A 221,107-nucleotide genomic window follows, 5' to 3' on the forward strand; every position below is an offset into this window, starting at 1 on the left:
GCGCTGGCCACGATGGTGGGCGCGCTGGCGCAGGCCAGGGAAGCCGGGATCGACGGCGCCACCCTGCAAGACGCGCTGTCCTTCATCGACTGGGCGGACTGACATGCTCCAGCTTCTCCCGCATCTGATCAATCGCAAGGACGGGCGGGCACGCGATGCCCGACGGGGCCGCCTGGGCGAGGCGCGCTATAACGCCTTGGCCAAGGAATTGGGCCGCGTGATCCGGCTGGCGTTTCAGGCGGGCGCGACTGGCAGCCTGTGAGATCTCGAAGGGCCTTTGCGGGCGGGCATCCGCTTGCAGGGCTGGCGCTGGGCCGAGGCTGACAAGGTGGCGCGGGAAGTGCTCGAAGACGCCTTCCGCATCGCCGGGGCGCTTGTGCACCCGACATGGAACGAGGGGCAACCGGAATGGACCATCGAAGCCGGAACACTGATCAAGCGGACCCGCTGCGCGAACTGCGGCAAGGAACTGCCCGAGGGACATTTCAAGTTTTGCGAGACGCGATGCCAGAACAGCTACAACAAGCGCCTTGGCCGTTTGCGCTCTGCGCAGGAAGACGAGGCGGTTCGGATGGCGGTTCAATATGACTTCTGACCTGGACATGCGGCGGCTGTGCGAATGGTGCGGCAAGGAACTGGCAGAGGATCGGCCCGCTTGGACGCTCTGTTACGACACCAAGTGCAGGAACGCTGCGAACTATGAGTTGGAACGGGTGGCGCGAATCGAGGCCAAGGCCAAGCGCCCCCGTGCCCAGAGTGCGGCGCTCCGATATCTGCCGAGACAGACGGGCATCAGATTTTTGCTAGAAGCGGTGCTATTTCAAGGCCGATGCGCGGCGGGTAAAGGCGAAGCTCAGGGCGAAGCTGCCCGAGCGAACTTGTCGGGTCTGCGCCACGGTGTTCCAGCCGTCAAAGCCTTCCCAGAAACATTGCAGCCCGGCTTGCGCTCTGTCTCACACGCGATACTGCAAGGGCGGCTGACCTGCGCGCGCGTGGGCGCTCTGTGCCCTCGCCGTCACTGTCCACCGTGGACAGCGAGCCTCCGGCTGACCTGTGCCCCCGGTGTGCCCCCAAAGCAAAACCCCGCCGAGTGGCGGGGCTTTGTGCTTCGTAGGTCTTTGTTTGGGAAGAGGCACGTAGTTCTGCTTCTCGGGGTCAAATTTTCCCTTTAAAATCAGTGTGGCGAAATCCCGGCGAGACGCTTGGGCTGCCTTTTTCGTCAGATAGGTTTGCCTCTCGGCGGTCATCAAAAAGCCGACCCGAAGGTCGGCTTCTGACGCGGAAATCGTCTCGCTCTAGATCACGTCGCACCATCTGAAGAACCGCTGGCATTTGTCTCCGATCCGCAGCGGACGGACGCCGTAACGATAGAGTTCCTTGCTCAGATTGGCCGCGTCGCGATTGCGGCTGCCGGCCAGCTCCGTCAGGGAGACGTGGTTCTTTCGGAAATCGTCCACGCTCTTGGCACAGACCACACGCCACCTGCGATGCTTCGCGTCGGAGAAAGGCAAGATGTGGTCGATATGCCCGTGCTCCAGAAGGGCGCGAATGGTGCGCGTATCGGTTTTCCTTGATCGCCTGTGTCTTCGTCGGTCGCTGCGTGTCGGCATAGGTCTCGATGACCTGGTTCATCAGGGCCTCGGAACGGGGGCACCATCGCGGGGCCTTGTTGCCTGACCTGTGGGTTTCCGGGATGAGTGCCAAGGCGGAAAAGCCAGCTTTCTCGTACTTGCGGACCCATTGGAACAGCGTCCAGCTCCCCGGCATCTGTCGCGTCACGATGTCGGTTCCGGGCTTTGCCGGTCTGCGGGTTTCCGGCGTTTCCCCGAGGAGGCGCTGTACCTCTTCCGACAGCTTCGCACGTCCCCGCGCGAAGCCGTCATGGGTCCGATTGATGTCGCCGGCCGCGGAAAGCGTCAGGAACGCATCACAAACGGCTTTCCGCCAGAGTGTCAGGCGCCTGACCTTGGGCGGCAATTCGTTGATCTGATGGACAGGCTGACCGCGACGTGCTTCCTGCGCCGCCAGATCAAAATATGCCGGGTAATAGCTGGTGTCGGGGCGCCGCATCAGCTGGGAAAGCTCATCGTTCGAGAATGTCTCGGTGATCCCCGGCTGACCGACACGCTCAAAAATACCGCCACTGCCGGTGATCTCCACCGGCCGCATGGCGACGCCTGCTGTCGTGATCATGTCGGACTTCGAAAAACGGAAGCGAATGGTCATTGCGCCACCTCCGTCAGTTGGGGGCGGGCTTTCGCAAGTCTGCGCGCGGCATCTGCAGCCTTGGCACGGTCGATATGCTGCTCGGTGACGAGCAGCACCCGGTCGGCAAACCGCTTCGAAACGGCCGCAGTGATGTTTTCCAGCTGAAAGACGAAGTTGAGGTGGAGCACCCGCGACATCGGCTTGATCGCCACTGCAATGCGCTCCCCGCTCGTCAGTGTGATCAGGAAGTCGAAGACGTGGTGCGCAGGACGGCCATCGGTGCCGGGAAAGGAGACGGCCGGTGGCTGTTCCTGAATGTGGTGAACGTCGCCGCGCACCAGCATGAGGCACAGGAAGGCGTATTCGAGCGCACTCTCGAACTGGATGGTGCGCGGGGGCGGAAAGCCCGGGAGGGCTGCCACCATCGAGCCGCGCAGGCTTCCCTTGGAGCGGCGCGCAATCGGTCGGGTCGCGTGGCTCGGTTCCGGCCCGCGGTAGATCAGGTTCTGTTTCATGGTGATCGGAGCGCACCTTTCCCGTGTCTTCGGCCCACCGGGGCCGAAGACAGGAGGGCGCGATCTCTCCCTTTATGTGAATGAGTTGAGCTGCCCCGCCGGACGGCTGTCCGGCAGGTTGACTTTGAGACCGACTCGGGGGATGAATAAGGCGTCGGAAGAAAACGACACTCTATTCAAAAGGCCTTCCTGTTGGCGCAGGAGGGTCTTTTCCTTTGTAGGGGTCAGGTTTGGTGTCCGGTTGGCTCCTCCTCTGCTGGGTACCTGTCAGGAAAGAGGTCTTGCGGGGTCATGCCGATGGCCTCGGCCAGTGCCTTCTCGATCTTTTCGGACCTTCTGAGGCCTTGGCTCACCAACGAGACCGATGAGCGAAAGACATCGAGCTCGCGCACGATGGACGCAAAGGATTTGCCGCGCAGACGCAGCTCCATCTTCAGACGCTCATGAGGTGCATTGATAAAATCGGGCATCTCTTCTGCGAACATGTTTTCCTGACGTCGTACCCGGAAAGGAATCAGGTACCGATTCGCGAGTCAACAAATGCTTTCCAGTTCAATGTGTTAAAAACTCCGGTGGAATTCCCGACTTTGAAAGTCATGGGCTTCAGCTGACAACTTGATGTGAGATGGAAGGTGGCGTTTCCGAAAAACTGCATCCGGGTGCATGGCGAAAACATCGTTGTCTATGACTGCGGCCATGGCCGGATCATGCATCACGCCGAACTGCTTCGGGCGATGGAACGGACGCGATCTCTGGCGCAGGTCAAAAAGGCGTTCCCGGCCAGTCGCCGAAATCTTCTGGATGTTCTGAACACGTTCGGCTTCGACTTCGATCAGTTGCTTGCAGAGCAGTTTGCCGAAGGTTTGGCGGACACGAAACTTGCCGGGCTGCACAGGGTGGACGCGAAGTGGATTGCCAAAAAGCGTGTGACCCTTGGGCAGACGAGGCGGCCTGGGCGTCCGGCCACCGACTGTTCGGATCAGGAAGTCATCAGGGCTTACGAGAGCGCCGGAAGCTATGCCGCCGCCGCCCGTTCCATGAAACTCGACCCGCGAACATTCAGGAGGCTGTACTTTCTTGCAAGGTCTCGGACGGGCCAGAATGTCGGCTGAGCCGAGGGTAGAACGTTCCCGGCCTTGATGCATCACTCGGACGAGGACAGAATCCGCGCGACGACGTCGGGTTCTGCTTCGATCAGGCGTAGCAGCAGATGGGCCGCTCGATCCGGTCGTCTCCGTCCCTGTTCCCAATCTCGGATCGTACTGAGGGGAAGGCCGTAGCGTTCGGCGAAGCGGCCTTGCGACAGGTTCTGAGCCTTGCGGATCGCTGCGACGTCAACCGTGGCTGGCTCGAACACCGCGGCAGGCTCCAGCCTGCCCTCCGCCATCGCCAAGGCCTCGTTGGCACTTTTGACCAGTTCGGGTTCAATTGCCATGTTGTACACTCAGAGCCAGCTCGCTGAGTTTCAGAGTGTACGGCAATGCCGTATAGGCGGCAATGGGGCCGCTTCAGGATCAGGATTTCTCGTCGATCCACATCGACCCGATCCACCAGATGCCAGGACTGAACACCTGGGATGCACGCGCCTGGGGAATATTCCGTGTCTGACTTGGCCGAACTCTTGTCTGTCTCCCGCCCGACCGTTTATCGCACGCTGGCGCGGCAGGGGGCGGAACGTTGATGAGCGACGACCCCTTTCACCCCTCTACACTCGGCCCTGCCAGCGACAGGCGGAGTCTGCCGTGGGCACGACGGGGCGGACTGCGGACGTTCGGCCCCGTTCCCAGGCGTCGGCCGAGCTTCCCCGAACCGGACCTTCGCCGCGTCTCGACGCCGAGTCGGCCGGATCTCGGAAGTCTGGGCGGTGAGCCGCCGCTCGCTGCGTCCTAGACGAAAGGCAGCGAAGCGCAGTCAGCTTTCAGTCCAAAATAGCATCAGCTTACAAAGCAAAATAGTTAGTCCACATCAACGTACCCTGCATGGCATGGACATTCCCGCCGTAGTCAACCATGGTGCTCTCAAAGAAGGTAGAGCTTACAATTTTATAGCTCCCCAATTGGAGATGCGAAACATGTCTGACGACAAGGATCAGCTTGAAGAGGTTTTGGACAAGGCGCGGCAGTTCGTAAAGACCGATTCCTACCCGATGTCGATTGGTGAAATCGTCAATATGTATGAGAACGGCGAAATAGTCTTGAGGCCCGAGTATCAGTGATATTTTCGGTGGACCGCCGAGCAAAAGTCAAAGCTAATCGAATCTATATTGATTGGCCTTCCTCTTCCCTCGATGTTCGTCGCGCAGGACGAAAAAGGGAGCTGGGAAGTTGTGGATGGCATGCAGCGTCTTTCCACTATCCTGGATTACATGGGCGCATTGCAGAAATCGGCAACGGCAAGTGAATACTATTCCGAGTTCAGCACGCTATCTGAAGACCTTTATTACCTCCCTAAATTCGAAGGAAAGAAGTGGGCCGACCTTACGCGCAGAATTCAGCTCGACTTCAGAAGAACGAAAATTCAACTAACCATCTTACTGCGCGAAACTGACCTCGATGCGAAGTTTGAGCTATTCCAGAGGCTTAATTCGGGCGGAACGGCCATTTCTGGACAAGAATTGCGAAATGCGATCATGGCGGGGAAGAACCGCGAAACACTTAAATGGTTCGAGGGCCTCTCCCAATATCCAAGTTTCATTTCCGTTTGCGGCATGTCTGAGCGTGATCTTTCGGTTCGGATGGATGTTGAGCTAGTTTTGAGATTTGTGGTATTCTTAACTGATTTGATTGACGCGCTACCGAAGTCCAAAAGCGTAGATGTCTTCTTGACCAAATCCCTTCGGAAGATTCTTGAGGATGACCAATTCCCGCTTGCCGAGTTCGAATTCAAGTTCAAAGAAACCTTCGACGTGATTGAGAGATGTTGGGGTGAGAATGCGTTGCGTTACAAGACCTCTCCTGGAAGTGGGAAATTTTCCATTTCTTTCTTCGAGGTGGTCGCACTTGGAATCGCGCAGAATCTCGGGAACCTTCCCGCGGATGCAGATATCAAAGAAAAGATTGATGCCGTTGGCTCCACTGATGAATTCAAGAGCTCATCCGGCAGCGGGAAAAATGCACAGCGGAGAATTCCCGAGCTTGTTGTTCTTGGACAGAAATATTTCCGCGCTTGAATCATGAATATTGAAGAGCTCCAGTCATCACTTGATAAAATTCGTGCATGGCGAAAGCTTGAGCTTTCTCAAGCGAGAAGCTTGGCAGAGCGCCACAGTTCCGCAGCGGAACTCCCCTATCTTTGTCGCGCATGGACGCTGATGATATATGCTCACTGTGATCAGGCACTGAAGCTCGTTGCAAAGAGTTATTTAGAGTATTTGTCAGACCACCCCAGGCATGATTACAACTACAAGACTGTTTGGCTTACTTTTTTCGGGAAGGAAGCAATCCGAAGGGGTAGTGATAGTCGATTTTCCATTTGTCGCGACGACAGCGAAGAAGTACATGCATTGGTGTTGAGTAATATATCGGGCAAAGAAATATTCGATAGGGGCAACTTCTCTTACCAACAGCTTCGCTTCTTCTCAGAGTGGATCATGCAGTCGAAATTTGATCATAGAAGCTTCAAGGCCTTTTGCGGAACCTTGAAGGAAAAAAGGGATGGGATTGCGCATGGCGAAGAAGTTCTAATTCAAAATGTGTCTGACTGTATAGCTTGGCACGACCCGGCCGTGGAGCTACTTGACGCGCTGGTGGACACCACGATGGATGTGGCTGTGAGCCATTGACGCCTGCAATTCAGGCTCCTTCTGGGTAAACGTCGGCGCATGCGAAGAGCCCCTCTACGGCCGCATCCGACCTCGGATTGCTCAAAATGCTGCGGGCTGGATGAATGTCAGGTTTAGTGAAGCTGCGTTGCGGCGCTAGCGTTCACCACGGAGGTCGGCAATGGGGCCTCTGCGTCGCGGGATGAGAGCTGTTCCATGGGGCAAGCTGAAGTCCGCTTCTGCGATTCGTCAATCGGGAACGGCAAGGGGCGACGAACGACCGCTATCGGCAGCGAGCGCCAGAGTCGGTGGCGCCAGGCGCTCAGGCGCCATGCCGCGCTGCCGCAGGTCCGCTCCGAGCCCTACCTAGACGTTCATCCTGGTCAGGATTATCTATAATCCATGACGATAGCTAAAGCTGAATCCCACGCCGCGCGGATTAACCGTGAGCTTGCCCGCCGTATCGTGACCGGACAGATCGCGGCGGGAGAGCGTCTGCGGCAAGACCGCATTGCAGAGGAGTTCAGCACTAGCCACGTGCCCGTGAGAGAAGCGTTCCGCAGGCTCGAGTCACAGGGGCTTGTCGAGAGCGAACCTCGCCGCGGCGTTCGGGTCGCGGCTTTCGGGTTCTACGAGATCCGAGAGGTCGCACAGATGCGTGGATCACTTGAGGTGCTGGCGCTTCGCAACGCCGCTCCGCACCTCACGGTTGCCATCTTGGATGAAGCCGAAGAAGCCACCCGCGCGGGGGATCGCGCCGGCGATGTCTATGGCTGGGAGGAGGAGAACCGCAGATTCCATCGCACCATACTGACGCCCTGCGGGATGCCCCGCCTGTTGCAGTCGATCGACGATCTGCACGTGGCGAGTGCGCGTTTCCTGTTCTCGGGGTGGAGCGCAGAGTGGGAAACCCCGACTGACCGCGACCATCGCGCGATTTTGCTAGCGCTTCGAGCTGGTAATATCGACTTGGCCGCCTCGCTTCTGTCGCGGCACGTCACGTGGATGGGATCGAAGGCGCCCCCGAACGGGTCGCTTAGCAGGGAGCGGTAAGCTCCCTTTCCATGCCTTTGGCCAACCGCAGGACCGCTGGTTTTCCCGGCGCTCTTGCTATGCATCTGCGTTCTCGGCAAAAGTTAGATATCGGATAGGGATTCTATCTATAATTTCGAAAAGGATGCTCGCATGACCACCTCAGCCGCCATGCCCGCCGGTGCCGCACGCACCCCGTTAGACATTCGCAATCGCTCACTTGCCTGGAAGTTCGGCGCGGTGATCTTGGGAACCGTGTTCTTGGCACTCTCGTCCTATGTCGAGGTTCCGATGGTGCCCGTCCCGGTGACGTTGCAGACCTTTTCAGTCGCCCTGATCGGCGCGCTCTACGGGTGGCGGCTTGGCGGCATCACGATCACGGCCTGGCTTGTCGAGGGGGCTCTGGGTCTGCCTGTTCTGGCCGGGGGCGCTTCGGGTGCGCAGCACTTCATCGGGCCGACGGGCGGGTACCTTTTCGCGTTCCCTGTCGCGGGCATGATCATGGGTTGGCTGGCAGAGCGTGGCTGGGCCGGGAAGCGCGTCGGACTGGCCTTCGTCGGCATGCTCGTCAGCAATGCGGTTTGCCTTGCTTTGGGCGCAGCGTGGCTGGCAGTGCTCATTGGCCCCGAGCAGGCTATCATGGCCGGTGTCGTCCCGTTCCTCCTAGGTGCCGTTCTGAAGTCTGCGCTCGGCGCGATGGTGCTCAAGTTGATCCACGGCAGGATGAAGCGTGCCGACGCATGACGGTGCTGCTTCGGCCCCACCATCTTCTATGCATTCTGACCCATGTTGGTAGGGGATATTCCCCTGCCTTCACGACCAACATGGCAGCGATCATCGAGCGCATATCCGCGGGGGAAGAGATCAAGATCGTCGATGGTCCCGACGATATCTGCGCGCCCCTGCTCCATGACGAAGACGCGCATTGCAGCCGTAACAGCGTGATCGCGCGGGACCGGGCTGCGTCCAACGATATCGGGAAACTGCTAGGGCGCGCGGCCACGCCGGGAGCGCGTCTGGTGCTGGACGATGCGTCGATCCGATCCCTGCGGCGCGCGTTTGACACCATGAGCGTAAGATCGGCCTGCGAGGGCTGCGAGTGGGCCTCCCTATGCAGCGCCGTCGCCGCTGCGCAATATGCCAACACATGCCTCTAAGCAAAGACTGCTTTGTCCGCTCTCCTGACCTTGGCGGATTCGGGGCGCGCTGCAACCGCGATGACCGTCCGCTTTCGCGACTCCGCAGGCAGCAGGGGTCGGGGCGCGCAACGTCTGCTATCGGCAGAGAACGCGCCGTGACCGTTAGACAGGGGGAGTGCAGAGGAACCAGAGGAGCCGTGTGGATTGTCCGCTTCAGCAGTTCAGCCGCGGCATCTGGAGGTGACTGTTAGATAGCGAGCTGTTTGTAAACAAAGTCAGCGCGCCTTGCGATGTCCGTGCGCGGCAACTCGATGATCTCGTAGCCGAGCGCGACATAGGTCTCGAACATAGCGGCACAAGTCGCTTCGGCCTCGGTCTGGCTCTGCTTCCGCTCGGCATCCTGCGTGAAGATCTCGTCCCAGTAGGCTGCCAGGAAGACGCGACGGTTGTAGCGAGCTGCCTTGGCCGCTGTGGCGATGTGGGGCGGCACCGGAAGCCCGCAAAGTTTCAGATAGCCAAGGACATCCGGAATGCCGCGATCGAAGATCACAGGGCCTGAGAGTGCGTGTGCGGCGCGGTGGGCGCGCAGATCCCGTTCCAACATCCGTTCGGCATAGGCCGCGCGATCCGCCCAGGGGAGGGCATCTCCGCCGTTCTGCATTTCCTCGCGAATGATCGCGCGGCCGGATTCGGGGATGGTGTGAAAGCTACGGCGGGCGAGCTCGGTGATTAGGCTGGTCTTGCCCGCACTGGGGCCGCCCGTCAGGACGAAGAAAGGGGCGCTTATGGGCCATCCTCGGGCTGGACAGGGGGAAGGGCTGCGAAGCGATCAACACGCCAAGGGCGCAGATCGAGGCAGCATGGATTTTCGTAGGGAAAACAATACTGATCTGCGCGTCAGAGGCAAATCCTCTGACAGGAAAGGCAGAACTATCTGGTGCCTTTCATTTTTTTATTGGTGGAGCCAAGGGGAGTCGAACCCCTGACCTCTTGAATGCCATTCAAGCGCTCTCCCAACTGAGCTATGGCCCCACCTTTGTCACATCCAGCGGCTTCGCCTTCCGTGTGCCGAGCCGTATAAGCGGGGTTTCGGGCGGGTGCAAGGGCTTTTTTTGCGCCCGATTGCAATTCCTTGTCCGCCCCCTCACGGCCTGGTCGACGTGCTCTCGCGTCAGCGCAGTTGCAACAGGATCTTGCCGATATGGGCCGAGCTTTCCATGCGGGCATGGGCTTCGGCGGCGGCCTCCAGCGCGAAGGTGCTGTCGATCAGCGGTGCCAGTTTCCCCGCCGCCACCATCGGCCAGACCTGCGCCTCGAGCGCCTCGGCGATGGCGGCCTTGGCGGCGTCGGATTGCGGGCGCAGCGTCGAGCCGGTGATGGTCAGCCGGCGCAGCATCACCTGGGCGAAGTTGATCTCGGCCTTGGGGCTTTCGAGAAAGGCGATGAACACCATCCGCCCGTCATCGGCCATGGCCTTGATGTTGCGCGCGATATAGCTGCCGCCCACCATGTCCAGCACCAGATCCGCCCCGCCTTCGGCGCGCAGCACCTCGACGAAATCCTCGCTGCGATAGTTGATCCCGCGCGCGCCCAGCGATTCGCAGGCGGCCACCTTCTCGGGCGTGCCCGCGGTGGCAAAGACCCGCGCGCCCAGCGCGGTGGCGATCTGGATCGCGGTGGTGCCGATCCCGGACGAGCCGCCATGCACCAGGAACCGCTCGCCCGCTTTCAGCCCGCCGCGCATGACCACGTTCGACCAGACGGTGAAGCAGGTCTCGGGCAGGCCGGCGGCCTGGCGCAGGTCCATCCCTTCGGGGATGGGCAGGGCATGGGCGGCCGGGCAGGTGGCATATTCGGCATAGCCGCCGCCGGGCAGCAGCGCGCAGACCCGATCGCCCACCGACCAGCGGCTGACACCGGGGCCGACCGCGGCGACATGGCCCGCGCATTCCAGACCCGGCAGGTCCGAGGCGCCGGGCGGCGCGCGATAGGCGCCGGCGCGTTGCAGCGCGTCGGGGCGGTTGACCCCGGCCCAGGCGATCTCGATCAAGATCTCGCCCGCGCCCGGTTCAGGGATCGGGCGGGTGCAGGGGGTCAGAACCTCGGGGCCGCCCGGGGCGCTGATCTCGACGGCGCGCATCTGGCTCATCGCGCGGCCCCGTGCAGACGGCCGGGCAGCGGGCAGTCGCCCTCGGGCGCCGAGACCCGCGCCAGCAGGCCCGGCAGGACGGGCAATTTCATCAGCGATGCCTTGGCCTTCTCGAATTTCAGCACGCCTTCGATGCGGCGGTCCAGAAAGGCCCAGGTGTCGGCGTGTTCGGGGCTCTGATCGCCCAGCCAGTAAAGCGCCGTGGCCGAATAGACCGCCGAGAGCGTGGCGCGTTTCGTATACCAGTTGTAGTCGCGCGAGCTGTCGCCCAGCGCGCCCCAGATCGCATCGGCCGTGTCCCAGACCAGCCGCGCACCCAGCCCGCCATGCTGCGGCAGCGCGAAAAGCGCCGCCCCGCGCCGCACCAGTTCGGGGTCCACCGCCTCGAGACGCAGCCGCACCGCCAGCGCCACCCGGTCGCGGTAGCGCAGGGCCTCGAGGTCGGTCTCGGCCAGCCGCGCCAGCATCAGCCGGTCGCCCTGGCGGTGATATTCGGCGGCCAGGTCGGCGGCGCCGCGCGGGCAGATCACGCGGGCGATTTCGGGGTCCATGCCGCAATCGGCCACGGCCATGCGAAAGGCGGGTTCGGACCAGCCGTCAAAGGGCACATGCGGCGTGATCGCGGCCAGAAGCTCGGCGCGTGCGGTGGTCTGGTCCAGTCGGGAATTGCGCATCGTCCTCTCCGGTCGGGGCGGGTTTCGGTCGGGTTGCGGGGCCGAAAACGCCCGGCGCCCCCCGCGGTCAGGGAGGCGTGGACAAACGACCAAGGCTTTGCTATATGGCCGCTTCCTGCAATCTGATGCAACTCAAACTTAGGAAGGTGGTGACAACCACATGCAGGTCAGCGTTCGTGACAACAATGTCGAACAGGCGCTCCGTGCTCTGAAGAAGAAACTTCAGCGCGAGGGGGTTTTCCGTGAAATGAAGCTCAAGCAGCATTTCGAGAAACCTTCGGTGAAGCGTGCCCGCGAAAAAGCCGAGGCCGTGCGCCGTGCGCGCAAGCTCGCGCGCAAGAAGGCGCAACGCGAAGGCGCGCTCTGAGGGCGCCTGTCGGGCCCTGCGCCCGGCGCGATGTCTTCCGACGCTGGCGGGATTTCCCGCCCGGACCCCCGCAGCTTGCGGGGGTTTTTTCATGTGAAACATCGCGTTGCGTCAGGCGTCAGGCGTCCGTTTCAGACGCGGGGGCAAAGGCCAGCTTGCGCCCGCCCAGGTCGCGGAAGGCACGGTTGCGACAGCTCAGCACGATGATCTGGAGATCCGCGGCCTGGGCATGCAGCGCGTCGAACATCCGTTCGATCCGGTCGTCGTCGGTGAAGACCAGCGCGTCATCCAGGATCACCGGCGGCGCCGTCTGTCCGCTGCGCGCCAGCAGCCGCGCGAAGGCCAGCCGCACCAGCAGCGCGATCTGTTCGCGCGTCCCCCCCGACAGATTTCCCAGCGACTCGGCATGGCCATCGCGGACCAGTTCCGACGGCAGCAGGCTGTCGCCGTCAAAGCGCAGCTCGGCACCGGGCCACAGCAGCGTCAGCATCGGTTTCAGCTCGGCCATCAGCGGATCGAAATACAGATCGCGCGCCTGGGCCTGCGCGGTTTCAAGCGCCACGACCAGCCGGCGCAGAACGGCAACCTCGTGTTCCTCGGCCTCCAGCCGCGGACGCGCCGCCGCCAGACGGGTTTCGGCGTCGGCCAGCTCTTCCTCGACGCCATCGCCTGCGCGCAGCTCGATCCCGGTTTCCAGCCGGGCCAGCTCGGCGTTCAGGCGGGCCTGATCGGCCTCGGCCGCCTCGACCACCGAAAGCGCGCGGGTCAGTGCGGCCGTGACGGCCGTCATGTCGGGCGCGCGCGCCGCGAGCGCGTCGTGTCGGGCTTCGGCGTCGGCCAGCTGCGCCCTGGCTGCGTCCAGCGCCCGGCTCAGGGTTTCGGTGCTGTCACCGGCATGTTCCAGGTCCGCCAGGTGGTTGGCGGCGGCCTTGCAGGCGGCTGCGGCGGCATCGCGGGCAAGCCCGTCGCGCAGGGCACGTTCGCGGGCGGCTTCGAACAGGGGGCGGTGGCGGTCGTGCTCGGCCTCGGCGGCGCGGCGGCGGGCCTCGGCGGTGCGAAGCTGCGCTTCGGCCTCGGCGCGGGGGGGCAGATCGGCGGGGGCTGCGCCCTCGTCGCCGGGGTCCAGGGGCTCGAGTTCCGCCTGCAATGCGGCCAGCCCGTCGGGGGCCAGAAGGCGCATCTCGGTGCGCAATTCGTGCAGCAGGGCCTCGGCCTCGGCGCGGGCCTTGGCGGCGCGGCGCGCGGTCTCCAGGCTGTCTGCCCCTGCCTGCGCCAGGGCCTGCGCCTGCGCCCCTTGCGCCGCGGCCAGACGGTCGGCGCTCTGGCCGTCGCTGTCTCCGGGGGCGATCTCGATCTGGCCGTAGCCGGGCAGGTCCAGCCGCGTGGGGCCCAGGATCGGCCGGGGCGTGCCCTCGGGGATCTGGGTGCCATCGAGGCGCGCGCGCGGGGTTTCGGGGCCGTGATAGCGGATCGTCAGGTGCGGGGCGGCGGCGCTGTGGAGCGCTTCGGCCAGGCGCAGCGCCTGCGCGGCCTGCTCCAGCCGGGTCAGCGTGGCGGCATCGGGGCCGCGTGCGGCGGCGGTCCGGGCGGCGGCGATGCGGGGTTCGAGCGCGCGCGCCTCGGCCAGGCGCCGGGTCAGGTCGGCGCGGCGGGACGCGGTGGCGGCGCGGGTTTCGGCCGCCAACACGGCCTGAAGGCGCGCCTGGGCCTCGGCGTGGGCGTGCCGGGCGGTTTCGGCTGCGGCCTTCGCGCCCTCCAGCGCGGCGCGGGCCTCGGTCTCGGCGGCGGCGCTGGCCGCGGCGGTCTGCGCGGCGGTTTCGGCGGCGGCCCGGCTGGCGTGGGCGGCGCGCCGGGCTTCGGTGAAGGCACGCAGGCGCTCGGCGGCGCGGTCGCGGTGGAGTGTGGCGGATTGAACCGCAAGCCGCGCGTGCGCGAGCTGGTCGCCATGCGCGCGCGCGGCGTCCTGCGCGGCGCGCGCCTCTTCCAGGCGCGTCTTGCGCGCCGCGGCTTCGGCGGGGTCCGAGAGCAGGTCCAGTTCGCGGCGCACCTCGGCGCGGCGGCGCAGATCCCGCGACAGCGCCTCGGCCTGGGCGCGCAGCTCCTGCACCTTTGCCTCATGTTCGGCAACTTCGCGCTGGGCACGCTCAAGCGGCCCGCCCGCCCGCGCGCCGCGCTGGGTGACGCGCTGGGCCAGCGCCGCGCGCGCCTCGGCCAGCACCCGGTCCATGCGCCGCCCGCCGGTCAGCGCCTCGAATTCCCCGGTGATCGAGGACATCAGGTCGCGCCGGGCCGCGGCCTGCCACTTGCGTTCGCGGTCGGTGCCGTCATCAAGCGCGGTCAGCCCCTGGCGCACCCACAAAAGGCCCGCGGGCCCGCCCTCGTCGATGGGGGTGGTCAGCCGGGCGATGAAGGCCTCGGCCTCGTCGGCCTTGGCGATCAGTCGCCCGTCCTGCCAGACCTCGGCCATGGGTTTCGACAGCCAGCGCTTGACGATGCGGAAGGCCTTGCCGTCAAGCTCGATCTCAAGGGTGATCGTCGGCGCCCCGCCCACATCGGGTTGCAGCGCGAGGACCTCCTTCTTGCGGGCGCCGTGCTTCTCGAACAGGACCGCATGCAGCGCATCGAACAGCGTGGACTTGCCGCTTTCGTTGGGCGCGGACAGGACGTTGAGGCCGGCATCGAAGCCCGCCACGGTGACGGGGCGGCTGAATTGGCGCACGTCCGACAGGGTGATGGCGCGGATCTTCATTCGGCCTCTCCCTGAAGCATGCCGTAAAGGCGGTTGAGCGCACCGGCGGCGATGGCGCGGTCGGCGGCGGCAAGGCGGTCGTCGCGTGACTCTTGCGCCAGCGTCTCGGCCGCGGCCCGCAGCGCGCCGCCATGGTCGATGGCATCGAGGTCGGCGGCGTCGAATTCGGTGGCCAGGTCCGCCGTTTCCAGAACGAAATGGCAAAATTCCGGGCTCAGGCGCGCGGCGGTGCGGCGCAGGGTTTGCTGTTCGGCCAGCCCGGCGCGGCCCTGGGCCTGAAGACGCACCAGAATGTCGCGCCGCGCGGGCCCCGGCCCGGGCAGCAGGCGGGTCAGTTCGGTTTCGGGGCAGAGGCCGGGCAGAAGCTCGAGCGCAAGGTCCAGCCACAGGAACCGCCCGGTCTCGACCCGCGCGATGCGCGGCGGTGCGCCGGGCCCGTCCAGGGTGACGGCCAGGCAGCCGCCGCGGGCGGCATGGCGAAAGCCGTCCTGTTCGGGCGTTCCGGCATAGGCGCAGCGCGGCGACAGCGTCATCTGCCCGTGCCAGTCGCCCAACGCCAGATAATCGAGCCCCGCGGTCTCGGCCCGGTCGGGGGGGATGATGCCCTCGGCGCCGGCGCCATCCTCGGAGAAGTCGCGCACTGCCCCATGCGCCAGCCCGATGCGCAGCGCGCGCGGGTCGGTGGCACAGCCCGGCATCCAGGCGGTCAGGTCGCGCCCCGGACGGCGGCGGGGCAGCGGCGCGGGCAGGAGCATCGCGCCGGGGGCCAGTTCGACGGGGTCGATGTCGTGGAGAACATGCACATTCTTCGGGGCATGGGCCGCCAGCCGCTGCCACAGGGTTTCGGCGCCCAGGCTGTCGTGGTTGCCGGGCAGCACCCACCAATGGGCGGGGCTGTCGGCCATGGCCGCCAGCGCCTGGCGCCAGACCGGGTCGGTGGGGGTCTCGCTGTCGAAGGTGTCGCCGGCCAGAAGGATATGCTGGGCACCCTGCGCGCGCGCCGTGGCCGCCAGCGTGCCCAGCGCGGCGTGGCGGGCCTCGACCAGGCGGCCGCGGATTTCCTCGGGCAGGTTGCCGAAGCGTCGGCCCAGATGCAGGTCGGCAGAGTGGATGAAACGAAATGCAGTCATCTTGGCCTCTCGACACGGGGGGGCGGGGAGAATCGGGCCCGCGGGCCCGGTTTCCCCCGGATATCCCCTGAGGGTGTCAGAAGCTGACATGGGGGCCGCCCCCCCCGGCGGGGATGTCAGTGATGATCGTCGTCGGTGCCGGTTTCGGCGACATGTTCAAGCCGGGCGGCGAATTCGCGGCGCAGGTTGCGGCGCAGCTCGGCGGCGCGGTAGCGTTGCTGTTCCATCGGCGTGGCGGGGTGGAAGGCGGGCACGGTGGCGGGCTTGCCGTCCTCGTCCACCGCGACCATGGTGAAATAGCACGAATTGGTATGGCGGCGCACGCCGGTGCGCAGGTTCTCGGCCTCGACGCGGATGCCGACCTCCATCGAGGTGCGCCCGGCATAGTTGATCGTGGCCAGGAAGCTGACCAGTTCGCCGACGTGGATGGGTTCCTTGAAGGTGACCTGATCAACCGAGAGGGTGACCGCGTAGCGGCGCGAGAAGCGCGAGGCGCAGGTGAAGGCCACCCGGTCGAGCAGGTTGAGAAGCGCGCCCCCGTGCACCTTGCCCGAGAAATTGGCCATGTCGGGGGACATCAGAACGGTCATTTCGAGGTGGCGGCTGTCCTGCATCGGCGCTTCCTTCCATGGTGTTGGCCTGAGGGCATGGGGTCGGGCCCGCATTAAGCATGCACGGGCGCGTGGGGCAAGGCGCAGCACCGCCGCGCCAGGTGTCCCCGCGGGCCTTGCCGGTCCCCCGGGGGGTGGGGGAGCGGCCGGGCCCCCCATCGAGGGGGGCGCCGGCCGCCGGGGGCGGACGCCCCCGATCGCGCGACGGGGCCCGGCCGGTGCGGGCCCCCTAGCAGGGTCAGGGGCGCTCGATGGCGATGGCGGTGCCTTCGCCGCCGCCGATGCAGATCGCGGCCACGCCGCGCTTGAGCCCGCGGGCCTCGAGCGCGTGGAGCAGCGTCACCATGATGCGCGCGCCCGATGCGCCGATCGGATGGCCCAGCGCGCAGGCGCCGCCGTTGACGTTGACGATGCCATGATCGACCCCCATCCGCGCCATGAAGGCCATGGGCACGACGGCGAAGGCCTCGTTGACCTCCCAGAGGTCGACATCGGCCACGCGCCAGCCCAGCCGGTCGAGAAGCTTCTGCGCCGCGGGCACCGGCGCGGTGGGAAATTCGCCCGGCGCCTGCGCGTGGCTGGCGTGACCCAGGATGCGCGCCCGCACCGGCAGGCCCAGCTCGGCCGCCCGCGTCCCCGAGGCCAGCACCAGCGCTGCCGCCCCGTCCGAGATCGACGAGGAATTGGCCGGCGTGACCGTCCCGCCGGCGCGGAAGGCCGGCTTCAGGGTCGGGATCTTCTCGGGGCGGGCCTGGCCGGGCTGTTCGTCCTCGGCCACGATCACCTCGGCCTTGCGGGTCTGCACGCTGACCGGCGCGATCTCGGTGGCGAACCCGCCGCTGCGCTGGGCCTCGAGCGCGCGCGTCAGCGAGGCCAGCGCATAGGCGTCCTGGGCCTCGCGCGAGAAGCCGAAGCTCTCGGCGCAATCCTCGGCGAAGGTGCCCATCAGGCGGCCCTTGTCATAGGCATCCTCGAGCCCGTCGAGAAACATGTGATCCATCGTCTGGGCATGCCCCAGCCGGGCGCCCGCGCGCATCTTCGGCAGCAGATAGGGCGCAAGGCTCATGCTCTCCATGCCGCCGGCGACCACGACCGAGGCCGCGCCGGCGCGGATCGCATCGCAGCCGGTCATCACCGTGCGCATCCCCGAGCCGCACATCTTGTTGAGCGTGCTGGCCGGCACGTCCTGCGGCAGGCCGGCGGCAAATCCGGCCTGGCGCGCGGGGGCCTGGCCCTGACCCGCGGGCAGGACGCAGCCCATCCAGAGTTCGTCGACCGCCTGCGGGTCAAGCCCCGCACGTTCCACCGCCGCCCGGATCGCCACCCCTCCCAAGGTCGCGGCCGGCACCGTCCCGAGCGCGCCCATCAGCCCGCCCATGGGTGTGCGGGCAGCCCCCGCGATCACCACATCCTGCATGAATTCCTCCCATTTTTCGACGCATTCGCGCCCGTTTCTGATTACCGAATGATAAGCATTCCCGTCTAGCCTTGGGGTTGGAACCACTTCGCCCGGAGATGCCGAATGAACCTTACAGCCGAAGCCCGCGACGGCGCGCTTCTCGTGCGTGTCGGCGAAAGCCGGATCGACGCTGCGGTCGCGATCCGGTTCAAGGAGATGATGCGCGACATCCTCAAGGAGCCCGCCCCCCGCGTGGTGCTGGACCTGTCGCGCGTGGAATTCCTGGACAGTTCCGGCCTGGGGGCGCTGGTCGCCGTCATGAAGGCCATGGGCGATGGGCGTCGCCTCGAGCTGATGGGACTGACCCCGAATGTCGAAAAGGTGTTCCGCCTCACCCGGATGGATTCGGTGTTCGTGATCCACCCCGACCTCCCTGGCAAAGAGCTGCGTCATGTTGGCTGAATCATCGCCCATGCCACGCCCACGCGCCGCCGCCGAAACCGAAACCCCCGACCCAGGTCGCGCCGACCGTCGCCCCGGTGCGCCGCAGATCTTCGTTCACAGCTGCAATGCTGACCCTCTGGCCGTGCGCGATGCGCTGGCTGCGGCGGTGGCACGGTTCGTCGATCAGCTGTCCAGGGAAGAAGCCGGGACGCTCGAGCTTGTCCTGGCCGAGGTCATGAACAATATCGTCGAGCATTCCTATGGCGAACGGCACGAGGGCACGATCACGCTGTCGATCGTGCGCGACCGCCGGGGGCTGTCGTGCTCGGTGTCCGATGACGGGGTGCCGCTGCCGCCGATCTGTCTGGACGAGCCGCGGCTTCCGTCCACGGATGTGGCGCGCGAGCATCTGCCCGAAGGGGGCTTTGGCTGGTTCCTGATCCGCGACATGACCCGCGACCTGGGCTATCACCGCGAAAACGGCCGCAATCTTCTGGCCTTCCGGCTGCCGCTGGCGGCGCCTGCGGGCTGATCTTGCGCCGGGGCATTGGCGGAGTGCGGTTCCGTCCTGCCGATGCCCGGCGCGCAGCCCTGCCTGTGGCGGATGCCGTTGATATGACCGGGCGGACCGGTCTGCGGGATCAGTTCAGTTGAAACTGGAGGGGGTAGCGCCCGTCCTCGAAATCCCCGAACAGATCGTGCAGGTCGGGGTGTTCGATCGGCTCGCCCGAATGGTCCGGCAACAGATTCTGCTCGGACACATAGGCTACGTAATAGCTGTTATCGGTCTCGGCCAGCAGGTGGTAGAACGGCTGATCCTTGTCCGGGCGGCTTTCCTCGGGGATCGATTCATACCATTCCTGGGTATTCGAGAAGATCGCATCAACGTCGAAAATAACCCCGCGGAACGGGTGCTTGCGATGCCGGACGATCTGGCCCAGCGCGTATTTGGCGTATGATGGCAACATGTGTCAGACCTCTCCCTCTTTTAATACTTCTTGAACCAGCCTGTCCATGCCGACAGGCCGGGGCGGGGGGAAACAGATTGTGTGACCTGGGTTCACAGTCTGGCAGGGGGCGGCTCTGGCTTTCCTGTTCGTGCAAATTTGTCTAATCTTGCGCCGGAACCGCGGGACAGGCAGCGCGCGGCTCTGGCGATTCGGCCGCCGCGCGCGGCCGGAAGGGTCCGACAAATCAGACGCGGCACAGCCGTGCGAGGGCAGGCATGGGCAGGACATTTCTTCATCTGGCGCTGGTGCTTCTCGTGGCCTCCTGCGGGGGCGGGCGCTTCGATGCGCCGCGCGATCTCGATGATGCCTGCGCCATCGTGCGCGAGCGCCCGCAATATCTGAGCGCGATGCGCCGGACCGAGGCGCGCTGGGGCATTCCGGTGCATGTGCAGATGGCCACCATTCACCAGGAATCGAAATTCGTGGGCAATGCGCGCACGCCCTTCCGCTATGCGCTGGGCGTCATCCCGATGGGGCGGCTCAGCTCGGCCTATGGCTATTCGCAGGCGCTCGACGATACCTGGGACGAATACCGCGCCGAGACCCGACGCCGCGGCGCCAAGCGCGACCGCATCCATGATGCCACCGATTTCATGGGCTGGTACATGAACGGCACGACCGAGCGTCTGGGCATTTCCAAGGCCGATGCGCGCAACCAGTATCTGGCCTATCACGAGGGCCGCACCGGCTATGCCCGCGGCAGCCACCGCAACAAGTCCTGGCTGATGGCGGTGGCCGACCGCGTGGCCGAGCGCTCCGAGATGTATCGCCGTCAGCTGGCCAGTTGCCGGCGCTGACCGCCCTTCACAGCCCGCGCCGCTGCGTCTCGGCCGTGATCGAGAACCGCGCGGACGGGATCTGACCGCCCGTTTCGGTCTTGCCCAGGATCACCGTGGTCTTGCCGCCGGTCTCGTCGGTGATGATCCACTGGCGCAATTGCACAGGGTCATCCGAGAACACCAGCCGGATCGTGCCGCGTTCGGGGTGGTCAGGATCCTGGGCGATGACGCTTGTCGTCTTGCCGTCGTCGGTATGGCCCACGACCATGCGCGCGCGCGTCAGGTCGATGTCGGGCGCCAGGATCAGGTTCAGCGGCGTCTTCGACAGCGGGTATTGCTCGGGCGGCTGGTTCGACTTGCCATCGAAGATCGCCACCTGGCCGCCGCCGGCCAGAACCAGCGTCCGGTCGGGCGGCGCATATTCGAACCGCACCCGGCCGGGCCGCAGGATATAGAGCGTTCCGGTCGAGATCGAGCCGTCGGCGTTGACCTGGGTGAAGGCCGCCTCGAGCGTCCTGATCCCGTTGAGATAGGACGAGATCTGCGACAGCGAGATCCGGTCGGCCTGCGCGGGCAGGGCGGTCAGAAGGGCAAGGCCCGCAAGGGCGATCAGGTGACGCGGTTTCATGCCCCTATATGTGCGCGCGCGCGGCGGACCTTTCCAGCCCCCGCGCGCATTCTTCGCCAGATTGGGCGGCGTTTTGCCCGCCCTCAGGCTTCGGGGATCAGAACCTCGCGTTTGCCCACGTGGTTTGCCGGGCTGACGACGCCCTGGTCTTCCATCTGCTCGACCAGCCGCGCAGCCTTGTTGTAGCCGATGCCCAGCTTGCGCTGGATGTAGGAGGTCGAGCATTTGCGATCGCGCGCCACGATCGCCACCGCCTGATCATAGAGCGCCTCGTCGCCGTTGGTGTTGCCCCCGAGGCCCAGCACCGCGTCGATCTCCTGGGCTTGCTCTTCCTCGGGGCCTTCGAGCACGCCCGACAGATATTCGGGCGGGCCGAAGCTCTTGAGGTGGTTCACGATTTCCTCGACTTCCTCGTCGCTGACGAAGGGGCCGTGGATGCGGGTGATGCGTGAGCCGGTGCCCATGTAGAGCATGTCGCCCATGCCCAGAAGCTGTTCGGCGCCCATCTCTCCCAGGATCGTGCGGCTGTCGATCTTCGAGGTCACCTGGAACGAGATCCGGGTGGGGAAGTTGGCCTTGATCGTGCCGGTGATGACATCGACCGACGGTCGCTGCGTGGCCATGATCAGGTGGATGCCGCTGGCCCGCGCCATCTGCGCCAGACGCTGGATGCAGGCCTCGATCTCCTTGCCGGCCACCATCATCAGGTCGGCCATCTCGTCGACGATGACCACGATATAGGGCAGGGTCTTGGGTTGGATCTCCTCGGTCTCGAAGATCGGATCGCCGGTTTCCTCGTCAAAGCCGGTCTGGACGGTGCGCTTGAACATCTCGCCCCTGGACAGCGCCTCGCGCACGCGGCCGTTGTAGCCCTCGATGTTGCGCACGCCCATCTTGGACATCTTGCGATAGCGCTCCTCCATCTCGGCCACGACCCATTTCAGCGCCACGACCGCCTTCTTGGGGTCGGTCACCACGGGCGACAGAAGATGCGGGATGCCGTCATAGACGCTGAGCTCTAGCATCTTGGGGTCGATCATGATCAACCGGCATTCGTCGGGCGAGAGCTTGTAGAGAAGGCTCAGGATCATCGTGTTGATGGCGACCGACTTGCCCGAACCCGTGGTTCCCGCGATCAGCAGGTGGGGCATCTTGGCAAGGTTGGCCACGATCGGCTCGCCGGCGATATCCTTGCCCAGGGCCAGCGGCAGGCGCATGTTGCTGTCGCCGAAATCGCGCGCCGAGAGGATCTCGCGCAGGACGACCTTCTCGCGCTGGGCGTTGGGCAGCTCGATCCCGATTACCGAGCGCCCCGGCACCGTCGAGACCCGCGCCGACAGCGCCGACATCGACCGCGCGATGTCATCGGCCAGGCCGATCACGCGGCTGGCCTTGAGGCCCGGCGCGGGTTCCAGCTCGTACATCGTGACCACGGGGCCGGGGCGGACCGACACGATCTCGCCCTTGACGCCGTAATCATCAAGCACGCTTTCCAGCATGCGCGCGTTTTCCTCCAGCGCCTCGTCGGACAGCTGGTGGCGCGCGATGCTGGCGGGATTGGTCAGCAGGTTGAGCGGCGGTGCCTCATAGGCGGCCGCGGCAGCCGGTTCGGGGTCAAGCGCCAGACGCGGCTGGGCCTCGGCTTGCGCCGCGCGCGAGGGCGCCGCCGCGCGCTTGGCCGCATTGTGCACGACGCGGCGCGGCGTGGGGTCCGGGGTCGTTGCACGCAGAAGCGGGCGCGGCCGGGGGGCCGGGGCGGCGCTGTCGTCGGGCACCGCAAAGACGTTGCGCAGATCGTCGTCCTCGGGGTCGAGCGCGGCGGTCTCGGGGGGCATGGGCGCGGGGCTCATGGTCTCGGCCGCGGCGGCTTCGGCGCTGTCGTCGATGGCCACGAAGGGGGTCGGTTCGGGCAGGTTGCGCGCGCCGGGCATGAAGCGCGGCTGGGCCTGGAGCACGGGCTCGATGCGCAGGCTGGGCGCCACCTCGACCGGGGCCGCGCCGCGCGCCAGCCGCCGCGCCACCGCGGCCAGGACCGACGGCCGCGCGGGAATGTCGTCTGCCGCCTGCGCAGAGCGGCTGTCGAATTCGGCGCGCGGGCTGTCCGAGAAGCCGGCGACAGGCGTGCGCAGGTCGGCACCTTGCTGCGCCGGCGCGCGCAGGCCGGCAATGGCGTCCAGATCCCCCTCGTCGTCCGCGTCCATGTCGTCCCAGCCGAAGACCGGGTCGCGGTCGGGCAGGGGCGCGCGCAGGATCGGCATCTGGCGCGGGGCACCGGCCGGTTCGGCAAGCGCGTCGGGCGCGGGCTGTTGCGGTGCCGCGGCGCGGGCGCGGACGGCATCGGCAATGCGGGCGCGGATGCGGTCCTGGCTGGGCGCCTCGGGGGCGGTGTCCCAGTCGGGCGCGGTCTCGATCAGCTCGGGCTCCAGATCGGCCGCAAGATCGGGTTCGGGCAGCGGCGCGGCGCGGCGGATGCGGCCCAGAAGGCCCGGCCGCGGCGCGGCGTCGAAGGCGGGCTCGGCCACCGGCGGAACGGCTGCCTGTTCGGCCTTGCGCTGGCGGGCCTCGCGCAGGCGGGCGGCGGCCTCCTGCGCCCCCGACCCGGCCAGATGCAGCGCCCGGTCATAGCCCAGCGCCAGCGCCAGACCGGTGCCGCGCGCCAGCGCCGACAGTTCGGCGCGTTCGAAGCCCAGCACGAACAGCCCCATCGCCAGCGACGACAGCGCCATGGCAAAGGCGATCAGCTTCAGCGCCACCCCCGGCGCGATCGGCGAGAAGCTGAGCAGCGCACCCATGACCGTATCGCCGAACAGACCGCCCAGCCCGAAGGCATGCGGCCAATCCGTCGGCGGCACCAGCGAGGCCGCATAGGCCGAGATCAGCGCCACCCCGATCGGGGCGAACAGCATGCGCCCGACAAAGCGTTCCTCGCCCCGGTGCAGGATGAAGCGCCCGCCCCAGATCGCCAGCGCCGCCACGATCCCCCAGGCGCCCAGCCCCACGAAGACCGACAGAATCGACGCGATCGAGGCCCCCGCGCGGCCCATCAGGTTCTGCGCCGGGGCATCCGTCACCGCCAGCCAGCCCGGATCGTCGGGCGAATAGCTGGCCAGCGTGGCCGTCAGCATCAGCGCCAGCACGACCAGCCCGGCCCCGACCAGTTCCTTGCCGCGTCGTTCCAGAACGGCCTGGGTGGTCTGGTCCAGAAGGGGGTCACGTCCGCGGGCCTGAAACGACGCCATCTTTTCTGTCCTCATCCGTAAAGGCAGGCGCGGAGCCGGGTCAGGCCGCGCTGCGTTTCCGCGTGGGGGGCGACCAGCGCCACCCGGATGTAGTCATTGCCGGGGTTCGCATCCCCGGAGTTGCGCGCAAGATAGGCGCCGGGCAGCACCCGCACGCCGGCTTCGCGCCACAGTTTCAACGCCGCCGCCTCGCCCGTGGCGATCGACGCGGGCACCTTCAGCCACAGGAAGAACCCGGCCTCGACCGGGCGAAAGCCGGGCAGATCGCCCAGGATGTCCTGCGCCAGATCATATTTGGCGCGGTAGAGGGCGCGATTGGTCTCGACATGGGTTTCGTCGGCCCAGGCGGCGGTGGACACGCGCTGCACCGGCAGCGGCAGCGGTGCCCCGGCATAGGCGCGCAGCCGCCGGATATGGGTCATCGACTGCGGACCCGCCGCCACGAAGCCCGAGCGCAGACCGGCCAGGTTCGACCGCTTGGACAGCGAATTGAACATCACCACGCGCTCGGGGGCGGCGCCGGTGGCCGCGGCCACGTCCAGCACGCCGGGCGGCGGCGTGTCGGCCCAAAGCTCGGAATAGCATTCGTCCGAGAAGATCACGAAATCATGCCGCTCGGCCAGCTCCAGCAGCCGCGCCAGGTAATCGCGCCCCGCCACCGCGCCTTGCGGATTGGCGGGCGAGCACAGGAAGGCAATCGCCATCCGGTCCAGGATATCCGGGTCAAGCCCTTCGAAATCGGGCAGGAAACCGGTTTGCTCGGTGGCATCGACATAAAGCGGCTGCGCCCCCGTCGTCATCGCCCCCATGGCATAGACCTGATAGAAGGGGTTGGGCATCGCCACCACGGGCTGCCGGCCGCGCTTGGTCTCGGGGCAGAGCGCCAGCACCGCGTTGAACAGCGCCTCGCGGGTGCCATTGGCCGCCATCAGCCGCTCGGGCGCAAGCGTCACGCCGTGGCGCCGCGCGGCCCAGTCCGAGATCGCGCCCAGAAGCTCGGGCGTGCCTTCGTTGACGGGATAGCGGCCGAATTCGGCCAGGCTCTCGGCCAGGATCGGGCCGACGAAATCGGGAATGGCGTGGCGCGGCTCGCCGATCGTCATGGCGATCGGTTCGGCGCCCGGTTCATGGACGTCCAGAAGTTTCCGCAAACGCGGAAATGCGTATTCGGGCAGGTTCGAGAACCGCTCGGGAAATGCCATGTCTGCCTCTGGGTTTCGGGGTCGTGGATGCCCCGTTTGTGCCAGATCCTAGCCCCAAGCCCGCCACAGGTCCAGCCAAACAGCCGCAGCCCGCGCCGCGGCCCCCCGTCTGTTGCATTTCAGCCAAGCGCGGTTTCGGCCGCCATCCCCAGCCGCAGAAGGCGCGTGTCGGCGCCCGGCAGGCCCATCAGCATGATCCCGGCAAAGCGCGTGCCGGTGGGAAGCGTCAGCGCGCACAGCCCGAAGATGTTGCCCACCCGCGTGTTGCGCAGCGCCAGCAGGTTCTCGGTTTCGAAATAGGCGCGGTCGGACAGCAGGCGCGCGGCATCGGGCGGCCCGATGGGCGAAGTCGGGATCGCCACCGCGTCAAAGGCCGCGGCCTCGGCGGCGAAGGCGGCGCGATGCTGGGCAAGCGCGTTCCACCCGGCCACATATTCGGCCGCCGAGACGCAGGCGCCACCGCGGAACCGCTCAAGGATCAGCGGATACATCTTTTCGGGGGCGGCCTCGATCACCGCGGCCCAATTGCCATAGGCTTCGGGGGCGAACAGCACGCCCGACAGGTCCATTGCCGGGTCGACCACCTCGACGCGGCGGCGCACGATCTGCGCGCCGGCCGCGGCAAGACGGTCCAGCGCGGTCTCGAAACCCTGCATCTGGGGCGCGCGCACCTCCGTCAGGGCCAGCCCCTCGGGCACCAGGATGCGCGTGCCGGCCAGTGTCGCGCCGCGCAGGTCGGGCATGGCGCTGCCTTCAAGGGTGGCAACCACAGCGGCGCAATCCTCGACCGTCCGGGCGATCGGGCCCACCGTGTCAAAGCGCTTGCAGAGCGGCACCACGCCCTCGAGCGACAGCCGCCCGTGCGTGGGCTTGAAGCCGACCAGGTCGTTCCAGGCCGCCGGGATGCGGATCGAGCCGCCGGTGTCCGAGCCCACCGCCGCCGCCGCCAGCCCGAAGGCCACCGAAAGCGCCGCCCCCGACGACGAGCCCCCCGGCGCCAGCCCCGGATCGTGCCGGTTGGGGGGCGTTGCGGTCATCGGGTTGAGGCCCAGCCCGGAAAAGGCCAGCTCGGTCATGTGGGTCTTGCCCAGGCAGATCGTGCCGGCCGCCGTGGCCTGCGCCAGAACGCGGGCGTCGCGGTCGGGCACCCGCCCCGCCAGCAGCCGCGAGCCGGCCTCGGTTCCCAGCCCCGCGCTGTCGTAGAGATCCTTCCACGACAGGCACACCCCATCGAGCGGGCCGCGCCGCAGCCCCAGACGGGCGCGATCCGCGGCGGCCAGCGCTTCGGCGCGGGCGCGGCCGGGGGCCAGGCGGGCATAGATGCGCGCGCCGTCGGGATGGGCTGCGGCGGCGTCCAGATAGGCTTCGGTCAGCGCGCACGGGTCCAGCCGCCCGGCGGCGATTTCCCTGCCCTGCGCGGTGGCGCTCATGCTCAGAAACTGATCCATCTGCCCTTCCCCTGTCGATGGCGCAGGCTAGCGCTGCAAAGGGTGATGGACAATCCCGGCCGCGGGTCCATATTGGCGGCATGGAACAGGATTTCGATGTCGTGATCGCGGGTGGCGGGCTGGTCGGCCCGGCCCTTGGGCTGGCGCTGGCCGGCGCGGGCCTTCAGGTGGCGGTGGTCGATCCCGCACCGCGGGCCGAGCGCGCCGAGGAAGGCTTTGACGGCCGCGCCTATGCGCTGGCGGCGGGCTCGCAGCGCATGCTGGCGGCCTTGGGGCTGTGGGACGATCTGGCCCCCGAATCCCAGCCGATCCTGAAGGTCGTGGCCGCCGATGGCCGCGCGGGCGAGGGCTGCGCGCCCTGGCCGCTGCGCTTTGACGCCGCCGAGATGGAGGGCGGCCCGCTGGGCTTCATGCTGGAGGATCGCTTTCTCTATGCGGCCCTGCGCGGGGCGATGGACCGGCTGACCCTGATCGCGGGCGTGGCGGTAAACAGCCAGCACGAGACGCCCGCGGGTATCGAGGTCGGCCTGTCGGACGGGCGGATGCTGCGTGCGCGGCTTCTGGTCGGCGCGGACGGGCGGCGCTCGGGCGTGGCCGTGCGCGCGGGCATCACCCGCAGCGGCCACGATTACGGCCAGACCGCGCTGGTCGCGGCCATCGCGCACGAGCGCCCGCATGAGGGCACCGCCTATCAGATGTTCATGTCGACCGGGCCGCTGGCGATCCTGCCGCTGACGGGCAACCGCTCCTCGGTGGTCTGGTCCGAGCGCAGCGCCGCCGCCGACGCCATTGCCAAGCTGGGCGACGCCGATTTCCTGGGCCTTCTGGCGCCGCGCTTCGGGGATTTCCTGGGCGAGATCTCGCTCTGCGGGCCGCGCTTTTCCTACCCGCTGGGGCTGACGCTGGCCGACAGCTATGTCGCGCCGCGTGTCGCGCTGGTGGGCGATGCCGCGCATGGGGTGCACCCGATCGCGGGGCAGGGCCTCAACATGGGGCTGCGCGATGTGGCCGCCCTGGCCGAGGTTCTGGTGCGCGCGCGCCGGCTGGGCATGGATATCGGCCGCTTCGAGGTGCTTGAGCAATATCAGCAGTGGCGGCGCTTTGACGCCACCACGATGGGGCTGGGCATGGATGCGGTCAACCGGCTGTTCTCGAACGACAATCCCATCCTGCGTGCGGCGCGCGATGTCGGCATGGGGCTGGTGGGGGCGGTCGGTCCGCTGCGCCGGGCCTTCGCCCGCGAGGCCGCCGGAACCGCCGGTGCCCTGCCGCGGCTGATGCGCGGGCAGGCGCTCTAGGCACGCGCGGCGGAGGGCCGGTCGCGCTCAGTCGAGCGCGCGCGCCTCGCATTCCAGAAGGATCGGGATCCCCTCGCGGATCGGAAAGGCCAGCCCCGCCGCGCGCGAGACCAGCTCCTGACGCTCGGCGTCATAGGACAGCGTGGTCTGCGTCAGCGGACAGACCAGCGCCTCGAGCATGTGCCGGTCGAAACTGGGGTCGGCGGGGGCGCGCGCGTCGGTCATTGCACCATCTCGCCTTCCCCGCCCCGCAGCGCGAATTCCAGAAGCGTCACCAGCGTCTCGCGCCGCGTGCTGAGCGATGGCGCCTCCAGAAGCGCCTGCTTGTCCTCGGGCTCGAACGGCAGCAGCATCGACAGCGAATTCAGCATGAATTCGTCGTCGGCCTCGCGCAGGCTTTCCCAGTCGGTCGACAGGCCCTGCGCCGCGAAATAGCGGCACAGCAGGTCCATGAACGGATCGCGTTCAAAGCCGTCATCGGTTTCGGGCCGGGGGTCGCGGTCGCGGCCGAACCCCTCCCACGAGATCTCGGCCTGCCGATAGGGCGTGTCCGACGCCGCCTCGGACATCAGGCGAAACCGCGACACGCCGGTCAGCGTGATCATGTAGCGCCCGTCCTCGGTTTCCGAGAAGGCCGTTATCCGACCGGCGCAGCCGATGGTGTTGAGCACGCTCTCGCCGCCTGGCAGGCGACGGGGCTGGATCATGCCGATCAGACGCGCCGGCGTCTTGAGACAATCGTCGAGCATGTGCAGATAGCGCGGCTCGAAGATATGCAAGGGCAGGCGGCCCCGCGGCAGGAGCAGCGCACCGGGCAGCGGGAACAGCGGCAGAAGGCGGGGCAGTTCGATGGATTTCGTCATGCGTGCCGAGATAGGACGCGAAGGCGCGGCGGCAACCGCGCCGGCTGCGTCAGTTTGATCCTCAGGCGAACATCATCGACGACAGCCGCCGCCGCCCCTTCAGCGCCAGCGGATCGTTGGGCTTGAGCGCGTCGAAGATGGTGAACAGCTGTGCCCGCGCGGCGCCCTCGTTCCATTCTCGGTCGCGGCGGAACAGCTCCAGAAGGCTGTCGATCGCCCCGGCCACATCGCCCGCGGCATGCTGGGCCTGCGCCAGATCGAAGCGCGCCTGATGGTCGTCGGGATCGGCGGCCACGCGCGCTTCCAGCTCGGCGATGGGCCCGGCATCGGCGGCCTGACGCGCCAGCGCCAGCTGCGCGCGGGCGGCCTCGACCGGGGCCGAGGCGGCCAGCTTCTCGGGCACGGCGTTCAGGAAGCCCTCGGCCCGGTCCAGATCGCCCGCCGCGATATAGGCGCGGACCAGCCCGCCATGGGCTTCGGCGATATTGGGGTCCTCGCCCAGGATGGCGGCAAAGGTTTCGGCGGCGTCGGCCACGGCGCCTTCGGCCAGCATCGCCTCGGCGGCCTCGATCGCGTCGGCCAGCCCGCCATCCCCGGCCATCGCGGCCAGCTTCTCGACGAATTTCTTCAGCTCCGAGGGCGGCAGCGCGCCCTGGAAGGCATCGACCGGGCGGCCCTGGAAGAACGCATAGACCGTGGGGATCGACTGCACGCGCAATTGCGCGGCGATGGCCTGGTTTTCATCGACATTGACCTTGACCATGCGCACCTTGCCGCGCGCGGCCTTCACCTCGGCCTCGAGCGCCGGGCCAAGCTGCCGGCAGGGGCCGCACCAGGGCGCCCAGAAATCGACGATCACCGGCACCTCGAGGCTGCCGTCGATCACCTCGGCCATGAAATCGGCCTCGGTCACGTCCTTGATCAGGTCTGCATCAGCGGGGGATTGCGAATCCGTCAGCATTGCCGTCCTTCCATGTTCGGCAGGCATGCGCCTGCGGGGTCAGCTTGCGCCCTATATGCGGCGGCGGCGGCGCCCCGCCAAGGGGGTCACGGGTCGAAGCGCGCGAAAACCGGCGCATGATCCGACGGCTGTTCCCAGCCGCGCACGTCGCGCAGGATGCGCGAGCCGCCCGCCCGCGGCGCGAGATCGGGGCTGGCCCAGATGTGATCCAGCCGCCGGCCCTTGTCCGCCCCATCCCAGTTCGGCGAGCGATAGGACCACCACGAATAGAGCTGGCCTTCGGGGATATCGGCGCGGGTCACGTCGACCCAGCCGCCCGCGCCGCGCGTGCGCTCGAAGGTCTCGACCTCGATCGGGGTGTGGCTGACCACCTTCAGAAGCGCGCGGTGGTTCCACACGTCATCCTCGCGCGGGGCGATGTTCAGGTCACCCACCAGGATCGCGCGTTCGGGGCGATGGGTGCGGAAATCGGCCTCCATCGCAGCCAGGAAATCCAGCTTCTGGCCGAATTTCTCGTTCTGGGTGCGGTCGGGGATGTCGCCGCCGGCCGGAACATAGACGTTGTGGATCAAAACGCCGTTCGCAAGCCGCCCGGCGATATGGCGCGCATGCCCCAGCCCGGCCCAATCCTCGGCGCGTTCCTCGGCGATGGGCAGGCGCGACAGGATCGCCACGCCATTGTAGCCCTTCTGCCCGCGCGCCACGACATGGGTATAGCCCAGCGGCGCGAACACCTCGAGCGGCAGCTTCTCCACCGGGCATTTGCATTCCTGCAAGCACAGCACGTCGGGGGCTTCCTCGCGCAGGAGCCGTTCGACGAGCGGCGCGCGCAGGCGCACCGAATTGATGTTCCAGGTGGCGAGGGTGAAGCTCATCCCGTGTTCCTTCTCGATTGCGGCGCGATCCTGCGCGATGGCGCGGCGCGGCACAAGACCGGCCGGGACGGGCGGGACGAGAGGCGGGAAAAGTGTCGGGGGCGGTCCTTCCGGAGGACAAGAGGCGCCGCCCCCGAGAACGGAGGTCTCAGGCGTTGAGCCTGTAGCCCCCGGATTCGGTGACCAGCAGCCGCGCGTTCGACGGATCGGGTTCGATCTTCTGGCGCAGCCGGTAGATATGGGTTTCCAGCGTGTGGGTGGTGACGCCGGCGTTATAGCCCCAGACCTCGTGCAACAGCACGTCGCGCGGCACCACGCCATCGGGCGCGCGCTGGAGGAACTTGAGGATATTGGTTTCCTTCTCGGTCAGGCGGATCTTCTTTTCGCGCTCGTCGATCAGGATCTTCATCGCCGGGCGGAAGGAATAGGGGCCGATCTGGAAGACGGCATCTTCGGATTGTTCATGCGTGCGCAGCTGCGCGCGGATGCGAGCCAAGAGAACCGGGAACCGGAACGGCTTGGTGATGTAATCGTTGGCGCCCGAGTCGAGCCCAAGGATCGCATCGGCATCGGTGTCGTGCCCGGTCAGCATCATGATCGGGCATTTCACGCCCAGCCGGCGCAGCTTCTTGCACAATTCGCGCCCGTCGGTATCGGGCAGACCCACGTCGAGCATCACCAGATCGTAGAGCGCGTCACGCGTCTTCTCGACCGCGCCGGCGCCGCAATCGGCCTCGAACACGTCGAATTCCTCAAGCGCGACAAGCTGTTCGGCCAGAGCCTCGCGCAGGTCGGTATCGTCATCGACAAGCAGGATTTTCTTCAGCGTGGCCATATGCACACCTCCGGAAATTGTGAACCTAAACTGGGCTCGGGCCGCCGCTTCCACAAGGGCAGGGCTGTCGCTATCACGCGGTCGTGTCGGAAAATGGCCGATTGTTTCAGTTTGTTTCCCCGCGGGCGCAGCAAGAGCCGTTCCCATCGGCGGCGTGCGGCGCTATCTCAGGGGGCATGACGCATCCGCTTGTTCCTTCGCTGCCCGACCTGATCGCGCGTGCCCGCGCCGATCTGCGCATGGGTCTGCCCGTCGTTCTGGACGGCCCCGCGCCGCAGCTTGCGGCCGCGGTCGAGACGCTCAGCCCCGAGCGGCTGGCCGCGCTGGGCCCCGATGTGGTGCTGGTGCTGACCGCGCGCCGGGCCGAGACGCTGAAGGCGCGCGCCTATGACGGCGACATCGCCCGGGTGGCGGTGCCTGCGGGTGCCGACCTTGGCTGGCTGCGCGCGCTGGCCGATCCGGCGGGCGATCTGATGACGCCGATGAAGGGGCCGCTCAGGACATTGCGCGAGGGTGACGCCGGCCCGGCCCGCGCGGCGGTGGGTCTGGTCAAGACCGCGCATCTTCTGCCCGCGGTGCTGATGGCGCCCCTGCCCGATGCGAGTGCGGTGCCGGGGCTGACGCATCTGCCGGCCACGCTTTTGCCCGCGGCGCTGGCGGCCGAGGCGCAATTCGCCCCGGTCTCGGTGGGGGCGCTGCCGATGCAGGCGGCGGGGCGCGGGCGGCTCCATGTCCTGCGCGCCGACGGCGAGGAGCATTTCGCCGTCGAGGTGGGCCAGCCCGACCGCGACCGCCCGGTTCTGGCGCGGCTGCATTCGGCCTGTTTCACCGGCGACGTTCTGGGCAGCCTCAAATGCGACTGCGGCCCGCAGCTTCACGCCGCGCTGGCGCGGATGGGGGCGGAAGGCGCGGGCGTGCTGCTCTATCTCAACCAGGAGGGGCGCGGGATCGGGCTGGCCAACAAGATGCGGGCCTATTCGCTTCAGGATCAGGGCTTTGACACGGTCGAGGCCAATCACCGGCTGGGCTTCGAGGATGACGAGCGCGACTTTCGCATCGGCGCGGCGCTGCTGCGCCAGCTGGGCTTTTCGGCGGTGCGCCTTCTGACCAACAACCCCGCCAAGGTGGCGATGCTGGAAAGCCACGGCGTCCGGGTCGTCGAGCGTGTGCCGCTGAAGGTGGGGCGCGGCCCCGAGAACGCCGCCTATCTGGATACCAAGGCCGCCAAATCGGGACATCTGCTGTGAACGCCCCTGCGATGAATGCCAATGACCTGATCCTGACGCCCACCGGGCTGATCTTCCGCAACCGCCGCATTCCGGTGGTGGTGGGGCGGGGCGGGCTGCGCGCCGACAAGCACGAGGGCGACGGCGCCACGCCGCTTGGCGCGCATCGGATCGTGGGCATGCTCTATCGCGCCGACCGCATCGCGCGGGCGCGGTTGCCGCATTGGGCGGTGCCGATCGGGCCGAACGATCTGTGGTGCGATGCGCCCTTGCACGAGGATTACAACCACATGGTCGCGGCGCCCTTCGCCGCCAGCGCCGAGCGTCTGCGCCGGGCCGACCCGATGTATGACCTGGTGCTGGTGACCGACTGGAACTGGCCCGAGGCGCGGGCGCACCGCGGCTCGGCCATCTTCGTGCATGCCTGGCGCCGGCCGGGTTTCCCGACCGCCGGTTGCGTGGCCATGGCGCGGGGGCATCTTCTGTGGCTGGCCGCGCGGCTGGACCCCGACAGCCGGCTGATCGTGCGCGGCGAACGCCCGCCGCGGCCGGGTATCGCGGGCCCCGGCGCAGGTGGCACGTCTCAGCGGTTCGAATAATCCCGCGCGCCGAAGATCGCGCTGCCCACGCGCACATGGGTGGCGCCGGCGGCGATCGCGGCCTCGAAATCCGCGCTCATCCCCATCGACAGACCCGTCAGCCCGTTGCGGGCGGCCATCTCGGCCAGGGCCGCGAAATGGGGGGCGGGGTCCGTGCCCTCGGGGGGGATGCACATCAGCCCCTCGACCGGCAGATCCATCGCCTGTGCCTCAGCGACGAAGGCATCCACGCCCTCGGGCAGGACACCGGCCTTCTGCGGCTCGGCCCCGGTGTTGACCTGCACGAAAAGCCGCGGCGAAGCCCCGCGCGCCTGCGCCAGACGCGCCAGCTTCTGGGCCAGCGACGGCCGGTCCAGCGTGTGGATCGCCTCGAACAATTCGACCGCCTGCTTGGCCTTGTTGGTCTGGAGCGGGCCGATCATGTGCACCGACACGCCCGCGAAGCGCGCGCGCCAGCCCGGCCATTTCCCGGCCGCCTCCTGCACGTAATTCTCGCCAAAGAGGAGATGCCCCTCCTCGAGCACGGCCTCGACCCGTTCGGGGGGCTGCACCTTCGACACCGCGATCAGCGCGACCGAACCGGGCGCCCGGCCCGCGGCGGTCTCGGCGGCACGGATACGATCCAGGATCTGGGAAAGTCCGCTCATCTGTCCTCCGGCAGAAGATCATCCAGCGCCGCGATCAGCGGGGCCAGTTCGGTTTCATAGCGCCGCCAGCCGCCCTTTGATCGGGTGTTGATCGGCTGGCGCGCCTGATAGACGGAAAGCGTCCGCACCTCGCGGGTGTTTTCGTGGAATTTCAGGCAGGCGTCCTCCCACTCGAGGTTGCACGCCGCGATCAGCGCGCGGGCCTGCGGTTCGGGGTCAGCGACCAGATCCTCGTAGTGAACCTCGTGGACGAAATCGCCCAGCTCTTCCTTCCAGAAGGCAACCATGCGCAGGAAGCCGCGATAGTAATGCGCCAGATTCTCGAGGTTGTAGGCATAGAGATGCGTGCCCTCGGCAAAGCGGTTCTTGTAGATCGACAGCAGGTTGTCGCGCGGGTCGCGCCGCACCACGACCACACGGGCATTGGGCAGCGTGCGCCGGATCGCGCCCAGATACATGTAGGTCATGATCGACTTGTCGCTGACCCGCTCTGCGCCGGGAAACCGCGCCAGCATTTCGTCGCGGTAGGCGTGGCCAAGGCGCAGGATCTCGCCCTCGGGGATGTCGCGGAAGCCGCGGATGCCGCCGTGGCCGTCGTCCATCAGCCCCTCGCCCTGGCGCACGAAGGCCGCGGCCTCGCCGGCGCCGGTCACGGTGGAATGGCTGGCGATGATCTGCTCGATCAGCGTGGTGCCCGAACGCGGCATCCCGGTCACGAAGATCGGGGCAAAGTCGCTGGCGCCGTCCAGGGGGGTGAAATCGGCGCCGCGGAAGCTTGCGATCAGCGCGTCAAGCTTGGCGTCGCGGGCCTCGGGGCTGTAGGGGTGAAGCCGGTTGATCGCGTCGTTTGCGGGCCGCAGATAGGTGAACACGCGGTCATGCGCGCCGATGTCCTCCATCGCCTTGGCCAGGGCAAAGCCCATCTCGGCGCGCGCGCCTTCGGGCAGGTCGGGGCGGTCATGAGCCGCCTGCATCTGCGCCAGAAGCGGGTCGTCGGCGGTGAACTTGTGCCCGATGGCCAGCGTCAGCCAGACCTCGCCCTGCGTCGGATCAAGCGTCAGCGCGTCGAGAAACATCTTCTCGGCGGTGGCGAATTCACCCTTGGTCTGGAGGATCAGCGCCTTTTCCGACAGCGCCGACGCGTGATCGGGCTTGAGCGCCAGCAGCCGGTCATAGGTGCTCAGCGCCTCGTCGGCGCGCCCCAGCCTGCGCAGCACATGGCCCAGATACCCCAGCCCGGAAAGCGAGCGCGGATTGGCCGCGACCGCCGCGCGCGCCAGCCGTTCGGCCAGGTCGAGATCGGGCGCGGGCGTGCGCATCAGCGTCGAGACGGCGATTTCCTGCGCGGCGCAATCCTTCGGCGCCAGCCGCGCCGCCTTGAGCGCCAGCGGCAGCGCCGAGGCCGCAAGCCCGTGATCGCGCAGGGCCTGCGCCAGAGCGACCAGCGCCGGCACCAGGTTGGGGCGGTGTGACACCGCCTGCGCCAGCGGTTGCAGCGCCGCCTTGGGCTGACCCGCCTTCAGCGCGATCCGGCCCAGCTGCACCAGCGCCTCGGCCCAACCGGGATCAAGGGCCACCGCCTTGGCCAGCGCCTGCATCGCGGCCCGGCTTTGGCCCGCGCGCGCCAGCGCCGTGCCGCGCAGCTGCGCAAACAGCGCCACGCGCGGATGGCTGCGCTCGGCGTCCTCGGCGGCGCGCGCGGCCCCCATCCAGTTGCCGCGCGCCATCAGCCCGTTGATGCGCACCGCATCCTTGGCGGCGGTGGCGCTGAGCGTGGGCGCGGGATGCGGCCGGTCGGGCGCGAACCGCGCGCTGATCGTGCGGCGCAGCGCGGCGTCGACGGGCGCGCGCGCGATCGCGTCCAGAAGCGGGGCCTCGGGCGCGCCGGACAGGGCCACGGCCTCGGCGCGGCCCATCCAGATCGACGCCTCGGCCGGGCGCAGTTCACAGGCGCGTTCCAGATGCGGCAGCGCGCGCGCCGGCGCCAGCGTGCCCATGTAAAGCTCGGCCAGCCCCAGATGCGCGGGCAGATAGGCCGCATCCAGCGCCAGCGCGGCTTCATAGGCGGCGCGGGCCTCGGCCGGGCGATGGGCGGCGACATGGGCGCGGGCCTCGCGGACAAGATCGGCGGGACTTGCGCCCGTTGCGGGGGAAGATGACATGCCGGTTCCGATGCTGAGAGGCGGGGGATCACGCCCCCCGAATGCGTCTGGACCGGACCCTAGTCAGAGCCCGCGGCGATGTCGAGAGAGGGGGGGGCGTCGAGAGCGCGGGGCGCGCGCGGGAGAAGCGGCCGGTATCGCGGCCCGCGCGCGTGGCATGCCCGGAAAGCGCTTGGCCCGGAAAGCGCTTGGCCCGGAAAGCGGAGAGGGCCCAAAAGAAAAGAGCGGGTCCGAAGACCCGCTCTTCCCTGAAATCGGACGATCGTTCGATCAGAACGACATCGCCACGCCGATCGAGTACGACTCGGTGTCGTTCGCGGCCGGGGCTTCGAAGTCGGTCGCGCCGTAGCCGGCTTGGACGACGGCACCGCCACCCAGATCGTAGTTCACGACCAGGCCATAGCCGGTCACGTCGGCGTTGACGGCGTCCACGTCGTATTTGCCGTAGTTGGCGGCAACGGTCCACGGGCCGGTGGTGTAGGCAACGCCCAGACCCATGTGGGTCGCGTCGGGGGTGTTGGTCAGAACACCGGTCACATCGCGCGCTTCGAAGTCATAGGACGAGTAGTTCAGACCGGCCAGGAAGCCATTGCCGAAGTCGGCCTTGACCGAGGCACCGATCACGTCGCCGTTGGTGCGCGAAACCAGGGTGTAGGGGCCGATCGCGGTGGCCGCACCTTGTTGGTAGCCGAGGCCGAAGTCCAGAGCGACGGTCGACATTTGGGTCGAGTATTTCAGACCGACGCCGATGCTGTCGTCGGCGTCAACGCCCGGAACCGACTGGCCTTGAGCGAATTGCTCATACGACAGGGCGAAGCCGAAGGCGCCCATGGCGTATTCGTAGCGCAGGACCTGGTCGTCGTTCTGACCGTCGAACGCGGCGTTGCCGTTGAAGCCACCGTGGGTGGTTTCGTCGTCAGCGATCGAGCCACCGGCCAGGTTGACTTCGGTCATGGCCCAGTCGAACGCACCGTCGGTGTCGCCCATGGTCAGTTTGCCGAAGGCGCCGCCGATGAACACGGTTTCGTTGTCGCCGGCGATGTCGTTGCGGGTGCGGACGTTGCCGTCACCTTGCAGCGAGAAGGTGAAGCCGAACTCGAGGCCCGCATCGGTGGTGCCGGTGCCTTTGATGTCGATGCTGTAGTCCTGGTGGAACGACAGGTCGTCGGTGCCGACGCCGTAGAAGTCGCCGCCCTGGAAGCCCATTTCAGCCGAGCCGCCGATCGTCATTTCGGCCGAGGCAACGCCCGCGGTCATCACCAGCGCGGTCGAAGCAAGGAGAAGCTTTTTCATGATTTCCCTCGTTGTCTCTAAGGAATAGCCCAACTCGGGCAAGTCCGAACTGGGTATGAGCTTCATTTCACTCTTCCCGCCCCACATTGCAACCGCGCCGGAACGGCCCCGGACAAGAACGCCTGCCGTGGTGCAGTCTTGCCACAGTCCATGCCGCCGCTGCCGCCACGAGGCGCCGGGATCGGAAGGGGAGAGGCGCGGCGCGGGCACCGAGGGCGCGCCCGCAGGGCCATGGAATCGCCGTCTCGGGGCCCATTTCACCAGAGAATGGTTAATTCCCCCTTGAGGGCGCCGCCCGACGCGCCCGCGCGCGGATCGGGGCACGGGGGGAACGGGGGAAACACTTGTCGGCAAAGGGTGCATGGGCTAGGACACGACAGGATGCCGTCTGCGATGGTCCTTCGCGCGATGAAGGGGGATGGCGGCAGCGGGCAATGGCGACAGCGGGCGAGGCTTGGATATGATGTCGAGCGGATTGCGGGCAGGCTTGGTTCTGGGTCTGGCACTGGCCCTTGCAGGCTGTGGCGCGGGCAGCGGTCTCAAGCGCATGTTCTCGGTCTCGCAGCCCGGCGGCGGCACCGGCGAGGATGCCGTCATGGCCAACCCCGATTACGTGCCGCAGAAGGTGGGGCAGGAACGCCGCTCGACCGTCTGGGATCTGTTCTCGAATTCCGACGACCCCAATATCACCGTCGAGGTGAACAAGTATCTCTGGCAAGCCTCGCTCGAGGTGCTGGACTTCCTGCCGATCCAGACGGTCGATCCGTTCTCGGGGGTGATCGTCACGGGCTATGGCACCCCGCCGGGCGGCGGGCGCGCCTATCGCGCCATCGTGCAGGTCAAGGACCCGTCGCTGGATGCGCGCGCGCTCAAGGTCGCGCTTGAACGGCGCGGCGGCGGGGCGGTCCCGCCCGAGACCGTGCGCGCCGTGGAAGACGCCATCCTGACCCGCGCGCGCCAGCTGCGCATCCGCGACGGCAAGCTCTGACGCCAGCGGGCGGCCCACTTCCCCCGCGTCCTTCGGTTCCAGTCGCGCGCTCTGGACGCGCGGCCTGCGCGTTTCTATAACGCGCCAGATTTCAGCCGGAACACGAAGGGCCAAGGAATGTCGCGCTACGACCCCAGCCAGATCGAACCCAAGTGGCGGACCGCATGGGAAGAGGCCCAGGTCTTCCAGGCGCGCCATGATCCCGCGCGGCCCAAATATTACGTGCTGGAGATGTTCCCCTATCCGTCGGGGCGCATCCACATGGGGCATGTGCGCAACTACACCATGGGCGACGTGGTGGCGCGCTACAAGATGTCGTGTGGTTTCAGCGTCTTGCACCCGATGGGGTGGGATGCGTTCGGGATGCCGGCCGAAAACGCCGCGATGGAGCGGGGCGGCCATCCCAAGGACTGGACCTATGCCAACATCGCCGACATGCGCGACCAGCTCAAGCCGCTGGGCCTGTCGATCGACTGGAGCCGCGAATTCGCCACCTGTGACCCGGAATATTACGGCCAGCAGCAGGCGATGTTCCTCGACATGCTGGACGCGGGGCTGATCTATCGCAAGTCCGCGCAGGTCAACTGGGACCCGGTGGACATGACGGTTCTGGCCAACGAACAGGTGATCGACGGGCGCGGCTGGCGCTCGGGGGCGCTGGTCGAGCGGCGTGAGCTGACGCAATGGTTCTTCCGCATCTCGGACTATTCCTCCGAGCTTCTGGAGGCGCTCGACGGGCTGAAGGACTGGCCCGAGAAGGTGCGCACCATGCAGGCCAACTGGATTGGCCGCAGCCAGGGTCTGCAATTCGCCTTCACCACCGTGGGCGCGCCCGAGGAGTTCGACCGGATCGAGGTCTACACCACCCGCCCCGACACGCTTCTGGGCGCCAGCTTCTGCGCCATCTCGCCCGACCATCCGCTGGCCCGCCATCTTGAGCGCCACGACCCCAAGGTGGCCGAATTCGTGGCCGAATGCCGCCGCATCGGCACCAGCGAGGAAGCCCTGGAAAAGGCCGAGAAGAAGGGCCTCGACACCGGCATCCGTGTCCTGCATCCGCTTGATAATGCGTGGGAACTTCCGGTCTATATCGCCAATTTCATCCTGATGGATTACGGCACCGGCGCCATCTTCGGCTGCCCCGCGCACGACCAGCGCGACTTTGACTTTGCCACGAAATACGGCCTGCCGATCGAGGCGGTCTTCGAGGCGGCCGAGAACCCCGCGCCGCTGACCGAAGCCTTCGTGCCGATGAAATCCGAGCCCGTGCGCTATGTCCGCGGCTTTGCCGGCGAGGCCGTGCAGACCGGCGAGGCCGCCGTGGCCGCCGCCATCGCCTTCTGCGAGGAAAACGGCATCGGCCGCGGTGTCACCAATTACCGCCTGCGCGACTGGGGCCTGTCGCGGCAGCGCTACTGGGGCTGTCCGATCCCGGTCGTGCATTGCCCCGATTGCGGCGTGGTTCCCGAGAAGAAGGAGAACCTGCCGATCCGGCTGCCCGACGACGTGACCTTCGATCAGCCGGGCAACCCGCTTGACCGTCACCCGAGCTGGCGCGACTGCACCTGCCCGCGCTGCGGGGCCGCGGCCCGGCGCGAGACCGACACGATGGACACCTTTGTCGATTCGTCGTGGTATTACGCGCGCTTCACCGCGCCGCGCGCGACCACGCCCACCGACCGCGCCGAGGCCGATTACTGGATGAACGTCGATCAATATATCGGCGGCATCGAACACGCGATCCTGCATTTGCTCTATTCGCGCTTCTTCGCGCGGGCGATGGTGAAGACCGGGCATCTGCCCGCGAAGGCGGCCGAGCCCTTTGACGCGCTCTTCACGCAAGGCATGGTCACGCACGAGATCTACATGACCCGCGACGCCGCGGGCCGGCCGGTCTATCACCTGCCCGAGGATGTGACCGACGGCAAGCTGGCCGATGGCACCCCGGTCGAGGTGATCCCCTCGGCCAAGATGTCGAAATCCAAGAAGAACGTGGTCGATCCGGTCAACATCATCCGCGATTTCGGCGCCGATACCGCGCGCTGGTTCATGCTGTCGGACAGCCCGCCCGAACGCGACGTGGAATGGACCGCCTCGGGTGCCGAAGCCGCCTCGAAGTTCCTGGCGCGCGTCTGGCGTCTGGCCCACGAGACCGCCGAAGGCGCGGGGGGCGCCGGCGGGCCGGCCGATGCCGCGCTCGAGAAGGCGATCCACAAGGGCATCGACGAGATCACCCGCGCCATCGACGGCTTTGCCTTCAACAAGGCCGTGGCCAAGGTCTATGAGCTGACCAACACCTTCGCGCGCTCCGACGCCTCGAACGCGGCCCGCCGCGCGGCGATGCGGATCATGGCGCAGCTGATGGCGCCGATGGTGCCGCACCTGGCCGAGGATATCTGGACGATGCTGGGCGGCGAAGGTCTGGTGGTCAACGCGCCCTGGCCCAAGGCCGACCCCGCGCTTCTGGTCGAGGACGAAGTGACCCTTCCGATCCAGATCAACGGAAAGAAACGCGGCGAGATTTCGGTGCCGCGCGACATGGACAAGGCGGGTGTCGAAGCCGCCGTCCTGGCCGATCCGGCGGTGCAGAAGGTGCTGAACGGCGCCGCGCCGAAGAAGCTGATCGTGGTGCCGGGGCGAATCGTCAATGTGGTGGTCTAGGCGCGCGCTGATCGCGGCGGCCGGGGCGGCGGCTCTGGCCGGCTGCGGCTTTACCCCCGCCTATGGCCCGGCCGGCGGGGCGGGCGCGCTTCTGGGCGCGGTCGAGCCCCGCGCGCCCGAAACGCGCGACGAATTCGCCCTGTCCCGGCGTATCTCGGAACGGCTGGGGCCGGCGGCCACCCCGCGCTACCGGCTGGAATACGAGATCGAGACCGACGCCGAAGGCCAGGCGATCACCCCGGAAAACGCCATCACGCGCTATGCGCTGTCGGGGATCTCGCGCTATCGGCTGCATGACGCGGCCAGCGATGCGGTGCTGCTGACGGGCGAGGTGCGCTCGTTCACCTCGTGGAAGGCGTCGGGGTCCACCGTGGCCACGCTGACCGCCGAGGAAGACGCGCATGAACGGCTGATGCGGATGCTGGCCGACCAGATCGTCACCCGCCTGATCGCCACCGCCGCCACGCTGCCGCGCGCCGCGGCTGTCGCGGATGCCGGGGCAGGGGCGGGGCGGTGAAACTTTCCGGCCCGGCGGCGCGTCGCTATCTGGAGCGGCCCGACCCGGCCCATGCCGGGCTGTTGATTTACGGACAGGACGCGATGCGCGTGGCGCTCAAGCGCCAGCAGGCCGTGGCCGCCATCGTCGGCCCCGATGCCGAGGCCGAGATGCGCCTGACCCGCCTGCCCGGCGCCGATCTGCGCCGCGATCCGGCCGCGGTGCAGGATGCGATGCGCGCGCAGGGCTTCTTTCCCGGCCCGCGCGTCGTCCTGATCGAGGAGGCCACCGACGCGGGCGCGCCCGCCCTGACCGCGGCCCTGGCCGACTGGCGCCCCGGCGATGCGGCGCTTGTGGTGACGGGCGGTGCGCTCAATGCGCGCTCGAAGCTGCGCAAGCTTTTCGAAACCGACCGCCGCGCCGTGGCCGTGGCCATCTATGACGATCCGCCCAGCCGCGACGAGATCGCCGCCGAACTGGCCCGCGCGGGGCTGGCGCAGGTGCCGCCCGACGCGATGCGCGACCTCGAGGCGCTGGCGCGGGCGCTCGATCCCGGCGATTTCCGTCAGACGCTGGAGAAGATCGCGCTTTACAAATACGGGGATTCGGCACCGCTGAGCCCGGCCGATATCGCCGAATGCGCCCCGGTCACGATGGACGCGGGGCTTGATGATCTGATCGCCTGTGCCGCCGACGGGCGCCTGCCGGAATTGTGCACCCTGATGCGCCGGATCGAGGGGCAGGGCATCGCCCCCGTCTCGATCGCCATTGCCGCGCTGCGCCATTTCCGGGCGCTGCATGCGGCGGCCTCGGCGCCGGGCGGGCCGGCCGAGGGGATCGGGCGGCTGCGCCCGCCGGTGATGGGGCCGCGGCGCGACCGCATGCTGCGCCAGGCCGAGGCCTGGGGGGCGGTGCGCCTTGAAGCGGCGCTGGCCGTTCTGGTCGAGGCCGATCTGTCGCTGCGCTCGTCCTCGCGCGCGCCGGCGATGGCGGCGATCGAACGCGCGCTGATGCGGCTGGCCTCGATGGGGCGGCGCTGACGCCCCCCTTGCGGGCCGCGCGGCCCCGTGTCAGATCGGCAGCAAGGGGCGGAGGGCGTTGGCGATGGCGGATGTTCTTGTGATCGGGGCGGGGCCGGCGGGCCTGATGGCGGCCGAGGTCGCCGCGCGGGCCGGGGCGCGGGTCAGCGTGCTCGAGGCGCGCCCGAGCCCCGCGCGCAAGCTGCTGATGGCGGGGCGCTCGGGGCTGAACCTGACCCGCGACGAGGCCCCCGAGGCCTTTGCCGGACGCTATTCCGCGCCCTGGATCGGCGCGATGACCGCGGCATTCGGCCCGCCCGAGGTCCGCGCCTGGGCCGAATCGCTGGGGATTGCGCTGTTTGCGGGCTCGACCGGGCGCGTCTTTCCTGTCGAGATGAAGGCCTCGCCGCTTCTGCGGGCGTGGCTGGCGCGGCTAGGCGAAATGGGTGTGCGGGTGCAAAGCCGCTGGCGCTGGACCGGGTTCGACGGCCCCGCGCTGTGCTTCGACACGCCCGAGGGGCCCCGGTCCCTGACCCCCGGCGCCACCGTTCTGGCGCTGGGCGGGGCCAGCTGGCCGCGGCTGGGCTCGGATGCCGCCTGGGTGCCCTGGCTGGCCGCGCGCGGGGTCGAGATCGCGCCGTTTCGCCCCGCCAACATGGGGTTTCAGGTCGTCTGGTCAGACCACATGACGCCGTTCCTCGGCCAGCCGGTCAAGGGACTGGCCTTGCAGGCCGGGGCGCTGCGCTCGCGCGGCGAGATGGTGATCTCGGCCCGCGGGATCGAGGGCGGCGGCATCTACGAGGTCTCGGCGGCGGTGCGTGACGGCGCCGCGCTGACGCTGGACCTGTGCCCCGACCGCAGCCTCCTCGAGGTGACGGGGCGGCTGGGTGCGCGCGGCAAGGCCAGCCTGACGACCCATCTGCGCAAGGCGCTGCGGCTTGATCCGGTCAAGATTGCGCTGGTGCAGGAATGGGGCCGGCCGCTGCCGCAGACGCCCGAGCGCCTGGCACGGCTGCTCAAGGCGCTGCCGGTGCGCCATGCCGGGCCGCGCCCGCTGGCCGAGGCGATTTCCTCGGCCGGGGGCATCACCCGCGCGGCCATGGGGCCGGATCTGGAACTGGCCGCGCTGCCCGGTGTCTTTGCCGCCGGCGAGATGCTGGACTGGGAGGCGCCCACGGGCGGCTATCTGCTGACCGGCTGTCTGGCGACGGGGCGGATCGCGGGGCAGGCGGCGGCGCGCCATGTCGGGAAGGGGGGCGCCTGATGCGGGTCGATCATGCCGAACTTGCGGCGCGGGTGCAGGCGCTTTGCGCGGGCGAAACCGACGAGGTGGCGCTGATGGCCACGCTTGCCTGCGAGATCCACCATTCCGACGACCGCTTCGACTGGACCGGCTTTTACCGCGTGACCGGGCCCGAGACCCTGAAGATCGGCCCCTATCAGGGCGGGCACGGCTGCCTGGTCATCCCGTTTTCGCGCGGGGTCTGCGGGGCCGCGGCGCGCTGGCGCCAGACCCAGCTTGTTGCCGATGTCGAGGCCTTTCCCGGCCATATCGCCTGTTCGTCGACCACCCGCTCCGAGCTGGTCGTGCCGGTCCTGGGCGCGGGCGGGCGGCTGATCGGGGTGCTGGATATCGACAGCGACCGCCCGGCGGCTTTCGACGCGACCGATGCCGCCGCCTTCGAGCATCTGTTGGCGCAGGTCTTCGGCGCGCTCTGAGCGGCGTGCCAGCCTTTGTGTCCCGAGATCCGGGGGGAACACATGCGTACGGGTGTCTGCTCCTGCGGCGCCGTGACGTTCGATCTCTCGGCGCCGGGGATCGAGGTCGTGGTCTGCCATTGCCGGGCCTGCCGCCAGTTCCGCGGCCATTACTGGGCCTTTCTCGAAAGCGCGCGCGGGGGGCTGCGGATCACGCGGGATGATCGGCTGGTCTGGTTCGCGGCCTCGGAACGCGACCTGCGCGGAATGCGGGGCGGTGCGCCTTTCTGTGCCGGGCCCCGCGGGCGACATCCAGGCCTGTCACTGCGACGAGTGCCGTCACATGAGCGGGCATCACTCGGCCAGCTTCGAGGGCGACGGGAGCGCCGTCGCCTGGATTGCCCGCGACGAGCTGCACAAGTGGTTCGGCGCCCGCGGAGGAGGCTGGCGGGGGTTCTGCGCGCGTTGCGGGTCGAGCCTGTGCAAGATGGGGGCGGACGGGCGCTTTCGCATCTGTGCCGGCGCGGTCGAGGGCGCCACCGGCGGCCGGCTGGTTGCGCATCGCTTTGCCCAGGGCATGGCCGCCTATCACGACCCCGCCGACGGGCTGCCGGGGATGCCCGCCTGGTCGCGCATGCTTGCGTCTGTCGCGGGCCGTGCTAGGCAAGCCCATCACCTGTTTCGAGAGCACCGCCATGTGGGATGTCCTGACCGCCTTTCCGGCCGAAAGCCTGATCGCCTTCACGCTGGGGGGGCTGGTGCTCAATTTCGCGCCGGGGGCGGATGTGTTCTTCGCCTCGGCCTGCGGGATCGCGGGCGGGCCGCGCGCGGGCGTGATGGCGGGGCTTGGCGTGGGGCTGGGCGTCGTGTGGCACATCACGCTGGCCGCCGCGGGCCTTGCGGCGGTGATCGCGGCCCATCCCGGCGCGCTGGTGGCGATCCGCTGGATCGGGGCGGGCTATCTGCTGTGGCTGGCCTGGGGCGCCTGGCGCGCGGGCGCGGGCGACCCGAGCCGCGCGCGCGGCGTGGTCTCGCCCTGGCGGGCGGTCGGGCGCGGGTTCCTGTCGAATGCGCTGAATCCCAAGCCCGTTCTCTTCATCCTGGCGTTCCTGCCGCAATTCACCCGCCCCGAATATGGCCCGATCTGGATGCAGGTCGTGGCGCTGGGCTCGATCTTCGCCTTTACCGGCACCTTGGTCACGATGGGCTATGGCTGGGTGGCCGGGCGTCTGGGGCAGGTGCTGGCCACGCGAATGAAGGTGGTCAACCGTCTGTCGGCGGTGATCTTCGGCGGGTTGGCGGCGCGGCTGGCGCTGGCCCCATGAGCGATTTCGTCTATGCCCCGCCCGCGACCGAGGCGCCGGTTCTCTTTGCCGACGACTCCATTCTGGTCGTGGACAAGCCTGCGGGCCTTCTGTCGGTGCCGGGCCGTGGCCCCGACCGCGCCGATTGCCTGATCGCGCGGCTGGCGCGCGACTGGCCGCAGGTGCTTTTGGTGCACCGGCTGGATCTGGATACCTCCGGGGTCATCATCTTCGCGCTGAGCAAGGCCGCGCAGGGCGCGCTGGGCCGCCAGTTCGAGGCCCGCGTGCCCAAGAAGGCCTATGTCGCGCGGCTGTGGGGGCATCTGGCGCCGCCGGCCGGGCGGATCGACCTGCCGCTGTGCGTGGACTGGCCCAACCGCCCGCGCCAGCATGTCAACCACGAGACCGGCCGCCCCGCCCAGACCGACTGGCGCGTGCTGCGCCACGAGGCCGACGGCACCACCCGCGTGCGGCTGATGCCGCTGACCGGGCGCAGCCATCAATTGCGCGTGCACATGGCCGAGACGGGCCACCCGATCCTGGGCGATCCGCTCTATGCCACCGGCCCCGCGCGCGCCTTCCCGAGGCTGATGCTGCATGCCGAAAGCCTGCGCCTGCGCCACCCCGACACCGGGCAATTCATGACCTTTTCGGCGCCCGCGCCCTTCTAGGGGCGGCCGCGTGCGGGCAGGGGACCGCGGGGCAGCAGGGGGCCTCAGGCGTCGGGAACGCCCGAGACCGACTTCACCTCGGTGAATTCCTCGATCCCCATCAGCCCGCCTTCGCGCGCACGCCCCGAGGCCCGGATCCCCCCGAAGGGCGCGCCGGGGCCGCGCGGCTGGCCGTTCAGCTCGACCATGCCGGCGCGCAGGGCGCGTGCCAGCCGGGTCAGCCGCGCCGGATCCGAGGTCTGGGCGTAATTGGTCAGCCCATAGGGCGTGTCATTGGCGATGGCGACGGCCTCGTCCTCGGTGTCGAAGGGCAGGATCGACAGGACCGGGCCGAAGATTTCCTCGCGGGCGATGGTCATGTGCGGGGTCACGTCGGCAAAGACGGTGGGGCGCACGAAATAGCCGCGGTTGAGCGCTTCGGGGCGGCCCGGCCCGCCGGCGACCAGACGCGCGCCCTCGGCCAGGCCGGTCTCGATCAGGGCCTGGATCTTTTCGTACTGGGCATGGCTGACGACGGGGCCGATATGGCGCCCCTCCTCCGAGGCGGGGCCGACCGGCGTGGCCTCGGCCAGCTGGCGCGCGGTCTCGACCGCCTGGTCATAGGCGGCGCGCTCGACCAGCATCCGCGTCGGCGCGTTGCACGATTGCCCCGAGTTCTGGAAGCAATGGCGCAGCCCGCGCTTGACCGCATCGGGGTCGGCATCGGCAAAGATCAGGTTGGCGCCCTTGCCGCCCAGCTCCAGCGTCACCTTCTTGAGGGTCTCGGCGGCGTTGCGGGTGATGGCGATGCCCGCGCGGGTCGAGCCGGTGAACGAGATCATCTCGACATCGGGATGGGTGGACAATTGCGTGCCCACGCCCGCCCCGTCGCCGTTGACCAGGTTGAAGACCCCCGGCGGCAGGCCCGCGTCATGCATGATCTCGGCAAAGACCATCGCCGACAGCGGCGCGATCTCGGAGGGCTTCAGAACCATCGTGCAGCCCGCCAGAAGCGCGGCCCCCACCTTCAGCGTGATCTGGTTCAGCGGCCAGTTCCACGGCGTGATCAGCCCCACCACGCCCACGGGCTCGCGGATCAGCCGCGCGCCGGGGGTGTCGCCGAAGGGCTGGTCCCACACCATCTTGTCGAAGGCGGCCAGGAAATTGCCCAGATGCGAGACCCCGGCCCCCACCTGCGATCCGCGCGCCAGCTCGATGGGCGCGCCCATCTCGCGGCTCATGGCCTGGGCCAGATCCTCGGCGCGGGTCTGATAGACCTCCAGCACGCGCGCCAGCGCGGCCTTTCGTTCGGCGGGGGGTGTCGCGGCCCAGCCGGGAAAGGCCGCCCGCGCCGCGGCCACGGCGGCATCGGTATCGGCGCGGTCGCCCAGCGAGATGACCGCGAAGGGCTCCTCGGTCGAGGGGTCGATGACCGCCAGATCGTTGGGCCGCGCCGGGGCCACCCAGGCGCCGTTGATGTAGAAGTTGCGCTGTTCGAGCATGTGCGATCCTCCCTTGCGCGCATGCTGACAGGCACGCCCGCCGGGGGCAAGTGCGGGGGACCAGTGATCGCCCGCACCCCGGCGCCCGGCGGGGCTGCTGCACGGGCTCCGGCGCCGGAACGCGCGTTCGCCCCGCCTGCCGGTGACGGAACCGCCGCCCATTCCGCGGGCAGGTGGCGAAATATCGGACTTTTTTCATGGGGAATGCGCCGAGAGGGCGTGCATTCTGCGGCGCAGCGCCTTAAAGCGATTCCAAATTCAACCGAATCGGAGACGCGCCATGGGACTTCGCATCAACGACATTGCCCCCGACTTCACGGCTGACTCGACCGCCGGTGAGATCCGCTTCCACGAGTGGATCGGCGACAGCTATGCCATTCTCTTCTCGCACCCCAAGGATTTCACCCCGGTCTGCACCACCGAATTCGGGGCCGTCGCCCAGCTGGCCGGCGAATTCGCCAAGCGCAACACCAAGGTGATGGGGATCTCGGTCGATTCGGTCGAGGAACACGTCAAATGGAAGAAGGACATCGAGGCCGTGGCCGGTGCGCCCGCCGATTTCCCGATCATCGACGACACCTCGCTGACGGTGGCCAAGCTCTATGACATGCTGCCGGCCGAAGCCTATCTGCCCGACGGCCGCACTCCGGCGGATTCGGCCACCGTGCGCACCGTGTTCATCGTCGGCCCCGACAAGAAGATCCGCCTGTCGATGACCTATCCGATGGCGGTGGGCCGCAACTTCGCCGAGATCCTGCGCGCGCTCGATGCCGTGCGCGCGACCGACGGCGTGCCCTTTGCCACCCCGGCCAACTGGGTGCCCGGTCAGGACGTGATCGTGGCGCTGTCGGTGTCGACCGAAGACGCCCAGGCCAAATACGGCGAGGTGGACGTGAAACTTCCCTACCTTCGCACGATCAAGCTGTCGGCCTGAGGTCTGGCCATCGGCCAGGCGCTTTCTGGCGCAGGGGGGCGTGTCCGGGGCCATCCGGACACGCCCTTTTCGTTTGCGCGGCCCGTTTGTCTGCGTTGCCCGTCGGGGCGCGGTTCAGCCCTCGGCCAGAAGCGCGTCGAGGAAAGCGACCACCTCGGGGGCGTCCCATTCGGCGCCGCCGATCAGCCGGCCCAGCTCGTGCCCGTCGCGCCCGAAGACCACCGTCACCGGCAGCCCCGGCGCCCCCAGCCCCAGCGCCGTGCGCATCGACGGATCGGCCATCGGCGTCAGATGGGTGATGCCGTTCTCGGCCAGGAAGGCGGCGACGCGGGTCGGCGGGTTGGGCCCCGAGGCCACCGCGATCACCGCGACCTGATCGCCCATCGCGGCCTGGAGCCGGTCGAGCGCGGGCATCTCGGCCCGGCAGGGCGGGCAGGACAGCGCCCAGAAGTTCAGGACCACGATCTTGCCGCGCCATTCCGAAAGGCTGCGCGGGCGCCCCTCGGCATCCTGGAAGGTGACCTGCGGCGCGGCGGCCGCCGGGGCGGCGGGAACCAGCCGCGCCATCTCGCCCTGGCGGGCGGGCAGATCCGCCGCCGCTGCATTTGCAAGGGTCAGAAGCCCCGCGTATAGACAAAGCGCGCTGATCCGCATCCATTCACCTTTCGTCCTGGGGGCCGACATGAGCGAAGACCCGAAACAGACTGCCAATGCCATGTGGGGTGGCCGCTTCGAGGCCGGACCCGATGCGATCATGCAGGCGATCAACGCCTCGATCGGGTTCGACAAGCGGCTCTACGCCCAGGACATTGCCGGCAGCCGCGCCCATGCCGCGATGCTGGCGGCGACCGGTATCGTGGACAATAGCGACGCCGAGGCCATCCGCAACGGGCTTGCCGAAATCTTGACCGAGATCGAGGCGGGGGACTTTCCCTTCTCGGTCGCGCTCGAGGATATCCACATGAACGTGGAGGCCCGCCTCAAGGACAAGATCGGCACGCCCGCGGGCCGGCTGCACACGGCGCGCTCGCGCAACGATCAGGTGGCGACCGATTTTCGGCTGTGGGTGCGCGACCAATGCGATGCCGCGATCGAGGGGCTGCGGGCGCTGATCGGCGCGCTTCTGGTGCAGGCCGAGGCCGGCGCCGATTGGGTGATGCCGGGCTTTACCCATTTGCAGACCGCCCAGCCGGTGACCTGGGGCCATCACATGATGGCCTATGTCGAGATGCTGGGCCGCGATCTGTCGCGCTTCCGCGATGCGCGCACGCGGATGAACGAATGCCCCCTGGGTTCGGCGGCGCTGGCCGGCACGTCCTTTCCGATCGACCGGCACATGACTGCCGCGGCGCTGGGCTTCGACCGGCCCACGGCCAACAGCCTGGACGCCGTGTCGGACCGCGATTTCGCGCTGGAATTCCTGGCGGCCTCGGCGATCTGCGCCACGCATCTGTCGCGCCTGTCCGAGGAATTGGTGATCTGGTCCTCGGCGCAGTTCCGCTTCGTGGCGATGTCGGACAAGTGGTCCACCGGCTCGTCGATCATGCCGCAGAAGCGCAACCCCGACGCCGCCGAGCTGATCCGCGCCAAGATCGGGCGCATCCTGGGCGCGACGGTGGCGCTGTTCACGGTGATGAAGGGGCTGCCGCTGGCCTATTCCAAGGACATGCAGGAAGACAAGGAACAGGTCTTCGATGCGGCCGACACGCTGATGCTGGCGCTGGCGGCGATGACCGGCATGATCTCGGATCTTGGCGTGAACCGCGCCAATCTCGAGGCGGCGGCGGCGTCGGGCTTTTCCACTGCCACCGATCTGGCCGACTGGCTGGTGCGCGCGGCCGGCCTGCCCTTCCGCGATGCCCATCACGTCACCGGCACGCTGGTCGCCCAGGCCGAGGCCAAGGGCTGTGATCTGCCCGACCTGACGCTCGAGGACATGCAGGCCGTTCATCCCGCGATCACCGCCGAGGTGTTCGGGGTGCTGGGGGTGCAGAATTCGGTGGCCTCGCGCCAGAGCTATGGCGGCACCGCGCCCGATCAGGTGCGTGCCCAGATCGCGCGCTGGAAGGAGATCCTGGGATGACGCGGTGCCGGTCCCCGGCGTCCGGGGCGGGGGCGTGCGCCATCCTGGGACTGGCGCTGATTCTGGCGGGCTGCGGCGTCGATGGCCGTCCGACGCCCCCCGAAGGCGCCGCCGCCGCACCCAATCCGCCGGGCTGGGGCAGCCTGTCACTGACCGGCGAGACCGAATTCGGCCTGGCCTGGAACTGACAGGATCTGGAACTGACAGGATCGGGCCGGGTATTGACCCGGCGAAAGGTCGCTCTCTCGGGGGTTGAACCGGGGCCGCGTCCGGCTAGGCTGGGGGCGGCGCAAACATCCGGGGGTGGCGATGTCTTGGCTGAGAACGCTCTATCTGAGCCTGTCGGTGCTGGGGGCGGCACTGACCTTGCCGCATTTCGTGGCCTATCTGTGGATGAACGGCTGGGACTGGCGCGACATGATCGCGGCCTGGTTCCAGAACAGTTCCGTGCGTGGCGTCACCTTCGACGTGCTGGTGGCCGCGGTCACCGCCTCGATCTGGATCGTGGCCGACACGACGTTGCGCCGCGCCCCGCGCGGGCTCTGGGCGCTGCCGGTGATCTGGGGCGTGGGGCTGGGCTGCGGATTGCCGCTTTATCTCTATATCCGCTCGCGCCCGCTGGCGTGATCGCGCTGGCGCGAGGGCGCGTCTGGCCCTAGAAGGGCCTCAAACCGGACGGAGTGAGCCCCGTGGACCATTTTCTTTATCGTGACGGCATCCTGCATGCCGAGAACGTGCCGCTGCCGCAGATCGCCGCCGCGGTGGGCACCCCCTTCTATGTCTATTCCACGGCCACGCTGACGCGCCATTTCCGCCTGTTCGACGAGGCGCTGGCCGGCACCGACCATCTGGTCTGCTTTGCCATCAAGGCCAATTCCAACGTCGCCGTGCTCAAGGTGCTGGGCGATCTGGGCGCGGGCATGGATGTCGTGTCGATCGGGGAATATCACCGCGCGCGGGCCGCCGGCGTGCCGGGCGAACGGATCGTCTTCTCGGGCGTCGGCAAGACCCGCGACGAGCTGCGCACCGCGCTGGAAGGCGGCATCCGCCAGTTCAACGTCGAATCCGAACCCGAGCTGCGCGCCATCTCGGAGATTGCCGCCGGCATGGGGGTCGTGGCGCCGATCGCGCTGCGGGTGAACCCCGACGTCGACGCCCGCACCCACGAGAAGATCGCCACCGGCAAGTCGGAAAACAAGTTCGGCATTCCCATCGCCCGCGCCCGCGAGGTCTATGCCGAGGCCGCGCGCCTGCCCGGCATTTCGGTCGTGGGGGTGGATGTGCATATCGGCAGCCAGCTGACCGAGCTTGCGCCCTTTCGCGCGGCCTTCACCAAGGTGGCCGAACTGACGCAGGCGCTGCGTGCCGACGGGCATCAGATCACGCGGCTGGATCTGGGCGGCGGGCTGGGCATCCCCTACACCCGCTCGAACGAGACGCCGCCGCTGCCCGTCGATTACGGCCGCATGATCGTCGAGACGCTGGGCGATCTGGGCTGCGAGATCGAGATCGAGCCGGGCCGGCTGATCGCGGGGAATGCGGGGCTGCTGGTGGCTTCGGTGATCTGGATGAAATCGGGCGAGGGGCGCGATTTCATGATCCTCGATGCGGCGATGAACGATCTGGTGCGGCCTTCGATGTATGGCGCGCATCACGATATCGTCCCGGTGCACGAGCCCCTTCCCGGCCTTGAACCCGCGCCGGTGGATATCGTCGGCCCGGTCTGCGAGACGGGCGACACCTTCGCCCGCCAGCGCCCGATGCCGCCCTTGGCGCCGGGCGATCTGGTCGCCTTCCGCTCGGCCGGGGCCTATGGCGCGGTGATGGCATCGGAATACAATTCCCGGCCCCTGATCCCCGAGGTTCTGGTGCACGAAGATCACTTCGCCGTCATTCGCGCGCGGCCCTCCTATGAGGAGATGCTGGCCCGCGATACCATTCCCGAATGGATGGCCTGAGCGCGGACCCCCGCAGATGAGCGACGCCCCGCCCGATCCACCGACCGGCGCGGGGACGGCGCATTTGGGCCGGGTGCTTGCGCTGACCCGGCTTTCCCTTCTTGTCGAACGTCTGGCGCGGGCCTTCTGGCCGCTGGCCTCGGTCCTGGCCGGGGCTTGGGCGGTGTGGGCCTTTGCGGGCGCGGAGCTCCTGCGCCGCGGCTGGGGGCCCGGTGCCGCGCTGGCGGCGGGGCTGTGCGCGCTGGCGGCGCTGGTCTGGGGGCTGTGGCGGCTGCGCCTGCCCAGCCGCGCCGAGGCCGAGGCTGCGCTGGACGCCACGCTGCCCGGACGGCCGCTGGCCGCGCTGCGCGACCGCATGGCGCTGGGCGGGCCGGGGGCCGAGCGGCTGTGGCAGGCCCATCGCGCGCGCATGGCCGCCCGCGCTGCCGCCGCGCGTCCGCCCGTTCCGCGCGCCGATCTGGCCCCGCGCGATCCGGCCGCGCTGCGGCTGGTGGCGGGCACGGCGCTGGTGATGGCGCTGGTCTTTGCCACGCCGCCCGCGCCGATGGCCGGCCGTGCCACGCCCGAGGGGCCGGCCTGGGAAGGCTGGGCCGAGCCGCCGCGCTACACCGGCCTTCCCGTCATCTATCTCAACGCGCTCGAGGGCGACACGCTGACCCTGCCGGTCGGCAGCCGCCTGTCGTTGCGGCTTTATGACGATCTGGGCCGGGTCGAGGTGACGCAGGATCTGGGCGCGCCCCTGCCGGGGGGCAACGCGGCCGCGCCGGGCCCGATCCGGCGGCTGGAGATCGCGGTGAACCGCTCGGGCAGCCTTGCGCTGGACGGGCCGGGCGGGCGGCGGCTGGCGGTCGGGGTGGTGCCCGATGCGCCCCCCGTTGTCGAGATCCGCGATCTGGCGCAGCGCCGCGCCGACGGCAAGCTGGTCCAGCCCTTCCGCGCGCGCGACGATTACGGCGTGACCGGCGGGGTGGTGCGTCTCACGCTGGATCTGGACGCGGTCAGCCGCCGGCATGGTCTGGCCCTCGCCCCCGAGCCGCGTCCGCCGCTCGACTTTCCGCTGCCGGTGCCGCTGACCGGCAGCCGGCGCGACTTTGCCCAGACGCTGGTGCAGGATGCCGCGCGCCACCCTTGGGCCAACCTGCCCGTGGTGATGGAGATCACCGCCCGCGACGGCGCCGGCCAGGAGGGGCGCGCGGCGCCGGTTCACCTTGACCTGCCGGGGCGGCGCTTCTTCAACCCGCTGGCCGCCGCGCTGATCGAGATGCGGCGCGATCTGCTGTGGTCGCGCGCCAATGCCCCCCGCGTGGCCGAGATCCTGCGCGCGATCACCTGGCGCCCCGAGGGCTTCATCGACGATGCCCGCGCCTTCCTGACCCTGCGCATGGTGATCCGGCAGCTGGATGCGGCGATCGCGGCCGGGGGCCTTGCGCCCGCCACGCGCGACGAGATCGCCGAGGCGCTGTGGAGCCTGGCCGAGACCTTCGAGGATGGCGGGCTGTCGGATGCGCTGGCGGCGATGAAGCGCGCGCAGGAGCGTTTGTCCGAGGCCATCCGCAACGGCGCCACGTCCGACGAGATCGCGCGTCTGATGGAAGATCTGCGCAAGGCCACCGACGATTACCTGCGCCAGCTGGCCCAGCAGGGCGAACAGCGCGACCCCGCCGAACGCTTTGCCGGCGAACCGCCCAGCCGCGAGATCACCCAGGACCAGATCCAGACGATGATGGACGAGATCGCCCGGCTGATGGAAGAAGGCCGCATGGCCGAGGCCCAGGAGCGGCTGGACCAGCTGGCGCAGATCCTCGAGAACCTCCAGATGCGCGCCGCCGAAGGGCCGGGGCAGGGGCCGCAGGGGCCGGGCGGGCAGGCCCTGCGCGACCTGACCGACACCCTGCGCGGCCAGCAGGATCTGTCCGACGAGACCTTCCGCCAGATGCAGGAGGGGCCCGGCGGCCCCGCCCCCGGTGGTGATCCGGGCGCGGGCGACGATCCGGGTCAGGGCGCGGGTGGGGGCCAGGGTGAGGGCCAGGGTGAGGGGGCCGCCGGGGGCGATCTGGCCGAACGCCAGCGCGACCTGCGCGAAGAGCTGGGCCGCCAGCGGGGCCTTCTGCCGCGCACCGGGACCGAGGAAGGCGACGCTGCCACGCGCCGCGCGCTCGACGAGGCCGGCCGCGCCATGGAAGAGGCCGAAGACGCCCTGCGCGAGGGCGACACCGGCCGTGCGCTCGAACGTCAGGCCGAGGCCATCGGCCGGATGCGCGAGGGCATGCGTCAGCTGTCCGAGAACCTGTCCGGCGACGGGGACGGCCAGCGCCAGCCGGGCGCCGGCGACGGCCGCGGGCAGGCCGGGCGCGAGGTGCCGCGCGATCCGCTGGGCCGCAATGCCGGGCAGGGCGCGCGCATCGGCACCGACGAGAGCCTTCTGGGCACCGAGGATATCTATCGCCGCGCCCGCGATCTGCTGGACGAGATCCGCCGCCGCGCGGGCGAACAGGCCCGCCCCGATGCCGAGCGCGACTATCTGCGCCGGCTGCTGGACCGCTTCTGAGCGCCCGCCCCGTGGCCCCTCAGAGCCAGTCGCGCAGGATCGGGATCAGCGGGATATCGGCCGGCGGCATCGGATAGTCGCGCAGCTCCTGCGGGCGCACCCAGGCCAGGCGCTGCCCCTCGCGCGGGGTGACGATGCCTTCCCAGCGCCGGCAGACATAGAGCGGCATCAGCAGATGGAAGCTGTCGTAGCTGTGGCTGGCAAAGGTCAGCGGCGCCAGACAGCCGATGCCGGTGCCGATGCCCAATTCCTCGTGCAGCTCGCGCACCAGCGCGGCTTCGGGGGTTTCGCCGGGCTCGACCTTGCCGCCGGGAAATTCCCACAGCCCGGCCATGGACTTGCCCTCGGGGCGCTGGGCCAGAAGCACCCGCCCGTCAGCGTCGATCAGCGCCACCGCCGAGACCAGCACCACCTTCACCGGGCCCTCGGGCAGGGGCCCGGACATGCTTTCGCAGCCCTTCATCGTCAGGACCGGTAGTCGGCGTTGATGTCGATGTAGCGATGCGTCAGATCGCAGGTCCACACCGATTTCGCGGCCGTGCCCAGCCCCAGATCCACGCCGATCACCAGCTCCTGGTTCTTCATGTAGGCGCTGGCGGCGGCTTCGTCGTAATCGGGCACGCGCCAGCCCTTCTCGGCCAGCACCATATCGCCGAAACGGATGGTCAGCAGGTCGCGGTCGGCCTTGGCGCCGGACTTGCCCACCGCGGCCACGACCCGGCCCCAATTGGCGTCTTCCCCCGCGATGGCGGTCTTGACCAGCGGCGAATTGGCCACGGCCATCGCCACGCGATGCGCATCCGCCGCCGTCTCGGCGCCGGTCACGCGGATCTCGACGAACTTGGTCGCGCCCTCGCCGTCGCGCACGACCTGATGGGCCAGATCCTGCATCACCCCGGCCAGCGCGGCCTCGAAGTCCCTGGCCTCGCGCAGGCGTAGGTTGGTCAGCGGCTTGCCCGGCCCCTTGCCGGTCGCGGCCACGATCAGCGCATCCGAGGTCGAGGTGTCGCTGTCCACGGTGATGGCGTTGAAGCTGGTGTCGAGATTGCGCGACACGATCTTCTGGAGGCTGGCCACCGGGATCGTGGCATCGGTGAAGATATAGACCAGCATCGTGGCCATGTCGGGCGCGATCATCCCCGAGCCCTTGGCGATGCCGACGATGCGGATCGGGCCGGTGTCGGTCTCGACCTCGGCCATGGCGCCCTTGGGGAAGGTGTCGGTGGTCATGATGGCGCGCGCCGCCGCCTCGATGCCGCCTGCGTCCAGCTGGCCGGACAGATCGTCCAGCACCGACAGGATACGCTCATGCGGGAGCGGTTCGCCGATCACCCCGGTCGAGGAGGTGAAGACCCGCCCCGCCGGCAGCCCCAGCGTCTGCGCCACGCCCGCGCAGAGCGCATCGACCGACGCCTGGCCGGCCGCGCCGGTAAAGGCGTTGGCATTGCCGGAATTGACCAGGATCGCCGCGCCTTCGGGGCTGTCCTTGCCGATCTTGGCCTGGCAATCCAGCACGCAGGCCGCCCGCGTGGACGACCGCGTGAAGGCCCCGGCCACCGCCGTGCCGGGCGCCAGCCGCGCCAGCATCACGTCGGTGCGGCCCTTGTAGCGCACGCCCGCCGTTCCGGCGGCGAATTCCACCCCGGCCACCGGCGGCAGGTCGGGAAAGCCCGCGGGCGCAAGCGGCGAGATCTGCACCACCTTGGCCGCCGGGGGCGCGATCACCCCCGCCGCCGAGGTCGGCGGCGCCGCAAGGCGTTCGAGCCGCTGACGCGCGCGCTCGAGCTTTGCCTTCAGCTTCTTCGCCTTGGCTTTCCAGTCCTTGTCGCCCTTGCCCATCGGCCGTTCACTCCTTGAAGATGCTTTCGTCGCGGACCACCGCGGGGTCGATCCCGTCGGCCATCCGCTGGATGTCGGATTCGTTGAGAACCTCCTCGACCCTGGTCTCGACGGCGCGCGCCCGGAGATCGTTCTCGATGTCCTCGCGCACGTCCTCGATCGCCGGCGCCGAGGTCAGCCGCGTGTCATTGAGCTTGATGACATGCCAGCCGTATTCGGTCTTGACCGGGTCCGAGACCTGGTCGGGCTTCATCGCCGCGATGGCGTCGCCGAAGGGTTTGACCATCACCCCCAGCGAGAACCAGCCCAGATCCCCGCCATTGGGCCCCGAAGGCCCGATCGACAGCCGCCGCGCCAGATCGGCGAAATCGGCGCCGCCGTCCAGATCGGACTTGATCTTCTCGGCCTGCTCCCTGGTCTCGACCAGGATATGCGAGGCATTGTATTCGCGTTCGGGCTCGGCGGAGGAATAGCGCGCCTCGTATTCGGCGCGCAGATCCTCGTCGGTGACGGCGCGTTCGGCGGTGCGGTCAAGGATGCGCCCGGCCAGATAGGCGCGGCGGTCCACCTCGAGCATCGCCTGATCGCGCACCGACACGTTCTTTTCGGCCAGCTGCGCCAGCGCGGTCTGCTGGATCAGCTGTTCCAGCATGCCGTTGAACAGCACGTCGTCGGGCAATGAGCGATATTCCGCCGGCAGGCTGAGACGCAGCGCGGCAAGGTGGCCCAACGTGATCTTCTGGCCGTTGACCGTGGCCAGGACGGTCTCGGCATTGGCATGTGCAGTCTCGGCCATCGCCGGCGCGCCCAGCGCCGTCATCGCGGCCAGCGCGGATGCAAGGATCGCAGTTTTCGGCATCGAAGCCACTCCCTGGGGCGGGGAACGGTCCCCGCGGCCTCCGCGGCAGCCCGCGGCGTTGACACTCTGGCACCAGCCCCTTACATCGCCAAGGGACCTGTGACGGCCTGCCACGGCCGCCGCGTTGCGCTTTCTAGGCTGACGGGGAAATCCGGGCAAGGCCGCCGTTCATGGGACTTTGAACAGGCTGCTCCGCGGGGATGGAATGCTGGGACTGGGAACGCTGTCGAAAAAGGTCTTTGGCACGCCAAACGACCGCAAGGTGAAATCCGTCCGCCCGCTGGTCGCACGGATCAATGCGCTGGAAGAGGAATACCGCGCCCTGTCGGATCAGGAGATCCGGGCGCGCACCGCGCAGTTCCAGGAACGCATCCGCAAGGGCGAAACCCTTGACGACCTGCTGCCCGAAGCCTTTGCCAACTGCCGCGAGGCCGCCCGCCGCGCGCTGGGGCTGCGCGCCTTCGACGTGCAGCTGATGGGCGGGATCTTCCTGCACCAGGGCAACATCGCCGAGATGAAGACCGGCGAGGGCAAGACCCTTGTCGCCACCTTCCCGGCCTATCTGAACGCGCTGGCCGGCAAGGGCGTGCATGTCGTCACCGTCAACGATTACCTGGCCCGCCGCGACGCGGAATGGATGGGCAAGGTCTATGCGGCGCTGGGCCTGACCACCGGCGTCGTGGTGCCGTTCCAGCCCGAGGCCGAGAAGCGCGCCGCCTATGCCGCCGACATCACCTATGCCACCAACAACGAGCTGGGCTTCGACTATCTGCGCGACAACATGAAGAACGCGATCGAGGACATGTCCCAGCGCGGGCATTTCTTCGCCATCGTCGACGAGGTGGACAGCATCCTGATCGACGAGGCGCGCACGCCGCTGATCATCTCGGGGCCGGCGCAGGACCGTTCCGAGCTTTATCGCGTGCTCGACCGCTTCATCCCGATGCTGTCGGAAGATCATTACAAGATCGACGAGAAGACCCGCAACGCGACCTTCACCGACGAAGGGAACGAATATCTCGAGCAGCTCCTGTCCGAGGCGGGCGTCCTGCCCGAGGGCCAGTCGCTCTATGATCCCGAAAGCACCACGATCGTGCACCATGCCGGTCAGGCGCTGCGGGCGCACAAGCTGTTCCACAAGGATCAGAACTATATCGTCCGCAACGACGAGGTGGTGCTGATCGACGAATTCACCGGCCGGATGATGCAGGGCCGGCGCCTGTCCGAGGGGCTGCATCAGGCGATCGAGGCCAAGGAGGGCGTGAAGATCATGCCCGAGAACGTCACCCTGGCTTCGGTGACCTTCCAGAACTATTTCCGGCTTTACGACAAGCTGGCCGGCATGACCGGCACCGCCGCCACCGAGGCCGAGGAATTCGCCCAGATCTATGGCCTGGGCGTGGTCGAGGTGCCCACCAACCGTCCCATCCAGCGGTCCGACGAACATGACCGCGTCTATCGCACCGCGCGCGAGAAATACGGCGCGGTTCTCGAGGCCATCCACGAGGCGCACGGTCGCGGCCAGCCGATTCTGGTCGGCACCACCTCGATCGAGAAATCCGAGATGCTCTCGGAGATGCTCAAGAAGGCCAAGATCCCGCATAACGTGCTCAACGCCCGCCAGCACGAGCAGGAAGCCCATATCGTGGCCGAAGCCGGCAAGCTGGGCGCGGTGACCATTGCCACCAACATGGCCGGGCGCGGCACCGACATCCAGCTGGGCGGCAACGTCGAGATGAAGGTGCTCGAGGCGCTGGCGGCCGACCCGCAGGCCAACCCCGACGACGTGCGCGCCCGCATCGAGGCCGAGCACGCCGAGGAGAAACAGAAGGTTCTGGATGCCGGCGGCCTGTTCGTCCTGGCCACCGAACGCCACGAGAGCCGGCGCATCGACAACCAGCTGCGCGGCCGGTCGGGCCGTCAGGGCGATCCGGGGCGGTCGCTGTTCTTCCTGTCGCTGGAAGACGATCTGATGCGCATCTTCGGGTCGGACAAGCTGGACGCGGTGCTGTCGCGGCTGGGCATGCAGGAAGGCGAGGCGATCATCCACCCGTGGGTGAACAAGTCGCTCGAACGCGCGCAGGCCAAGGTCGAGGGGCGCAACTTCGACATCCGCAAGCAGCTGCTGAAATTCGACGACGTGATGAACGATCAGCGCAAGGCGATCTTCAGCCAGCGCCTTGAGATCATGCGCGCCAGCCGCGTCGACGAGATCACCCGCGACATGCGCCACCAGGTGATCGACGATCTGGTCGACGAATTCATGCCGCCGAAAGCCTATCCCGATCAATGGGATGCCAAGGGGCTGAAGGCCGCGGTTCTGGAAAAGCTGAACATGGACATGCCGATCGGCGCCTGGGCCCGCGAGGAAGGCGTGGATCAGGGCGCGATCCGCGAGCGGCTGGAACGCATGTCGGATGCCTACATGCGCCAGAAGGCCGACCGCTTCGGCGGCGGCACGTTGCGCGGGCTGGAAAAGCAGATCCTGCTGTCGACGATCGACGCCAAATGGCGCGAGCATCTGGTCCGGCTCGAGCATCTGCGCTCGGTCATCGGCTTCCGCGGCTATGCCCAGCGCGACCCGCTGTCGGAATACAAGACCGAGGCCTTCCAGATGTTCGAGGCGCTGCTCGACGGTCTGCGCGCCGAGGTGACGCAGCGTCTGGCCGAACTGCGCCCGATCACCTCCGAGGAGCAGACCGCGATCCTGCGCCAGCTTGCGGCGGCGCAATCGGGAGGGGCAGGCGCTGCGGCGGCCCCGGCCCCCAAGCCCGCCACCAACCCCGATGCGCGGCCGGGCTTTGACGAGAACGACCCCGCGACCTGGGGCGATCCCGGCCGCAACGACCCCTGCCCCTGCGGTTCGGGCGAGAAGTTCAAGCATTGCCACGGCCGCCTGGCCTAGGGATTGACGCCCGTGTAAATGCGGGTTCCGGACTTGTGGTGACCGGAAGGAGCGCGGCTTTATTGCCGCAGCTCCCCGGTTTGCCAAAGCTTCAATGGAGCGCGTTCAAGGGCGCCCCATGTGGACAGCACGCTTGGCGCCCGATAGGCGGCGTGGTAACAGATGCTCGCTCGCACAAGGGAAGTACCATGTCTCGCAAAGAAATTCTCAAATCTGACGCGCTGGATGATGGATATATCTCTCATCTTCGATTTGTCGAAGAATCCGACGCGGCTTTCATTTGCGGGCTGCGGTCCGACAGCAAGCTCAATGCGCATATTTCGCAAGCTGATGTGAGCGTTGAAGCGCAAAGGAAATGGATAAGCGATTACAAGGCGAGAGAGGCTGCCGGTGATGAATATTACTTTGTCATCCGGCATCAGGCGAAAGACTATGGCGTCGTTCGCATGTATGATTTCCAGCCTGACTCGTTTTGCTGGGGCAGTTGGATCATCTTGCCGGAACGCCCTTCCGGATTGGTCACCTTTTCGGCCTTGATGATGTACGAGATCGGGTTTGATGTGCTCGATTATCCGCGCTCGCATTTTGATGTCCGGCACGGGAACACCAACGTGATCAACTTCCATCTCCGTTCGGGTGCCACGCCGACGCATGCAGATGAGGCCAATCAATATTTCAATTTCGAACGCGCGCAATGGCCGGTTTTCAGGGAAAAAAGTGCCGCTCAGCTCAATGCGCACAGGATGCCTTGTCGGTGATTTGTTCGCGTCATTAACCCGAACGCCCGAATCTTTCGCAAGATAAGCGGTCTTGGCGCGGATCCATGACACGCTGAACGCCCGGTCTTGGCCGGGCGTTTCCATCTTTCGGCCCGAATTGCACGCGCAACGCCCGGAAGTGGCCATGAAACGGCCTCTTTCGCCGGCGATTGTTCTGCAAACGGAAACCGAGGTTGAGATGGACAAGCAACTCAAACTGCGAGTCGTGACGATCGGGGCCAGCGTTCTCATGGCGGCGGCCTCGGGGTATCTGATGCAAAGCCAGCCCGGCGCTGCGCCGGCCCCGGGGATGGCAGCCACCGGGCCCGTTCCCTCGGCGCCCCTGCCCGCCGATGCCGGGGCGCCCGCGCCGGCTCTGGCCGCTGTGGAAAACGATGCGCCCGCGCCCGGCGCGGCGGCCCCCGAAGCCCCGGTCGCGCAGAGCACCCCCGCGCCGATGGCGGTCGTGACCGAAATGGCCGAGCGTGCCCCGGAATTGCCGGCGGCCCCCCAGATCGCACCCGCCCCCCAGATCGCGTCCGCGCCGCAGACCGCTTCTGTCGCCGAAGTCGTGTCCCTTCCCGAAACGAAACCCGCGCCCCAGATGCAACCTGCGCCCCAGATTCTGGCCGCGCCCGAGACGCAGGCCACGGTGGCCAGCGTGGCCCCCGCTCTGGTCCTGCCCGCCGGGGCACCCGCGCCCGACACCGGGACCACGGGCCTGCTGTCGGCGCGATTCGACGGCATGGGCGCACCCTGCGGCGCCGCGCGGCTGAGCCTGCGCGCGCTGCCCTCCGACGCGCCTCAGACCGCGGGCATGGCCGATCTGGTGCTGTCGGCCCCCTGCGAGCCCAACGCCCGCATCCGTCTGACGCATGCCGGGATCAGCTTTACCGTCGCCACCGATGCCGAGGGACGCTATGCCGCCCGCGTGCCCGTCTTCGAGACCGAGGCGCGCTATGAAGCGGTGCTGCCCGACGGCAGCGGCCTGTCCGCGCGCACGCGGGTCGAGGGTCTGTCGGATCTTCTGCGCGTGGCGCTGGCCTCGTCGCCGGGCTCGTCGGAACTGGGGCTCAACGTGCGTGAACAGGGCGCGGAATATGGCGCGCCGGGTCATGTCCATGCCGGTCATCTTCAGGGGCAGCAGGGCTGGATGATCCGTCTGGGCGATGCGTCGCTGCCTTCGGCCCAGGTGCTCGAGGTCTATACCGCCCCGGTGCAGACGCCCGACCTGGCGCTGGCGATCGAGGCGCCGGTGTCGGCGGGCACCTGCGGGCGGGACATGCGCGCGCGCAGCCTGCGCAAGATCGGGGCCGCCGAAGCCGAGGTCACACCCGTCTCCATCGCCATGCCCGAATGCGACGGCGCCGATGGCGCGGTGCTGATGCCGCTGCCGGACCTGCCCTTCTCGGTTGCTTCGGCCGGCTGAGACCGCGCTTTGATGCAACGAGAAAAGGCCCCGGATCGCTCCGGGGCCTTTGTCATGCGGATGCCGGTCGGCCCTTAGCCAACCGAGAAGGCCAGCGGCTTGACCTGATGGAACAGGCCGGTCGCTTCCAGCTCGCTGCGGACGGCCTCGGGCAGGGGCGCATCCAGATAGCACAGCGCGATCGCATCCTGGCCGACCTGGGTGCGGCCCAGGGTGAAGTTGGCGATGTTGACGCCGTTCTTGCCCAGCGTGCCGCCCAGCGTGCCGATGATGCCGGGCACGTCCTTGTTGGTGGTGTAGAGCATGTGCTCGCCCACCTCGGCGTCGATGTTGATGCCCTTGATCTGGATGAAGCGCGGCTTGCCGTCCGAGAAGACGGTGCCGGCGAGCGACCGCTCGCGCGAGGCGGTGACCACGGTCAGCTTGATATAGCCGTCGAAGGTGCCCGATTTCGCCTGGGTGGTGGTGGCGATGTTGATGCCACGCTCGCGTGCGATCACGGGCGCCGAGACCATGTTCACATCCGGGTTGGCGGCCTTCATGATCCCCGCGATGGCGGCACAGTTCAGCGCCTGGAGGTTCATGTCGGTGACCACGCCATCATAGAGGATGTTGATCGCCTGGATCGGATCGTCGGTCATCTGGCCGGCGAAATCGCCCAGATGGCCGGCCAGCTTGACCCAGGGGCCCATGACGGCGGCTTCCTCGGCGGTGACCGACGGCATGTTCAGCGCGTTCTGGACGGCGCCGGTCAGCAGATAATCCGACATCTGTTCGGCGACCTGAAGCGCCACGTTTTCCTGCGCTTCGGTGGTCGAGGCGCCCAGGTGCGGCGTCACCACCACGTTCGGCAGACCGAAGAGCGGGCTTTCCTTGGCCGGTTCGGTGGCAAAGACGTCGAGCGCCGCCCCCGCGACCTGACCCGATTGCAGGGCCTCGGCCAGGGCGTCCTCGTCGATCAGGCCGCCGCGGGCGCAGTTGACGATCCGCACGCCCTTCTTGGTCTTGGCCAGCGCCTCGCGCGACAGGATGTTGCGGGTCTTGTCGGTCAGCGGAACGTGCAGGGTGATGAAATCGGCCTTGGTCAGCAGTTCGTCCAGCTCGACCTTCTGCACGCCCATCTTCTGCGCGCGCTCGTCCGACAGGAAGGGGTCATAGGCCAGCACCTTCATCTTCAGGCCCAGCGCCCGGTCGCAGACGATGCCGCCGATGTTGCCCGCGCCGATCACGCCCAGGGTCTTGTTGAAGACCTCGACGCCCATGAAGCGGTTCTTCTCCCATTTGCCGGCATGGGTCGAGACGCTGGCTTCGGGCAGCTGGCGGGCGACGGCGAACATCATGGCGATGGCGTGCTCGGCCGTGGTGACCGAGTTGCCGAAGGGCGTGTTCATCACGATGACGCCCTTTTTCGACGCGGCGGGGATGTCCACGTTGTCCACACCGATGCCGGCGCGGCCGATCACCTTGAGATTGTCGGCCGCGGCCAGGATCTTCTCGGTGACCTTGGTGGCCGAGCGGATGGCCAGGCCGTCATATTGCCCGATCACCTCGAGCAGCTTGTCCTTGTCCTTGCCCAGGTCGGGCATGAAATCGACGTCGATGCCGCGGTCGCGGAAGATCTGCACGGCGGTGGACGAGAGCTTGTCGGAAACGAGAACCTTGGGTGCCATCGGAGGGCTCCTTCTGGACATGGGGGAAGGGGCGGCGCGCGGCCGCAGGCAGGGGCGCGCGCATCGCGCCCCCGTCACGTTTCAGCAAAGGATATTCCGGGTGCCGGCCGGATGGGCCAGCCGGCGTCGATCAGGCCTGGGTGGCCAGTTCGGCGCGATAGGCCCATTCGATCCAGGGCATCAGCGCCGCCACATCGGCGGTTTCCACCGTCGAGCCGCACCAGATCCGCAGGCCCGCGGGCGCGTCACGATAGGCGCCGGCGTCCAGCGCCACGCCTTCCTTCTCCAGCCGCTTGGCCACGGCCTTGGCGAAGGCCGCGCCGTCCTTGATGGCGGGATCGGTGAATTTCAGGCAGACCGAGGTGGTCGAGGCCGTCTCGGGCGCGACCGCCAGATTGGCGATCCAGTCCTTGTCGGCGATGAAATCGGCCACGGCCTTGGCGTTGGCTTCGGCGCGGGCGACCAGCGCCGGCAGGCCGCCGATGCCCTGGGCCCATTTCAGCGCCACGAGGTAATCCTCGACCGCCAGCATCGACGGCGTGTTGATCGTCTCGCCGACGAAGATGCCCTCGATCAGCTTGCCGCCCTTGGTCATGCGGAAGATCTTGGGCAGCGGCCAGGCGGGGGTGTAGCTTTCCAGCCGTTCGACCGCGCGTGGGCTCAGGATCAGGATGCCGTGGGCGCCTTCGCCACCCAGAACCTTCTGCCAGGAGAAGGTGGTGACATCGAGCTTGTCCCAGGGCAGGTCCATCGCGAAGGCCGCCGAGGTGGCGTCGCAGATGGTCAGGCCGTCACGGTCGGCCGGGATCTTGTCGCCGTTCGGAACGCGCACGCCCGAGGTGGTGCCGTTCCAGGTGAAGACCACGTCCTTGTTGAAATCGACGTCGGCGAAATCCACGATCTCGCCATAGGGGGCCTTGCGGACGGTGGCGTCCAGCTTGAGCTGCTTGACCACATCGGTCACCCAGCCTTCGCCAAAGCTTTCCCAGGCCAGCATCTCGACCCCGCGGGCGCCCAGCAGCGACCACATCGCCATTTCCACGGCGCCGGTGTCCGAACCGGGCACGATGCCGATGCGATACTCGGCCGGAACGCCCAGGATGGTGCGGGTCAGCTCGATCGCTTCCTTGAGCTTGGCCTTGCCGACAGCGGCGCGGTGCGAACGGCCCAGGGGCGCGTCAGCCAGCATGTCGAGCGAATATCCGGGGAGTTTCGAGCAGGGGCCCGAGGAGAAGCGCGGATTGACCGGGCGCGCGGCCGGGGTCGGCAGAAGGGTCATGCCTATGGTATCCTTACAGATATATGCCTCTCGTTGGGGAGAGGTGTCCCACTTGCGCCTCTACGCCTGTTGCGGGTGAAAAGCAAGCCTCTTGTCGGGACAGGACGCAAAAGCGTCGGCTTGGGACATGACGTAAATGCGTCGACCGCAGGCATGACGCGAAAGCGCCGGTCCGCTGGGGACCGGCGCTCGGGAAGTCTGTCGGAAACGACCCGTGATTTCGGGGCGCTGTCGGGGGAAGGGGTCAGGCCAGATGGGGGTCGAAGGTGTCGATCACCTCGGCATAGACCGCGCGCTTGAAGGGCACGATCAGATCCAGCATCGCCCTGGCCTCGATCCAGCGCCAGCGCGAGAATTCGGGGTGTTCGGTGGCGATATCCACCTGATCGTCGCGGCCCAGATAGCGCATCAGGAACCACTTCTGCCGCTGGCCGCGGTAACGCCCCTTCCAGGCCTTGCCCAGCAGTTCGGGCGGCAGGTCATAGGTCACCCAGTCGGGCGTTTCCGCCAGGATCTCGACCAGATCCGGGGTGATCCCGGTTTCCTCGGTCAATTCGCGCAGCGCGGCGGCGCGGGGCGCCTCGCCGGCGTCGATGCCGCCCTGGGGCATCTGCCAGGCCTGCGAATCGCTGTCGATGCGCTGGCCGGAAAACACCAGCCCCTGCGCGTTGAGAAGCATCACCCCCACGCAGGGGCGATAGGGCAGGCTTTCGGGGTCGATCTTCATCGTCGGTCAGGCTCCGGCTGGCGGGGCCGCGCGGCAGGCGCACGGCCCCGAGGCAGGGTTCGGGTGGGCGCTCACTCGGCCGCGTCGCGCGGGCGCTCGATCACGGTGAGGCCGCGCAGCAGGTCGATGGCATAGGCCAGCTGGTAATCCTCGGCCCGCAGCTTGGCGGCATCCTCGGCGCGGGCCTGCTCTTCCTGATACTGGCGCTTCTCGTCTTCGGTCATCGAATCGTTGCCCAGCGCCCCGCGCAGATCGGCCTCGGAACGGCTCCGCGCGGCGCTGCTGGCGGGTTCGTCCTCGGTCGGTTCGGGCGCGCGCGGCGGCTGCGGCACGACGATGTCGGGGGCGATGCCCAGCGCCTGGATCGACCGGCCCGACGGCGTGTAATAGCGCGCGGTGGTCAGGCGCATGGCGCCCTCGCCCTTGACCGGGATCACCGTCTGCACCGAGCCCTTGCCAAAGCTCTTGGTGCCGATGACCACGGCGCGGCGATGGTCCTGAAGCGCGCCGGTGACGATTTCCGACGCCGAGGCCGAGCCGCCGTTGATCAGCACGACCATGGGCTTGCCCTCGGCCATGTCGCCCGGCTCGGCGTTGTAGCGTTCCGATTGCTGGGGCGCGCGGCCGCGGGTCGACACGATCTCGCCTTGCTCGAGGAAGGCATCCGAGACCTTGATCGCCTGCGCCAGCAGGCCGCCGGGGTTGTTGCGCAGGTCCACGACGATGCCGTTCACCTTGTCCATCCCGCCGATATCGGCGACCTCCTTGTTGAAGGTCTCGACAAGGTTGTCATAGGTCTGGTCGTTGAAGGTGGTGATGCGCAGCACGACCGTGTTGCCCTCGGCGCGGCCCTTCACGGCAGTCAGCTTGATCGTGTCGCGGATGATCGACACGTCGAAGGGTTCGGGCGCGCCCTCGCGCACGACGGTGATGACGATCTCGCTGCCGACCGGGCCGCGCATCTTGTCCACCGCCTGGTCAAGCGTCAGCCCCAGCACCGATTCCCCGTCGACATGGGTGATGAAATCGCCCGATTCGATGCCGGCGGCGGCGGCGGGCGTGCCGTCGATGGGCGAGACCACCTTGACGAAGCCTTCCTCCTGCGTGACCTCGATCCCCAGCCCGCCGAAGCTGCCGCGGGTCTGCACGCGCATGTCGGTGTAATCGTCGGGCGGCAGATAGGACGAATGCGGATCAAGCGAGGTCAGCATGCCGTTGATGGCGGCCTCGATCAGCTTCTTCTCGTCCACCTGTTCGACGTAATCCGAGCGGATGCGCTCGAAGATGTCGCCGAACAGGTCGAGCTGTTCATAGACATTCGTGGTCTTGGCCGTTTCCTGCGCGAGCAGCGGGCCCGCGACCTGCGTCGTCGCCAGAACCCCCGCCAGGGTGCCGCCCAGCGCGGCCAGAACGAATTTGCGCATTCCCTACCTCTGGTTGTTCCGTGTCTCGGCAAACCATTCGGCCGGGTCCACGGGCGTCTTGTCCACTCGCAATTCGATATAAAGGGTTTCGCCCAGTTGCGCACCCCCACCTTGGCGCGCCTCGGACACGAAGGCGGCACCGAATTCCTGGGCCTGGGGCTCGGCGCCGCCCATCAGCCCGACCGGATCGCCGGGCTTGAGCACGTCGCCCGTCGCGCCGAAGACGGTGCCCAGCCCCGCCAGCACCAGCAGATAGCCGCGCGCGGGTTCCAGCACCATGACATTGCCGTAATCCAGCAGCGGGCCGCGGTAGCGGATGGTGGCGGGCCAGGGCGTGGTGACCAGCGCCCCCGCCGCGGCCGCCAGCACGATGCCGGGGCGGCGGATGCCGGCGGCATCGGCTTCGCCCGCGCGGCGGATCAGCCGGCCCATGACCGGCAGCGGCAACTGGCCCTTGGCGGCGGCGAAATCGGCCATCGGCGGGCCGATGTCGTTTTCCAGCCCCGCCAGCCCGGTGGCAAAACCTTCGAGCGTGTCGGCGCTTGCGACCAGTTCGCGCAATTCCTCGGGGTCTTCGAGATAGCGTCGGGGCAGGTCGCGCCGCTCGGCCACGGCCTCGGACAGCGCGGTGCGCGCTGCCTGGACCGAGCCCAGCCCCTCGGCCAGCGTCCCGGCCGCGGCATCCTGAAGCGCGCGCAGGCGGGCCACCTCGGTCAGATCGGCGCGCAGATCCTCGGCTTCGGCCTGAAGCGCGGGGGTGATCGCCGACAGCAGCATGCCCGACCGCGCCGAGCCCAGCGCCCCGGCCGGATGCAGCAGCAGAAGCGGCCCCTCGGATCGGTGCATCGTGGCCATGACGCCCAGCAGGCGGCCGATTTCCTCGCGGCGGGTGTCCAGACGCGCGGCGATCTCGGCCTCGCGGATCGCGGCCCGGCGCAGCCCGTCGCGCAGCGCCGCCAGCCCCTGTTCATAGGCGTGGATCGTGCGGGTAAGCGCCGCCACCCGATCCGCGGCGCTGCGCGCGCGGTCCAGATCCGCGATCGCGGCATGCAGCCCGTCGGCGGCGGCGCGCGCCACCGTCGCGGCATCCTCGGCCCGCGCCATCCCCGCCCCGAAGCCCGCACCCATCCCCGCCGCCAGTCCCGCGGCCAGGCCAAGCGCCAGAAGGGGGCGGGATGCGCGGATCATGTCTCGATCAGGTTCAGGCCGGTCATCTCGTCGGGCTTGGGCAGGCCCATCAGCGCCAGCAGCGTGGGCGCCAGATCCGCCAGCCGCCCGTTGCGCAGCCGCGCCCCCGCCGGCCCGCCGATCAGCGCCACCGGCACCGGGTTGGTGGTATGCGCCGTGTGCGGCCCGCCCGTCACCGGGTCGATCATCGTCTCGCAATTGCCATGGTCGGCAGTCAGGATCATCGCCCCGCCCGCGGCCTCGAGCGCCGCAAGCACCCGGCCCAGATCGCGGTCGATCTCCTCGCAGGCGGCGATGGCGGCGGGCAGGCTGCCGGTATGGCCGACCATGTCGGGGTTGGCGAAGTTCACCACGATCAGGTCATAGCCCGCCTGGATCGCGGCGACGAAGCGGTCGGTGACCTCGGGGGCCGACATCTCGGGTTGCAGGTCGTAGGTGGCCACCTTGGGCGAGGCCGGCATGAAGCGGTCCTCGCCGGTTTCGGGAACCTCCTTGCCGCCGTTCAGGAAGAAGGTGACATGGGGGTATTTCTCGGTCTCGGCCAGCCGGAACTGGCGCAGCCCGTGCTTGGCCACCCATTCGCCCAGCGTGTTGACGATGACGCGCTTGGGGAAGGCGGTGGTCATGTAGGCGTTGTGGGCGTCGGAATATTCCACCATGCCCAGCAGCGCGGCCCATTGCGGGCGCGGGCCGGTGTCGAAGCCGTCGAAGTCGGGCGCGCCGATGGCGGCCAGGATCTCGCGGGCGCGGTCGGCGCGGAAATTCAGGCAGAAATAGCCGTCGCCGTCGCGTGCGCCGGTGAAGCCGTCGATCACGGTGGGGGCGATGAATTCGTCGGTCTCGCCGCGGGCATAGGCGGCGGCCACGGCAGCGGGGGCATCGGCGGCGGTCTCGCCCTCGGCCTTGATCATCGCGTCATAGGCGCGGGCGACGCGCTCCCAGCGGGTGTCGCGGTCCATTGCCCAATAGCGCCCGATCACCGTGGCCACGCGCGCGCCCTGGGGCAGTTTCGCCACCAGATCGGCCACGAAGCCATCGGCCGAGGAGGGCGCCACGTCGCGTCCGTCGGTGATGGCATGGAGCGCGACCGGCACGCCGGCGTCCGCGATCGCCCGGCAGGCGGCCAGCACATGCACGATATGGCCATGCACGCCGCCATCCGAGACCACGCCCATCAGATGCGCGGTGCCGCCGGTGTCCTTGAGCCGCGCGATGAAGGCATTGAGCGCGGGGTTGGTGGCAAAGCTGCCATCCTCGACCGCAAGGTCGATCGCGCCCAGATCCATCGCCACCACGCGGCCGGCGCCGATATTGGTGTGGCCGACCTCGGAATTGCCCATCTGCCCGCTGGGCAGACCCACGTCGGGGCCATGCGTGATCAGCTGCGCGTGGGGGCAGCTGGCCATGATGCGGTCGAAATTCGGGGTATTGGCCAGAAGCGGCGCGTTGCCTTCGCGGGTCTCGCTGATCCCCCAGCCATCGAGGATGCACAGGACGACGGGCTTCGGAGCGGTCATGTCGGATTTCCCATGGATTTCGCTGTTGCGCCCCTTCTACGCGCTGGCCGCGCGGGCGGCAACCGGGGCCGGCAGGCGGCCCCGGTCGGCCCCCTGTTCAGGGGTCGATGATGTTGGCCTCGGGGCCTTAGGGGAAGCCGGCGATGGTCTCGGCGCCGGTTTCGGTCACGACCAGGATGTCGTGCTCGCGGGAGCCGCCCGCACCCGGCTGGCCCTCGGGCGCGCGCGGTGTAGGTGTAGTAGCCCGAGATCATCGGAAAAGGCGTTGAGCGACAGGATATCGCCGCGGCGCAAGGCGCGGGGTGAGCGGACCTTCCCGCGCGCCGCAGAGAGTGTCGGGTTCGAGCCCGCTATGCCCGGGGCTGCGATTTCCATGAACGCCGGCTTCAATGACCTTGCGGTCGGTCCCAGGACGGGCTGGTTTCACGCAAATTGTGTCATCGTTCTTGCGGTGCCAGAGGTCACGCCATGCGCCTCCTGATCGTCGACACTCTTGCCACCATCGTTTTTTCACCGTGGTGGCAACATTTTCCGAATTGGGTGTTGCAGGGATGGAGCCCTCGCAAGTCTTGGCAACGCGGCTTCTGATGGTGCCAATCATGGTATTGACCGGAGGGCCTTATACAGGGTGGCGCGATTGGCTTTTTTGCCGGGTCCGGCCACGACGTCGGTGGAGTGCGGCCTTGGCGGACATTGCGTCATTCCTCTCGTTTCAGGCCCCAGTCTATGCGGCAACGCTGTTGGTTGCCGGCGCAGACACAGCCGAGGTGGGGTCCGCGATCGGGTCCGCAGTGGTCTTCATGGTCATTCTCGCGCGGCCGTTCGGAGCATTCGTCGATTGGGCGCGACGGACGTTCCGCGTCACGTCCACGTAACCGCCTGCGGGATTGGCAACGCCAGGTTGTGCGCGTGACGCCTGTCCAAGCGGCCTGCGCGCTGTTCCATCCCGGATGATCGCATAGCCCCTCGTCGGTCTGCCCCTGTCATGGGAAGGTCCATCCCGCGCAAGGTTCGGGGAGGGGGCGAGCACGCTGATCCCCTTGCACAAGCAGGCGATCACGACGCCGAAGATCCGGGCTGCGATCCAGGCGCGCGCCGCGCAAGCGCCGCGATCAAGCCCTATGATAGGGCGTGCCGGCCAGGATCTGGGTCGCGCGATACAGCTGTTCGGTCAGCATTACCCGCGCCAGCATATGCGGCCAGACCATCGCCCCGAAGGACAGCATCGCATCGGCGCGCGCACGCAGATCGGGCGCCAGCCCGTCGGCGCCGCCGATGACGAAGGCCAGATCGCCCCGCCCGTCATCGCGCCAACGCGCCAGCTGCGCGGCAAGGCCCGGCGAATCGAACCGCTCGCCGCGTTCGTCGAGCGCGCACAGGCGCGCGCCCTGCGGCAGCGCCCGCGCCAGAAGCGCGGCCTCGGCCGACTGGCCGCCGCCCTTGCGGTCCTCGACCTCGACAAGGCTCAACGGGCCAAGCCCAAGGGGCCGGCCCGCACGGTCGAAACGGGTGATGTAGTCGCGCACGAGATCGGCCTCGGGGCCGGAACGCATCCGGCCCACGGCGCAGATCGTCACCTTCATCAGGCGTGCCCGGCCCCCGGCTTGGTCACCGCCGCGCCATAGGAGGCGGGCGCCGACAGCCACATCTTCTCGAGCTGGTAGAACTCGCGCACCTCGGGGCGGAAGACATGGACGATCACGTCGCCCGCGTCGATCAGCACCCAGTCGCCCTGTTCCTTGCCCTCGATCTTGCAGATCAGGCCAAAGTCTTCCTTGAGCCGGTCGATCAGCTTCTCGGCGATGGCCCCGACCTGGCGCGACGACCGGCCCGAGCAGATCACCATGTGATCGGCCACGGACGACCGTCCGCGCAGATCAATGGTCACCACGTCCTCGGCCTTGTCATCATCGAGTGAGGTCAGGATACGGGCGAGGAGCGCGTCGCTCGTCACCTTTTCGGATGCCGGAAGACCCGCGGTCATCGGCATTCCTCGGGCAGCCGACCGAGATCGGGTTTCGGCTGCGCTACTGGACTGAGACAGGACATTGTCCTCCCAAGCTGCACGCCGATGAAAGGGCCCCGGCGCCGGGCGATTGGAAATCTAGCATCTTGCGGACGAAATCTCAAGAAACCGGGGCGATCGGCCGCGGCCTCCATCCGCGGGGGTCAGCCGGGCGGATCGGCGGGGGGCAGCAGGTCCGGGCGCGGCTCGGTCTCGGGGCGCAGGCGCGAATTCAGGACGGGTTGCAGGCTGGCGCGGGCGCGGGCCTCGCGCGCGACGATATAGACCCCCGAGGCGATAATGACGCCGGCCCCGATCAGGGTGGCGACATCGGGGGTTTCGTGGAACAGGAACCACCCGAAACCGATCGCCCAGAGCATCTGCGAATATTGCATCGGCGCCACGATCACGGCCTCGCCCGCGCGATAGGACAGGATCGACAGCCACATCGCCGCCAGCCCGAAGCTTGCCACCACCGCCATCAACCCCAGTTCGGGCAGCGCCATCGGCCGGTAGACGAAGGGTAGCACCGCGCCCATCGCCAGGAAATTGGCCAGCAGCGGAATGGCCAGCAGCGCCATGGGTCTTTCGGTCTCGCCGATGCGGCGCACCACGACCATGCCGAAGGCGCCCGCCAGCGCCGATCCCAGCGCCGCCAGATGCCCCGCCGTCAGATCGCCCATGCCGGGGCGCAGCACGATCAGCACCCCCACCAGCCCGCACAGCACCGCAATCCAGCGGCGCGGGCCGACGGGCTCGCCCAGGATCGGGACCGACAGCGCGGTGATGATGAGCGGCATAGTGAAGAGAAACGCATAGACCTGCGCCAGCGGCAGCACGGCAAAGGCATAGAAGGCCAGAACGCCGTTCAGCACCACCGCCACCGCGCGTCCGGCCACCCAGCCCGGATGCACCGGCCGCAAGCCGGCCTCGCCGCGCATCGGCACCATGCCGATCATCACCAGTGGAAAGCTGAAGGTGGCGGCGAAGAACATGATCTGCGGCGCCGAAAAGCCCGCGCCCAGGGCCTTCACGGCCACGTCATGCATGGCATAGATGGCCATCGCCAGAAGCGCCAGGAGCGCGCCGCGGACATTCGAACCCGTCATCTGGAGACCCCGTGCGCAACCCTGCGCAATCCCGCGCGCGCGAGTGTCGCAAATTTCCCCGGCCGGCTCAATCGCGCGGAGGGGGGCGCAAGCCCTCTTGCCGGCGCGTGCGGGCGGCGCGACACTTGCCGCCATGATCGCGCTTGTCGACATTCTGGGCGGTATCGGCCTGTTCATCCTGGGCATGCAGATGACCACCGATTCGCTGCGCGCGCTGGCGGGGGGACGGACCCGCGCCTGGATCGCGCGGTTTGCCACCACGCCCCTGCGCGGGGCGCTGACCGGGGCGGGGGTGACCGCGATCCTGCAAAGCTCGAGCGCGGTCGTGGTGACGGCGGTGGGCTTCGTGGGGGCCGGCATCCTGAGCTTTCCCCAGGCGATCGGCATCATCTACGGCGCCAATATCGGCACCACGATCACCGGCTGGATCGTCATGGCGGTGGGGGTGAAGCTGCACCTGGGCCTTGTGGCGCTGGGCGGGGTGTTCGTTGCGGCGCTGATGCGCACGCTGGGCACGGGGCGGTGGCGGGCCGGGGGGCTGGCGCTGGCGGGGATCTCGCTCGTCTTCGTGGGCTTTGACTTCCTGCAACAGGGCGCCGATGCGCTGCGCCCGGCGATGACCGGGATTCTGGCCGCGTTTCAGGGCTCGTGGGTGGCGCTGATGCTGGCGGGCATGGCCTTCACGGTGGTGGTGCAAAGCTCGAGCGCGGGTGTCGCCACGGCGCTGGTGCTGCTGGGCGGGGGGACGATCGACCTGATGCAGGCGGCGGCGATGGTGGTGGGCATGGATGTCGGCACCACCTTCAAGTCGCTTCTGGTCACCATCGGCGGCTCGCGCGACATGCGGCGCACGGCGGTGGCGCATGTGGCCTATAACGTGGTGACGGGGGTGGTGGCGCTGGCGCTCCTGGGCCCGGCGACGGCCCTGCTGCGCGGGCTGACAGGCGACGATCTGGCCGCGCTGGTGGCGTTTCACACCAGCTTCAACCTGGCGGGCGTGCTGCTGATGCTGCCGCTGACGGGGCCCTTTGCGCGCGGCATCATCCGTCTTGTGCCCGACGCCGCAGACAGCCTGCCGCCGCTGCCCGACCGGGCGCTTCTGGCCGATGCGCATGCCGCGCTCGATGCCGGGATGGGGGTGACGGGGCGGTTCGCGGCGATCACGCTGGGCCATCTGTCCGAGGCCCTGCGTGCCCGCCCCGATGCGCCGCCCGAGGGGCTGCATCCCGCCATCGACGATCTGGCCGATTTCCTGACCCGCATTGCGCTGCCCGAAGGCGACGCGGGCGCGTTGCGCCGCCACGCAGCGCTTTTGCACCGGATCGACCACCTGCACCGGCTGGTGGGGCGCGCCGAACAGACCGACCGTGTGTCGCGCGCGGCGCGCGATCCGCTGCTGGCGCGGCCTGCGCGGGCGCTGGCGGCGGCCTGTGCCCGGGCCGCGCAGACGCCCGCCGACCCCGATCTGGCGCGGCGGCTGGGGCATCTGGCGGCCACGCTGGGCCTGCGCGCGCGGCGCATCCGCCGCGGCGTCCTCTTGCGCGAACATGCCGGGTTGATCGGGACGGCCGATGTCTTTGCGCTGACCGATGCCGCGCGCTGGCTCGAGCGCACGGCGATCCATTGCGCCCGGATCGTGACCTATGGCGCCGAGGCCGCCCAGGATCCGAAGCCGAAGGTCATGAAATCGCGTGGATAGGCGTCGCGCACCGCGCGTTCCAGATCGGCATCGGCAATCTGTGCCAGGGTGACGGGGCCGGGGTCCGGGGTCACGGGCGGGGTGTCGGGGGCGCGCGCCCCGGTGGCCGCGGCCAGCGCCGCCAGGTCTTCGGCCAGGCGATCCTCGCGGCAGATCATGTCGGGCAGCGCGAAGTCCCCGAAACCCTGGATCACCGCGGTCTGGCTGGCCCAGACCGGGTCCACGCGCACCGGGGTCTGGCCGCCGATATTGGCCTTTGCGAATTTCAGGAACGCCAGGAATGAGCGATGCCAGTCGCCGGGCGACATCTGCCCCAGCGCCTCGGGCTCGGGCAGACCCAGATCGTATTCGTCGTTCAACAGCGCGCGGATCTCGGGATAATGGCCCGGCGCCAGAACCTGGGAAAAGGCGGTCCAGGCGCGGTCCAGCGGATGGCGCACGATGGTGAAGCTGCGGTGGCCCGGATGGGTGCGCTTCCACTTGCGCAGCTCCTTCTGGGTGAAGTCGCAGGCGGTTTCCTCGGCCGCCTCAAGCCAGGCGCGCACGCCCGCCTCGGGCCCCGGCCGCACCGGCATGTAGAGAAGCCCCGCGCCCGCCGCCCCGCCTGCCCCGGCGATGAAGCCGGGCACCGCCGGGCCGCGGCGTGGCTCGAAATTGGGGGTGCGCGACAGGTTCGCCCAGTCGATCCGGGCCAGCGCGCGCTCCATCTCGTCGAAGTTGCGGACCTTCTTCGACATTTCCTCGGGGTTTTGCTTGATCAGCCCGGTGGGCAGCGCCTCGAGCCGCCCCTCGACACCCAGCCATTTCGCCAGCCCCGCCAGAACGTCGAGATCGCGCAGATCCTCGTAATCAATGTAGAACGCCGTCTGCCCCGATTTCTGGAGCGCGTTCATCAGCTTGACCTGAAAGGTCTGAAGCGGCGCCAGGAATTTCTCGAATTCGGCGGGCTTGAAGGGGGACTTGAACTCGCGCCGGTCGCGCACATGGGTCAGCCGCCAGCGGTCGGTGTTATAGGCGATCTTGAGGCTGACATAGCATTCGACCGGGTTGCGCGTCAGCACGATCTTGGCGCAGCGCGGGTCGTTCATCACCACGTCGAAGATGCGCGGGTCGTGGTCGTGGAAATAGCGAAAGCCGGTCAGGCCCTCGGCCTCGCGGATGCGGGTCAGCAAGAGCGCGGGGTCGGACAGGCGCTGGCCCAGCGACACGCCCAGAAGCTGCGTCAGGTCGGGGTCGCCCAGATGGGTGGGGTTGAAGGCCTCGCCGTAGCTGTGCACGCCCGGAAGCGCGTTCAGGCAGGCCTCGAACAGGTTCGAGCCGGTGCGCATCTCGGCAAAGACGACGAAGCTGTCAAAGGGTCGGGTCATTGCGGGCCTATCGGACAAGATAGGGGCGGCCGCGCCGCCCGGTGGCCGGACGCGGGTCTTCGCCCATCGGGAAATCGCCCATCAGGCGGGGCTGCATCCCCTGGTTTTTCAGATTTTGCAGGAATTGCCCAAAACCCGTAAGATCCACCAGCCGCGGCGCCTCGGTCAGGCGGCGGGCGGTGCGCGGGCTCAGCTCGTCGATGATGGTCTGCAAGGGCTCCATCGGGTTCTCGATGAAATCGGCCATCGTCCAGATCCGCACGCGGGCCTTCACATACATCGACCGCAGGATGTCCAGATGCGCCTGTTCGACCTTCTGAAGCCGCGCGGCCTCGCGCCGGACCTCGTGGAAGGGCCGCGCGGAATGGAACAGCGGCACCGCCCAGGCGCCGGTGATGACCGAGATCTGGGCGTTCGGGTCGGTGGCGGTGAACCAGTTGCACTCCTGATTGTCGCGCGGCGAGAACATGAAGCACTGCCGCTCGCCGCGGGCGTTCCAGATCATGTTGGTCAGGAAGGCGCGGGGGTTGTAGTCGCGCAGCGCCACGCTGTCGGTCAGGCAGCCGTTATAGAGCGTCTCGCCGCCGGCGAATTCGACGCGCTCGGGGCCGAAGATATGGCCATGCACGCGCGCGGTGACCTGCTTTGACAGCCAACTGTCGAAATTTTCAAAAATATCCGCAAATCCGTGAAATATCGAATATTGCGCACAGGTCTTGCCGTTCTCGCGGTCCTTGCGGGGGAAACGGCTTTGCATGTAAAGGCCCGCGCGCCCTTTCAGCCGCCGCTCGACTGCCTTCGAGAACAGCCGGTCGATCTTGGTCGGGTCGGGCTCGGTATGGGCCAGGCTGGGCGCGCGCGGCGCCAGGAAGGTCTTGTAGAGCCGGTCCGCCTGCGGCCAGATCTTGCGCGCCACGAAGCAATCGGACCGGCGCAGCAATTGCAGGTGATCGTCGTAGAACACATGCGGCTTGCCCTGATAGTCGAACTTCGACAGCGTCAGCGACCGGCTTTCGATCGAGGTGCCGTAAAGCCGCACAAGCGTCTGGAAATAGCTTTCATCGGGGATCCAGACGCGGCGGAAATAGCGGTCGTGCACGGGGCGGTCGGGGTCGGTCAGGATCGCGCTGAGCGTGGCGCGCGTCAGGCACCACCACTGGCTGCCCAGATGCGGCACCAGCCCGTCGGGGATATGGCGGCGCAACCCCAGCCGGCGTTGCAGGTTGACATAGCGGTCAAAGAGCTTGCGTCGCTTTTTCCAGGAAAACGGAAAATGCAGGGTGAAGCGTTCGATATCGAGCCCGCCCACCGTCCAGCCCACATCCGCGGTGGTCACGCTTTCGATGAAGTCGGTCCAGGGGCGGCGGTCGAGATAGGCGTTCAGCTCGGCCACCGGCCGCAGCGGCAGACATGCGCCCGAGGCCAGGAAGACATGGCTGACCTCGGGGTGGCGTTCGAGCATCTTCTCGGCGCCGGCCTGTGCGGCGGCAACCAGCGACCAGGTGCCCCAGTCGCATTTGAACCGGCGGCAGAAGCTGACATTGCCCAGGTCGGCCAGATCGTCCTGAAGCTGCCGGAAGGCCGCGCGGGGCACGCGGGCATCGACATGGATGACCACGGGCGCGTCGGATTGCGCCCAATAGCGGGCAACCTGCGCGGCGCGGTCCAGCGCGGTGTGGCACATCATCACGAAGCCGACCGGCATGGTGTCCCTCTTACGCCCAGTTGCCCTTTGACATCAGCCCGATGATCTCGAGCTGGCGCCAGTTGATGTAGCGTTCGGACCATTTGCACCACAAGTCGGGCTGGCCCGACAAGTGCTCCGAATAGGCCCGGTATTCGCGCGAATTCGCGTAATGCTCGCGCCGGGTCAGTTCCTCGGAGACCTTGGCCGACAGGGGCGACAGGAATTTGGCATGCAGAAGGCAGCCCGCGGCCCGTTCCCCGCCCCATTCGTCATAGGTCTTGTTGAGCTTGCGCGGCAGCAGCATGTGGGTCGAGCTGATGTAGACATAGCCGCGCCGCCACTTGACCAGCGGGATCTTGTTGAGCGAGGGCGCCGCGAAAGGCGCGTCGGGGAAGAAGACGCGCGCGCGCGGCCCGCCCTGGATCCACAGGTTCTGGTGAAGGCCGTTCTTGGAAATGGTGTAATTGCCCGCATCGAACCAGCAGGCGATCTCGAAGGGATCCTGGCCCTCGTGGTAGGGCTGCGCGTCGATCGGCCCCTTGGGATACATGTCCAGCAGCATCGCCGGAAAGGACGGATAGGCGCAGGTCTCCAGCCAGTCGGTCAGCGCGCGGATGGGGCGGGTGTCGCAGAACGGATAGATGAAGAATTCGTCGGGATCGACGGTCAGGCACCAATGCCCGCGCCCGTAGCGCCGCAGCAGCCAGTTCATCCAGTCCATGCCGAAGCGCGCGCGCTTGTAGCTGGCGCGGGTGCTCCAGACCGAGACATCGGGCTGTTCGGCCAGGTATTCGCGGCTGCCGTCGTCGGAATCATTGTCCACGAACAGGAAGTGATCCACCCCCATCTCGCGGTAATAGCGCAGGAAATAGGGCAGCCGCACGCGTTCGTTGCGGGCGGTCACGAAGACCAGCGTGTCGCGCGGGCGGATCAGGGCGGTGCGGTTGACGACGGGCTTCATCTCGCGCCGCTTGCGGAACGCCCGGATCAGATAGCGTTTGCGTTGCAGCCGAAGCCGATATGTCTGCCGCCAGCCCAAGCGTCGATCCCATCCCTTGCCGTTTGCCGTCTCGTCCCTTGCGCGGATGGACGGGCCGCCGCGCGCGGCGTTCCGGCCGCGGCATGTCCCTTTCACCCGTCGGCCGGGCGCGGCCCGGACACCGTGGCCCGACCATAAGACCTTGCCATGGCGTGGTAAACAAATGTCTTCTAACCGAGAACAATCAGATCCAGCCGCCGCGCGACATCAGCCCCCGCGCCTCGAGCGACCGCCACCCCCCCAGCCGCGTCGAGGCCGGGCACCACAGGTCGGGGCTGGCGATCAGCCGGTCGTAATAGGCGGCAAAGGCATCGGCATCCGCGAAATGCTGCCGCCGGGCCTTTTCCTCGGCCGAGCGCTGGACGATCTGCGGCAGGAACTTGGTGTGCAGCAACAGCCCCGAGGGCGCCTCGCCGCCCTGGTCGTCATAGACGCGGTTCAACCGCGGCGGCAGCGCGGCGTGGGCCGAATTGACATAGACGAAGCGCCGGTTCCAGCGCACCAGCGGCAGCTTGGTCAGCGTGGGGCCGCGGCGCGGCGCATCCAGAAGAACCCGGCTGCGCACGCCCCCCTGGATCCACAGATTGTCCATCGGCGCGCGGCGCACGATCGTGTAATTTCCCGCGTCATACCATGACAGCACCGCAAAGGGATCGTCGCCGGGGGAATAGGTCTGCGCCTCGAGCGGGCCCCTGGGATAGAGGTCCAGCATCATCGCCGCAAAGGACGGGCGCCCCTCGGCGTCCAGCCATTCGGTCAGCGCGGGCAGGGGGCGGGTTTCCCAATAGGGATAGATCAGGATCTCGTCGGCATCGAGCGTCAGGCACCAATGCCCATGCCCGTGCCGGATCTGGAGCCAGGTGGTCCAGTCCAGCCCGAAGCGCGCCGCCTTGTAACCCGCCGCGGTGTGCCACAGCGACACGTCGGGCTGATCGGCCAGAAGCGCGCGGGTGGTGTCGGTGCTGTCGTTGTCCACCACCAGGAAATGGCGCACGCCCAACCGCCGGTAATGGGCCAGGAAATGCGGCAGCCGCACGGCTTCGTTGCGCAGGCAGGCAAAGGCCAGGATGTCACCGGGGGCGATGGCGGCGGTGCGGTCCGCGACCGGGTGCAGCGCATGGCGCGCGCGCAGGGCCCGCCACAACAGGCGCTGCCGCCTGCGCCGCATCTTCAGCGCCGCGCGCAGATCGCGCATCTTCAGAACTGCGCGCAGATCGCGCGGCCCGTCCATCGTCTTCATGACCGTCTCCGCCGGGCGCATCGGCCCTGCGGGTCAGTATTCATAATGGCCGGTCTGATGCCAGCGCCAGGCGTCCGCGATCATCTGTTTCATGTCCGAGCGCGTGGGGCTCCAGCCCAGCTCCTGGCGCGCGCGCACCGAGCCCGAGACCAGCTGCACCGCATCGCCAGCCCGGCGCGGCCCCTCGACCATCGGCACCGCGCGGCCGGTGACCTCCTGCGCGGCGGCGATCACCTCGCGCACCGAAAAGCCCGTGCCGGTGCCCAGGCAGAACACCCGCGAGCCCCGCCCCGCGCGCAGCCATTCAAGGCCCTGCACATGCGCTTCGGCCAGGTCCATGACATGCACATAGTCGCGTATGCAGGTGCCGTCGGGCGTGGGATAATCCGACCCGTGCAGCGTCAGCGCCGGCCGGCGGCCGTCCAGCGCGTCCAGCACCAGCGGGATCAGATGCGTCTCGGGGCGGTGGAACTCGCCGACCTCGGCGTCGGGGTCGGCGCCGGCCACGTTGAAATAGCGAAAGATCACATGGCGCAGCCCATGCGCGGCCTCGAAATCGCGCAAGATGTCCTCGATCGCGCGCTTGCTGGCGCCATAGGCGTTCAGCGGCGCCTGCGGGCTGTCTTCATCCAGCACCACGCCATCCTGATCGCCATAGGTCGCGCAGGTCGAGGAAAAGACGAAATCAAGACAGCCCGCCGCCACCGCCGCCTCGATCAGGTTGAGCGAGGCGCAGACGTTCCCGCGCCAGTAGCGGCCGGGCTGGGCCATGGCCTCGCCGACCTGGCTGAGGGCGGCGAAATGCATCACCGCGACGGGCTTCCAGCGGGCAAAGACCGCGTCCAGCCGCGCGCGGTCCATCAGGTCGCCCTTCTCGAAGGGGCCGAATTTCACCGCCTGTTCCCAGCCGGTGACAAGGCTGTCATAGGTGACCGGGAGATAGCCTGCGCGCGACAGCACCTTGCAGGCATGCGCGCCGATATAGCCCGCACCGCCCGTCACCAGAACATGCTGCATGGCTTATTCCGCCGCCCGCTGCATCGTCGCCAGATCGTCCAGGAAGCTCTGGAATTCGTCGCGCAGTTCATCGCGGGCCAGGCCGAAGGCCACCGTCGCCTGCAAGAAGCCCGCCTTCGAGCCGCAGTCGAAGCGCTGTCCGCGGAAACGGAAGCCATAGACCGGGTTGCCGGCGGTGATTTCCTCGGCGATGGCATCGGTCAGCTGGATCTCGCCGCCCGCGCCCTGCTTCATCTTGTTGAGGTTCTGCATGACCTCGGGGGTCAGGATATAGCGCCCGATCACCGCCAGGTTCGACGGCGCGTCCTCGGGTTTGGGTTTCTCGACCATGCCACGCACGCGCACCATCGCGCCCATGTTCTCGGCAAGGTCCAGCATGCCGTAGGCCGATGCCTTCTCGGGCGCGACCTCCATCGCCGCGACCATGTTGCCGCCGGTTTCCTGATAGGCCTCGACCATCTGTTGCAGGCAGGGCGTGTCGGCGGCGATCACGTCATCGGTCAGGATCACGGCAAAGGGTTCGTTGCCGATCAGCCGGCGCGCGCACCAGACCGCGTGCCCCAGCCCCATCGGCCGGTTCTGCCGCACATAGGCGATGGCGCCCGAATCCATGTTGGTGGATTTCAGGGTTTCCAGAAGCGCGGTCTTGCCGGACTTGCGCAGGCTGGCTTCCAGCTCGGGGGCGTCGTCGAAGTAATCCTCGAGCGCGGATTTCCCGCGCGAGGTGACGAAGATGAATTCCTTGATGCCGGCGGCGCGGGCCTCGTCGATCGCGTATTGGATCAGCGGGCGGTCGACCAGGGTCATGATTTCCTTGGGAATCGACTTGGTGGCGGGCAGGAATCGGCTTCCCAGCCCGGCCACCGGAAAGACGGCTTTGGTCACCTTGCGTCGCATTGCTCTTCTCCTCGGACTGTCTTGCGCCACGTCGCCCTGATCCGGCGCCGCCGCCCGCCTCGACTATATCCGCCCCCCTCTATAGTTGAAAGGAAACCGTCATGTGAAAGTGACACGAAAAACGCCATGTGTTTCAGGATGCGGCAGGATTTCGCACAAGTCTTTTGTCCGCGCGCATTTCGTGAACAATAGCGCTGGTCGCGCAGGGACGCTAAAGGAAGCCCTGCGCGTGCAGGTGCAGCAACGAGGCTCGGGAATGCTGGCATTGGGGGTCGATGGGGGCGGCAGTGGCTGTCGGGCGGTTCTGGCCGATGCGGCCGGACGCGTGCTGGCCGAAGCCTCGGCCGGGCCGGCCAATATCGCCACCGACCCGGTGGGCGCGCGTTCGGCCGTTGCCGCGGCGGTGCGCGGCGTGCTGGGCGGCCGCCCGCCCGAGGATGTCGTGGCCGTCTTCGGGCTGGCGGGGGCCAATATCCCCTCGGCGGTGCGGGCTTTCGGCGAATTGCCCTTTGCGCGCAGCCGCATCGTCTGGGACGCGCTGACCGCGGCGCGCGGCGCGCTGGCCGACACGGACGGCATCGTCGCGGCGCTGGGCACCGGCGCGGTCTATGTCGCGCAGGAGGGCGCGGATCTGCGCGCGCTGGGCGGGTGGGGCTTTGCCCTGGGCGACGAGGGATCGGCCGCCTGGATGGGCCGGGCCTTCTGCGCCGGGGCGCTGCGCGGTCTTGACGGGCGCCAGCCGCTCTCGCCTCTGGAAAAGGCGCTTCTGGCCGAATTCGGCGGTGGCGCGGGGCTGGTCAGCCTGGCCGCCAACGCCACGCCGGCCGATTACGCCAACCTTGCCCGCCGGCTGCTGACCGCGCCCGACGACCCCTGCGCGCTGCGTCTCTTCGATGCCGCCCAGGTCGAGATCGAGGCCGCGATCGCCCATCTCCAGAACCGCGGCGAGACGCTGCCCGTCGTGTTGACCGGGGGCCTGGGCCCCTATTTCACCCGCCGGCTGTCGCGGCGCTGGAAGATTGTCTCGCCGCAGGGCACGCCGCTTGACGGGGCGCTGTCGATGGCGCTCGAGTTCCTGATGCGATGATGCGCACGATCCTGTCCGCCCGCACCGTCTTCGACGGCTGGTCGTGCTTTCACGATCACGAGGTCGTTCTGGATGGCGACCGGATCGTGACCCTGCGTCCGGCCACGCGCCCGCCTCTGCCGGGGATCCTGGCGCCGGGGCTGATCGACCTTCAGGTGAACGGCGGCGGCGGCTGGATGGTGGGGGGCGATGCCACGCCCGAACGGCTGGCCGCGCTGTGCGACACCCACGCCGGGCTGGGCGCGACGGGCATCCTGCCGACGCTCATCACCGATACGCCCGCGGCCACGGCGGCGGTGATCGCGGCCGGGGCGCAGACGCGCGCGCCGGGCTTTCTGGGGCTGCATCTCGAGGGGCCGCATCTTGATCCGCGCCGCCACGGGGCACATGATCCGGCGCTGATCCGGCCGATGGCGCCACCGGATCTTGCGGCGCTGGCGGCTGCGGCACGGGCGCTGCCGGCGCTGGTGGTGACGCTGGCGCCCACCGCGGTCACGCCCGATCAGATCGCGCAGCTGACGGCGGCGGGGGTGCGCGTCAGCCTTGGCCATGCCGAATGCAGCTTTGATCAGGCGATGGCGGCGCGGGCGGCCGGGGCGCGGATGGTCACCCATCTCTTCAACGCGATGAGCCCGCTTGCCCACCGCGCGCCGGGTCTGGCCGGGGCGGCGCTGGCCGGCGATTTCGCCGCCGGGATCATTGCCGACGGGGTGCATGTCCACCCCGCCGCCCTTGCCATTGCGCTGCGCGCCAAGGCCGAGTCGGACCTCTATCTTGTCACCGACGCGATGGCCCCCGCCGGGACCGATGCCCCGCGCTTCACCCTGGGCGGGCGCGAGATCCTGCGCCAGGGCGGCAGCCTGCGGCTGGCCGATGGCACGCTGGCGGGGGCGGATCTGACCCTGCCGCGCGCCATTGCCCAGATCGTGGCGGCGGGCGCGCCACTGGAACGCGCGCTGGCGATGGCCACGCGCATTCCCGCCGATCTGGTGGGGGCGGCGGACCGCGGCCGGCTGCGCCCCGGCGCGCGCGCCGATCTGGTGCTTCTGGACGGGGCGGGGGGCCTTGCGCGCGTCTGGCGCGGGGGGGAAGAGGTGCCGTCCCCCGCACCGAACTGACCCGACCGCCTTCAGCGCGCCGGTTCAGGGCGCCGGGACGGCTTCGGCCATCTCCACCGCACGGCGGCGCAGATCGGCGCGGATGATCTTGCCGGTCGTGGTCATGGGCATGTGGTCCACGAAATGCACCGCGCGGGGATATTCATGCGCGGCCAGTTGCGTGCGCACATGCGCGGCGATCTCGTCGGCCAGCGCCGGCCCCGGCGCATGGCCCGCGCGCAGCACGACAAAGGCCACGACGATCTCGCCGCGGATCGGGTCGGGCGCGCCCACCACGCCCGCGCTCTGCACCGCCCCGTGGCGCATCAGGCAATCCTCGATCTCGCCCGGTCCGATCCGGTATCCCCCCGAGGAAATCACGTCGTCATCGCGCCCCTTGAAGCGGATGCGCCCGTCCTCCATGCGCAATCCGCGGTCGCCCGTGACCAGCCAGCGCCCGTCCGGGCCGGTGACGAACTTGGCCTCGGTGGCCTCGGGCGCGTCGAGATAGCCCAGGAACATCACCGGATCGGGCGCCAGCACCGCGATGTCGCCTTCCGCGCCGGGGCCCAGAACGCGGCCCTGCGGGTCGATCACCTCGACCCGGTGGCCGGGCACGGCGCGCCCCATCACGCCGGGCACGGCCGGTTCCAGCGCGGCGCAGGAGGACACGATCATGTTGCATTCGGTCTGGCCGTAGAATTCGTTGATGGTGACGCCGAAGACCTCCTGACCCCAGGCGATCAGCTCGGCGCCCAGCGTCTCGCCGCCCGAGGCGACCGAGCGCAGATCCAGCCGCCCGATCCCGCCCTCGGCGCGCATGATCTTGAGCGCGGTCGGCGGCAGGAAGACGTTGCGCACCCCCTCAGTGCGGATCAGATCGGCCGCGGCGCGGGCGGTGAACCGCGGCAGGCGGCAGGCCACGACCGGCACGCCATGATGGAGCGCAGGCATCAGCACATCCATCAGCCCGCCGATCCAGGCCCAATCCGCCGGCGTCCAGATGCGGTCGCCCGGCTGGGGCAGGAAATCGTGGCTGATCTCGACCCCCGGCAGATGGCCCAGCAACACCCGATGCGCGTGCAGCGCCCCCTTGGGATTGCCCGTCGTCCCCGAGGTGTAGATCAGAAGCGCGGGGTCTTCGGCGCGCGTGTCGACGGGGGGGAAGTCCTCCGATTCGGCGGCGCAGATCTCGGCAAATCCCAGAACTTCCGGACCTAGCGCCCCCGCCTCTGGTCCCCCCTGCTCTGGCCCATCGACCGAGATCACGTGCCGCAGGTCGGGCAGATGCGCGCGCAGCGGTGCCAGCCGCGCCGCCCCGGCGGCATCGGTGATGACCACTTTCGCGCCTGAATGCGTCAGCCGGTGGATCAGCGCCTCGGGGCCGAAGAGGCTTGCCAGCGGGATCGAGATGCAGCCCATCCGCATCGTGGCGATATGGGCCAGCGCGGTCTCGATCCGCTGGGGCAGCAGCACCCCCACCCGGTCGGGCAGCGCGCCCGAGCTGCGCCCCACGCCCAGCCGCGCCAGCGCATGGCCCAGCCGGCTGGCCCCGGCGCGCAGATCGCCGAAGCTGTATTCGTGCCGCGCGCCCTGTCCCGTGCCCCGGTCGATGATCGCCAGCCGGTCGGGCGCCTCGGCGGCCAGCCGGTCGCAGACATCCGCGCCCATGTTGTAATGCTCCGGCACCTGCCAGCGGAACGCCCAGGCCTCCTGCCATGTCCGCACCTTGCGCAGCATGGTTTCCCCCTCCCGAATTGTCTCCTCCGGGCGGCATGTTGCGCGAGATGACGGCCCGCCGCTAGCCCCCGCGTCCCAGATAGGCGGCCAGCGCCGGCGGCGGATCGGCCAGCAGCGGCGCGGTGTCGAAGGGGCCCTGCGTCCGGCCCTCGGCCACGACCAGGGCGTGGGGGGCAAAACGCAGCGCATCGGCGGGATCATGCGTGACCAGAAGGACCAGCGATCCGGACTCGGCTGCGATCTCGGCCACGAGGTCCAGCATCTCGGACTTGAGCGCAGGGCCCAGCGCCGCGAAGGGTTCGTCCAGCAGCAGCATCGGCCGCGCCCGCAGCAGCGCCCGCGCCAGCGCCACCCGCCCCTGCTGCCCGCCCGACAGCGCATGGGGCTTGCGTGCGCCCATCCCGGCCAGGCCCACGCGTTCAAGCGCGCGGTCGATGCGCGCGTGATCGGCGCGTGTCAGCCGCAGCGCGGGCGAGATCCCCAGCCCCAGATTCTGCGCCACGCTCAGATGCGCAAACAGGTTCTGGTCCTGGAACAGGATCGACAGCGGCCGCGCCCCGGGCTCGAGCGGGGCCAGATCGCGCCCCTCCCACAGGATGCGGCCCGCGGCCAGCGGCACGAAGCCCGCCACGGCTCCCAGCAGCGTGGACTTGCCCGCCCCCGACGGGCCAAGGACGGCCATGCGCGCGCCGGGTGCCAGCGACAGATCGGCCGCAAGCTGCCAGTCGCCCTGCCGGATCTTCACCTCCTCAAGCCGAAGCACGGCGTCCCCCCTGATCGAAGGCCCAGAACAGCGCGAAGGTCAGCGCCACCAGAAGCGTGGCCGCCGCCGCCGCGGCGTCAAGGCGATACGAACCCATCAGCCCATAAAGGTAGAAGGGCAGCGTCGCGCGGTCAGGTGCTGCAAAGAGCGCGATCACCCCCAGATCCCCCATCGAGAAGGCCGCCGCCACGCCCCCGGCAAAGCCCAGCGGCCGCGCCAGCCGCGGCAGCACCAGCAGCCGCAGCCGGGCCAGCCCGCGCAGGTCCAGCGCCGCAGCCAGCCGCCCGTAATCGTCGCGCAGCTGGCGCGCGGGCGGGATCAGGATGCGCAAGGCAAAGGGCACCGACAGCGCCGCATTGACCGCAAGCGTCACCGGAAGCGCCAGATCCGCGGGCGCGGCCAGCGGGCGCAGCAGAAGAAAGAGCCCCGTCCCCAGCACCAGCGGCGAGGCCACGAGCGGCAGCATTCCCGCCAGTTCGAGCCCGCGCCCGCCGCGCGCCACCCCCAGCGCCAGCGGCAGCGCCAGCACCAGCGTCAGCACCCCCGAGCCCACCGCCACCCACAGCGAGCGCGCCGCGGCAGGCCAGATGCCGGGCGGCAGATCGGCCAGCCCCGCAAGCCCCCGCGCTGTCACCGCCGCCAGCGGCGCCAGCAGGAACAGCGTTGCCAGCGCGATGGCCAGCCCGTCGCCCAGCCGCCGCCAGCCGCCCGGCGCGGGCAGCGCGCGGCCCTGCTCGAGGCCGGCGCCCAGGGGCTCGGGGCGGGCCACCCGCGCCGCCGCGGCCAGCGCGGCAAGGCACAGCGCCACCTGAAGCAGCCCCAGACTGGCCGCGCGGCCGGGGTCGAAGTCGAAGCGGAACGCCTGATAGATGGCCAGTTCCAGCGTGGTGGCGCGCGGCCCGCCCCCCAGCGTCATCGCCACGGCGAAACTGGTCAGACAGACCAGGAACACCGCCAGCACCGCGCCCGGCAGCACGGCGCGCAGCATCGGGCGTTCCAGATGCCGGGCGATCTCGGCCGGGCCGAAGCCCAGGCTGCGCGCCAGGCGGATGCGCTCGGCCGGGATCGTGGCCCAGCCTTGCAGGATCATCCGCGCCGCGAAGGGCAGGTTCAGGAACACATGCGCCAGAACCACGCCCTGCGGCCCATAGATCGACAGCGTGGGCAGGCCCAGCGCGTCCAGCCCGCGGTTCAGCGCGCCCGAGCGCCCGAAGACCGCGATCAGCGCCATCACCGCCACGATGACCGGCATCAGGAAAGGCGCCCCCAGCGCGGTCACGAAGGCCTGCCGCCCCGGCCAGCGCCGCCGCGCGATGGCCCGCGCCAGCGGCACCGCCAGCGCAACCGAGATCAGCGCCGAGGCCCCCGCCTGCATCAGCGTGAAGCGCAGCGCCCCCAGATCCGATCCGCGCAGACCGCCGAAGCCCCCCGCCTGGCGCGCCACCGCCCCCAGCGTGCCCAGCACCAGAAGCGCCAGCGCCCCCGCCGCAAGGCCCGCCGGAAGGCCTGCGCTCAGCCGCCGAAGGCCGCCAGCCATTCGTCCAGCGCGGGCCGCCGCAGCGCCTCGGCCTCGGTCTCGGAATAGAACAGCGTCCGGGCCGGGCGCGGCAGGGTGCGAAAGCCCTCGGGCAGGCTCTCGGGGGTGAAGCGCGCCGGATAGGACCAGTTGGCGGTGGCGATCATGCCCTGGAAATCGTCGGACATGATATAGGCCATGAAGGCTTGGCCCAGCTCGGGCTGGTCCGAGGTGGCGATCCGCGCCGCCAGCTCGGTCATGAAGTAATGGCCTTCGGGGAAGATGGCGGCATGCTTGGTCGTGTCGCCCTCGGCGATGATGTGATAGGCGGGCGAGGTGGTGTAGCTCATCACCATGTCGGCCTCGCCCTCGGAGAACAGGCCATAGGATTCCGACCAGCCCTTGGTCACGGTCAGCACCTTGGGCGCCAGCTTCGCCCAGGCGGCGGGGGCCTCGTCGCCATAGACCGCCTTGACCCACAGCAGCAGCGCCAGCCCCGAGATCGACGACCGCGGATCCTGGATCACGATCTTCAGATCGTCGGGCGCCTCCAGCAGTTCGGCAAAGCTTTTCGGCGGGTTCGCCAGCCGCGTCTCGTCATAGACAAAGGCGGTCTCGCCCCAGTTGAAGGGCAGGAAAATGTCGTCGCTCCAGGCGATCGGCAGCGTCAGCGCCGAGGTATCCTGCCCATGCGGCGCAAAAAGGCCGGTGGCGCGTGCGCGCGCGGTCACATCCGTGTTGAGCCCGATCACCGCATCGGCTTCGGTGGTTGCGCCTTCCAGCATCAGCCGGGGCAGCAGATCGCCCGTCACGAAGCGCAGATCGCAGCCGCAGGTCTTCTCGAAGCCCGCCTCGATGGCCGGACCCGGCCCCCAGTCCGAGGCAAAGTAATCGGGCGCATAGACGGTGAAGACAGGCGTTTCATCGGCCACGGCAGAGGTGGCGATCAGAAGGCCCGCAAGCATCAGAGGTGTTTTCATGTCTCTCACTCCTTGGCTTCCGGGCGGAGCGAGGCAGGGGGCCGCATGGACCCGTTCCCTTCCCTCCGCCGGTGCTAACCGGTTCAGGTTCGACGGGTTCGCAGGCCGCGCCTGCATCTCAGCCCCCATCCGGGGCACCCCGAGGTGGCTGCGACAATAAGGCCCGGCGCGGGTGCTTCAAGCGAAATCGTGCGCCCGGCGCAGCTGCGCGGGACTTGAGCGCGGGGCGCCGGGCGGCTAAGCGGAGATTGAAACGGGAGGGCGCCATGAGCTTCAACACCTTCGGACATCTGTTCCGCGTCACCACCTGGGGCGAAAGCCACGGGCCCGCTCTTGGCGCCACGGTCGACGGCTGCCCGCCCGGCATCGCGCTGGACGAAAGCCTGATCCAGCCCTTCCTCGACCGCCGCCGGCCGGGGCTCAACGCCATGACCACCCAGCGTCAGGAGCCCGACCGCGTGCGCATCCTGTCGGGGGTCTACGAGGGGCGCACCACCGGCACGCCGATCCAGTTGATGATCGAGAACACCGACCAGCGCAGCCGCGATTATTCCGAGATCGCGCGGACCTTCCGCCCGGGTCACGCCGATCTGGCCTATCACCTGAAATACGGGCTGCGCGATCCGCGCGGCGGCGGCCGGTCCAGCGCGCGTGAGACCGCGGCGCGGGTGGCGGCGGGGGGCGTGGCGCGGGCGGCGCTGTCCGCGCTTCTGCCCGATCTCGAGATCCTGGGCTACATGGTGCAGATGGGCGCCAAGACCATCGACCGCAGCCGCTTCGACGCCGACGAGATCGCGCGCAACGATTTCTTCGTGCCCGATGCCGGCGTGGTGGCGGAATGGACCGAATATCTGCGCCGCCTGCGCAGCGATGCCCACGATTCCGTCGGCGCCGTGGTCGAGGTGGTGGCGCGTGGCGTGCCCGCCGGTCTGGGCGCGCCGATCTATGCCAAGCTCGACACCGACCTTGCCGCCGCGATGATGTCGATCAACGCGGTCAAGGGCGTCGAGATCGGCGCCGGGATGGCCGCGGCGGAACTGACCGGCACCCAGAACGCCGACGAGATCCGCATGGGCGAGACCGGCCCGGAATTCCTGTCCAACCACGCCGGCGGCATCCTGGGCGGCATCTCGACGGGGCAGGAGGTCGTGGTTCGCTTCGCGGTCAAGCCGACCTCGTCGATCCTGACGCCGCGCCGTTCGATCGACATCGAAGGCAACCCGGTCGATGTGGTCACCAAGGGCCGGCATGACCCCTGCGTGGGCATCCGCGCCGTGCCCGTGGCCGAGGCGATGATGGCCTGCGTGCTGCTGGACCACCTGCTTCTGGATCGCGGCCAGACCGGCGGCCAGCGCGGCCGGATCGGCCCGCAGGGCTGACCGCGCGGCGCCCGTCCGCGCGGTCCCGGCGGGTTCAGGCGCGCATCCGCGCCATCTGCACCGCCAGGATCCCCGCGGCGATGATCGCCACGCCCAGCATGTCCATCGGCCGCACCGCCTCGCCCAGGAAGACCGCCGCCACCGCGACGCCGAAGAAGGGGTTGAGGAAGTGGAAGGTCGAGGCCTTGAGCGCCCCGATCCGCGCCACCAGCCGGAACCACAGCCAGGTGGCAAACAGCCCCGGCACGATCGTCGTATAGGTGAAGGCCGCGATCAGGCGCGGGGTCCAGTGCACGGCATGGGGCTCGAAGATGGCCGAGACGACGCCCAGGATCGCCGCGCCCACGAACATCTGCAAGCCCACCACCATCATCACGTTGCCGCCGCCGGTGGCGCGCACGGTCAGCGTGGCGATGGCCAGCGCCAGCACCGCGATCAGGCACAGCACGATCCCCAGCGGATCGCTGCCGCCCTGAAGCCGCGCGCCCATGATGAGAACGCCCCCCGCCATGCCGGCAATCAGCCCGATCACCCCCAGCGGGCGGATGCGCTCGCCATGCACCAGCCAGCCCAGCAGCGCCACGACCAGCGGCATCCCCGAGGCGATGATCGCCGCGGCCGAGGCCTCGATCCATTGCATGGCGGTGAAGTTCAGCCCCAGATAGAGCGCGTTCTGGCACAGCCCGAAGACCAGCACCACGCGCCATTGCGCGCGCGTCAGCCGGAAGCTCTGGCCCAGCGCCAGCGCGATCAGCACGCCCAGACCGCCGGCAATGGCAAAGCGCGCCGCCGAGGCCAGCAGCGGGGGCGCATCGGCCACGATCATGCGCGCCGAGGTGAAGGCCGACGACCAGATGAAGGCGAAGGTCAGCCCCATCAGGACGGCCTTTGCGTCGAAGCTGCGCGGCTCGCTCATGTGCTCAACGCTCCGCCAGCGCCTGCATGGCGATCAGCGGGAAGAACGCCCCGCCTGAGCGCAGCCCCAGCATCTGCCGGCCGTCCACGTCTTCGGGTTCGGCGATCTCGACCAGCCGGTAGAAGGTCTTGCGGTCGATCAGCGCCTCGAGACCCGCGCGCACCATGACATAGGGCCGCGGCGCCGCATCGGTGCCGGCCAGGCGCAGCGGATGCTCGGGCCCGGCCAGAACCTCCTCGCCCAGGTTGGTGGTGAAGGTCAGCCCCGCGGGCCCGGCCTCGGCATCGACGGCGACGAAGGGCGCATCCTCGACGCGGATGCCCACCTTCTCGTGCGGGGTGACCAGGAAATAGCGGTCGCCCTCGCGCTTGAGGATCGAGCCGAACAGCCGCACCAGGGGCGCCCGCCCGATCGGGGTGCCCTGATAGAACCAGGTGCCGTCGGCGCGGATCTCCATGTCGATGTCGCCGCAGAAGGGCGGGTTCCACAGATGCACCGGGGCCGGTCCCTTGAACCGGGCGGCCGTCTGCGCAAGGCTGTCGGGGCTGGGGGCGTTCGTCGAGGGGGTCACGTTCGCTTGTGCTCCGCTGGTCGGGGTCATGGGGGCTTGGCGCGCCCCGCTCGGGGCCTGTATCACGAAGAGAAGCTTACAGCCACGAAAGGACGCTTGTCATGGCCGCATCGGCTCCGATCGAGGAAATCGAGGCGCTGGCCGAGAAGCTGGCCGCGGCGCGTGTCGCCATCGACCAGCGCTTCATCGGCCAGGAACGCGTGGTCGAGCTGGTGCTGACCGCGCTTCTGTCGGGGGGGCATGCGCTGCTGGTCGGCCTGCCGGGGCTGGGCAAGACGCTGCTGGTCGACACGCTGTCCCGGGTGATGGGGCTTGATGCCGGGCGCATCCAGTTCACCCCCGACCTGATGCCCGCCGACATCCTGGGGTCAGAGGTGCTGGAAACCGCCGCCGACGGCACCCGCGCCTTCCGTTTCGTGCCGGGGCCGGTCTTCTGTCAGCTTCTGATGGCCGACGAGATCAACCGCGCCAGCCCGCGCACGCAATCGGCGCTTCTCCAGGCGATGGCCGAGCGCGAGGTGACCGTGGCGGGGGTGCACCGCCCGCTGGGTCCGCCCTTCCACGTTCTGGCCACCCAGAACCCGATCGAGCAGGAGGGCACCTATCCCCTGCCCGAGGCCCAGCTGGACCGCTTCCTTCTCCAGATCGACGTGGACTATCCCGAGCGCGCCGCCGAGCGCGAGATCCTGCTGGCCACGACCGGGGTCGAGACCCGCGCCGCGCCGGCGGTCTTTGCCGCCCCCGATCTGGTGGCCGCGCAACGGCTGGTGCGGGCGATGCCGGTGGGCGAGGGTGTTCTCGAGGCCATTCTCGACGTGGTGCGCGCCTGCCGCCCCGGCACCCCCGAGGCCGCCCCCGCCGCCGAGGCGCTGGCCTGGGGGCCGGGGCCGCGCGCCGCCCAGGCCTTGATGCTGGGGGTGCGGGCGCGCGCGCTTTTGCGCGGGGCGCTGGTCCCCGGCCCCGAGGATGTGGCGGCGCTGGCGCGGCCCGTTCTCAGCCACCGCATGGCGATGGGCTTTGCCGCCCGCGCCCGCGGCGAGACGCTTTCGGGCGTGATCGAGGCGGTGCTGGCGCAGGCGCTGCCCGGCACGGATGTCGCCGCATGAGCCCGGCGCGCGCCCTGCCTGACGCCCACCTGCCCGGTCGGGCGGCCGGTCTGCGGGCGGGCGCCGAGGATCTGGGCGCGCGGGCCTCGGCGCTGCTGCTTTCCGCCGATCATCTGGCGGGGCTGGTGCAGATGGGCGCGCATGGCCGCCGTCGTGCCGGCGCGGGCGAGGCCTTCTGGCAATACCGCCCCGCGCAGGCCGGCGACACCGCGCGGATGATCGACTGGCGCCGCTCGGCGCGCGCCGACACCCCCTTCGTGCGCGAGCGCGAGGCCGAGGTCGCGCAATCGCTCCTGCTCTGGGTCGATGGCTCGGCGTCGATGGCGCTGCATGGCAAGGCCGCGCGTGCGCGTCTGCTGGCGCTGGCGCTGGCGCTTCTGGCCCTGCGCGCGGGCGAGGCGGCGGGGATCGCGGGCGCGCCCCTGCGCCGGGGGCATGCCGCGGGCGGCGATCTGGCGCTTCACCTCGAGGCCGCGGCGGGGGAGGGGGCGGCGGACGACCCGCCGGAATTCGGCGCGCCCGCGGGGTTTGACCTGCCCGCCAATGGCCGCGCGCTGGCGGTGTCGGATTTCCTGGGCGATCCCGCGCCGGTCGATGCGTTCCTTGCGCGCGCCGCCGCTTCGGGGGTGCGCGGGGTGCTGTTGCAGGTGCTCGACCCCGCCGAGGAGGCCTTTCCCTTCACCGGCCGGATGATCTTCGAAAGCCCCGCCGCCACCCGCCGGCGCGAGACCCAGGAGGCCGCCGAGCTGGCCGTGGCCTATCGCGCGCGGCTGGCCGAGCGGCGGGCGCAGCTTGACCGGGCGGCGCGCGGGGCGGGCTGGGTCTTTGGCACGCATCACCTGGGCCAGCCCCCGGCGGCGGCCCTTCTGTGGGCGCAGATGGCGCTGTCGGCGCCGCGGCCCGAGGGGCGCGGATGAGCGCGCGCCCCCGCCCTGAGCGCCGCGGCCCGGACCGGGGGCGGGCACGATGATCGCGGCGCTGGGCCTGGGCTTTGCCGCGCCCTGGGTGCTGTGGGGGCTTCTGGGGCTGCCGGTCCTGTGGCTGGTGCTGCGCGCGCTGCCCCCGGCGCCGCGGCGGCTGCGCTTTGCCGGGCTGGCGCTGCTCGACGGTCTGCCCGACGCTCCGCCGCAGGCGATCCGCACGCCCTGGTGGCTGGTGCTCTTGCGCGCGCTGGCGCTGGCGCTGGCGCTGATCGGCTTTGCCGGGCCGGTTCTGGGCCCTGTCGCCGCACCCGAGGGGGGCGGAACGGGCCCGCTGCTTCTGGTGGTGGACGATAGTTGGGCCGCCGCCCGCGACTGGCCCACGCGCCGCGCCCGTGCCGAAGATCTGGCCCGCGCCGCCGCGCTTTCGGGGCGGCCCGTGGCGCTTTTCACCCCCGCCGATCCGGGGCCCGCGTCGGTCTTTGCGCCCGGCGTCGATCTGGCCGGGCTGGCCCCGCGCCCCTGGCTGCCGCGCCGGCCCGAAGACGGCTGGGCCGCGCATCTGCCGCAAGGGTCTTTCGACAGTCTGTGGCTGTCGGACGGCGTGGACTGGCCAGGGCGCGCGCGGCTGCGGGCGGTGCTGGACGCGCGCGGGGCCCTGCGCATCGAGGAACCCGCCACGCCGCTGATCGCGCTGGGCCCGGCGCGCATCGAGGATGGGCAGATCCGGCTGCGGCTGACGCGGCTGGGGCCTGCGGGCGCGGTCACGGTGCAGGCGCTGGGCAAGGGGCCGGACGGCGCCGAAACCGTGCTGTCGCGTGCCGCGGCCGGGCCCGATGCCGCCGAGGTCGTCTTCGACCTGCCGGCCGAACTGCGCAACCGCATCACCCGCTTTGCGCTGGTGCCGGCGCAGGGCGCCCAGGGCGTGGTTCTGGCCGATGATGCGCTGCGCCGGCGCAAGGTGGCGCTGGTCGAGGGCGCGGGCACCCGCGAGGGGCTGGAGCTGCTGGCGCCCGATCTCTACCTGCGCGCGGCGCTTTCCGAGGGCGCCGATCTGGTCGAGGGCACGCTTCAGGACATGCTGCAAAGCGCGCCCGATGTCATCGTGCTGTCGGATGTGGCCAACCCGCCCGAGGCCGCCGCGCTGGCGCAATGGGTCGAGAAGGGGGGCGTGCTGATCCGCTTTGCCGGGCCGCGCATGGCGGCCGCACTGGCCGCGGCCGAGACCGGCGGGCCGGGGCGCTGGCGCGACGCCCCCGAGGATCCGCTCCTGCCGGTGCGTCTGCGCGGCGCCGGGCGCAGCGTCGGCGGCACGATGAGCTGGGGCGCGCCGCGGGCGCTTGCGCCGTTTCCCGAGGGCTCGCCCTTCGCCGGGCTGTCCGTGCCCGCCGAGGTCAGCGTGCGCCGCCAGCTTCTGGCCGAGCCGGGCCCCGAACTGGCCGCGCGCACCATTGCCGCGCTCGAGGATGGCACGCCGCTGGTCACGCGGGCGGCGCGCGGGGCGGGACAGGTGGTGCTGTTCCATGTCTCGGCCAATGCCGAATGGTCCTCGATCCCGCTGTCGGGACTGTTCGTGGCCATGCTGGAACGGCTGACGGCCTCGGCCCGCGTGGCGGGGGCGGATGGCGCCGCGGGGGCGGCACGCCTGCGGGGCCAGACCTGGGTGCCGGGGCCGGTGCTCGACGGATTTGGCGCGCTGCGCCCGGCCGAGGGCATGGCCGGTGTGCCGGGCGCGCGGCTGGCCGGGGCGGCGCCGGGGCCGGGCCTGCCGCCGGGGCTCTATCGCGCCGGGGCGCAGCAGGTGGCGCTGAACGTCGTGGGTGCGGACGCGCCGCAGCCTGCGCGCTGGCCCGACCGGCTGGCGCCGCGCACCGGCCCCGAGACCGCGGGCCGCGCGCTGGGGCCGCTGGCGCTGGTGGCGGCGCTGGCGCTTCTTCTGGCCGATGCGCTGGCGGCGCTGGCGCTTTCGGGGCGGCTGCGCGGGCGGGGGGCGGCCCTTCTTCTGCTGGTGCTGGCGGTGCCTTTGTCCGCGCCGCCCCTGCGCGCCGACGGGATGGACATTGCCCGCGCGACCGCCGCCGCGCGCGAGGTCGTTCTGGCCTATGTCGTGACCGACGATCCGCAGGTCGATGCCGCCTCCGAAGCGGGGCTGCGCGGCCTGTCGCAGACGCTGAGCCGGCGCACCGCGGTCGAGCCCGGCCCGCCCATGGCCGTTGATCTGGAAAACGACGACCTGGCCCTGTTCACGCTGATCTACTGGCCGGTGACGCCCGATCAGCCGGCGCCGTCCGGGGCGGCCTATGCGCAGCTCAACCGGTTCCTGGGGCGGGGAGGGATGATCCTTTTCGACACCCGCGACGGCGATGTCTCGGGCTTTGGTCTGACCTCGCCCGCGGGGGCGCGGCTGCGCGATCTGGCCGCGCCGCTCGATATTCCGCCGCTGGCTCCGGTGCCGGGGGATCACGTCCTGACGCGGTCGTTCTATCTGATCTCCGGCTTTCCGGGGCGCCATGAGGGCGCGCCGGTCTGGGTCGAGGCCCCCGCCGACCCCGCGGCCCCGGTCGAGGGCGGCTTTTACAACGCCAATGACGGGGTGACGCCGGTGGTCATCGGCGGCAACGACTGGGCCGCGGCCTGGGCGGTGGACGATCAGGGCCGGCCGATGTTTCCGCTGGGCGGGATCGACGGCGGCTGGGAGCAGCGCGAGATGGCCTATCGCTTCGGCGTCAATCTGGTGATGCATGTGCTGACCGGCAACTACAAGGCCGACCAGGTGCATGTGCCGGCGCTTCTGGAAAGGCTGGGGCAATGACCGGCCTCGACGTGATCCTGGCCCCGCATCTGCCGGTTCCGGTGCTGGTCGGGCTGGCGGCGCTGGCCGGGCTGGCCACGCTGGGCGCGCTGTGGCGCGGGCTGGGGGGCTGGGCGTTGCGCGGTCTGGGGCTGGGCCTTCTGATCCTGGCGCTGGCCGGGCCGATGCTGCGCCGCGAGCTGAGCGAGCCGCTCTCCGACATCGTGGTTCTTGTCACCGACGAGAGCGCCTCGCAGAACCTGGCCGACCGCGCCGAGGTCACCGCGCGCACCGCCGCGCGTCTTCAGGCGGCGCTTGCGGGCCTGCCGGGGGTGGAGCTGCGCCGCGTCACGCTGGGCGATGCGCCCGAGAACGGCGGCACGCGGATGGGCGCGGCGCTGGCCGGGGCGCTGGCGCGCGAGCCGTCCGCGCGGATCGCCGGGGTGATCGCGCTCAGCGACGGGGCGGTCCACGACCCCGAGTCCCTGCCCGCGCTGCCCGCGCCGTTCCATGTCCTGCTGACCGGGCATCGCGGCGAATGGGACCGCCGTCTGGTCCTGCGCGAGGCCCCCGCCTTCGGCATCATCGGCGAGGAACTGGTGATCGGCCTGCGCATCGAGGATCTGGGCGATGTGCCCGCATCCGTGACCGGGCGGGCGCGCATCGATATCTCGGTCGATGGCGCCCCGCCCGAAAGCTTCGAGGTGCCGGTGGGCCGTGACCTGGAACTGCCGCTGACGCTGGAACACGGCGGGCAGAACGTCGTCCAGATCAGCCTGCCCGAGGCCGCGGGCGAGATCACGCCGCGCAACAACGCCGCCGTGGTCCAGATCAACGGCGTGCGCGATCGGCTGCGGGTGCTGCTGGTCTCGGGCGAGCCCCACGCCGGCGAACGCACCTGGCGCAACCTGCTGAAATCGGATGCCTCGGTCGATCTGGTGCATTTCACCATCCTGCGTCCGCCCGAGAAACAGGACGGCGTTCCGGTCTCGCAGCTGGCGCTGATCGCCTTTCCGACGCGGGAATTGTTCCTCGAGAAGATCGACGAATTCGATCTGATCATCTTTGACCGCTACCGCGCGCGGGGCCTTCTGCCCGACACCTATTACGATTCGATCCGCGCCTATGTCGAAGCCGGCGGCGCGATCCTGGTGGCCGCGGGCCCCGAATTCGCCGGGGTCGAGAGCCTGTCGCATACCCCGCTGGGCGCGGTCCTGCCGGCGGGCCCCTCGGGGCGGGTCGAGGAGACCCCCTTCCGCCCCCGCGTGACCGAACTGGGCGCGCGCCATCCGGTGACCGCCGGGCTGATGCCCGATCCCGCGGCCGAGGCCGACTGGGGCCGCTGGCTGCGCCGGATCGACCTTGGCCCGGTCGACGGTCAGGTGGTGATGCGCGCCGGCGCCGATGGCGGCCCGCTTCTGGTGCTGTCGCGGGTGGGCAAGGGGCGCGTGGCGCTTCTGGCGTCGGATCAGGCCTGGCTGTGGGATCGCGGCTTCGAGGGCGGCGGCCCGCAGCAGGAGCTTCTACGCCGGATCGCGCATTGGTCGATGCAGGAGCCCGACCTCGAGGAAGAATCGCTCGAAGCGCGGGTGCGGCCCGGCAAGCTCGAGGCGCGCATCCTGCGCCGCACCCTGTCCGAGGAGACCCCCGATCTGACGATCACCACCCCCGCGGGCGCGGTGCTGACCCCCGAGCTGCGGCCCGACGGGCCGGGGCGTTTCGTGCTGGACTGGACCGCGCCGGAGCCGGGCCTTTACCGGCTGCGCTCGGGCGAGATCGCGCGCGTGCTGGGGCTGGGGCCGGCGGCGCCGCGCGAATACGAGATGCCGCTGGCCACCCAAGGCCCGCTGGCCGCGGCGGTGGCGGGCTCGGGCGGGGCGTTCCGGCGCCTTGAGGATGGCGTGCCGCAGATCCGGCTGGTGCGGCCGGGGGCGCAGGCGGCGGGGCGCGGCTGGATCGGGATCACCCCGCGCGACGCCCGCGCCGTGACCGGGATGGAGGTGCGCCCGCTCCTGCCCGAATGGGCCTGGGCGGTGCTGGTGGCGCTGGCCTTCGTGGCGGCCTGGCTGCTCGAGGGGCGGCGACGCTTGTCAAGACGGGCCTCTGCCCCCTAGAAACGTTCCACCGACAGGAGGCGGCCCCATGCAGATGCCCACCCCCGATCCCGCGATCCTGGCGCGCAAGCCGGCCATCGTTGCCCGTCTGCGCGCCGCGCTGGGCGCCGAGGGCGTGATCGACGATCCGGTCGAGACGCGCGCCTATGAATGCGATGCGCTCTCGGCCTATCGCACCCCGCCGCTGGCCGTGGTCCTGCCGCGCTCGACCGCCGAGGTGGCCGCCGCGCTGCGCATCTGCGCCGAGGAGAAGGTGCCCGTGGTGCCGCGCGGGGCGGGCACGTCGCTGGCGGGCGGGGCCATGCCCTCGGCCGATGCGGTGGTGCTGGGCGTCATGCGGATGCGCCGGGTGCTCGAGGTCAGCGCGCAGGACCGCGTGGTCCGCGTCGAGGCCGGGATCACCAATCTGGGCGTGTCGAACGCGGTCGAGCCCGAGGGCTTCTTCTACGCCCCCGACCCCTCAAGCCAGCTGGCCTGCCTGATCGCGGGCAATATCGCCATGAATTCCGGCGGGGCGCATTGCCTCAAGTATGGCGTGACCACCAACAACCTGCTGGGGGTGACGCTGGTCACCATGACGGGCGAGATCGTCGAGCTGGGCGGGCCCTTCTGCGATGCCGGCGGGCTTGATCTGCTGGGCGTCGTCTGCGGCTCCGAAGGGCAGCTTGGCGTGGTGACCGAAGCCTGGCTGCGCATCCTGCCCCGCCCGCGCGGCGCCCGCCCGGTGCTGATCGGCTTCGACAGCGCCGAGGCCGCGGGCGCCTGCGTGGCCGACATCATCCGCGCTGGGGTGCTGCCGGTGGCCATCGAATACATGGACCGCCCCTGCATCCGCGCGACCGAAGCCTTTGCCGGCGCGGGCTACCCCGATTGCGAGGCGCTCCTGATCGTCGAGGTCGAGGGCGGCCCCGAGGAAATCGCCGAGGAACTGGCGCTGGTCTCGGGGATCGCGCGCCGCCACGGCCCGGTCGAATTGCGCGAGAGCCGCTCCGAGGACGAGAGCCGCCGCATCTGGCTGGGGCGCAAGTCGGCCTTCGGCGCCATGGGCCAGATCAACGATTACATGTGCCTTGACGGCACGATCCCGGTTTCGGCGCTGCCCAAGGTGCTCTCCGAGATCGCCCGGATGAGCGCCGAGGCCGGGCTCGAGGTCGCCAATGTCTTCCACGCGGGCGACGGCAACATGCACCCGCTGATCCTCTATGATGCCAATGCGCCGGGCGATCTGGCGCGGGCCGAGGCACTGGGCGCCGACATCCTGCGGCTTTGCGTCGAGGTGGGCGGATGCCTGACCGGCGAACATGGCGTGGGCGTGGAAAAGCGCGACCTGATGGCGGCGCAATTCGTGCCCGCCGATCTCGAGGCGCAGATGCGCGTCAAGGACGTGTTCGATCCGGGGTGGCTCTTGAACCCGGCCAAGGTCTTCCCGCTTTCGGCCAGCGCGGGGCGGCGGGCATGACCGGCCGCCGGGACCGGGCCGCGGAGGGCGCCTGCCCTCCGGCGGGGCGCGGCCCCTCGATGGGGCCAAGCCCCGCTCCCACCTGCCTGCGGGGACAGATGCGATGAAACCCACCACCGAAGACGAGCTGGCCGAGGCCATCGCCACCGCCCGGGGCCCCCTGGCCATCCGCGGCGGCGGCACCCGGCCCGTGGGCGTGCCCACGGCGGGGGCGCAGGTGCTCGACACCACCGGCCTTGCCGGCGTCACGCTCTATGAACCCGCCGCACTGACGCTGGTGGTGCGCGCGGGCACACCCCTGTCCGAAGTCACCGCCCTTCTGGCCGCCGAGGGCCAGCGCCTGCCCTTCGAGCCCCCGGACTGGGGCGCGGCGCTCGGCGCGCCCGGCGGCTCGCGCATCGGCGGCGTGGTGGCGGCCAATGCCTCGGGTCCGGCACGGGTCGCGCTGGGGGCGTGCCGCGACGCGCTGATCGGGGTGCGTTTCGTCGATGGCACGGGCACCATCGTCAAGAACGGCGGCCGGGTGATGAAGAATGTCACCGGCTATGACCTGGCCAAGCTGATGGCGGGCAGCTGGGGCACCCTGGGCGTGCTGAGCGAGGTGGCCTTCAAGCTCCTGCCCGCCGCCCCCGAGACCGCGACGCTGGTCCTGCCCGGCCTGGGCGCAGAGGCGGCAGTGCCGGTCCTGTCGCGCGCGCTGGGCGCGCCGCTCGGGGTCACGGGCGCGGGCTGGATGCCGGGAACGGGGGCGCTCCTGCGCCTTGAGGGGCGCGGCGCGGGCCTGGCCGAACGGCTGGCCGCGGCGCGCGCGCTTTTCCCCGATCACGCGCTCGATCTCGCACCCGACCCCGTAGCCCCCTGGCGCGCGCTGGCCAGCCTGGCGCCGCTTGCGGCCCTGCCGGGCGATCTCTGGCGCATTTCGTGCCGCCCCTCCGAAGCCCCGGCGATCCTTGCGCGTCTGGGCCTGTCGCGCCTGGGCCTTGCGCGCCCGGGTCTTGCCGCCGGGCCGGCGCAGGCGGCGCCCGTCCTTCTGGACTGGGGCGGCGGCCTGATCTGGGCGCGCCTGCCCGAAGGCTGCGATGCGCGCGCGCTGGCCGCCCCCTTTGCCGGCCATGCAACGCGTTTCCTGCCCGCGGGGCCTGGCGCCTTTGCGCCCGAACCCGCCCCCGTCGCGGCGTTGTCGTGCGGGCTGCGGGCGCGCTTTGACCCGCAGGGCCGCCTCAACCCCGGCCGGATGGGCTGATGCGCCGCCCGGCCTTCCCCCTGGACGCGGCCCGATCCCGCTGCCACCCTCCCTTGCACTGAGCCACGGGGCATACGCGCGACATGCAGACCACCTTCACCCCCGAGCAGCTGGCCGATCCGGCCATCGCCCAGGCCAACCGCATCCTGCGGGCCTGCGTGCATTGCGGGTTCTGCACGGCCACCTGCCCCAGCTATCAGGTGCTGGGCGACGAACTCGACAGCCCGCGCGGGCGCATCTACCTGATCAAGGAAATGCTCGAGAGCGGCCGCCCCGCGGATGCCCGCATCGTGCGCCATCTCGACCGCTGCCTGGGCTGTCTGGCCTGCATGACCACCTGCCCCTCGGGGGTGGATTACATGCACCTTCTCGACCATGCCCGCGCCCATGCCGAGGCCACTTTCCGCCGCCCCTGGCATGACCGGCTGATGCGCGCGGTCCTGGCGCGGGTGCTGACCCATCCGGCGCTGATGCGGGGCGCGCTGCGGGTGGCGCGGGTGGTGCGCCCGCTGGGCGCCTGGCTGCCCGATGCCCGGTTGCGCGCGATGCTGGATCTGGCGCCGGCGCATCTGCCCGCGGCCCAGCCCGTGACCGAACCCGACCCGCCCGCGCCGAAACTGCGCGTGGCGCTTCTGCCCGGCTGTGCGCAGAAGGTGATGGACCCGGGCATCCATGCCTCGGCCACGCGGCTTCTGCGCCGCCTGGGCGCCGAGGTGGTCGAGCCCGCCCGCTTCGGCTGCTGCGGTGCGCTCGAACATCACATGGGCCGCACGGACGGCGCGATGGCCAGGGCCCGCGCCACGCTGGCCGCGATCCGCGACCTGGGCCCGCTCGATGCGATCGTGGTCACCACCTCGGGCTGCGGCACCACGCTCAAGGATTACGGGCATCTCTTCGCCGGCACCCCCGAGGCCGAGGCCGCCGCCGAGATCGCCGCGCGCAGCCGCGACATCACCGAGGTGCTGGAGGGGCTCGACTTTCCCGAGTGCCCCGACCGCGGGCTGGTCGTGGCCTATCACGCGGCCTGTTCGCTGCAACACGGCCAGAAGGTGACGGCGGCGCCCAAGGCGCTGCTGAAACGGGCGGGATTTGCGCTGCGCGATCCCGTCGATCCGCATCTGTGCTGCGGCTCGGCGGGCACCTACAACGTGTTGCAACCCGCCATCGCCGGCGAACTGGGCCAGCGCAAGCGCGCCAGCCTTACCGCGACCGGGGCCGATCTGATTGCCGCGGGCAACATCGGCTGCATGGTCCAGATCGGCAAGGATTGCGCGCTGCCGGTGGTGCATACGGTCGAGCTTCTGGACTGGGCGACGGGCGGGCCGCGGCCCGCTGCGCTGGGATAGCGCGCGCGGCGCCGCACGGCCTTGATCGCGCCCGATTTGCCCGCCATGGTGGCGCCGACCTCGACCTGATCGGCCCGTTCATGCTGTCCCTGCGCTTTCGCCTTCTTCTGCTGCCCGCCCTTCTGGGCGCGCTGGCGCTGATGTCATGGGGGCAGGGCGCGCGGGCCGAAAGCGGTCTGCGCCCGCTTCTGACCGGGGACCAGTCCCGCGGCTGGGAGGCCGTCGGCCGGCTGGATCTGGGGCCGGACGCCTTCTGCACCGGCGCGCTGATCGCCCCCGACCTGGTGCTGACGGCGGCGCATTGCCTGTTCGCCCGTGACGGCGGCCGGATGATCGACCCGGCCGAGATCCGCTTTTCCGCCGGTCTGCGCAACGGGCGCGCGGTGGCCTATCGCGGGGCGCGCCGCGTCGTCGTGCATCCGCGCTATGACTATGCCCAGGCCGACCGGCTGGACCGCGTGGCCTGGGACGTGGCGCTGGTCGAGCTGGATCGCCCGATCCGCCTGCCCTCCATCCATCCCTTCGCGCTCGATCCCGCGCCGCAGATGGGCGAGGAGGTCGGCGTGGTCTCCTATGCCCGCGACCGCGCCGAGGCGCCCTCGCTCCAGGAGGTCTGCTCGATCCTGGGGCGCGACCACCAGGTGGTGCTGATGTCCTGTTCGGCGGAATTCGGGGCCTCGGGGGCGCCGGTCTTCGTGCTGCGCCAGGGCGCGCCGCATATCGTTTCGGTGGTGTCGGCCAAGACCGAGATGGGCGGCCGGCCGCTGTCGCTGGGCACCACGGTCGAGACGGTGGCGGCGCTGAAGGCGGCGCTGGATGCCGGCGAGGGCGGCCAGATCCGCGCCGGCGCCGGGGCCAAGTTCCTGCGCCCCTGACCGCCCCCGACCTGCGCCGGCCCTGGGTCTTGAAACCCGTTTCGCAATGCCCAGATCAGGGGGGTCGCGGTGCCATGACGGGCCGCGACGGCAAGCGCCCGGCCCCGGACGGGGCGGGCAGAGATCATCGCTCAAGAGAGGATGTCCCCATGCGAACCTTTGACTTTTCGCCCCTTTATCGTGCCACCATCGGCTTTGACCGCGTTGCCGATCTGATGGATCGTGCGCTGGCCGCCGATATCAGCCAGCCCAGCTATCCGCCCTACAACATCGAGAAGACGGGCGATGACGCCTATCGTATTTCGATCGCGGTGGCGGGCTTTGCCTCGGACGAGCTGAACGTCGAGATGCGCGATGGCGCGCTGATCATCTCGGCCCGCAAGGCGGTCGAGGAAGGGGAACGCACCTATCTGCATCGCGGGATCGCCACCCGCGCCTTCGAGCGCCGCTTTGCGCTGGCCGACCATGTGAAGGTCACCGGCGCGACGCATCTGGACGGGATGCTGCATGTCGATCTGGTGCGCGAAGTGCCCGAGGCGCTGAAGCCCCGCCGCATCGAGATCGCCGGGCCTGCCCGCGCGGAAACCCGCGTCAAGGCCGGCGCGATCGACAAGGTGGAAGAGGCCGTCGAGGCCTGAGGTTCCTGGCTGTAAGGGCCTGCCGGGGCAACCCGGCCGGCCCCCCATCACACACACAGACCGCGGCCCGCGACGATGGGCCGGACATGGAAAAGGCCGCCCCGTGACAGGGCGGCCTTTCCATATGTCCGGTCCGGCGGGCCGGATCAGTTCTGGAGCGGGCGGACGTCGATGTCGCCCTCGGCGCGCGATTTCATCGCCGCGACCGAGGCGATCGAGGCCGCGGCCGTGGTGAAATAGGGGATCTTGTCATAGAGCGCGACGGCCCGGATCTCGCGGCTGTCGGCCACGGCCTGCGCGCCTTCGGTGGTGTTCAGCACCAGCGTGATCTCGCCGTTCTTGAGGCTGTCGACGATGTTGGGCCGGCCCTCATAGACCTTGTTGACCACCTCGGCCTCGATCCCGTGGCCATGCAGGAAGGCCGCCGTGCCGCGGGTGGCGATGATCGAGAAGCCCATCTCGACCAGATCGCGCGCGGCCTGCGCCAGAGGCGCGGTCTTGTCGGCATCCTTGATCGACAGGAACACCTTGCCGCTTTCGGGCAGATGCGTGCCCGCGCCCATCTGCGCCTTGAGGAAGGCGCGCGGGAAGTTGCGATCCCAGCCCATGACCTCGCCGGTCGAGCGCATCTCCGGGCCCAGCAGGGTGTCGACGCCGGGGAAGCGCGCAAACGGCAGCACCGCTTCCTTGACCGAGAACCACGGCGTCTTCGGATCGGCCAGCGTCAGCGGATCGGCGAAGGGCAGCGGCGTTTCCGGGCCCACGCCCTCGGGGTAGGGGGCGCGCATCGGGAAGGCCGAGAGCGGCTCGCCCGCCATCAGCCGCGCCGCGATCGAGGCAATGGCGCTGTCGGTGGCCTTGGCCACGAAGGGCACGGTGCGCGAGGCGCGCGGGTTCACCTCGAGAACGTAGATCACCCCATCCTTGATGGCGAATTGCACGTTCATCAGCCCCACGACATTGAGCCCCAGCGCCAGCTTGCGCGCCTGTTCATGCAGTTCGGTCACGATCTCGGGCGACAGCGAATAGGGCGGCAGCGAGCAGGCCGAATCGCCCGAATGGACGCCGGCTTCCTCGATGTGCTGCATGATCCCGGCGACATGGACATCCTTGCCGTCGCACAGCGCATCCACGTCCACCTCGATGGCGCCGGACAGGTAGCTGTCCAGCAGGACGGGGCTCTTGCCCGACACGACCACGGCATCGCGGATGTAGCGGCGCAGGTGGTCCATGTCGCGCACGATCTCCATGGCGCGGCCGCCCAGCACATAGGACGGGCGGATGACCAGCGGGAAGCCCACCTCCTCGGCGATGCGCAGGGCCTCGGCATCCGAGGCGGCGATGCCGTTGACCGGCTGTTTCAGGCCCAGCTCGTGCAGCAGGTTCTGGAAGCGCTCGCGGTCCTCGGCCAGGTCGATCGCATCGGGCGAGGTGCCCAGGATCGGGATGCCCGCCTCTTCCAGAGCATTGGCCAGCTTGAGCGGGGTCTGGCCGCCGAATTGCACGATGACGCCGTGCAGCGTGCCCTTCTCCTGTTCGACGCGCAGGATCTCGAGGACGTGCTCGAGGGTCAGCGGTTCGAAATAGAGCCGGTCCGAGGTGTCATAATCGGTCGAGACGGTCTCGGGGTTGCAGTTGATCATGATCGTCTCGTAGCCGACCTTGGTCAGCGCGAAACAGGCATGGCAGCAGCAATAGTCGAATTCGATCCCCTGGCCGATGCGGTTGGGCCCGCCGCCCAGGATCACCACCTTCTTGCGGTCCGAGGGACGCGCCTCGCATTCCACCTCGCCCATCGCGGGGACTTCGTAGGTGGAATACATGTAGGGGGTCTGGGCCTCGAATTCGGCGGCGCAGGTGTCGATGCGCTTGAACACGGCCTTCACGCCCAGATTGGCGCGGGCACGGCGGATCTGGTCCTCGTCGCGGCCGGTCAGCGTGGCCAGGCGCGCATCGGTGAAGCCCATCATCTTGAGCCGGCGCAACCCGGCTTCGTCCAGCGGCAGGCCGGTCTTGCGGATCTCGTCCTCGGTGGTGACGATCTCGCGGATGCGGGCCAGGAACCACGGGTCGAAGGCGGTGGCGTGCTGGATCTCGTCATCGGACAGCCCGTGGCGCATGGCCTGCGCGATCAGGCGCAGCCGGTCGGGTGTCTGCGCCGAGATCGCCTTGATGACCGCGGCCTTGTCGGGCGCGCCGGGGATGGCGATCTCGTCGAAGCCGGTCAGGCCGGTCTCCATCGAGGCCAGCGCCTTCTGCACCGATTCGTGGAAGGTCCGGCCGATGGCCATGGCCTCGCCCACCGATTTCATGGCGGTGGTCAGTTCGGGCTTCGAGCCGGGGAATTTCTCGAAGGCAAAGCGCGGGATCTTGGTGACCACATAGTCGATCGTGGGCTCGAAGCTGGCGGGCGTCACCTTGGTGATGTCGTTGTCCAGCTCGTCAAGCGTATAGCCCACGGCCAGCTTGGCGGCGATCTTGGCGATCGGGAAGCCCGTCGCCTTGGACGCCAGCGCCGAGGACCGCGACACCCGCGGGTTCATCTCGATCACGACCATGCGCCCGTCCCTGGGGTTGATCGCCCATTGCACGTTCGAGCCGCCGGTTTCCACGCCGATCTCGCGCAGGACGGCAATCGAGCCGTTGCGCATGATCTGGTATTCCTTGTCGGTCAGCGTCAGCGCGGGCGCCACGGTGATGCTGTCGCCGGTGTGCACCCCCATCGGGTCCACGTTCTCGATGGAACAGACGATGATGGCGTTGTCAGCCTTGTCGCGGACAACCTCCATCTCGTATTCCTTCCAGCCCAGCAGGCTTTCGTCGACCAGGATCTGCGCCACGGGCGAGGCATCGAGGCCGCTCCGGCAGATCGCCTCATAGTCGTCGCGGTTATAGGCCACGCCGCCGCCGGTGCCGCCCAGGGTGAAGGCGGGGCGGATGATCGCCGGCAGGCCGATATGCTCGAGCTCGACCAGCGCCTGGCGCACGCCCTCGTTGACGTCATATTTGCCGTTCGGCAGCTTGGGGGCGGCGACGATGGTCGCCTTGGGGTTTTCCAGCCCGATCCGGTCCATCGCCTCGCGGAACAGCTTGCGGTCCTCGGCCATCTCGATGGCGGCGCGGTTGGCCCCGATCAGCTCGACCCCGAATTTCTCCAGCACGCCCATGTCGGCCAGCGCCAGCGAGGTGTTCAGCCCGGTCTGCCCGCCCATCGTCGGCAGCAGGGCGTCGGGGCGTTCCTTCTCGATGATCTTGGCCACCACCTCGGGGGTGATCGGCTCGATATAGGTGGCGTCGGCCATCTCGGGGTCGGTCATGATCGTGGCCGGGTTCGAGTTGACCAGGATCACGCGATAGCCTTCCTCGCGCAGGGCCTTGCAGGCCTGGGCGCCGGAATAGTCGAATTCGCAGGCCTGCCCGATGACGATGGGCCCGGCACCGATGATCAGAATGGACTGGATATCGGTTCTCTTCGGCATCGGTGGACCCCTTCGCTAGATTCGCGGCAGCACAATGGGCGGGGTCCGGTTGGCCCCGCGCAAATTGATGGGGGTTATAGACCCGCGGGCCGGGCGTGCAAGCCTTCAAATGGGCCGCCCGCGAAATGTGCCGCCCGGCGCCCTTTGCACGGGGCCGCGCCCGGCGCGACCTTGACTTTCGCGCCCCTGCGCGGTTGAAGCGGCGGAACGCTTTATGCCTCGCAAGAAGGGGAGAACCATGCACGCCTTCCGCAGCCACACCTGTGCGGCGCTGAACAAGGACCACGCCGGTCAGAATGTCCGCCTTGCGGGCTGGGTGCACCGGGTGCGCGACCACGGGGGGGTGCTGTTCATCGACCTGCGCGATCATTACGGCATCACCCAGGTGCTGTGCGACGGCGACAGCCCCGCCTTTGCCGCGCTGGAGAAGGTGCGCGCCGAATGGGTGATCCGCATCGACGGCACCGTGAAGCTGCGCGCGCCCGATCTGGTCAACCCCAAGATCCCGACCGGCGAGATCGAGGTCTATGTCCGCGACCTCGAGGTTCTGGGCGCGGTCGAGGGCGACCTGCCGCTGCCGGTCTTCGGCGAGCAGGATTATCCCGAGGAAACCCGCCTGACCTATCGCTTCCTCGACCTGCGCCGCGAGGGGCTGCATCAGAACATGATGCTGCGCTCGAACGTGGTGCGCAGCCTGCGCAACCGCATGTGGGACGCGGGCTTCAACGAATATCAGACGCCGATCATCACCGCCTCCTCGCCCGAGGGGGCGCGTGACTTCCTGGTGCCCTCGCGGCTGCATCCGGGCAAGTTCTACGCGCTGCCGCAGGCGCCCCAGCAGTTCAAGCAGCTGATCATGGTGGCGGGCTTCGACCGCTATTTCCAGATCGCGCCCTGCTTCCGCGACGAAGATCCGCGCGCCGACCGCTCGCCCACCGACTTCTACCAGCTCGACGTCGAGATGAGCTTCGTCGAGCAGGAGGATGTCTTTGCCGCCGTCCAGCCGGTGATCCAGGGCCTGTTCGAGGAATTCGGCAATGGCCGCAAGGTCGACGCGGACTGGCCCCGCATCGCCTATCGTGACGCCATGCTGTGGTATGGCTCGGACAAGCCCGACCTGCGCAACCCGATCAAGATGGCCGATGTCTCGGAGCATTTCCGCGGCTCGGGCTTTGCCATCTTCGCCAAGCTCCTCGAGACCGAGGGCACCGAGATCCGCGCCATCCCCGCCCCCACGGGCGGAAGCCGCAAGTTCTGCGACCGGATGAACGCCTTTGCCCAGGCCAACGGCCTGCCCGGCATGGGCTATATCTTCTGGCGGCCTAAGGGCGCGGAAGCCAAAGAGCGAAAGTGGACTGAGGCGGTACGCTTCGCACTATTCGGTGAAACGCCTAGTGCGGCCGCTCGACTGTTGACTGAGGGAATGAAAGAAGCAGAAGACGCCAAGATTGCCGAACAAATCGCGGAGTTGCTGAAACTCGGCGAAGTTGAGCGCGCCCGCAATCTTATGAATGGCGCTTTCGGGGACATCGAACCCGCGGGCCCGATCGCCAAGGCGCTGGGGCCGGAGCGCACCGAGGCGATCCGCGTGCAGATGGGCCTGGGCGAGGGCGACGCGGTGTTCTTCCTTGGCGGCAAGGCCGAGCAATTCGAAGCCGTTGCCGGCCGCGCGCGCAACGAGATCGGGCGCGAGCTGGGTCTGACCGAGACCGATACCTTCCGCTTCTGCTGGATCGTCGATTTCCCGATGTACGAGAAGGACGACGAGGGCAAGATCGACTTCAGCCACAACCCCTTCTCGATGCCGCAGGGCGGGATGGAGGCGCTGATGGGCGATCCGCTCGAGGTGCTGGGCTATCAATATGACCTGGCCTGCAACGGCTACGAGCTGGTGTCGGGCGCGATCCGGAACCACAAGCTCGACATCATGTTCAAGGCGTTCGAGCTGGCGGGCTATCCCCCCGAGGAGGTCGAGAAACGCTTTGGCGGCATGGTCAAGGCGTTCCGCTATGGCGCGCCGCCCCACGGCGGCTGCGCGGCCGGGATCGACCGGATCGTGATGCTTCTGGCCGACACGGCCAACATCCGCGAGGTCATCATGTTCCCGATGAACCAGCAGGCCAGCGACCTGATGATGGGCGCGCCCTCCGAGCCCACCAACGAACAGCTGCGCGAACTGGGCCTGCGGGTGATCCCGAAGGAATGAGGCGGGGTGGGCGGGCGCGCTCTCGGGCGCGCCTGCTGTGCCGCGAAGCAGGGCCTCACGAAACAGGGCGCTTACGCCATGAAGAAGGGGCCGCGGATCGCCGCGGCCCCTTTCGTATTCTGTCCCTGGTCGTCCCCGGTGGGGCGCTCAGGCGCGCTTTGCCATTGCCACATCCAGCACGCCCAGAACCTTTTCCTCGATCGCGGCGGCGTTGAGCTGGGCATGGGCATACATCGCCGAGGGGCTGGCGTGGTTGATGAAGATGTCGGGCAGCACCATCGAACGGTAGCGCAGCCCGCGATCCAGCGCGCCTTCCTCGAACAGCAGATGCGCGACATGGCTGCCAAAGCCGCCCACGGCGCCTTCCTCGATGGTGATCAGCGCCTCGTGTTCGCGGGCCAGGCGCAAGATCAGGTCGCGGTCCAGCGGCTTGGCAAAGCGGGCATCGGCCACGGTCGGGGTGATGCCGCGCGCCATCAGCGATTCGCGCGCCTCCATCACATGCGACAGGCGGGTGCCAAAGGACAGGATGGCCACGCGCGTGCCCTCGGCCACGATGCGGCCCTTGCCGATCTCGAGGATCTCGCCGTGCTCGGGCAGCTCGACGCCGGTGCCTTCGCCGCGCGGATAGCGGAAGGCGATCGGGCCTTCGTCATAGGCAGTGGCGGTGGCCACCATGTGGCGCAGCTCGGCTTCGTCGGCGGCGGCCATCATCACCATGCCCGGCAGGTTGGTCAGGAAGCCGATGTCGAAGCTGCCGGCATGGGTGGCGCCGTCCTGGCCGACCAGACCCGCGCGGTCGATGGCAAAGCGCACCGGAAGCTTCTGGATCGCCACATCATGCACGATCTGGTCATAGCCGCGTTGCAGGAAGGTCGAATAGATCGCGCAGAAGGGTTTCATCCCCCCCGCGGCCATCCCCGCCGAGAAGGTCACCGCATGCTGTTCGGCGATGCCCACGTCGAAGGTGCGGCGCGGAAAGCGCTTGGCAAAGAGATCAAGGCCGGTGCCTTCGGGCATGGCGGCGGTGACCGCCACGATCTTGTCGTCGCGCTCGGCCTCGTCGATCAGCGAAGTGGCGAAGACCTTGGTGTAGCTGGGCGCGTTCGAGGGCGCCTTGATCTGCTGGCCGGTCGCCGGGTCAAAGCGCGCGGTGGCGTGGCGGCGGTCGGCGGCGCCTTCGGCCGGGGCGAAGCCCTTGCCCTTCTTGGTTACCACATGGATCAGCGTCGGGCCGGTGGCGCGCGATTTCAGCATGCGGAACAGCGGCAGCAGCTGTTCCATGTCATGGCCATCGACCGGGCCGACATAGTTGAAGCCCAGCTCCTCGAAGAGGGTGCCGCCGACGGCCATGCCCTTGAGCATCTCCTTGGCGCGGCGCGCGCCTTCCTGGAAGGGTTCGGGCAAGAGACCCACCGCGCCCTTGGCCGCGGCGCGCAGATCCTGGAACGGCGCGCCGGTATAGAGGCGCGTCAGATAGGACGACAGCGCCCCCACCGGCGGCGAGATCGACATCTCGTTGTCGTTGAGCACGACGAAGACGCGCTTGCCCAGGTGGCCGGCGTGGTTCAGCGCCTCGAAGGCCATGCCGCCGGTCATCGCGCCGTCACCGATCACGGCGATGGCATCGCCCGGATCGCCGCCCAGCTCGCGCGCCATCGAAAAGCCCACGGCCGCCGAGATCGAGGTCGAGGAATGGCCCGCGCCGAAGGGGTCATAGCTGCTTTCGGTGCGCTTGGTGAAGCCCGACAGCCCGCCCTCCATGCGCAAGGTGCGGATGCGGTCGCGCCGGCCGGTCAGGATCTTGTGCGGATAGCACTGGTGACCCACGTCCCAGATGATCTTGTCGCGCGGCGTGTCGAACACCGCATGCAGCGCCACGGTCAGTTCCACCACGCCCAGGCCCGCGCCCAGGTGCCCGCCGGTCTCGGATACCGCCGAGATCGTTTCCTCGCGCAATTCATGGGCAAGCTGGGCAAGCTCCCTGTCGGACAGGGTCTTCATGTCGGTGGGCAGGTTCACCCGATCAAGCGTCGGGGTCTGCGGGCGAGCGGACATGGGGTGTCCTCCGGCTGGGTCAGTTCTTTCTAGCGATAACGAAGCGGGCTGCGGCTCGCAAGTTGTCCGCTGTCGCACCATAGGGTTCGAGCGCGTCGCAGGCCTCGTGCACCAGTTCGGCCGCGCGCGCCTGCGCCCCCTCGAGGCCCAGCAGCGACACGAAGGTCGCCTTGCCGGCATCGGCATCCTTGCCGACGCGCTTGCCGGTCACTTCCTCGTCGCCGGTCTCGTCCAGGATGTCGTCGGCGATCTGGAACGCCAGGCCCAGCGCCTGGGCATAGCGGCGCAGCGGCGCGCGGTCGGCTCCGGCCAGGATCGCGCCGGCTTCGGCGGCAAAGACGATCAGCGCGCCGGTCTTGCCGGCCTGAAGCGCGGTGATCTCCTCAAGGGTCAGCGGCCGGCCGGCGCTTTCGGCGGCAATGTCGAGCGCCTGGCCATGCACCATCCCTTCGACGCCCGAGGCCCGCGCCAGCGCCGCGACCAGTTCGATGCGCCGCTCGGCCGGGCCCATCGCCGGGTCGCAGCACAGCTCGAAGGCCAGCGTCTGGAGCGCGTCGCCCGCCAGAACCGCGGTCACCTCGTCCCATTTGACATGGACGGTGGGCTGGCCGCGGCGCAGGTCGTCGTCATCCATGCAGGGCATGTCGTCATGGACCAGCGAATAGGCATGCAGCGCCTCGATCGCGGCGGCGGCCGACATCGCCTGGGCATCCGCCAGCCCGTGCACCCGTGCCCCTTCCAGTACCAGGAAGGCGCGCAGCCGCTTGCCGCCCTGGCAGGCATAGCGCATGGCCTCGGTCAGGGGCGTCTCGGGGCGGTTGGCCAGGCTTGCGTCCAGCGCGGCCTGCACGGCGCGCTGCACCTCGGTCAGACGGGTCTCAAACATTCACTGCCCTTCCAGCGGCTGCGTCGAGACGGCTTCGCCGGTCTCGCTCAGGGTGATCTTCTCGACGCGATCCTCGGCCGCCTTCAGGAGCTTGTCGCAATGGCTGCGCAATTGCGCGCCCCGCTCGTAAAGCGCGATGGAGGCCTCGAGCGTCACCTGACCCTGTTCGAGATCGCGGACCACCTTTTCCAGGGCAGCCATCGCGTCTTCGAAGCTCATCGCGGAGATGTCGTCCATGCCACCGTCTTCCCTTCGTCCTCGGATGCCTCGTGCAGCGCCGCGACGGGGGCCGCGGCGGATGCTGCACGTGCTTCTAGATCATATCCGCCGGCAAGCGTCGAGACTAGCCGACCGCGGCAGCATGCCCCGGCGGTGCCGCACCTCCCGACGCGGGCCCGCGTGTGGCGCGTGCGTCAGGTGGGGCGCCGTCATTTTGCGGTCAGATGGTCGGGGCCGTGGCCGGTGATGACCACCTCGACCAGCGTGCCCTCGGGGCGGGGGTGGGTCAGGCGGACCTCGGTGAAGGCCTCGGTGCGGCCCATCAGCGGCCCTTCGGTCAGGATCACATGGCGCTGGCCGATCTGCGCCTGAAGATGGCGGGTCAGCGCCGCATCGCCCACGGCGCGCAGCCGCGCGGCGCGGTCGCGGATGACCGGGCCGGGCAGTTGCGGCATCCGGGCCGCGGGCGTGCCCTTGCGCGCCGAGAAGGGAAAGACATGCAAAAAGCTCAGCCCGCAATCCTCGACCAGGGCCAGCGTGTCGGCGAACATCTCCTCGGTCTCGGTTGGAAAGCCCGCGATCAGATCGGCCCCCAGCGCCAGGCCGGGGCGGGCCGCGCGCACCGCGGCGCAGAAGTCGACCGCCTGGGCGCGGGTATGGCGGCGCTTCATCCGCTTGAGGATCATGTCGTTACCCGATTGCAGCGACAGATGCAGATGCGGCATCAGCCGGGGCTCGGCCAGGATCAGCTCTAGCAGCTCGGGGTCGGTCTCGATCTGGTCGATCGACGACAGCCGCAGCCGCGGCAGATCGGGCACCAGCCGCAGGATGCGCCCGACCAGATTGCCCAGCCGCGGCGCGCCGGGCAGATCCGCCCCCCACGAGGTCAGATCGACGCCCGACAGCACCACCTCGGCAAAGCCGCGGTCGACGAGGCGGCGGATCTGCTCGACCACGACCCCGGCGGGCACCGAGCGCGAATTGCCCCGGCCGAAGGGGATGATGCAGAAGGTGCAGCGGTGATCGCAGCCGTTCTGGACCTGCACATAGGCGCGGTGGCGCCCGAAGCCGTCGATCAGATGGCCGGCGGTCTCGCGCACCGAGAAGATGTCATCGACCTGCACCCGCGCGCCCTCGTCGCCAAGGGCCAGCGCCGACCAGGTGGCGGGCTCCATCTTCTCGGCATTGCCGATGACGCGGGCGACCTCGGGCATGGCGGCAAAGGTCTCGGGCTCGGTCTGGGCCGCGCAGCCGGTGACGATGATCGGCGCGCCGGGGTTCTCGCGGGCCAGGCGCCGGATCTCCTGGCGGGCCTTGCGCACGGCCTCGGCGGTCACGGCGCAGGTGTTGACGATCAGCGCGCCCTTCAGGCCTGCGGTCTCGGCCATCTCGCGCATGGCCTCGGATTCCCAGGCGTTCAGCCGGCAGCCCAGCGTGGTCAGCCGCGGCGGCGCGCTCATCCCAGCGCCTCCGCGATGAAGGCGGGCGTGATCACCCCGTCGCAGACATGCGCGGTCGGCCCCTCCATCCAGACGCCGTCGTCGCGCCAGTCCACGACCAGCGTGCCGCCGTCGAGATCGAGGGTCACGCGCCGCCCCGTCAGCCCGCGCCGTGCCGCCGCCACCGCCGTGGCGCAGCTTGACGAGCCCGAGGCCAGCGTGACGCCCGCGCCGCGCTCCCAGACCCGCATGCGGATGCGGTCGGGGCCGGTGATCTGCGCCACCTGAACGTTGGTGCGCTGGGGAAACAGCGGGTGATGTTCATGCGCGGGGCCGAATCGGTCCAGATCGACCGCGGCGACATCGTCCACGAAGAAGGTGCAATGCGGATTGCCCATCGAGGTCGCCAGCGGCGCACCGGGGATCGGCAGCGCGTCCACGTCCACCGGCTCGGCCAGCGGGATCTGCGCCCAGTCGAGGATCGGCGCGCCCATGTTGACCCGCGTGATCCCCGCCCCACCCCGTTCGGCCGCCAGAAGGCCGCGTTCGGTGCGCAGGCGCAGCCGGTCGGTGCCGCGCTCGGCCAGCAGATGCGCGGCGATGCAGCGGGTCGCATTGCCGCAGGTCGCCGAGCCGGACCCATCGGCATTGAGAAACGTCAGATGCGCATCGGCCTGGTCGTCTTCGGCGATCAGCGCCAGCTGGTCAAAGCCGATCCCCTTGCGCCGGTCGGCGATGGCCAGCGCCAGCGCGGGCGGAATGGCAAGCCCCGCAAGGGGGCCGCGGGTGTCGATCACCACGAAATCGTTGCCCAGGCCGTGCATCTTCATGAACGGCAGGCCGGTGGCGCGGATCTGGGAAAGGGCTGTGTCTGTCATGGCGTTCCTCTAGCGGCCGGACAGGGATTCGACCAGAGAAACGATTTTATGTCGTTTCGCTCTTGACCGCCCCGTCCGGGGTTTATAGGAAGCGCCCGTGACGTGATGGGCCGTTAGCTCAGTTGGTAGAGCAACTGACTTTTAATCAGTGGGTCACAGGTTCGAATCCTGTACGGCTCACCATCACCTCTCCCGAAAATGCCTGTAGATCAGGATGATGGGCCAGCCTCCGGGCTGGCCCTTCGGCGTTTCGGGGCCTGATTCTGTTCCCCGACACCGGCCGCGGCATGCGCGGGCGGCGGCGCACAAGGCCTTGGCCGCATCGGCGCGTGCCATGCGGGGAATGGCGCCTGGGCGCCTCCTTTGCCAAAGGCGGGCTCAGTTCTCCTGCGAATCGTCCAGCCGGTCGGTCAGGGCGCGCAGTTCGGCATCAAGCCACACCCGCCCGCGGTCGATGGTCTCGACAAAGGTGCCCAGTGCGGGCGCCAGGGCCGGAACGCGCGCGGCGATCTGGGGCGCGCTGGCATAGACGCCCAGGCCCGCCGCCGCGACCGCCAGTGCCAGACCGAAGCCCAGCCGGAACCCCGATCGGTTGCGCGCCACGGTTTCGGGGGCGTCGGCGGCCACGGGATCGCCCGCGCGTTCGGATGTGGCGCGCAGGGTCGAGTTGATCTCCTCGATGTCGGGCAGACGGTCGCGGCGCGGCGGCGGATCGGGTTCAGGATCGGGATCGGGCGCAGGGAAGTCCGCCACGGGGGTGGCGGGCGCAGTCGCTTCGGCGGCATAGGCGCCGCTGCCGGCCATCATTGCCGCGATTTCCGCGTCGGGGTCGGCGGCCGCCTCTGCCTCCGGGGCATCCTCGGGCAGGCCGGCTTCGCGGCGGCGGGCGCGGGCCTCGCGTTCGGCCTCCTCGCGCAGGACCGCCATCAGCGACGGGTCCAGGCTGCGGCGCGGGGCGGGGGGCGCCTCCTCGGAAGGGGCCACCGCTTCGGTGTCGGCGTCGGGCGCCGGTTCCGGCGCTTCGGGCTCGGGCGCCTCGGCCTCGGGGGCCTCGACCTCGGGCGCGCCGGGTTCGACCTCGGGGGCCTCGGGCATGTCGGGGGCTTCGGGCGGCGCAGCACCCTCGGGCAACTGGAACCAGGCATGGCCGCAGTTCGAGCATTGCACATCGCGCCCGCTGTCCGGGATCACGCTGTCATCGACCACATACTGGGCGTTGCAGTTCGGGCATATCAGGCGCATTCGGCACAACCCCGCGCTCTTGCTGGCCACTGACGCCGGCCATTCTGGCTTTTGGTTTGCGCATGTTGTAGCAAGCAAGCATCGGTTCTCCAAGCCTTTAGGGGGGATCTGACGCCGCGGACAGCGGTGCGAACGGCAGGATCGGAGCAGGGCGTGATCGAACTCGAATCGGTGGCGATGAGCTATGGCGGCGGCGAGCTTCTGTCGGACATGACGCTGCGCCTGCTGCCCGGATCGTTCCATTTCCTGACCGGGCCTTCGGGCGCGGGCAAGACCACCTTTCTCAAGCTGTGCTACGGCGAGCTGATGCCCTCGGCCGGGCGGCTGACCCTGTTCGGGCAGGATCTGCGCGACATGAGCCGCGATGACATTGCCGCGCTGCGGTCGCGGATCGGGGTCGTGCATCAGGATTGCCAGTTCCTGGACCACCTGCCCCTGATCGAGAACGTGGCGCTGCCGCTGACGGTTGCCGGCCAGGCCGCGAATACGACCGAGCTGCGCGAGCTTCTGGGCTGGGTGGGCCTTTGGTCGCAGCGGGGCGCGCTGCCGCCGCAATTGTCGGGCGGCGAGCGTCAGCGTGCTGCGCTGGCGCGGGCGGTGATTCGCGCCCCCGAGGTGATCCTGGCCGACGAACCCACCGGCAACATCGACTGGGAAATGTCGCTGCGGCTGCTGAAGCTGCTGGTCGAGCTGAACCGCATGGGCAAGACCATCGTGATCGCCACGCATGACCTGAACCTGATCCGCACGACCAAGGCGCAGGTGGCCGCGCGCGTGCTGCGCATCCAGAACCGGCGGCTGCATCTGGCGGGGGCGGACCTGTGAGCGGCGGCGGGCGCATCCGGCGGCTGCTGGGCGGGCTGTCGCGCCCGCAAGGGGCGGCGCGCGTGGTGCCGCCGTCGGGTTCGACCGCGCATCTGACGGTGCTGACGGCGGGGGCGATGGCCTTTCTGGCGGTCTTCGCGCTGGCGCTGTCGCTGGCCTCGGGGCGGCTGGCCGACCGCTGGTCCGAGGCGCTGGCGCGCACGGCGACGGTGCGCATCTCGGCGCCCGAGGCCCAGCTCGAGGCGCAGACCCGCGCGGTTCTGGCGATCCTTGATACCACGCCGGGCATCGAGACCGCACGCGCGCTCGATGCCGCGGAAATGCGCGGCGCGCTCGAACCCTGGTTCGGCCCCGATCTGCCCATCGAGACGTTGCCCCTGCCGCAGCTGGTCGAGATCATCGAAAGCCCCGAGCGCCCCTTCGACGCCGAGGGCCTGCGCTTGCGGCTGGCGGCCGAGGTGCCGGGCGCCGTGCTCGACGATCATACCCGCTGGCGCCGCCCGCTGGTCGAGGCGGCGGGCCGCATCCGGCTGCTGGGGCTGATGGCGCTGGGGCTGATCGGGGCGGCGATGGCCGGGCTGATCACGCTGGCCGCCCAGGCGGCGCTGGCGGCCAACGGCCAGGTGATCCGGGTGCTGCGTCTTGTCGGCGCGCGCGACACCTTCATCGCGCGCGCCTTCGTGCGCCGCTTCACCTCGCGCGGGTTTGTCGGCGCGCTGGTGGGGACCGCCTGCGGCATGGGGGCGGTGGCGGCGCTGCCCGCGGCCGATGCGGCGGGGGGCTTTCTGACCGGGCTGGGCTTTGCGGGGCTGCACTGGCTCTGGCCGCTGGCCATTCCGCCGCTGGCCGCCATCGTTGCCTATATCGCCACGCGCCAGGCGGCGTTGCGCATGCTCAAGGGAATCCGCTAGGGACGCGGGCGATCGGAGACCACATGAAACTTGTCACCCAATACCTGCTGTCGTTCCTCTTCATCGTGCAGATGTACGTGATGATGGCGCTGTTCGCCACGCTGGGCATTCCGCTGGCGCTTCTGGGCGGGCGGGCCGGCGCGGTCCGTGTCGTGCGCGCCTATTGTCACTGGGTGCGCTGGAGCGCGCGGGTGATGGTGGGCCTGCGCTCCGAGATCCGGGGCGAGGTGCCCGCGGGCGACGTTCTGGTCTGTGCCAAGCACCAGTCGTTCTTCGACATCATCCTGATCATGTCGGCGCTGCCGCAGGGGCGCTTCATCATGAAGAAGGAGCTGCGCTTCACCCCCTTCGTGGGCTGGTATGCGAAATGGATCCGCTGCATCCCGGTCGATCGCGGCAAGAAGGGCGCCGCCATCAAGGCGATGATCGCCGCGCTTCGGGCCGACGACCAGGGCGGGCAGCTCATCATCTTTCCGCAAGGAACCCGTGTCGCCGCCGGCGTGCGCCAGCCCTACAAGGTGGGCGCGGCCGTTCTTTACGACGAGATGAAGCTGCCCTGCGTGCCGGTGGCGGTAAATGTGGGCGTGTTCTGGCCGCGCCACGGCATCCTGCGCAAGCCGGGGTTGGCGGTGGCCGAATTCCTGCCGCCCATCGCGCCCGGCCTCGAGGCGCGCGCGTTCCTCGAGACCCTCGAGACGCGGATCGAGACCAATTCGGACCGGCTGATGGCCGAGGCGGGGTTGATCGTGCCGCCCGCCAGCCCCGCGACATGAAGAAACCCCCGCCGCAAGGGGCGGGGGCTTGGGCGGGGCTTTGCATGTCCTGACGGCGTGTCGGGAAGGGGGGCGGATCAGGCCGCCAGCCCCTGCGCCCCCATCTTGAGAAACTTGCGCCGCCGCTCGGCCTTGAGCGTGGCGCGGTCTTTGCCGTCGAACTGTCGCAGCAGGGCCTCGATCTCGCGGCCGACGGCGGCGATCGTGTCCTCGCGGCCGCGCTGGGCGCCGCCCAGCGGCTCGGGGATGATGCGGTCGATCACGCCCAGCTTCAGCAGATCCTGCGCGGTCAGGCGCAGCGCCTCGGCGGCCTCGCGCATCTTGTCGGAATCCTTCCACAGGATCGAGGCGCAGCCCTCGGGCGAGATCACCGAATAGACGGAATGTTCCAGCATCGCCACGCGGTTGGCGGTGGCAAAGGCAACCGCGCCACCCGAGCCGCCCTCGCCGATGACGACCGACACGAGCGGCACGCCCAGTTCGAGACATTTCTCGGTCGAGCGCGCGATGGCCTCGGCCTGGCCGCGTTCCTCGGCGCCCTTGCCGGGATAGGCGCCGGGGGTGTCGACCAGCGTGATGACCGGCAGGTTGAAGCGGTCGGCCATGTCCATCAACCGGATCGCCTTGCGATAGCCCTCGGGGCGGGCCATGCCGAAATTGCGCTCGATCCGGGTGCGGGTGTCATGGCCCTTCTCGTGGCCGATCACCACCACGGGCCGGTCGCTGAGCCGCGCCAGACCACCCATGACGGCGTGGTCATCGGCAAAGTTGCGATCCCCCGCCAGCGGCGTGAAATCGGTGAACAGCGCTTCGATGTAATCCTTGCAATGCGGTCGGTCGGGGTGCCGCGCCACCTGGCATTTGCGCCAGGGCGTCAGGCCCTTGTAAAGCTCGCGCAGCATGTCGGCGGCCTTCTTGTCGAGGGCCGAGGCCTCCTTGTCGACATCCATGCCGGGGGTCTTGCGGGCCAGCGCGCGCAGCTCTTCGGCCTTGCCTTCGATTTCGGCGAGGGGCTTTTCGAATTCGAGATAGGTCATCTTCCGGCTCCGTCAGGGCTGGCGACTATATGATCCGCGCCCGCGGGAAATGCAACGGATGCAGGCAGGGCGGATGTTCGCAGGCAGCCGCGCGCCGGTGCCGCGGGGGTATCGGTGGGGGGGGGACGGAAAGCCGGTGCCGCCCGTTGGGCGGGGGGGGGCTCCGGGGGCCCGACCCTTGCGGGCCGGCTTCTCCCGGCCCCCGGAAACTGGGGCCCGGCCCGCCGATGCGCGGGGGCCGGGGAACTGGAATGCGGGCTCAGCCGGCGATCATCTCGGACTGGCGCACGATGACCTCGGCCTGGCGGATAGAGGCGATGTCGACCAGACGGCCCTTGTAGACGGTGGCGCCGGCGCCTTCGGCCTTGGCTTTCTCCATCGCGGCCAGGATCTCGCGGGCCTCGGCCACGGCGGCCTCGGAGGGGGTGAAGACCTCGTTGGCCAGCGCGACCTGCTTGGGATGGATCGCCCATTTGCCGACCATGCCCAGCGTGGCCGAACGCAGCGCCTGGGCGCGGAAGCCCTCGTCGTCGGAGAAATCGCCGAAGGGGCCGTCCACGGGCAGGATGCCATGCGTGCGGCAGGCCGCGACGATGGCGGTTTGCGCCCAATGCCACGGGTCAGCCCAATATTTGGCGCCCTCGCGCAGCATGTAGTAGTTTTCCTGCGTCCCGCCGATCCCGGTGGTGGCCATCCCCATCGAGGCGGCGAAATCGGCGGCGCCCAGGCTCATCGCCTGGAGGCGCGGCGAGGCGGCGGCGATTTCCTCGACATGGGCGATGCCCGCGGCCGATTCGATGATGACCTCGAGGCTGATGCGCTTCTTGCGGCCCTTGGCGGCCTCGACCGCGGTGACCAGCGCGTCCACGGCATAGATGTCGGCCGCGCAGCCCACCTTGGGGATCATGATCTGGTCGATGCGCTCCGAGCCTTCCTCGAGCAGCTCGACCACATCGCGGTACCAATAGGGCGTGTCCAGCCCGTTGATGCGCACCGACAGATACTTGTTGCCCCAGTCCACGTCATGGCTGGCGGCGATGATGTTCTTGCGCGCCTGGGCCTTGTCGTCGGGGGCCACCGAATCCTCGAGGTCGAGGTTGATGACATCGGCGGCCGAGGCGGCCATCTTCTCGAAGATCGCCGGACGCGAGCCGGGTCCGAACAGCTGGCAGCGGTTCGGACGGGCGGGGGCGGGTGGCTGGGTGCGGAAGCTCATGTCAGGGCCTTTCGCAATGATGTTTCGTTTGCAATTGCAGGTGGGATATTATGTTGCGCGCGTTGTTTCAAGCGTGCTTTTGCAGGTGCAGCATATTTGAGCGGCGCGCATTCTGACGCGGCAATGATCACAATCGTGCAATATTCTTCTGTAGAATGCAGATTTCGCAGAAGAAAAATGCGAAAATATCGTTACAGGCGCCCCACTTTCCAATCTCCTTCCCGCAGGCTTCTCTATCCTCGGGACGGTCATCCAGCCCCCTTGGAAGGAATCGCCCATGTCGTTGATCGAGACGCCCTATCTCCTGTTTCTTGGCGATGCGCCCGACGCATTGGCCGCCAAGGTTGCCCGCGGCATCCGCGACTGGCGCCCCGAACATGCGCTGGGCCAGTTCCGCCTGCCCGGCTGCAACGCCGACATGGGCCTGCCCGACATGAGCCTGGCCGAAGCGCGGGCGGCGGGCTGCAAGACGCTGGTCATCGGGGTGGCGAACCGGGGCGGCGTGATCGCGCAGAGCTGGAAGAAGGTGCTGGTGCAGGCGCTCGAGGAAGGCTTCGACCTGGCCTCGGGGCTGCATAACCTGCTGCGCGACGAACCCGAGCTGGTGGCCGTGGCCGAAGCGACCGGGCGTGCGCTGCATGACGTGCGCATCCCCGAGGTCGAATATCCCATCGCCAATGGCGTCAAGCGCACCGGCAAGCGCTGCCTGGCCGTGGGCACCGATTGCTCGGTCGGCAAGATGTATACCGCGCTGTGCATGGAACGCGCGATGCGCGAGGCCGGCATGAAGGCCACCTTCCGCGCCACCGGCCAGACCGGCATCCTGATCACCGGCGACGGCGTGCCGCTGGATGCGGTGGTGGCCGATTTCATGGCCGGTGCGGTCGAATGGCTGACGCCCGACAACGACCCCGACCACTGGGATCTGATCGAGGGGCAGGGCAGCCTGTTCCATCCCAGCTATTCGGGCGTGACCATGGCGCTGATCCACGGCGGCCAGCCCGATGCGCTGATCCTGAGCCACGAGCCCACCCGCACCCATATGCGCGGTCTGCCGGGCTATGGGCTGCCCTCGCTCGAGGCGCTGCGCGATCTGGTGCTTCCGATCGCGCGCGTGGTGAACCCGGCGGTCAAGGTCACCGGCATCTCGATCAACACGCAAGGTCTGGACGAGGCCGCCGCCCGCGCCTGCCTGGCCGAGGCCGAGGACCGCACGGGCCTGCCTGCGACAGATCCGTACCGCTTCGGGGCCGAAAAGCTGGTCGCGGCGCTCGCGGCGCTTTGATAGGTTTCGGGCGACTCTCTCGCGGCGCGCCGGTCGCGCCGCGAGCGGCCGTTTCCATGAGGAGAGCCCATGATCGAAGCCCAAGCCGATACCTTCCGTCTGAAGGAAGCCTTCACCATTTCGCGTGGCACCCGCACCGAAGCCAATGTGCTGACCGTGCGGATCGTTCTGGGGGATTACATCGGGCGGGGCGAATGCGTCCCCTATGCCCGCTATGACGAGACGATTGAAAGCGTGCTGGCCGAGGTGGGCGCGCTGCCGATCACCATCGACCGCTACATGCTCAACGATCTCCAGCCCGCGGGGGCGGCGCGCAATGCCGTCGATTGCGCGCTGTGGGACGTGGATGCGCGGATCGAGGGCTGCCGCGTGTGGGAACTGGCCGGGCTCGACGCGCCCAAACCCGTGACCACCGCCTATACGATCTCGCTCGATGCGCCCGAGAAGATGCGCGAGAACGCCGCCAGGAACGCCACCCGCCCGCTGCTCAAGGTCAAGCTGGGCACGCCCGAGGACATGGCGCGCCTGGAAGCCGTGCGCGAGGGCGCGCCCGACGCCAAGATCATCGTCGATGCCAACGAGGGCTGGACCCCCGAGATCTATACCGATCTGGCCCCGCATCTGCTGCGGCTGGGCGTGGCGATGGTGGAACAGCCTCTGCCCGCCGGCAAGGATGACATGCTGGCCGAGATTGCGCGCCCCATTCCGGTCTGCGCCGACGAGAGCTGCCATGACCGCGCCTCGCTGCGCAAGCTCAAGGGCAAGTATGATCTGGTCAACATCAAGCTGGACAAGGCCGGTGGCCTGACCGAGGCCCTGGCCCTGCGCGACGAGGCGCGCGAGATGGGCTTTGGCATCATGGTCGGCTGCATGGTCGGATCCAGCCTGGCGATGGCGCCCGCGCTTCTGGTGGCGCAGGGGGCCGATTACGTCGATCTCGACGGTCCGCTGCTGCTGGCCGAGGACCGCGAAACTCCCCTGCGCTACGAGGGGAGCTTGGTGTATCCGTCCGATGAGGCGCTTTGGGGTTAAGGACAAGAAGAATGAGCCGTATCGTTTACGTCAACGGGAACTGGGTTCCCGAAGAAGAAGCCGTCGTGTCGGTGTTCGACCGGGGCTTCCTGATGGCCGACGGGGTCTATGAGGTGACCTCGGTGCTGGGGGGCAAGCTGCTCGATTATCCGGGCCATGCCGCGCGGCTGGAACGGTCGCTGGGCGAGCTGGGCATGGGCATGCCGATGGATGCCGACGACCTTCTCGAGGTGCACCGCGCCCTGGTCGAGAAGAACGACCTGGTCGACGGGATGATCTATCTGCAAATCACCCGCGGCAATCCGGGCGACCGTGACTTTGCCTTCCCGCCCGCGGAGACGCCGCAGACGGTGGTCCTGTTCACCCAGTCGAAGCCGGGGCTGGCCGATGCGCCGAAGGCCAAGACGGGGATGAAGATCATCACCATCGACGACATCCGCTGGGGCCGGCGCGACATCAAGACGGTGCAGCTGCTCTATCCGTCGATGGGCAAGATGATGGCCAAGAAGGCCGGCGTCGATGATGCCTGGATGGTCGAGGACGGCTTCGTGACCGAAGGCACCTCGAACAACGCCTATATCGTGGCGGGCGGCAAGATCATCACCCGCAACCTGGGCACCGACATCCTGCACGGTATCACCCGTGCCGCGGTGCTGCGCTTTGCCCGCGAGGCCCAGATGGAGGTCGAGGAACGCCCCTTCACCGTGGCCGAGGCAAAGGCCGCCGACGAGGCCTTCATCACCTCGGCGTCGTCCTTCGTGATGCCGGTGGTCGAGATCGACGGGGCGGCCGTGGGCACCGGCGCGCCGGGCAGCGTGGCCACGCGTCTGCGCGAGATCTATCTGGAAGAAAGCCTCAAGCAGGCGATCTGATCCCGCGCGAGACCGGGCTTTGGGGGGCGGCGCCATCAGGGCGGCCGCCCCTTTTCCTTGTGCGGTGTCGCGCGGGACGGCTGCGGCGGAGGCCATGCAAAAGGGCGGGCCCGACCGGACCCGCCCCTTTCAATTCCGGAACCTTGCCTCAGATGGCCGAGGAATGGCCCGCCTTCGACAGGTCATAGGCGTCGAAGATCCGCGCGATCATCCGCGTCAGCGGACGGCCCTTCTCGGGGATATAAAGCCCCTCGGGCGTGATCTCGACCATCTCGCCAAAGACCTTGGCGGCCTCGTCGAACATCTCGGCCAGCCGGGTGGGCGAGATGCCGAAGGTGGTCGTGATCTCGTTGGCGTCGATGCGGAAATCGCACATCAAGGCCTCGATCATGCGCGAGCGCAGGTTGTCATCGTCGGTGAAGACGTGGCCGCGGTGGGTCGAGAACCGGCCCGCGCGGATCGCCTTGGTGTAATCCGAGGTCGAGGCCGCGTTCTGGGCATAGCCCTGCGGGAACTTCGACACCGACGAGGCCCCCAGACCGACCAGAACCGGGGCCTGGTCATCGGTATAGCCCTGGAAGTTGCGCTTGAGCTTGCCGGCCTTGAGCGCCACCGACAGACCGTCATGCGGACGGGCAAAGTGGTCGATGCCGATCTCGTCATAGCCGTCCCAGACGAACAGCTTGCGCGCCGTGTCATAGAGACCAAGCCGTTCCTGAGGGCTGGGCAGATCCTCGGTCGGGATCATGGTCTGACGCCGCGCCATCCACGGCACGTGGGCATAGCCATAGAGCGCCACGCGGTCGGGCGTCAGCGACAGCACCTTCTGCACGGTCTCCGAGATCCGCTCGCGCGATTGCTTGGGCAGACCATAGAGAATGTCGGCATTGAGCGAGGTGACGCCGCGTTCGCGGATCATGTCCACGGCCTTGCGGGTGTCGTCGTAGCCCTGTTCGCGGCCGATGATCTGCTGGATCTCGGGGTCGAAGTCCTGGATCCCGATCGAGGCGCGGTTCATGCCCGATTCGACCAGCGCATCGAGCCGCGGGCCGTCGCATTCCATCGGGTCGATCTCGACCGAGAATTCGCCGTCCGCGCCCAGGGGGGCCACGTCGAACAGCGCCGCCGCGACGGTGCGCATCACATCGGGCGGCAGCATCGTGGGCGTGCCGCCCCCCCAGTGCAGACGCGACAGCGTCACGCCCCGGGGCATGTGCTTCTTGAGAAGGGCGATCTCGGTCAGAAGCACCTCGGCGTAGCTGCGCACGGGCGTGTCGGACTGCGAACCCTGCGTGCGGCAGGCGCAGAACCAGCACAGACGCCGGCAGAACGGGACGTGCATGTAAAGCGAGATCGACGACCCCTCGGGGATGGCTTCGACCCATTCCACGAAGTTGGTCGCCCCCACGGCTTCCGAAAAATGCGGCGCCGTCGGGTAGCTGGTATAGCGGGGGACCCGCGCATCAAAAAGGCCGAGCCGGGTGAGTTGCGATTCCTGTTCCATGCGCGTATCCTTAGGGGCCGTCGCAGAACAGAACCTTGACCCAAATCAAAGAAATCAATGCCCGCCGAGGACGTTCATCCCGTCGCTCCGCAATGCGGAGATTGCCCCATCCGGCATCGTGCGGTCTGTGCCCGCTGCGAGGCCGATGAACTCGATCTTCTCGAGGAATCGAAATACTACCGCAGCTTCGAGGCCGGACAGACCGTGATCTGGTCCGGGGACCGGATGGACTTCGTGGCCTCGGTCGTTTCGGGCATCGCCACCTTGACGCAGACGCTCGAGGACGGGCGCACGCAGATGGTCGGCCTGTTGCTGCCGTCGGATTTCGTGGGCCGTCCGGGCCGCGAGACCGCCGCCTATAACGTGACCGCCACGACCGACATCGTGATGTGCTGCTTCCGCAAGAAGCCGTTCGAGGAAATCATGCTGCGCACGCCCCATATCGCGCAGCGCCTGCTGGAAATGACGCTCGACGAACTTGACGCGGCGCGCGAATGGATGCTGCTTCTGGGCCGCAAGACCGCGCGCGAGAAGATCGCCTCGCTGCTGGCCATCGTGGCCCGGCGCGACGCGGCGATCCATCTGCGCTATCCCGAGGGCACGATGACCTTCGATCTGCCGCTGACGCGCGAGGCGATGGCCGATTATCTGGGCCTGACCCTCGAGACCGTCAGCCGCCAGATCTCGGCGCTCAAGCGCGACGGGGTGATCGAGCTTGAGGGCAAGCGCCATGTCACCGTGCCCGATTTCGACCGCCTGATGTCCGAGGCCGGCGACGACAGCGACGGCGGTTTCCTGCCCTGAGGCGGGCCTCGCCGGCGGTATTTTTCCCTGACACTTTTGCGTGACCGCCGAGTGACCGGCGGCGGGCGGGCGGCGGCCCGTGCCCCGCGGGTCAACGAATATCTCGCCGCCGCGCGCGCTTGCCGCTATGGTTGTGTCCTGTATCGCGGCGCGCATTGCGGGGCCGTGCGCCGCCAGACCACGCGCCGCAAGAAGGGGCCGCGCCGCAAGAAGGGGGGGAGACGACGCCATGCCCGAGCTGCCGCCCGTGGCCCCGTCATCCGTTGTCGTGTCGCCCCAGCTTCCCCCGCGCGGCGAGGGCGGGCAGAATGCGGCCCCCGTCGTGCCGCCGCCCCTTGCCGGGCGCGGGGATGTGGCGCAGGCGCTGGCCGATCTGTTGCGGACCGGGGCGCTGGAACTGCCGGCGCAGGCGCCGAACGGGGCACGCGCGCTGGCGCCGTTCCTGCTGGGGCTTCTGTCGCATCGCGGTGCGCTGGCGCTGGTGCCCTGGCCGGGCGGGGACAGGCCGACAGCCGGCCGCGATCTGGCCGCCGCGCTCGAGGCGCTGATCGGGCGCCTGCCGGCGCTGGCTGCGCAGGAGCCGCCCCGCACGCTCTATATCCTTGACCCCGGTTCCGAAGGGCTGGGCGCCGATCTGCGCGCGCGGCTGGCGGCGGCGGCCCATGCGCTGGCGGCCGAAGGGGTGGTGGTGTTCTTCAATTCCTCGACGCCTGCGCCGCTGCGCGAAGTTCTGGCGCAGCGGCTGCCGCCCGAAATGCCGGTGCGGGCCGAACTGGTGACGCCGCCGGGCGGGCCGCGCCGGACGCCGGGGCGCCTGTCGGGACCGGATGTGGTGATCCTGGCGCTGGCGGCGGTCATCCTGGTGGCGCTGTTCCTGGCCTTTGCTGCGGCCGCCGCCTGAGGGGCGGCGCGCGGTTGGGCCGGGGCAGGGGCGTCAATGCGCCATCAGGATCGGCACCTCGGCCGTTTCCAGCATGTAGCGCGTGGCGCCGCCCAGGATCGCCTCGCGGAAGCGCGAATGGCCATAGGCGCCCATCACCACCATATCCGAGGACGTGTCGCGCACATGGCGGTTCAGCACATCCGAGATGCGCGGCAGCGTCTTGGCCAGCACCGAAACCTCGGCCTTGACGCCGTGGCGCGCCAGCATCTGCGACAGCAGCCCGCCGGGGTCCGAGCGTTCCGGGCCGTGGCTGGGCGGGTCGATGACGGTGATGTCCACCAGATCGGCCGCCTTGAGCAGCGGCAGCGCGCGGCGGATCGCGGTCAGGGCTTCGGCGGACTGGTTCCAGCCCACGGTGATGCGGCGCGGGCTGGGCGCCCCGGCATAGCCGTCGGGCACGATCATCATCGCGGCATGCCCGTCGAAGAGGGCCCCCTCGACCACGGTCTCGGCATCCTGGCCGCGGCCTTCGCCATAGGGGCGGGCCTGGATCACCAGATCGGCAAAGCGCGCGCGCAGGCCGACGACGGTGGTAATGGCGCCCATCTGGGCGACGGCGCCTTCGGCCGACCAGCGGATGTCCTCGGCGGCAAGGCGGTCGCGCACGGCCTTTTCGGCTGCGGCGGCCTCGGCCTGGGCGCGCTCGATCGTTTCCTGATGCACGAAGGCGGTCGCGCCGGCGTAGTAATAGCCCGTCTGCGTGCGGTCCACGCCCAGGCAGAGAACGTCGAGATGGGCGTCCTCGTGGCGGGCGACGGCCACCGCCATGTCAATCTGGGCTTTTGCCGCATCTGCGTCCGTCACGATGCTGAGGATGGATTTATAGGCCATGAAGGTTCCCTGATCTGCGGACGTTTCACGGCCCGCGGGCCGCGTCGCCCCATGTTCCGCCCGACGTCTGCCCGCGCCGCCGGTTTGGCGCCTCCTGGTGCTGAAACCAGAAAACGACCGCCAAACCAAGGGGTTCGCGGGCATCTGATTTCCTTCTATATCGCCGCCGGAAGTTGCGCCTTGACGCGGATCAAGGAGGCCGCGCTTTGGTAGCCTGCGACAAAAAAGCGACCCCCGTCACATAGAATTGATACAGATCAAGGCATAGTGTCGCACCCCACCTGAAAACCGCTATAGTCGGGAAGCTGCCGTCTGCGCGAGTCGGCGGTCGATGACAGGACGAAGGGACGCAGAACAATGTGGGATTTCATCAAGCTGATCGCGCTTGGTGCGGTGGCGGTGCTGGCCGCCCTTGCCGCAACCCAGGCCCGCGATCTGCCGTATCTGGTGAACGCCATCGAGGTCGTGCTGGCGGCCGCGATCGCGGGTTACTGGATCTACAAGACGAGAGGTCAAGGCAGCTCTGCCTCGCCCTATGAATACAATGACGGCGTGATCCGTGCGGGCGTGATCGCCACCGTGCTCTGGGGGGTCGTGGGCTTCCTGGTGGGGACGACGATCGCCTTCCAACTGGCCTTTCCCGCGCTCAATTTCGAATGGGCGCAGGGGTATCTGAATTTCGGCAAGCTGCGCCCGCTGCACACGTCGGCGGTGATTTTTGCCTTTGGCGGCAACGCGTTGATCGCAACCTCGTTCTATGTGGTCCAGCGGACCTCGGCGGCGCGCCTGTTCGGCGGCAACCTCGCGTGGTTCGTCTTCTGGGGCTATAACCTGTTCATCGTCCTGGCGGCGACCGGCTATATCCTGGGCGCGACCCAGTCCAAGGAATATGCCGAGCCCGAATGGTATGTCGACTGGTGGCTGACCATCGTCTGGGTGTTCTACCTGATCGTCTTCCTGGGCACGATCTTCAAGCGCAAGGAACCCCACATCTATGTGGCCAACTGGTTCTACCTGAGCTTCATCGTCACCATTGCGATGCTGCATATCGTCAACAACCTGGCGATCCCGGTGTCGTTCTTCGGCTCGAAATCGGTGCAGCTGTTCTCGGGCGTGCAGGATGCCATGACCCAATGGTGGTATGGCCACAACGCGGTGGGCTTCTTCCTGACCGCGGGCTTCCTGGGCATGATGTATTATTTCGTGCCGAAGCAGGCCGAGCGCCCCGTCTACAGCTACAAGCTGTCGATCGTGCACTTCTGGGCGCTGATCTTCCTCTATATCTGGGCCGGTCCGCACCACCTGCATTATACCGCGCTGCCCGACTGGGCCTCGACTCTGGGCATGGTGTTCTCGATCATGCTGTGGATGCCCTCGTGGGGGGGCATGATCAACGGCCTGATGACGCTTTCGGGCGCCTGGGACAAGCTGCGCACCGATCCGGTCATCCGCATGATGGTCGTTTCCGTGGGCTTCTACGGCATGTCGACCTTCGAAGGGCCGATGATGTCGATCAAGGCCGTGAACTCGCTGTCGCACTACACCGACTGGACCATCGGTCACGTCCATTCCGGCGCGCTTGGCTGGAACGGCATGATCACCTTTGGCGCGCTCTACTTCCTGGTGCCGCGTCTGTGGTCGCGGGAACGGCTCTACAGCCTGACGCTGGTCAGCTGGCACTTCTGGCTCGCCACGATCGGGATCGTGCTCTACGCCTCGTCGATGTGGGTGTCGGGCATCATGCAGGGCCTGATGTGGCGCGAGGTCGACAGCCAGGGCTTCCTGGTCAACGCCTTCGCCGACACCGTCGCCGCGATGCACCCGATGTATGTCACCCGTGGCATCGGCGGGGTTCTGTATCTGACCGGCGGGGTCATCATGGCCTATAACCTCTGGGCCACGGTGGCCAAGCAACCGCGCAATGAATCCGCGTCGGTTGCCGCCGTGCCGGCCGAATAAGGGAGGGCGTGAACCATGGCTCTCATTGACAAGCACGTCGTCCTTGAACGGAACGCAACGCTTCTGCTGATCTTCTCGTTCCTGGTGGTGACCATCGGTGGCATCGTCGAGATTGCGCCGCTGTTCTATCTCCAGAACACGATCGAGAAGGTCGAGGGGGTGCGTCCCTATTCGCCGCTGGAACTGACCGGACGCGATGTCTACATCCGCGAAGGCTGCTATCTGTGCCACAGCCAGATGATCCGCCCGATGCGCGATGAGGTCGAGCGTTACGGCCATTACAGCCTGGCCGCGGAATCGATGTATGACCATCCGTTCCAATGGGGTTCGAAGCGGACGGGGCCCGATCTGGCCCGCGTGGGGGGGCGCTATTCGGATGAATGGCACGTCAACCACCTGACGGATCCGCAATCGGTGGTGCCGGAATCGGTCATGCCGAAATACGGCTTCCTCAAGAACCGGGTGATCGAACCGACCTACATCGAGGACCGGCTCCGCACTGACGCGATGGTCGGGGTGCCCTATACCTCGGAGATGATCGAGGCCGCCAAGGATGATTTCATCGCCCAGGCGGACCCCTATGCCGATACCGACGACCTGCTGGCGCGGTATCCCAAGGCACAGGTGCGCAACTTCGACGGCCAGCCCGAGCTGACCGAGATGGATGCGCTGATCGCCTATCTCCAGGTGCTGGGCACGATGGTCGATTTCTCGACCTTCGAACCCGTGGCCAGCCGGTAAGGGGGGGGGCAGGATGGACACCTATTCCCTCATGCGGGAATTCGCGGACAGCTGGGCGCTTCTGATGCTCTGCCTGCTCTTCGTGGGTGTGGTCTTCTGGGCCTGGCGGCCCGGAAGCCGCAAGATGCACGACGACACCGCGAACATCCCCTTCCGGCACGATGATCGCCCCGAAGGCCCCGGCCCGAAGGGGACCACGTTCAAGGAGGCGTGGAAATGACAGAGAAACCTGTGAAACCGACGAAAGTCGAGGTGGAGACCACGGGGCACGAATGGGACGGCATCGAGGAGTTGAACACGCCCCTGCCGCGCTGGTGGCTGTGGATCTTCTACGCCTGCGTGGTCTGGGCACTGCTCTATTCGGTTGCCTATCCGGCCTGGCCTCTGGTCAACGGGGCGACGCCGGGGCTTCTGGGGGCGTCGACCCGCAAGGCCGTCGAAGAGGACATCGCGCGCTTTGATGCACGTCTGGCCCCGATCGAGGCCAAGCTGGTCGAGACCGACCTGACCGAGATCTCGGCGGATCCGGACCTTGCCAACTACACCCAGAATGCGGGCGCCGCGGTGTTCCGCACCTGGTGCGCGCAATGTCACGGGGCCGGTGCCGGGGGCAATGTCGGCTACCCGAACCTGCTCGACGACGACTGGATCCACGGCGGTTCGATCGAGGATATCTATACCACCGTCATGCACGGTATCCGTGCGACCGACGACCCCGACACGCGCTATGTCGCGCCGATGGCCGCCTGGTCCGAGCTTCTCGAACCCGAGGAGATCTCGAATGTCGTGGAATATGTCCTGCTGATCTCGGGGCAGGATCACGACGCGGCGATGGCCGGGGAAGGTGCTCTGGTCTTCGAGGACAATTGCGCCGCCTGTCACGGCGAGGATGGCAAGGGGATGCGCGAGATGGGCTCTCCGAACCTGACCGACGGGATCTGGCTCTATGGCGGGGACCGGGCGACGATCACCGAGACCGTCGCCTATGGCCGCGCCGGGGTCATGCCGGCCTGGGGCTATGCCGAGGAGGGCGCGATCCCGCGCCTGAGCGAGGCCGACGTGCGCGCGGTTGCCGCCTATGTCCATTCGCTGGGCGGCGGTGAATAAGCCCTGACATCTGCGCTTTCCGGGGGCTGCGCATGCGTGCGCGCCCCGGAAGGCCACCGCGGGGGCAGCCACCGGCCACCCCCGCATCTGATTCGGAGAGGCGTGCCTCTCCGGGTGGAGCACCGGCGCCCCGATCTGTTCGCGCGTTTCCCAGGGGCGTCGGTGTCTTCCTCAGCGACCGGAAGTCGGCTGGCGCGGAATGCAACAGCCAACTTCCTGAAAAGAAAATATTTTCGGTCCGGACCTGGCGGGGTCGTGCAGAGGTGCCCGCGCCGGACAATGCGATGGGCCCGTGACAAGATCGCCAATCCTGACCCCAGCCCCTTTGGACCGGCCGCCGCGGCGCGCGCCCGCGCCGTCATCGGGCTTGCCTTCGAGCCTGCGCCGATTATCTGTATCCGAAATACGTCTTATTGACGCAGGTCAAGGCCCCTGCCCAGGGGGCGATCCACAACGGGTCCAGACCTGATCCTGCCAACGGAGAACCCCCGTGAGCTCTTCCGACCAGACACCGCTCTACGCCGCGCGCGAGCCGATCTTTCCCAAGCGCATCTCGGGGCGGTTTCGCAACCTGAAATGGGTCATCATGGCGGTGACTCTGGGCATCTATTACGTCCTGCCCTGGTTGCGCTGGGACCGCGGGCCGGGGATGCCCGATCAGGCGGTTCTGGTCGATCTGGCGAACCGGCGCTTCTTCTTCTTCATGATCGAGATCTGGCCGCACGAATTCTACTTCGTCGCGGGCCTTCTGATCATGGCGGGGCTGGGGCTGTTCCTCTTCACCTCGATGGCCGGGCGGGTCTGGTGCGGCTATACCTGCCCGCAGACGGTCTGGACCGACCTGTTCATCCTGGTCGAACGCTGGGTCGAGGGCGACCGCAACAACCGGCTGCGGCTGTGGCGCCAGAAATGGTCGCTGTCCAAGTTCAAGCTGCGGCTCATCAAATGGGCGCTGTGGTTCCTGATCGCGCTGTTCACCGGCGGCGCCTGGATCTTCTATTTCGCCGATGCGCCGACGCTGCTGTGGAACCTGCTCACCGGTCAGGCGCCGGCGATCGCCTACATCACCATGCTGGTGCTGACCGCGACGACCTTCGTCTTTGCCGGTTTCGCGCGCGAGCAGATGTGCATCTATGCCTGCCCCTGGCCGCGCATCCAGGCCGCGATGATGGATGAGGACACGATCACCATCGCCTACCGCGAATGGCGCGGCGAGCCGCGGGGCAAGCACCGCAAGGCCGAGGACGCCGACACCCTGGGCGATTGCATCGACTGCATGGCCTGCGTGAACGTCTGCCCGATGGGCATCGACATCCGCGACGGCCAGCAGCTGGAATGCATCACCTGCGCGCTGTGCATCGACGCCTGTGACGAGATGATGGACAAGGTCGGCAAGCCGCGCGGTCTGATCGGCTACATGGCGCTCAAGGACGAGGCCGCCGAACGTGCGGGCGCGCATCCCAAGCGGATCTGGCGCCACATCTTCCGGCCGCGGACCATGCTCTATTTCACGCTCTGGTCGGGCATCGGCATTGCGCTGATCGTGGCGCTGTTCCTGCGCTCGCCCATCGACGTGAACGTGACGCCCGCGCGCGATCCGCTGTTCGTGGCGCTGTCGGATGGGGCGATCCGCAACACCTATTCGGTGCGTCTGCGCAACAAGCAGGGCGAGCCGCGGGTGTTCCGCCTGACGGTGATGGCCGATGATCCGGCGGTGCAATCGGCGCTGGCGGTCTCGCTCGAGGGGCAGCCGGGCAACACCGTCGCGGTGCCGGCGGATTCGACGCTGGATCAGCGGCTCTATATCGTGGCCGAGCCGGGCAGCACGCCCGCCACCACCGCGCGCAGCGAGATCAAGCTGTGGGTCGAGGACACCAGCTCGACCGACCGTGCGGGGCTCGAGACCATCTTCAACGGGAAAGGGAAGTAGGCATGGACAAACCTCTGACCGGGGCCAGGGTTCTGGCGATCGCCGTCGGCGCCTTTGCCGTGATCATCGGGGTCAATCTGGTGATGGCATTCCAGGCCGTCAGCACCTTTCCCGGTCTCGAGGTGAAGAATTCCTATGTGGCCTCGCAGACCTTCGAGGGGGATCGGGCCGCGCAGGAGGCGCTGGGATGGACGGTGACGCCCGAATACGACCCAGAGCGCAAGATCCTGTCCTTTGCGATCCGGGACCGGGCGGGCAATCCCGCCCGTGTCCAGTCGCTCGAGGTGCTGGTCGGCCGGCGCACCCATGTGCGCGATGACCGCCGCCCCGAGATGGCCTATGTGGGCGGCTTCTTCCAGACCGGCATCGACCTGGCGCCGGGCAAGTGGCTGATCCACCTGACCGCCACGGCGCCCGATGGCACGCTGTTCCGCCAGCGGCTGGATTTCCGTTTCGGGGTCGACCCGGACCATCCCGACGGCGCCGAAGACGGGGATGACGACGGCCGCGCCGACCGCTTCGCCCCCCGCCCGGAGACGCAGGGATGACCGTCCAGCCCGCCTCCGGCTTCACGCCCGAACCCCGCGACGAGGGCCGCGCCCAGATCTCGGCCTGCCCGGCCTGCATCGCCGCGCCGTCGGCGGAACGGCTGGCGGGCGGGGGCGACATCAAGGATGCGCGGATCATGCTGTCGCTGCCGACCGCGCATTGCGCCGTCTGCATCACCGACGTGGAACGCGAACTGGCGCGGGCGCCGGGGGTGCGCTCGGCGCGGGTGAACCTGACGCTGCGCCGGGTCAGCGTGGATGCCGAGCCGGGCACCGACCCCGCCGATCTGATCGCGCGGCTCGACCGCATCGGCTATGAGGCGCACGAGCTGGACGCGGGCCTTCTGTCGGCCACCGAGGCCGACCGCCAGAGCCGCGATATCCTGATGCGCATCGCCGTCGCGGGCTTTGCGATGATGAACATCATGCTCCTGTCGATCGCCGTCTGGTCGGGGGCCGAGGACGCGACGCGCGATCTTTTCCACTGGATCTCGGCGGCGATCGCGCTGCCGACGGTGGTCTTTGCAGGCAAACCCTTCTTCGTCTCGGCGTTCAATGCGCTCAAGGGCGGGCGGCTGGGCATGGATGTCCCGATCTCGCTGGCGATCATCCTGGCCTCGGGGATTTCGGTCTACGAGACCGCCCATTCCGGCCATCACGCCTATTTCGACGCCGCGGTGATGCTGACCTTCTTCCTGCTGGTCGGGCGATATCTCGATTACCGCACGCGGGCGATGGCGCGTTCGGCGGCCGAGGAGCTGGCCGCGCTCGAGGTGCCGCGCGCGACGCGGCTGGCCGAGACGGGCGAGGAAACCGTGCCGGTCTCGGAGCTGCGGCCGGGCGATCTGATCCGCGTGCGTCCGGGCGGGCGCATCCCCGCCGACGGTCAGATCACCGAGGGCGAGACCGAGATCGACCGCGCGCTGATCACCGGCGAGAGCCTGCCCGTGGCGGTGGCGCCGGGCGCGGCGCTGTCGGCGGGCGAGGTCAACCTGACCGGGCCGCTGGTCCTGCGCGTCACCGCCGCGGGGCGGGACAGCTCGCTGCACCGCATGGCCGATCTGGTGGCCGCGGCCGAAAGCGCCCGCAACCGCTATACCTCGCTGGCCGAACGCGCGGCGCGGGCCTATTCGCCGCTGGTGCATCTGATGGCGCTGGGGGCCTTTGGCGTCTGGCTCCAGATCAGCGGCGGCGATATCCGTCTGGCGGTCAATATCGCGGCGACGGTGCTCATCATCACCTGCCCCTGTGCGCTGGGCCTTGCGGTTCCGGCGGTGGTCACGGCGGCCTCGGGCAAGCTGTTCCGCGCGGGGCTTCTGGTCAAGGACGGCACCGCGCTCGAACGTCTGGCCGAGGTGGATTGCGTGGTCTTCGACAAGACCGGCACGCTGACCCTGGGCACGCCCGAGCCGCAGAACCTGGGCGATCTGAGCCGCGCCGAGCTGGAGGTGGCCGCGGCGCTGGGCGCGGGGTCGGCGCATCCGCTGGCGCAGGCGCTGGCCGGTGCCGCGCGGGCGGCCGGGGTCGTGCCCGCCCGCGTCGAGGATCTGCGCGAGGTGCCGGGCCACGGTATCGAAGGCCGCTGGCGCGGGCAGGTCGTGCGCCTGGGCCGGGCTGAATGGATCGGCGCCGAGGCCGGTGATGTGACCGCCACGCATCTGCGCATCGGCCCCGGCGCGCCGCGCTCGATCCGCTTTGCCGACAGCCTGCGCCCCGGCGCCGCCGAGGCCGTGGCCGCGCTGGCCGCGCAGAAGAAGCGCGTGCTGCTGGTCTCGGGCGACGTGCCGGGCGCGGTGGCCGATCTGGCCGGGCGGCTGGGCATTTCCGAATGGCATGCGGGTGTCCTGCCGGCCGAAAAGGCCGCGCTGGTGGCCGATCTGGGTGCGGCGGGGCATCGCGTGCTGATGGTGGGCGACGGGCTCAACGACACCGCGGCGCTGGTCGGTGCGCATGTGTCGATCTCGCCGGCTTCGGCGCTCGATGCGGCGCGCACGGCCTCGGACATCGTGCTGCTGGGGCGCGACATCGCCCCCGTGGCCGAGGCGCTGCGCATTGCCCGCGTGACCCGCCGCCGGATCAAGCAGAACTTCGCCATCTCGGCGGTCTATAACGTGATCGCGGTGCCGATCGCGCTGGTGGGGCTGGCCACGCCGCTCTGGGCGGCCTTGGCCATGTCGGCGTCCTCGGTTAGCGTGTCGCTGAATTCGCTCCGACTGAGGTAGGCCATGGAAGCCCTGAGCTATTCGATCCCGATCTCGCTTTTGCTGGGCGCCATCGGGCTGGCCGCGTTCTTCTGGGCGCTGCGCAACCGCCAGTTCGACGACCCCAAGGGCGATGCCGAGCGTATCCTGTCGGACGAATGGGACGACTACCCCAAGCCCTGAACCGCCCGCGCCGCCTGTGAAAAGGGCCGCCCCGTGCCGGGCGGCCCTTTCGTCTTGTGCTCGGGCCCGATCGGCCGGGCGCCCGTGGCTCAGGGGCCGATCACCTTGCAGTCGCGGGCGCGGGCGGTCAGCCGGGCGCAGGCCAGTGTCGCCACTTCCTTGGTCAGGCCGACGAAATTGGCCTCGAAGCCGCCGCGGCGGTTGGTGACCTTGCGCAGCGCGCCCGCGAGCGTGTCGTTTTCCATCAGCGCGGTCTGGAGAAGGGCGCGGTCGGCGGCAAAGCTCGAGCCGAACTTGCCCAGCGACACGCCCCAGTTGCGCCCGCCCGACGACGACACCCGCGCCACGACCTCGGTCGGTTGGGCCAGAGGGGCGGGTTCGGGCCCGACGGCGGCCAGGATGACCGTCTGTCCCGGTGCCGGTGGACGGGTGTCCAGCAGCTCGAGCGTCTCGGGCTGGACCGGGGTCGCCTGCACGAACTTCGGCCCGGTAGCCGGCGTAGTCCCGTGGGTCAGCGCGGCCAGGCGCAGGTTCTCGGGGCGGTTGCGGCGCGCAGCCGCCGGCGCGGCCGTGACATTGGCCGGGGCGGTGGCCTCGGCGCGCGGCGCCGGGGGCGTGACGGCTGCAATCTCGACCGCGGGTTCGGCGGCGGCAACGGCCACCGCGGGGGCCACCGCGGGCTCGGGCGCGGGGGCTGCGCGATTGGGCGCCGGAACGGGCCGGGGCGATTCGGCCAGCGCCAGCCGGCTTGCTGCCGCGGTCGTATCGGCGGCCGGCGTGCGCGCCGCCGGAACTTCCGGCGCGGTCAGGCTTTCGGCGACGGCTGCGGCAACGGCTGCGGCCAGATCATCCGAGACCAGATCATCGGATTTCGGCGCATCGGCGGGCAGGGTGGCGGCCGCGGGCTGAACCTCGGGGGCGGCGGCGGCGATCACGACACGGCGCGGGTCAGGCGGCAGCGGGCTGGCCTTGATCCGCGCGGGCGCCGACGGCGTGTTGGCCGCCAGATATTGCGGCGGGGCAGGCCGGCGTTCGGGCACGCGCGCCGGCGCACGGGCAAAGCCCAGATCCAGCAGTTCGGCCATCTTGGCGTTGCGCTGCGCGGTCGAGCTGCCGCCGAAGATCGTGGCGATGATGCGCTTGCCGTCGCGCTCGGCCGAGGCCGTCAGGTTGAAGCCCGCCGCCGAGGTATAGCCGGTCTTGATCCCGTCGGCGCCGCGATAGGCGGCCAGGAACTTGCGGTTGGTGGAATTGACCTGGCGCATGCCGGCATCGGCGCTGCGCCGCGAGAACAGGTTGTAATATTGGGGGAAATCGTAGAACAGCCGCCGGCCCAGGATGGTCATGTCGCGGGCGGTGGACAGGTGCCCCGCGCGCGTCAGGCCATTGGCGTTGCGAAAGCTGGTGTTGCGCATGCCCAGCGCGCGGGCGGTGCGGTTCATCCGCTTGGCGAATTCGGTTTCGGATCCGGCGATCGCCTCGCCGATGGCGGTGGCCGCGTCATTGGCCGACTTGATCGCCGCGGCGCGGATCAGATAGCGCAGCGCGATCTTCTGCCCGGTTTTCAGCCCCAGCTTCGAGGGCGGCTCGGCGGCGGCATGGGCCGAGACGGTGACCTTGGTATCAAGGCTGATCTCGCCGTGCTCGATCGCCTCGAAGGCGATATAGAGCGTCATCATCTTGGTCAGGGATGCCGGATGCAGCCGCGTATCGGCGTTGGTCGCATACAGCACTTCGCCCGATCGGGCGTCCATCACCAATGCGGCATAGGGTGCGGCCGCCGCCAGAACCGGCGACAGGAAGAACAGTGCCAACGTCAGCCCGTAGCGGACCCAGCGCGAAAGCGTGGTCACGGTCTTGCCTCTCTTTACTGCTCGTGGCCGGTCGTTTTTCGCCGGCCATTATTGTCGGGACGGTAGCCCAAAATACCCCGCGGGAAAACAATACATTTTTCAATAGTTTCGGGTGCGACCTTCGTGCAACGACTAGATCTGGTGGGGAAATGACCCCTGTCAACTAGAAGTGGAAAGTCGCGTGATCAACGCCGGCAGATCGCCCAGGTCGGGCAGTTCGGCAAAGCGCGGATGGTCGTGGGGCGCGGTGTCATGTTCCAGCGCCCAGGTCAGCGCATGGGGGACATGCACGCCCCAGCCGCCGGCGCGGATCATCGGCACCACGTCCGAGCGCAGCGAATTGCCCACCATCATCGCCCGCGCCGCGCCTTCGGCATGGCGGGCGAAGATCGCCGCATAGGTCTCGGGGCGCTTGTCGGACACGATCTCGACCGCATCGAAGGCCTCGCCCAGCCCCGATTGCGCCAGCTTGCGCTCCTGATCGAGCAGATCGCCCTTGGTGATCAGCACCAGCCGGAAGCGACCGCGCAAGGCTTCGACGGTTTCGCGGGCATGGGGAAGCAGTTCGATGGGATGTTCCAGCATCTCGTGGCCCGCGGCGATCAGCTCGGCGATCACGCTGGCCGGGACGCGCGCCTCGCTCACCTCGATCGCGGTCTCGATCATCGACAGCACGAAGCCCTTCACCCCGAAGCCATAGCGCGCGATGTTGCGCCGCTCGGCCGCCTCCAGCCGTTCGGCCAGATGATCGGCCTCGACATGCGCAGACAGCAATTCGGCAAAACGCGCCTGCGTCAGCTGAAAGAAGCGTTCGTTGTGCCACAGCGTGTCGTCGGCATCGAAGCCGATTGCGGTCAGGGTCATCATTCAAGCCTCATTTCCGGGCGCATCTCGGCGCTGTGGGGGGTGTGTCGCGGGGCGGTCCCCCGGCCCCCTTTTCAAGGGGCGGATTGCTTCTATATTGTCGGTCATTCCAGATCCGTCGATTCCGATGTCAAAGGAGCGTGCCCGTGACCCTTTTCCCCACGATGATGGCCGATCGCAAGGACGCGCCTGAGGGGGAGTCCGGCGTCGCCACCAAGACCCGCCCCAAGACGCAGCGCCCGCCGCTCTACAAGGTCATGCTTCTGAACGACGATTACACGCCGATGGAATTCGTCGTGCATATCCTGGAACGGTTTTTCGGGATGAACCACGCGCAGGCCTTCGAGATCATGCTGACCGTGCACAAGAAGGGGCTGGCCGTGGTGGGGGTCTATTCCTTCGAGGTGGCCGAGACCAAGGTGGCGCAGGTGATGGACTTTGCCCGCCGTCACCAGCATCCGCTGCAATGCACGATGGAGCGCGAATAGCGCGATGGGCGTTCAGGGACCCGCCGCGCGTCTGGCGCTGTTGACCGGGGCTCTGCCCGAGGCCGGGCGCATTGCCGTGCTGAACCCGCGCGACGGGGCCGGGCTCGAGCTGCTGCCGCCCGCACGACTGCATCTCTTCGAACCCTTCCGCCCCGATCACGACGCGCTGGCTGCGCGCGGGCTGGCGGTGTCGCCGGCGCCCGATGCCGCCGATCGCGGTGCCTTTCAGGCGGCGATCGTCTTCTTGCCGCGGGCCAAGGCGCTGGGCCGGGCGTTGATCGCCGAAGCCGCGCTGCTGCTGGCGCCCGGTGCGCCGCTGCTGGTGGACGGGGCGCGCCTGCATGGGGTCGAACCGCTGCTGAAGGACCTGGGCGCGCGCGTGTCCGTGCGTGAAACGGTGTCGAAGGCGCATGGCCGCGCCGCCGTCCTGGCCGCGCCCGCGCCGGATCTTCTGGCCGATTGGGCCGCGGCGGATCTGGCGCCGGCGCCCGGTTTCGTCACCCGTCCGGGGGTGTTCTCGGCCGATGCGGTTGACCGGGGCTCGGCGCTGCTGGCGGCGGCCCTGCCCGACGCGCTGCCCGCGCGGATGGCCGATCTGGGGGCGGGCTGGGGGTGGCTCGGGGCGCAGGTTCTGGCCCGCAAGGGGGTCGCGCAGCTTGATCTGGTCGAGGCCGATCACATCGCGCTGGGCTGTGCGCGGCGCAACATCGCCGACCCGCGGGCGGTCTTTCACTGGGCCGATGCGCGCTTCTGGCGCCCCGAGACGCCGCTGGGCGGCGTGGTGATGAACCCGCCCTTCCATGCCGGGCGCGACGCCGATCCGGGGCTGGGCGCGGCCTTCATCGCGGCGGCCGCGGGGGCGCTGGCGCCCGAGGGGCGGTTGTGGATGGTGGCCAACCGCCATCTGCCCTACGAGGCCGTGCTGGCCGCCCATTTCGCCGAGGCCCGTCAGATCGGCCTGGCCGAGGGGTTCAAGCTGATCGAGGCGCACCACCCGCGCCGCCAGCCCGCCCCCGCCGCGGCGCCCGCCGGTGCTGCGCTGCGGCGTCGCCCTCGCCGTCGCGGCTGACTTGCGCTAACGTCGCCCCGATTCGAGGCAGCCAGGAGTCCCCATGAGCCTTTCCATTTCGGGCAAGACCGCCATCGTCACCGGCGCCGCCCACGGCATCGGCCTGGCCATCGCGCGCCATTTCGTGGACCGCGGCGCCAATGTCATGTTCGCCGATATCGACGAGGCCAAGCTTGAGGCCGAGGTGGGCGCCGAGGCCCGGACCGAGGATCGCATCCGCTATTTCTCGGGCGATGTCTGCCAGAAGCTGACCGCCTCGAACCTGCTGTCGGCCACGGTCGACGCCTTCGACCGGATCGACATTCTGGTCAACGCGGCCCGCTCGGTGGCGCGCTGTGATCCGCTGGTCACGGACGAGGAAGTCATCTCGGACATGCTGCGGCAGAACATGATGTCGAGCCTGCGTCTGAGCCAGATGACCGCGCGGCGCATGATCGCCCAGGCCGAAAAGGAAGGCCGTCAGGGGCAGCAGATCGGGGCCATCGTCAATGTCTCGTCGCTGGCCGGGCGGCTGGCCCAGCCCGAATTGCTGGCCTATTCGATCGCCTGTGCCGCGCTGGATCAGGCGACGCGGTCGCTGGCGGTGGCGCTGGCGCCGCACGGGATCCGCGTCAACGGCGTGGCCATGGGCAGCCTGATGAGCGCCAGCATGTCGGCCGCCCTGCGCGACCGCCCCGACTGGCGCGAGGCGATCACAGGCGCCACGCCGCTGGGCCGGATCGCGGCGGCGGTGGAGCTGGCCGAGGCGGTGCAATTCCTGGCCTCGGACGGGGCGGGTTTCGTCACCGGCCAGATCCTGTCGGTCGATGGCGGGCGCTCGATCATCGACCCGGTGGCCGCGCCGATCTACTGATCCCCCCCGCTCATTCCTCGGGGAAGCGCGCCTTGCAGGCGGCCACATCGGCCCGCGCCTGCCGCTCGAGCTGGCGCTCCCGCGCGATCAGGTTGTCGCGCTTGCGGGTCTCGGCGGCCGGGTCGATGGCCACGCGCCGCCGGGCGGTGTCGGTGTACTCCTCAAGGCACATCCGCGGCGGCAGCGGCGGGGGCTGGGTGCCGTCGGGCTTGGGCGGCAGCGGGGGCGCGGCGCACCATTCCCAGCGCGAGCGGGTGATCGTGTATTCCTCCCAGGCGTAGCCGCGCGCCAGGTTGGCCTCGGTTTCCGCGCGCAGCGCCGAGACCGCGCGCAATTCGCGCGTCGCCGAATTGATGCAGCGTTCCTGGGGCGTGCCGCAGGCGGCAAGAACGGCCAGCAGGGGCAGGGCAAAGGCGGGACGCATTCCGAGACGCATGAGGGGCCTCCTTTTCATGCGGCCATGCTAGACCCTTCGGCGCGATTGGCAATTCCCGATGCGCAGGGCGGCTGCTAGGGTCGGCCCAGCACAAGCCCGAGGACATGATGACCGCCGAAGACCAGGCCCCCTTCGCCGCCGAGAAAGCCGCCGCCGCCGAATGGTTCGGCCTCTTGCGTGACCGGATCGTGGCGGCCTTCCAGAAGATCGAGGAAGAGGCCGGCTCGTCCGCCCGCTTCGAGGTGACGCCGACGACGCGCACCGCACCCGATGGTTCGGACGCGGGCGGGGGCGCGATGTCGATCCTCCGCGGCGGGCGCATCTTCGAGAAGATGGGCGTGGCGGTCTCGGCCGTCAGCGGCAGCCTCAACCCGCGCGCACAGGCGGCGATGGCGGCGCGCGGCGTGCCGGGGATCGAGGCCGACCCGCGCTTCTGGGCCTCGGGGATCAGCCTCGTGGCGCATATGCAGAACCCGCATTGCCCGGCGGTGCATCTGAACACGCGGATGTTCTGGACCCCGGCGGCCTGGTGGTTCGGCGGCGGGTCCGATCTGAACCCCTGCCTGCCCTACCCCGAGGACACGGCGCATTTCCACGACACGTTCCGCGCCGCCTGCGACGCCCATTCCCCGACCTATTACCCGCGCTTCAAGGCCTGGGCGGACGAATATTTCTTCATCCCGCATCGCGGCCGTGCGCGCGGCGAGGGCGGGATCTTCTTCGACGATCTGAACACCGGCGACTGGGCGGCGGATTTCGCCTTCGTGCGCGCGGTGGGCGAGGCGTTCCTTCCGGCCTTCCTGCCGCTGGTTGCCCGCCGGCACGACACACCCTGGAGCGCGGCCGACCGCGATGCGCAGCTGGCCCATCGCGGGCTTTATGCCGAATACAACCTGGTCGTGGACCGGGGCACCAAATTCGGGCTGGAGACCGGGCATGACGCCAATGCGGTGCTGATGACGATGCCGCCGGTCGCCACCTGGCCGTGACGGGGGCGTAAGGAGGGGGGGGCTAAGAGGCCAGCCGTTCTGATTCGTGTGGTTGCACGTCCACTGGATCTTGCGGACAAGTCCGTGGAAACGGCTTTCACGCAGGCAGAGGTGCTCGAGCAGGCAGTCCGGCATGCCCCTGGACTACTGTGGCTTCCTGCCGACAGGAGGCCGTCAATCTCTCATTTCTTCAGAGCAATAGCTTGAGCCACGAGCTCGGCGATGAAGAGATGGCTGAACCGACGCATCCTCACGAACAGAGGAACCGACAAGAAGCCGAAGATGAGAATCGCATAGTGGATGTTTTGTAAGCCGCCGGTTACGAAGAGGAGTGCTATCGTCAGGAGCGTGCCAGCAACAAGACCTCGGCACATGCCAAAGTTTCTATTGGAGGCATCAACCCTATGCGCGCCCCTCCGCCCGCACAACGGCATACGTCGCCCGAATTGCCTGATCATAGTTGTTCTTGTCGATCGATGACGGGTTCCCGGATACGAGATTGGCAAAGACGGACTCAAACTCTGCCCACTGAGCGCCCCCGAACCAGTTCTCTTTGTTCTTGAGCGCTTGATCGGCCTTGCCTACGCCGAGGATTTCTTGGGCGCGGTCGATAAGCCCTCCGAACGTCTGCACGACATGGCCGACCACGAATGAGATAATGAGGAATATCCCGAAGTCTCCAAGCGCGAAGCCTTCGCTGTGGAGAAATGAGCTCAACTCGGGAAAGAGGAGAGCAGCAGCAAGGGTAGGCAACGCTCCGGGCACGATGACACCCACATACTCGTAATCATCGAACGAACTCATGAACCGATCTCCAGGTGAATACGCGTCTCGGATTGTCCTACGATCACCATGACCGCAGGCCTTTCCTCAACGGAGAGGTCTGCCGCAACCTCCTTAATTTGCTTATGATCGACGGCGCTCTTTCCAGCCCCAAAGTCATCGGGAGTGATTGTGCCACTCGCCGATATAAGTGACTTGGTGCATAACCTTTTCGCAAGCCTTGTCGATCTGGACCCGAAGTCCTCGAATCCCGCGCTCGAACCCCGTGCGTCCGCTGACGCTATCGACCGGCGCGCGCAAGCCAGAGACGATCTCGATGCGCTTCCTGCTATGGTCGACGATGCCAAGAAGGGCGCCGCCGGTCTCGTTGGGCCCGAGGGAGTCCCGAAGAAGTTGAAGCCGAGCTTTCGCCAGTGGTGGCAATCGAACTTGCCAGCTTCCATCGGCGGCCATGTGGATCTCAACGAGCGCCATGGCACGACGTTCTCGCGTGAGGACTTTCTCCGCTTGGAGCGCGTTAACCAGGAGATCCTTGAAGACGAGGACCTTCGGGAAATGATCCGGAATAACCCGGAAGATGTCGTCCGACCGGAATTCGAGGCTCTGTTCATGGGTGCTCTGATCCGGATGTTCCAGCGCGATAGCCCGTGTCCCGATCAACCGTGACCGCGTGATGGATCGGGACATTGAGGACGCGATGGGCGTGCCGCCAGTTCGCGAGGATCGTTTGCACATCGGTCGAAAGAACGCGGTTTCGCTCCGAAAATCCGCGCCAGAGTTTCTTGTCCTTGTGAGCGGAGAAATCCCGGCACTGTCGAGCCAGGAAATCGATCCGGTTGTAGAGCCGATCGGCTGGCACATCGGCGAGCTCCATAATCCTCCGTAGCGGCACGTTATTGACCAGGAGCCGCAGGATCTCGCCCGTCTCCTTGGTTTCCTCATGTCGGCGCTTTCGCGATCCGATGGAAAAGGTCTTCTTGCAGCTTTTGCACTGATACCGAGGATCACCCTTGGGAGTTTCCCCATGAGCGCGGTAGGCGGATGGCATCAGCGACAGTGGCAAACGATGGCTGGAACACGCTGAATTCGGACGGTATTCCCGTTTGCTCCCCTATTCAGGTGCCTGAGGCGGGAATACTTTTCCACCAAGGCGACGTTGGACTTCAGCCGCGAGCTTTGCCCGCAGAGATTGCAGATATAAGCCCGATTTTCGCCAGATCCTTTGATCTTGCCGCGGGCGAGCTCCCGGCTCGTCTTGTGTAAGATCGGAGGCAACGAAAACGAGGCGCAGAGCGGATTACGACAGAAGTTCACGGTGAAGAGCCCGACGGTGCGCGGCACCAACGCCGTATCGATCGAGGCTCCCGAAGAATTCTTCGAGACTATTTCCGCTTTTTTGACCTTTTCGTTGTGCCTTGGCATGAGGCATATCAACGCCTTGCAGGGCATCAGTGGCAACACTCACTGTTCGCCAACCACACGAACCAGAACGGCTGGGGCTAAGAGGGGGGGGGCCAAAGGGCCGCCCCTCAGCCCTGTTCCTTGAGCAGCCGGCGCTTCTGGCGGTCCCAGTCGCGCTTGGCCTCGGTTGCGCGCTTGTCGGCCAGCTTCTTGCCCTTGGCGATGCCGATCTTCACCTTCACCCGCCCGCGGTCGTTGAAATACATCCGCAGCGGCACGAGGGTCATCCCCTCGCGGCCGATCGCGGCCCAGAGCCGGGCCAGTTCCTTGCGCGAGACCAGCAGCTTGCGCTTGCGCCGTTCCTCGTGGCCGAAGACGCCCGCTTCCTTGTAGGTGGCGATATAGGAGTTGATCAGCCACAATTCGCCGTCCTCGACCGAGGCATAGCTTTCGGCGATGTTGGATTGCCCGGTGCGCAGGGATTTCACCTCCGATCCGGTCAGCACGATGCCGGCCTCGAGGTCATCCTCGATGGCGTAATGATAGCGCGCCTGCCGGTTTTCGGCGATCAGCTTGGAATTGGGGTCGGATTTCTTGGCCATGATCGCTCCGAGATAGTCCCGCCCCTTGCGCCTGTCCAGAGCCGGCAGCCCCGCGCATGGCCTCTTGACCGGCGGGCATGCGGGTTCTAGCGCGGGCGGAAAGCAACGGATAGGTGACGCATGTTCGTCCAGATCGCGTTGGGCTCGGTTCTCATGCTGATGTCGGTCCTGATCGCGGGGCTGGCGGCCTGGGGGCTGGAATGGGTCTATGCCCGGACCCAGCACTGGCTGATGCGCGAACCGCACCGGCCCAAGCTGATGGTGGTGATCCTGTTCGCCTCGGCCGGGGTGATGGGGATCATGACCGCCGGCGTCTGGATCTGGGCGCTGGCCTATCTGTGGCTTGGCATCTTCCCCACGATCGAGGAGGCGGTCTATTTCTCGCTCGTGTCCTTTACCACGCTGGGCTACGGCGACGTGCTGTTGCCGCCCGAATGGGGGATCCTGGGCGGGATGGCGGCGGCGACGGGGCTTTTGAACATCGGGCTTCTGACCGCGCTTCTGGTCGAGGCGCTGCGCCATGTGCGGCTGGGTCAGGTCGAACACCGCCGCCGCCGCGCCGAGGAAGCCGAGGCCGCCATTCGCGCCCGCCGCCATCACTGATGGCCCGCTCCGACACCGAGCAAGAGCAAGCCGGACATGAAAAAGGGCGCCCGCAGGCGCCCTTTCGCGTTCGGATGTCGGGCCGGGATCAGGCCAGGGTCGGGTCGATGCCCTTGCAGGCGTCGACAAGGCCCTTCACCGCATCGACCGACTTGTCGAACATGACCTGTTCGTCCTTGTCGAGCTTGATGTCCACGACCTTCTCGATGCCGCCGGCGCCGATGATCGTCGGCACGCCGACATAAAGCCCCTTGAGACCAAAGGCGCCATCCACCCAGGCCGCGCAGGGCAGCAGGCGCTTCTGGTCCTTGAGATAGGCTTCCGCCATCTCGATGGCCGAGGTGGCCGGCGCATAGAAGGCCGAGCCGGTTTTCAGCAGGCCCACGATCTCGGCGCCGCCGTCACGGGTGCGCTGGATGATCGCGTCCAGTTTCTCCTGCGTGGTCCAGCCCATCTGCACCAGGTCGGGCAGCGGGATGCCGGCCACGGTCGAATAGCGCGCCAGCGGCACCATCGTGTCGCCGTGCCCGCCCAGAACGAAGGCGGTGACATCGCGCATCGAGACGCCGAATTCCACCGACAGGAAGTGACGGAAGCGCGCCGAATCGAGCACGCCGGCCATGCCCACCACCTTGTTGTGCGGCAGGCCCGAGAATTCGCGCAAGGCCCAGACCATCGCGTCGAGCGGGTTGGTGATGCAGATCACGAAGGCGTTGGGGGCGTGGGCCTTGATGCCTTCGCCGACGGCTTTCATGACCTTGAGGTTGATGCCCAGAAGATCGTCGCGGCTCATGCCCGGCTTGCGCGGCACGCCGGCGGTCACGATGCAGACATCGGCGCCCGCGATATCGGCGTAATCGTTGGTGCCCTTCATCACGGCATCGAAACCTTCCGACGGGCCGGATTCGGCGATGTCGAGAGCCTTGCCCTGGGGCGTGCCCTCGGCGATGTCGAACAGCACGACGTCTCCGAGTTCCTTGATCGCGGCAAGATGGGCAAGCGTGCCGCCGATCTGCCCGGCGCCGATCAGCGCGATCTTGGGTCTGGCCATGGATGATCCTCCGAAAGTCGGGTTGAGTGCGAAATGCTGACGCAGTGCTGCCTAGCGCCTCGGGCTGGGCCGCGCAAGATCGCGGGCCCGCTGGGGGCGCTATCAGGCCGTCTGTGTCGAATTACGCTGCGGTGCGGCGCAATGGGGCTTGTCGAATATGCCGAAAATGTGCTCCACAGCGCAAGATTGTTGCGAGGAGAGAATCATGACCCAGGCCGCCGCACCCGCACGCCCCTATCGTTCGGTTCTGTATATCCCCGGTTCCAAGGATCGGGCGCTGGAAAAGGCCCGCACGCTGGCCACCGATGCGATCATCTTCGACCTCGAGGACGCCGTGGCCCCCGACGAGAAGCTCCGCGCGCGCGAATTGCTGGCCGAGACGCTGCGCAGCGCCGATTACGGCGGGCGGGCGCGGATCGTGCGGATCAACGGGCTGGACACCGAATGGGGGGCGGACGACGCGCGCGCCTTTGCCGGGGCCGGGGTCGAGGCGATCCTGATCCCCAAGGTGTCGTCGCCGGCCGATCTGGATGCGGTGGCCGCGCTGGTGCCCGAAACGCCGCTCTGGGCGATGATGGAAACCGCGGCCGGCATGCTGAACGCGGCCGCCATTGCCGCGCATCCGCGCCTTCAGGGCATGGTCATGGGCACCAACGACCTGGCCAAGGAGCTGGGCTGCCGGTTCCGCACCGACCGTCTGGCGCTTCAGGCGGGGCTGGGGCTGTGCCTGCTGGCGGCGCGCGCGCATGGGCTGGTGATCGTGGACGGCGTCTACAACGCCTTCAAGGATGACGAGGGCCTGCGCGCCGAATGCGAACAGGGCCGCGACATGGGCTTTGATGGCAAGACCCTGATCCACCCCGCGCAGCTTGCCATCGCCAATGCCGCCTTTGCCCCCTCGGAAGCCGAGGTCGATCTGGCCCGCCGTCAGATCGCCGCCTTCGAGGAGGCGCAGGCCCAGGGGCTGGGTGTCGCGGTCGTGGATGGAAAGATCGTCGAAAACCTGCATATCGTGACAGCGCGGCAGATTCTGGCCAAAGCCGAGGCCATCGCCGCCATGCAGGAAAGCTGACGCCACAATCCGAAAGGGCCCCGCCATGGACTTGCTGATCCCCGGACTGATCCTCTTCGTCTTTGCCCATCTGTTCAAACGCCTCTTCCCGAAGCTGCGCGCGTTCCTGGGCTCACCGGGCAAGGTGGTTCTGGGGCTGGTGATGCTGGCGTCGGTCGTGCTGATGGTCATGGGCTATCGCGCGGCCGAGGTGGTGCCGGTCTATGACACGATGCCCGCGCTCTATCACGCCAACAACGCGCTGATGATCCTGTCGCTCTACCTCTTCGCGGTGGGCGGCACGAAATCGGTTCTGGTCGGCGTGATCCGCCACCCGATGCTGTGGGGCGCGGTGATCTGGGCTATCGCCCACCTGATGGTGAACGGCGATCTGGCCTCGGTGGTGCTGTTCGGCGGCATTCTGGTCTGGGCCATCCTGGAGATGGTGCTGATCAACCGCGCAGGCCCTTGGGAAAACCGGATCAAGGGCAGCCTGAAGGGCGACCTGAAGGCGTTGGGCGGCGTGGTCGTCGTTTATGGCCTCATCGCCGGTGTGCACATCTGGCTGGGCTACAACCCCTTCGTGATGGCGCAATGAAACTCTATCGCCTTCTGACCGAGGACGACACCTCGGCCTTCTGCCACAAGGTGTCGGCGGCGCTGGCCGCCGGCTGGGAGCTTCACGGAGACCCGGCCTATGCCTTTGACGCCGCGCGCGGCGTCATGCGCTGTGCCCAGGCCGTGACCAAGGAGGTTGCGGGCGATTACCACCCCGAACTGAAACTGGGAGAGCAGTGAGATGAAGACCAATCCGGGCCGTTTCTTCGAGGATTACAAGGTGGGCGATGTCATTCGCCACGCCGTGCCGCGCACCGTCTCCGGGGGTGAGCGCGCGCTCTATCACGCGCTCTATCCGGCGCGGCATGCGATCTATTCCTCGGATGAATTCGCCCGGAGCTGCGGTCTGCCCGCCGCGCCGATCGACGATCTGGCCGCCTTTCATGTCGTCTTCGGCAAGACGGTTCCCGACATCAGCCTGAACGCGGTGGCCAACCTCGGCTATGCCGAGGGGCGCTGGCTCAAGCCGGTCTTTGCCGGCGACACGCTGCGCTCGGAATCCGAGGTCATCGGCCTCAAGCAGAATTCCAACGGCAAGTCGGGCGTGGTCTGGGTGCGCACCCGCGGGCTGAACCAGAACGACGAGATCGTGATGGAATATGTCCGCTGGGTCATGGTGCGCAAATGCGACGAGAGCCGCCCCGCGCCCGAGACCGTGGTGCCCGAACTGGCGCCGGTGGTGGCCGCCAGCGATCTGGTGATCCCCGAGGGGCTGGATTTCACCGGCTATGACTTCACCCTGGCGGGCGAGGCGCATCGCTGGGGCGATTACGAGATCGGCGAGAAGATCGACCATGTGGACGGCGTGACCATCGAGGAAGCCGAGCACATGATGGCCACCCGGCTGTGGCAGAACACCGCCAAGGTGCATTTCGACGCCACCTTCCGCGAGGACGGCCGCCGGCTGATCTATGGCGGGCATGTCATCTCGATGGCGCGGGCGCTGTCGTTCAACGGGCTGGCCAATGCGCAGATGATCGTGGCGCTGAACGGGGGCGCGCATGCGAATCCCTGTTTCGCCGGCGACACGGTGCGCGTCTGGTCCGAAGTTCTGGACAAGGCCGAGACCGCAGCCCCCGGCGTGGGCGCGATCCGACTGCGACTTGTTGCCCTGCGTCATGGCGCAGAGCCCTTTTCTCTAAGGACCGACGACGGTCGCTATGGTTCCGAGGTGCTTCTCGATCTTGATTATTGGGCGCTGATGCCGCTTTGATCGGTTCACCTGCGACGGGCTTCGCAGCGGGGCGGGGGTGACTTCGGTCGCAACCGCCCCATTCCTTTCCGGCCCTTCCCGACATGGATCCGCCTGTCCCGGACCGCCGTCCGGTCGCGCTGCGGTGCCCGGCTACCGCACGCGACGCAGAAGGCGACTCGGGCGCGGAAGACGGCGTGCTGTTTGCGCCAACATGTGATCACGGCGTGAAAAAATGTGATCACAAAACACATTTTTTATGCGCAAGCCTCGCGCAAAGCCGATTTTTCCGTGCCGGGGCGCGTGACTTGACCGAAGTTTTGGGCCAATAGGGTCTGGAATTCCAGCCAGCTTTGCGCCGGACCGATGCCGTGTCGGGCGCTTGCGCCTGCGACGAAGGGATATGACCATGGCTGACGCAAACCGGGTGGACCGGCCGCTCTCTCCGCATCTTCAGATCTATCGCCCGCAGTTGACCTCGGTCACGTCGATCCTGACGCGGATCACCGGCAACGGGCTGATCATCACCGCCTTCCTGGTCGTGTGGTGGCTGCTGGCGGCCGCGACGGGTGCCGACAGCTTTGCCACGGCCGATGCGGTGCTGACCTCGTGGTTCGGCGATCTGTGCCTGGCGGCGTCGACCTGGGCGCTGTGGTATCATTTCCTGGCCGGTCTGCGTCACCTCTACTGGGACGCCGGCAAGGGCCTCGAGATCCACACGGCCGAGAAACTGGGCGTCGCCGTGATCGCCGGCGCCTTCGTGCTGAGCATCCTGACCTTCCTGGTCGTGTGAGGGGGACGACATGCGTTATCTGACCGACCGCAAACGCGCCGAGGGCCGCGGGGCCGCCCATTCCGGCACGGCCGACCATTGGTACATGACGGTGTCCGCCGTCGCGCTGGCCTTCATGACGCCGGCCTTCATCTATGTGATGGGCTCGGCCATCGGCACCTCGCACGAGGAGGTGCTGGCCACCTTCTCGCGGCCCTTCCCGGCGATCCTGGCGGGGCTTTACCTGGTGGTGGCGATGCAGCATTTCCGCCGCGGCGCCGCGATGATGATCTCGGATTATTCGCAAGGCATCACCCGCAAGGCGCTGACCATCGGCGCGATTTCCATTTCCTACGCGGTGATTGCGGCGGGCGTTTTCGCGCTGGCCCGCATCGCGCTCTGAGAGGGCTGACGACATGGCAGCTTATGCCTACGAGACGCATGAATACGACGTGGTGGTGGTGGGGGCCGGCGGCGCCGGCCTGCGCGCCACGCTGGGCATGGCCGAACAGGGCCTGCGCACCGCCTGCGTGACCAAGGTCTTCCCGACCCGCTCGCACACGGTCGCCGCCCAGGGCGGCATCGCCGCCAGCCTGGGCAACATGGGCCCCGACAGCTGGCAGTGGCACATGTATGACACCGTCAAGGGCTCGGACTGGCTGGGCGACACCGACGCGATGGAATACCTCGCGCGCGAGGCGCCCAAGGCCGTCTACGAGCTGGAACATTACGGCGTGCCCTTCTCGCGGACCGAGGAAGGCAAGATCTACCAGCGTCCCTTCGGCGGCCACACCACCGAATTCGGCGAAGGCCCGCCCGTGCAGCGCACCTGCGCCGCGGCCGACCGCACCGGCCACGCCATCCTGCACACGCTCTATGGCCAGTCGCTCAAGCAGAAGGCCGAGTTCTTCATCGAATATTTCGCCATCGACCTGATCATGTCCGAAGATGGCGTCTGCCAGGGCGTGGTCTGCTGGAAGCTCGATGACGGCACGATGCATGTCTTCAACGCCAAGATGGTCGTTCTGGCCACCGGCGGTTACGGCCGCGCCTATTTCTCGGCGACCTCGGCGCATACCTGCACCGGCGACGGCGGCGGCATGGTGGCGCGCGCGGGCCTGCCGCTTCAGGACATGGAATTCGTGCAGTTCCACCCGACCGGCATCTATGGTTCGGGCTGCCTCATCACCGAAGGCGCGCGCGGCGAAGGCGGCTATCTGACCAACGCCGAGGGTGAGCGCTTCATGGAACGCTATGCCCCCCACTACAAGGATCTGGCGCCGCGCGACTATGTCTCGCGCTGCATGACCATGGAAATCCGCGAAGGCCGCGGCGTGGGCGAGCATGGCGACCACATCCACCTGAACCTCAGCCACCTGCCGCCCGAGGCGCTGGCCGAGCGTCTGCCCGGCATCTCGGAAAGCGCCAAGATCTTTGCCGGCGTCGACGTCACCAAGGAGCCGATCCCGGTCCTGCCGACGGTGCACTACAACATGGGCGGCATCCCCACCAACTACTGGGGCGAGGCGCTGAACCCGACCGCGGCCAACCCGACCGCCGTCGTGCCCGGCCTGATGGCCGTGGGCGAGGCCGGCTGCGCCAGCGTGCACGGCGCCAACCGTCTGGGCTCGAACTCGCTGATCGACCTGGTGGTCTTCGGACGCGCCGCGGCGATCCGGGCCGGCCAGGTGGTCGACCGCACCAAGGGCAACCCCGAGCTGAACGCCGCCTCGGTCGAGAAGGCCTTTGCCCGCTTTGACGCGCTGCGCCATGCCGACGGCGGCACGCCCACGGCCGAGCTGCGTCTGGAGATGCAGCGCACCATGCAGGCCGATGCCGCGGTGTTCCGCACCTCGAAGACGCTGGCCGAAGGCGTCGAGAAGATGACCGCCATCGCCGGCAAGCTGGACGATCTGAAGGTCACCGACCGCTCGCTCATCTGGAACTCGGACCTGATGGAGACGCTCGAGCTGACCAACCTGATGCCCAACGCGCTGGCGACGATTGTCGGGGCCGAGGCGCGCAAGGAAAGCCGCGGCGCCCATGCGCACGAGGATTTCACCACGCGCGACGACGAAAACTGGCGCAAGCACACGGTCAGCCGGGTCGAAGGCAATGCGGTCACGCTGAGCTATCGTCCGGTCGTCACCGATCCGCTGACGACCGAGGCCGAGGGGGGCATCAGCCTGTCCACCATCGCGCCGAAGGCCCGGACCTTCTGATGACCGGGGCCGGGGCAGTCCCGTCCGGGGCGGCGCGTGCCTTGCGCGCGGCCGTCCTGGCCGGTCCCGCCCTGGCGCTGGCGGCCTGCGCGGCGTCGATGCCGCGCGACCGGGCCGAAGAGGTCTGCTTCGAGGAGGCGCGTCTGGCGCTCCACCCGCGCGGGCAGGTGGCGCTGGGCGTCGCCTCGGGGCGCGGCCTTGTCTCGAAGGTCGAGATCGACCTGTCGAGCGCCTATCTGATGGGCCGGGATCCGGCCGAGGTCTACGCGCGTTGCGTGAAATCGAAATCCGGCCAGCCTCCGTCGCGGCCGCTCTATTCCCGAACTGACTGGAAGGGATAAGTCATGGTTCAGTTGACCCTGCCCAAGAACTCGAAGATCCGCACGGGCAAGACCTGGCCGCGCCCCGAGGGCAAGAACGTCCGCAAGTTCCTGATCTATCGCTGGGATCCGGACACGGGCGAAAACCCGCGTGTCGACACCTATTTCGTCGACGTCGACAAATGCGGCCCGATGATCCTGGATGCGCTTATCAAGATCAAGAACGAGATCGACCCGACGCTGACCTTCCGCCGGTCGTGCCGCGAGGGGATCTGCGGCTCCTGCGCGATGAACATCGACGGCACCAACACGCTGGCCTGCATCAAGGGCCTCGACGAGGTGAAGGGCGACGTCAAGATCTATCCGCTGCCGCATATGCCGGTGGTCAAGGATCTGATCCCCGATCTGACGCATTTCTATGCCCAGCATGCCTCGATCATGCCGTGGCTGGAAACCAAGACCAACCGTCCGGCCAAGGAATGGCGCCAGTCGATCGAGGATCGCAAGAAACTCGACGGGCTCTATGAATGCGTGATGTGCGCGTCGTGCTCGACCTCGTGCCCCAGCTATTGGTGGAACGGCGACCGCTATCTGGGCCCGGCGTCGCTGCTGCATGCCTATCGCTGGATCATCGACAGCCGTGACGAGGCCACCGCCGAGCGTCTGGACGCGCTCGAGGATCCGTTCAAGCTCTATCGCTGCCACACGATCATGAATTGCGCCAAGACCTGTCCCAAGGGTCTGAACCCGGCCAAGGCCATCGCCGAGATCAAGAAGATGATGGTCTCGCGCAGGGTCTGAGACACGCCGGGCGGACACGGATCCGAGGGGTGCGCCAGCCGGCGCGCCTCTCGGAACGGTCGCCGCAGTGCCCGATCTGCGGCGCTGACCTCGGGGGAAAACGCATGGCCGTTCCGGACTCGAAGGCGGCGTTGCTCGACGCCATCTCCACGACATTCGACCGCTTGATGGCCAATCTGCTGCGGGTTCCCGATGCGCGCGCGCAGGACAGGTCCATGCCGGGTCATGCCGCCGGAACCCTGATGAGTCCGTCCGACCTCGTGGCCTATCTCATCGGCTGGAACGCACTTGTCCTGAAGTGGCTTGCGCGCGACGATGCCGGTCAGCCGGTGGTCTTTCCGGAGGAAGGGTTCAACTGGAACCAGCTCGGGCTTCTGGCGCAGAAATTCCAGACCGATTGTCCCGAAGGTGACTGGCCTGCGCGCCTGGAGCGCCTGGCCGCGCTCAAGGCGCAGGTGGTCGAGACCGTTTCCAGGCGTTCGGACCTCGAGCTTTACGGCAGCCCCTGGTATGGGAAATGGACCAAGGGGCGCATGATCCAGCTGAACACCTCGTCCCCCTACATGAACGCCCGCAAGCGCCTTCGCGCGTGGCTGCGCGACGCGGAGCGGGCGGGTCTCACGTCCTGAAGGGGCGGCTCAGTCGAAGACGCCGGTCACGCGGCCCAGCAGCATGAAGGCGCGGGCGGTGCGGGTTTCGGACAGCGCGGCCAGGTCGGCGTCGGAGGCCGTCTTCTCGAAATCGGCCATGATGCGGTCGAACTGGCGCAGGACATGGTGGGCGGCGTCGCGGAAGACCGCATCCTGGCGCATCCGCCCCGCCGTCAGCGCCAGGCTCGAGCGGTCGTGGATCCCGCCCAGCTCGGCGATGCTACGGCCCCGCTCGCCGCGCGCGAACCGCCGCCAGGCCGCAGGCGACACCGGGTCGGGGGTCAGGTCTTCCATGAAGATCCCGTCCTGCGACAGCAGCGTCAGCGCATCTTGCGCCGCGCGGATCAGCTTGGCGGTCCGGTGGTCGTCCAGCGCGCGGCGCAGCGCGCGAAAGCCCGCGCGGTCGTTGCGGTCTTCGGGAAAATTCAGCGCGCGCAGGAAATCGGTGACAGACACGGGCGGCCGCATCGCATCGTCGGGGGTGCCCAGCGCCAGCGTGGGCTCGGCCTCGCTGGCGGGGGCGGGACGCGCGGCGGGCAGCGCGGCCTTCTGTTCGGGTGCGGGCGGTGGTGCGGCGGGCGTGCGCGGCGGTGCGGCGGGGCGCGGCTGATGGCGGCGTGCGGCCGTCCCGCCGCCCCCGCCGCCCCCGCGCATGTCCGAGGAGGCGCCGGTGGCCGCGCGCATCTGTGCCTGCTGGGACTGCCAGCTGGCGCGCATGGTCTCGATCGTGCGTTGAAGGCGCTCGGCCTCGGCGCGCATGGTGCGGGCGCTGCGCGCCGCCATCGCGGCCACCCAGATCAGCACGACAGGCAGGAACACCCCCACCAGCGCCACGATCGTCGAGAGCAGCCCCCCCGAGGTCAGATCGCCGCCGTTGTGGTCCAGCGACCAGAAGAACAGCCCCACAAGACCCAGCCAGCCCAGCGACACCAGCGCCGCCGCCAGTTCAGGCGACATCAGCCCCGGTTCGCCGGGGCTCAGGCGCGCCCGCATGCCCAGGGGCGGCGGCACATCACCGGCGCCGGTCTCCGCGGGCGGCATGTCGTCGTCGGAGGGCTGGGGAGTGCCTTGCGACATGGCGCGCGCCCTGACCTCAGATGTAGCGGATCGAGACGATCTCGTAGCTCTTGCCGCCGCCGGGCGTGCGCACTTCGACGCTGTCGCCTTCGTCCTTGCCGATCAGCGCACGGGCCAGCGGCGAGCGCATGTTCAGCAGGCCGCGTTCGATGTCGGCCTCGGCCTCGCCCACGATCTGATAGGTCTTTTGCTCTTCGGTGTCCTCATCGACAAGGGTCACCGTGGCGCCGAACTTGATCGAGCCGGACAGCTTCGAGGGGTCGATCACCTCGGCCAGCGAGATCAGCCCCTCGAGTTCGCGGATGCGGCCCTCGATGAAGCTCTGGCGTTCGCGGGCGGCGTGGTATTCGGCGTTCTCGGACAGGTCGCCATGCGCCCGTGCCTCGGCAATGTCGCGGATGACCGCGGGACGATCCACGGTCTTGAGGGTCTTGAGCTCGTTGTCCAGCGCGTCGAAACCCGCGCGGGTCATCGGGATCTTTTCCATGGCAGGGGCTCGCGGTTCAGGGCTTGCGAAACGTGTTTCTTGTCGTGTGGTCTCGCCTGTAAATCCGTTCTGCCGCCCGAAAGTCAAGAGCGGGGGTCGGATTCGCCGCAGCCCGGACGCGCCGTGACGGGGTGTTTCACGGCGGCAATCCGCCGAGCCGGGGGGAGCGCCGCGCCGGGGGCGCCATGCTGCCATAATGCCGCAACGCGGCAAGATGGCAGGTCCGGGCGCCGCGTCATGATTGCCTCGTGCCCTCGGGTAAGCTACTCGTGACAGGATTATTGCCAGGATAAGACCAAGCGGGGGGACGTGGGGCATGGCCGAGATCGAACGCGAGTCGATGGAATATGACGTTGTGATCGTGGGCGCCGGCCCCTCGGGTCTGTCGGCCGCGATCCGGCTCAAGCAGATGGACCCCGATCTACAGGTCGTCGTGCTCGAGAAGGGGTCGGAGGTGGGTGCCCACATCCTGTCGGGCGCTGTTCTGGACCCGGCGGGGCTTGACGTGCTGATCCCCGACTGGCGCGACCGCGGCGCCCCGGTCAAGACCGCCGTGCGCGAGGACAACTTCTGGATCCTGACCGCGGGCAGCCACAGCCGCATTCCGTCCTGGCCGATGCCGCCGCTGATGTCGAACCACGGCAAATACATCGTGTCGATGGGCAATGTCTGCCGCTGGCTGGCCGAACAGGCCGAGGCGCTGGGCGTCGAGATCTTTCCCGGCATGTCGGCTTCGGAACTGGTCTGGAGCGAGGACGGCGCGGTCAAGGGTGTCGTCGCCGGCGAATTCGGCAAGGACGCCGACGGCACGCCCGGCCCGAACTACGAACCGGGGATGGAGCTGCACGGCAAATATGTGCTGATCGCCGAGGGCGTGCGCGGGTCGCTTGCCAAGCAGGTGATCGGCAAGTTCGCGCTGTCCGCGGGCAAGTGCCCGCAGAAATACGGCATCGGCATGAAGGAGATCTGGGAGATCGACCCGGCCCTTCACCGCGAAGGCACCGTGACCCACACGATGGGTTGGCCGCTGGGCGACGAGGCCGGGGGCGGGTCGTTCATCTATCACGCCGAGAACAACCAGCTCTTCATCGGCTTTGTCGTGCACCTGAACTACAAGAACCCCCATCTGAACCCCTACATGGAGTTCCAGCGCTTCAAGCATCACCCCGAGATTGCCAAGCTGCTGGAGGGGGGCAAGCGCGTCGCCTATGGCGCCCGCGCCATCTCCGAGGGCGGCTGGCAGTCGATCCCGAAGGTGGTCTTCCCCGGCGGGGCGCTGCTGGGGTGTTCGGCCGGTCTGGTCAACGTCCCGCGCATCAAGGGCAACCACAACGCCATGCTGTCGGGCATTGCCGCCGCCGAGGCTGCCGCCGCCGCGATCAAGGACGGGCGCTCGGGCGACGAGCTGACCGGCTATGAAAAGGCGCTGCGCAGCGGTCCCATCGCGCGCGACCTCAAGCCCGTGCGCAACGTCAAGCCGCTATGGTCGCATCTGGGCATGTGGGGCAGCATGATCGCGGGCGGCTTCGACATGTGGGTGGCCAACCTGACCGGCTGGAACCCGCTGGGCACGCTCAAGCATCACCGCACCGATGCCGCGATGACCGAGCCGGCGTCCAAGCACAAGCCGATCGACTATCCCAAGCCCGACGGCAAGATCAGCTTCGACCGGCTGACCAACGTGGCCTTTGCCGCCACCAACCACGAGGAAAGCCAGCCCTGCCACCTGCGGCTGACCGACCCCGAGGCGCCGATCAAGATCAACCTGGCGCAATTCGACGAACCGGCGCAGCGCTATTGCCCCGCCGGCGTCTACGAGGTGCTCGAGGGCGAGGACGGGCCGCGGTTCCAGATCAACTTCCAGAACTGCGTGCATTGCAAGACCTGCGACATCAAGGACCCCAGCCAGAACATCACCTGGACCACGCCGCAGGGTGGCGACGGGCCGAACTACCCCAACATGTGACGCGTGTCCGGCCGGGATCCTTCCCGGCCGGTTGCGTCTGGCGCGCCCGACGGGGCGCAGGACAGCACGATCACGTTCCGGTGTCACGTCTGCGCGACAGGTCGCGCACAAGATCGGGCGGGCGATTGCCTTGCCGGGGGGCGACAGCTAGATTCGCGCCGTCTAGCCGGAGATCTGCGTGCCCCTTTCGTTTCCCCGTCCCGCTGTCCTTTGCAAGGTTCCGGCCGCTCTGGCCCTGACCTTCGCGCTGGCCGCTCCGCTGGCCGCCGAGGCCCCCGCCGGGGCCTATCTGGCCGCGCGTTTCGCCAGCGCCAATGACGATTACGCCGCCGCCGCGACCTATTACGCGCGCGCCCTGGCCGGCGATTCCGCGAATGTGATGCTTCAGGAAAGCGCGCTGGTGGCCTATCTGGGCAGCGGCGATCTCGATCGTGCTGCCCGGCTGGCGCAGGAGGCCGGCGCCCGCAGTCCCAGCCAGATCGCTGCGCTGGTCCAGCTGGCCGCGGCGGGCAAGGCCGGCGATTACGCCGCCGCCGGCGCGCTTCTGGATGACGGCCTGCGCGTGGGCCCGCTGGTCGAGGGGCTGGCGCGCGGCTGGATCGCGCTGGGCCGCGGCCAGATGTCCGAGGCCGTGCGCCATTTCGATGCCCTGACCGCCGAGCCGGGCCTGACCGCCTTTGGCGCCTATCACAAGGCGCTGGCGCTGGCCTCGGTGGGCGATTTCGAGGGCGCCGATGCGATCTTCTCGGGCGAGGCATCGCGCGTGCTGCGCTCGACCCGGCGGGGGGTTCTGGCCTATGCCGAGATCCTCAGCCAGCTTGAACGCAACGACGACGCGCTGGCCGTTCTCGAGGCGGTCTTCGGGGCCGACCCCGACCCCGAGGCGACCAAGATGATCGAGACGCTCAGGGCCGGGGGAACGCTGCCTTTCAGCATTGTCACCGATGCCCGCGACGGGCTGGCCGAGACCTATCTGACCGTCGCCGGTGCGCTGCGCGGCGAAACGCCCGATGCCTATACGCTGGTCTATGCGCGTCTTGGCGCCTATCTGCGCCCCGACCTGGCCGATGCGATGCTGCTGATCGGGGCGATCCTCGAGGAGCAGCAGCAATACGACCTGGCCAATGCCGCCTATGCGCAGGTGCCGCGGTCCAGCCCGGGGTTCCCGGCGGCCGAGACCGGGCGGGCGGGCGCGCTGATCGCCTCGGGCAATGCCGACGAAGGGATCGAGGTGCTCGAGGCGCTGTCGCGCGCCTATCCGCGCCTGCCGGGGGTGTGGATGACGCTGGGCGATGCGCTGCGCCGGGCCGAACGCTATCCCGAGGCCGCCACTGCCTATGACCGGGCCGTGACGCTTTATGGCGACCCCGAGACCGTGGGCTGGTTTCTCTATTACGCGCGCGGCGTGGCGCTGGAACGTTCGGGGGAATGGGACCGCGCCGAGGCCGACCTGAAGAAGGCGCTGGAGCTGTCGCCCGATCACCCGCAGGTGCTGAATTATCTGGGCTATTCCTGGGTCGACATGGGGCGCAACCTCGATGCCGCGCTGGACATGATCGAACGCGCGGTCGAGGCCCGGCCCGACGATGGCTATATCGTCGATTCGCTGGGATGGGCGCTCTATCGTCTGGGCCGCTACCGCGAGGCGGCGGTGCAGATGGAGCGCGCTGTCGAGCTGACCCCGGAAGATCCGCTGATCAACGACCATCTGGGCGATGTCTTCTGGGCCGTTGGCCGCAAGCGCGAGGCGCGGTTCCAGTGGATGCGCGCGCTGTCGTTCGAACCCGAGGCCGAGAAGGACGCCCGGCGCATCCGCCGCAAGCTGGAGATCGGGCTCGATGCGGTGCTGGCCGAGGAAGGGGCGCCGCCGCTGCGGGCCGCCGACAAGCAGGACTGATCCATGAGACACGAGACCGCGGGCGTTCTGGCGCCTGCCAAGGTGAACCTGACGCTGCATGTGACGGGGCGGCGCGAGGATGGCTACCACCTTCTCGATTCGCTGGTCGTCTTCTGCGGGGTGGGGGATGTGATCCGCGTGGCCCCGGCCGACAGGCTGTCGCTGCGTGTCACCGGGCCGATGGGCGCGGGCATTCCCGTTGACGACAGCAATCTGGTGCTGCGGGCCGCGCGTCTGCTCGATACCGGCAAGGGCGCCGCGATCACGCTGGAAAAGCACCTGCCGATGGCCTCGGGGATCGGGGGCGGTTCGTCGGATGCGGCGGCGACGCTGCGCGCGCTGGCCGAGATGTGGGGCGTGCCGCTGCCGGAGACGCGCGCGACCATGGCGCTGGGCGCGGACCTGCCGGTCTGCATGGCGCCGGGGGCGTGGCGGATGCAGGGCCTGGGCGAGGAACTGGCGCCGCTGTCGGGGCTGCCGATGCTGTGGATGGTGCTGGTCAATCCCGGCGTGCCGGTTTCGACCCCGGCGGTCTTCAAGGCGCTGGGCAAGCGCGACAATCCGCCCATGCCCGCGCTTCCCGAATTTCCCGACGCGCAGGCGCTGGCCGATTTCGTGGCCCGCCAGCGCAACGATCTGGAACCCGCGGCGCGCGCCGTGGCCCCGGTGATCGGCGATGTGGTTGACGCCATCGCCGCAACCGACGGGTGCCTCGTGGCGCGGATGTCGGGGTCGGGGGCGACCTGCTTTGGCCTATATACTGCGGCCGACATCGCCGCCGTCGCGGCCGACCGGATCCGCGCCGCCCGGCCGGAATGGTGGGCGGCCTCGGGGCCCGTGATCGGCTAAGGTCTTGATCGGCTGAATACGAACGAAAAAAGGCGCGAAGGGCTGCCCCTTCGCGCCTTTCGGCTTTCGTTTCCAGTGCTCTCAGCGGTTTCGGGGCCTCAGCGGATCCGGGCCACGACGTAGAGCGCCAGCTCCTCGAGCATCTCGCGCAGCGGCTGCTGGGGCAGGATCGCCAGCGCGTCACGCGCCCGTTCGGCCCAGGCCAGCGCATCGGCGCGCGTGGCGGCCAGCGCGCCGTGATGCGCCATCAGCTTCATCGCATGTTCGAGGTCGCCGACCTCCTGCTGGCCCTTCTCGATCGTGCGGCTCCAGAAGGCGCGCTCTTCGGCATCGGCCAGCGCCACCGCCTTGATGACCGGCAGCGTCAGCTTGCGCTCGCGGAAATCGTCGCCGGTGTTCTTGCCGATCACATCGGCCGCGCCGGCATAATCGAGGTAATCATCGACGATCTGGAAGGCCACGCCCAGCGCGTCGCCATAGGTATAGAGCGCGCGGACCTGTTCGTCGCTGGCCCCCGCGATCACCGCGCCGACCTCGGTCGCGGCCGAGAACAGCGCCGCCGTCTTGCCCCGCACGACCTTGAGATAGATCTCCTCGGTCGTGGCCAGATCGCGCGCGGCGGTCAGTTGCAGCACCTCGCCTTCCGAGATCGTGGCCGAGGCATTCGACAGGATCTCGAGCACGCGCATGTTGCCGGTCTCGGTCATCAGCTGGAAGCTGCGGGCGAACAGATAGTCGCCGCACAGGACGCTGGACTTGTTGTCCCAGAGCAGGTTCGCCGTGGGCCGGCCGCGGCGCTGCTGGCTTTCGTCAACCACGTCATCATGCAGCAGCGTGGCGGTGTGGATGAATTCCACCGTGGCCGCCAGATGCACGTGATAGCGCCCGGTGTAGCCGCACAGATTGGCCGCCGCCAGCGTCAGCATCGGGCGCAGGCGCTTGCCGCCGGCCTCGATCAGATGCGCCGTCACCTCGGGGATGCGCGGGGCGTTTTCGCTGGCCATGCGTTCGCGGATCAGGCGGTTGACCGCCTCCATGTCCTCGGCCAGCGCCTCGGCCAGCCGGTCATGGGGTTTCTGTGCCTTGTCGTCGAGGCTCATCGCGTGTTTCCCATCTGCCCATGCCCCGCCTCGACAGGCCCCGGATGGGCCCCTAAGTATGGCGGCATGAAAGAACTTCTGCGCAGCACTGACCCCGTCCTGATGGCCATGGCCACTGCGCGTCTGGACGGTGAGGGTATAACGGCCTTTCAGATGGACGTCCACATGAGCGTGCTGGACGGATCGATTGGCATATTGCCGCGCAGATTGATGGTGGCCGACGAGGAGGCCTTTGTCGCCCGCGCCATCCTGCGCGATTGCGGGCTGATCGAATGAGCTTCGATCCCGCGGATCTGAGCCTTGACGGTTTTCTGGACGGGCGGCTGAGGATCGCGCAGCCCAAGACGGGGTTCCGGTCGGGCATGGATGCGGTGCTGCTGGCCGCGGCCTGTCCCGCCGCGCCCGGTGCGCGGGTGCTGGAACTTGGCTGCGGGGCGGGGGTGGCCAGCCTGTGCCTGATGGCGCGGGTGCCGGTGGTGGCCGCGGCGCTCGAGGTGCAGCCGGCCTATGCCGCACTTGCGCGGGAGAATGCGCGCCGGGCCGGGATGGCGCTTGAGGTGATCGAGGGCGACCTGACCCGCATGCCGGCCGAGCTGCGCGCGCGCGGCTTTGATCACGTGATCGCCAACCCCCCCTATTTCGAGGCCGGCACCCCGGCCCCCGATCCGGGCCGGGCGCAGGCGCGTCACGAAAGCGCGGATCTGGCAGCCTGGATCGACGCGGGTTTGCGGCGGCTGGTGCCCGGCGGCTGGCTGACGCTGATCCAGCGCGCCGAGCGGCTGGGGGATCTTCTGGCGGCGCTGGGCGCGCGCGCGGGTGCGGTCACGATCCTGCCGGTGGCGGGCCGGGCGGGGCGGCCTGCCGGGCGGGTTCTTCTTCGGGCGCGCAAGGGCGGCCGCGCGCCGCTGCGCCTTCTGGCGCCCCTTGTCCTGCATGCCGCCGCCGCCCACGGGCGCGATGGCGAAGACCTCTCGGATGCTGCGCAGGCAGTGCTGCGGCGCGGCGAAGCCCTTGATTTTTCGGGGTGAAAACGCCACAGCGCAGCAATTTGTTCACGAGAATGAGAGAATGCCCCCCTGTTTCGCCCGGTAACGGGTGACACGACTCGGTTTCTGTGATGGACTTGTAACAGTCTCAGCGGAAAGGAGTCTGCTATGTCCCTCAGCTCGCATGTCACCGAACTTCGTCGCAAACACGAAGCCCTTTCGGAGGCCGTGGAGAGAGCCCAGCGAAGCCCCGGCACGACCGATCTGGAGATCGCGGACATGAAGAAGCAGAAGCTGAAACTGAAAGAACAGATCGCCCGTCTCAGTCAGGCCTGACGGACCGAACGGCCCGCGCGCGCGGCCAGGGCCGCGCCCGCCGTAATGAGTATCGAGGCCAGCGCCAGCGTCGCGCTGGCCTTTGCATATCCGGCCGCCACCAGAATCAGCGTGGACAGCAGCGGCGCGGCATAGGAGGCGGTTCCCAGAAGCTGGATGTCGCCGCGCTTGACCCCCAGATCCCAGGTGTAGAAGGCCAGCCCCACCGGCCCCAGCCCCAGCCCCGCCACCGCGGCCCAGCCCAGCGCGCCTTCGGGCCAGAGGGTCTCCTCGAAGACAAGATGCGCGGGCAGCGACAGCGCCGCCGTGGCGAGGCAATAGACCGCGACCGCGGCGGTGGGCACGCGCCCCAACCGGCGCGAGATCAGCGAATAGCCCGCCCAGGTGAAGGCCGCCAGCAACGCCACGCCATAGCCGGGCAGGGCGCCGGCATCCGGGCCGCCCAGCCGCCCCGCGACAATGGCCGCCGCCCCCAGAAAGCCAAGCGCCGCGCCGATCACATGGCCCGCGCGCAGGGTCTCGCCCGGCAGCAGTCCCGAAAAGACCACGATCAGCAGCGGCCAGAGATAGCAGATCAGCCCGGCCTCGGCCGGGGGCGCCAGACGCATTGCGGTGAAATAGAGCAGGTGATAGCCGCAAAGCCCTGCCGTACCAAAGGCATAGACGCGCAAGGGCACCTGCGTCAGTTGCCCCAGCCCGCCGGTGCGCATGACCCAGATCAGCCCGATCAGCCCGCCCAGGGCAAAGGTCATGGCGTTCAGCTGAAGCGGCGGAACGGGTGTGGAGCCCACCGTCATCAGCGCGAGCAGCGCCCACAGGGCGACGGCGGAAAACCCGATCAGGGTGGCCTGGTTGCGGCTCATGGCGGGGCCCTTGCAATGAAAAACGGCCCGCAGGATGCGGGCCGTTTCCCGGAATGTGAAGGGGCTCAGGTCAGATACTGGCCGCCGTTGGCGGTGATGGTCGAACCGGTGATGAAGCCTGCATCATCCGAGGCCAGGAAGACCACGCAGCGGGCAATATCGGCCGGGTCGCCCAGACGGCCGACCGGGATCGTGGAGATGATCGACTCGCGCACCTTTTCCGGCACCGCCATCACCATTTCGGTGGCGATGTAGCCGGGGCAGATGGCGTTCACGGTGATGCCCGCGCGCGCACCTTCCTGCGCCAGGGCCTTGGTGAAGCCGATGTCGCCCGCCTTGGCCGCCGAATAGTTGGCCTGGCCGAACTGGCCCTTCTGCCCGTTGATCGACGAGATGTTGACCACGCGGCCGAACTTGCGCTCGCGCATGCCGGGCCACAGCGGGTGGGTCATGTTGAACAGGCCCGACAGGTTGGTGTCCATGACCGCCTGCCATTGATCGCGCGACATCTTGTGGAACGGCGCGTCGCGCGTGATGCCGGCGTTGTTGACCAGCACGTCGACCGGGCCCAGGTCGGCCTCGACGCGGGCGATGCCCTCGGCGCAGGCGTCGTAATCGGCCACCGACCATTTGTAGGTGGGGATGCCGGTCTCGGCGGTGAATTTCGCCGCGGCTTCGTCGTTGCCGGCGTAGTTGGCGGCGACCTTGTAGCCCGCCTCCTTCAGCGCCACGGAAATGGCGGCCCCGATCCCGCGCGAGCCCCCGGTGACAAGTGCAACCCTCGACATGATTCCTCCCGATCGAAATGTCTTTGAAACGCTGTTACCGAAAAACAAAACGACGCGCAACAATGTTGCGCGCCGAATTTTTGCATTGCAGCGATGTCAGAGGGCTTCGAGGCACATGGCCACGCCCATGCCGCCGCCGATGCACAGCGTCGCAAGGCCCTTCTTGGCGCCCGAACGTTTCATCTCGAAGACAAGCGTGTTCAGGATGCGGCAGCCCGACGCGCCGATCGGGTGGCCGATGGCGATGGCGCCGCCGTTGACGTTCACTTTCGAGGTGTCCCAGCCCATGTCCTTGTTCACGGCGCAGGCCTGGGCGGCGAAGGCCTCGTTGGCCTCGATCAGGTCAAGATCCGCGGCCGTCCAGCCGGCCTTTTCCAGCGCCTTGCGCGAGGACGGGATCGGCCCGCAGCCCATGATCGACGGGTCAAGCCCGGCGGTCGCATAGGAGGCGATGCGCGCCATCGGCGTCAGGCCGCGACGGGCGGCTTCGGCTTCGCTCATCAGCAGGACCGCGGCGGCGCCGTCATTGATGCCCGAGGCATTTCCGGCGGTGACGCTGCCGTCCTTGGTGAAGGCCGGGCGCAGCTTCTGCATCTGTTCGATGGTGGCGCCGTGGCGGATGTATTCGTCGGCATCCACGATGGTCTCGCCCTTGCGGGTCTTGACCGTGAAGGGGATGATCTCGTCGACAAATTTGCCTGCCTTCTGCGCGGCTTCGGCCTTGTTCTGGCTGGCCAGCGCGAATTCGTCCTGCATCTCGCGGGTGATGCCCCATTGCGCGGCGACATTCTCGGCGGTCTGGCCCATGTGATAGCCGTTGAAGGCGTCCCACAGGCCGTCCTTGATCATCGAATCGATGAATTTCATGTCGCCCATCTTCTGGCCGGCGCGCAGATGCGCGACATGGGGCGACAGCGACATGCTTTCCTGACCGCCGGCGATGACGATCTCGGCATCGCCCAGGGCGATATGCTGGGCACCCAGCGCCACCGCGCGCAGGCCCGAGCCACAGACCTGGTTGAGGCCCCAGGCCGCGCTTTCGATGGGCAGGCCGGCGTTGATATGCGCCTGGCGGGCGGGGTTCTGGCCCTGGCCGGCGGTCAGCACCTGGCCCAGGATGGTCTCGCTGACCTCGGCCTTGTCGATCCCGGCGCGGGCGACGACGGCCTCGAGCACCGCGGCGCCCAGATCATGGGCGGGGGTGTTGGCGAAAGCCCCGTTGAAGCTGCCGACAGCCGTGCGGGCTGCCGAGACGATCACGACATTGGTCATCTGGGTCCTCTCTCCCTTTCCTAGACATGCCGGACGCGGAGGTCCGATGCCGCTGCGCAGCATAGCCGAAGCCGATCACAGGTCCAGCCCCCGTCCTGACGCATGGCGCGAGAGGGGGCGGCGCGAAGGGGAGCCGCGCGGACGCGCCCCCGAAGTCGACGATGACAGGCGGGCGAAGGGAAAGGGTGCGGACGCTGGGCGCTCAGCCCGAGGCGCGCATCTGCGCGGTGGGGGTCTTCCACGGCGGCATGATCGTCGGCGCGCCGAAGTAATAGCCCTGCATGCAGTCGATCCCGATCGACTGGAGATATTCGCAATCGCGCGCGTTCTCGACGGATTCGGCCACCGTGAACATCTCGAAATGCTGGGCGACCGAGATCAGCGCCTTGGTCAGCGCCTGGTTGTCCGGGTTTTCGGCGATGCCGCGGATGAACTGGCCGTCGATCTTGACGATGTCGAAGAAGAATTCGCGCAGATAGCGGAACGAGGTCTGCCCCGCGCCGAAATCATCCAGCGCGAAGGAGACGCCGCGCTGCTGGAGATCTTGCATGAAGAAGCTGACCAGATCGGGCAGCACCATGGCCGAGCTTTCGGTGATCTCGAGGATCAGGCGTTCGGCGGCGGTGTCGTCGCGCGCCAACCCCTTGTTGAGCGTCTTCATCCAGGCCGGATAGCCGATCGAGCGCGCCGACATGTTGATGGCCAGGCGCAGATCCGGGTCTTCGGCCAGGGCGATCAGGCCCATTTCAAGCGCGAGGCAGTCGATCTGGCGGCCGATCTCGGCGGTTTCGACCGATTCGATGAAGTCACGCGCCGGAATGATGCGGCCCGCGTCGTCGAGAAGGCGGATCAGCCCCTCGTAGAAGGCGGGACGATCGGGGCGCGCGGCCTGCACCACCGGTTGGAAGGCCAGGACCACATCGCCCCTGCCGACGGCCCGGCGGACCAGCGCCATCGTCTCGCGATCGCGCTGGGCGACGGCATAATCGAGCGGGCTGTTCATCGCCGGCTCGATGGGCTCACCCGAAAACTGATCGCGGTTCGGCATGACATCCTCCTTGACGCAATAAGGGCAGGCTGGAGGAAATGCCCTAAGAGACCGTAAAATCCAAAATTCGAGACGATATTTTTCGTGCCAATGGCGGCAGTCTTGCAGGGCGCACACAACCCAGGGGTGTTTCGTCGCGAAAAATGGGGGGGGTCGGTGCGCAAGAGCGTCACATGAAGCCCGTCTGCAACCTATTCTTAAAAAAGTCGGGTCTAGCCTGCGTGCCATGACACCACTGGCTCGGGCAGAACATGCAAGAAGAACTCTCGAACGCGACCGGCCGCCGCACCACTATCAATTCCGAAGTCCCGTTTGGAATTGACGAAATATTCTATTCCCACACCGATTCGCGTGGGGTGATCCGCTTCGGCAACCGGGTCTTCCAGCGGGTGTGCGGGCACGATTGGGATGAGCTGATCGGCGCACCCCACCGGATCGTGCGCCATCCCGACATGCCGCGCGCGGTCTTCTGGCTGATGTGGGAAAAGCTCAAGGCAGGGCAGCCGATCGGCGCCTATGTCAAGAACCAGTCCAAGGACGGCCGTTTCTACTGGGTCTTTGCGACCATCTCGCCGATGTCGGACGGCTTCTTGTCCGTGCGCATCAAGCCGACGGCGCCGGTCTTTGACACCATCCGCGCCGAATACGAGGCGCTTCGCGCACGCGAGCTGAAAGAGAAGATCAGCCCCGAGGAAAGCGCGGGCCTTCTGGTCGAGCGTCTCGCCAAGCTGGGCTTTCCCGACTACGAGACCTTCATGACGCGCGCTCTGACCGATGAATTGAAGGCCCGCGACACCGCGCACAGGGTCAGCGGGGCGGCCAGCCGCGCCATGGGGCAGATCTGCGCGGCGCTGGAAGAGGGGCTGCGCGAACGCTCGGCGCTGGTCACCACCTTCGGCGCGCTGCATTCCATCCCCACCAACATGCGGATTGTGGCCTCGCGTCTCGAACCGGCCGGCGGGCCGATCAGCGCCATCTCGGACAATTACAAGATCGCCTCGGCCGAGATCGTCAACCGCCTCGATGCCTATGCGCGGGGCGATGACAGCCTGTGCGAACGCATGTCGCGCGTGGTCAACGAAGGGCTGTTCCAGATGGGCTGCGCGCAGGTGCAGGCCGAGGCGCTGTCGCAGTTTCGCGCCGAGAAGCGGGTCGAGGATGCGGGGGCCGACAGCGCCGCCGAGATGCAGGCGCTCGAAGAGACCGCGCATAACGGCCGCGATGCCGCACGCCGGGGGCTGTTCGAGGCCGTCGAATCGGCAGCGAACCTGCGCAAGGTCAGCGCCGATCTGCAACGGCTGATGCTGGGGCTCGATTCGATCCGCGTCATGGGGCGGGTCGAAAGCGGGCGTCTGCGCAATCCGGTGTCGGGCCTTTCGGCCACGATCGACCAGCTCGACAAGTATCACGGCGACATTCGGACGCATCTGGATGTCCTGATCTCGGTTTGCGAGCGGATCGAACGCGACGGCCAATCGACCATGACCGCGCTGGCCGCCTGAGGCAGGGCACGCGCGTCTTGTGCCCCGCTGCCCGGCGGGTAGTGTCGAACCCGGCAGTCAGCCGGGGGAGGGGCGCATGGCCGGAAGCTTTGACACGATCATCGTGGGCGGCGGATCGGCGGGCGCGGTCCTGGCCGCGCGCCTGAGCGAGGATCCCGCGCGCCGGGTCTGCCTGATCGAGGCGGGGACCACGGCGCGCGACATCTTCGTGCGCGCCCCGCTTCTGATCGCGGCCATGGTGTCGGGGCGCCCGCCGCTGCACAATTGGGCCTATCGCACGGTGCCGCAGCCGGGGCTGAACGGGCGGCGGGGGTTCCAGCCGCGCGGACGCGGGCTGGGGGGCTCGTCGGCCATCAACGCCATGCTCTATACGCGCGGCGTGCCCGACGATTACGATGCCTGGGCGGCGATGGGCGCAACCGGCTGGGATTGGGCGGCCTGCCTGCCGTGGTTTCGCCGCGCCGAGCGCCAGGGCCGCGGCGCGTCGGCCTGGCATGGCGGGGACGGCCCGCTGAACGTGACCGACCAGAGCGCGCCGCGCTCGCTGGCGCGGGCCTTCGTGGCCGCTTGCGCCGAGGCCGGGCATCCCGTGACCGACGATTTCAACGCCCCGCCCTTTCACGGCGCGGGGCTCTATCAGGTGACGCAATTCTTCGACGGGCCGCGCAAGGGCGAACGCTGCTCGGCGGCGGCAGCCTATCTGCACGGGGTGATGGACCGGCCCAACCTGCGAGTGATGACCCGCACGCGCGCGCGGCGGATCCTGTTTGCGGCGGGCCGCGCGACGGGGGTCGAACTGGCCGGCGGGCGCCGCCTGGCCGCGCCCGAGGTGATCCTGAGCGCGGGCGCTTTCGGATCGCCGCAGCTGCTGATGCTGTCGGGGGTGGGGCCGGCCGATCATCTGCGCGCGCATGGCATCGCGGTCGTGGCTGACCGGCCCGAGGTGGGCGAGAACCTGCACGATCACCTGGATTACACCATCAGCCACCGCAGTCTGCGCCGCGACGCGCTGGCGCTCAACCCGCGCGGCCTTGCGCGCATGGCGCGGGCGGCGGGGCGGTGGCGGCGCACGGGCACGGGGATGTTTGCCTCGCCCACCGCGGAAGGGGGGGCGTTTCTCAAGTCGGACCCCGATCTGCCGCATCCCGATCTGCAAGTGCATTTCGTGGTGGGGATCGTCGACGATCACATGCGCAAGCTGCATCTGGCCGATGGATTTTCGGCCCATGTCTGCGGGCTTTACCCGGTGTCGCGCGGGCGGGTGCGGCTGGTCTCGGCCGATCCGCGGGCGGCCCCGGCGATCGACCCGGCCTTTCTGGACGCGCCGCAGGATCTGGCCGTGCTGATGCGCGGCGCGCGGATCATCGAGGATATCCTGGCGCGTCCCGCCCTTGCCCCCTGGCGGGGGGCGCGGCTCTATCCGCATGACGGGTCGGACGCGGCCCTGGCCGCCGATATCCGGGCCCGCGCCGATACGATCTATCACCCCGTCGGCACCTGCCGGATGGGGGCGGACGCCGCCGCCGTCGTGGACCCCGATCTGCGCGTGCAGGGGGTCGAGGGGCTGCGCGTCGTCGATGCGTCGGTCATGCCGCGGCTGGTCGGCGGCAACACGAACGCGCCCACGATCATGCTGGCCGAACGCGCCGCGTCACTGATTTCAGGAAATCAATAAAATCCGGAACATCTGAATTCCGCGCATTTCCGGAATTTCTGGATATAAGGAATAACTGGATATAAGGAATAATAATTCAGGTCAGACCCTTACAGGGTCAGGTGCCGGGCCCGCGCCCCCCGCTCGATCGCCGCCGCATGCAGCCGATCCACGCTCAGCTCGTGGCGGATCTCCTCGAGCATGCGCAGTTCGACATCCCCCAGCATCCCGTCGGCGGCGGCGACGTCGCAGGCCAGGGCATAGGCGGTCTCGAACAGCCGCTCGGGCAGCCCCTCGCGCACCAGCCCGAAGAGCGCGTCCAGACCGTCTTCCTCCTCGAACAGGGAATAGACCACGCGCGCCACCTCGCTGATGCGGTCGATGTCGTAATCGGCGAAGATCGGCAGGTGATTGACCATGCGCTCGATGGCGACCAGCTCTGAGGTGCGCACGTTCTCGTCGGAGACCGAGACCGCCACCATGACCGCGACCAGCGCGTCCTGAGGGGTAAGGAGATGCAGCTTGTCGGTCATCGGGGTTCTTCCGCAAAAGGGGTGTTTCCGGGTAAAATATTGACCTTCATGACGCCGTTCAATAGGGGGTGCGCGGTGCGCCGCACGGGGCGGTGCGAAGAGGTGAATCATGACGAGCTTGCGCGAAGCGGGGATGAAATCGAAAGCCTGGCCCTTCGAGGAGGCCCGTCGTGTGCTCAAGCGTTACGAGAAGGCCGCGCCCGAGAAGGGCTATGTGCTGTTCGAGACCGGCTACGGCCCCTCGGGGCTTCCGCATATCGGCACCTTCGGCGAGGTCGCGCGCACGACGATGATCCGCCGCGCCTTCGAGGTGATCTCGGACATCCCCACGCGGCTTCTGTGCTTTTCGGACGACATGGACGGCATGCGCAAGGTGCCCGAGAACGTGCCCAATCAGGAGCTGCTGCGCCAGCACATGCAAAAGCCCCTGACCTCGGTCCCCGATCCGTTCGAGCAATACGAGAGCTTCGGGCATCACAACAACGCCATGCTGCGCCGGTTCCTTGATACCTTCGGGTTCGAATACGAATTCGCCAGCGCCACCGATTATTACAAGCAGGGCAAGCTGGACGCCGTGCTGCTGCGCGCCGCGGAACGCTATGACGACATCATGGCGGTGATGCTCAAGAGCCTGCGCGAGGAACGCCAGCAGACCTATTCGTGCTTCCTGCCGATCCACCCCGAAACGGGCCGCGTGCTTTATGTCCCGATGAAGAACGTGGACGCGCGCGAGGGCACCGTGACCTTTGACGACGAGGAGGGCCGCGAATGGACCCTGCCCGTCACTGGCGGCAACGTGAAGCTGCAATGGAAGCCCGATTTCGGGGCGCGCTGGGCCGCGCTCGATGTCGATTTCGAGATGTATGGCAAGGATCACTCCACCAACACCCCGATCTATGACGGCATCTGCGAGATCCTGGGCGGCCGCAAGCCCGAGCATTTCACCTATGAATTGTTCCTTGATGCCAATGGCGAGAAGATCTCGAAATCCAAGGGCAACGGGCTGTCGATCGACGAATGGCTGACCTATGCGGCGACCGAATCGCTGAGCTATTTCATGTATCTCAAGCCCAAGACCGCCAAGCGGATGCATTTCGACGTGATCCCGAAGGCGGTCGATGAATACCACCAGCAGCTGCGCGCCTTCCCCACCCAGCCGGTCGAGAAGCAGGTGGACAACCCCGTCTGGCACATCCACGGCGGCCAGCCGCCCGAAAGCCGCATGGTGGTCAGCTTTGCCATGCTGCTGAACCTGGCCAGCGTGGCCGGGGCCACCGGCAAGGACGGGCTGTGGGGCTTCATTCGCCGCTATGCGCCCGAGGCCAGCCCCGAGGCCAACCCCGATCTGGATCAGGCCGCAGCCTTTGCGGTGCGCTATTTCAACGACTTCGTGGCCCCGACCCGGCAGTTCCGCCTGCCCGAACCGGCCGAGCGCGCCGCGATCGAGGATCTGCGCGCCCGTCTGGCGGCGCTGCCCGAAAAGGATCTGCACGAGATCTACGACGACCCCTCGGAAGGCTTGCAGACGCTGGTCTTTGCCGTGGGCAAGGATCACGGCTTCGAAAACCTGCGGGCGTGGTTCCAGGCGCTCTACGAGGTGCTTCTGGGCGCAAGCCAGGGCCCGCGTTTCGGCGGGTTCGTCGCGCTCTATGGCGTGACCGAGACCGTTGCGCTGATCGACCGGGCGCTGGCGGGCGAGCTGGTCGCCGGCTGAGCACCGGACCGCAGTCAACCGGGGGCGGGTCCGTGTGGCCCGCCCTTTTTCATGCGCTCATTTGTTATGCGCTCATTCGATCTCGAACAGCTTGTCGCGCGCCGTCTGCCCGCGGATCAGCCGCAGCCGCCCCGGCGCCACCCCCAGTGCCTTGGCCAGCAGCTTGGTCACCGCGGCATTGGCCTTGCCGTCCTCGGGCATCACCGTCACCTGCACGCGGATCGTGCCGGTTTCATCGGGGGGCGTGACGGCATTGCGCGAGGCCTTGGGCGTCACCCGCACCTCGAGCCGCGTGCCCGGCTGCGCCAGATCGGCCAGCGCGCCCTTCTTCATTCCGCTCATCGCCCGATCCCGCGCCTTGCCCGTCCGTTCCCGTGGTTGCGGCGCCACATTAGGCAGGCGCGGGGGCGAAGGCCAGCGCGGGACGCCGCGCCGATCACGAGGTCGTGATCGTCCGTGCCGCATGCCGCCGCCCCCGATCCACCCTTGCGCCGGGCGCGGGCCGTGCCACATTGACCCCGAGACGGCGCAGCCCGTGCCGGCCGCAACAGGAGGCGCCCCCCGCATGCCCCAACCCAACCCCCCCGTTCTGGATTTCCTGGCCGCGCGGCGGTCGCATGCCCGCAAGAGCCTGGCGCCGCCGGCCCCCGACCGGGCGGCCCTTGCGGCGATGCTGAACGTGGCGCTGCGCGTGCCCGATCACGGCGGGCTTGCACCCTGGCGGCTGGTGGTGCTGGGGCGCGGCGCGCTCGACGATCTGGCGGCGCTGGCTGCGGATCGCGGCGCCCAGCTCGGCCTTGATGATGAACAGATCGCCAAGGGCCGGGGCCAGTTTGCCGAAGCCGCGCTGATCGTGGCGGTGATCGCCGCCCCGCGTCCCCATCCCAAGGTGCCCGCGGTCGAACAGATCCTGTCGGCCGGTGCGCTTTGTCACAATCTGGTGGCGGTGGCGCTGGCCTCGGGCTGGGGGGCGTGCTGGATCACCGGCTGGTGCGCGCATGACCCCGTCTTCGCGCGCGAGGGGCTGGGCCTGGCCGAAGACGAGAGCGTGGCGGGGTTCGTCCATATCGCCACGCCGACACGCGTGCCGGCCGACCGGCCGCGTCCCGATCTTGATGCCGTGACTGACTGGAGGATGTGATGCTGGGCGATCTTTTCCGTGCCTTGCGCGACATGCTGCGCCCCGGTGCGCAGGGGGTTCTGGCCGCCGGGGTGGCGCTGTCGGCGGGCCTTCTGGCGGCCTTCTACGCCGCGCTGGTGGTGGCCATCGGCTGGGTCGTGCCCGATCAGGTGACGCTACCCTGGATCGGCACGGTGGACTGGATCGACAACCTCCTGTCCTGGGGCTCGGCGGCGCTGATGCTGGTGCTGTCCTTCTTCCTGATGGTGCCGGTGGCCTCGGCCTTCACCGGGCTGTTCCTGGAGCGCGTCGCGGCGATGGTCGAGGCGCGCCATTATCCCGGCCTGCCCGAACCGCGCCGCGTGGGGCTGGCCGAGACCACGCGCGAAAGCCTGGCGTTCCTGGGCGTGATGCTGGCGGTCAACGCGGTGGCGCTGATCGGCTATTTCGCCCTGGGCCCGCTGGCGCCGCTTCTGTTCTGGGCGGTCAACGGCTACCTTCTGGGGCGGGAATATTTCCAGATGGCCGCAATGCGCCGGATGCCGCGCGCCGAGGCCGCGGCGCTCTTTCGCGCGCATCGGCTGCGGATCTGGGCCAGTGGCGTGGCGATGGCGGCACCGCTGTCGGTGCCGGTGCTGAACCTGGTCGTGCCGGTGCTGGGGGCGGCGGGCTTCACCCATGTCTATCACAGCCTGGCCGGAACCCGCCGCGGCTGAGCCCCACACAACCCCGCGAGAAGCCGCCCGTGCCCGCCTGCGCGCCTTGGCACCCCCTGCGGCTGGGCCTATGATCCCGCGCGACAAGGGAGAATGAGATGTTTGCAGAGCTTGGCCATTTCGCGCTGATCCTGGCCTTCGGGGTGGCGATCGTGCAATCCGTCGTGCCGCAGATCGGCGCCGCGCGCGGCTGGCGCGGCTGGATGGCGCTGGCCCAGCCCGCCGCCACCGCGCAATTCGGGCTGATCGCGATCTCCTTCGCGGCGCTGACCTGGGCCTTCATGACCTCGGATTTCTCGGTCAAGCTGGTCTGGGAGAACTCGCATACCGACAAGCCGATGCTCTACAAGGTCTCGGGCGTCTGGGGGAACCACGAAGGCTCGATGCTGCTGTGGGTGCTGATCCTGGCGCTGTTCGGCGCCGCGGCCGCCTGGTTCGGGGGCGCCTTGCCCGCCCGCCTGCGCGCCCGCGTGATCGCCATTCAGGGGATGATCGGGGCCACCTTCCTGGGCTTCATCCTGTTCACCTCGAACCCGTTTGCGCGGCTGGCCACGCCCCCCTTCAATGGTCAAGACCTGAACCCGCTGCTGCAAGATCCCGGTCTCGCCTTCCATCCGCCCTTCCTCTATCTGGGCTATGTGGGCCTGAGCATGGCGTTTTCCTTTGCCGTGGCCGCCCTGATCGAGGGCCGGGTCGATGCCGCCTGGGCGCGCTGGGTGCGGCCCTGGACGCTGGCGGCCTGGGTGTTCCTGACCATCGGCATCGCGCTGGGGTCGTGGTGGGCCTATTACGAGCTGGGCTGGGGCGGCTTCTGGTTCTGGGATCCGGTCGAGAACGCGTCCTTCATGCCCTGGCTGCTGGCGGCGGCGCTTCTGCATTCGGCCATCGTCGTCGAAAAGCGCGAGGCGCTGAAAAGCTGGACCATCCTGCTGTCGATCATGGCCTTCGGCTTCTCGCTCATCGGCACGTTCATCGTGCGCTCGGGCGTCATCACCTCGGTGCATTCCTTCGCCTCGGACCCCTCGCGCGGGATCTTCATCCTGGTGATCCTGGCCTTCTTCGTGGGCGGCGCGCTCACGCTCTATGCCGCGCGGGCCGGTGCGATGCAGGCGCGGGGCGTCTTTTCCATGGTCTCGCGCGAAAGCGCGCTGGTGGTGAACAATATCCTGCTGGCGGTGTCGGCGCTGGTGGTCTTTGTCGGCACGATCTGGCCGCTGGTGGCCGAGGCCGCGCTGGGCCGCAAGCTGTCGGTGGGCGCGCCCTTCTTCGAAAAGGCCTTTACGCCCTTCATGATCGTGCTGGCGGTGATGCTGCCCATCGGCGCGATGCTGGCTTGGAAGCGCGCGCATCCGGGCCGGGTGCTCAAGGTGCTGGCGGTGCCGGCGGTGCTGGCGCTGGCGCTGGCGGGGCTGGCCTGGTCGGTGGGCACCGGGCGTTCGCTGGTCGCGCCGGTTGCGGTGGGGCTGGGCGCGTGGCTGGCCTTCGGCGCGCTGGCGGATCTGGCCAGCCGCACCAACGGCCGGGCGGGGCGTCTCTTCCGGCTGCCGGGGGCCGACTGGGGCAAGGCCGTCGCCCATTCCGGTCTGGGGGTCGCCTTCATCGGCATCGGCCTTCTGACCGCCTGGCAGCAAGAGGTCATCAAGGTCGTCGACATCGGCGAAAGCTTCGAGATCGGCGGCTATACCGTCACCCTTGATGCGGTCGATCAGGTGCAGGGGCCGAACTACACCTCAACCCGCGCGACCATGACCTATGCCCGCGACGGCGTGGTGCAGGCCACGCTGTATCCCGAAAAGCGCATCTATCCGGTTCAGGCGATGCCCACGACCGAGGCCGCCATCGACTCGCGGCCGCTGCGCGACGTCTATCTGGTGATCGGCGACCCGCAGGAGGGCGGCGGCTGGGCGGTGCGCGCCTATCTCAAGCCCTTTGCGATGTGGATCTGGACGGGCTGCGGGCTGATGGCGCTGGGCGGGCTGATCAGCCTGACGGACCGGCGCCTGCGCGTGGCCGCGGGCGCGCGCCGTGCCGCGGCCCGGCCTCAACCGGCGGAGTGATCTGATGCGTCTTCTTCCCACGCTGGGCCTGCTGGCCCTTCTGGCGGGCCCCGCGGCTGCGGTGCAACCCGACGAGATCCTGGACGATCCCGCGCTGGAATCGCGGGCGCGCGAACTCTCGAAGGTGCTGCGCTGTCCGGTCTGCCAGGGCGAGAACATCGACGATTCGAACGCCTCGGTCTCGCGCGATCTGCGGCTTCTGGTGCGCGAACGCCTCAAGGCCGGTGACAGCGACGGCGCAGTGCTGGACTATATCACCGACCGCTACGGCGAATATGTCCTGTTCGAGCCCGACAACCGCGGCGCCAATCTGGTGCTGTGGCTGATCGGGCCGGCGGTGGCGCTTGTCGCGCTGGGGGGCGGGCTGCTTTACATGCGCCGCAAGCGCCCCGAGGTGGCCGACCTGACCCCCGAGGAAGAGGCCGCGCTTCAGGAATTGCTGAAGAAAACCGACGCCTGATCCGCCCGCGACCCAACGTCAGACTTTTCCCGTGCCCGCCCGCCGCTAGGCTGCACGCCACGGGAGAGAACGAGGACGAACAGGGGGGAGGCGGGATCATGCCCTATCAGACGGTTTCCTATACGCTCGAGGCGGGGATGGCGGTTGTCACCCTCAACCGCCCCGATGTGCTGAACGCGCTCAATTCCACCTTGCGCGCCGAGATCACCGCCGCCATGCACCGCGCCGCCGAGGAGGCGCGCGTCGTCGTGCTGACCGGGGCGGGGCGGGCCTTCTGCGCCGGGCAGGATCTGTCCGAGGGCGTGACCGATCCCGAGATGGACCTGGGCGCGGTGCTGCGCGACGAATACGAACCCATGCTGGCGGCGATCTATTCCTGCCCGGTGCCGACCATTGCCGCGGTCAATGGCGTGGCCGCGGGGGCGGGCGCCAACCTGGCGCTGGCCGCCGATGTTGTCATCGCCGCCGAAAGCGCCAGCTTCGTGCAGGCCTTCGCCCGGATCGGCCTTCTGCCCGACGCCGGCGGCACCTTCTGGCTGCCGCGTCAGGTGGGGGCGGCCCGCGCGATGGGGGCGGCGCTTTTTACCGAACCGGTGCCAGCGGCGCGGGCGGTGGAATGGGGCATGATCTGGGAGGCCGTGCCCGATGACGCCTTCGACGCGCATTGGCGCGCGCGGGCCCGGCATCTGGCCAATGGCCCGACCGTGGCCTATCGCGCCATCAAGACGGCGCTGCGGGGCTCGTGGTCGCGCGATCTGGCCGCGCAGCTCGATCTCGAGGCCGACTTGCAGGGCGCCTGCGGGGCCTCCGAGGATTTCCGCGAAGGGGTCACCGCCTTTCTCGAGAAGCGGCCGCCGCGCTATCAGGGGCGCTGAGTTGCGCTGGGCGAAGGGGTGGGATCACGCCTGTGCAACCATCCCCGGCCGCCCCTTCCCCCCGTAGGCGGCCTGTGGCAGGTTGTCGCTTCAAGCGAAGGGAGAGACAGTCATGCGCAGGATCGTGCTGGGCCGCAACGGACCCGAGGTCAGCGAAATCTGTCTCGGGTCGATGACCTGGGGCACGCAGAACACCGAGGACGAGGGGCACGCACAGATCGACCGGGCCGCCGAGCGCGGCGTGGATTTCATCGACACCGCCGAGATGTATCCCGTCAACCCGATCTCGCCGCATACGACCGGCCGCACCGAGGAGATCATCGGTTCGTATTTCGCGCGCCGGGGCGGGCGCGAGAATTGGGTGATCGCCACCAAGATCACCGGCAAGGGATCGTCCGCGATCGAGCACGGCCCGCCGATCAGCCCTTCCCGCCTGCGCGCCGCGGTCGAGGATTCCCTTCGCCGCCTGCGCACCGACTATATCGACATCTACCAGTTCCATTGGCCCAACCGCGGCAGCTATCATTTCCGCAAGAGCTGGGACTACGACACCACCGGGCGCAACCGCGAGGCCGTGCGCGCCGACATGGCCGCCTGTCTCGAGACGGTCGCGGCGCTGGTCGCCGAGGGCAAGATCCGGCATTTCGGCCTGTCGAACGAAACCGCCTGGGGCATGGCCGAATGGCTGCGCCTGTCCGAGGCCGGGCTGGGGCCGCGGCCGCTGACGCTCCAGAACGAATATTCCGCCATGTGCCGGTTCTATGATCTCGATCTGGCGGAATTCGGCACGATGGAGGACATCACGCTTCTGGCCTATTCGCCGCTGGCCGCGGGGCTTTTGACGGGGAAATACGCCGAGGGGATCGACCCGCCGCCGGGCTCGCGCCGGTCGATCGTGTCGAACCTGGGCGGGCGGGTGACGCCGCAGGTCTGGCCCGCCGTCACCGCCTGGGTGCATCTGGCCCACGAGGTGGGCATCGACCCGGCCACGCTGGCCATCGCCTTCGTGCTGGGCCGGCCCTTCCCGGTGTCGCCCATCATCGGTGCGACCAATCTCGAACAGCTCGATCGCGCGCTCGATGCGGCGGGCATGGTGCTGACCCCCGAGGTTCTGGCCGCGATCGACCGTTATCACCGCGACCACCGGATGCCGTTCTGATGCGCGCCGCGGCGGCCCTTCTGATGCTGGTGCTGGCGCTGGCGGGCTGCCGCGAGGGGGCAGGCGGCGCAGCCCCCGGCCTGCCCGCCGATCCCGCCGCCCAATGCGCCCGGCAGGGCGGGGCCTGGCGCGAACTGGCCTCGGGGCCGGCCTATTGCGAGCACCGCACCCGCGACGCCGGCAAGGCCTGCCGCAGCGCGTCCGACTGCGAAGGCGCCTGCCTTGCGCGCTCGCAGACCTGCGCGCCGCTGCGCCCGCTTCTGGGCTGCAACGCCATCCTCAGCGATGCGGGCTTCGAGATGCGCGAATGTCTCGAGTGATCGCCCTGCTTCCCCTTCTGGTTCTGGCCGCCTGCATGGCGCCGGGGCCGCAGGGGGGCTTGCGCGATCCGCAGGCGCGGATTTCCTCGGCCGTCCTGTTCGATCCGGCGCGTTTCGCGGGCGAATGGCGGGTGATGGCGGCGCCGGCGCGGGCCTGCGCGGGGGCGCGGCAGGACTGGCGCTGGCGGGACGAAGATTTTGCGCTGTCGGGGATTGATTGCACCGGCCCGGCCCCGGCGCGGCTGTCAGGCCAGGCGCTTCTGGTCGGCCCCGGCGCGCGGCTTGTCGCCCGCGGCGGCTATGGCGGCGGGCCGGTCTGGGTGCTCTGGGTCGATCAGGATTATCGCGTGGCCGCGCTGGGCACGCCCGAGGGCGGTTGGGCCGCAGTCCTGGCCCGCCCCGAGGCCGCCCGCCGCGCCGACCTGATCGACGCCGCGCGCGAGGTGCTGCGCTTCAACGGTTATGATCCGCAGGATCTGACATGGTAGAGGTGCTGGGCCCCTGGGTCTGGGTGACGCTGGCGGCAGCAGCGGTGCAGACCGCGCGCTTCATGCTGCAAAAGCGCCTCAAGGGGCTGGGCCTGTCGACCGGCGGGGCGACCTTCTCGCGGTTCCTGTTCGGGGCGCCGATCGCGGGGCTGGCCGCGGCGGTGCTGATGGTGTCGCGCGGCTATGCCCTGCCCGAGCTGCCGGCGCGGTTCTGGGTCTTCGCGCTGGGCGGCGGCGCGGCGCAGGTCACAGCCACCTTCCTGACCGTGGCGCTGTTTTCCCTGCGCAATTTCGCCGTGGGCGTGGCTTTCACCAAGACCGAGACGGTGCAGGTCGCGCTGTTCTCTGCCGTCATCCTGGGCGAGACGCTGCCCGCCCCGGCCCTGGCGGCCATCGGCGTGGGGGTGCTGGGGGTGGGCCTTCTGTCGGGCGCGCAGGGGGGCGGCTTCGACCGGCGCGCGGCGCTCTACGGGATCGGGGCGGGGGCGCTTTTCGGGGTGTCGGCCATCGGCTATCGCGGTGCGACGCTGGCGCTTGACCTCCCCGCCCCCGAGGCCCGCGCGCTGCTGGCGCTGGCCTTCGTGACCGCGGCGCAGGCGCTGGGCATGGCGCTTTGGCTGCGTTGGCGCGAGGCGGGCGAGCTGGCGCGCGTCGTCGCGGCCTGGCGGCGCACGATCTGGGTGGGGGTGACGGGCGTCGCGGGTTCGGCGCTGTGGTTCACGGCCTTTGCGCTTGAAAATGCCGCGCGGGTCCGGGCGCTGGGCCAGATCGAGATCGTCTTCACGCTGCTGGTGTCGGCGCTGGTCTTCCGCGAGCGGCTGCATCTGCGCGAAGGCGTTGGCATCGCGCTGGTCGTGCTTTCGGTCATCGGGATCGTTCTGGCGCGCTGAGATACGCGCGGTGATCCGCGATCCCGGCCCTGGCCAGCGCCGATACCGCCGCTTGCCGGGCCGGGCGCGCGGGGTCGGGATCGGGCGTCCAGGGATGGGCGGCCAGCCGGGCTTGATGCGCGGGGTCCGGCGCCCCGGCCACGCAGAGCGCCAGATACCAGCCAAAGGGCAAAAGCCCCGTCTCCCTCCGGCAGGCGACATAGCTCAGCGCGCGGGCGGGCCGACCGTCGGGGCCGATCACGTCGATCTCCACCCGGTCATAGCCGATCCCGCGCCCCTCGGCCCGGTCCAGCGGCGCCAGATCGCCCGGTTCAAGCTGGAACAGCACCCCCGGCAGCGCGCCCGGACCGGGGCAGAGCGTGGCCTTGCCCGAGCCGTCGCGCCCGCGCTTGGCAAAGGCCAGATCGTGCCCCGGCGCGCGGCCCGCCCCGATCAGCCGCGCGCCCCGGCAGCGCGCCCGCAGCCGGGTTTCCAGCATGTTCGAGCCATAGGCGAAATAGAGAAGCCCCATCCCCCGTGCCCCATTCCCTGCGCCCTAGTCCACCACCCGCCGGGTGATCGCATCGCCCGTGCGCAGCCCCGCGGGCGGATAGAGAACGACCGTCTCGCCGGCCGCCAGCCCCGCCGTGACCGCGGCCTCGATGCCGTTGTCCGGGCCCAGCGTGATCGCCCGCCGTTCGGCGCGCCCGTCCTGCATCACGAAGACCGACGGGCCGTCGGCCCCGCGCACCACCGCGCCTGAGGGCAGCTTCAGCGCCGCTTCGGCCTGCCAGATCACGATCCGCGCCTCGACCCGGTAGCCGTGGCCCAGCCCCGCGCGCGCCTCGGCCGGGCTGTCGAGCCGCACCACCGCCGTGACGCGCTGTTCCTCGACCCCCAGCGCCGAGGTCTTGGTGATCCCGAAGGGCTCGATCCGCTCGACCGTGCCGGCCAGGGGCGCCGGTCCGCCCCACTCCTCGATCCGCACCGGATCGCCCGCGCGCACCCGCACCGCGTCGGCCGAGAGCAGCTCGACCACCACCTCGAGGCCCTCGGCCACATTGCCCACCTCGAGAAGCGGCGCGCCCGCGGGCAGGATGGTCTCGTCCTCCTGGATCACGCGCAGGACGCGGCCGTCGATGGGCGACAGGATCGGGATCTCGTCGCCCAGCTGCGCCTCGAGGGCGGCGACAAGGCCGCGGTCCTCGAAGCCGATCAGCTGGGCCCGCGCGGTCTGAAGCTCGGCCTGGCGCTGGGCGATGGCGGCGCGGGCGGTGTGGCGGCGGGCCTCGGCGGCGCGGGCGGCACTTTCGGCGCGGTCGAGCGCCGCCTGCGAGACGGTGCCGCTGCCCGCAAGCGCCCGGGCGCGGGCGCGGTCGGCCTCGGCCAGGTCCAGATCGGCCTCGGCGGCCTCGAGATCGGCGCGCGCCACCTCGAGGCCGGCCTCCGCCGCCGCGACCGCCGCGCGCGCCTGTTCGCGCGTGCGCACGTCCAGAACCGCGGGGTTCGTGGGCCGCATTCGCGCCAGCACGGTGGAATTGGCCGTGACCGGATCGCCCGGACGCAGCGTCACCCGCAGCAGCCGCCCCTCGACCGGGGTCGACACGACATAGCTGTCGCGCACCCGCGTGCGCCCGTCCTCGTCGATGGTCAGCGCAAGCGGGCCGCGGCTGACCTGGCCCAGATCCACCATGACCGGCTGGGCGCGAAAGGCCCAGGCCAGCACCCCGCCCACCAGCACCAGCGTGGACAGGATCAGGAACGGGCGGGACAGGCGTCGGGCGGTGAAGGGCATGGGTCACTCGCGTGTCTTGAGAACGGTGATGGGGTCGGTGCGGGCCAGATCGCGCGCCACCAGCGCGCCGGAGACGAGCGCCGCGATCAGGACATAGAGCGCCGCCATCCCCTGCGCGGCGGGGTCGAAACCGGTAGGAATGCGGTAGAGTTCGGTCGAGAAGCCGCGCGCGATGGCGATGGAAAGGCCATGCCCCAGCGCCGCCCCCGCCGGCAGCGCGGCCAGCGTGATCAGCGCCAGTTCCCCCAGAAGGACAAAGGCGGTCTCGGCCTTGGTGAAGCCCATCACCCGCAGCGCGGCCAGATCGCGGGCGCGTTCGGCATGTCCGATGCGCGCGGCGTTGTAGATGATGCCGAAGGTGATGACGAAGGCCACCGCGCCCAGCACGAAACGCGTGGCGCCGGCGCCGGTGTCCATCAGCTCGCGCAGGGCGCGCCGGGCATCGGTGGCCACGCTGACGCCAGCCACCTGCGGCATCGCCTTGAGGCGACGATAGAGCGCGGGCGCCGCGGCCGGGTCCAGCCGCAGATGCACGCCCGACACCTGTCCCGGCGCATCGACGGCCCGCCCCAGCGCGTCCAGCCGCATGTAGGCGGGCGCGCCCATCAGGCTCTGGGCCACCTGCGCCACGGGCAGCGCGAGGCGGGGCTGGGCGCCCTCGCGGATCTCGGCGATCAGCCGGTCGCCGGGCGCCAGATGCAGGATCTCGGCCAGCGTCTGCGAGACGACGACGCCCCGTTCGGGAAGCACGATCGGGGCCATGTCGGCGCCGATTGGGCGCACGAGGCCCGCATCGGGGGCGATCCCGCTGAGGCTGCCGCGGTGGGTATGGGCGCCATTGCGCAGGATCGCGGGCACCTCGCGGAAGGGCTCGACCCGGATCACGCCCGCCATCCGCCCCATTTCCAACGCGGCCTTTTCCGACAGCGGATGGGTGAAGATCACGGTCGCGTCCGAGCGGTCGAGAAGCGTGAAGCTGAGCGTGATCATCCGGTCGAAGCCGCCGTAGATCGTGGTCATGCCTGCGGCCAGCGCCATCCCCCCCGCGATCCCCGCCGACAGCGCCGCCATCCGCAAGGGCGCGCGGATCACCCGGCGCAGCACCATCCGCGTCGGCTGATCGAGAAGCCGGCCCAGCGCCCCGGACAGGGGGCGCGCACGCGAATAATCGGCCGGGGCGGGCGGGCGCATCGCCTCGGCCGGGGCCAGGCGGAACACCCGGCGCAGGACGAACACGCCCCCGGCCGAAGCCGCGCCGATGCTGGTCAGCACGCCGGTGACGAAGGCGCCCGGATCGGGGCGGAAGATCAGGAAGGGAAAGTGGTAGAATTGCGCATAGACCCGCACCATGCCGCGCCCCGCCGCGACCCCCAGAAGGCAGCCCGCCAGCGCCCCCAGCACGGCGATCACCAGCACCAGCTTCATGTAGTGCGCGCCGATCTCGCGGCCGCGGTAGCCGAAGGCCTTGAGAAGGCCGATCTCCTCGCGCTCGGCCTCGACCAGGCGGGCGGCGACGATGTTCAGAAGAAAGGCCGCGACCGCCAGGAACAGCGGCGGAACCACCCGGTTCATGGTGCCCAGGCTCTCGATCTCCTCGCTGACGAAACGGTCCGACACCAGCGTGTCGCGCGCCATCGCCCCGGTGCCGCCATAGGGGGCCAGCACCCGGTCGATGCGGTCCAGAACCTCCGCCAGGCGCGCATCGCGCGACAGGGCAAAGAGCGCGGCGTTGAAGGCGCCGTCCATGTCATAGGCCGCGGCAAGCGCCGTGCGGCGCATCCAGAACACCCCGAACCGCGCCGGGTCGGGCGACATCTCGCCGGGCACGGCGACGTAGAGATGTTCGGGGCTCTGGGCCAGGCCCACGATCTTCAGATCCATGCGCGCGCCGTTCATCGTGGCCGCGATCCGGTCGCCCAGGCGAAGCCCATGCGCGCGGGCAAAGGCGTCAAGAACCACCACGGCGTCGCGCGCAGCGGTGGGCGGAAGCTGCCCCGCCGTCAGATGCAGCAGCATCAGCCGCTGCGGCCCGCGGTCGGGCAGGGACAGCGCCTGGGCCTGCACCGGCACGTCATGGCCCGGCATGTCCAGAAGGGCGGCCCCGTCGATCCGCCCTTCCGCCCCCGCCACGCCGGGGATCGCGGCCAGCCGCTCCAGCACCGCATCGGGCGCGCGGGTCAGCGGGGCCACCACATCGGCCATGCGGTTGCGTTCGTAATAGGCGCGCCGCGTCTCGGAGAGCGAGGTGACAAGCCCGCTCATCATCACCTGAAGCAGCACCCCCATGGCGATCACCGCGGCAATGGCCAGAGCCTGCCCCCGCATCCGCGCCAGATCGCGCAGGAGCTTGCGGTCGAGCGGGCTCACCACACCACCTCGGCGGGCGAAAGGCGGGTGGCGTTTTCCCGCATGTCGGCGATCTGCCCGTCGCTCAGCCGCACGACGCGATGGGCCAGCCCGGCGATGCTGGCGGCATGGGTGACCATCAGCACGGTGGCGCCCAGCCGGGCGTTGACGTCGCACAGCACCTCGAGGACGGCGCGGCCCGTGGCGCTGTCCAGCGCGCCGGTGGGTTCGTCGCAGAACAGGACTTCGGGCTGTTTGGCGATGGCGCGGGCGATGGCCACGCGCTGTTGCTCGCCGCCCGACAATTGCGCCGGGAAATGATCGGCCCGCGCGCCCAGCCCCACCAGCGCCAGCGCCTCGGCGGCGGGCATGGGCGCGCGCGCGATCTCGGTGACAAGTTCGACATTCTCGCGCGCGGTCAGCCCCGGCATGAGGTTGTAGAACTGGAAGACAAAGCCCACATGGTCGCGCCGATAGCGGGTCAGCGCGGCGTCGCTCAGGCCCGTCAGCTCGGTGCCCTGAAAGCGCACGCTGCCCGCGCTGGGCCGGTCAAGCCCGCCCAGGATGTTGAGAAGCGTGGATTTCCCCGACCCCGAGGCCCCCAGCATCACCACGATCTCGCCCGCGGGGATGTCCAGATCCACGCCGCGCAGCGCCTGCACCGCGCTGCGGCCTTCGCCATAGACGCGCGTCACGCCGCGCAGGGAAAAGGCGGGGCGCAGGGACAGGGCGGGATCGGGCATGGGCTGCATCTCCGCGCGCGGCCGGCAGGGGCCCGGCCGTGCCGCCAGCCTAGCATCCCGGCGCCGCCGGGGCGAGAGGGGGCGCCTGCGGGGCTATTTCCGCCGCATCGCGTCGAGAAGTGCGGCCCCCAGCGCGCCGGTCTCGGTGCCGCTGGCGGTGCCTCCGCGACCTTGGCCGCCGCGGCCCTTTGGCTGCCCCTGGTTCTTGCCCTGCCCGAGACCCTTGCCCTGACCCTTGCCTTGGCCCTTTCCGGCGGCCGCCTTGCCGCCGCTCTCGGTGCCGCCGTCCCGGCGCATCGACAGGCCGATCCGCTTGCGGGGGATGTCGACCTCGGTCACGCGGACCTTGACCACATCGCCGGCCTTGACGACCTCGTGGGGGTCCTTGACGAAACGGTCGGCCAGCTGGCTGACATGGACCAGCCCGTCCTGATGCACCCCGATATCGACAAAGGCGCCAAAGGCCGCGACATTGGTCACCGTGCCTTCCAGCATCATGCCGGGGCGCAGATCCTTGATGTCCTCGACGCCGTCGGCAAAGGTCGCGGTCACGAAATGCGGGCGCGGGTCACGGCCGGGTTTTTCCAGCTCGGCCAGGATATCGCGCACCGTCGGCAGGCCGAAGGTCTCGTCCACGAAATCCTGCGCCTTCAGCCCCTTGAGCGCCGCGCCATTGCCCATGATCTCGCGGATATCGCGCCCGCAGGCGGCCACGATGCGCCGCGCCACACCATAGGCCTCGGGGTGCACCGCCGAGGCATCGAGCGGTTCGGCCCCGTCGCGGATGCGCAGGAAGCCCGCGCATTGCTCGAAGGCGCGCGGCCCCAGCCCCGACACCTTGAGAAGCGCCCTGCGCGAGGGGAAGGCGCCCGCCTGGTCGCGGTGGGTCACGATGGCCTGCGCCAGCGCCGGGCCCAGCCCCGCCACATGCGCCAGAAGCGGCGCCGAGGCGGTGTTGAGATCCACCCCCACCGCGTTCACCGCATCCTCGACCACGGCCTCGAGTGCGCGGGCAAGCTGGCGCTGATCCACGTCGTGCTGATACTGCCCCACCCCGATCGACTGCGGCGTGATCTTGACCAGCTCGGCCAGCGGATCCTGGAGCCGGCGCGCGATCGACACCGCCCCGCGCAGCGACACGTCCAGATCGGGAAATTCCCGCGCCGCCAGTTCCGAGGCCGAATAGACCGACGCGCCCGCCTCGGACACGACCACCTTCGCCGGTTTCGAGGCCCCCGGCAGATGCTTGAGGACATCGGCCACGACGCGCTCGGTCTCGCGGCTGGCGGTGCCGTTGCCGATGGCGATCAGCTCGACCCCGTGGCGGCGGATCAGCTCGGCCAGCTTCGCTTCGGTGCCGCGCAGGTCGTTCTTCGGCGCAAAGGGATAGAGCGTCGCGGTCTCGAGCAGCTTGCCCGTGGCATCGACCACCGCCGCCTTGACCCCGGTGCGGATGCCGGGATCCAGCCCCAGCGTCGGGCGTGCGCCCGCAGGCGCGGCCAGCAGCAGGTCGCGCAGGTTGCGGGCAAAGACGGCGATGGCCTCGTCATGGGCGCGCTTGCGCAGCTCGGACAGCAGGTCGATATACATCGACAGCGACAGCTTGACCCGCCAGGTCCAGCCCGCCACCTCGCGCAGCCAGCGATCGCCGGGGCCGTCGCCCGCGATGCCGATCTCGGCGGCGATGATGTCGATGGCGCGGGCGGGGCCGGTTTCGGGCTCGGGGGCGATTTCGACCGTCACCACCTCCTCCTTCGAGGCGCGCAGGATCGCCAACGCCCGGTGCGCGGGGATGGTGGCCCATTTCTCGCGGTGATCGAAGTAATCCGAGAATTTGGCGCCCGCCTCGGCCTTGCCCTCGATCAGCCGGGCACTGATGAAGGCCTCGGCGCGCATGAAGTCGCGCAGCCGGCCCAGAAGGCGCGCGTTTTCGCTCAGTTCTTCGGCCAGGATGTCGCGCGCGCCCTCAAGCGCGGCCTTGGGCGTGGCGACGGCCTCGGACAGGTAGCCCTGCGCCAGCGTGGCGGGATCGGCGCGGCGGTCGGCCGCGATGGCGCGCAACAGCGGCTCCAGCCCGTTTTCGCGCGCGATCATCGCCTTGGTCCGGCGCTTGGGCTTGAAGGGCAGGTAGATGTCCTCGAGCGCGGCCTTGGTCGTGGCGCCGGCGATGGCGCGCGACAGATCGTCGGTCAGCTTGCCCTGCTCGCGGATCGAATTCAGGATCGCCGCGCGCCGGGTCTCCATCTCGCGCAGATAGACCAGACGTTCGGAGAGGGTGCGCAGCTGCGTGTCATCAAGGCCCCCGGTCACCTCCTTGCGGTAGCGCGCGACGAAGGGCACCGTGGCGCCTCCGTCCAGAAGCTCGGTCGCCGCGCGCACCTGGGCGGGGGTTGCGGCGATCTCTTCGGCAATCGTGCGGGCGATGCGGTCGGCGGTGTCCAAGGCGGGGGCTCCTGTCAGATCCGGGACCGACGTGATAGCCGCCCGCGCGCGTCCCGCCAAGGGGGGCGTTCAGCGCGCGTTCGGGGGCAAGCGCGGCCTGAAGCGCGCGGTCCATCGCCGCGGCGCTTGCGCGGAAGGCGGGCAGAAGGGGGGCGACCTCCTTGACCAGGGTGGCGGCGCGGGCGGCGCCCAGCGCTTCGCGCAGGCTTGCGGCATAGGCGGGGATCGCCTGCCAGTCGGCCACGGTCGTCTCGGTGATCTCGACGTGGAATTTCAGCCCCCAGGCGTGGTGTCCCCAGCGGATGGCCTGGGTGGGGCAGGCGGCGTTCTCGGCCAGGATCACCGCGCCTGCGGGCAGGTCGCGGATCTCGGCGCCGTGACATTGGAAGGTGGTCAGCCGCTCGGGCAGCGTGGCGAAGATCGGGTCGGCGGCGCCGGCTGCGGTGCGCGTCACCTCGGCCAGACCGACCTCGGGGCGGGCCATCGGCGCGACGTGGCCGCCCAGCGCCTCGGCCAGAAGCTGATGCCCCAGACAGATCCCCAGATAGGGCCGGCCCAGATCGGCCACCCAATGCCGGATCGCGGCCAGTTCGGCGCACATCCAGGGCAGGGCGTCCTTGTCCCACAGATCCTGCGGGCCGCCCATCGCCACCATCAGGTCGAACCCCTCCAGCGGCGGGATCGTCTCGCCCGCGTCCAGCTCGATCGCGGTCAGCCGATGCCCCGCCGCGGCCCAGAGATCGCGCAGGCTGCCAGGGTGTTCGATGGCCAGATGCTGGAGGACAAGGATGTTCATGACAGGCCCCCGAGCGCTTTGCCGCGTATCCGCGGTTTCCCGTCAAGCGGGAACCGTTTTCATCGCGCCGGCCCGGGGGGATCACGCGGACAGCCAGCCCTCCAGGCGGGCGGCGTCGGGCAGGCCGCCGGAATGGACCAGCGTGCCGTCGATCGAGATGCCCGGCGTCGACATCACGCCCGAAAGCGCGATGGCGCGGGGGTCGGTGATCTTCTCGATCTCGACGGCGACGCCCAGCTTTGCGGCGGTGTCGGCGACCATGCTGGCGGTGGTTTCGCAACGTTTGCAGCCGGGGCCATAGACCTTGACGGATTTCATGTGCGCGTGTCCTTCAGAACAGGAGGTTGAACAGGAAGCCCACGGCCAGGATGCCGCTGGCGACGACGCCGACGAAGACCGCGATCAGGCGCAGCGTCAGCACCTGTCGCAGGATGATCATCTCGGGCAGGCTCAGCGCGATCACGCTCATCATGAAGGCCAGCACCGTGCCGAGCGCCGCGCCCTTGCCCAGAAGCGCCTCGACGATGGGGATCACGCCGGCGGCGTTGGTATACATGGGAACGCCCAGCGCGACGGCGGCGGGGACCGACCACCAGGCCTCGGCGCCCATGATGCGGATCATCAGATCCTCGGGGACATAGCCGTGGATCAGCGCGCCCATGCCGATGCCCAGCACCACCCACAGCCAGACCTTGCCCACGATCTCGCGCACGGCCGCAAGGCCCATGCGATAACGCTCGGGCATCGTGGGCCGTTCGGGGCCGCTCTGGCAGCCCGAGGCGGCAGCGGCGTGGATTTCGCGGACCCAATCCTGCAACCAGCCCTCGAGGCGCAGCTTGCCGATCACGAACCCCGCCACCACCGCGATGCCCAGGCCAAAGACCAGGTAGGTCAGCGCCACCTGCCAGCCGACCAGCCCGAAGAGAAGGACCAGCGCCACCTCGTTGACCATTGGGGCGGCGATCAGGAACGAGAAGGTGACCCCGAGCGGGATGCCCGCCGAGACAAAGCCGATGAACAGCGATACCGCCGAGCACGAGCAGAACGGCGTCACCACGCCCAGACCCGCCGCCATGGCGTTGCCCACGCCCTCGTGGCGCCCGGTCAGCAGCGCGCGGGTCCGTTCCGCCGAAAAGAAGCTGCGCAGGACCGTCACGGCAAAGACGATCAGCACCAGGAGCATCATCACCTTGGGCACATCATAGAGAAAGAAGGCCAGCGCCGCGCCGGTGTGGCTGTCGCGGGCGACCGGGCCCCAGGCGGTAAGGGTCTCGGTGACGGCTTCGGCCAGGGGGGCAAGCTGGCCATAGACCAGCCACCACAGGACGGCCGCGGCGGCCACGCCCAGGTGCCAGGGCCAGTCGGGGCGCGCGGCGGCGGGGGCGGGGGCGTCCGAAGGGGTGAGGCTCATGCGGCGGTCCTTTCGTGCGAGGCTGCGGCAGCGGCCAGAACGGCGCTCAGGATCGCCGCGATCTCGGGGGGCATCTCGGGGTTCAGCCGATAGCGCACCCATTGCGCATCGCGCCGGTCGGTGACCAGCCCGGCCTGGCGCAGCACCTGCATGTGGCGCGACATGCGGCTTTGGGTGGCGCCGAGCTTGCGCATCAATTCGCAGACGCAATGTTCAGAGCCATCGGCCAGCAGCGCCATCGCCTGAAGGCGCGTGGGTTCGGCCAGGGCGGCCAGGACGGTCTGGACCATGAGAGGGCTCCGCTTCATGCGCATCTGCGCATAAGCGGTAATGCCGCCGGGGGCGGCGGTCAAGGCCCCCCCCCGGCGCCCGTCATCGTGGTGTCATCAAAGCTTCACTGGACCGGCTTCATAATTCCAGTATTCAGGAATTATGGAACAGAATGATGCCGCCCATGCCTTTGCCACCCTTGGCCACCGCGACCGTCTGGCCGTCTTCCGGCTGCTGATGCGCTTTGCCCCGCGCGGCGTGCGCCCCACCGAGATGGCCGCGGCGCTGGGTCTGCGGCCCAACACGCTGTCGCATCACCTGTCGGATCTGGTGGCGGCGGGGCTGGTGGGCGTCGAACGGCAGGGGCGGTCGCTGTTCTATTCGGTGAATCTGGCCGCGGCCCAGGGGCTGATCGGCTATCTGGCGCTCGATGTGGGGCGGGCGCGGCCCGACCTTCTGGGCGCGCTTCACAGACCGGAAAGGGAGACCCCCGCCATGAACGACAGAACGTGGAACGTGCTCTTCATCTGCTCGGGCAATTCCGCCCGGTCCCTGTTCGCCGAGGCGCTGTTGCGCGATCTCGGGCGGGGGCGGTTTCGCGCCTTTTCCGCCGGGGTGCGGCCGGGGCGCGGCCCCAATCCCTTCGCGCTCGAGGTGCTGGCGCGCAACGGCCATGACACCGCGCCGCTGCGCGCGAAGGATATCGCCGAATTCCAGACCCCCGATGCCCCGGTGATGGATTTCGTCTTCACCGTCTGCGACACCGCCGCGGCCGAGGAATGCCCGCCCTGGCCGGGCCAGCCGATCACCGGGCATTGGGGCCTGCCCGACCCGGTGAAGGCCACCGGCACCGACGCCGAAAAGGCGCTGGTCTTTGCCCGGACCTATGGCGCGATGCACCGCCGGATCGCGGCCTTTGTCGAACTGCCCTTCGCCAGCCTGGACCGGATGTCGCTGCAAGCGCGTGTCGATGCCCTGGGCGACGACATCCCCGCAGAAGAAGGGGACCGCGCATGACCCGCATCGCCGTCAACGGGCTGGGCCGCATCGGCAAGCTGGTGCTGCGCGATCTGATCGACACCGGCGCGGGGGGCGAGATCGTCCTTCTGAACGACGCCGAGGGCGATCCCGCGCAGCATGCGCTGCTGATGGAATTCGACAGCGTGCATGGCCGCTGGCCGACCCCGGTCGCTGCGGCCGAAGGCGGGCTTGTCCTGGGCGGGCGCCAGATCCGGCTGACGTGCGAGCGCGCGCTGGACGCGCTGCCGCTGGCCGAGATGGGGGTCGATCTGGTGATCGACTGCACCGGCGCCTTTCGCACCGGCGCGGCGCTTGCGCCCTATTTCGCCGCCGGCGTGAAGACGGTCGTGGTCAGCGCCCCGGTCAAGGATGGCGGCGCGCTGAACCTGGTCTATGGGATCAATCACGCGCTTTACGACGGCAGCCAGCGGTTGCTGACGGCGGCGTCCTGCACGACCAATTGCCTGGCGCCGGTGGTCAAGGTTCTCCACGAGGGCCTGGGCATCCGCCACGGGTCGATCACCACGCTTCATGACGTGACCAACACCCAGACCATCGTCGACCGCCCCGCCCGCGACATGCGTCGCGCGCGCTCGGCGCTGATGAACCTGATCCCCACCACCACCGGCTCGGCCACCGCGATCGCGCTGATCTATCCCGAACTTGCGGGACGGCTGAACGGGCATGCGGTGCGGGTGCCCCTGCTCAATGCCTCGCTGACCGATTGCGTCTTCGAGGTGGAGCGCCCGACCACGGCCGAGGAGGTCAACGTCCTGTTCGCCGCCGCCGCCGAAGGGCCGCTGCGCGGGATCCTGGGCTTCGAGACACGGCCGCTGGTGTCGAGCGACTTCACCAACGACCCGCGCTCGGCGATCATCGACGGCCCCTCGACCATGGTCACGGGCGGCACCCAGGTGAAGGTCTATGCCTGGTATGACAACGAATGGGGCTATGCCTGCCGGCTGGCCGATATCGTCCGCATGGCGGCGGCACGGGCGGGCTGAGACGCGCTCAGTTGCAGGTCACCTGATGCGTGATCGCGGCCAGACGGCGGCCCAGTTCCTCGGGGGGGGGGGGGCGGGCTGCCCGTCGCGCCGATCTGCGGCGCGACGCCGTTTTGCGACAGGAACAGCTTGGCGATCTCGCCGCGGATGGCGAAATTGACGTTCTGGGGGATGTCGCCGATCTCGTTCTGGATGAATTGCGCGTCAAGTTTCGAGACCACGACCCCGATCACATGGCCTTCGGCATCGACCACAGGGCCGCCGGAATTGCCGGGCTGGACCGGCGCCGAGATCTGCATCTGGCGCATGTCGCCGCCCAGCCCCTTCATGCCGGTGACCGATCCGCGGGTGATGTTCAACCCGCCCAGAAGCCCCGCCAACGGATAGCCCGCCACCGTCACATCGGCGTTCAGCGCCGCGGGGCGGGGCGAGAAGGCGGCGCTGGACAGGCCCGTGGCGCCCGTCATCTGCACCAGCGCCAGGTCCAGATCGGCGTCTGCCGCGATCAGCGCCGCGGGGGCGCCGTCCACGGTCAGGCTGCGGCATTCCCCGGCAACATGGTTGTTGGTCAGGATCATCCCGTCGGGGGTGACGGCAAAGCCGGTGCCGGTCGCGCCGCCGCCGGTGCCCGAGGGCGCGGACCGAGAGGGGGGCGGGCTCTGGGTGCCGGTGTCCCTGGCGCGCGCGGCATCCACCCCGTCCAGAAACGCCATGACGCCGGAATAGAGCGCGCCGTTCAAACGCAACGATCTTACGCCCCCACCTCCTGCACCGGCTCGGCGATCTGGTGGGCGGCGTCGACGCTCGGGCGACGGCGGATTGCCGCTATCGGTGCAATGAGCCTCATTTCCCCACCTTCCACATCGCCCGCCCCTGCCAGTCCGCCGGGAACCCCATCGCCACCGGTTTCGCCACCTCGGCGCCTGCGATCAGATCGACCAGCCGCCTGCGCCAGCCGCTGTCGGGGGCGATCACATCGATCAGGTGATCCAGCATCACCAGCATGTTGTGCAGGTTGCGGTCGTCCGCCCCCTTCATCGCAACGGCAAGACGCGCCGGGAATTTCGGCACGCTCATCTTGATGGTGAAGCGGCGGTTCCACAGCCGGCTGTGATGGGCGCAGATGTTGCGCACATGGCTCAGTTGATCGGCTTTCAGATAGGTTTCGTCGGGATTGGCGTGTTTCATCTTCCTGTATCCTAAATGTCGGGCACCGACCATCGATGCCACCCACGCTAGGAAAATAGGCACCGGCCCTGAAATCGTCGGGTGGAACAGAAGAAAAATTCGGACCGAAGGAACAGGCGCCCTCTGCCGCGCCTCGGAGCAAGCGCAGATCACATGTTGGGAATGTTGTGGGTATCGCCTGCGATCAACATGCGAAGTTCAATGATTTCAGGCATTTGTCGGGGTATATGGCGGATGAGGTGGGATTCGAACCCACGGAACCTTTCGGTTCGCTGGTTTTCAAGACCAGTGCCTTAAACCACTCGGCCACTCATCCGGGGTATGCGGGACCGGGCGGGGGTGCCGCCCGGCCGCAGGGGTCAGACGCCGGCGTCGACGATGGCGCGGGCCAGGATCGGGACGGTGGTCGCGTTCAGCCCGGCGATGTTCAACCGCGAGTCGCCCACCATGTAGATGGCGTGATCGTCGCGCATCTTCTCGACCTGGCCGGGCGTGGCGCCCAGACGCGAGAACATGCCCCGGTGCCGGGCGATGAAGTCGAAGCGGTCCGAGTTGGTCAGCTGGCGCAGCTCGGCGGCCAGTTGCTCGCGCAGGGCCAGCATGCCGGTGCGCACCTCCTCGAGCTCGGCCTCCCAATCGGCGCGCAGCCCCGCATCGGTCAGCACCATCGTCACCAGCCGCGCGCCGTGATCGGGCGCGAAGGAATAGTTCTGCCGGTTGAGATAGGCCATCGTGCCCTGCGCCAGGTCGCGCGTCGCGGCATCGGGGGTCAGCGCCAGCAGGATGCCGGTGCGCTCGCGGTAGATCCCGAAGTTCTTCGAGCACGACGCCGCGATCAGCATCTGCGGCAGGCGCGCGGCCAGCAGGCGCGTGCCCGCGGCATCCGCGTCAAGCCCGTCGCCGAAGCCCTGATAGGCCAGATCGACGAGCGGCATGGCGCCCTTTTCCTCGAGGAGCGCAGCCAGCGCGGCCCAGTCGGTCAGCGTCAGGTTCGCGCCCGTCGGGTTGTGGCAGCAGCCATGCACCAGCACCACGTCGCCGGGCTGGATCTGGCTCAGGTCGGCCATCATGCCGGCGATGTCGACGCTGCGGGTTTCGGTGTCGAAATAGCGGTAGGGGCGCGTCTTCATGCCCAGATAGGACAGGATCGTCAGGTGGTTGGGCCAGGTCGGATCGGACACCCAGATGGTGGCGTCGGGGTTGGCCATGCGGATCAGCTCAAGCCCCTGACGCACCGCACCGGTGCCGCCCACCGTGGCCAGCGCCGCGACCCGGTCGACCGGCAGCCCGTCGCCCAGGATCAGCCCGGCCATGGCGGCGTGATAGGCCGGCTCGCCCGCCAGCGCGGTATAGGTCTTGGTGGTCTCGGTCTCCCACAGCCGGCGCTCGGCGTCCTTGACCGCGCGCATCACCGGCGTGTGGCCGGTGGCATCCTTGTAGACGCCCACGCCGAGGTCGATCTTGGTCTCGCGCGGGTCGGCCCGGAACTGCCCCATCAGGGCCAGGATCTTGTCCGCGGGCTGGGGTTTGAGGGTGTTGAGCATCATGCGCCCTTTTCGGTCTTGAGAGTAGCGACGGGCAGGTCGTTGAACATGCCCCATTCGGCCCAGGCGCCATCATAGACGGCGTGATTGCGGTGCCCGATCCGTTCGAGCGCCAGCGCCAGAATGGCGGCATTGACGCCCGAGCCACAGGTGCAGATCGCGGGTTTGGTTAAATCGACCCCCGCGGCTTCGAAGATCGCGCGCAGCTCCTCGGGGGATTTCATCGTGCCGTCGGCGTTCATCAGGGTGGCGAAATGCACGTTCCGGGCGCCGGGGACATGGCCCATGCGCAGGCCGGGGCGGGGTTCGGGCTCGACGCCGGCAAAGCGGCCGGGCGCGCGCGCGTCGATGATCTCCCAGTCGCCCAGCTTCGAGGCGGCGGCGACCTGGGTCACGTCCTTGATCAGATGCGCCTGGCGTTGCACGGTGATGTGGCGGTCGCGGGTGACGGGGGGCAGATCCTCGACCTCGCGGCCCTCGGCGCGCCATTTCTTCAGCCCGCCGTCCAGCACGGCGATGTCGGTCTTGCCCATCAGACGGAAGGTCCACCAGACGCGCGGCGCCGAGAAGATGCCCATGCTGTCATAGACCACGACCTGATGGCCGTCGCCCACGCCCATCGCCCGCATGCGCGAGATGAATTTCTCGGGCGGGGGGGCCATGTGCGGCAGGCTCGAGCGGTTGTCCGAGATCTCGTCGATGTCGAAGAAGCGCGCGCCCGGAATATGGGCTTCGGCATATTCGGCACGGGGATCGCGGGCCATTGTCGGCAGGAACCACGACGCATCGAGAATGCGCAGGTCGGGGTCCTTGAGATGCGCCTCGAGCCAGTCGGTCGAGACAAGCGTTTTCGGATCGTCCATCGCCTGGGGCCCCCTTGACTGCATCGGCCTTCCATACCGTCGCTTGGCCCCCCTCGCAAGAGGATCGGGCGCCGGATGGCCCTTGTGGCACAGGGGGCGGGCGACATGTCCGGGGCACGGCGCGCGGCCTCGGAATTCGCGCGCCGCCCGCATTGCGCGCATTCGCGGCGACGCGACGCCGCGAATTACGGCACTTTGCAAAATGCCCAGCCTTTGGGCGCGGCCTTGTGCATTTGCCGCTTTCCTTCCCGAACATTCCTGCGATTGCCGGCGCCGCGTGAAAAATGACAAGCGGGGGACAAGGGGATGAACGCGGCAGATACCGCATGGATCATGGTGGCAACGGCGCTGGTGCTGTTCATGTCGCTGCCGGGGCTGGCGCTGTTCTATGGCGGGCTGGTTCGGGCGCGCAACGTGCTGTCGGTCTACATGCATGTCTTCTCGATCGCCGCCCTGATGAGCGTGCTGTGGTTCGCGCTGGGCTATTCCATCGCCTTCGGCGAGGCCGGGCCGTTCTGGGGTGGGCTGGGCAAGGCCTTTCTGGCGGGCGTGGGCCCCGACAACCTGTGGGGCAGCCTGCCCGAGGTGCTGTTCTTCGCCTTCCAGATGACCTTCGCCATCATCACCCCCGCGCTGATCGTTGGCGCCTATGTCGAACGCGTGGGCTTCGGCTTCGTGCTGGCCTTCTCGGGGCTGTGGATGCTTCTGGTCTATGCGCCGGTGACGCATTGGATCTGGGGCGGCGGGATGCTGGCCGATGATGGCATCTTCGGCGCCATCGGCACGCGCGATTTCGCCGGCGGGATCGTGGTGCATGAAACCGCCGGGCTGGCTGCGCTGCTGTTGGCGGCGATGCTGGGCCCGCGCCAGAACCGCCACACCCCGCCCCACAGCCCCGGCATGGTGGCGATGGGGGCGGGCATGCTCTGGGTCGGCTGGTTCGGCTTCAACGGCGGCTCGCAGCTGGCCGCGGATGGCGGGGCTGCCATGGCGATCACGGTCACTCATCTGTCGGCGGCGGCGGCTTCGCTGTCCTGGGCGGCATGGGAGCGCGTGAAATACGGCCGCGCCTCGCTGGTGGGGCTGGTCACCGGCACGATCGCCGGGCTGGCTTCGATCACGCCGGCCTCGGGCTTTGTCGGCCCGATCGAGGCGCTGGCCATCGGCACCGTGGCCGGCATCCTGTGTCAGGAGGCGGTGAACCTGATCCGCAACCGCGTCGGCATCGACGACACGCTTGATGTCTTTGCCGTGCATGGTGTGGGCGGCATCTTCGGCACGATCATGATCGCGCTTTTCGGCGCGGGGGCCTGGATCGCGCAACTGGGCGCGCTGGCCATCGTGGGGGTCTATACGCTGGTGCTGAGCTGGATCATCGCGCGCGGCGTTGCCCTGCTGCTGCCCCTGCGCGTCGATGCCGAGTCGGAGACCAACGGGCTTGACCTCTCGGCGCATGGTGAACGCGCCTATGACATCGTGTCCTGATCGGGGCCGAGAAAATCCTTCCAGATCAAGGGGGCCGCGCGATTTGCGGGCCCCCTTTTTTCGTTAACGAGCGGCGTTTTCGGAAAATCGGCCGGGCTCTGGTTACCAAATGTCAACGAACCTGGCCGTAGGTTGCGGGCACTACCGGCGACAATCGCCGTGATGAAGGGAAGAATCCCATGGCTCGACTCGGTCTTGTCCGTCTGCTTGTGTTGCTGGCTCTCGCGGGGCCGCTGTTGCTCCCGGCTGCCGCGCGGGCCGCACCCGATCTTCCGGCAATCTGCGAACGCGTCGCCGAGATGGCCTCGGCCCAAACCGGGGTTCCGGTCTCCGTTCTCAAGGCGATCTCCCTTACCGAGACGGGGCGGCGCCATAACGGCGCCTTCCGGCCCTGGCCCTGGACCGTCAACATGGAAGGCAAGGGCGTCTGGTTTGACACCGAAGACGACGCCCGCGCCTATGTCTACAAGGAATACAAGCGCGGCGCGCGCAGCTTCGACGTCGGCTGTTTCCAGATCAATTTCAAATGGCACGGTCACGAATTTTCGTCGATCGACGAGATGTTCGACCCGCTGAAGAATGCGCTCTATGCCGGGCGGTTCCTGCGCGATCTCTATGCCGAGACGGGCTCGTGGACCAAGGCGGCGGGGGCGTATCATTCGCGCACGCCCAAACATGCCAACCGCTATGCCGCGCGGTTCGAGCAGTTGCGCAACCGCTTCGTGGCCGAGGACGGCGCCCCGCGGACCCCGCGCCTGCCGACCGATCCGGTGATGCGCGCCCGTCAGGACGCCATTCCCACCATTCCCGATATCGTCCTGGCCCAGGCCGAGGCCCAGCGCAGCCGCAACGCGCCGCGCGCAGCGCCCCCGCCCGAGCCACGGGTGAATACCTTCCCGCTCCTGCGCACCGGCGGCAATCGCTCGACCGGCTCGCTGGTGCCCCTGGGCCGTGCGGCGCGTCCGCTGGCCGGTTATTCCCAGACCGCGGTGGAGTGATCCCATGCCTCCGATGACGCTCAATTCGCTGTTCCGCCCCACCGTCCTTCTGGCGCTTGCGCTGATGGCGGTGATCGTCATGATGATCCTGCCGATGCCGTCCTGGGTGCTGGACATCGGCCTGGCGGCCTCGTTCGCGCTGGCGATCCTGATCTTCACGGTGACGCTGTTCATCGAGCGGCCGCTCGATTTCTCGGCCTTCCCGACGGTGCTGCTGGCCTCGCTGATGCTGCGGCTGTCGCTCAACGTGTCCTCGACCAAGCTGATCATCGGGCAGGGTCACACCGGCACCAATGCCGCCGGCGACGTCATCCAGGGCTTTGCAAACTTCATCATGGGCGGGTCGGTGCTGATCGGTCTGGTGGTGTTCGGCGTCATCCTGATCGTGAACTTCATCGTCATCACCAAGGGCGCGGGCCGGATGGCCGAGGTTGGCGCGCGCTTCGCCCTTGACGCCATGCCCGGCAAGCAGCTGGCCATCGACGCCGACATGAACGCCGGCGCCATCGACCACGCCGAGGCCAAGTCGCGGCGCGAGCGCGAACAGGCCGAGACAACCTTCTTCGGCTCGCTTGACGGTGCGTCGAAATTCGTCAAGGGCGATGCGGTCGCGGGCCTTCTCATCACGCTGCTGAACCTGGTCATGGGCCTTGTCATCGGCGTCAGCATGCATGGCATGCCGATCGGCCAGGCGCTGGAAACCTATGCCATCCTGACCGTGGGCGACGGCCTTGTCAGCCAGATCCCGGCGGTCATCATCTCGATCGCCTCGGCGCTTTTGCTGTCGCGCGGGGGGGCCAAGGGCGCGGCCGATATCGCGCTGTTCCAGCAGCTGGGCAAATATCCCCCGGCGCTGGTCACGGTGGCGGTGCTGATGGCGCTGTTTGCCTTCGTGCCGGGGCTGCCCTTCGCGCCCTTCATCGCCGGTGCGCTGGCGCTGGGCACGGCGGCCTATTTCGTCGATCGGACCGCGCGTCAGGAGGCCGCGAAGAAGGCCGCGCAGATGCCCGCCCCCGAAGCCCCGGCCAAGCACCGCTCGCTGGGCGATGTGCTCGATCTCGACGAGATCCACGTCGAATTCGCGCCCAACCTCGTGGCGATGGTGCTTGACCCGGCGACCGGCCTCGAGGCGCGCGTGACCAACATGCGCAACCATGTGGCGCAGGGCTATGGGCTGATCCTGCCCGAGATCCGCCTGACCGACGACGGCGGGCTGGAGCCGGGCAGCTACCGCATCCGTATCCAGGGGGTCGAGCAGGCCCGCGACACGCTGCACCCCGAAAAGGTGCTGGCGCTTCTGGCCGACAATCGCGAATTCCTGCCCGCGGGCGAGGATGTTCGCGAACCCGTCTATGGCGCGCCTGCCCGCTGGGTGTCGCAGGCCGAACAGGAAGAGGCCGCGCTGGCGGGCTCGACCGTCGTCGGCCCGACCGAGGTGCTGGCGACCCACCTTCTCGAGGTCATCAAGCGCAACTTCTCGCGGCTTTTGTCGCTGCGCGCGCTGCGCCGGCTGCTGGACGAGGTGGTCAATGTCTCGGACCCCGCGCGCGCCGATGCCAACCGCCGCCTGCTCGACGAGCTGATCCCCGACAAGGTGCCGGTCGACCTTCTGCTGTCGGTGCTGCGTCTTCTGCTCGAGGAGCGCGTCTCGATCCGCAACCTGCCGCTGATCCTCGAGGCCATCGCCGAAGTGCGCGGGCTGAACAGCCCCGAGGCGATCTGCGAGCACGTCCGCCAGCGCCTGGGCTTCCAGCTGGTTGCCGAACTGCGCCGCGACGATGGCACGATCCCGCTCCTGCAACTGGCACCCGAATGGGAAGAGACCTTTGCCGCCTATCAGCTGGACGACAGCAAGGGCTATGGCGATGTCGCCCTGCCGCCCGACAAGTTCAACCGCCTGGCCGTCAACGTGGCCGAGAAACTGGCACGCGTCAGCGAGAACGGCATCTATCCGGGGGTTGTCACCTCGGCCCGCCGCCGCCGCTTCGTGCGCACGGTGCTGGGCGCCAAGGGGATCTCGGCGCCGGTGCTCAGCTTCGAGGAAATCGGGCTGGATGCGCGCCCGGCTCTGGTGGGGATGGTGCCGGCGTGACCACGACCCTTGCCGAATTGCTGGACCTGACGGTGACCGCGCTTCTGACCGGCTACATCGTGTTCCTGCGGGTGGGCGGCGCCATGGCGCTGCTGCCCGCCTTCGGCGAGACGATGATCTCGGTGCGGGTGCGGCTGGTGCTGACCGTGGCCTTCACCCTGATCATCCTGCCCGCGGTGGCGCCGGTCGTGGCGCCGCTGGTCGACAAGGGCACGGTGATCGGCCTCTTCGTGGTGACGGAACCGATCATCGGCGTGGCGCTGGGCGCGTTTCTGCGCCTGATGGTTCTGGCGCTCCAGATCACCGGCATGATCGCGGCGCAATCGACTTCGCTGTCGCAGATCTTCGGCGGCACCACCGCCGAGCCGCAGCCGGCGGTCGGGCATATCCTGACCATGGGCGGGCTGGCGCTGGCGGTGATGATGGGGCTGCATGTGGCCGTGGCGCAGGTGCTGATCGGCACCTATGACGTGATGCCGCCCGGCCAGTTCCCCGCGGCCGAGGCCATCCGTGAATGGGGCCTTTCGGGGATCGTCCATGCCTTCCGACTGGCGTTTTCGCTGGCCGCGCCCTTCGTCGTGGGCGGGCTGATCTACAACATCGCGCTGGGCGCCATCAACCGCGCCATGCCGCAGCTGATGGTGGCCTTCGTCGGTGCGCCGGCGCTGACCTTCGGCGGTCTGGTCCTGTTGATGCTGGCGCTGCCCACCGCATTGGCCATCTGGCAGGGCGCGTTCCAGGCGATCCTGTCCGATCCGTTCAGGGTGATCCCATGAGTGAAGGCGGCGACGACGACGACGAATCCAAGGAACACGAGCCAACAGAGCGAAAGCTCCAGGAAGCCCGAAAGAAGGGCGAGCTTGTCAAGTCCAACGACATCAACGTGGCGGCCTCGTATGGGGGGCTTCTGATTGCTGCGCTGGGGCTGGGTGCGGCCAGCCTGCGCGAATTCGGCTCGACCCTGATGGTCGTGCTGGACCAATCCGACCGGCTGTCGCATCTGTTCCTGGCTGATGGGTCGGCGCTTTCGGGCGGCTTGATCGGCAAGGTTCTGGTGGGCATCGGCGTGTGGTTCGTGCTGCCGCTGGTGCTGGTGATCCTGTCGCTGGTGGCCCAACGCGCCATCGTCTTCGCCCCCGAGAAGCTCAAGCCCAAGCTGTCGCGCGTCAATCCGATCAGCAACGCCAAGCAGAAGTTCGGTCGCTCCGGCCTGTTCGAATTCGCCAAATCCTTCGTCAAGCTGCTCATCATCGCGGCGATCCTGGCCTGGTTCCTGATGAGCCGGGCGCCGCGGGTTCTGATGACCCAGGCGCTCGAGCCGCAGCAGGTGATGATCGTCCTGTCGAAGCTGATCCTCGAATTCCTGTTCATCGTCTTCATCTTCGCCGCCGTCATGGGCGCGATCGACTATCTGTGGCAGCGCGCCGAATTCCTGCGCCGCAACCGCATGAGCCGCAAGGAGCTGATGGACGAGTTCAAGCAATCCGAGGGCGACCCCCATCTCAAGAGCCAGCGCCGCCAGCGGGCCGTCGAAATCGCCACCAACCAGATGCTGGCCGATGTGAAGAAGGCCGATGTGGTCATCGTCAACCCGACACACTATGCCGTGGCGCTGCAATGGCAGCGCGGCTCGGGCCGGGCGCCGGTCTGCGTGGCCAAGGGGGTCGACGAGATCGCCGCGCGCATCCGCGAGAAGGCCAGCGAGCACGGCATCCCGCTGCGGTCCGACCCGCCCACGGCGCGCGCGCTCTATGCCTCGGTCGAGATCGGCCAGGAGATCGAGCCCGAACATTACAAGCCCGTGGCCGCCGCCATCCGCTTTGCCGAGAAGATGCGCCGCCGCGCCAAGGAAAGAGGGGCCAGATGACACCGCGCGAACTGGATCGGCTGCGCCGCCTGGCCGAGATGAAAAAGGATGTGGAGCTGGCCGCGCTGGCGCAATCCTCGCGCCGGCTGGCCGGGCTCGATGCCCAGGCGCGCCGGCTGGAAAACGACCTGCGTCAGGCCCGCGCCGAGGCGGTCGAGGGCGACATGGCCTTTGCCCGCCGCCTGGCCGCCTTCGAGAGCTGGTCGGATCGCAGCCGCGCCGAGATCGAGCAGGAACGCGAACGCGCGCTGGCGCTCAAGGAATCGCTGCGTGCCCAGGCCGTGCGGGCGCTGGGCCGGGCCGATGTCCTGGCCAAGATGAAGAAGGCCGCCGAAGCGCGCGTGGCGCGCGAACGCGCCGCCCGTCAGAACGAACGTTCGGCCTGAGGCCGGGCCGGGGCCGACCTCAGGCCCGCCCGTGCCCCCTTTCCCTTGCCTCCAATCCGCCAGTCCCCCCGGCCCTGCGCCGACGCTTTCGCGTCCCTTGCGCGGGCGGGGGGGGGGGATTGGAGGCGCCAGGCGGTGTGCGCCCCCCTCATGCGAAAACGCCCCGCGGCCGGGGCCACGGGGCGTTTCAAGACTCCAGATTGGGGCGGGGGTCAGGGCGTGTCCTGGCGCACGATATCGGGGATCAGCACATCCGAGACCGTGTTGCCCATCAGCTTCTGGGCGGTCTCGAGAAGCGCGCGGCGCAGGACCGACATGTTCTCGGATTCGGTGAAGGCGCCGCGGAAGCCGCCCGAATTGGCGTGGTTGAACAGAACTTGCAGGAAGCTGTCGCGCAGCTTGGGTTCCATTCGGAAGACCTGTTCGGTGGCGCCCGGCTTGACCTCGAGGCTCAGCGACAGGATGACCAGCGAATTGATGCCGCCGCCTTCGACGACCGGCACGATAAACTGGTTGTTGAGCTTCACGTATTCGAACTGGGGTTCGGTTTCCTCGGGCGGGGTTTCCTCGGCATGTTCGGCGGGCTGTTCGGCCGGGCCGCAGGGCTCGAGCGCGGCTTCCTCCTTGGGCGGGGGACGCAGCATGAGGCCCGCGCCGATACCGGCGCCCAGGCCGATGACGGCCAGGATGATCGGGATGAGCTTGCGCATGGGGGCGTTTCCTCAGAAGGGCAGGATGATGTCGGCGATCTGTTGTCCGTAGCGGGGCTGCTGGACATCGGTGATCTGACCGCGGCCGCCATAGGAGATGCGCGCCCCGGCGATCTTGTCATAGGTGATCTCGTTCTGGCGGCTGATGTCGCCGGGCCGCACGAAGCCCGAGACGATCAGCTCGCGCACCTCGTAGTTCACGCGGACCTCCTGCTTGCCCTCGATGCGCAGCACGCCGTTGGGCAGACGTTCGGTGATGGTCGCGGCAACGCGCAGGGTCATCTTTTCCTTGCGCGAGACCGAGCCGTCGCCCTGATAGCTGGAGTTCGAGCTGGTCGAGACCGCATCGGCCATGCTGGCACCTTCGGGCAGGCGGGGGTCCAGGCGCTGGGGAATGCCCAGGAATTGCGGGATCCCCATCGAATCGCTGCCCGAGCGCGAGCGGCCGGTCGAATTCGAGATCTCGGCCTTTTCGTCGATCTCGATGACCACGGTCAGGATGTCGCCGCGTTCGCTGGCGCGCCGGTCCCCCAGAAGCGAGCTGCGCCCGCCCGACCACAACGACGAGCCGCCGGTGGGGTCGGTGCTGGTGGACAGGCTGGTGGGCAGCGCGGCCGAGGTCATGGCGAAATATTCGTTCGACCGCTCGACCGGGGTCAGGGCGGGCGCGCGGCCCACATCCTCGAGCCGGCCACAGGCGGCGATGGGGATCATGGAAAGGATCAGCAGCGTTCTGCGCATCATGTCCTCGAACAGGCTGGTGCCGGCGCCTCAGGGGCCGGGATTGACGATAAGCGTGCCGTCGGGTTCAACGCGCGCGGTGATGGTGGTGCGCGAGGCGAGGTTCATCACCCGCACATAGTCGCCGGGGGCAGCACGATCGAGCGCGCGGCCTTCGGCGGTGATGGACAGCGGCCCGCGGCGATAGTTGAGCGAGACGATCTGATTGCGCGCGATGATCGCGGCGGGGCCGACGTCGGCGGTGCGGATCGGCCGGCCGGCGTAGATGGTGACGCGGGTCTCGAGGCCGATGGCCTCCTCGGGGCGGGTCAGGGCCCCCGGCATGTCGCCGTCGACGACAGCGATATCCGAGGGCGAGATCACCGATTGCGCGCGCAGATTGCCCGCGGCGATCAGGATGTCGGCATGACCCGCGCTCGCCAGCAGCGAAAAGAGAACGATCAGGGCAAGGAATTCACGGCCTGGCATCAGCGCACCTGCGTGGTTGCGCCAAGCATCTGGTCGGCGGCGGTGATGACCTTGGCGTTCAGTTCATAGCCGCGCTGGGCCTTGATCAGCTCGGTGATCTCGCGCACCGCATCGACAGAGCTTTCCTCCAGATAGCCCTGGCGCAGCGTGCCCAGCCCGTCCTGGCCGGGGGTGGTGATGTTGGGCGCGCCCGAGGCCGAGGTCTCGCGGAAGAGGTTCGAGCCCATCGCCTCGAGGCCCTTTTCGTTGGTGAAACCGGCCAGCGTGATCTGCCCCAGAAGCTGGGGCTGGGTCTGGTTGGTGAAATAGGCGTAGACCTCGCCCGAGGCATTGATGGCGACCGCGGTCGCGTCATCGGGGATGGTGATGCCGGGCGCGAGCGCGAAGCCGTCCGAGGTGACGATCTGACCATCGGCCGAGCGTTTCAGCGACCCGTCGCGGGTATAGGCCGATTCGCCCGAGGGCAGCGTGACCTCGAGGTATCCATACCCGTCGATGGCGATATCGAGATCGCCGCCGGTCTGCGTCAGCGACCCCTGCGACAGGTTCACCGAAATGGCCGCCGGCCGCACGCCCAGGCCCAGCTGCACGCCGGTGGGCACGATGGTGCCGTCATTGGCGGTCACGGTGCCGGGGCGGGTCATCTGCTGGTAATGCAGGTCGGCGAATTCGGCCCGCCGCGGGTTGTAGCCGGTGGTGGACATGTTGGCGAGGTTGTTCGAAATCACCTCGACCCGCGTCTGCTGGGCGCTCATGCCGGTGGCGGCGATCTGCAAGGCACGCATGGATCAGGCTCCTTCTCAGCGCGACAGGGTGGAAATGACGGCGCGGATGCGTTGATCCTCGCGGTCCAGGAAGTTCTGGCCCATCTCGTAGGCGCGTTGGACCTCGATCATCCGGGTGATCTCGGTGATCGGATCGACGTTCGATTCCTCGACGAAACCTTGCAGGATCGTGCCCTGATCGTAGGGCTCGTATCCGGCATCCGACGAGAAGCGCGTGCCGCCCTGATGGATCAGCCCGTTGGGGTCGGTGGGCAGGAACAGCCCGACCTGGCCGATCGGTTCGCCATCGGCCGAGACGGTGCCGTCGCGCCCGATCGAGACCTGGGTGTTGGTCGGCACGAAGACCGGACCGCCACCCGAATCGAGCAGCCGGTAACCGTCGAGCGTGACCAGCTCGCCCTCGGGCGAAGGCACGAAGCTGCCCGCGCGGGTCAACTGGTTGCCCTGCGGCGTCTCGATCTGGAAGAAGCCCTCGCCCTGGATCGCCAGGTCGAAGGTGCCGCCGGTGGGCGACAGCGGGCCCTGCGCCTGGTTGATGAGACGGGCGCTGGCATCGCCCATCGACAGCGAGGGTTCGGCGTTGTTCAGGTCGGCGACATATTCCGAGAAGATCACGCCTTCCTTGCGGAAACCGGCCGTCGAGACGTTGGCGATGTTGTTGGACACCGCGCGCATCTCGCGCATCAGCCCCGATTGCCGGGTCAATGCGGTATAGATGGCGTTATCCATGGCTCAGCCTCCGATGATCTGGGGGATGATCCCGTCGGTGAAGAAGGCCACCAGCGCTTCGGACATGAACGACATCGACACCCAGAAGACGGCGAGCATCGCACCCACCTTCGGCACGAAGGTCAGCGTCATCTCCTGCACCGAGGTCAGCGCCTGGAAGAGGCCGATGGCCACGCCGGCGACCAGCGCGACCGCCAGGAGGGGGGCCGAGATCAGCACCGCGACCCCCAGGGCCTGGCGCATCGTGTCGAAGAAGATGGCCTGTTCCATGGCTCAGACCGGCATCCGCAGGATTTCCTGATAGGCCTCGACGACCTTGTCGCGGACCGTCACGGCCGTCTCCACGGCCAGTTCGGTCTGCGCCAGCGCGGTCACCAGCGAATGCGGGTCGGCCCCGCCGGTCATCGCGGCCTTGGCCGTCTGTTCGCCATGCTGGAGCGCCTGGGCGAAACTGTCGAAGGCCTGCCCGGCGAGGTTCTGCCCCGACCCGGACGAAAGACCGGTTTGCGCTTCGGTTGCGGGCCGCGCCTGCGCATAGGCCTTTGCGGCGATATTGGTCGTGAAATCCATTCTGGACCTCCTTGCGGTTAGCGGCGCAGAAGATCGCTCAGGGACGACGACATCTGCCGCGCCTGATCGAACATCTTCAGATTCGCCTCGTAGCTGCGCTGCGCTTCGCGCGCGTCAGCGATCTCGACCACCAGATCGACGTTCGAGCCGTCGTAGTAGCCATTGTCGTCGGCCAGCGGATGGCCGGGGTCGTAGATTCGGGTCAGCTCCCGCCGGTCCAGTTCGACGGGGCCCACCTTGACCCCCCCCGTGGCCACGCCGCCCTCCATCACCTCCTGAAAGGCGACGGTCTTGCGGTGGTAGCCGGGGGTGTCGGCATTGGCGATGTTCTCGGAGACATGGCGCAGGCGCTGGGATTGGGCCTGCATTGCCGAAGCCGAGAGCTTGAGAGAGGTCGAAAAATCACTCATGACTCAGGTCCTATTTGCGTCCGATGCTCATCCGGAGGATATCGAGCGAGGATTTGTAGACAGAGAGCGCGCGGTCGTGCTGGCGCTGCACATCGACGGCGGTGACCATCTCGGCCTCGAGCGAGACCGAGTTTCCGTTGGGCGACATCGATTCGGGGGACTGGCGTTCCTGAACGGCCGCCTCGAAGCTGGAAGACGCCCCCAGATGCCCGGCCCGCGTGGCGCGCATGTCGCCGCCGTGTTCGGCGCGGTAGGTTTCGGCAAAGGGGGCAACATCGCGGGCGCGATACCCGGGGGTATCCGCGTTGGCGATATTCTGGGATACTGCGTTCAGGCGCAGCGCGGCATGAGAGGCCGACGCCTGGGCGATCCGGAATACATCAAGTTTGTCGAACATCGGGGCTTCTCCTCCGAGCTATCAACCTTGTTTTAAAATCGAATCGTTTAGAAAACGTTTCGAGAACACAGGAGGACAGAATGGCCCCGAACGAACTCGATCTGCTGCGCGCGGAGATCTCGCGCTATGCCTCGGTGCGCCGCGTCGGCCAGGTGACCGAGGTCGCGGGCGGGGCCATCGCGCTGTCGGGGCTGGCCAATCGCGCCACGCTGGGCGATCGCGTCCAGATCGAGACCGCCGCGGGCCGCAGCCTGGGCGCCGAGGTGCTGTCGCTCCAGCCGGGGCGGGTGGTGGTGCTGCCCGACGGCTCGCCCGAGGGGGTGGCCATCGGCGACCGGGCCGAGCTGATCGGACGCGCGGGGATCTCGCCCGACCGGTCCTGGGTGGGGCGCATCGTCGACCCCTTCGGCCAGTCGCTCGACGGCCGTCCCCTGATGCGCGGGCGCGAGGAACGCGACCTGCGCACGCCGCCCCCCCCCGCCGCGCGCCGCCGCCGGCTGGGCCAGCGTCTGGAAACCGGCCTGGCCATCTTCAACACCATGCTGCCCCTGGTGCGCGGCCAGCGGATCGGCCTTTTCGCCGGCTCGGGCGTGGGCAAGTCCTCGCTTCTGGGCAAGTTCGCGCGCGGGGTCGATGCCGATGTCGTGGTGATCGCGCTGATCGGCGAACGCGGGCGCGAGCTGCGCGAATTCGTCGAGGAAACGCTGGGCACCGAGGGGATGGCGCGCGCCGTCGTCGTGGCCGCGACCTCGGATCAGTCGCCGCTGGTGCGCCGGCGCTGCGCCTGGGCGGCGATGGCGGTGGCCGAATATTTCCGCGACCTGGGCCAGCATGTGCTGTTCCTGGCCGACAGCGTGACCCGCTTTGCCGAAGCCCACCGCGAGGTGGCGCTGGCGGGGGGCGAGCCGCCGTCGCTGCGCGGCTATCCGCCCTCGACCTCGCATCAGATCATGGCGCTGGGCGAACGCGCGGGCCCCGGCCCCGAAGGCTCGGGCGATATCACGGCGGTCTTCTCGGTGCTGGTGGCGGGCTCGGACATGGACGAGCCGGTGGCCGATATCCTGCGCGGCGTGCTGGATGGTCACGTCGTGCTGGACCGCGCCATTGCCGAACGCGGGCGTTTTCCGGCCATCGACCTGTTGCGGTCGGTGTCGCGTTCGCTGCCGCATGCGGCCAGCGAACAGGAAAACAGCCTGATCGGGCAGGCGCGGCGGCTTCTGGGGGCCTATGAGCGGGCCGAGATGATGGTGCAGGCGGGGCTTTACGTGTCGGGCTCGGATCCGGTGATCGACAAGGCGATCCGGATCTGGCCGGGGCTTGATGGCTTCATCTCGGAAGACGAACCCGGCACCACCGCCGACAGTTTCGCCCGGCTGGCGCGCTGCCTCTCACCCAAGAGCTGAGCCGCCGGGCCCCCGGTTCAGCTCGGCGCCCCCAGCCGGGCAAAGCGCGCCGCGCCGGAATTGTCGAAGAAGGCCACCGTTTCGGGCGGGCAGAGCGGCCCGCTGCCCGACGCGGCCACCAGCTCGGCCACCTCGGCCAGGACGACCTCGGTGATGAAGGGCAGGTTCAGCGCCCGCGCCTGATCGAGCCCGACCCAATGCAGATGCGAAAGCTCGTCGCAGGCGCGCGAGAAATCGTCGGGGTCGCTGGCCAGCTCGGCGACATCGAGCATGAAGAACCGCGCATCGAACCGCCGCGGCCGTCCGGGCGGCGTGATCGCGCGAAAGACGAAGCGCAGCGCCGCGGCCGAGGGGCGAAGCCCCATCCCGGCAAAGCCGCGCCAATCCTCGGGGGGCGTGCCCGGCCAAGCGCCGGGGCAGCCCAGCGCCAGCCCGGTTTCCTCCCACAATTCGCGGATGGCGGCGACGGCCAGCGCCGGCACCAGATCGGGGCGGGCGTCGGGCCGCAGCTCCTGCGCCAGCCGCGCCGCGCAGGCATCGGGCAGGGGGGCTGCCAGCGCCACCGCGCCATCGCCGGCATCGACCGCGCCGCCCGGAAAGACATATTTCGACGGCATGAAGGCCGCGCCCGCCCCGCGCTGGCCCATCAGCACGCGCGGGCCCGGCCCGTCGCGGCGCAGCACCAGCACGCTGGCGGCATCGCGCAGCGCGTCCGCGCGCGGACGGGCGGTGGGGTCGGGGCGGGCGGAAGGCGTCGAGGCGCTGTCGGACATGGGCTTCCTTTCTTCGCAGGCCCCCAGATTAGGCGGGCCGTCCGCGCAGGAAAAGCCCGCGCGTGACGGTCTGGGCGACGGAAACGCCCGCGGCGCCCGTTTGGTTCCATGTCAGGGCGGAGGGAGATCCGCCGGGGAGAGTGAAAAGGAGTGACGAGATGAAGATGAATCGTTTCTGGTCGGCCGGCGTGTCGGCTCTGGTTGCCGCGGGCGTTCTGGGCACGGTGCTTCCGGCCATGGCCAATGACGCGCCGGTGGCGCCGCGGGCCGGGGCCATGGGCCCGGCGATGGACGGTGCGCCCCTGATGCGCCGCGGCGTGATCGACCTGATGACGCTCGATGCCGATGGCGATGGCCGGGTCACGCCCGAGGAGATCGCCGCCGGCCGTGCCGCCAAGGTGGCCGGGATCGACGCCGACAAGGATGGCAAGATCTCGCAGGCGGAACTGGTCGCCCAGTCGATGGCGCGTCACCGCGAGGTCGCCGAACGCATGGCCGCCGAGCGGATCAAGGCGCAGGATGCCGACGGCGACGGCCTGTTGTCGGCCGAGGAGCTGCTGGCCCGCCCCGCGCCCAGCGCCAGGCTGTTCGACCGGCTTGACCGCAACGATGACGGCGCGCTGGATCGGGACGAACTGGCACGGGCGCAAGCGCGCATGGACCGCCATTTCGGCCGCGACCGTGACCGCGGCGACCGCTTTGCCCACCGCATGTCGCCCTGGGGCAAGGATTGCGACCGCGGCGCGCCGATGGCGCCGCCCGCCAACGCGCCGGCCGAATAAGGCCCGGCTCTGCCGCGTGGGTCCGGTGCGCCGGGGCCACGCGGTGGTTGCGTGACCGCAGGCCAGACGATACGCCGGAGGCGCATGGACATGGCATTCGACGCTTTGGGCGAGGCCTCGGACGAGGCGCTCGTGGTTCTCTTCGCCGGGGGTGACCCCGCGGCGGCGCGGGCCCTGACATTGCGGCTGGTGCCCTTGGCGGTGCGGGTGGCGCGGCGGATGCTGGGGGACGCGGCCGAGGCCGAGGATGTGGCGCAGGAGGCGCTGCTGCGTCTTTGGAAGGTCGCCCCCGAATGGCGTCAGGGCGAGGCACGGGTCTCGACCTGGCTCTATCGGGTGGTGTCGAACCTGTGCATCGACCGATTGCGCCGCCGCCGGTCGGTGGGGATCGACGCGATTGCCGAACCGGCGGACGACCGGCCCTCGGCAACGGAAGGGCTGATCGCGGCCGATCGTGCCGCAGCCCTGGAAGCGGCGCTGGCGGCGTTGCCCGAACGGCAGCGTCAGGCGGTGGTGCTGCGGCATCTCGAGGGGTTATCGAACCCCGAGATTGCCGAGATCATGGAGGTGGGCGTCGAGGCTGTCGAAAGCCTCACCGCTCGGGGGAAACGGGCGCTGGCCGCGGCCTTGGCGGGACGGCGCGAGGAATTGGGGTATGGTCATGACTGAAGCCGGGACCGATGGCGGGCACGACCCGCTCGACGCCTTTCTCGTGGCCGCGCGGGCGCATCCGCCCGAGCCGTCCGCAGCCCTTCTGGCACGGGTTCTGAGCGACGCCGAGGCCGTGCAGGCGGGGTTCGAGGCCGGCCCGTCCCGGGCAGGCGAGGCCCTGCCCGGTGCCGCGGACGTTTCGGCGGGGCTCTGGGCCGGCCTCGCGGCGGCGCTGCGTGATGCGGTCGGTGGATGGCGCGCCATGGGCGGCATGGCGACGGCGGCGGTCACGGGGGTCTGGATCGGCATGGCCGGGGCCGACAGCCTGTCGATCGCGGCCGGCGGGCTGTGGGGCGGCGGCGCCATGAGCGCCTCGGCCACGACGCTGAGCCTCATCCCCGATGACAGTGACAGCTTCATGCTGGCCATGGAGCTGGAGGGCTGAAAATGACCCAAACCCCGGAAAAGGCGCCCCGCCAGGGGGGCAGGACCCGCGTGCTGTTGATCGCGTCGCTGACGCTGAACCTGCTGGTGGTGGGCATTGTCCTGGGCGGCATGATCGCCCGTCGTGACGGGCCGCCCCGGCCGCCGGTCGGCGATATCAGCATCGGCGCCTTTACCGAGGCCCTGACGCATGAGGACCGGCGCCGGATGTGGAAAGAGGCCATGAGTGCGGGGCTGGATTTCCGCGCCATGCGCAAGGCCGTGCAGACCGAGCACAAGGCGCTGCTTGCGGCCTTGCGCGCCGAGACCTGGGACGCCAGCGCGCTGACGGCGGTGTTCGATGCCAACAATGCGCGCATCCGCGAACGCATGGATCTGGGTCAGCGGCTTCTGGCCGAACGTGTGGCGGAAATGAGCCTCGAGGAACGCCGCGCCTTTGCCGATCGGTTCGAAGCCGCCTTGCGGCGCGGGCCGCCCGGACCGCCGCGCCGCGATGATCGCGGGCCGCGGCCGGGGATGGGGCCGGGGCCTGACCCGGCCGGAAGGGCGCCGGTCGGGCCGCAGGGGGACGCGCCGATGCCGGTGCCGCCGGACATGCCCGAGGCCCCTGCCCCCGAAGCCCCCGCCCCCGAAGTTCCCGACATGCCCGCCGCGCAGTGATCGCGCTGCGGTCCGGGCGTGGGGTCAAGGGGCGCGCCGGTTCCGGGTCAGTCGCGCAAGCTTAGCCCCGAGCGGGTCACGAGATCGCGCGCCAGCCGCCGGATCTGGGCATCGGGCAGGCGGTCGCGGTCCATGACGTCGAGCCCCATCTCGGGGCTTTCCCCCAAGGCCGTGCCGCCGCCCTCGGGGGTGGCGAACCAGCTCAGGCGGACCCGCAGCGTGCGCGGGTTGGGCTGGGCGATCTCGGCGCGGATCAGCGCCGCCGCCCCCGGCGCCAGCCGCGCGGCGATCTCGGCCGAGAGCGCGGCGCAGAAGGTTTCAGCGCCCATATCGGCGCCCTTGCCCGGCGTGACCCTGCATTCCACGCGCGGCATCGCCGGTTGCGATCCTGCCTCGGCCATCATTTCCCCTGCTGTCCCCCCTGCCATCCATGTGCCCGCCAGCACGACCCCCGCAACAGACATAACCGCCAGGACGCGGCGCGGCGTGGCCAGGAGGAGGTTGCGAAGGGGCGTGGGGACGGGCGCTTTCATGGCCCTCAGGCTAGGCGCGCGCGCAGCCCCTGTAAAGCCAGGGGGCCAGCGCATGAAAAACGCCCCCGGAGCGCATCTCCGGGGGCGTTCGATCCTGCGATGCGGGGCGGCGATCAGCCGATCGCGGCGGCCTTCACGTCGTCGTCGATGAAGGGCACGTATTGGGCGAAGTTCTCGGCGAACATCTTGACCAGTTTCTCGGCCTGCGCGTCATAGGCGGCCGGGTCGGCCCAGGTCGCGCGCGGATCGAGAAGCGTGCTGTCCACGTCATGCACGGCCACCGGCACGTCAAAGCCGAAGTTCGGATCCTTGCGGAATTCGGCGTTGTTGAGCGAGCCATCCAGCGCCGCGGTCAGCAGCGCGCGGGTGGCCTTGATCGGCATCCGCTTGCCCACGCCATAGGCGCCGCCGGTCCAGCCGGTGTTGACCAGCCAGCAGGTCGCGCCGTTGGCGTTGATCTTTTCCTGAAGCAGCTTGCCATAGACCTCGGGGCGGCGCGGCATGAAGGGCGCGCCGAAGCAGGTCGAGAAGGTCGGGATCGGCTCGACCACGCCGACCTCGGTGCCCGGCGTCTTCGAGGTGAAGCCCGACAGGAAGTGATACATCGCCTGCGCCGGGGTCAGCCGCGCGATCGGCGGCAGCACGCCATAGGCGTCGCAGGTCAGCATGATGACGTTCTTGGGATGCCCGCCCAGCGAGGTTTCCGAGGCGTTCGAGATGTAGTCCAGCGGATAGGCGCAGCGGGTGTTCTCGGTCAGGCTGGTGTCGGCGAAATCGAGGTCCAGCGTGTCCTTGTCGAACACCATGTTCTCGACCACGGTGGCGAATTTCGAGGTGGTCGCGTAGATCTCGGGTTCGGCCTCGGCCGACAGGTTGATCGTCTTGGCGTAGCAGCCGCCCTCGAAGTTGAAGGTGCCCTTTTCCGACCAGCCGTGCTCGTCGTCGCCGATCAGCGTGCGCGAGGAATCGGCCGACAGCGTGGTCTTGCCGGTGCCCGACAGGCCGAAGAAGATGGCGGTGTCATCGGTGTTGCCGATCGCGTGGTTGGCCGAGCAGTGCATCGCCATCACGCCCTTGCCGGGCAGGATGTAGTTCAGCAGCGTGAAGACCGATTTCTTGATCTCGCCGGCATAGGCGGTGTTGCCGACCAGGATCAGCTTCTTGGCGAAGTTCAGCGCCACCACCGTTTCGGTGCGGCAGCCGTGGCGCGCCGGGTCGGCCTTGAAGGTCGGACAGTTGATGATGGTGAATTCGGCCTCGAAGCTGGCCAGTTCCTCGGCGGCGGGGCGGCGCAGCAGGTGGCGCGCGAACAGCCCGTGCCAGGCCATCTCGGTGATGACGCGGACATCCAGGCGGTGCTCGGGGTCGGCGCCGGCATAGAGATCCTCGACGAAATAGTCGCGGCCCTTCATGTGCGCCAGCATGTCGGCATGGAGCAGGTCAAAGGCCTCGGGGGCCATGGGGGCGTTGTTTTCCCACCAGATCGTGTCTTCGACTTCGGGGGTGCGGACGACGAACTTGTCCTTGGGCGAGCGGCCGGTATGCTTGCCGGTCGAGCAGTAGAAGGCGCCCCCCTTGCCCAGCGTGCCTTCGCCGCGTTCGATGGCGGCTTGCACAAGCGCCGGCTCGATCAGGTTGTAATAGACATTCCCGAGGTCGGTGATGCCCTGATCCTCCAGGCGTTTCGCCGGGTTCACACGTCCAATGATCATCTCAAGCTCCCGATGCCGATCATATCACGGCGGTTCGATATCCTCCCGGCGCCCCGCGCTTGCCGGGGGCCGATCCCGGCCTGACGGGCCGGCACGGGCGCCCTATAACATGACAGGGAAATGAAGAAACAGCGCGGTTGCCGCAGTTAGCGAAAACATGGTCGGGTTAGCGCAATCAGCACGGGAAGGTGAGGCAAATTAGTCGAACCTTGAGGTTTTTTCGGTCCCATCAAGGGGTCTGGAGGCTGCGATTCGCGGTTTTGGTTGATTCCGCGCGACCGAAGCCGGATTATGTCGCAAAACGACCAATAACACAGAGCAGCTAAGGATCTCGCATATGTCTCGTATCGCGCTGGTCGATGACGACAGGAATATCCTGACTTCGGTTTCGATGACCCTCGAGGCCGAGGGGTTCGAGGTGGAAACCTACAACGACGGGCAATCGGCGCTGGATGCCTTCAACAAGCGCCTGCCCGACATGGCCGTTCTCGACATCAAGATGCCGCGCATGGACGGCATGGACCTGTTGCAGCGCCTGCGCCAGAAGACGTCGATGCCGATCATCTTCCTGACCTCGAAGGATGACGAGATCGACGAGGTTCTGGGCCTGCGCATGGGCGCCGACGATTACGTCAAGAAACCCTTCAGCCAGCGGCTTCTGGTCGAGCGCATCCGCGCGCTCCTGCGCCGCCAGGAGGCCATCTCGACCGGCGAGGTCGCCACGACCGAGGACACCAAGGTCATGGTGCGCGGCTCGCTGACCATGGATCCCTTGCGCCATTCGGTGACCTGGAAGGGCAAGGAGGTCACGCTGACCGTGACCGAATTCCTGCTGCTTCAGGCGCTGGCGCAGCGCCCCGGCTTCGTCAAGAGCCGCGATCAGCTGATGGATGTGGCCTATGACGATCAGGTCTATGTGGATGACCGCACCATCGACAGCCATATCAAGCGCTTGCGCAAGAAGATGCGCAGCGCCGATGACGAATTCTCGGCGATCGAGACGCTCTATGGCATCGGCTATCGCTACAACGAGGAATAAGAGCCGGTAGACGCGCGCATGAGCATCGCTGCACGCATAGGGCGCCTGCGCCCGCGCAAGGGACGCCGGGACCACCCGCAGGTGGTTCTGGGCGAGGATTGGGACGCCCCCGAGGATTCGGTGGACACCGAGCTGCGCGAGGGCCGTGCCCGGCGCGGGATGGTGTCGCTGAACCGCTCGCCGCTGGCGCGCAAGATCATCATCTACAACCTGATGGCCATGCTGGTGCTGGTTTCGGGGGTGCTTTACGTCAACCCGTTCCGCGACAGCCTGGTGATCCAGCGCGAAAGCGCGATGGTCGCCGAGGCGATGCTGGCCGCCGATGTCTTCGAGGCCCGCCTTCTGTCCGGAGAGACCGGGCCCGCGGGGGCGCCGCTGCCCGATCCTGCCGAAACGCTGGGTCTGATCGAGCGCAACTCGGGCGCCGAGATCTATGTCTTCGCCCCTGATGCCGCGATCCTGGCCACCACCGAAGGCCAGCCCCGGCGCGCCGATGATCTGGTGCTGGGCCTGGGCCGCGATGCCCGTTCGACCGTCATCACCGACATGCTGAACCGGCTCTGGGACGGGATGGCGCGTCTGGTCACGCCCCCGCCCGACCGCGCTGCGCCGGCCGATGCGCGCGCGCTTCTGCGCGAGATGCTGCCCGCCGCGCTTTCGGGGCACACGCAGGTCACCTCGCAGCGCACCGCCTCGGGCGAGACCATCTTCGCCGTCGTCACCCCGCTCGAGCATGACGAGCGGGTGATCGCGGTGATCGGCCTCAGCTCGCTGGCCGGCGAGATCGACGCCCTGGTCCGGGCCGAGCGCGAGCAGGTGCTTCAGATGTTCGTCGTCTCGATGATCGTGTCGATCACGCTGTCGCTGGTGCTGGCCGCAACGATCGCCAATCCCATTTCCGACATGGCCGCCGCCGCCGAGCTGGGCCGCGACAAGAACGCCCGCAAGATGAGCCCGTCGCGCGTGCGCATTCCCGACCTGACCGCCCGCCCCGACGAGATCGGGCGGCTGTCGGGGGCGATGCGGGGCATGGTGGCCGCGCTCTATGACCGGATCGACTCGAACGAGCAATTCGCCGCCGACGTGGCGCATGAGATCAAGAACCCGCTGGCCAGTCTGCGCTCGGCGGTGGCCTCGCTGCGCCTGGCGCGGCGCGACGATCAGCGCATGCGGCTTCTGGACGTGATCGACCATGACGTGCGCCGGCTCGACAGGCTGGTGTCGGATATCTCGAACGCCTCGCGGCTCGACAGCGAATTGGTCAAGGAGGAGGAGGAGAGCTTCGACCTTCTCAAGATGCTGGGCAACCTGACCGAGCATCTGGGCAAGCAGGCCGCCGAGAAGGGCGTTGATTTCATCACCGACTTGCCGCGCAATCCGATCGTGATCCAGGGGCTCGAGGCGCGTCTGGCGCAGGTCTTCGTGAACCTGATCACCAATGCCATTTCCTTCTGCGAGGATGGCGATGCGGTGCGCGTCTGGGCCCGCAAGCGCGAGAACCGTGTGCTGGTCGTGGTCGAGGATACCGGCCCCGGCATCCCCGAACAGGCGCTGACCAAGGTGTTCAACCGCTTCTATTCCGAACGCCCCCCGGGCCAGTTCGGCGAACATTCGGGCCTGAGGCTGGCCATCTCGAAACAGATCGTCGAGGCCCACGGCGGCGTGATCTGGGCCGAGAACATCAAGCCCACCGATGCCGATGTGACCTCGGAGCCGCTGGGCGCGCGCTTCGTGGTGGGCCTGCCGGTCTGACGGGCGATGGCGCAGGCGCAGGCCGGACCGAGCGATGTTCCCGTCGGGACGGGCCCCGCCGCCCCCGGCGAGGCCCTGACGCTGCATGCCAGCTGCGTGGCCTGGGGTGGGCGGGCGCTGCTGCTGGCCGGGCCTTCGGGGGCGGGCAAATCCACGCTGGCGCTGGCGATGATGGCGCTGGGCGCCGATCTGGTGGCCGATGACCGCACCGTGCTGCGCGCCACGGGCGACGGGCTGAGCGCCGAGGCCCCCGCCCCCATCCGCGGCCGGATCGAGGCGCGCGGGATCGGCATCCTGGCCGCGCCGGCGGTGGGGCCGGTGCCGGTGGCGGGCCTGGTCGATCTGGCGCGCGACGAGACCGAACGCCTGCCGCCCGATCGCAGGACTGTCCTTCTTGGCAGGTCCATCCCCCTTGTGCTGCGGGTGCGAAATGCGCATTTTTCTGCGGCACTCATCCAGTTCCTGAAAGGAGGGCGTGTCGCATGAGCGCCGCGCACGAAGCGGAGACGGACGGCATTCAACGGGTGGTCTTCGTGACCGGCCCGTCGGGGGCCGGGCGCTCGACGGCGATCGCCGCGCTCGAGGATCTGGGCTATGAGGCCATCGACAACTTGCCGCTGTCGCTGGTGCCGCGGCTTCTGGACGGCCCGCCGCTGGGCCATCCGATCGCGCTGGGCATCGACGTGCGCAACCGTGATTTCGCCGTCGCCCGCCTGATCGAGCTGATCGACCGGCTGACCCGCGATCCGGGGCTGACGCTCGAGGTGCTCTATCTCGATTGCAGCGCCGAGGAATTGCTGCGCCGCTTCTCCGAGACCCGGCGCCGGCATCCGCTGGCCCCCGCCGCCACCCCCGAAGACGGCATCGCGCAGGAATACGACCTGCTGGCGCCGATCCGGGTGCGCGCCGATATCCTGATCGACACGACCGGCATGACCCCGCACGAGGCCAAGGCCGAGGTGGCGCGCTGGTTCGGCACCCAGGGGCGGGCGCATCTGGCGGTGTCGGTGCACAGCTTTTCCTACAAGCGGGGCGTGCCGCGCGGGCTGGATCTGATGTTCGACTGCCGCTTTCTGGACAATCCCCATTGGGTGCCCGAGTTGCGCGGTCTGGACGGGCGCGACCCGCGCGTGGCCGCGCATGTCGCCGCCGATCC

General features: G+C 68.5%; 217 protein-coding genes, 3 tRNA genes, 4 pseudogenes and 1 riboswitch (1 of these 225 cut by a window edge). Of the genes and pseudogenes, 120 read left to right on the plus strand and 104 right to left on the minus strand.

The features are described 5' to 3' along the window. Positions 1-103 precede the first annotated feature (103 nt). On the plus strand, positions 104-262 hold the full coding sequence (locus tag BW949_RS17015) for a hypothetical protein (RefSeq protein ID WP_159440042.1): 159 nt from the start codon (positions 104-106) through the stop codon (positions 260-262). 33 nt (positions 263-295) lie between these two features. Beyond that, positions 296-595 (plus strand): hypothetical protein, encoded by a 300-nt coding sequence (locus BW949_RS16730; protein ID WP_143524404.1) that lies wholly within the window; start codon positions 296-298, stop codon positions 593-595. 560 nt (positions 596-1,155) lie between these two features. Here BW949_RS16730 and BW949_RS16735 read toward each other — a convergent pair. The 3 genes from BW949_RS16735 to BW949_RS04310 all read right to left on the minus strand — a co-directional run bounded on the left by BW949_RS16735 (position 1,156) and on the right by BW949_RS04310 (position 3,193). Beyond that, positions 1,156-2,226, minus strand: coding sequence for a hypothetical protein (locus tag BW949_RS16735; RefSeq protein WP_143524405.1), 1,071 nt, complete (start codon positions 2,224-2,226; stop codon positions 1,156-1,158). After that, the gene (locus tag BW949_RS04305) at positions 2,223-2,723 is read right to left on the minus strand and encodes a Tn7 transposase TnsA N-terminal domain-containing protein (RefSeq protein ID WP_235816201.1); all 501 of its coding nucleotides are present in this window, start codon (positions 2,721-2,723) and stop codon (positions 2,223-2,225) included. The genes BW949_RS16735 and BW949_RS04305 overlap by 4 nt, the downstream gene beginning before the upstream one ends. A gap of 224 nt (positions 2,724-2,947) precedes the next feature. Further along, the gene (locus BW949_RS04310; protein WP_235816202.1) at positions 2,948-3,193 is read right to left on the minus strand and encodes a helix-turn-helix domain-containing protein; all 246 of its coding nucleotides are present in this window, start codon (positions 3,191-3,193) and stop codon (positions 2,948-2,950) included. Positions 3,194-3,355: 162 nt separating this feature from the next. Here BW949_RS04310 and BW949_RS04315 point away from each other — a divergent pair, with 162 nt between their 5' ends. After that, positions 3,356-3,835 carry a hypothetical protein gene (locus BW949_RS04315; RefSeq protein WP_143524406.1) on the plus strand — a complete coding sequence of 160 codons (480 nt, stop codon included), beginning with the start codon at positions 3,356-3,358 and terminating at the stop codon, positions 3,833-3,835. A 32-nt stretch (positions 3,836-3,867) separates the two neighbouring features. Here the strand turns inward: BW949_RS04315 and BW949_RS04320 are convergent, their stop codons facing one another. Then, positions 3,868-4,158 (minus strand): helix-turn-helix domain-containing protein, encoded by a 291-nt coding sequence (locus BW949_RS04320; protein WP_076364763.1) that lies wholly within the window; start codon positions 4,156-4,158, stop codon positions 3,868-3,870. A gap of 141 nt (positions 4,159-4,299) precedes the next feature. Here BW949_RS04320 and BW949_RS04325 point away from each other — a divergent pair, with 141 nt between their 5' ends. The 7 genes and pseudogenes from BW949_RS04325 to BW949_RS04345 all read left to right on the plus strand — a co-directional run bounded on the left by BW949_RS04325 (position 4,300) and on the right by BW949_RS04345 (position 8,672). Then, the gene (locus tag BW949_RS04325; RefSeq protein ID WP_143524407.1) at positions 4,300-4,404 is read left to right on the plus strand and encodes a helix-turn-helix domain-containing protein; all 105 of its coding nucleotides are present in this window, start codon (positions 4,300-4,302) and stop codon (positions 4,402-4,404) included. Between the two features lie 390 nt (positions 4,405-4,794). Beyond that, entirely contained in the window at positions 4,795-4,938 is a 144-nt protein-coding gene (locus BW949_RS17020; RefSeq protein ID WP_159440043.1) for a hypothetical protein, read from the plus strand. A gap of 15 nt (positions 4,939-4,953) precedes the next feature. After that, positions 4,954-5,892: pseudogene (locus BW949_RS04330) on the plus strand (GmrSD restriction endonuclease domain-containing protein); the annotation flags it as partial. Between the two features lie 3 nt (positions 5,893-5,895). Next, positions 5,896-6,504 carry an MAE_28990/MAE_18760 family HEPN-like nuclease gene (locus tag BW949_RS16740; protein WP_143524408.1) on the plus strand — a complete coding sequence of 203 codons (609 nt, stop codon included), beginning with the start codon at positions 5,896-5,898 and terminating at the stop codon, positions 6,502-6,504. Positions 6,505-6,885: 381 nt separating this feature from the next. Then, positions 6,886-7,536: a GntR family transcriptional regulator gene (locus BW949_RS04335; RefSeq protein WP_076363737.1), complete on the plus strand. Its 651-nt coding sequence runs from the start codon at positions 6,886-6,888 to the stop codon at positions 7,534-7,536. Between the two features lie 132 nt (positions 7,537-7,668). After that, a complete protein-coding gene (locus BW949_RS04340; protein WP_076363738.1) occupies positions 7,669-8,259 on the plus strand; it encodes a biotin transporter BioY in 591 nt (196 codons plus the stop codon). Further along, the gene (locus BW949_RS04345) at positions 8,256-8,672 is read left to right on the plus strand and encodes a DUF1284 domain-containing protein (protein WP_076363739.1); all 417 of its coding nucleotides are present in this window, start codon (positions 8,256-8,258) and stop codon (positions 8,670-8,672) included. Before BW949_RS04340 ends, BW949_RS04345 begins: the two co-directional genes overlap by 4 nt. Before the next feature lie 229 nt (positions 8,673-8,901). Here the strand turns inward: BW949_RS04345 and BW949_RS04350 are convergent, their stop codons facing one another. The 4 genes from BW949_RS04350 to BW949_RS04365 all read right to left on the minus strand — a co-directional run bounded on the left by BW949_RS04350 (position 8,902) and on the right by BW949_RS04365 (position 11,477). Then, positions 8,902-9,441 (minus strand): AAA family ATPase, encoded by a 540-nt coding sequence (locus tag BW949_RS04350; protein WP_076363740.1) that lies wholly within the window; start codon positions 9,439-9,441, stop codon positions 8,902-8,904. A gap of 169 nt (positions 9,442-9,610) precedes the next feature. Continuing rightward, positions 9,611-9,686 (minus strand) — tRNA-Ala (locus BW949_RS04355). 139 nt (positions 9,687-9,825) lie between these two features. Then, positions 9,826-10,803, minus strand: a complete 978-nt coding sequence (locus BW949_RS04360) for an NAD(P)H-quinone oxidoreductase (RefSeq protein WP_076363741.1) — start codon at positions 10,801-10,803, stop codon at positions 9,826-9,828. Then, positions 10,800-11,477 (minus strand): COQ9 family protein, encoded by a 678-nt coding sequence (locus BW949_RS04365; RefSeq protein WP_076363742.1) that lies wholly within the window; start codon positions 11,475-11,477, stop codon positions 10,800-10,802. Before BW949_RS04365 ends, BW949_RS04360 begins: the two co-directional genes overlap by 4 nt. Before the next feature lie 160 nt (positions 11,478-11,637). Between BW949_RS04365 and rpsU the strand changes: the two genes are divergently transcribed. Continuing rightward, on the plus strand, positions 11,638-11,844 hold the full coding sequence (rpsU, locus tag BW949_RS04370) for a 30S ribosomal protein S21 (protein ID WP_076363743.1): 207 nt from the start codon (positions 11,638-11,640) through the stop codon (positions 11,842-11,844). A gap of 118 nt (positions 11,845-11,962) precedes the next feature. Here the strand turns inward: rpsU and BW949_RS17535 are convergent, their stop codons facing one another. The 4 genes from BW949_RS17535 to BW949_RS04390 form a co-directional block, all read right to left on the minus strand. Then, complete coding sequence (locus tag BW949_RS17535; protein ID WP_076363744.1) at positions 11,963-14,593, minus strand: AAA family ATPase; 2,631 nt, start codon at positions 14,591-14,593, stop codon at positions 11,963-11,965. Continuing rightward, positions 14,590-15,723: a metallophosphoesterase family protein gene (locus tag BW949_RS04380; protein ID WP_076363745.1), complete on the minus strand. Its 1,134-nt coding sequence runs from the start codon at positions 15,721-15,723 to the stop codon at positions 14,590-14,592. The genes BW949_RS17535 and BW949_RS04380 overlap by 4 nt, the downstream gene beginning before the upstream one ends. Positions 15,724-15,839: 116 nt before the next feature. Continuing rightward, positions 15,840-16,337, minus strand: a complete 498-nt coding sequence (locus BW949_RS04385; RefSeq protein WP_076363746.1) for an acyl-CoA thioesterase — start codon at positions 16,335-16,337, stop codon at positions 15,840-15,842. Positions 16,338-16,572: 235 nt separating this feature from the next. Beyond that, entirely contained in the window at positions 16,573-17,751 is a 1,179-nt protein-coding gene (locus BW949_RS04390) for a thiolase family protein (RefSeq protein ID WP_076363747.1), read from the minus strand. Positions 17,752-17,856: 105 nt separating this feature from the next. On the opposite strand from BW949_RS04390, the gene BW949_RS04395 reads away from it, so the two are divergent. Continuing rightward, the gene (locus BW949_RS04395; protein WP_076363748.1) at positions 17,857-18,195 is read left to right on the plus strand and encodes an STAS domain-containing protein; all 339 of its coding nucleotides are present in this window, start codon (positions 17,857-17,859) and stop codon (positions 18,193-18,195) included. A gap of 10 nt (positions 18,196-18,205) precedes the next feature. Continuing rightward, positions 18,206-18,709, plus strand: a complete 504-nt coding sequence (locus tag BW949_RS04400; RefSeq protein WP_159440044.1) for an ATP-binding protein — start codon at positions 18,206-18,208, stop codon at positions 18,707-18,709. Between the two features lie 109 nt (positions 18,710-18,818). On the opposite strand, the gene hspQ is transcribed toward BW949_RS04400, so the two are convergent. Further along, entirely contained in the window at positions 18,819-19,145 is a 327-nt protein-coding gene (gene hspQ, locus BW949_RS04405) for a heat shock protein HspQ (RefSeq protein WP_076363749.1), read from the minus strand. 257 nt (positions 19,146-19,402) lie between these two features. Between hspQ and BW949_RS04410 the strand changes: the two genes are divergently transcribed. Further along, a complete protein-coding gene (locus BW949_RS04410; RefSeq protein WP_076363750.1) occupies positions 19,403-19,984 on the plus strand; it encodes a transglycosylase SLT domain-containing protein in 582 nt (193 codons plus the stop codon). Positions 19,985-19,991: 7 nt separating this feature from the next. On the opposite strand, the gene BW949_RS04415 is transcribed toward BW949_RS04410, so the two are convergent. From BW949_RS04415 to BW949_RS04430, 4 genes are all read right to left on the minus strand, one after another. Beyond that, a complete protein-coding gene (locus BW949_RS04415) occupies positions 19,992-20,594 on the minus strand; it encodes a LolA family protein (protein ID WP_076363751.1) in 603 nt (200 codons plus the stop codon). Between the two features lie 83 nt (positions 20,595-20,677). Beyond that, positions 20,678-23,833: a DNA translocase FtsK gene (locus BW949_RS04420; protein ID WP_076363752.1), complete on the minus strand. Its 3,156-nt coding sequence runs from the start codon at positions 23,831-23,833 to the stop codon at positions 20,678-20,680. A gap of 11 nt (positions 23,834-23,844) precedes the next feature. Continuing rightward, on the minus strand, positions 23,845-25,035 hold the full coding sequence (locus tag BW949_RS04425) for an aminotransferase class I/II-fold pyridoxal phosphate-dependent enzyme (protein ID WP_076363753.1): 1,191 nt from the start codon (positions 25,033-25,035) through the stop codon (positions 23,845-23,847). Between the two features lie 119 nt (positions 25,036-25,154). Further along, complete coding sequence (locus BW949_RS04430; RefSeq protein ID WP_076363754.1) at positions 25,155-26,483, minus strand: amidase; 1,329 nt, start codon at positions 26,481-26,483, stop codon at positions 25,155-25,157. Between the two features lie 80 nt (positions 26,484-26,563). Here BW949_RS04430 and BW949_RS04435 point away from each other — a divergent pair, with 80 nt between their 5' ends. Next, entirely contained in the window at positions 26,564-27,781 is a 1,218-nt protein-coding gene (locus tag BW949_RS04435) for an FAD-dependent monooxygenase (protein ID WP_076363755.1), read from the plus strand. A gap of 27 nt (positions 27,782-27,808) precedes the next feature. Here the strand turns inward: BW949_RS04435 and BW949_RS04440 are convergent, their stop codons facing one another. The 5 genes from BW949_RS04440 to BW949_RS04460 all read right to left on the minus strand — a co-directional run bounded on the left by BW949_RS04440 (position 27,809) and on the right by BW949_RS04460 (position 31,315). Continuing rightward, positions 27,809-28,006 (minus strand): Trm112 family protein, encoded by a 198-nt coding sequence (locus BW949_RS04440; protein ID WP_076363756.1) that lies wholly within the window; start codon positions 28,004-28,006, stop codon positions 27,809-27,811. Then, positions 28,003-28,644, minus strand: coding sequence for an LON peptidase substrate-binding domain-containing protein (locus BW949_RS04445; protein ID WP_076363757.1), 642 nt, complete (start codon positions 28,642-28,644; stop codon positions 28,003-28,005). The genes BW949_RS04440 and BW949_RS04445 overlap by 4 nt, the downstream gene beginning before the upstream one ends. A gap of 61 nt (positions 28,645-28,705) precedes the next feature. Beyond that, on the minus strand, positions 28,706-29,605 hold the full coding sequence (trxA, locus tag BW949_RS04450) for a thioredoxin (protein WP_076363758.1): 900 nt from the start codon (positions 29,603-29,605) through the stop codon (positions 28,706-28,708). Between the two features lie 86 nt (positions 29,606-29,691). Continuing rightward, the gene (locus tag BW949_RS04455; RefSeq protein ID WP_076363759.1) at positions 29,692-30,480 is read right to left on the minus strand and encodes an exodeoxyribonuclease III; all 789 of its coding nucleotides are present in this window, start codon (positions 30,478-30,480) and stop codon (positions 29,692-29,694) included. A gap of 148 nt (positions 30,481-30,628) precedes the next feature. Further along, positions 30,629-31,315: a response regulator transcription factor gene (locus BW949_RS04460; protein WP_076363760.1), complete on the minus strand. Its 687-nt coding sequence runs from the start codon at positions 31,313-31,315 to the stop codon at positions 30,629-30,631. A gap of 176 nt (positions 31,316-31,491) precedes the next feature. Between BW949_RS04460 and ribA the strand changes: the two genes are divergently transcribed. After that, positions 31,492-32,562, plus strand: a complete 1,071-nt coding sequence (gene ribA, locus BW949_RS04465; RefSeq protein ID WP_076363761.1) for a GTP cyclohydrolase II — start codon at positions 31,492-31,494, stop codon at positions 32,560-32,562. 11 nt (positions 32,563-32,573) lie between these two features. Continuing rightward, entirely contained in the window at positions 32,574-33,140 is a 567-nt protein-coding gene (locus BW949_RS04470) for a L,D-transpeptidase family protein (protein WP_076363762.1), read from the plus strand. Here BW949_RS04470 and BW949_RS04475 read toward each other — a convergent pair. The 3 genes from BW949_RS04475 to BW949_RS04485 all read right to left on the minus strand — a co-directional run bounded on the left by BW949_RS04475 (position 33,125) and on the right by BW949_RS04485 (position 37,242). Beyond that, positions 33,125-33,787, minus strand: coding sequence for a YggS family pyridoxal phosphate-dependent enzyme (locus BW949_RS04475; RefSeq protein WP_076363763.1), 663 nt, complete (start codon positions 33,785-33,787; stop codon positions 33,125-33,127). The genes BW949_RS04470 and BW949_RS04475 overlap by 16 nt on opposite strands. Next, complete coding sequence (locus tag BW949_RS04480; RefSeq protein WP_076363764.1) at positions 33,784-35,949, minus strand: tetratricopeptide repeat-containing sulfotransferase family protein; 2,166 nt, start codon at positions 35,947-35,949, stop codon at positions 33,784-33,786. The genes BW949_RS04475 and BW949_RS04480 overlap by 4 nt, the downstream gene beginning before the upstream one ends. Before the next feature lie 270 nt (positions 35,950-36,219). Beyond that, positions 36,220-37,242, minus strand: a complete 1,023-nt coding sequence (locus BW949_RS04485; protein WP_076363765.1) for a porin — start codon at positions 37,240-37,242, stop codon at positions 36,220-36,222. Between the two features lie 475 nt (positions 37,243-37,717). Here BW949_RS04485 and BW949_RS04490 point away from each other — a divergent pair, with 475 nt between their 5' ends. From BW949_RS04490 to BW949_RS04530, 10 genes and pseudogenes are all read left to right on the plus strand, one after another. After that, complete coding sequence (locus BW949_RS04490) at positions 37,718-38,230, plus strand: DUF3576 domain-containing protein (protein WP_412779554.1); 513 nt, start codon at positions 37,718-37,720, stop codon at positions 38,228-38,230. Between the two features lie 117 nt (positions 38,231-38,347). Further along, positions 38,348-40,891 carry a leucine--tRNA ligase gene (leuS, locus tag BW949_RS04495; protein ID WP_076363766.1) on the plus strand — a complete coding sequence of 848 codons (2,544 nt, stop codon included), beginning with the start codon at positions 38,348-38,350 and terminating at the stop codon, positions 40,889-40,891. Further along, positions 40,878-41,408, plus strand: a complete 531-nt coding sequence (gene lptE, locus BW949_RS04500) for an LPS assembly lipoprotein LptE (RefSeq protein WP_076363767.1) — start codon at positions 40,878-40,880, stop codon at positions 41,406-41,408. Before leuS ends, lptE begins: the two co-directional genes overlap by 14 nt. Next, complete coding sequence (gene holA / locus BW949_RS04505; RefSeq protein ID WP_076363768.1) at positions 41,405-42,427, plus strand: DNA polymerase III subunit delta; 1,023 nt, start codon at positions 41,405-41,407, stop codon at positions 42,425-42,427. Before lptE ends, holA begins: the two co-directional genes overlap by 4 nt. Positions 42,428-42,491: 64 nt before the next feature. Further along, on the plus strand, positions 42,492-43,670 hold the full coding sequence (locus tag BW949_RS04510; protein ID WP_076363769.1) for a TIGR03862 family flavoprotein: 1,179 nt from the start codon (positions 42,492-42,494) through the stop codon (positions 43,668-43,670). After that, entirely contained in the window at positions 43,670-44,125 is a 456-nt protein-coding gene (locus BW949_RS04515; RefSeq protein WP_076363770.1) for a GAF domain-containing protein, read from the plus strand. Before BW949_RS04510 ends, BW949_RS04515 begins: the two co-directional genes overlap by 1 nt. A 42-nt stretch (positions 44,126-44,167) precedes the next feature. Then, positions 44,168-44,308 (plus strand): annotated as a pseudogene (locus BW949_RS17790) (GFA family protein); the annotation flags it as partial. 16 nt (positions 44,309-44,324) lie between these two features. Next, a pseudogene (locus BW949_RS17795) lies at positions 44,325-44,582 on the plus strand (GFA family protein); the annotation flags it as partial. A gap of 178 nt (positions 44,583-44,760) precedes the next feature. After that, positions 44,761-45,429, plus strand: coding sequence for a LysE family translocator (locus tag BW949_RS04525; protein WP_328585808.1), 669 nt, complete (start codon positions 44,761-44,763; stop codon positions 45,427-45,429). After that, positions 45,426-46,079: a pseudouridine synthase gene (locus BW949_RS04530; protein WP_076364769.1), complete on the plus strand. Its 654-nt coding sequence runs from the start codon at positions 45,426-45,428 to the stop codon at positions 46,077-46,079. Before BW949_RS04525 ends, BW949_RS04530 begins: the two co-directional genes overlap by 4 nt. Before the next feature lie 44 nt (positions 46,080-46,123). Here the strand turns inward: BW949_RS04530 and BW949_RS04535 are convergent, their stop codons facing one another. Further along, positions 46,124-47,560: an aldehyde dehydrogenase family protein gene (locus BW949_RS04535; RefSeq protein ID WP_076363772.1), complete on the minus strand. Its 1,437-nt coding sequence runs from the start codon at positions 47,558-47,560 to the stop codon at positions 46,124-46,126. Between the two features lie 280 nt (positions 47,561-47,840). On the opposite strand from BW949_RS04535, the gene BW949_RS04540 reads away from it, so the two are divergent. Further along, positions 47,841-48,494, plus strand: coding sequence for a peroxiredoxin (locus BW949_RS04540; RefSeq protein WP_076363773.1), 654 nt, complete (start codon positions 47,841-47,843; stop codon positions 48,492-48,494). Positions 48,495-48,608: 114 nt separating this feature from the next. On the opposite strand, the gene BW949_RS04545 is transcribed toward BW949_RS04540, so the two are convergent. Continuing rightward, positions 48,609-49,148 (minus strand): TlpA disulfide reductase family protein, encoded by a 540-nt coding sequence (locus BW949_RS04545; protein WP_076363774.1) that lies wholly within the window; start codon positions 49,146-49,148, stop codon positions 48,609-48,611. A gap of 28 nt (positions 49,149-49,176) precedes the next feature. On the opposite strand from BW949_RS04545, the gene argH reads away from it, so the two are divergent. From argH to BW949_RS04570, 5 genes are all read left to right on the plus strand, one after another. Continuing rightward, positions 49,177-50,577 carry an argininosuccinate lyase gene (gene argH, locus BW949_RS04550; RefSeq protein ID WP_076363775.1) on the plus strand — a complete coding sequence of 467 codons (1,401 nt, stop codon included), beginning with the start codon at positions 49,177-49,179 and terminating at the stop codon, positions 50,575-50,577. Further along, on the plus strand, positions 50,574-50,765 hold the full coding sequence (locus BW949_RS04555) for a hypothetical protein (protein ID WP_076363776.1): 192 nt from the start codon (positions 50,574-50,576) through the stop codon (positions 50,763-50,765). Before argH ends, BW949_RS04555 begins: the two co-directional genes overlap by 4 nt. Before the next feature lie 121 nt (positions 50,766-50,886). Further along, positions 50,887-51,204 carry a DUF2834 domain-containing protein gene (locus BW949_RS04560; protein WP_076363777.1) on the plus strand — a complete coding sequence of 106 codons (318 nt, stop codon included), beginning with the start codon at positions 50,887-50,889 and terminating at the stop codon, positions 51,202-51,204. Positions 51,205-51,266: 62 nt separating this feature from the next. After that, positions 51,267-52,535 (plus strand): diaminopimelate decarboxylase, encoded by a 1,269-nt coding sequence (lysA, locus tag BW949_RS04565; RefSeq protein ID WP_076363778.1) that lies wholly within the window; start codon positions 51,267-51,269, stop codon positions 52,533-52,535. Positions 52,536-52,551: 16 nt separating this feature from the next. Further along, a complete protein-coding gene (locus BW949_RS04570; RefSeq protein WP_076363779.1) occupies positions 52,552-55,083 on the plus strand; it encodes a DUF4175 domain-containing protein in 2,532 nt (843 codons plus the stop codon). Between the two features lie 19 nt (positions 55,084-55,102). Here BW949_RS04570 and mutT read toward each other — a convergent pair whose 3' ends face one another. From mutT to BW949_RS04585, 3 genes are read right to left on the minus strand one after another with little or no spacing between them, the layout of a single operon-like run. Beyond that, the gene (gene mutT, locus BW949_RS04575) at positions 55,103-55,501 is read right to left on the minus strand and encodes an 8-oxo-dGTP diphosphatase MutT (RefSeq protein ID WP_076364771.1); all 399 of its coding nucleotides are present in this window, start codon (positions 55,499-55,501) and stop codon (positions 55,103-55,105) included. Between the two features lie 47 nt (positions 55,502-55,548). Continuing rightward, the gene (gene argJ / locus BW949_RS04580; protein WP_083947590.1) at positions 55,549-56,922 is read right to left on the minus strand and encodes a bifunctional glutamate N-acetyltransferase/amino-acid acetyltransferase ArgJ; all 1,374 of its coding nucleotides are present in this window, start codon (positions 56,920-56,922) and stop codon (positions 55,549-55,551) included. Between the two features lie 7 nt (positions 56,923-56,929). Then, positions 56,930-57,781 (minus strand): peptidylprolyl isomerase, encoded by an 852-nt coding sequence (locus tag BW949_RS04585; protein WP_076363780.1) that lies wholly within the window; start codon positions 57,779-57,781, stop codon positions 56,930-56,932. A gap of 205 nt (positions 57,782-57,986) precedes the next feature. Here BW949_RS04585 and secA point away from each other — a divergent pair, with 205 nt between their 5' ends. The 3 genes from secA to BW949_RS04600 all read left to right on the plus strand — a co-directional run bounded on the left by secA (position 57,987) and on the right by BW949_RS04600 (position 62,873). Then, positions 57,987-60,686 (plus strand): preprotein translocase subunit SecA, encoded by a 2,700-nt coding sequence (gene secA / locus BW949_RS04590; RefSeq protein ID WP_076363781.1) that lies wholly within the window; start codon positions 57,987-57,989, stop codon positions 60,684-60,686. A gap of 188 nt (positions 60,687-60,874) precedes the next feature. Continuing rightward, positions 60,875-61,444 carry a GNAT family N-acetyltransferase gene (locus BW949_RS04595; RefSeq protein ID WP_076363782.1) on the plus strand — a complete coding sequence of 190 codons (570 nt, stop codon included), beginning with the start codon at positions 60,875-60,877 and terminating at the stop codon, positions 61,442-61,444. A 199-nt stretch (positions 61,445-61,643) separates the two neighbouring features. Continuing rightward, on the plus strand, positions 61,644-62,873 hold the full coding sequence (locus BW949_RS04600; RefSeq protein ID WP_143524410.1) for a hypothetical protein: 1,230 nt from the start codon (positions 61,644-61,646) through the stop codon (positions 62,871-62,873). A gap of 74 nt (positions 62,874-62,947) precedes the next feature. Here BW949_RS04600 and serA read toward each other — a convergent pair whose 3' ends face one another. The 6 genes from serA to gpmI form a co-directional block, all read right to left on the minus strand. Beyond that, on the minus strand, positions 62,948-64,543 hold the full coding sequence (gene serA / locus BW949_RS04605; RefSeq protein ID WP_076363784.1) for a phosphoglycerate dehydrogenase: 1,596 nt from the start codon (positions 64,541-64,543) through the stop codon (positions 62,948-62,950). Positions 64,544-64,673: 130 nt separating this feature from the next. Beyond that, a complete protein-coding gene (locus BW949_RS04610; RefSeq protein WP_076363785.1) occupies positions 64,674-65,822 on the minus strand; it encodes a phosphoserine transaminase in 1,149 nt (382 codons plus the stop codon). Between the two features lie 244 nt (positions 65,823-66,066). Continuing rightward, the gene (locus BW949_RS04615; RefSeq protein WP_076363786.1) at positions 66,067-66,549 is read right to left on the minus strand and encodes an RNA pyrophosphohydrolase; all 483 of its coding nucleotides are present in this window, start codon (positions 66,547-66,549) and stop codon (positions 66,067-66,069) included. 71 nt (positions 66,550-66,620) lie between these two features. After that, entirely contained in the window at positions 66,621-67,973 is a 1,353-nt protein-coding gene (locus BW949_RS04620) for a S41 family peptidase (RefSeq protein WP_076363787.1), read from the minus strand. 3 nt (positions 67,974-67,976) lie between these two features. Then, positions 67,977-69,161: a murein hydrolase activator EnvC family protein gene (locus BW949_RS04625; RefSeq protein ID WP_076363788.1), complete on the minus strand. Its 1,185-nt coding sequence runs from the start codon at positions 69,159-69,161 to the stop codon at positions 67,977-67,979. Beyond that, positions 69,158-70,678: a 2,3-bisphosphoglycerate-independent phosphoglycerate mutase gene (gpmI, locus tag BW949_RS04630; RefSeq protein WP_076363789.1), complete on the minus strand. Its 1,521-nt coding sequence runs from the start codon at positions 70,676-70,678 to the stop codon at positions 69,158-69,160. Before gpmI ends, BW949_RS04625 begins: the two co-directional genes overlap by 4 nt. Before the next feature lie 551 nt (positions 70,679-71,229). Between gpmI and alaE the strand changes: the two genes are divergently transcribed. Next, the gene (gene alaE / locus BW949_RS04635; protein WP_235816233.1) at positions 71,230-71,553 is read left to right on the plus strand and encodes an L-alanine exporter AlaE; all 324 of its coding nucleotides are present in this window, start codon (positions 71,230-71,232) and stop codon (positions 71,551-71,553) included. A gap of 237 nt (positions 71,554-71,790) precedes the next feature. On the opposite strand, the gene rlmH is transcribed toward alaE, so the two are convergent. The 3 genes from rlmH to BW949_RS04650 form a co-directional block, all read right to left on the minus strand. Continuing rightward, the gene (gene rlmH, locus BW949_RS04640) at positions 71,791-72,261 is read right to left on the minus strand and encodes a 23S rRNA (pseudouridine(1915)-N(3))-methyltransferase RlmH (RefSeq protein WP_076363790.1); all 471 of its coding nucleotides are present in this window, start codon (positions 72,259-72,261) and stop codon (positions 71,791-71,793) included. Further along, the gene (gene rsfS / locus BW949_RS04645; RefSeq protein WP_076363791.1) at positions 72,261-72,662 is read right to left on the minus strand and encodes a ribosome silencing factor; all 402 of its coding nucleotides are present in this window, start codon (positions 72,660-72,662) and stop codon (positions 72,261-72,263) included. The genes rlmH and rsfS overlap by 1 nt, the downstream gene beginning before the upstream one ends. Before the next feature lie 185 nt (positions 72,663-72,847). Further along, positions 72,848-73,792, minus strand: coding sequence for a DMT family transporter (locus tag BW949_RS04650; RefSeq protein WP_076363792.1), 945 nt, complete (start codon positions 73,790-73,792; stop codon positions 72,848-72,850). A gap of 133 nt (positions 73,793-73,925) precedes the next feature. Between BW949_RS04650 and BW949_RS04655 the strand changes: the two genes are divergently transcribed. Next, a complete protein-coding gene (locus BW949_RS04655; RefSeq protein ID WP_159440045.1) occupies positions 73,926-75,491 on the plus strand; it encodes a Na/Pi cotransporter family protein in 1,566 nt (521 codons plus the stop codon). Here BW949_RS04655 and BW949_RS04660 read toward each other — a convergent pair. From BW949_RS04660 to galU, 6 genes are all read right to left on the minus strand, one after another. Beyond that, on the minus strand, positions 75,434-76,858 hold the full coding sequence (locus tag BW949_RS04660) for a nodulation protein NodH (protein ID WP_076363794.1): 1,425 nt from the start codon (positions 76,856-76,858) through the stop codon (positions 75,434-75,436). The two genes, BW949_RS04655 and BW949_RS04660, sit on opposite strands and share 58 nt — an antisense overlap. 7 nt (positions 76,859-76,865) lie before the next feature. Continuing rightward, on the minus strand, positions 76,866-78,563 hold the full coding sequence (locus tag BW949_RS04665; RefSeq protein ID WP_076363795.1) for a DUF5927 domain-containing protein: 1,698 nt from the start codon (positions 78,561-78,563) through the stop codon (positions 76,866-76,868). Positions 78,564-78,573: 10 nt separating this feature from the next. Continuing rightward, positions 78,574-79,584: a glycosyltransferase family 2 protein gene (locus BW949_RS04670; RefSeq protein ID WP_076363796.1), complete on the minus strand. Its 1,011-nt coding sequence runs from the start codon at positions 79,582-79,584 to the stop codon at positions 78,574-78,576. 184 nt (positions 79,585-79,768) lie between these two features. After that, positions 79,769-80,815 carry a glycosyltransferase family 2 protein gene (locus BW949_RS04675; RefSeq protein ID WP_076364775.1) on the minus strand — a complete coding sequence of 349 codons (1,047 nt, stop codon included), beginning with the start codon at positions 80,813-80,815 and terminating at the stop codon, positions 79,769-79,771. Between the two features lie 42 nt (positions 80,816-80,857). Beyond that, on the minus strand, positions 80,858-81,841 hold the full coding sequence (gene galE, locus BW949_RS04680) for a UDP-glucose 4-epimerase GalE (protein ID WP_076363797.1): 984 nt from the start codon (positions 81,839-81,841) through the stop codon (positions 80,858-80,860). A gap of 3 nt (positions 81,842-81,844) precedes the next feature. Further along, positions 81,845-82,738 carry a UTP--glucose-1-phosphate uridylyltransferase GalU gene (gene galU / locus BW949_RS04685; protein WP_076363798.1) on the minus strand — a complete coding sequence of 298 codons (894 nt, stop codon included), beginning with the start codon at positions 82,736-82,738 and terminating at the stop codon, positions 81,845-81,847. 256 nt (positions 82,739-82,994) lie between these two features. Here galU and BW949_RS04690 point away from each other — a divergent pair, with 256 nt between their 5' ends. Together BW949_RS04690 and nagA are read left to right on the plus strand one after the other, a co-directional pair. Continuing rightward, entirely contained in the window at positions 82,995-83,825 is an 831-nt protein-coding gene (locus BW949_RS04690; RefSeq protein WP_076363799.1) for a glucosamine kinase nucleotide-binding domain-containing protein, read from the plus strand. Then, positions 83,825-84,943, plus strand: coding sequence for an N-acetylglucosamine-6-phosphate deacetylase (gene nagA, locus BW949_RS04695; protein WP_076363800.1), 1,119 nt, complete (start codon positions 83,825-83,827; stop codon positions 84,941-84,943). The genes BW949_RS04690 and nagA overlap by 1 nt, the downstream gene beginning before the upstream one ends. A 24-nt stretch (positions 84,944-84,967) precedes the next feature. On the opposite strand, the gene BW949_RS04700 is transcribed toward nagA, so the two are convergent. The 4 genes from BW949_RS04700 to thiB form a co-directional block, all read right to left on the minus strand. Continuing rightward, positions 84,968-86,662: an AMP-binding protein gene (locus tag BW949_RS04700; protein ID WP_076363801.1), complete on the minus strand. Its 1,695-nt coding sequence runs from the start codon at positions 86,660-86,662 to the stop codon at positions 84,968-84,970. Positions 86,663-86,723: 61 nt separating this feature from the next. Next, the gene (locus BW949_RS04705; RefSeq protein WP_076363802.1) at positions 86,724-87,425 is read right to left on the minus strand and encodes a thiamine ABC transporter ATP-binding protein; all 702 of its coding nucleotides are present in this window, start codon (positions 87,423-87,425) and stop codon (positions 86,724-86,726) included. Then, positions 87,412-88,962, minus strand: a complete 1,551-nt coding sequence (locus BW949_RS04710; RefSeq protein ID WP_076363803.1) for an ABC transporter permease subunit — start codon at positions 88,960-88,962, stop codon at positions 87,412-87,414. Before BW949_RS04710 ends, BW949_RS04705 begins: the two co-directional genes overlap by 14 nt. Further along, on the minus strand, positions 88,938-89,921 hold the full coding sequence (gene thiB / locus BW949_RS04715) for a thiamine ABC transporter substrate binding subunit (RefSeq protein ID WP_076363804.1): 984 nt from the start codon (positions 89,919-89,921) through the stop codon (positions 88,938-88,940). Before thiB ends, BW949_RS04710 begins: the two co-directional genes overlap by 25 nt. A 43-nt stretch (positions 89,922-89,964) precedes the next feature. Then, a riboswitch (TPP riboswitch) is annotated at positions 89,965-90,073 on the minus strand. A gap of 114 nt (positions 90,074-90,187) precedes the next feature. Between thiB and aroC the strand changes: the two genes are divergently transcribed. After that, positions 90,188-91,300 carry a chorismate synthase gene (aroC, locus tag BW949_RS04720; protein ID WP_076363805.1) on the plus strand — a complete coding sequence of 371 codons (1,113 nt, stop codon included), beginning with the start codon at positions 90,188-90,190 and terminating at the stop codon, positions 91,298-91,300. Positions 91,301-91,334: 34 nt separating this feature from the next. Here aroC and BW949_RS04725 read toward each other — a convergent pair whose 3' ends face one another. Both BW949_RS04725 and BW949_RS04730 read right to left on the minus strand, forming a co-directional pair. Further along, complete coding sequence (locus BW949_RS04725; protein ID WP_076363806.1) at positions 91,335-92,216, minus strand: DMT family transporter; 882 nt, start codon at positions 92,214-92,216, stop codon at positions 91,335-91,337. A 4-nt stretch (positions 92,217-92,220) separates the two neighbouring features. Continuing rightward, a complete protein-coding gene (locus BW949_RS04730) occupies positions 92,221-92,817 on the minus strand; it encodes a DUF1285 domain-containing protein (protein WP_076363807.1) in 597 nt (198 codons plus the stop codon). A gap of 71 nt (positions 92,818-92,888) precedes the next feature. On the opposite strand from BW949_RS04730, the gene BW949_RS04735 reads away from it, so the two are divergent. The 9 genes from BW949_RS04735 (at position 92,889) to BW949_RS04775 (ending at position 105,279) form a co-directional block, all read left to right on the plus strand. Then, the gene (locus tag BW949_RS04735) at positions 92,889-93,893 is read left to right on the plus strand and encodes an AAA family ATPase (RefSeq protein ID WP_076363808.1); all 1,005 of its coding nucleotides are present in this window, start codon (positions 92,889-92,891) and stop codon (positions 93,891-93,893) included. Beyond that, positions 93,890-94,810, plus strand: coding sequence for a DUF58 domain-containing protein (locus BW949_RS04740; RefSeq protein ID WP_076363809.1), 921 nt, complete (start codon positions 93,890-93,892; stop codon positions 94,808-94,810). The genes BW949_RS04735 and BW949_RS04740 overlap by 4 nt, the downstream gene beginning before the upstream one ends. 49 nt (positions 94,811-94,859) lie before the next feature. Then, the gene (locus BW949_RS04745) at positions 94,860-97,625 is read left to right on the plus strand and encodes a DUF4159 domain-containing protein (protein ID WP_076363810.1); all 2,766 of its coding nucleotides are present in this window, start codon (positions 94,860-94,862) and stop codon (positions 97,623-97,625) included. Further along, positions 97,622-99,718 carry a glutamine amidotransferase gene (locus tag BW949_RS04750; protein ID WP_076363811.1) on the plus strand — a complete coding sequence of 699 codons (2,097 nt, stop codon included), beginning with the start codon at positions 97,622-97,624 and terminating at the stop codon, positions 99,716-99,718. Before BW949_RS04745 ends, BW949_RS04750 begins: the two co-directional genes overlap by 4 nt. A 28-nt stretch (positions 99,719-99,746) precedes the next feature. Next, on the plus strand, positions 99,747-101,177 hold the full coding sequence (locus BW949_RS04755) for an FAD-linked oxidase C-terminal domain-containing protein (protein WP_076363812.1): 1,431 nt from the start codon (positions 99,747-99,749) through the stop codon (positions 101,175-101,177). A 103-nt stretch (positions 101,178-101,280) separates the two neighbouring features. Then, positions 101,281-102,420, plus strand: coding sequence for an FAD-binding protein (locus tag BW949_RS04760; RefSeq protein ID WP_076363813.1), 1,140 nt, complete (start codon positions 101,281-101,283; stop codon positions 102,418-102,420). Positions 102,421-102,503: 83 nt separating this feature from the next. Next, positions 102,504-103,766 carry a glycolate oxidase subunit GlcF gene (gene glcF / locus BW949_RS04765; RefSeq protein ID WP_076363814.1) on the plus strand — a complete coding sequence of 421 codons (1,263 nt, stop codon included), beginning with the start codon at positions 102,504-102,506 and terminating at the stop codon, positions 103,764-103,766. Between the two features lie 80 nt (positions 103,767-103,846). Next, positions 103,847-104,641 (plus strand): trypsin-like serine peptidase, encoded by a 795-nt coding sequence (locus BW949_RS04770; RefSeq protein WP_235816206.1) that lies wholly within the window; start codon positions 103,847-103,849, stop codon positions 104,639-104,641. A gap of 149 nt (positions 104,642-104,790) precedes the next feature. Then, positions 104,791-105,279 carry an Hsp20 family protein gene (locus BW949_RS04775; RefSeq protein ID WP_076363815.1) on the plus strand — a complete coding sequence of 163 codons (489 nt, stop codon included), beginning with the start codon at positions 104,791-104,793 and terminating at the stop codon, positions 105,277-105,279. Between the two features lie 146 nt (positions 105,280-105,425). Here the strand turns inward: BW949_RS04775 and carB are convergent, their stop codons facing one another. Further along, positions 105,426-108,758, minus strand: coding sequence for a carbamoyl-phosphate synthase large subunit (gene carB / locus BW949_RS04780; RefSeq protein WP_076363816.1), 3,333 nt, complete (start codon positions 108,756-108,758; stop codon positions 105,426-105,428). A gap of 238 nt (positions 108,759-108,996) precedes the next feature. Between carB and aspS the strand changes: the two genes are divergently transcribed. Then, positions 108,997-110,964 (plus strand): aspartate--tRNA ligase, encoded by a 1,968-nt coding sequence (gene aspS / locus BW949_RS04785; protein WP_076363817.1) that lies wholly within the window; start codon positions 108,997-108,999, stop codon positions 110,962-110,964. A 147-nt stretch (positions 110,965-111,111) separates the two neighbouring features. Here the strand turns inward: aspS and dxs are convergent, their stop codons facing one another. The 5 genes from dxs to dapF form a co-directional block, all read right to left on the minus strand. Further along, positions 111,112-113,022, minus strand: a complete 1,911-nt coding sequence (gene dxs / locus BW949_RS04790) for a 1-deoxy-D-xylulose-5-phosphate synthase (RefSeq protein ID WP_076363818.1) — start codon at positions 113,020-113,022, stop codon at positions 111,112-111,114. 19 nt (positions 113,023-113,041) lie between these two features. Beyond that, positions 113,042-113,908: a polyprenyl synthetase family protein gene (locus tag BW949_RS04795; RefSeq protein WP_076363819.1), complete on the minus strand. Its 867-nt coding sequence runs from the start codon at positions 113,906-113,908 to the stop codon at positions 113,042-113,044. Further along, positions 113,909-114,145, minus strand: a complete 237-nt coding sequence (locus tag BW949_RS04800; RefSeq protein ID WP_076363820.1) for an exodeoxyribonuclease VII small subunit — start codon at positions 114,143-114,145, stop codon at positions 113,909-113,911. It abuts the gene before it with no gap. Positions 114,146-114,336: 191 nt separating this feature from the next. Further along, on the minus strand, positions 114,337-115,587 hold the full coding sequence (gene mtaB / locus BW949_RS04805; RefSeq protein WP_076363821.1) for a tRNA (N(6)-L-threonylcarbamoyladenosine(37)-C(2))-methylthiotransferase MtaB: 1,251 nt from the start codon (positions 115,585-115,587) through the stop codon (positions 114,337-114,339). Beyond that, positions 115,584-116,444: a diaminopimelate epimerase gene (dapF, locus tag BW949_RS04810; protein WP_076363822.1), complete on the minus strand. Its 861-nt coding sequence runs from the start codon at positions 116,442-116,444 to the stop codon at positions 115,584-115,586. Before dapF ends, mtaB begins: the two co-directional genes overlap by 4 nt. 107 nt (positions 116,445-116,551) lie before the next feature. Here dapF and BW949_RS04815 point away from each other — a divergent pair. Further along, positions 116,552-116,627: transfer RNA gene (locus BW949_RS04815), tRNA-Lys, on the plus strand. Positions 116,628-116,822: 195 nt separating this feature from the next. Here BW949_RS04815 and BW949_RS04820 read toward each other — a convergent pair. Next, the gene (locus tag BW949_RS04820; RefSeq protein ID WP_076363823.1) at positions 116,823-117,686 is read right to left on the minus strand and encodes a zinc-ribbon domain-containing protein; all 864 of its coding nucleotides are present in this window, start codon (positions 117,684-117,686) and stop codon (positions 116,823-116,825) included. Between the two features lie 153 nt (positions 117,687-117,839). Here BW949_RS04820 and BW949_RS04825 point away from each other — a divergent pair, with 153 nt between their 5' ends. The 3 genes from BW949_RS04825 to BW949_RS04835 are packed head-to-tail and all read left to right on the plus strand — an operon-like array spanning position 117,840 to position 120,195. Next, positions 117,840-118,511, plus strand: a complete 672-nt coding sequence (locus BW949_RS04825) for a cell division ATP-binding protein FtsE (protein WP_076363824.1) — start codon at positions 117,840-117,842, stop codon at positions 118,509-118,511. Next, a complete protein-coding gene (locus tag BW949_RS04830; protein WP_407947251.1) occupies positions 118,508-119,422 on the plus strand; it encodes a cell division protein FtsX in 915 nt (304 codons plus the stop codon). Before BW949_RS04825 ends, BW949_RS04830 begins: the two co-directional genes overlap by 4 nt. Positions 119,423-119,445: 23 nt before the next feature. After that, positions 119,446-120,195 (plus strand): lysophospholipid acyltransferase family protein, encoded by a 750-nt coding sequence (locus tag BW949_RS04835; RefSeq protein WP_076363825.1) that lies wholly within the window; start codon positions 119,446-119,448, stop codon positions 120,193-120,195. 77 nt (positions 120,196-120,272) lie between these two features. Here BW949_RS04835 and BW949_RS04840 read toward each other — a convergent pair whose 3' ends face one another. Both BW949_RS04840 and BW949_RS04845 read right to left on the minus strand, forming a co-directional pair. Beyond that, a complete protein-coding gene (locus tag BW949_RS04840) occupies positions 120,273-121,232 on the minus strand; it encodes an acetyl-CoA carboxylase carboxyltransferase subunit alpha (RefSeq protein ID WP_076363826.1) in 960 nt (319 codons plus the stop codon). Positions 121,233-121,491: 259 nt separating this feature from the next. After that, positions 121,492-122,448, minus strand: coding sequence for an L-malyl-CoA/beta-methylmalyl-CoA lyase (locus BW949_RS04845; RefSeq protein WP_076363827.1), 957 nt, complete (start codon positions 122,446-122,448; stop codon positions 121,492-121,494). Between the two features lie 283 nt (positions 122,449-122,731). Between BW949_RS04845 and dgcN the strand changes: the two genes are divergently transcribed. The 3 genes from dgcN to BW949_RS04860 all read left to right on the plus strand — a co-directional run bounded on the left by dgcN (position 122,732) and on the right by BW949_RS04860 (position 125,637). Then, positions 122,732-123,733: an N-acetyltransferase DgcN gene (gene dgcN, locus BW949_RS04850; protein WP_076364781.1), complete on the plus strand. Its 1,002-nt coding sequence runs from the start codon at positions 122,732-122,734 to the stop codon at positions 123,731-123,733. Positions 123,734-123,802: 69 nt separating this feature from the next. Further along, the gene (gene dgcA / locus BW949_RS04855) at positions 123,803-124,765 is read left to right on the plus strand and encodes an N-acetyl-D-Glu racemase DgcA (RefSeq protein ID WP_076363828.1); all 963 of its coding nucleotides are present in this window, start codon (positions 123,803-123,805) and stop codon (positions 124,763-124,765) included. A gap of 11 nt (positions 124,766-124,776) precedes the next feature. After that, positions 124,777-125,637 carry a D-amino-acid transaminase gene (locus BW949_RS04860; protein ID WP_076363829.1) on the plus strand — a complete coding sequence of 287 codons (861 nt, stop codon included), beginning with the start codon at positions 124,777-124,779 and terminating at the stop codon, positions 125,635-125,637. A 148-nt stretch (positions 125,638-125,785) separates the two neighbouring features. Here BW949_RS04860 and hemN read toward each other — a convergent pair whose 3' ends face one another. After that, on the minus strand, positions 125,786-127,141 hold the full coding sequence (gene hemN, locus BW949_RS04865) for an oxygen-independent coproporphyrinogen III oxidase (RefSeq protein ID WP_076363830.1): 1,356 nt from the start codon (positions 127,139-127,141) through the stop codon (positions 125,786-125,788). A 57-nt stretch (positions 127,142-127,198) separates the two neighbouring features. Here hemN and fnrL point away from each other — a divergent pair, with 57 nt between their 5' ends. Both fnrL and BW949_RS04875 read left to right on the plus strand, forming a co-directional pair. Beyond that, positions 127,199-127,945: a transcriptional regulator FnrL gene (fnrL, locus tag BW949_RS04870; RefSeq protein WP_076363831.1), complete on the plus strand. Its 747-nt coding sequence runs from the start codon at positions 127,199-127,201 to the stop codon at positions 127,943-127,945. 229 nt (positions 127,946-128,174) lie between these two features. Further along, on the plus strand, positions 128,175-128,846 hold the full coding sequence (locus BW949_RS04875) for a hypothetical protein (protein ID WP_076363832.1): 672 nt from the start codon (positions 128,175-128,177) through the stop codon (positions 128,844-128,846). A 33-nt stretch (positions 128,847-128,879) separates the two neighbouring features. Here BW949_RS04875 and BW949_RS04880 read toward each other — a convergent pair whose 3' ends face one another. Next, the gene (locus BW949_RS04880) at positions 128,880-129,719 is read right to left on the minus strand and encodes a universal stress protein (RefSeq protein WP_076363833.1); all 840 of its coding nucleotides are present in this window, start codon (positions 129,717-129,719) and stop codon (positions 128,880-128,882) included. A 357-nt stretch (positions 129,720-130,076) separates the two neighbouring features. On the opposite strand from BW949_RS04880, the gene ccoN reads away from it, so the two are divergent. The 8 genes and pseudogenes from ccoN (at position 130,077) to ccoS (ending at position 138,388) form a co-directional block, all read left to right on the plus strand. Further along, positions 130,077-131,678: a cytochrome-c oxidase, cbb3-type subunit I gene (gene ccoN / locus BW949_RS04885; RefSeq protein WP_076363834.1), complete on the plus strand. Its 1,602-nt coding sequence runs from the start codon at positions 130,077-130,079 to the stop codon at positions 131,676-131,678. Between the two features lie 15 nt (positions 131,679-131,693). Next, positions 131,694-132,419 carry a cytochrome-c oxidase, cbb3-type subunit II gene (gene ccoO / locus BW949_RS04890; protein ID WP_076363835.1) on the plus strand — a complete coding sequence of 242 codons (726 nt, stop codon included), beginning with the start codon at positions 131,694-131,696 and terminating at the stop codon, positions 132,417-132,419. Positions 132,420-132,432: 13 nt separating this feature from the next. Further along, positions 132,433-132,639: a cbb3-type cytochrome c oxidase subunit 3 gene (locus BW949_RS04895; RefSeq protein WP_076363836.1), complete on the plus strand. Its 207-nt coding sequence runs from the start codon at positions 132,433-132,435 to the stop codon at positions 132,637-132,639. Then, entirely contained in the window at positions 132,636-133,526 is an 891-nt protein-coding gene (gene ccoP / locus BW949_RS04900) for a cytochrome-c oxidase, cbb3-type subunit III (protein WP_076363837.1), read from the plus strand. Before BW949_RS04895 ends, ccoP begins: the two co-directional genes overlap by 4 nt. A 490-nt stretch (positions 133,527-134,016) precedes the next feature. After that, positions 134,017-135,456: a cytochrome c oxidase accessory protein CcoG gene (gene ccoG, locus BW949_RS04905; protein WP_076363838.1), complete on the plus strand. Its 1,440-nt coding sequence runs from the start codon at positions 134,017-134,019 to the stop codon at positions 135,454-135,456. Positions 135,457-135,458: 2 nt separating this feature from the next. Further along, positions 135,459-135,902 (plus strand): annotated as a pseudogene (locus BW949_RS04910) (FixH family protein); the annotation flags it as partial. Between the two features lie 98 nt (positions 135,903-136,000). Beyond that, entirely contained in the window at positions 136,001-138,226 is a 2,226-nt protein-coding gene (locus tag BW949_RS04915; RefSeq protein WP_076363840.1) for a heavy metal translocating P-type ATPase, read from the plus strand. A 3-nt stretch (positions 138,227-138,229) separates the two neighbouring features. Next, positions 138,230-138,388, plus strand: coding sequence for a cbb3-type cytochrome oxidase assembly protein CcoS (gene ccoS / locus BW949_RS04920; protein WP_076363841.1), 159 nt, complete (start codon positions 138,230-138,232; stop codon positions 138,386-138,388). 89 nt (positions 138,389-138,477) lie between these two features. Here ccoS and BW949_RS04925 read toward each other — a convergent pair whose 3' ends face one another. Continuing rightward, positions 138,478-140,142 carry a D-alanyl-D-alanine carboxypeptidase family protein gene (locus BW949_RS04925; protein WP_097177006.1) on the minus strand — a complete coding sequence of 555 codons (1,665 nt, stop codon included), beginning with the start codon at positions 140,140-140,142 and terminating at the stop codon, positions 138,478-138,480. 258 nt (positions 140,143-140,400) lie between these two features. Beyond that, positions 140,401-141,108 (minus strand): HAD family hydrolase, encoded by a 708-nt coding sequence (locus BW949_RS04930; protein ID WP_076363843.1) that lies wholly within the window; start codon positions 141,106-141,108, stop codon positions 140,401-140,403. A gap of 164 nt (positions 141,109-141,272) precedes the next feature. Between BW949_RS04930 and clpS the strand changes: the two genes are divergently transcribed. The 3 genes from clpS to BW949_RS04945 are packed head-to-tail and all read left to right on the plus strand — an operon-like array spanning position 141,273 to position 143,515. Continuing rightward, the gene (gene clpS, locus BW949_RS04935; RefSeq protein ID WP_076364783.1) at positions 141,273-141,593 is read left to right on the plus strand and encodes an ATP-dependent Clp protease adapter ClpS; all 321 of its coding nucleotides are present in this window, start codon (positions 141,273-141,275) and stop codon (positions 141,591-141,593) included. A 4-nt stretch (positions 141,594-141,597) separates the two neighbouring features. After that, positions 141,598-142,662 (plus strand): class I SAM-dependent methyltransferase, encoded by a 1,065-nt coding sequence (locus BW949_RS04940; protein WP_076363844.1) that lies wholly within the window; start codon positions 141,598-141,600, stop codon positions 142,660-142,662. Positions 142,663-142,705: 43 nt separating this feature from the next. Further along, entirely contained in the window at positions 142,706-143,515 is an 810-nt protein-coding gene (locus tag BW949_RS04945) for an SDR family NAD(P)-dependent oxidoreductase (protein WP_076363845.1), read from the plus strand. Between the two features lie 10 nt (positions 143,516-143,525). Here the strand turns inward: BW949_RS04945 and BW949_RS04950 are convergent, their stop codons facing one another. Then, a complete protein-coding gene (locus BW949_RS04950; protein ID WP_235816207.1) occupies positions 143,526-143,951 on the minus strand; it encodes a hypothetical protein in 426 nt (141 codons plus the stop codon). A gap of 107 nt (positions 143,952-144,058) precedes the next feature. Here BW949_RS04950 and hemF point away from each other — a divergent pair, with 107 nt between their 5' ends. Continuing rightward, a complete protein-coding gene (hemF, locus tag BW949_RS04955; protein ID WP_076364785.1) occupies positions 144,059-144,940 on the plus strand; it encodes an oxygen-dependent coproporphyrinogen oxidase in 882 nt (293 codons plus the stop codon). A gap of 182 nt (positions 144,941-145,122) precedes the next feature. Here hemF and BW949_RS17245 read toward each other — a convergent pair whose 3' ends face one another. Both BW949_RS17245 and BW949_RS04965 read right to left on the minus strand, forming a co-directional pair. Then, complete coding sequence (locus tag BW949_RS17245; protein ID WP_210187211.1) at positions 145,123-145,314, minus strand: hypothetical protein; 192 nt, start codon at positions 145,312-145,314, stop codon at positions 145,123-145,125. A gap of 28 nt (positions 145,315-145,342) precedes the next feature. Then, entirely contained in the window at positions 145,343-145,744 is a 402-nt protein-coding gene (locus BW949_RS04965; RefSeq protein ID WP_076363848.1) for a hypothetical protein, read from the minus strand. Positions 145,745-145,918: 174 nt separating this feature from the next. Here BW949_RS04965 and BW949_RS04970 point away from each other — a divergent pair, with 174 nt between their 5' ends. Together BW949_RS04970 and BW949_RS16745 are read left to right on the plus strand one after the other, a co-directional pair. Beyond that, a complete protein-coding gene (locus tag BW949_RS04970) occupies positions 145,919-146,389 on the plus strand; it encodes a hypothetical protein (protein WP_143524411.1) in 471 nt (156 codons plus the stop codon). Between the two features lie 7 nt (positions 146,390-146,396). Continuing rightward, positions 146,397-146,609, plus strand: coding sequence for a hypothetical protein (locus tag BW949_RS16745; RefSeq protein WP_143524412.1), 213 nt, complete (start codon positions 146,397-146,399; stop codon positions 146,607-146,609). 643 nt (positions 146,610-147,252) lie between these two features. Here the strand turns inward: BW949_RS16745 and smpB are convergent. Next, positions 147,253-147,726 carry an SsrA-binding protein SmpB gene (smpB, locus tag BW949_RS04975; RefSeq protein ID WP_076363850.1) on the minus strand — a complete coding sequence of 158 codons (474 nt, stop codon included), beginning with the start codon at positions 147,724-147,726 and terminating at the stop codon, positions 147,253-147,255. A gap of 120 nt (positions 147,727-147,846) precedes the next feature. Here smpB and BW949_RS04980 point away from each other — a divergent pair, with 120 nt between their 5' ends. Continuing rightward, on the plus strand, positions 147,847-148,329 hold the full coding sequence (locus BW949_RS04980) for an ion channel (protein ID WP_076363851.1): 483 nt from the start codon (positions 147,847-147,849) through the stop codon (positions 148,327-148,329). 88 nt (positions 148,330-148,417) lie between these two features. Here BW949_RS04980 and mdh read toward each other — a convergent pair whose 3' ends face one another. Further along, positions 148,418-149,380 carry a malate dehydrogenase gene (gene mdh / locus BW949_RS04985; RefSeq protein WP_076363852.1) on the minus strand — a complete coding sequence of 321 codons (963 nt, stop codon included), beginning with the start codon at positions 149,378-149,380 and terminating at the stop codon, positions 148,418-148,420. 205 nt (positions 149,381-149,585) lie between these two features. Between mdh and BW949_RS04990 the strand changes: the two genes are divergently transcribed. The 10 genes from BW949_RS04990 (at position 149,586) to BW949_RS05035 (ending at position 156,985) form a co-directional block, all read left to right on the plus strand. Then, the gene (locus BW949_RS04990; RefSeq protein WP_076363853.1) at positions 149,586-150,452 is read left to right on the plus strand and encodes an HpcH/HpaI aldolase/citrate lyase family protein; all 867 of its coding nucleotides are present in this window, start codon (positions 149,586-149,588) and stop codon (positions 150,450-150,452) included. A gap of 25 nt (positions 150,453-150,477) precedes the next feature. After that, positions 150,478-151,029 carry an NnrU family protein gene (locus BW949_RS04995; protein WP_076363854.1) on the plus strand — a complete coding sequence of 184 codons (552 nt, stop codon included), beginning with the start codon at positions 150,478-150,480 and terminating at the stop codon, positions 151,027-151,029. Further along, positions 151,026-151,229, plus strand: coding sequence for a DUF1737 domain-containing protein (locus BW949_RS05000; RefSeq protein WP_076363855.1), 204 nt, complete (start codon positions 151,026-151,028; stop codon positions 151,227-151,229). Before BW949_RS04995 ends, BW949_RS05000 begins: the two co-directional genes overlap by 4 nt. A 1-nt stretch (position 151,230) precedes the next feature. Then, positions 151,231-152,262, plus strand: coding sequence for a MaoC family dehydratase (locus tag BW949_RS05005; RefSeq protein WP_076363856.1), 1,032 nt, complete (start codon positions 151,231-151,233; stop codon positions 152,260-152,262). 388 nt (positions 152,263-152,650) lie between these two features. Then, positions 152,651-153,034 carry a succinate dehydrogenase, cytochrome b556 subunit gene (sdhC, locus tag BW949_RS05010; RefSeq protein WP_076364787.1) on the plus strand — a complete coding sequence of 128 codons (384 nt, stop codon included), beginning with the start codon at positions 152,651-152,653 and terminating at the stop codon, positions 153,032-153,034. Positions 153,035-153,044: 10 nt separating this feature from the next. Next, the gene (sdhD, locus tag BW949_RS05015; protein ID WP_076363857.1) at positions 153,045-153,416 is read left to right on the plus strand and encodes a succinate dehydrogenase, hydrophobic membrane anchor protein; all 372 of its coding nucleotides are present in this window, start codon (positions 153,045-153,047) and stop codon (positions 153,414-153,416) included. Positions 153,417-153,429: 13 nt separating this feature from the next. Beyond that, a complete protein-coding gene (gene sdhA / locus BW949_RS05020) occupies positions 153,430-155,235 on the plus strand; it encodes a succinate dehydrogenase flavoprotein subunit (protein ID WP_076363858.1) in 1,806 nt (601 codons plus the stop codon). After that, positions 155,235-155,576 carry a hypothetical protein gene (locus tag BW949_RS05025; protein WP_076363859.1) on the plus strand — a complete coding sequence of 114 codons (342 nt, stop codon included), beginning with the start codon at positions 155,235-155,237 and terminating at the stop codon, positions 155,574-155,576. Before sdhA ends, BW949_RS05025 begins: the two co-directional genes overlap by 1 nt. Before the next feature lie 3 nt (positions 155,577-155,579). Continuing rightward, positions 155,580-156,356 (plus strand): succinate dehydrogenase iron-sulfur subunit, encoded by a 777-nt coding sequence (locus BW949_RS05030; RefSeq protein ID WP_076363860.1) that lies wholly within the window; start codon positions 155,580-155,582, stop codon positions 156,354-156,356. 104 nt (positions 156,357-156,460) lie between these two features. Then, on the plus strand, positions 156,461-156,985 hold the full coding sequence (locus tag BW949_RS05035; RefSeq protein WP_076363861.1) for a ClbS/DfsB family four-helix bundle protein: 525 nt from the start codon (positions 156,461-156,463) through the stop codon (positions 156,983-156,985). A 9-nt stretch (positions 156,986-156,994) separates the two neighbouring features. Here the strand turns inward: BW949_RS05035 and BW949_RS05040 are convergent, their stop codons facing one another. Together BW949_RS05040 and greA are read right to left on the minus strand one after the other, a co-directional pair. Continuing rightward, a complete protein-coding gene (locus tag BW949_RS05040) occupies positions 156,995-158,083 on the minus strand; it encodes a hypothetical protein (RefSeq protein ID WP_235816208.1) in 1,089 nt (362 codons plus the stop codon). A gap of 16 nt (positions 158,084-158,099) precedes the next feature. Then, complete coding sequence (gene greA / locus BW949_RS05045) at positions 158,100-158,570, minus strand: transcription elongation factor GreA (protein WP_076363862.1); 471 nt, start codon at positions 158,568-158,570, stop codon at positions 158,100-158,102. Between the two features lie 316 nt (positions 158,571-158,886). Here greA and BW949_RS05050 point away from each other — a divergent pair, with 316 nt between their 5' ends. The 3 genes from BW949_RS05050 (at position 158,887) to BW949_RS05060 (ending at position 163,282) form a co-directional block, all read left to right on the plus strand. Further along, positions 158,887-160,536, plus strand: coding sequence for an electron transfer flavoprotein-ubiquinone oxidoreductase (locus tag BW949_RS05050; protein WP_076363863.1), 1,650 nt, complete (start codon positions 158,887-158,889; stop codon positions 160,534-160,536). 178 nt (positions 160,537-160,714) lie between these two features. After that, a complete protein-coding gene (locus BW949_RS05055; protein WP_076363864.1) occupies positions 160,715-162,433 on the plus strand; it encodes a tetratricopeptide repeat protein in 1,719 nt (572 codons plus the stop codon). Between the two features lie 3 nt (positions 162,434-162,436). Continuing rightward, on the plus strand, positions 162,437-163,282 hold the full coding sequence (locus BW949_RS05060; RefSeq protein ID WP_076363865.1) for a 4-(cytidine 5'-diphospho)-2-C-methyl-D-erythritol kinase: 846 nt from the start codon (positions 162,437-162,439) through the stop codon (positions 163,280-163,282). A 98-nt stretch (positions 163,283-163,380) separates the two neighbouring features. Here the strand turns inward: BW949_RS05060 and BW949_RS05065 are convergent, their stop codons facing one another. Continuing rightward, on the minus strand, positions 163,381-164,382 hold the full coding sequence (locus BW949_RS05065) for a polyprenyl synthetase family protein (RefSeq protein WP_076363866.1): 1,002 nt from the start codon (positions 164,380-164,382) through the stop codon (positions 163,381-163,383). 66 nt (positions 164,383-164,448) lie between these two features. Here BW949_RS05065 and BW949_RS05070 point away from each other — a divergent pair, with 66 nt between their 5' ends. The 3 genes from BW949_RS05070 to BW949_RS05080 all read left to right on the plus strand — a co-directional run bounded on the left by BW949_RS05070 (position 164,449) and on the right by BW949_RS05080 (position 165,704). Continuing rightward, entirely contained in the window at positions 164,449-164,658 is a 210-nt protein-coding gene (locus BW949_RS05070; protein WP_076363867.1) for a putative signal transducing protein, read from the plus strand. Beyond that, positions 164,655-165,410, plus strand: coding sequence for a tRNA1(Val) (adenine(37)-N6)-methyltransferase (locus tag BW949_RS05075; RefSeq protein WP_076363868.1), 756 nt, complete (start codon positions 164,655-164,657; stop codon positions 165,408-165,410). The genes BW949_RS05070 and BW949_RS05075 overlap by 4 nt, the downstream gene beginning before the upstream one ends. Positions 165,411-165,536: 126 nt before the next feature. Then, positions 165,537-165,704: a YdcH family protein gene (locus tag BW949_RS05080; protein WP_076363869.1), complete on the plus strand. Its 168-nt coding sequence runs from the start codon at positions 165,537-165,539 to the stop codon at positions 165,702-165,704. Here BW949_RS05080 and yddG read toward each other — a convergent pair. The 4 genes from yddG to BW949_RS05100 all read right to left on the minus strand — a co-directional run bounded on the left by yddG (position 165,695) and on the right by BW949_RS05100 (position 169,675). Next, complete coding sequence (gene yddG, locus BW949_RS05085) at positions 165,695-166,567, minus strand: aromatic amino acid exporter YddG (protein WP_076363870.1); 873 nt, start codon at positions 166,565-166,567, stop codon at positions 165,695-165,697. The two genes, BW949_RS05080 and yddG, sit on opposite strands and share 10 nt — an antisense overlap. Positions 166,568-166,632: 65 nt before the next feature. Then, a complete protein-coding gene (phbB, locus tag BW949_RS05090; RefSeq protein WP_076363871.1) occupies positions 166,633-167,355 on the minus strand; it encodes a beta-ketoacyl-ACP reductase in 723 nt (240 codons plus the stop codon). Between the two features lie 96 nt (positions 167,356-167,451). Next, a complete protein-coding gene (locus BW949_RS05095; RefSeq protein ID WP_076363872.1) occupies positions 167,452-168,627 on the minus strand; it encodes an acetyl-CoA C-acetyltransferase in 1,176 nt (391 codons plus the stop codon). A gap of 202 nt (positions 168,628-168,829) precedes the next feature. Beyond that, on the minus strand, positions 168,830-169,675 hold the full coding sequence (locus BW949_RS05100; protein ID WP_076363873.1) for an EAL domain-containing protein: 846 nt from the start codon (positions 169,673-169,675) through the stop codon (positions 168,830-168,832). A gap of 251 nt (positions 169,676-169,926) precedes the next feature. On the opposite strand from BW949_RS05100, the gene BW949_RS05105 reads away from it, so the two are divergent. Beyond that, positions 169,927-171,177 carry a PAS domain-containing protein gene (locus BW949_RS05105; protein WP_076363874.1) on the plus strand — a complete coding sequence of 417 codons (1,251 nt, stop codon included), beginning with the start codon at positions 169,927-169,929 and terminating at the stop codon, positions 171,175-171,177. 76 nt (positions 171,178-171,253) lie between these two features. Then, positions 171,254-172,852, plus strand: a complete 1,599-nt coding sequence (locus tag BW949_RS05110) for a GMC family oxidoreductase (protein ID WP_076363875.1) — start codon at positions 171,254-171,256, stop codon at positions 172,850-172,852. Between the two features lie 89 nt (positions 172,853-172,941). Here BW949_RS05110 and BW949_RS05115 read toward each other — a convergent pair whose 3' ends face one another. Continuing rightward, positions 172,942-173,364 (minus strand): tellurite resistance TerB family protein, encoded by a 423-nt coding sequence (locus tag BW949_RS05115; RefSeq protein ID WP_076363876.1) that lies wholly within the window; start codon positions 173,362-173,364, stop codon positions 172,942-172,944. Between the two features lie 109 nt (positions 173,365-173,473). On the opposite strand from BW949_RS05115, the gene BW949_RS05120 reads away from it, so the two are divergent. Further along, the gene (locus BW949_RS05120) at positions 173,474-175,078 is read left to right on the plus strand and encodes a lysine--tRNA ligase (RefSeq protein WP_076363877.1); all 1,605 of its coding nucleotides are present in this window, start codon (positions 173,474-173,476) and stop codon (positions 175,076-175,078) included. Between the two features lie 72 nt (positions 175,079-175,150). Here the strand turns inward: BW949_RS05120 and BW949_RS05125 are convergent, their stop codons facing one another. Beyond that, positions 175,151-175,411: a DUF167 domain-containing protein gene (locus BW949_RS05125; protein ID WP_076363878.1), complete on the minus strand. Its 261-nt coding sequence runs from the start codon at positions 175,409-175,411 to the stop codon at positions 175,151-175,153. Positions 175,412-175,643: 232 nt separating this feature from the next. Here BW949_RS05125 and BW949_RS05130 point away from each other — a divergent pair, with 232 nt between their 5' ends. The 9 genes from BW949_RS05130 (at position 175,644) to BW949_RS05170 (ending at position 183,163) form a co-directional block, all read left to right on the plus strand. Next, the gene (locus tag BW949_RS05130) at positions 175,644-176,219 is read left to right on the plus strand and encodes a nitroreductase family protein (RefSeq protein WP_076363879.1); all 576 of its coding nucleotides are present in this window, start codon (positions 175,644-175,646) and stop codon (positions 176,217-176,219) included. Further along, positions 176,219-176,914: an EI24 domain-containing protein gene (locus BW949_RS05135; protein ID WP_076363880.1), complete on the plus strand. Its 696-nt coding sequence runs from the start codon at positions 176,219-176,221 to the stop codon at positions 176,912-176,914. Before BW949_RS05130 ends, BW949_RS05135 begins: the two co-directional genes overlap by 1 nt. A 98-nt stretch (positions 176,915-177,012) precedes the next feature. After that, positions 177,013-178,971 (plus strand): heme lyase CcmF/NrfE family subunit, encoded by a 1,959-nt coding sequence (locus BW949_RS05140; protein ID WP_076363881.1) that lies wholly within the window; start codon positions 177,013-177,015, stop codon positions 178,969-178,971. Positions 178,972-178,975: 4 nt separating this feature from the next. After that, positions 178,976-179,431, plus strand: coding sequence for a cytochrome c-type biogenesis protein (locus BW949_RS05145; RefSeq protein ID WP_076364791.1), 456 nt, complete (start codon positions 178,976-178,978; stop codon positions 179,429-179,431). A gap of 98 nt (positions 179,432-179,529) precedes the next feature. Next, on the plus strand, positions 179,530-180,306 hold the full coding sequence (locus BW949_RS05150) for an enoyl-CoA hydratase-related protein (protein ID WP_076363882.1): 777 nt from the start codon (positions 179,530-179,532) through the stop codon (positions 180,304-180,306). Positions 180,307-180,418: 112 nt separating this feature from the next. Further along, positions 180,419-181,465, plus strand: a complete 1,047-nt coding sequence (locus BW949_RS05155) for an aldo/keto reductase (protein ID WP_076363883.1) — start codon at positions 180,419-180,421, stop codon at positions 181,463-181,465. Further along, positions 181,465-181,785 carry a hypothetical protein gene (locus BW949_RS05160; RefSeq protein WP_076363884.1) on the plus strand — a complete coding sequence of 107 codons (321 nt, stop codon included), beginning with the start codon at positions 181,465-181,467 and terminating at the stop codon, positions 181,783-181,785. Before BW949_RS05155 ends, BW949_RS05160 begins: the two co-directional genes overlap by 1 nt. Next, positions 181,773-182,273, plus strand: coding sequence for a lipocalin/fatty acid-binding family protein (locus BW949_RS05165; protein WP_076363885.1), 501 nt, complete (start codon positions 181,773-181,775; stop codon positions 182,271-182,273). The genes BW949_RS05160 and BW949_RS05165 overlap by 13 nt, the downstream gene beginning before the upstream one ends. Beyond that, a complete protein-coding gene (locus BW949_RS05170; protein ID WP_076363886.1) occupies positions 182,267-183,163 on the plus strand; it encodes a DMT family transporter in 897 nt (298 codons plus the stop codon). The genes BW949_RS05165 and BW949_RS05170 overlap by 7 nt, the downstream gene beginning before the upstream one ends. Here BW949_RS05170 and BW949_RS05175 read toward each other — a convergent pair. The 9 genes from BW949_RS05175 to BW949_RS05215 form a co-directional block, all read right to left on the minus strand. Beyond that, on the minus strand, positions 183,138-183,674 hold the full coding sequence (locus tag BW949_RS05175) for a gamma-glutamylcyclotransferase family protein (RefSeq protein ID WP_076363887.1): 537 nt from the start codon (positions 183,672-183,674) through the stop codon (positions 183,138-183,140). The genes BW949_RS05170 and BW949_RS05175 overlap by 26 nt on opposite strands. Positions 183,675-183,698: 24 nt before the next feature. Further along, positions 183,699-184,937 carry an efflux RND transporter periplasmic adaptor subunit gene (locus BW949_RS05180; RefSeq protein ID WP_076363888.1) on the minus strand — a complete coding sequence of 413 codons (1,239 nt, stop codon included), beginning with the start codon at positions 184,935-184,937 and terminating at the stop codon, positions 183,699-183,701. Positions 184,938-184,940: 3 nt separating this feature from the next. After that, positions 184,941-187,304: an ABC transporter permease gene (locus tag BW949_RS05185; protein ID WP_235816209.1), complete on the minus strand. Its 2,364-nt coding sequence runs from the start codon at positions 187,302-187,304 to the stop codon at positions 184,941-184,943. Then, positions 187,301-188,026, minus strand: a complete 726-nt coding sequence (locus BW949_RS05190) for an ABC transporter ATP-binding protein (RefSeq protein WP_076363890.1) — start codon at positions 188,024-188,026, stop codon at positions 187,301-187,303. The genes BW949_RS05185 and BW949_RS05190 overlap by 4 nt, the downstream gene beginning before the upstream one ends. A 93-nt stretch (positions 188,027-188,119) precedes the next feature. Then, positions 188,120-190,438 (minus strand): Tex family protein, encoded by a 2,319-nt coding sequence (locus BW949_RS05195; protein WP_235816234.1) that lies wholly within the window; start codon positions 190,436-190,438, stop codon positions 188,120-188,122. Continuing rightward, positions 190,320-191,264: a type 1 glutamine amidotransferase gene (locus BW949_RS05200; protein ID WP_235816210.1), complete on the minus strand. Its 945-nt coding sequence runs from the start codon at positions 191,262-191,264 to the stop codon at positions 190,320-190,322. The genes BW949_RS05195 and BW949_RS05200 overlap by 119 nt, the downstream gene beginning before the upstream one ends. Positions 191,265-191,345: 81 nt before the next feature. Beyond that, positions 191,346-191,582, minus strand: coding sequence for a thioredoxin family protein (locus BW949_RS05205; RefSeq protein WP_076363892.1), 237 nt, complete (start codon positions 191,580-191,582; stop codon positions 191,346-191,348). A 13-nt stretch (positions 191,583-191,595) separates the two neighbouring features. Then, positions 191,596-192,675 carry a permease gene (locus tag BW949_RS05210; protein WP_076363893.1) on the minus strand — a complete coding sequence of 360 codons (1,080 nt, stop codon included), beginning with the start codon at positions 192,673-192,675 and terminating at the stop codon, positions 191,596-191,598. Then, positions 192,672-192,965 (minus strand): ArsR/SmtB family transcription factor, encoded by a 294-nt coding sequence (locus BW949_RS05215; RefSeq protein ID WP_076363894.1) that lies wholly within the window; start codon positions 192,963-192,965, stop codon positions 192,672-192,674. The genes BW949_RS05210 and BW949_RS05215 overlap by 4 nt, the downstream gene beginning before the upstream one ends. Positions 192,966-193,107: 142 nt before the next feature. On the opposite strand from BW949_RS05215, the gene BW949_RS05220 reads away from it, so the two are divergent. Both BW949_RS05220 and BW949_RS05225 read left to right on the plus strand, forming a co-directional pair. Next, positions 193,108-193,962: an arsenate reductase/protein-tyrosine-phosphatase family protein gene (locus tag BW949_RS05220; RefSeq protein ID WP_076363895.1), complete on the plus strand. Its 855-nt coding sequence runs from the start codon at positions 193,108-193,110 to the stop codon at positions 193,960-193,962. Then, a complete protein-coding gene (locus BW949_RS05225) occupies positions 193,959-194,969 on the plus strand; it encodes an ArsJ-associated glyceraldehyde-3-phosphate dehydrogenase (protein ID WP_076363896.1) in 1,011 nt (336 codons plus the stop codon). The genes BW949_RS05220 and BW949_RS05225 overlap by 4 nt, the downstream gene beginning before the upstream one ends. Here the strand turns inward: BW949_RS05225 and BW949_RS05230 are convergent. From BW949_RS05230 to sseA, 5 genes are all read right to left on the minus strand, one after another. Beyond that, positions 194,915-195,682 carry a S1 family peptidase gene (locus tag BW949_RS05230; RefSeq protein ID WP_097177001.1) on the minus strand — a complete coding sequence of 256 codons (768 nt, stop codon included), beginning with the start codon at positions 195,680-195,682 and terminating at the stop codon, positions 194,915-194,917. The genes BW949_RS05225 and BW949_RS05230 overlap by 55 nt on opposite strands. 130 nt (positions 195,683-195,812) lie before the next feature. Beyond that, entirely contained in the window at positions 195,813-196,157 is a 345-nt protein-coding gene (locus BW949_RS05235) for an Abi family protein (protein ID WP_076363898.1), read from the minus strand. Positions 196,158-196,385: 228 nt separating this feature from the next. Continuing rightward, positions 196,386-196,473 (minus strand) — tRNA-Ser (locus BW949_RS05240). Between the two features lie 43 nt (positions 196,474-196,516). Then, positions 196,517-197,701, minus strand: coding sequence for an amino acid aminotransferase (locus BW949_RS05245; RefSeq protein ID WP_076363899.1), 1,185 nt, complete (start codon positions 197,699-197,701; stop codon positions 196,517-196,519). Next, on the minus strand, positions 197,701-198,564 hold the full coding sequence (gene sseA / locus BW949_RS05250) for a 3-mercaptopyruvate sulfurtransferase (RefSeq protein WP_076363900.1): 864 nt from the start codon (positions 198,562-198,564) through the stop codon (positions 197,701-197,703). Before sseA ends, BW949_RS05245 begins: the two co-directional genes overlap by 1 nt. Before the next feature lie 306 nt (positions 198,565-198,870). On the opposite strand from sseA, the gene BW949_RS05255 reads away from it, so the two are divergent. The 6 genes from BW949_RS05255 (at position 198,871) to BW949_RS05280 (ending at position 205,392) form a co-directional block, all read left to right on the plus strand. After that, positions 198,871-200,049, plus strand: coding sequence for an ammonium transporter (locus BW949_RS05255; protein ID WP_076363901.1), 1,179 nt, complete (start codon positions 198,871-198,873; stop codon positions 200,047-200,049). A gap of 179 nt (positions 200,050-200,228) precedes the next feature. Continuing rightward, positions 200,229-201,047: a transglycosylase SLT domain-containing protein gene (locus BW949_RS05260; protein ID WP_083947594.1), complete on the plus strand. Its 819-nt coding sequence runs from the start codon at positions 200,229-200,231 to the stop codon at positions 201,045-201,047. Between the two features lie 4 nt (positions 201,048-201,051). Then, entirely contained in the window at positions 201,052-203,139 is a 2,088-nt protein-coding gene (gene flhA / locus BW949_RS05265; protein WP_076363902.1) for a flagellar biosynthesis protein FlhA, read from the plus strand. Continuing rightward, positions 203,136-203,915, plus strand: coding sequence for a flagellar biosynthetic protein FliR (locus BW949_RS05270; protein WP_076363903.1), 780 nt, complete (start codon positions 203,136-203,138; stop codon positions 203,913-203,915). The genes flhA and BW949_RS05270 overlap by 4 nt, the downstream gene beginning before the upstream one ends. After that, entirely contained in the window at positions 203,912-205,006 is a 1,095-nt protein-coding gene (gene flhB / locus BW949_RS05275; RefSeq protein WP_076363904.1) for a flagellar type III secretion system protein FlhB, read from the plus strand. The genes BW949_RS05270 and flhB overlap by 4 nt, the downstream gene beginning before the upstream one ends. Further along, positions 205,003-205,392 carry a hypothetical protein gene (locus tag BW949_RS05280; RefSeq protein WP_076363905.1) on the plus strand — a complete coding sequence of 130 codons (390 nt, stop codon included), beginning with the start codon at positions 205,003-205,005 and terminating at the stop codon, positions 205,390-205,392. Before flhB ends, BW949_RS05280 begins: the two co-directional genes overlap by 4 nt. Before the next feature lie 212 nt (positions 205,393-205,604). On the opposite strand, the gene BW949_RS05285 is transcribed toward BW949_RS05280, so the two are convergent. Genes BW949_RS05285 through BW949_RS05325 form a run of 9 tightly spaced genes read right to left on the minus strand, consistent with a single transcriptional unit; the run spans position 205,605 to position 210,202 of the window. After that, entirely contained in the window at positions 205,605-206,102 is a 498-nt protein-coding gene (locus BW949_RS05285) for a flagellar basal body-associated FliL family protein (RefSeq protein ID WP_076363906.1), read from the minus strand. 12 nt (positions 206,103-206,114) lie between these two features. After that, positions 206,115-206,843 (minus strand): flagellar basal body L-ring protein FlgH, encoded by a 729-nt coding sequence (flgH, locus tag BW949_RS05290; protein WP_076364795.1) that lies wholly within the window; start codon positions 206,841-206,843, stop codon positions 206,115-206,117. Positions 206,844-206,873: 30 nt separating this feature from the next. Further along, positions 206,874-207,311, minus strand: coding sequence for a flagellar basal body P-ring formation chaperone FlgA (gene flgA / locus BW949_RS05295; RefSeq protein ID WP_076363907.1), 438 nt, complete (start codon positions 207,309-207,311; stop codon positions 206,874-206,876). After that, on the minus strand, positions 207,311-208,096 hold the full coding sequence (flgG, locus tag BW949_RS05300; RefSeq protein WP_076363908.1) for a flagellar basal-body rod protein FlgG: 786 nt from the start codon (positions 208,094-208,096) through the stop codon (positions 207,311-207,313). Before flgG ends, flgA begins: the two co-directional genes overlap by 1 nt. A 15-nt stretch (positions 208,097-208,111) precedes the next feature. After that, on the minus strand, positions 208,112-208,825 hold the full coding sequence (locus tag BW949_RS05305) for a flagellar hook-basal body complex protein (protein ID WP_076363909.1): 714 nt from the start codon (positions 208,823-208,825) through the stop codon (positions 208,112-208,114). Between the two features lie 3 nt (positions 208,826-208,828). Continuing rightward, on the minus strand, positions 208,829-209,095 hold the full coding sequence (locus BW949_RS05310; protein WP_076363910.1) for a flagellar biosynthetic protein FliQ: 267 nt from the start codon (positions 209,093-209,095) through the stop codon (positions 208,829-208,831). Between the two features lie 3 nt (positions 209,096-209,098). Beyond that, the gene (gene fliE / locus BW949_RS05315; RefSeq protein ID WP_076363911.1) at positions 209,099-209,395 is read right to left on the minus strand and encodes a flagellar hook-basal body complex protein FliE; all 297 of its coding nucleotides are present in this window, start codon (positions 209,393-209,395) and stop codon (positions 209,099-209,101) included. Between the two features lie 17 nt (positions 209,396-209,412). Then, complete coding sequence (gene flgC / locus BW949_RS05320; RefSeq protein ID WP_076363912.1) at positions 209,413-209,805, minus strand: flagellar basal body rod protein FlgC; 393 nt, start codon at positions 209,803-209,805, stop codon at positions 209,413-209,415. A 10-nt stretch (positions 209,806-209,815) separates the two neighbouring features. Further along, positions 209,816-210,202 (minus strand): FlgB family protein, encoded by a 387-nt coding sequence (locus tag BW949_RS05325; RefSeq protein ID WP_076363913.1) that lies wholly within the window; start codon positions 210,200-210,202, stop codon positions 209,816-209,818. Between the two features lie 80 nt (positions 210,203-210,282). Between BW949_RS05325 and BW949_RS05330 the strand changes: the two genes are divergently transcribed. Continuing rightward, positions 210,283-211,605: a FliI/YscN family ATPase gene (locus BW949_RS05330; RefSeq protein WP_076363914.1), complete on the plus strand. Its 1,323-nt coding sequence runs from the start codon at positions 210,283-210,285 to the stop codon at positions 211,603-211,605. Between the two features lie 17 nt (positions 211,606-211,622). On the opposite strand, the gene BW949_RS05335 is transcribed toward BW949_RS05330, so the two are convergent. Beyond that, the gene (locus tag BW949_RS05335; RefSeq protein WP_076363915.1) at positions 211,623-212,378 is read right to left on the minus strand and encodes an NUDIX hydrolase; all 756 of its coding nucleotides are present in this window, start codon (positions 212,376-212,378) and stop codon (positions 211,623-211,625) included. A 158-nt stretch (positions 212,379-212,536) separates the two neighbouring features. Here BW949_RS05335 and BW949_RS05340 point away from each other — a divergent pair, with 158 nt between their 5' ends. From BW949_RS05340 to BW949_RS05355, 4 genes are all read left to right on the plus strand, one after another. After that, positions 212,537-213,160, plus strand: coding sequence for an EF-hand domain-containing protein (locus tag BW949_RS05340; RefSeq protein WP_076363916.1), 624 nt, complete (start codon positions 212,537-212,539; stop codon positions 213,158-213,160). Positions 213,161-213,244: 84 nt separating this feature from the next. After that, complete coding sequence (locus BW949_RS05345) at positions 213,245-213,829, plus strand: RNA polymerase sigma factor (protein ID WP_076363917.1); 585 nt, start codon at positions 213,245-213,247, stop codon at positions 213,827-213,829. Next, the gene (locus BW949_RS05350) at positions 213,822-214,256 is read left to right on the plus strand and encodes a hypothetical protein (protein ID WP_076363918.1); all 435 of its coding nucleotides are present in this window, start codon (positions 213,822-213,824) and stop codon (positions 214,254-214,256) included. The genes BW949_RS05345 and BW949_RS05350 overlap by 8 nt, the downstream gene beginning before the upstream one ends. Positions 214,257-214,258: 2 nt before the next feature. Continuing rightward, entirely contained in the window at positions 214,259-214,915 is a 657-nt protein-coding gene (locus BW949_RS05355) for a periplasmic heavy metal sensor (RefSeq protein WP_076363919.1), read from the plus strand. 47 nt (positions 214,916-214,962) lie between these two features. Here BW949_RS05355 and BW949_RS05360 read toward each other — a convergent pair whose 3' ends face one another. After that, positions 214,963-215,316, minus strand: a complete 354-nt coding sequence (locus BW949_RS05360) for a hypothetical protein (protein WP_143524414.1) — start codon at positions 215,314-215,316, stop codon at positions 214,963-214,965. A 245-nt stretch (positions 215,317-215,561) separates the two neighbouring features. Further along, positions 215,562-217,160, minus strand: a complete 1,599-nt coding sequence (locus BW949_RS05365) for a phosphoenolpyruvate carboxykinase (protein ID WP_076363921.1) — start codon at positions 217,158-217,160, stop codon at positions 215,562-215,564. A 337-nt stretch (positions 217,161-217,497) separates the two neighbouring features. Between BW949_RS05365 and BW949_RS05370 the strand changes: the two genes are divergently transcribed. The 4 genes in view from BW949_RS05370 to rapZ are tightly spaced (at most 18 nt apart) and all read left to right on the plus strand, a layout consistent with a single transcriptional unit that may run on beyond the window. Beyond that, the gene (locus BW949_RS05370) at positions 217,498-218,199 is read left to right on the plus strand and encodes a response regulator transcription factor (protein ID WP_076363922.1); all 702 of its coding nucleotides are present in this window, start codon (positions 217,498-217,500) and stop codon (positions 218,197-218,199) included. A gap of 18 nt (positions 218,200-218,217) precedes the next feature. Next, positions 218,218-219,951, plus strand: coding sequence for a sensor histidine kinase (locus tag BW949_RS05375; protein ID WP_083947595.1), 1,734 nt, complete (start codon positions 218,218-218,220; stop codon positions 219,949-219,951). 6 nt (positions 219,952-219,957) lie between these two features. Beyond that, positions 219,958-220,437, plus strand: coding sequence for an HPr kinase/phosphorylase (locus tag BW949_RS05380; RefSeq protein WP_083947596.1), 480 nt, complete (start codon positions 219,958-219,960; stop codon positions 220,435-220,437). Beyond that, positions 220,434-221,107 carry the 5' portion of an RNase adapter RapZ gene (rapZ, locus tag BW949_RS05385; RefSeq protein WP_076363923.1) on the plus strand. It continues 304 nt past the right edge of the window, so the window shows 674 of its 978 coding nt (coding positions 1-674); it begins with the start codon at positions 220,434-220,436; the stop codon falls past the right edge of the window. Before BW949_RS05380 ends, rapZ begins: the two co-directional genes overlap by 4 nt.

Source organism: Phaeovulum vinaykumarii (assembly GCF_900156695.1).
Lineage (GTDB): Bacteria > Pseudomonadota > Alphaproteobacteria > Rhodobacterales > Rhodobacteraceae > Bieblia_A > Bieblia_A vinaykumarii.

What these genes read in the sequence shown, in the direction of transcription:
- BW949_RS17015 (WP_159440042.1), top strand. Translation starts at nt 104, where the DNA reads ATGCTCCAGCTTCTCCCGCATCTGATCAATCGCAAGGACGGGCGGGCA.
- BW949_RS16735 (WP_143524405.1), bottom strand. Translation starts at nt 2,226, where the DNA reads ATGACCATTCGCTTCCGTTTTTCGAAGTCCGACATGATCACGACAGCA.
- BW949_RS04305 (WP_235816201.1), bottom strand. Translation starts at nt 2,723, where the DNA reads ATGAAACAGAACCTGATCTACCGCGGGCCGGAACCGAGCCACGCGACC.
- BW949_RS04310 (WP_235816202.1), bottom strand. Translation starts at nt 3,193, where the DNA reads ATGCCCGATTTTATCAATGCACCTCATGAGCGTCTGAAGATGGAGCTG.
- BW949_RS04320 (WP_076364763.1), bottom strand. Translation starts at nt 4,158, where the DNA reads ATGGCAATTGAACCCGAACTGGTCAAAAGTGCCAACGAGGCCTTGGCG.
- BW949_RS04325 (WP_143524407.1), top strand. Translation starts at nt 4,300, where the DNA reads ATGCACGCGCCTGGGGAATATTCCGTGTCTGACTTGGCCGAACTCTTG.
- BW949_RS17020 (WP_159440043.1), top strand. Translation starts at nt 4,795, where the DNA reads ATGTCTGACGACAAGGATCAGCTTGAAGAGGTTTTGGACAAGGCGCGG.
- BW949_RS16740 (WP_143524408.1), top strand. Translation starts at nt 5,896, where the DNA reads ATGAATATTGAAGAGCTCCAGTCATCACTTGATAAAATTCGTGCATGG.
- BW949_RS04335 (WP_076363737.1), top strand. Translation starts at nt 6,886, where the DNA reads ATGACGATAGCTAAAGCTGAATCCCACGCCGCGCGGATTAACCGTGAG.
- BW949_RS04340 (WP_076363738.1), top strand. Translation starts at nt 7,669, where the DNA reads ATGACCACCTCAGCCGCCATGCCCGCCGGTGCCGCACGCACCCCGTTA.
- BW949_RS04345 (WP_076363739.1), top strand. Translation starts at nt 8,256, where the DNA reads ATGACGGTGCTGCTTCGGCCCCACCATCTTCTATGCATTCTGACCCAT.
- BW949_RS04360 (WP_076363741.1), bottom strand. Translation starts at nt 10,803, where the DNA reads ATGAGCCAGATGCGCGCCGTCGAGATCAGCGCCCCGGGCGGCCCCGAG.
- BW949_RS04365 (WP_076363742.1), bottom strand. Translation starts at nt 11,477, where the DNA reads ATGCGCAATTCCCGACTGGACCAGACCACCGCACGCGCCGAGCTTCTG.
- rpsU (WP_076363743.1), top strand. Translation starts at nt 11,638, where the DNA reads ATGCAGGTCAGCGTTCGTGACAACAATGTCGAACAGGCGCTCCGTGCT.
- BW949_RS17535 (WP_076363744.1), bottom strand. Translation starts at nt 14,593, where the DNA reads ATGAAGATCCGCGCCATCACCCTGTCGGACGTGCGCCAATTCAGCCGC.
- BW949_RS04380 (WP_076363745.1), bottom strand. Translation starts at nt 15,723, where the DNA reads ATGACTGCATTTCGTTTCATCCACTCTGCCGACCTGCATCTGGGCCGA.
- BW949_RS04385 (WP_076363746.1), bottom strand. Translation starts at nt 16,337, where the DNA reads ATGCAGGACAGCCGCCACCTCGAAATGACCGTTCTGATGTCCCCCGAC.
- BW949_RS04390 (WP_076363747.1), bottom strand. Translation starts at nt 17,751, where the DNA reads ATGCAGGATGTGGTGATCGCGGGGGCTGCCCGCACACCCATGGGCGGG.
- BW949_RS04395 (WP_076363748.1), top strand. Translation starts at nt 17,857, where the DNA reads ATGAACCTTACAGCCGAAGCCCGCGACGGCGCGCTTCTCGTGCGTGTC.
- BW949_RS04400 (WP_159440044.1), top strand. Translation starts at nt 18,206, where the DNA reads ATGCCACGCCCACGCGCCGCCGCCGAAACCGAAACCCCCGACCCAGGT.
- hspQ (WP_076363749.1), bottom strand. Translation starts at nt 19,145, where the DNA reads ATGTTGCCATCATACGCCAAATACGCGCTGGGCCAGATCGTCCGGCAT.
- BW949_RS04410 (WP_076363750.1), top strand. Translation starts at nt 19,403, where the DNA reads ATGGGCAGGACATTTCTTCATCTGGCGCTGGTGCTTCTCGTGGCCTCC.
- BW949_RS04415 (WP_076363751.1), bottom strand. Translation starts at nt 20,594, where the DNA reads ATGAAACCGCGTCACCTGATCGCCCTTGCGGGCCTTGCCCTTCTGACC.
- BW949_RS04420 (WP_076363752.1), bottom strand. Translation starts at nt 23,833, where the DNA reads ATGGCGTCGTTTCAGGCCCGCGGACGTGACCCCCTTCTGGACCAGACC.
- BW949_RS04425 (WP_076363753.1), bottom strand. Translation starts at nt 25,035, where the DNA reads ATGGCATTTCCCGAGCGGTTCTCGAACCTGCCCGAATACGCATTTCCG.
- BW949_RS04430 (WP_076363754.1), bottom strand. Translation starts at nt 26,483, where the DNA reads ATGGATCAGTTTCTGAGCATGAGCGCCACCGCGCAGGGCAGGGAAATC.
- BW949_RS04435 (WP_076363755.1), top strand. Translation starts at nt 26,564, where the DNA reads ATGGAACAGGATTTCGATGTCGTGATCGCGGGTGGCGGGCTGGTCGGC.
- BW949_RS04440 (WP_076363756.1), bottom strand. Translation starts at nt 28,006, where the DNA reads ATGACCGACGCGCGCGCCCCCGCCGACCCCAGTTTCGACCGGCACATG.
- BW949_RS04445 (WP_076363757.1), bottom strand. Translation starts at nt 28,644, where the DNA reads ATGACGAAATCCATCGAACTGCCCCGCCTTCTGCCGCTGTTCCCGCTG.
- trxA (WP_076363758.1), bottom strand. Translation starts at nt 29,605, where the DNA reads ATGCTGACGGATTCGCAATCCCCCGCTGATGCAGACCTGATCAAGGAC.
- BW949_RS04455 (WP_076363759.1), bottom strand. Translation starts at nt 30,480, where the DNA reads ATGAGCTTCACCCTCGCCACCTGGAACATCAATTCGGTGCGCCTGCGC.
- BW949_RS04460 (WP_076363760.1), bottom strand. Translation starts at nt 31,315, where the DNA reads ATGGCCACGCTGAAGAAAATCCTGCTTGTCGATGACGATACCGACCTG.
- ribA (WP_076363761.1), top strand. Translation starts at nt 31,492, where the DNA reads ATGACGCATCCGCTTGTTCCTTCGCTGCCCGACCTGATCGCGCGTGCC.
- BW949_RS04470 (WP_076363762.1), top strand. Translation starts at nt 32,574, where the DNA reads ATGAATGCCAATGACCTGATCCTGACGCCCACCGGGCTGATCTTCCGC.
- BW949_RS04475 (WP_076363763.1), bottom strand. Translation starts at nt 33,787, where the DNA reads ATGAGCGGACTTTCCCAGATCCTGGATCGTATCCGTGCCGCCGAGACC.
- BW949_RS04480 (WP_076363764.1), bottom strand. Translation starts at nt 35,949, where the DNA reads ATGTCATCTTCCCCCGCAACGGGCGCAAGTCCCGCCGATCTTGTCCGC.
- BW949_RS04485 (WP_076363765.1), bottom strand. Translation starts at nt 37,242, where the DNA reads ATGAAAAAGCTTCTCCTTGCTTCGACCGCGCTGGTGATGACCGCGGGC.
- leuS (WP_076363766.1), top strand. Translation starts at nt 38,348, where the DNA reads ATGTCGCGCTACGACCCCAGCCAGATCGAACCCAAGTGGCGGACCGCA.
- lptE (WP_076363767.1), top strand. Translation starts at nt 40,878, where the DNA reads ATGTGGTGGTCTAGGCGCGCGCTGATCGCGGCGGCCGGGGCGGCGGCT.
- BW949_RS04510 (WP_076363769.1), top strand. Translation starts at nt 42,492, where the DNA reads ATGGCGGATGTTCTTGTGATCGGGGCGGGGCCGGCGGGCCTGATGGCG.
- BW949_RS04515 (WP_076363770.1), top strand. Translation starts at nt 43,670, where the DNA reads ATGCGGGTCGATCATGCCGAACTTGCGGCGCGGGTGCAGGCGCTTTGC.
- BW949_RS04530 (WP_076364769.1), top strand. Translation starts at nt 45,426, where the DNA reads ATGAGCGATTTCGTCTATGCCCCGCCCGCGACCGAGGCGCCGGTTCTC.
- BW949_RS04535 (WP_076363772.1), bottom strand. Translation starts at nt 47,560, where the DNA reads ATGCTCGAACAGCGCAACTTCTACATCAACGGCGCCTGGGTGGCCCCG.
- BW949_RS04540 (WP_076363773.1), top strand. Translation starts at nt 47,841, where the DNA reads ATGGGACTTCGCATCAACGACATTGCCCCCGACTTCACGGCTGACTCG.
- BW949_RS04545 (WP_076363774.1), bottom strand. Translation starts at nt 49,148, where the DNA reads ATGCGGATCAGCGCGCTTTGTCTATACGCGGGGCTTCTGACCCTTGCA.
- argH (WP_076363775.1), top strand. Translation starts at nt 49,177, where the DNA reads ATGAGCGAAGACCCGAAACAGACTGCCAATGCCATGTGGGGTGGCCGC.
- BW949_RS04555 (WP_076363776.1), top strand. Translation starts at nt 50,574, where the DNA reads ATGACGCGGTGCCGGTCCCCGGCGTCCGGGGCGGGGGCGTGCGCCATC.
- BW949_RS04560 (WP_076363777.1), top strand. Translation starts at nt 50,887, where the DNA reads ATGTCTTGGCTGAGAACGCTCTATCTGAGCCTGTCGGTGCTGGGGGCG.
- BW949_RS04570 (WP_076363779.1), top strand. Translation starts at nt 52,552, where the DNA reads ATGAGCGACGCCCCGCCCGATCCACCGACCGGCGCGGGGACGGCGCAT.
- argJ (WP_083947590.1), bottom strand. Translation starts at nt 56,922, where the DNA reads ATGGGCAAGGGCGACAAGGACTGGAAAGCCAAGGCGAAGAAGCTGAAG.
- BW949_RS04585 (WP_076363780.1), bottom strand. Translation starts at nt 57,781, where the DNA reads ATGCCGAAAACTGCGATCCTTGCATCCGCGCTGGCCGCGATGACGGCG.
- secA (WP_076363781.1), top strand. Translation starts at nt 57,987, where the DNA reads ATGCTGGGACTGGGAACGCTGTCGAAAAAGGTCTTTGGCACGCCAAAC.
- BW949_RS04595 (WP_076363782.1), top strand. Translation starts at nt 60,875, where the DNA reads ATGTCTCGCAAAGAAATTCTCAAATCTGACGCGCTGGATGATGGATAT.
- BW949_RS04600 (WP_143524410.1), top strand. Translation starts at nt 61,644, where the DNA reads ATGGACAAGCAACTCAAACTGCGAGTCGTGACGATCGGGGCCAGCGTT.
- serA (WP_076363784.1), bottom strand. Translation starts at nt 64,543, where the DNA reads ATGGCACCCAAGGTTCTCGTTTCCGACAAGCTCTCGTCCACCGCCGTG.
- BW949_RS04610 (WP_076363785.1), bottom strand. Translation starts at nt 65,822, where the DNA reads ATGACCCTTCTGCCGACCCCGGCCGCGCGCCCGGTCAATCCGCGCTTC.
- BW949_RS04615 (WP_076363786.1), bottom strand. Translation starts at nt 66,549, where the DNA reads ATGAAGATCGACCCCGAAAGCCTGCCCTATCGCCCCTGCGTGGGGGTG.
- BW949_RS04620 (WP_076363787.1), bottom strand. Translation starts at nt 67,973, where the DNA reads ATGCGCAAATTCGTTCTGGCCGCGCTGGGCGGCACCCTGGCGGGGGTT.
- BW949_RS04625 (WP_076363788.1), bottom strand. Translation starts at nt 69,161, where the DNA reads ATGATCCGCGCATCCCGCCCCCTTCTGGCGCTTGGCCTGGCCGCGGGA.
- gpmI (WP_076363789.1), bottom strand. Translation starts at nt 70,678, where the DNA reads ATGACCGCTCCGAAGCCCGTCGTCCTGTGCATCCTCGATGGCTGGGGG.
- alaE (WP_235816233.1), top strand. Translation starts at nt 71,230, where the DNA reads ATGGAGCCCTCGCAAGTCTTGGCAACGCGGCTTCTGATGGTGCCAATC.
- rlmH (WP_076363790.1), bottom strand. Translation starts at nt 72,261, where the DNA reads ATGAAGGTGACGATCTGCGCCGTGGGCCGGATGCGTTCCGGCCCCGAG.
- rsfS (WP_076363791.1), bottom strand. Translation starts at nt 72,662, where the DNA reads ATGACCGCGGGTCTTCCGGCATCCGAAAAGGTGACGAGCGACGCGCTC.
- BW949_RS04650 (WP_076363792.1), bottom strand. Translation starts at nt 73,792, where the DNA reads ATGACGGGTTCGAATGTCCGCGGCGCGCTCCTGGCGCTTCTGGCGATG.
- BW949_RS04655 (WP_159440045.1), top strand. Translation starts at nt 73,926, where the DNA reads ATGATCGCGCTTGTCGACATTCTGGGCGGTATCGGCCTGTTCATCCTG.
- BW949_RS04660 (WP_076363794.1), bottom strand. Translation starts at nt 76,858, where the DNA reads ATGACCCGACCCTTTGACAGCTTCGTCGTCTTTGCCGAGATGCGCACC.
- BW949_RS04665 (WP_076363795.1), bottom strand. Translation starts at nt 78,563, where the DNA reads ATGCCGGTCGGCTTCGTGATGATGTGCCACACCGCGCTGGACCGCGCC.
- BW949_RS04675 (WP_076364775.1), bottom strand. Translation starts at nt 80,815, where the DNA reads ATGGACGGGCCGCGCGATCTGCGCGCAGTTCTGAAGATGCGCGATCTG.
- galE (WP_076363797.1), bottom strand. Translation starts at nt 81,841, where the DNA reads ATGCAGCATGTTCTGGTGACGGGCGGTGCGGGCTATATCGGCGCGCAT.
- galU (WP_076363798.1), bottom strand. Translation starts at nt 82,738, where the DNA reads ATGCGACGCAAGGTGACCAAAGCCGTCTTTCCGGTGGCCGGGCTGGGA.
- BW949_RS04690 (WP_076363799.1), top strand. Translation starts at nt 82,995, where the DNA reads ATGCTGGCATTGGGGGTCGATGGGGGCGGCAGTGGCTGTCGGGCGGTT.
- nagA (WP_076363800.1), top strand. Translation starts at nt 83,825, where the DNA reads ATGCGCACGATCCTGTCCGCCCGCACCGTCTTCGACGGCTGGTCGTGC.
- BW949_RS04700 (WP_076363801.1), bottom strand. Translation starts at nt 86,662, where the DNA reads ATGCTGCGCAAGGTGCGGACATGGCAGGAGGCCTGGGCGTTCCGCTGG.
- BW949_RS04710 (WP_076363803.1), bottom strand. Translation starts at nt 88,962, where the DNA reads ATGGCTGGCGGCCTTCGGCGGCTGAGCGCAGGCCTTCCGGCGGGCCTT.
- thiB (WP_076363804.1), bottom strand. Translation starts at nt 89,921, where the DNA reads ATGAAAACACCTCTGATGCTTGCGGGCCTTCTGATCGCCACCTCTGCC.
- aroC (WP_076363805.1), top strand. Translation starts at nt 90,188, where the DNA reads ATGAGCTTCAACACCTTCGGACATCTGTTCCGCGTCACCACCTGGGGC.
- BW949_RS04725 (WP_076363806.1), bottom strand. Translation starts at nt 92,216, where the DNA reads ATGAGCGAGCCGCGCAGCTTCGACGCAAAGGCCGTCCTGATGGGGCTG.
- BW949_RS04730 (WP_076363807.1), bottom strand. Translation starts at nt 92,817, where the DNA reads ATGACCCCGACCAGCGGAGCACAAGCGAACGTGACCCCCTCGACGAAC.
- BW949_RS04735 (WP_076363808.1), top strand. Translation starts at nt 92,889, where the DNA reads ATGGCCGCATCGGCTCCGATCGAGGAAATCGAGGCGCTGGCCGAGAAG.
- BW949_RS04740 (WP_076363809.1), top strand. Translation starts at nt 93,890, where the DNA reads ATGAGCCCGGCGCGCGCCCTGCCTGACGCCCACCTGCCCGGTCGGGCG.
- BW949_RS04745 (WP_076363810.1), top strand. Translation starts at nt 94,860, where the DNA reads ATGATCGCGGCGCTGGGCCTGGGCTTTGCCGCGCCCTGGGTGCTGTGG.
- BW949_RS04750 (WP_076363811.1), top strand. Translation starts at nt 97,622, where the DNA reads ATGACCGGCCTCGACGTGATCCTGGCCCCGCATCTGCCGGTTCCGGTG.
- BW949_RS04755 (WP_076363812.1), top strand. Translation starts at nt 99,747, where the DNA reads ATGCAGATGCCCACCCCCGATCCCGCGATCCTGGCGCGCAAGCCGGCC.
- BW949_RS04760 (WP_076363813.1), top strand. Translation starts at nt 101,281, where the DNA reads ATGAAACCCACCACCGAAGACGAGCTGGCCGAGGCCATCGCCACCGCC.
- glcF (WP_076363814.1), top strand. Translation starts at nt 102,504, where the DNA reads ATGCAGACCACCTTCACCCCCGAGCAGCTGGCCGATCCGGCCATCGCC.
- BW949_RS04770 (WP_235816206.1), top strand. Translation starts at nt 103,847, where the DNA reads ATGCTGTCCCTGCGCTTTCGCCTTCTTCTGCTGCCCGCCCTTCTGGGC.
- BW949_RS04775 (WP_076363815.1), top strand. Translation starts at nt 104,791, where the DNA reads ATGCGAACCTTTGACTTTTCGCCCCTTTATCGTGCCACCATCGGCTTT.
- carB (WP_076363816.1), bottom strand. Translation starts at nt 108,758, where the DNA reads ATGCCGAAGAGAACCGATATCCAGTCCATTCTGATCATCGGTGCCGGG.
- aspS (WP_076363817.1), top strand. Translation starts at nt 108,997, where the DNA reads ATGCACGCCTTCCGCAGCCACACCTGTGCGGCGCTGAACAAGGACCAC.
- dxs (WP_076363818.1), bottom strand. Translation starts at nt 113,022, where the DNA reads ATGTCCGCTCGCCCGCAGACCCCGACGCTTGATCGGGTGAACCTGCCC.
- BW949_RS04795 (WP_076363819.1), bottom strand. Translation starts at nt 113,908, where the DNA reads ATGTTTGAGACCCGTCTGACCGAGGTGCAGCGCGCCGTGCAGGCCGCG.
- BW949_RS04800 (WP_076363820.1), bottom strand. Translation starts at nt 114,145, where the DNA reads ATGGACGACATCTCCGCGATGAGCTTCGAAGACGCGATGGCTGCCCTG.
- mtaB (WP_076363821.1), bottom strand. Translation starts at nt 115,587, where the DNA reads ATGAGCGCGCCGCCGCGGCTGACCACGCTGGGCTGCCGGCTGAACGCC.
- dapF (WP_076363822.1), bottom strand. Translation starts at nt 116,444, where the DNA reads ATGACAGACACAGCCCTTTCCCAGATCCGCGCCACCGGCCTGCCGTTC.
- BW949_RS04820 (WP_076363823.1), bottom strand. Translation starts at nt 117,686, where the DNA reads ATGCGCCTGATATGCCCGAACTGCAACGCCCAGTATGTGGTCGATGAC.
- BW949_RS04835 (WP_076363825.1), top strand. Translation starts at nt 119,446, where the DNA reads ATGAAACTTGTCACCCAATACCTGCTGTCGTTCCTCTTCATCGTGCAG.
- BW949_RS04840 (WP_076363826.1), bottom strand. Translation starts at nt 121,232, where the DNA reads ATGACCTATCTCGAATTCGAAAAGCCCCTCGCCGAAATCGAAGGCAAG.
- BW949_RS04845 (WP_076363827.1), bottom strand. Translation starts at nt 122,448, where the DNA reads ATGAGCTTCCGCACCCAGCCACCCGCCCCCGCCCGTCCGAACCGCTGC.
- dgcA (WP_076363828.1), top strand. Translation starts at nt 123,803, where the DNA reads ATGATCGAAGCCCAAGCCGATACCTTCCGTCTGAAGGAAGCCTTCACC.
- BW949_RS04860 (WP_076363829.1), top strand. Translation starts at nt 124,777, where the DNA reads ATGAGCCGTATCGTTTACGTCAACGGGAACTGGGTTCCCGAAGAAGAA.
- hemN (WP_076363830.1), bottom strand. Translation starts at nt 127,141, where the DNA reads ATGGAACAGGAATCGCAACTCACCCGGCTCGGCCTTTTTGATGCGCGG.
- fnrL (WP_076363831.1), top strand. Translation starts at nt 127,199, where the DNA reads ATGCCCGCCGAGGACGTTCATCCCGTCGCTCCGCAATGCGGAGATTGC.
- BW949_RS04875 (WP_076363832.1), top strand. Translation starts at nt 128,175, where the DNA reads ATGCCCGAGCTGCCGCCCGTGGCCCCGTCATCCGTTGTCGTGTCGCCC.
- BW949_RS04880 (WP_076363833.1), bottom strand. Translation starts at nt 129,719, where the DNA reads ATGGCCTATAAATCCATCCTCAGCATCGTGACGGACGCAGATGCGGCA.
- ccoN (WP_076363834.1), top strand. Translation starts at nt 130,077, where the DNA reads ATGTGGGATTTCATCAAGCTGATCGCGCTTGGTGCGGTGGCGGTGCTG.
- ccoO (WP_076363835.1), top strand. Translation starts at nt 131,694, where the DNA reads ATGGCTCTCATTGACAAGCACGTCGTCCTTGAACGGAACGCAACGCTT.
- BW949_RS04895 (WP_076363836.1), top strand. Translation starts at nt 132,433, where the DNA reads ATGGACACCTATTCCCTCATGCGGGAATTCGCGGACAGCTGGGCGCTT.
- ccoP (WP_076363837.1), top strand. Translation starts at nt 132,636, where the DNA reads ATGACAGAGAAACCTGTGAAACCGACGAAAGTCGAGGTGGAGACCACG.
- BW949_RS04915 (WP_076363840.1), top strand. Translation starts at nt 136,001, where the DNA reads ATGACCGTCCAGCCCGCCTCCGGCTTCACGCCCGAACCCCGCGACGAG.
- ccoS (WP_076363841.1), top strand. Translation starts at nt 138,230, where the DNA reads ATGGAAGCCCTGAGCTATTCGATCCCGATCTCGCTTTTGCTGGGCGCC.
- BW949_RS04925 (WP_097177006.1), bottom strand. Translation starts at nt 140,142, where the DNA reads ATGGACGCCCGATCGGGCGAAGTGCTGTATGCGACCAACGCCGATACG.
- BW949_RS04930 (WP_076363843.1), bottom strand. Translation starts at nt 141,108, where the DNA reads ATGATGACCCTGACCGCAATCGGCTTCGATGCCGACGACACGCTGTGG.
- clpS (WP_076364783.1), top strand. Translation starts at nt 141,273, where the DNA reads ATGGCCGATCGCAAGGACGCGCCTGAGGGGGAGTCCGGCGTCGCCACC.
- BW949_RS04940 (WP_076363844.1), top strand. Translation starts at nt 141,598, where the DNA reads ATGGGCGTTCAGGGACCCGCCGCGCGTCTGGCGCTGTTGACCGGGGCT.
- BW949_RS04945 (WP_076363845.1), top strand. Translation starts at nt 142,706, where the DNA reads ATGAGCCTTTCCATTTCGGGCAAGACCGCCATCGTCACCGGCGCCGCC.
- BW949_RS04950 (WP_235816207.1), bottom strand. Translation starts at nt 143,951, where the DNA reads ATGCGTCTCGGAATGCGTCCCGCCTTTGCCCTGCCCCTGCTGGCCGTT.
- hemF (WP_076364785.1), top strand. Translation starts at nt 144,059, where the DNA reads ATGACCGCCGAAGACCAGGCCCCCTTCGCCGCCGAGAAAGCCGCCGCC.
- BW949_RS17245 (WP_210187211.1), bottom strand. Translation starts at nt 145,314, where the DNA reads ATGTGCCGAGGTCTTGTTGCTGGCACGCTCCTGACGATAGCACTCCTC.
- BW949_RS04965 (WP_076363848.1), bottom strand. Translation starts at nt 145,744, where the DNA reads ATGAGTTCGTTCGATGATTACGAGTATGTGGGTGTCATCGTGCCCGGA.
- BW949_RS16745 (WP_143524412.1), top strand. Translation starts at nt 146,397, where the DNA reads ATGGATCGGGACATTGAGGACGCGATGGGCGTGCCGCCAGTTCGCGAG.
- smpB (WP_076363850.1), bottom strand. Translation starts at nt 147,726, where the DNA reads ATGGCCAAGAAATCCGACCCCAATTCCAAGCTGATCGCCGAAAACCGG.
- BW949_RS04980 (WP_076363851.1), top strand. Translation starts at nt 147,847, where the DNA reads ATGTTCGTCCAGATCGCGTTGGGCTCGGTTCTCATGCTGATGTCGGTC.
- mdh (WP_076363852.1), bottom strand. Translation starts at nt 149,380, where the DNA reads ATGGCCAGACCCAAGATCGCGCTGATCGGCGCCGGGCAGATCGGCGGC.
- BW949_RS04990 (WP_076363853.1), top strand. Translation starts at nt 149,586, where the DNA reads ATGACCCAGGCCGCCGCACCCGCACGCCCCTATCGTTCGGTTCTGTAT.
- BW949_RS04995 (WP_076363854.1), top strand. Translation starts at nt 150,478, where the DNA reads ATGGACTTGCTGATCCCCGGACTGATCCTCTTCGTCTTTGCCCATCTG.
- BW949_RS05000 (WP_076363855.1), top strand. Translation starts at nt 151,026, where the DNA reads ATGAAACTCTATCGCCTTCTGACCGAGGACGACACCTCGGCCTTCTGC.
- BW949_RS05005 (WP_076363856.1), top strand. Translation starts at nt 151,231, where the DNA reads ATGAAGACCAATCCGGGCCGTTTCTTCGAGGATTACAAGGTGGGCGAT.
- sdhC (WP_076364787.1), top strand. Translation starts at nt 152,651, where the DNA reads ATGGCTGACGCAAACCGGGTGGACCGGCCGCTCTCTCCGCATCTTCAG.
- sdhD (WP_076363857.1), top strand. Translation starts at nt 153,045, where the DNA reads ATGCGTTATCTGACCGACCGCAAACGCGCCGAGGGCCGCGGGGCCGCC.
- sdhA (WP_076363858.1), top strand. Translation starts at nt 153,430, where the DNA reads ATGGCAGCTTATGCCTACGAGACGCATGAATACGACGTGGTGGTGGTG.
- BW949_RS05025 (WP_076363859.1), top strand. Translation starts at nt 155,235, where the DNA reads ATGACCGGGGCCGGGGCAGTCCCGTCCGGGGCGGCGCGTGCCTTGCGC.
- BW949_RS05030 (WP_076363860.1), top strand. Translation starts at nt 155,580, where the DNA reads ATGGTTCAGTTGACCCTGCCCAAGAACTCGAAGATCCGCACGGGCAAG.
- BW949_RS05035 (WP_076363861.1), top strand. Translation starts at nt 156,461, where the DNA reads ATGGCCGTTCCGGACTCGAAGGCGGCGTTGCTCGACGCCATCTCCACG.
- BW949_RS05040 (WP_235816208.1), bottom strand. Translation starts at nt 158,083, where the DNA reads ATGTCGCAAGGCACTCCCCAGCCCTCCGACGACGACATGCCGCCCGCG.
- greA (WP_076363862.1), bottom strand. Translation starts at nt 158,570, where the DNA reads ATGGAAAAGATCCCGATGACCCGCGCGGGTTTCGACGCGCTGGACAAC.
- BW949_RS05050 (WP_076363863.1), top strand. Translation starts at nt 158,887, where the DNA reads ATGGCCGAGATCGAACGCGAGTCGATGGAATATGACGTTGTGATCGTG.
- BW949_RS05060 (WP_076363865.1), top strand. Translation starts at nt 162,437, where the DNA reads ATGAGACACGAGACCGCGGGCGTTCTGGCGCCTGCCAAGGTGAACCTG.
- BW949_RS05065 (WP_076363866.1), bottom strand. Translation starts at nt 164,382, where the DNA reads ATGAGCCTCGACGACAAGGCACAGAAACCCCATGACCGGCTGGCCGAG.
- BW949_RS05070 (WP_076363867.1), top strand. Translation starts at nt 164,449, where the DNA reads ATGAAAGAACTTCTGCGCAGCACTGACCCCGTCCTGATGGCCATGGCC.
- BW949_RS05075 (WP_076363868.1), top strand. Translation starts at nt 164,655, where the DNA reads ATGAGCTTCGATCCCGCGGATCTGAGCCTTGACGGTTTTCTGGACGGG.
- BW949_RS05080 (WP_076363869.1), top strand. Translation starts at nt 165,537, where the DNA reads ATGTCCCTCAGCTCGCATGTCACCGAACTTCGTCGCAAACACGAAGCC.
- yddG (WP_076363870.1), bottom strand. Translation starts at nt 166,567, where the DNA reads ATGAGCCGCAACCAGGCCACCCTGATCGGGTTTTCCGCCGTCGCCCTG.
- phbB (WP_076363871.1), bottom strand. Translation starts at nt 167,355, where the DNA reads ATGTCGAGGGTTGCACTTGTCACCGGGGGCTCGCGCGGGATCGGGGCC.
- BW949_RS05095 (WP_076363872.1), bottom strand. Translation starts at nt 168,627, where the DNA reads ATGACCAATGTCGTGATCGTCTCGGCAGCCCGCACGGCTGTCGGCAGC.
- BW949_RS05100 (WP_076363873.1), bottom strand. Translation starts at nt 169,675, where the DNA reads ATGCCGAACCGCGATCAGTTTTCGGGTGAGCCCATCGAGCCGGCGATG.
- BW949_RS05105 (WP_076363874.1), top strand. Translation starts at nt 169,927, where the DNA reads ATGCAAGAAGAACTCTCGAACGCGACCGGCCGCCGCACCACTATCAAT.
- BW949_RS05110 (WP_076363875.1), top strand. Translation starts at nt 171,254, where the DNA reads ATGGCCGGAAGCTTTGACACGATCATCGTGGGCGGCGGATCGGCGGGC.
- BW949_RS05115 (WP_076363876.1), bottom strand. Translation starts at nt 173,364, where the DNA reads ATGACCGACAAGCTGCATCTCCTTACCCCTCAGGACGCGCTGGTCGCG.
- BW949_RS05120 (WP_076363877.1), top strand. Translation starts at nt 173,474, where the DNA reads ATGACGAGCTTGCGCGAAGCGGGGATGAAATCGAAAGCCTGGCCCTTC.
- BW949_RS05125 (WP_076363878.1), bottom strand. Translation starts at nt 175,411, where the DNA reads ATGAAGAAGGGCGCGCTGGCCGATCTGGCGCAGCCGGGCACGCGGCTC.
- BW949_RS05130 (WP_076363879.1), top strand. Translation starts at nt 175,644, where the DNA reads ATGCCCCAACCCAACCCCCCCGTTCTGGATTTCCTGGCCGCGCGGCGG.
- BW949_RS05135 (WP_076363880.1), top strand. Translation starts at nt 176,219, where the DNA reads ATGCTGGGCGATCTTTTCCGTGCCTTGCGCGACATGCTGCGCCCCGGT.
- BW949_RS05140 (WP_076363881.1), top strand. Translation starts at nt 177,013, where the DNA reads ATGTTTGCAGAGCTTGGCCATTTCGCGCTGATCCTGGCCTTCGGGGTG.
- BW949_RS05145 (WP_076364791.1), top strand. Translation starts at nt 178,976, where the DNA reads ATGCGTCTTCTTCCCACGCTGGGCCTGCTGGCCCTTCTGGCGGGCCCC.
- BW949_RS05150 (WP_076363882.1), top strand. Translation starts at nt 179,530, where the DNA reads ATGCCCTATCAGACGGTTTCCTATACGCTCGAGGCGGGGATGGCGGTT.
- BW949_RS05155 (WP_076363883.1), top strand. Translation starts at nt 180,419, where the DNA reads ATGCGCAGGATCGTGCTGGGCCGCAACGGACCCGAGGTCAGCGAAATC.
- BW949_RS05160 (WP_076363884.1), top strand. Translation starts at nt 181,465, where the DNA reads ATGCGCGCCGCGGCGGCCCTTCTGATGCTGGTGCTGGCGCTGGCGGGC.
- BW949_RS05165 (WP_076363885.1), top strand. Translation starts at nt 181,773, where the DNA reads ATGTCTCGAGTGATCGCCCTGCTTCCCCTTCTGGTTCTGGCCGCCTGC.
- BW949_RS05170 (WP_076363886.1), top strand. Translation starts at nt 182,267, where the DNA reads ATGGTAGAGGTGCTGGGCCCCTGGGTCTGGGTGACGCTGGCGGCAGCA.
- BW949_RS05175 (WP_076363887.1), bottom strand. Translation starts at nt 183,674, where the DNA reads ATGGGGCTTCTCTATTTCGCCTATGGCTCGAACATGCTGGAAACCCGG.
- BW949_RS05180 (WP_076363888.1), bottom strand. Translation starts at nt 184,937, where the DNA reads ATGCCCTTCACCGCCCGACGCCTGTCCCGCCCGTTCCTGATCCTGTCC.
- BW949_RS05190 (WP_076363890.1), bottom strand. Translation starts at nt 188,026, where the DNA reads ATGCCCGATCCCGCCCTGTCCCTGCGCCCCGCCTTTTCCCTGCGCGGC.
- BW949_RS05200 (WP_235816210.1), bottom strand. Translation starts at nt 191,264, where the DNA reads ATGAACATCCTTGTCCTCCAGCATCTGGCCATCGAACACCCTGGCAGC.
- BW949_RS05205 (WP_076363892.1), bottom strand. Translation starts at nt 191,582, where the DNA reads ATGAAATCCGTCAAGGTCTATGGCCCCGGCTGCAAACGTTGCGAAACC.
- BW949_RS05210 (WP_076363893.1), bottom strand. Translation starts at nt 192,675, where the DNA reads ATGAGCCTCACCCCTTCGGACGCCCCCGCCCCCGCCGCCGCGCGCCCC.
- BW949_RS05215 (WP_076363894.1), bottom strand. Translation starts at nt 192,965, where the DNA reads ATGGTCCAGACCGTCCTGGCCGCCCTGGCCGAACCCACGCGCCTTCAG.
- BW949_RS05220 (WP_076363895.1), top strand. Translation starts at nt 193,108, where the DNA reads ATGGAACAGAATGATGCCGCCCATGCCTTTGCCACCCTTGGCCACCGC.
- BW949_RS05225 (WP_076363896.1), top strand. Translation starts at nt 193,959, where the DNA reads ATGACCCGCATCGCCGTCAACGGGCTGGGCCGCATCGGCAAGCTGGTG.
- BW949_RS05230 (WP_097177001.1), bottom strand. Translation starts at nt 195,682, where the DNA reads ATGGCGTTTCTGGACGGGGTGGATGCCGCGCGCGCCAGGGACACCGGC.
- BW949_RS05235 (WP_076363898.1), bottom strand. Translation starts at nt 196,157, where the DNA reads ATGAAACACGCCAATCCCGACGAAACCTATCTGAAAGCCGATCAACTG.
- BW949_RS05245 (WP_076363899.1), bottom strand. Translation starts at nt 197,701, where the DNA reads ATGCTCAACACCCTCAAACCCCAGCCCGCGGACAAGATCCTGGCCCTG.
- sseA (WP_076363900.1), bottom strand. Translation starts at nt 198,564, where the DNA reads ATGGACGATCCGAAAACGCTTGTCTCGACCGACTGGCTCGAGGCGCAT.
- BW949_RS05255 (WP_076363901.1), top strand. Translation starts at nt 198,871, where the DNA reads ATGAACGCGGCAGATACCGCATGGATCATGGTGGCAACGGCGCTGGTG.
- BW949_RS05260 (WP_083947594.1), top strand. Translation starts at nt 200,229, where the DNA reads ATGGCTCGACTCGGTCTTGTCCGTCTGCTTGTGTTGCTGGCTCTCGCG.
- flhA (WP_076363902.1), top strand. Translation starts at nt 201,052, where the DNA reads ATGCCTCCGATGACGCTCAATTCGCTGTTCCGCCCCACCGTCCTTCTG.
- flhB (WP_076363904.1), top strand. Translation starts at nt 203,912, where the DNA reads ATGAGTGAAGGCGGCGACGACGACGACGAATCCAAGGAACACGAGCCA.
- BW949_RS05280 (WP_076363905.1), top strand. Translation starts at nt 205,003, where the DNA reads ATGACACCGCGCGAACTGGATCGGCTGCGCCGCCTGGCCGAGATGAAA.
- BW949_RS05285 (WP_076363906.1), bottom strand. Translation starts at nt 206,102, where the DNA reads ATGCGCAAGCTCATCCCGATCATCCTGGCCGTCATCGGCCTGGGCGCC.
- flgH (WP_076364795.1), bottom strand. Translation starts at nt 206,843, where the DNA reads ATGCGCAGAACGCTGCTGATCCTTTCCATGATCCCCATCGCCGCCTGT.
- flgA (WP_076363907.1), bottom strand. Translation starts at nt 207,311, where the DNA reads ATGCCAGGCCGTGAATTCCTTGCCCTGATCGTTCTCTTTTCGCTGCTG.
- flgG (WP_076363908.1), bottom strand. Translation starts at nt 208,096, where the DNA reads ATGCGTGCCTTGCAGATCGCCGCCACCGGCATGAGCGCCCAGCAGACG.
- BW949_RS05305 (WP_076363909.1), bottom strand. Translation starts at nt 208,825, where the DNA reads ATGGATAACGCCATCTATACCGCATTGACCCGGCAATCGGGGCTGATG.
- BW949_RS05310 (WP_076363910.1), bottom strand. Translation starts at nt 209,095, where the DNA reads ATGGAACAGGCCATCTTCTTCGACACGATGCGCCAGGCCCTGGGGGTC.
- fliE (WP_076363911.1), bottom strand. Translation starts at nt 209,395, where the DNA reads ATGGATTTCACGACCAATATCGCCGCAAAGGCCTATGCGCAGGCGCGG.
- flgC (WP_076363912.1), bottom strand. Translation starts at nt 209,805, where the DNA reads ATGAGTGATTTTTCGACCTCTCTCAAGCTCTCGGCTTCGGCAATGCAG.
- BW949_RS05325 (WP_076363913.1), bottom strand. Translation starts at nt 210,202, where the DNA reads ATGTTCGACAAACTTGATGTATTCCGGATCGCCCAGGCGTCGGCCTCT.
- BW949_RS05330 (WP_076363914.1), top strand. Translation starts at nt 210,283, where the DNA reads ATGGCCCCGAACGAACTCGATCTGCTGCGCGCGGAGATCTCGCGCTAT.
- BW949_RS05335 (WP_076363915.1), bottom strand. Translation starts at nt 212,378, where the DNA reads ATGTCCGACAGCGCCTCGACGCCTTCCGCCCGCCCCGACCCCACCGCC.
- BW949_RS05340 (WP_076363916.1), top strand. Translation starts at nt 212,537, where the DNA reads ATGAAGATGAATCGTTTCTGGTCGGCCGGCGTGTCGGCTCTGGTTGCC.
- BW949_RS05345 (WP_076363917.1), top strand. Translation starts at nt 213,245, where the DNA reads ATGGACATGGCATTCGACGCTTTGGGCGAGGCCTCGGACGAGGCGCTC.
- BW949_RS05350 (WP_076363918.1), top strand. Translation starts at nt 213,822, where the DNA reads ATGACTGAAGCCGGGACCGATGGCGGGCACGACCCGCTCGACGCCTTT.
- BW949_RS05355 (WP_076363919.1), top strand. Translation starts at nt 214,259, where the DNA reads ATGACCCAAACCCCGGAAAAGGCGCCCCGCCAGGGGGGCAGGACCCGC.
- BW949_RS05360 (WP_143524414.1), bottom strand. Translation starts at nt 215,316, where the DNA reads ATGGCCGAGGCAGGATCGCAACCGGCGATGCCGCGCGTGGAATGCAGG.
- BW949_RS05365 (WP_076363921.1), bottom strand. Translation starts at nt 217,160, where the DNA reads ATGATCATTGGACGTGTGAACCCGGCGAAACGCCTGGAGGATCAGGGC.
- BW949_RS05370 (WP_076363922.1), top strand. Translation starts at nt 217,498, where the DNA reads ATGTCTCGTATCGCGCTGGTCGATGACGACAGGAATATCCTGACTTCG.
- BW949_RS05375 (WP_083947595.1), top strand. Translation starts at nt 218,218, where the DNA reads ATGAGCATCGCTGCACGCATAGGGCGCCTGCGCCCGCGCAAGGGACGC.
- BW949_RS05380 (WP_083947596.1), top strand. Translation starts at nt 219,958, where the DNA reads ATGGCGCAGGCGCAGGCCGGACCGAGCGATGTTCCCGTCGGGACGGGC.